Annotated in this window: 191 protein-coding genes, 4 pseudogenes and 2 riboswitches (1 of these 197 only partly in view); of the genes and pseudogenes, 127 read left to right on the forward strand and 68 right to left on the reverse strand. The window is 64.8% G+C overall.

What is annotated here, in order from left to right; genetic code table 11:
- Nucleotides 1-830: the 3' portion of an alanine dehydrogenase gene (gene ald / locus ACTSLZ_RS03240; protein WP_129315279.1), read on the forward strand. Its footprint begins 316 nt before the window's first position; only the last 830 of its 1,146 coding nucleotides appear in the window; its start codon lies off the left edge, out of view; the stop codon is at nt 828-830.
- 507 nt (nt 831-1,337) lie between these two features.
- Here ald (ACTSLZ_RS03240) and ACTSLZ_RS03245 read toward each other — a convergent pair.
- Nucleotides 1,338-1,988 carry a hypothetical protein gene (locus ACTSLZ_RS03245; RefSeq protein WP_443095697.1) on the reverse strand — a complete coding sequence of 217 codons (651 nt, stop codon included), beginning with the start codon at nt 1,986-1,988 and terminating at the stop codon, nt 1,338-1,340.
- Between the two features lie 81 nt (nt 1,989-2,069).
- A complete protein-coding gene (locus tag ACTSLZ_RS03250; RefSeq protein ID WP_443095698.1) occupies nt 2,070-3,203 on the reverse strand; it encodes a YjiH family protein in 1,134 nt (377 codons plus the stop codon).
- A 71-nt stretch (nt 3,204-3,274) separates the two neighbouring features.
- On the opposite strand from ACTSLZ_RS03250, the gene ACTSLZ_RS03255 reads away from it, so the two are divergent.
- The gene (locus ACTSLZ_RS03255) at nt 3,275-3,481 is read left to right on the forward strand and encodes a hypothetical protein (protein WP_443095699.1); all 207 of its coding nucleotides are present in this window, start codon (nt 3,275-3,277) and stop codon (nt 3,479-3,481) included.
- A 12-nt stretch (nt 3,482-3,493) separates the two neighbouring features.
- Here ACTSLZ_RS03255 and ACTSLZ_RS03260 read toward each other — a convergent pair whose 3' ends face one another.
- Entirely contained in the window at nt 3,494-4,531 is a 1,038-nt protein-coding gene (locus ACTSLZ_RS03260; RefSeq protein ID WP_443095700.1) for a Gfo/Idh/MocA family protein, read from the reverse strand.
- Between the two features lies 1 nt (nt 4,532).
- Entirely contained in the window at nt 4,533-5,741 is a 1,209-nt protein-coding gene (locus tag ACTSLZ_RS03265) for a Gfo/Idh/MocA family protein (RefSeq protein ID WP_443095701.1), read from the reverse strand.
- Nucleotides 5,742-6,183: 442 nt separating this feature from the next.
- Between ACTSLZ_RS03265 and ACTSLZ_RS03270 the strand changes: the two genes are divergently transcribed.
- From ACTSLZ_RS03270 to ACTSLZ_RS03300, 7 genes are all read left to right on the forward strand, one after another.
- Nucleotides 6,184-7,494, forward strand: a complete 1,311-nt coding sequence (locus ACTSLZ_RS03270) for an ISL3 family transposase (protein WP_179628043.1) — start codon at nt 6,184-6,186, stop codon at nt 7,492-7,494.
- 162 nt (nt 7,495-7,656) lie between these two features.
- Nucleotides 7,657-9,015, forward strand: coding sequence for a type VII secretion integral membrane protein EccD (gene eccD, locus ACTSLZ_RS03275; RefSeq protein WP_443095702.1), 1,359 nt, complete (start codon nt 7,657-7,659; stop codon nt 9,013-9,015).
- A gap of 48 nt (nt 9,016-9,063) precedes the next feature.
- Nucleotides 9,064-10,044: a hypothetical protein gene (locus ACTSLZ_RS03280; RefSeq protein ID WP_443095703.1), complete on the forward strand. Its 981-nt coding sequence runs from the start codon at nt 9,064-9,066 to the stop codon at nt 10,042-10,044.
- A complete protein-coding gene (gene eccCa / locus ACTSLZ_RS03285) occupies nt 10,041-14,105 on the forward strand; it encodes a type VII secretion protein EccCa (RefSeq protein WP_443095704.1) in 4,065 nt (1,354 codons plus the stop codon). Before ACTSLZ_RS03280 ends, eccCa begins: the two co-directional genes overlap by 4 nt.
- Complete coding sequence (locus ACTSLZ_RS03290) at nt 14,098-14,532, forward strand: hypothetical protein (RefSeq protein ID WP_443095705.1); 435 nt, start codon at nt 14,098-14,100, stop codon at nt 14,530-14,532. Before eccCa ends, ACTSLZ_RS03290 begins: the two co-directional genes overlap by 8 nt.
- Nucleotides 14,529-15,551: a DUF6177 family protein gene (locus tag ACTSLZ_RS03295; RefSeq protein WP_443095706.1), complete on the forward strand. Its 1,023-nt coding sequence runs from the start codon at nt 14,529-14,531 to the stop codon at nt 15,549-15,551. Before ACTSLZ_RS03290 ends, ACTSLZ_RS03295 begins: the two co-directional genes overlap by 4 nt.
- A 240-nt stretch (nt 15,552-15,791) precedes the next feature.
- Entirely contained in the window at nt 15,792-16,649 is an 858-nt protein-coding gene (locus ACTSLZ_RS03300) for an aldo/keto reductase (protein ID WP_443095707.1), read from the forward strand.
- Nucleotides 16,650-16,679: 30 nt separating this feature from the next.
- Here the strand turns inward: ACTSLZ_RS03300 and ACTSLZ_RS03305 are convergent, their stop codons facing one another.
- Nucleotides 16,680-18,065: an NAD-dependent succinate-semialdehyde dehydrogenase gene (locus ACTSLZ_RS03305; RefSeq protein ID WP_443095708.1), complete on the reverse strand. Its 1,386-nt coding sequence runs from the start codon at nt 18,063-18,065 to the stop codon at nt 16,680-16,682.
- A gap of 1,249 nt (nt 18,066-19,314) precedes the next feature.
- On the opposite strand from ACTSLZ_RS03305, the gene ACTSLZ_RS03310 reads away from it, so the two are divergent.
- Complete coding sequence (locus tag ACTSLZ_RS03310; RefSeq protein WP_129316182.1) at nt 19,315-19,521, forward strand: hypothetical protein; 207 nt, start codon at nt 19,315-19,317, stop codon at nt 19,519-19,521.
- Here the strand turns inward: ACTSLZ_RS03310 and ACTSLZ_RS03315 are convergent.
- Entirely contained in the window at nt 19,508-20,230 is a 723-nt protein-coding gene (locus ACTSLZ_RS03315) for an ASCH domain-containing protein (RefSeq protein ID WP_443095709.1), read from the reverse strand. The genes ACTSLZ_RS03310 and ACTSLZ_RS03315 overlap by 14 nt on opposite strands.
- A 257-nt stretch (nt 20,231-20,487) precedes the next feature.
- Between ACTSLZ_RS03315 and ACTSLZ_RS03320 the strand changes: the two genes are divergently transcribed.
- The gene (locus ACTSLZ_RS03320) at nt 20,488-21,120 is read left to right on the forward strand and encodes a hypothetical protein (protein ID WP_443095710.1); all 633 of its coding nucleotides are present in this window, start codon (nt 20,488-20,490) and stop codon (nt 21,118-21,120) included.
- A gap of 117 nt (nt 21,121-21,237) precedes the next feature.
- On the opposite strand, the gene ACTSLZ_RS03325 is transcribed toward ACTSLZ_RS03320, so the two are convergent.
- On the reverse strand, nt 21,238-22,044 hold the full coding sequence (locus tag ACTSLZ_RS03325) for an exodeoxyribonuclease III (RefSeq protein ID WP_443095711.1): 807 nt from the start codon (nt 22,042-22,044) through the stop codon (nt 21,238-21,240).
- 146 nt (nt 22,045-22,190) lie between these two features.
- Here ACTSLZ_RS03325 and ACTSLZ_RS03330 point away from each other — a divergent pair, with 146 nt between their 5' ends.
- The 5 genes from ACTSLZ_RS03330 to ACTSLZ_RS03350 all read left to right on the forward strand — a co-directional run bounded on the left by ACTSLZ_RS03330 (nt 22,191) and on the right by ACTSLZ_RS03350 (nt 27,679).
- Complete coding sequence (locus ACTSLZ_RS03330; RefSeq protein ID WP_443095712.1) at nt 22,191-23,162, forward strand: SDR family oxidoreductase; 972 nt, start codon at nt 22,191-22,193, stop codon at nt 23,160-23,162.
- A 122-nt stretch (nt 23,163-23,284) separates the two neighbouring features.
- Nucleotides 23,285-24,796: a CoA-acylating methylmalonate-semialdehyde dehydrogenase gene (locus ACTSLZ_RS03335; protein WP_443095713.1), complete on the forward strand. Its 1,512-nt coding sequence runs from the start codon at nt 23,285-23,287 to the stop codon at nt 24,794-24,796.
- 88 nt (nt 24,797-24,884) lie between these two features.
- A complete protein-coding gene (locus tag ACTSLZ_RS03340; RefSeq protein WP_443095714.1) occupies nt 24,885-25,967 on the forward strand; it encodes an enoyl-CoA hydratase/isomerase family protein in 1,083 nt (360 codons plus the stop codon).
- A gap of 12 nt (nt 25,968-25,979) precedes the next feature.
- Nucleotides 25,980-26,876: a 3-hydroxyisobutyrate dehydrogenase gene (gene mmsB / locus ACTSLZ_RS03345; protein WP_443095715.1), complete on the forward strand. Its 897-nt coding sequence runs from the start codon at nt 25,980-25,982 to the stop codon at nt 26,874-26,876.
- Nucleotides 26,873-27,679: an enoyl-CoA hydratase gene (locus ACTSLZ_RS03350; RefSeq protein WP_436594785.1), complete on the forward strand. Its 807-nt coding sequence runs from the start codon at nt 26,873-26,875 to the stop codon at nt 27,677-27,679. The genes mmsB and ACTSLZ_RS03350 overlap by 4 nt, the downstream gene beginning before the upstream one ends.
- 598 nt (nt 27,680-28,277) lie before the next feature.
- On the opposite strand, the gene ACTSLZ_RS03355 is transcribed toward ACTSLZ_RS03350, so the two are convergent.
- The 3 genes from ACTSLZ_RS03355 to ACTSLZ_RS03365 form a co-directional block, all read right to left on the reverse strand.
- Nucleotides 28,278-29,336, reverse strand: a complete 1,059-nt coding sequence (locus ACTSLZ_RS03355) for a Gfo/Idh/MocA family protein (protein ID WP_443095716.1) — start codon at nt 29,334-29,336, stop codon at nt 28,278-28,280.
- A 199-nt stretch (nt 29,337-29,535) separates the two neighbouring features.
- On the reverse strand, nt 29,536-30,978 hold the full coding sequence (locus ACTSLZ_RS03360; protein ID WP_443095717.1) for a PepSY-associated TM helix domain-containing protein: 1,443 nt from the start codon (nt 30,976-30,978) through the stop codon (nt 29,536-29,538).
- 161 nt (nt 30,979-31,139) lie between these two features.
- Nucleotides 31,140-31,484: a hypothetical protein gene (locus ACTSLZ_RS03365; protein ID WP_443095718.1), complete on the reverse strand. Its 345-nt coding sequence runs from the start codon at nt 31,482-31,484 to the stop codon at nt 31,140-31,142.
- Between the two features lie 746 nt (nt 31,485-32,230).
- Here ACTSLZ_RS03365 and ACTSLZ_RS03370 point away from each other — a divergent pair.
- Nucleotides 32,231-33,184 carry a hypothetical protein gene (locus ACTSLZ_RS03370; protein WP_443095719.1) on the forward strand — a complete coding sequence of 318 codons (954 nt, stop codon included), beginning with the start codon at nt 32,231-32,233 and terminating at the stop codon, nt 33,182-33,184.
- Between the two features lie 303 nt (nt 33,185-33,487).
- Here ACTSLZ_RS03370 and ACTSLZ_RS03375 read toward each other — a convergent pair whose 3' ends face one another.
- Both ACTSLZ_RS03375 and nadE read right to left on the reverse strand, forming a co-directional pair.
- Nucleotides 33,488-35,263, reverse strand: a complete 1,776-nt coding sequence (locus tag ACTSLZ_RS03375) for an AMP-binding protein (RefSeq protein ID WP_443095720.1) — start codon at nt 35,261-35,263, stop codon at nt 33,488-33,490.
- 164 nt (nt 35,264-35,427) lie between these two features.
- Nucleotides 35,428-36,249 carry an ammonia-dependent NAD(+) synthetase gene (gene nadE / locus ACTSLZ_RS03380; RefSeq protein WP_443095721.1) on the reverse strand — a complete coding sequence of 274 codons (822 nt, stop codon included), beginning with the start codon at nt 36,247-36,249 and terminating at the stop codon, nt 35,428-35,430.
- A gap of 155 nt (nt 36,250-36,404) precedes the next feature.
- Between nadE and ACTSLZ_RS03385 the strand changes: the two genes are divergently transcribed.
- The 5 genes and pseudogenes from ACTSLZ_RS03385 (at nt 36,405) to ACTSLZ_RS03405 (ending at nt 41,030) form a co-directional block, all read left to right on the forward strand.
- Nucleotides 36,405-37,610 carry an acyl-CoA dehydrogenase family protein gene (locus tag ACTSLZ_RS03385; protein ID WP_443096085.1) on the forward strand — a complete coding sequence of 402 codons (1,206 nt, stop codon included), beginning with the start codon at nt 36,405-36,407 and terminating at the stop codon, nt 37,608-37,610.
- A gap of 60 nt (nt 37,611-37,670) precedes the next feature.
- Complete coding sequence (locus ACTSLZ_RS03390; protein ID WP_443095722.1) at nt 37,671-38,435, forward strand: SDR family NAD(P)-dependent oxidoreductase; 765 nt, start codon at nt 37,671-37,673, stop codon at nt 38,433-38,435.
- A gap of 44 nt (nt 38,436-38,479) precedes the next feature.
- Nucleotides 38,480-39,631: an acetyl-CoA C-acetyltransferase gene (locus ACTSLZ_RS03395; protein WP_443095723.1), complete on the forward strand. Its 1,152-nt coding sequence runs from the start codon at nt 38,480-38,482 to the stop codon at nt 39,629-39,631.
- A gap of 19 nt (nt 39,632-39,650) precedes the next feature.
- Nucleotides 39,651-39,779: pseudogene (locus ACTSLZ_RS03400) on the forward strand (AMP-binding enzyme); the annotation flags it as partial.
- Nucleotides 39,780-39,830: 51 nt separating this feature from the next.
- Nucleotides 39,831-41,030 carry an acyl-CoA dehydrogenase family protein gene (locus ACTSLZ_RS03405; protein WP_443095724.1) on the forward strand — a complete coding sequence of 400 codons (1,200 nt, stop codon included), beginning with the start codon at nt 39,831-39,833 and terminating at the stop codon, nt 41,028-41,030.
- 712 nt (nt 41,031-41,742) lie between these two features.
- Here ACTSLZ_RS03405 and ACTSLZ_RS03410 read toward each other — a convergent pair.
- A complete protein-coding gene (locus tag ACTSLZ_RS03410; RefSeq protein ID WP_129316577.1) occupies nt 41,743-43,302 on the reverse strand; it encodes a glutamate synthase-related protein in 1,560 nt (519 codons plus the stop codon).
- Nucleotides 43,303-43,600: 298 nt separating this feature from the next.
- Between ACTSLZ_RS03410 and ACTSLZ_RS03415 the strand changes: the two genes are divergently transcribed.
- From ACTSLZ_RS03415 to purU, 13 genes are all read left to right on the forward strand, one after another.
- Entirely contained in the window at nt 43,601-45,025 is a 1,425-nt protein-coding gene (locus ACTSLZ_RS03415) for an anthranilate synthase component I family protein (protein WP_443095725.1), read from the forward strand.
- Between the two features lie 5 nt (nt 45,026-45,030).
- Entirely contained in the window at nt 45,031-45,615 is a 585-nt protein-coding gene (gene pyrE / locus ACTSLZ_RS03420) for an orotate phosphoribosyltransferase (RefSeq protein WP_129316573.1), read from the forward strand.
- Nucleotides 45,616-45,711: 96 nt separating this feature from the next.
- Nucleotides 45,712-46,320, forward strand: coding sequence for a TrmH family RNA methyltransferase (locus tag ACTSLZ_RS03425; protein ID WP_238692473.1), 609 nt, complete (start codon nt 45,712-45,714; stop codon nt 46,318-46,320).
- Between the two features lie 238 nt (nt 46,321-46,558).
- Nucleotides 46,559-47,560: a hypothetical protein gene (locus ACTSLZ_RS03430; protein WP_443095726.1), complete on the forward strand. Its 1,002-nt coding sequence runs from the start codon at nt 46,559-46,561 to the stop codon at nt 47,558-47,560.
- Nucleotides 47,561-47,808: 248 nt separating this feature from the next.
- Nucleotides 47,809-48,834 (forward strand): class II fructose-bisphosphate aldolase, encoded by a 1,026-nt coding sequence (gene fbaA, locus ACTSLZ_RS03435; protein ID WP_443095727.1) that lies wholly within the window; start codon nt 47,809-47,811, stop codon nt 48,832-48,834.
- A 173-nt stretch (nt 48,835-49,007) separates the two neighbouring features.
- A complete protein-coding gene (locus ACTSLZ_RS03440) occupies nt 49,008-50,402 on the forward strand; it encodes an MFS transporter (protein WP_129316565.1) in 1,395 nt (464 codons plus the stop codon).
- A 953-nt stretch (nt 50,403-51,355) separates the two neighbouring features.
- Nucleotides 51,356-51,775 (forward strand): DUF3151 domain-containing protein, encoded by a 420-nt coding sequence (locus ACTSLZ_RS03445; protein WP_443095728.1) that lies wholly within the window; start codon nt 51,356-51,358, stop codon nt 51,773-51,775.
- A gap of 116 nt (nt 51,776-51,891) precedes the next feature.
- Nucleotides 51,892-52,983, forward strand: coding sequence for an alanine dehydrogenase (gene ald / locus ACTSLZ_RS03450; RefSeq protein WP_436594773.1), 1,092 nt, complete (start codon nt 51,892-51,894; stop codon nt 52,981-52,983).
- A gap of 209 nt (nt 52,984-53,192) precedes the next feature.
- A complete protein-coding gene (locus ACTSLZ_RS03455) occupies nt 53,193-53,663 on the forward strand; it encodes a DUF4870 domain-containing protein (protein WP_129316286.1) in 471 nt (156 codons plus the stop codon).
- 208 nt (nt 53,664-53,871) lie between these two features.
- Nucleotides 53,872-55,164: an adenylosuccinate synthase gene (locus ACTSLZ_RS03460; RefSeq protein WP_129316285.1), complete on the forward strand. Its 1,293-nt coding sequence runs from the start codon at nt 53,872-53,874 to the stop codon at nt 55,162-55,164.
- 45 nt (nt 55,165-55,209) lie between these two features.
- A complete protein-coding gene (locus ACTSLZ_RS03465; protein WP_443095729.1) occupies nt 55,210-56,190 on the forward strand; it encodes a magnesium and cobalt transport protein CorA in 981 nt (326 codons plus the stop codon).
- Between the two features lie 87 nt (nt 56,191-56,277).
- The gene (locus ACTSLZ_RS03470) at nt 56,278-57,465 is read left to right on the forward strand and encodes an acetyl-CoA C-acetyltransferase (protein WP_443095730.1); all 1,188 of its coding nucleotides are present in this window, start codon (nt 56,278-56,280) and stop codon (nt 57,463-57,465) included.
- Nucleotides 57,466-57,567: 102 nt separating this feature from the next.
- Nucleotides 57,568-58,440, forward strand: coding sequence for a formyltetrahydrofolate deformylase (gene purU / locus ACTSLZ_RS03475; protein ID WP_129316282.1), 873 nt, complete (start codon nt 57,568-57,570; stop codon nt 58,438-58,440).
- Between the two features lie 727 nt (nt 58,441-59,167).
- Here the strand turns inward: purU and ACTSLZ_RS03480 are convergent.
- The 3 genes from ACTSLZ_RS03480 to ACTSLZ_RS03490 all read right to left on the reverse strand — a co-directional run bounded on the left by ACTSLZ_RS03480 (nt 59,168) and on the right by ACTSLZ_RS03490 (nt 62,693).
- A complete protein-coding gene (locus ACTSLZ_RS03480; protein WP_443095731.1) occupies nt 59,168-59,650 on the reverse strand; it encodes a PTS sugar transporter subunit IIA in 483 nt (160 codons plus the stop codon).
- Nucleotides 59,651-59,877: 227 nt separating this feature from the next.
- Nucleotides 59,878-61,071: a cobalamin-independent methionine synthase II family protein gene (locus ACTSLZ_RS03485; protein ID WP_129316280.1), complete on the reverse strand. Its 1,194-nt coding sequence runs from the start codon at nt 61,069-61,071 to the stop codon at nt 59,878-59,880.
- Between the two features lie 6 nt (nt 61,072-61,077).
- Nucleotides 61,078-61,168: riboswitch (SAM riboswitch) on the reverse strand.
- A gap of 214 nt (nt 61,169-61,382) precedes the next feature.
- On the reverse strand, nt 61,383-62,693 hold the full coding sequence (locus ACTSLZ_RS03490) for an ISL3 family transposase (RefSeq protein WP_179628043.1): 1,311 nt from the start codon (nt 62,691-62,693) through the stop codon (nt 61,383-61,385).
- Between the two features lie 202 nt (nt 62,694-62,895).
- On the opposite strand from ACTSLZ_RS03490, the gene ACTSLZ_RS03495 reads away from it, so the two are divergent.
- From ACTSLZ_RS03495 to ACTSLZ_RS03515, 5 genes are all read left to right on the forward strand, one after another.
- Nucleotides 62,896-64,488: an amino acid permease gene (locus ACTSLZ_RS03495; protein ID WP_443095732.1), complete on the forward strand. Its 1,593-nt coding sequence runs from the start codon at nt 62,896-62,898 to the stop codon at nt 64,486-64,488.
- Between the two features lie 30 nt (nt 64,489-64,518).
- Nucleotides 64,519-65,538, forward strand: coding sequence for a nucleoside hydrolase (locus ACTSLZ_RS03500; protein WP_443095733.1), 1,020 nt, complete (start codon nt 64,519-64,521; stop codon nt 65,536-65,538).
- A 163-nt stretch (nt 65,539-65,701) separates the two neighbouring features.
- Nucleotides 65,702-67,543 (forward strand): dihydroxy-acid dehydratase, encoded by a 1,842-nt coding sequence (gene ilvD / locus ACTSLZ_RS03505; protein ID WP_443095734.1) that lies wholly within the window; start codon nt 65,702-65,704, stop codon nt 67,541-67,543.
- Between the two features lie 226 nt (nt 67,544-67,769).
- The gene (locus ACTSLZ_RS03510) at nt 67,770-69,347 is read left to right on the forward strand and encodes an amino acid permease (RefSeq protein ID WP_129316276.1); all 1,578 of its coding nucleotides are present in this window, start codon (nt 67,770-67,772) and stop codon (nt 69,345-69,347) included.
- A 232-nt stretch (nt 69,348-69,579) separates the two neighbouring features.
- Nucleotides 69,580-71,166, forward strand: a complete 1,587-nt coding sequence (locus tag ACTSLZ_RS03515; protein ID WP_443095735.1) for an amino acid permease — start codon at nt 69,580-69,582, stop codon at nt 71,164-71,166.
- A gap of 142 nt (nt 71,167-71,308) precedes the next feature.
- Here ACTSLZ_RS03515 and ACTSLZ_RS03520 read toward each other — a convergent pair whose 3' ends face one another.
- Nucleotides 71,309-71,740 carry an Lrp/AsnC family transcriptional regulator gene (locus tag ACTSLZ_RS03520; RefSeq protein WP_443095736.1) on the reverse strand — a complete coding sequence of 144 codons (432 nt, stop codon included), beginning with the start codon at nt 71,738-71,740 and terminating at the stop codon, nt 71,309-71,311.
- Between the two features lie 136 nt (nt 71,741-71,876).
- Between ACTSLZ_RS03520 and ACTSLZ_RS03525 the strand changes: the two genes are divergently transcribed.
- The gene (locus ACTSLZ_RS03525) at nt 71,877-72,905 is read left to right on the forward strand and encodes an ornithine cyclodeaminase (RefSeq protein ID WP_443095737.1); all 1,029 of its coding nucleotides are present in this window, start codon (nt 71,877-71,879) and stop codon (nt 72,903-72,905) included.
- A gap of 111 nt (nt 72,906-73,016) precedes the next feature.
- Here the strand turns inward: ACTSLZ_RS03525 and ACTSLZ_RS03530 are convergent, their stop codons facing one another.
- Nucleotides 73,017-74,327, reverse strand: coding sequence for an ISL3 family transposase (locus tag ACTSLZ_RS03530; RefSeq protein ID WP_179628043.1), 1,311 nt, complete (start codon nt 74,325-74,327; stop codon nt 73,017-73,019).
- 168 nt (nt 74,328-74,495) lie between these two features.
- Here ACTSLZ_RS03530 and ACTSLZ_RS03535 point away from each other — a divergent pair, with 168 nt between their 5' ends.
- From ACTSLZ_RS03535 to ACTSLZ_RS03560, 6 genes are all read left to right on the forward strand, one after another.
- On the forward strand, nt 74,496-76,016 hold the full coding sequence (locus tag ACTSLZ_RS03535) for an amino acid permease (protein ID WP_178980347.1): 1,521 nt from the start codon (nt 74,496-74,498) through the stop codon (nt 76,014-76,016).
- Between the two features lie 125 nt (nt 76,017-76,141).
- Nucleotides 76,142-76,861 carry a GNAT family N-acetyltransferase gene (locus tag ACTSLZ_RS03540; protein WP_443095738.1) on the forward strand — a complete coding sequence of 240 codons (720 nt, stop codon included), beginning with the start codon at nt 76,142-76,144 and terminating at the stop codon, nt 76,859-76,861.
- A gap of 239 nt (nt 76,862-77,100) precedes the next feature.
- Nucleotides 77,101-77,598, forward strand: coding sequence for a CAP domain-containing protein (locus ACTSLZ_RS03545; protein ID WP_443095739.1), 498 nt, complete (start codon nt 77,101-77,103; stop codon nt 77,596-77,598).
- Between the two features lie 162 nt (nt 77,599-77,760).
- Nucleotides 77,761-78,054 carry an LGFP repeat-containing protein gene (locus ACTSLZ_RS03550; protein WP_443095740.1) on the forward strand — a complete coding sequence of 98 codons (294 nt, stop codon included), beginning with the start codon at nt 77,761-77,763 and terminating at the stop codon, nt 78,052-78,054.
- 27 nt (nt 78,055-78,081) lie between these two features.
- Nucleotides 78,082-79,284: an MFS transporter gene (locus tag ACTSLZ_RS03555; protein WP_443095741.1), complete on the forward strand. Its 1,203-nt coding sequence runs from the start codon at nt 78,082-78,084 to the stop codon at nt 79,282-79,284.
- A gap of 60 nt (nt 79,285-79,344) precedes the next feature.
- Nucleotides 79,345-80,046: a hypothetical protein gene (locus tag ACTSLZ_RS03560; protein ID WP_129316268.1), complete on the forward strand. Its 702-nt coding sequence runs from the start codon at nt 79,345-79,347 to the stop codon at nt 80,044-80,046.
- A gap of 58 nt (nt 80,047-80,104) precedes the next feature.
- On the opposite strand, the gene ACTSLZ_RS03565 is transcribed toward ACTSLZ_RS03560, so the two are convergent.
- From ACTSLZ_RS03565 to ACTSLZ_RS03575, 3 genes are all read right to left on the reverse strand, one after another.
- The gene (locus ACTSLZ_RS03565; protein ID WP_443095742.1) at nt 80,105-80,971 is read right to left on the reverse strand and encodes an AraC family transcriptional regulator; all 867 of its coding nucleotides are present in this window, start codon (nt 80,969-80,971) and stop codon (nt 80,105-80,107) included.
- A gap of 107 nt (nt 80,972-81,078) precedes the next feature.
- A complete protein-coding gene (locus ACTSLZ_RS03570; protein ID WP_129316266.1) occupies nt 81,079-81,588 on the reverse strand; it encodes a CoA-binding protein in 510 nt (169 codons plus the stop codon).
- 3 nt (nt 81,589-81,591) lie between these two features.
- On the reverse strand, nt 81,592-82,926 hold the full coding sequence (locus ACTSLZ_RS03575; RefSeq protein WP_443095743.1) for an O-acetylhomoserine aminocarboxypropyltransferase/cysteine synthase family protein: 1,335 nt from the start codon (nt 82,924-82,926) through the stop codon (nt 81,592-81,594).
- Nucleotides 82,927-83,213: 287 nt separating this feature from the next.
- Here ACTSLZ_RS03575 and ACTSLZ_RS03580 point away from each other — a divergent pair, with 287 nt between their 5' ends.
- The 4 genes from ACTSLZ_RS03580 to ACTSLZ_RS03595 all read left to right on the forward strand — a co-directional run bounded on the left by ACTSLZ_RS03580 (nt 83,214) and on the right by ACTSLZ_RS03595 (nt 87,058).
- A complete protein-coding gene (locus ACTSLZ_RS03580; RefSeq protein ID WP_443095744.1) occupies nt 83,214-83,855 on the forward strand; it encodes an ABC transporter permease in 642 nt (213 codons plus the stop codon).
- Between the two features lie 133 nt (nt 83,856-83,988).
- On the forward strand, nt 83,989-85,311 hold the full coding sequence (locus tag ACTSLZ_RS03585; RefSeq protein WP_443096086.1) for an ABC transporter ATP-binding protein: 1,323 nt from the start codon (nt 83,989-83,991) through the stop codon (nt 85,309-85,311).
- Nucleotides 85,308-86,069, forward strand: a complete 762-nt coding sequence (locus ACTSLZ_RS03590; RefSeq protein ID WP_129316262.1) for an ABC transporter permease — start codon at nt 85,308-85,310, stop codon at nt 86,067-86,069. The genes ACTSLZ_RS03585 and ACTSLZ_RS03590 overlap by 4 nt, the downstream gene beginning before the upstream one ends.
- 2 nt (nt 86,070-86,071) lie before the next feature.
- The gene (locus tag ACTSLZ_RS03595) at nt 86,072-87,058 is read left to right on the forward strand and encodes a glycine betaine ABC transporter substrate-binding protein (RefSeq protein WP_443095745.1); all 987 of its coding nucleotides are present in this window, start codon (nt 86,072-86,074) and stop codon (nt 87,056-87,058) included.
- Nucleotides 87,059-87,237: 179 nt separating this feature from the next.
- On the opposite strand, the gene ACTSLZ_RS03600 is transcribed toward ACTSLZ_RS03595, so the two are convergent.
- The 4 genes from ACTSLZ_RS03600 to ACTSLZ_RS03615 form a co-directional block, all read right to left on the reverse strand.
- Nucleotides 87,238-88,218, reverse strand: coding sequence for a glycosyltransferase family 2 protein (locus ACTSLZ_RS03600; protein WP_443095746.1), 981 nt, complete (start codon nt 88,216-88,218; stop codon nt 87,238-87,240).
- Between the two features lie 9 nt (nt 88,219-88,227).
- Nucleotides 88,228-89,538 carry an ISL3 family transposase gene (locus tag ACTSLZ_RS03605; RefSeq protein ID WP_179628043.1) on the reverse strand — a complete coding sequence of 437 codons (1,311 nt, stop codon included), beginning with the start codon at nt 89,536-89,538 and terminating at the stop codon, nt 88,228-88,230.
- A gap of 166 nt (nt 89,539-89,704) precedes the next feature.
- Nucleotides 89,705-90,283, reverse strand: coding sequence for a hypothetical protein (locus ACTSLZ_RS03610; RefSeq protein ID WP_443095747.1), 579 nt, complete (start codon nt 90,281-90,283; stop codon nt 89,705-89,707).
- 25 nt (nt 90,284-90,308) lie between these two features.
- Nucleotides 90,309-91,016, reverse strand: a complete 708-nt coding sequence (locus tag ACTSLZ_RS03615; protein WP_238692391.1) for a FadR/GntR family transcriptional regulator — start codon at nt 91,014-91,016, stop codon at nt 90,309-90,311.
- 204 nt (nt 91,017-91,220) lie between these two features.
- Here ACTSLZ_RS03615 and ACTSLZ_RS03620 point away from each other — a divergent pair, with 204 nt between their 5' ends.
- From ACTSLZ_RS03620 to ACTSLZ_RS03650, 7 genes are all read left to right on the forward strand, one after another.
- On the forward strand, nt 91,221-92,801 hold the full coding sequence (locus ACTSLZ_RS03620; protein WP_443095748.1) for an ABC transporter substrate-binding protein: 1,581 nt from the start codon (nt 91,221-91,223) through the stop codon (nt 92,799-92,801).
- 42 nt (nt 92,802-92,843) lie between these two features.
- Entirely contained in the window at nt 92,844-93,797 is a 954-nt protein-coding gene (locus ACTSLZ_RS03625) for an ABC transporter permease (RefSeq protein WP_129315697.1), read from the forward strand.
- A 2-nt stretch (nt 93,798-93,799) separates the two neighbouring features.
- The gene (locus ACTSLZ_RS03630; RefSeq protein WP_443095749.1) at nt 93,800-95,863 is read left to right on the forward strand and encodes a dipeptide/oligopeptide/nickel ABC transporter permease/ATP-binding protein; all 2,064 of its coding nucleotides are present in this window, start codon (nt 93,800-93,802) and stop codon (nt 95,861-95,863) included.
- Nucleotides 95,860-96,681: an ATP-binding cassette domain-containing protein gene (locus ACTSLZ_RS03635; RefSeq protein WP_443095750.1), complete on the forward strand. Its 822-nt coding sequence runs from the start codon at nt 95,860-95,862 to the stop codon at nt 96,679-96,681. Before ACTSLZ_RS03630 ends, ACTSLZ_RS03635 begins: the two co-directional genes overlap by 4 nt.
- A gap of 73 nt (nt 96,682-96,754) precedes the next feature.
- Nucleotides 96,755-97,681, forward strand: a complete 927-nt coding sequence (locus ACTSLZ_RS03640; protein ID WP_443095751.1) for a dihydrodipicolinate synthase family protein — start codon at nt 96,755-96,757, stop codon at nt 97,679-97,681.
- Complete coding sequence (locus tag ACTSLZ_RS03645; RefSeq protein ID WP_178980335.1) at nt 97,678-98,667, forward strand: ROK family protein; 990 nt, start codon at nt 97,678-97,680, stop codon at nt 98,665-98,667. Before ACTSLZ_RS03640 ends, ACTSLZ_RS03645 begins: the two co-directional genes overlap by 4 nt.
- A gap of 29 nt (nt 98,668-98,696) precedes the next feature.
- Complete coding sequence (locus ACTSLZ_RS03650; protein ID WP_443095752.1) at nt 98,697-99,389, forward strand: N-acetylmannosamine-6-phosphate 2-epimerase; 693 nt, start codon at nt 98,697-98,699, stop codon at nt 99,387-99,389.
- 502 nt (nt 99,390-99,891) lie between these two features.
- Here the strand turns inward: ACTSLZ_RS03650 and nagB are convergent.
- The gene (gene nagB / locus ACTSLZ_RS03655) at nt 99,892-100,671 is read right to left on the reverse strand and encodes a glucosamine-6-phosphate deaminase (protein WP_443095753.1); all 780 of its coding nucleotides are present in this window, start codon (nt 100,669-100,671) and stop codon (nt 99,892-99,894) included.
- 111 nt (nt 100,672-100,782) lie between these two features.
- Here nagB and ACTSLZ_RS03660 point away from each other — a divergent pair, with 111 nt between their 5' ends.
- Together ACTSLZ_RS03660 and nagA are read left to right on the forward strand one after the other, a co-directional pair.
- Nucleotides 100,783-101,511 (forward strand): GntR family transcriptional regulator, encoded by a 729-nt coding sequence (locus ACTSLZ_RS03660; RefSeq protein WP_178980332.1) that lies wholly within the window; start codon nt 100,783-100,785, stop codon nt 101,509-101,511.
- Between the two features lie 4 nt (nt 101,512-101,515).
- Nucleotides 101,516-102,715, forward strand: a complete 1,200-nt coding sequence (gene nagA, locus ACTSLZ_RS03665; protein WP_443095754.1) for an N-acetylglucosamine-6-phosphate deacetylase — start codon at nt 101,516-101,518, stop codon at nt 102,713-102,715.
- Here the strand turns inward: nagA and ACTSLZ_RS03670 are convergent.
- The 4 genes from ACTSLZ_RS03670 to ACTSLZ_RS03685 form a co-directional block, all read right to left on the reverse strand.
- Nucleotides 102,699-103,430 carry a hypothetical protein gene (locus ACTSLZ_RS03670; protein WP_129315688.1) on the reverse strand — a complete coding sequence of 244 codons (732 nt, stop codon included), beginning with the start codon at nt 103,428-103,430 and terminating at the stop codon, nt 102,699-102,701. The genes nagA and ACTSLZ_RS03670 overlap by 17 nt on opposite strands.
- Nucleotides 103,423-107,214: a TM0106 family RecB-like putative nuclease gene (locus tag ACTSLZ_RS03675; RefSeq protein ID WP_443095755.1), complete on the reverse strand. Its 3,792-nt coding sequence runs from the start codon at nt 107,212-107,214 to the stop codon at nt 103,423-103,425. The genes ACTSLZ_RS03670 and ACTSLZ_RS03675 overlap by 8 nt, the downstream gene beginning before the upstream one ends.
- Before the next feature lie 71 nt (nt 107,215-107,285).
- Nucleotides 107,286-108,032, reverse strand: a complete 747-nt coding sequence (locus tag ACTSLZ_RS03680; protein ID WP_443095756.1) for a GntR family transcriptional regulator — start codon at nt 108,030-108,032, stop codon at nt 107,286-107,288.
- Nucleotides 108,033-108,049: 17 nt separating this feature from the next.
- On the reverse strand, nt 108,050-108,280 hold the full coding sequence (locus ACTSLZ_RS03685) for a glucose PTS transporter subunit EIIB (protein ID WP_129315685.1): 231 nt from the start codon (nt 108,278-108,280) through the stop codon (nt 108,050-108,052).
- 145 nt (nt 108,281-108,425) lie between these two features.
- Between ACTSLZ_RS03685 and ACTSLZ_RS03690 the strand changes: the two are divergent.
- A pseudogene (locus ACTSLZ_RS03690) lies at nt 108,426-109,643 on the forward strand (PTS transporter subunit EIIC); the annotation flags it as partial.
- A gap of 385 nt (nt 109,644-110,028) precedes the next feature.
- Here ACTSLZ_RS03690 and nrdF read toward each other — a convergent pair.
- The 3 genes from nrdF to nrdI are packed head-to-tail and all read right to left on the reverse strand — an operon-like array spanning nt 110,029 to nt 113,730.
- The gene (gene nrdF, locus ACTSLZ_RS03695; RefSeq protein WP_443095757.1) at nt 110,029-111,054 is read right to left on the reverse strand and encodes a class 1b ribonucleoside-diphosphate reductase subunit beta; all 1,026 of its coding nucleotides are present in this window, start codon (nt 111,052-111,054) and stop codon (nt 110,029-110,031) included.
- Between the two features lie 28 nt (nt 111,055-111,082).
- The gene (nrdE, locus tag ACTSLZ_RS03700) at nt 111,083-113,242 is read right to left on the reverse strand and encodes a class 1b ribonucleoside-diphosphate reductase subunit alpha (RefSeq protein ID WP_443095758.1); all 2,160 of its coding nucleotides are present in this window, start codon (nt 113,240-113,242) and stop codon (nt 111,083-111,085) included.
- Nucleotides 113,239-113,730 (reverse strand): class Ib ribonucleoside-diphosphate reductase assembly flavoprotein NrdI, encoded by a 492-nt coding sequence (gene nrdI / locus ACTSLZ_RS03705; RefSeq protein WP_443095759.1) that lies wholly within the window; start codon nt 113,728-113,730, stop codon nt 113,239-113,241. The genes nrdE and nrdI overlap by 4 nt, the downstream gene beginning before the upstream one ends.
- A 150-nt stretch (nt 113,731-113,880) precedes the next feature.
- Between nrdI and ACTSLZ_RS03710 the strand changes: the two genes are divergently transcribed.
- The 4 genes from ACTSLZ_RS03710 (at nt 113,881) to ACTSLZ_RS03725 (ending at nt 119,632) form a co-directional block, all read left to right on the forward strand.
- On the forward strand, nt 113,881-114,822 hold the full coding sequence (locus tag ACTSLZ_RS03710) for a MurR/RpiR family transcriptional regulator (protein ID WP_397555672.1): 942 nt from the start codon (nt 113,881-113,883) through the stop codon (nt 114,820-114,822).
- Nucleotides 114,819-115,730, forward strand: coding sequence for an N-acetylmuramic acid 6-phosphate etherase (murQ, locus tag ACTSLZ_RS03715; RefSeq protein ID WP_443095760.1), 912 nt, complete (start codon nt 114,819-114,821; stop codon nt 115,728-115,730). The genes ACTSLZ_RS03710 and murQ overlap by 4 nt, the downstream gene beginning before the upstream one ends.
- A 93-nt stretch (nt 115,731-115,823) precedes the next feature.
- Complete coding sequence (locus ACTSLZ_RS03720; RefSeq protein WP_443095761.1) at nt 115,824-117,410, forward strand: PTS transporter subunit EIIC; 1,587 nt, start codon at nt 115,824-115,826, stop codon at nt 117,408-117,410.
- A gap of 749 nt (nt 117,411-118,159) precedes the next feature.
- Nucleotides 118,160-119,632: an amidohydrolase family protein gene (locus tag ACTSLZ_RS03725; protein WP_443095762.1), complete on the forward strand. Its 1,473-nt coding sequence runs from the start codon at nt 118,160-118,162 to the stop codon at nt 119,630-119,632.
- 7 nt (nt 119,633-119,639) lie between these two features.
- Here the strand turns inward: ACTSLZ_RS03725 and ACTSLZ_RS03730 are convergent, their stop codons facing one another.
- Together ACTSLZ_RS03730 and ACTSLZ_RS03735 are read right to left on the reverse strand one after the other, a co-directional pair.
- Nucleotides 119,640-120,296: a flavin reductase family protein gene (locus ACTSLZ_RS03730; RefSeq protein ID WP_178980321.1), complete on the reverse strand. Its 657-nt coding sequence runs from the start codon at nt 120,294-120,296 to the stop codon at nt 119,640-119,642.
- A complete protein-coding gene (locus tag ACTSLZ_RS03735; protein WP_129315675.1) occupies nt 120,293-121,720 on the reverse strand; it encodes a purine-cytosine permease family protein in 1,428 nt (475 codons plus the stop codon). Before ACTSLZ_RS03735 ends, ACTSLZ_RS03730 begins: the two co-directional genes overlap by 4 nt.
- Nucleotides 121,721-121,851: 131 nt before the next feature.
- Between ACTSLZ_RS03735 and ACTSLZ_RS03740 the strand changes: the two genes are divergently transcribed.
- The gene (locus ACTSLZ_RS03740; protein WP_397555677.1) at nt 121,852-122,508 is read left to right on the forward strand and encodes a GntR family transcriptional regulator; all 657 of its coding nucleotides are present in this window, start codon (nt 121,852-121,854) and stop codon (nt 122,506-122,508) included.
- Between the two features lie 134 nt (nt 122,509-122,642).
- Nucleotides 122,643-123,776 carry a lipid II:glycine glycyltransferase FemX gene (locus tag ACTSLZ_RS03745; RefSeq protein ID WP_443095763.1) on the forward strand — a complete coding sequence of 378 codons (1,134 nt, stop codon included), beginning with the start codon at nt 122,643-122,645 and terminating at the stop codon, nt 123,774-123,776.
- A 59-nt stretch (nt 123,777-123,835) separates the two neighbouring features.
- On the opposite strand, the gene ACTSLZ_RS03750 is transcribed toward ACTSLZ_RS03745, so the two are convergent.
- A complete protein-coding gene (locus tag ACTSLZ_RS03750; RefSeq protein WP_443095764.1) occupies nt 123,836-124,603 on the reverse strand; it encodes a FadR/GntR family transcriptional regulator in 768 nt (255 codons plus the stop codon).
- A gap of 206 nt (nt 124,604-124,809) precedes the next feature.
- On the opposite strand from ACTSLZ_RS03750, the gene eat reads away from it, so the two are divergent.
- The 7 genes and pseudogenes from eat to ACTSLZ_RS03785 all read left to right on the forward strand — a co-directional run bounded on the left by eat (nt 124,810) and on the right by ACTSLZ_RS03785 (nt 132,604).
- On the forward strand, nt 124,810-126,231 hold the full coding sequence (gene eat / locus ACTSLZ_RS03755; protein WP_129315671.1) for an ethanolamine permease: 1,422 nt from the start codon (nt 124,810-124,812) through the stop codon (nt 126,229-126,231).
- 48 nt (nt 126,232-126,279) lie between these two features.
- Nucleotides 126,280-127,653, forward strand: coding sequence for a glutamine synthetase family protein (locus ACTSLZ_RS03760; RefSeq protein ID WP_443095765.1), 1,374 nt, complete (start codon nt 126,280-126,282; stop codon nt 127,651-127,653).
- Nucleotides 127,640-128,290 (forward strand): annotated as a pseudogene (locus ACTSLZ_RS03765) (gamma-glutamyl-gamma-aminobutyrate hydrolase family protein); the annotation flags it as partial. The gene ACTSLZ_RS03760 and the pseudogene ACTSLZ_RS03765, both read left to right, overlap by 14 nt.
- Nucleotides 128,291-128,401: 111 nt before the next feature.
- The gene (locus ACTSLZ_RS03770; RefSeq protein WP_443096087.1) at nt 128,402-129,793 is read left to right on the forward strand and encodes an aldehyde dehydrogenase family protein; all 1,392 of its coding nucleotides are present in this window, start codon (nt 128,402-128,404) and stop codon (nt 129,791-129,793) included.
- Nucleotides 129,790-130,569, forward strand: coding sequence for a 3-oxoacyl-ACP reductase (locus ACTSLZ_RS03775; RefSeq protein WP_397555682.1), 780 nt, complete (start codon nt 129,790-129,792; stop codon nt 130,567-130,569). Before ACTSLZ_RS03770 ends, ACTSLZ_RS03775 begins: the two co-directional genes overlap by 4 nt.
- A 217-nt stretch (nt 130,570-130,786) precedes the next feature.
- On the forward strand, nt 130,787-131,320 hold the full coding sequence (locus ACTSLZ_RS03780) for an O-acetyl-ADP-ribose deacetylase (RefSeq protein WP_178980314.1): 534 nt from the start codon (nt 130,787-130,789) through the stop codon (nt 131,318-131,320).
- Between the two features lie 60 nt (nt 131,321-131,380).
- Entirely contained in the window at nt 131,381-132,604 is a 1,224-nt protein-coding gene (locus ACTSLZ_RS03785; protein WP_443095766.1) for a M20 family metallopeptidase, read from the forward strand.
- 552 nt (nt 132,605-133,156) lie between these two features.
- Here ACTSLZ_RS03785 and ppa read toward each other — a convergent pair.
- The gene (ppa, locus tag ACTSLZ_RS03790) at nt 133,157-133,636 is read right to left on the reverse strand and encodes an inorganic diphosphatase (RefSeq protein ID WP_443095767.1); all 480 of its coding nucleotides are present in this window, start codon (nt 133,634-133,636) and stop codon (nt 133,157-133,159) included.
- Nucleotides 133,637-133,851: 215 nt separating this feature from the next.
- Between ppa and dacB the strand changes: the two genes are divergently transcribed.
- The 19 genes from dacB (at nt 133,852) to ACTSLZ_RS03885 (ending at nt 154,108) form a co-directional block, all read left to right on the forward strand.
- Entirely contained in the window at nt 133,852-135,333 is a 1,482-nt protein-coding gene (gene dacB, locus ACTSLZ_RS03795) for a D-alanyl-D-alanine carboxypeptidase/D-alanyl-D-alanine endopeptidase (RefSeq protein ID WP_443095768.1), read from the forward strand.
- A 35-nt stretch (nt 135,334-135,368) separates the two neighbouring features.
- On the forward strand, nt 135,369-136,595 hold the full coding sequence (locus ACTSLZ_RS03800; RefSeq protein ID WP_443095769.1) for a zinc-dependent metalloprotease: 1,227 nt from the start codon (nt 135,369-135,371) through the stop codon (nt 136,593-136,595).
- Nucleotides 136,596-136,663: 68 nt separating this feature from the next.
- Nucleotides 136,664-137,866 (forward strand): tRNA lysidine(34) synthetase TilS, encoded by a 1,203-nt coding sequence (tilS, locus tag ACTSLZ_RS03805; RefSeq protein ID WP_443095770.1) that lies wholly within the window; start codon nt 136,664-136,666, stop codon nt 137,864-137,866.
- 112 nt (nt 137,867-137,978) lie between these two features.
- Nucleotides 137,979-138,530 (forward strand): hypoxanthine phosphoribosyltransferase, encoded by a 552-nt coding sequence (gene hpt / locus ACTSLZ_RS03810; protein WP_129315661.1) that lies wholly within the window; start codon nt 137,979-137,981, stop codon nt 138,528-138,530.
- Between the two features lie 138 nt (nt 138,531-138,668).
- On the forward strand, nt 138,669-140,846 hold the full coding sequence (gene ftsH, locus ACTSLZ_RS03815; RefSeq protein ID WP_156265365.1) for an ATP-dependent zinc metalloprotease FtsH: 2,178 nt from the start codon (nt 138,669-138,671) through the stop codon (nt 140,844-140,846).
- 2 nt (nt 140,847-140,848) lie between these two features.
- Nucleotides 140,849-141,418, forward strand: coding sequence for a GTP cyclohydrolase I FolE (gene folE, locus ACTSLZ_RS03820; protein WP_129315660.1), 570 nt, complete (start codon nt 140,849-140,851; stop codon nt 141,416-141,418).
- Nucleotides 141,415-142,383: a dihydropteroate synthase gene (gene folP / locus ACTSLZ_RS03825; protein WP_238692388.1), complete on the forward strand. Its 969-nt coding sequence runs from the start codon at nt 141,415-141,417 to the stop codon at nt 142,381-142,383. The genes folE and folP overlap by 4 nt, the downstream gene beginning before the upstream one ends.
- Nucleotides 142,384-142,447: 64 nt before the next feature.
- The gene (gene folB / locus ACTSLZ_RS03830; protein WP_178980309.1) at nt 142,448-142,864 is read left to right on the forward strand and encodes a dihydroneopterin aldolase; all 417 of its coding nucleotides are present in this window, start codon (nt 142,448-142,450) and stop codon (nt 142,862-142,864) included.
- Entirely contained in the window at nt 142,861-143,376 is a 516-nt protein-coding gene (gene folK / locus ACTSLZ_RS03835; RefSeq protein WP_443095771.1) for a 2-amino-4-hydroxy-6-hydroxymethyldihydropteridine diphosphokinase, read from the forward strand. Before folB ends, folK begins: the two co-directional genes overlap by 4 nt.
- On the forward strand, nt 143,373-143,915 hold the full coding sequence (locus ACTSLZ_RS03840; protein ID WP_129315657.1) for a DUF3180 domain-containing protein: 543 nt from the start codon (nt 143,373-143,375) through the stop codon (nt 143,913-143,915). Before folK ends, ACTSLZ_RS03840 begins: the two co-directional genes overlap by 4 nt.
- Nucleotides 143,893-144,558: a PH domain-containing protein gene (locus ACTSLZ_RS03845; RefSeq protein ID WP_238692387.1), complete on the forward strand. Its 666-nt coding sequence runs from the start codon at nt 143,893-143,895 to the stop codon at nt 144,556-144,558. Before ACTSLZ_RS03840 ends, ACTSLZ_RS03845 begins: the two co-directional genes overlap by 23 nt.
- 3 nt (nt 144,559-144,561) lie before the next feature.
- On the forward strand, nt 144,562-146,163 hold the full coding sequence (locus tag ACTSLZ_RS03850) for a PH domain-containing protein (RefSeq protein WP_443095772.1): 1,602 nt from the start codon (nt 144,562-144,564) through the stop codon (nt 146,161-146,163).
- Complete coding sequence (locus tag ACTSLZ_RS03855; RefSeq protein WP_129315655.1) at nt 146,160-147,098, forward strand: Rossmann-like and DUF2520 domain-containing protein; 939 nt, start codon at nt 146,160-146,162, stop codon at nt 147,096-147,098. The genes ACTSLZ_RS03850 and ACTSLZ_RS03855 overlap by 4 nt, the downstream gene beginning before the upstream one ends.
- A gap of 116 nt (nt 147,099-147,214) precedes the next feature.
- The gene (panC, locus tag ACTSLZ_RS03860; protein ID WP_443095773.1) at nt 147,215-148,171 is read left to right on the forward strand and encodes a pantoate--beta-alanine ligase; all 957 of its coding nucleotides are present in this window, start codon (nt 147,215-147,217) and stop codon (nt 148,169-148,171) included.
- Between the two features lie 125 nt (nt 148,172-148,296).
- Nucleotides 148,297-149,745, forward strand: a complete 1,449-nt coding sequence (gene lysS / locus ACTSLZ_RS03865) for a lysine--tRNA ligase (RefSeq protein WP_443096088.1) — start codon at nt 148,297-148,299, stop codon at nt 149,743-149,745.
- A 56-nt stretch (nt 149,746-149,801) separates the two neighbouring features.
- Nucleotides 149,802-149,996 carry a hypothetical protein gene (locus ACTSLZ_RS03870; RefSeq protein ID WP_238692385.1) on the forward strand — a complete coding sequence of 65 codons (195 nt, stop codon included), beginning with the start codon at nt 149,802-149,804 and terminating at the stop codon, nt 149,994-149,996.
- Nucleotides 149,997-150,206: 210 nt separating this feature from the next.
- Nucleotides 150,207-150,554: a histone-like nucleoid-structuring protein Lsr2 gene (locus ACTSLZ_RS03875; RefSeq protein WP_129315653.1), complete on the forward strand. Its 348-nt coding sequence runs from the start codon at nt 150,207-150,209 to the stop codon at nt 150,552-150,554.
- A 204-nt stretch (nt 150,555-150,758) separates the two neighbouring features.
- Nucleotides 150,759-153,371 carry an ATP-dependent Clp protease ATP-binding subunit gene (locus ACTSLZ_RS03880; protein ID WP_178980305.1) on the forward strand — a complete coding sequence of 871 codons (2,613 nt, stop codon included), beginning with the start codon at nt 150,759-150,761 and terminating at the stop codon, nt 153,369-153,371.
- Nucleotides 153,372-153,589: 218 nt separating this feature from the next.
- Entirely contained in the window at nt 153,590-154,108 is a 519-nt protein-coding gene (locus ACTSLZ_RS03885; protein WP_129315651.1) for an amino-acid N-acetyltransferase, read from the forward strand.
- 12 nt (nt 154,109-154,120) lie between these two features.
- On the opposite strand, the gene ACTSLZ_RS03890 is transcribed toward ACTSLZ_RS03885, so the two are convergent.
- Nucleotides 154,121-155,125, reverse strand: coding sequence for an A/G-specific adenine glycosylase (locus ACTSLZ_RS03890; RefSeq protein ID WP_193554042.1), 1,005 nt, complete (start codon nt 155,123-155,125; stop codon nt 154,121-154,123).
- Between the two features lie 67 nt (nt 155,126-155,192).
- Between ACTSLZ_RS03890 and ACTSLZ_RS03895 the strand changes: the two genes are divergently transcribed.
- Nucleotides 155,193-156,023 carry a hypothetical protein gene (locus tag ACTSLZ_RS03895; protein ID WP_443095774.1) on the forward strand — a complete coding sequence of 277 codons (831 nt, stop codon included), beginning with the start codon at nt 155,193-155,195 and terminating at the stop codon, nt 156,021-156,023.
- A 74-nt stretch (nt 156,024-156,097) separates the two neighbouring features.
- Here ACTSLZ_RS03895 and disA read toward each other — a convergent pair whose 3' ends face one another.
- The 3 genes from disA to ACTSLZ_RS03910 all read right to left on the reverse strand — a co-directional run bounded on the left by disA (nt 156,098) and on the right by ACTSLZ_RS03910 (nt 159,912).
- Entirely contained in the window at nt 156,098-157,168 is a 1,071-nt protein-coding gene (disA, locus tag ACTSLZ_RS03900; protein WP_443095775.1) for a DNA integrity scanning diadenylate cyclase DisA, read from the reverse strand.
- Between the two features lie 44 nt (nt 157,169-157,212).
- The gene (locus ACTSLZ_RS03905) at nt 157,213-158,679 is read right to left on the reverse strand and encodes a DNA repair protein RadA (RefSeq protein ID WP_443095776.1); all 1,467 of its coding nucleotides are present in this window, start codon (nt 158,677-158,679) and stop codon (nt 157,213-157,215) included.
- Nucleotides 158,680-158,772: 93 nt separating this feature from the next.
- Nucleotides 158,773-159,912, reverse strand: coding sequence for an FUSC family protein (locus tag ACTSLZ_RS03910; protein WP_443095777.1), 1,140 nt, complete (start codon nt 159,910-159,912; stop codon nt 158,773-158,775).
- Nucleotides 159,913-160,157: 245 nt separating this feature from the next.
- On the opposite strand from ACTSLZ_RS03910, the gene pstS reads away from it, so the two are divergent.
- From pstS to pstB, 4 genes are all read left to right on the forward strand, one after another.
- Nucleotides 160,158-161,261 carry a phosphate ABC transporter substrate-binding protein PstS gene (pstS, locus tag ACTSLZ_RS03915; RefSeq protein ID WP_129315646.1) on the forward strand — a complete coding sequence of 368 codons (1,104 nt, stop codon included), beginning with the start codon at nt 160,158-160,160 and terminating at the stop codon, nt 161,259-161,261.
- 108 nt (nt 161,262-161,369) lie between these two features.
- The gene (pstC, locus tag ACTSLZ_RS03920) at nt 161,370-162,392 is read left to right on the forward strand and encodes a phosphate ABC transporter permease subunit PstC (RefSeq protein WP_129315645.1); all 1,023 of its coding nucleotides are present in this window, start codon (nt 161,370-161,372) and stop codon (nt 162,390-162,392) included.
- Nucleotides 162,389-163,495 (forward strand): phosphate ABC transporter permease PstA, encoded by a 1,107-nt coding sequence (pstA, locus tag ACTSLZ_RS03925; RefSeq protein WP_443095778.1) that lies wholly within the window; start codon nt 162,389-162,391, stop codon nt 163,493-163,495. Before pstC ends, pstA begins: the two co-directional genes overlap by 4 nt.
- Nucleotides 163,496-163,523: 28 nt before the next feature.
- Nucleotides 163,524-164,303 carry a phosphate ABC transporter ATP-binding protein PstB gene (gene pstB, locus ACTSLZ_RS03930; RefSeq protein ID WP_129315643.1) on the forward strand — a complete coding sequence of 260 codons (780 nt, stop codon included), beginning with the start codon at nt 163,524-163,526 and terminating at the stop codon, nt 164,301-164,303.
- 49 nt (nt 164,304-164,352) lie between these two features.
- Here pstB and ACTSLZ_RS03935 read toward each other — a convergent pair whose 3' ends face one another.
- The 3 genes from ACTSLZ_RS03935 to ACTSLZ_RS03945 all read right to left on the reverse strand — a co-directional run bounded on the left by ACTSLZ_RS03935 (nt 164,353) and on the right by ACTSLZ_RS03945 (nt 167,404).
- Nucleotides 164,353-165,363, reverse strand: coding sequence for an inorganic phosphate transporter (locus ACTSLZ_RS03935; protein WP_129315642.1), 1,011 nt, complete (start codon nt 165,361-165,363; stop codon nt 164,353-164,355).
- A gap of 3 nt (nt 165,364-165,366) precedes the next feature.
- Nucleotides 165,367-165,984: a phosphate transport regulator gene (locus ACTSLZ_RS03940; protein ID WP_443095779.1), complete on the reverse strand. Its 618-nt coding sequence runs from the start codon at nt 165,982-165,984 to the stop codon at nt 165,367-165,369.
- A gap of 829 nt (nt 165,985-166,813) precedes the next feature.
- Entirely contained in the window at nt 166,814-167,404 is a 591-nt protein-coding gene (locus ACTSLZ_RS03945) for a hypothetical protein (RefSeq protein WP_443095780.1), read from the reverse strand.
- A gap of 400 nt (nt 167,405-167,804) precedes the next feature.
- Nucleotides 167,805-167,909: riboswitch (SAM riboswitch) on the forward strand.
- A gap of 119 nt (nt 167,910-168,028) precedes the next feature.
- Between ACTSLZ_RS03945 and metE the strand changes: the two genes are divergently transcribed.
- Entirely contained in the window at nt 168,029-171,379 is a 3,351-nt protein-coding gene (metE, locus tag ACTSLZ_RS03950; RefSeq protein WP_443095781.1) for a 5-methyltetrahydropteroyltriglutamate--homocysteine S-methyltransferase, read from the forward strand.
- A gap of 50 nt (nt 171,380-171,429) precedes the next feature.
- Here the strand turns inward: metE and ACTSLZ_RS03955 are convergent, their stop codons facing one another.
- Complete coding sequence (locus tag ACTSLZ_RS03955; protein ID WP_443095782.1) at nt 171,430-172,044, reverse strand: TetR/AcrR family transcriptional regulator; 615 nt, start codon at nt 172,042-172,044, stop codon at nt 171,430-171,432.
- Nucleotides 172,045-172,110: 66 nt separating this feature from the next.
- Between ACTSLZ_RS03955 and ACTSLZ_RS03960 the strand changes: the two genes are divergently transcribed.
- Nucleotides 172,111-173,139 carry a hypothetical protein gene (locus tag ACTSLZ_RS03960; protein WP_443095783.1) on the forward strand — a complete coding sequence of 343 codons (1,029 nt, stop codon included), beginning with the start codon at nt 172,111-172,113 and terminating at the stop codon, nt 173,137-173,139.
- A 288-nt stretch (nt 173,140-173,427) separates the two neighbouring features.
- Here ACTSLZ_RS03960 and ACTSLZ_RS03965 read toward each other — a convergent pair whose 3' ends face one another.
- Nucleotides 173,428-174,813 carry an NAD-dependent succinate-semialdehyde dehydrogenase gene (locus ACTSLZ_RS03965; RefSeq protein WP_443095784.1) on the reverse strand — a complete coding sequence of 462 codons (1,386 nt, stop codon included), beginning with the start codon at nt 174,811-174,813 and terminating at the stop codon, nt 173,428-173,430.
- 69 nt (nt 174,814-174,882) lie between these two features.
- Nucleotides 174,883-175,596 carry a thiamine phosphate synthase gene (locus ACTSLZ_RS03970; protein ID WP_443095785.1) on the reverse strand — a complete coding sequence of 238 codons (714 nt, stop codon included), beginning with the start codon at nt 175,594-175,596 and terminating at the stop codon, nt 174,883-174,885.
- Between the two features lie 243 nt (nt 175,597-175,839).
- Between ACTSLZ_RS03970 and thiO the strand changes: the two genes are divergently transcribed.
- From thiO to ACTSLZ_RS04010, 8 genes are all read left to right on the forward strand, one after another.
- The gene (thiO, locus tag ACTSLZ_RS03975; RefSeq protein WP_443095786.1) at nt 175,840-177,075 is read left to right on the forward strand and encodes a glycine oxidase ThiO; all 1,236 of its coding nucleotides are present in this window, start codon (nt 175,840-175,842) and stop codon (nt 177,073-177,075) included.
- Nucleotides 177,072-177,311: a sulfur carrier protein ThiS gene (gene thiS / locus ACTSLZ_RS03980; protein ID WP_129315196.1), complete on the forward strand. Its 240-nt coding sequence runs from the start codon at nt 177,072-177,074 to the stop codon at nt 177,309-177,311. The genes thiO and thiS overlap by 4 nt, the downstream gene beginning before the upstream one ends.
- Before the next feature lie 75 nt (nt 177,312-177,386).
- The gene (locus ACTSLZ_RS03985) at nt 177,387-178,166 is read left to right on the forward strand and encodes a thiazole synthase (protein WP_202976694.1); all 780 of its coding nucleotides are present in this window, start codon (nt 177,387-177,389) and stop codon (nt 178,164-178,166) included.
- Nucleotides 178,163-179,314, forward strand: a complete 1,152-nt coding sequence (gene moeB / locus ACTSLZ_RS03990; RefSeq protein ID WP_443095787.1) for a molybdopterin-synthase adenylyltransferase MoeB — start codon at nt 178,163-178,165, stop codon at nt 179,312-179,314. Before ACTSLZ_RS03985 ends, moeB begins: the two co-directional genes overlap by 4 nt.
- A 536-nt stretch (nt 179,315-179,850) precedes the next feature.
- Entirely contained in the window at nt 179,851-180,528 is a 678-nt protein-coding gene (locus ACTSLZ_RS03995; protein WP_178980294.1) for a hypothetical protein, read from the forward strand.
- 36 nt (nt 180,529-180,564) lie between these two features.
- Nucleotides 180,565-181,146, forward strand: coding sequence for a hypothetical protein (locus tag ACTSLZ_RS04000; protein ID WP_397555706.1), 582 nt, complete (start codon nt 180,565-180,567; stop codon nt 181,144-181,146).
- 196 nt (nt 181,147-181,342) lie between these two features.
- Nucleotides 181,343-182,077, forward strand: coding sequence for an HAD hydrolase family protein (locus ACTSLZ_RS04005; protein WP_443095788.1), 735 nt, complete (start codon nt 181,343-181,345; stop codon nt 182,075-182,077).
- Nucleotides 182,078-182,182: 105 nt separating this feature from the next.
- On the forward strand, nt 182,183-183,499 hold the full coding sequence (locus ACTSLZ_RS04010; RefSeq protein ID WP_178980291.1) for an Nramp family divalent metal transporter: 1,317 nt from the start codon (nt 182,183-182,185) through the stop codon (nt 183,497-183,499).
- A gap of 13 nt (nt 183,500-183,512) precedes the next feature.
- On the opposite strand, the gene ACTSLZ_RS04015 is transcribed toward ACTSLZ_RS04010, so the two are convergent.
- Nucleotides 183,513-184,940, reverse strand: a complete 1,428-nt coding sequence (locus ACTSLZ_RS04015; protein WP_443095789.1) for an APC family permease — start codon at nt 184,938-184,940, stop codon at nt 183,513-183,515.
- A gap of 162 nt (nt 184,941-185,102) precedes the next feature.
- Between ACTSLZ_RS04015 and ACTSLZ_RS04020 the strand changes: the two genes are divergently transcribed.
- The 4 genes from ACTSLZ_RS04020 to ACTSLZ_RS04035 all read left to right on the forward strand — a co-directional run bounded on the left by ACTSLZ_RS04020 (nt 185,103) and on the right by ACTSLZ_RS04035 (nt 189,728).
- Nucleotides 185,103-186,005, forward strand: coding sequence for a MurR/RpiR family transcriptional regulator (locus ACTSLZ_RS04020; protein ID WP_443095790.1), 903 nt, complete (start codon nt 185,103-185,105; stop codon nt 186,003-186,005).
- 138 nt (nt 186,006-186,143) lie between these two features.
- Entirely contained in the window at nt 186,144-187,442 is a 1,299-nt protein-coding gene (locus tag ACTSLZ_RS04025; protein WP_443095791.1) for a glutamine synthetase family protein, read from the forward strand.
- Nucleotides 187,432-188,568 carry an amidohydrolase family protein gene (locus ACTSLZ_RS04030; protein ID WP_443095792.1) on the forward strand — a complete coding sequence of 379 codons (1,137 nt, stop codon included), beginning with the start codon at nt 187,432-187,434 and terminating at the stop codon, nt 188,566-188,568. Before ACTSLZ_RS04025 ends, ACTSLZ_RS04030 begins: the two co-directional genes overlap by 11 nt.
- Nucleotides 188,565-189,728, forward strand: coding sequence for a M20 metallopeptidase family protein (locus ACTSLZ_RS04035; RefSeq protein ID WP_443095793.1), 1,164 nt, complete (start codon nt 188,565-188,567; stop codon nt 189,726-189,728). The genes ACTSLZ_RS04030 and ACTSLZ_RS04035 overlap by 4 nt, the downstream gene beginning before the upstream one ends.
- A gap of 43 nt (nt 189,729-189,771) precedes the next feature.
- Here ACTSLZ_RS04035 and ACTSLZ_RS04040 read toward each other — a convergent pair whose 3' ends face one another.
- Both ACTSLZ_RS04040 and ACTSLZ_RS04045 read right to left on the reverse strand, forming a co-directional pair.
- Nucleotides 189,772-190,317 (reverse strand): CE1759 family FMN reductase, encoded by a 546-nt coding sequence (locus ACTSLZ_RS04040; protein WP_162421366.1) that lies wholly within the window; start codon nt 190,315-190,317, stop codon nt 189,772-189,774.
- A 50-nt stretch (nt 190,318-190,367) separates the two neighbouring features.
- Nucleotides 190,368-190,748: a VOC family protein gene (locus ACTSLZ_RS04045; RefSeq protein WP_443095794.1), complete on the reverse strand. Its 381-nt coding sequence runs from the start codon at nt 190,746-190,748 to the stop codon at nt 190,368-190,370.
- A 260-nt stretch (nt 190,749-191,008) separates the two neighbouring features.
- Between ACTSLZ_RS04045 and ACTSLZ_RS04050 the strand changes: the two genes are divergently transcribed.
- On the forward strand, nt 191,009-192,457 hold the full coding sequence (locus ACTSLZ_RS04050; RefSeq protein ID WP_443095795.1) for an APC family permease: 1,449 nt from the start codon (nt 191,009-191,011) through the stop codon (nt 192,455-192,457).
- A gap of 18 nt (nt 192,458-192,475) precedes the next feature.
- Here ACTSLZ_RS04050 and ACTSLZ_RS04055 read toward each other — a convergent pair whose 3' ends face one another.
- On the reverse strand, nt 192,476-193,207 hold the full coding sequence (locus ACTSLZ_RS04055; RefSeq protein WP_443095796.1) for a sortase domain-containing protein: 732 nt from the start codon (nt 193,205-193,207) through the stop codon (nt 192,476-192,478).
- Between the two features lie 96 nt (nt 193,208-193,303).
- Entirely contained in the window at nt 193,304-196,513 is a 3,210-nt protein-coding gene (locus ACTSLZ_RS04060; RefSeq protein ID WP_443095797.1) for an LPXTG cell wall anchor domain-containing protein, read from the reverse strand.
- Nucleotides 196,514-196,953: 440 nt separating this feature from the next.
- Here ACTSLZ_RS04060 and ACTSLZ_RS04065 point away from each other — a divergent pair, with 440 nt between their 5' ends.
- Entirely contained in the window at nt 196,954-197,982 is a 1,029-nt protein-coding gene (locus ACTSLZ_RS04065; protein WP_443095798.1) for an alpha/beta hydrolase family protein, read from the forward strand.
- Between the two features lie 22 nt (nt 197,983-198,004).
- Here ACTSLZ_RS04065 and ACTSLZ_RS04070 read toward each other — a convergent pair whose 3' ends face one another.
- Nucleotides 198,005-198,424 (reverse strand): organic hydroperoxide resistance protein, encoded by a 420-nt coding sequence (locus ACTSLZ_RS04070; RefSeq protein WP_129315180.1) that lies wholly within the window; start codon nt 198,422-198,424, stop codon nt 198,005-198,007.
- A gap of 81 nt (nt 198,425-198,505) precedes the next feature.
- Between ACTSLZ_RS04070 and ACTSLZ_RS04075 the strand changes: the two genes are divergently transcribed.
- From ACTSLZ_RS04075 to ACTSLZ_RS04085, 3 genes are all read left to right on the forward strand, one after another.
- Entirely contained in the window at nt 198,506-198,955 is a 450-nt protein-coding gene (locus ACTSLZ_RS04075) for a MarR family winged helix-turn-helix transcriptional regulator (RefSeq protein WP_443095799.1), read from the forward strand.
- Nucleotides 198,952-199,773 carry an NAD-dependent dehydratase gene (locus ACTSLZ_RS04080; protein WP_443095800.1) on the forward strand — a complete coding sequence of 274 codons (822 nt, stop codon included), beginning with the start codon at nt 198,952-198,954 and terminating at the stop codon, nt 199,771-199,773. Before ACTSLZ_RS04075 ends, ACTSLZ_RS04080 begins: the two co-directional genes overlap by 4 nt.
- A gap of 238 nt (nt 199,774-200,011) precedes the next feature.
- Nucleotides 200,012-201,553, forward strand: coding sequence for a sulfatase-like hydrolase/transferase (locus tag ACTSLZ_RS04085; protein ID WP_129315178.1), 1,542 nt, complete (start codon nt 200,012-200,014; stop codon nt 201,551-201,553).
- 246 nt (nt 201,554-201,799) lie between these two features.
- Here the strand turns inward: ACTSLZ_RS04085 and mgtE are convergent, their stop codons facing one another.
- From mgtE to ACTSLZ_RS04100, 3 genes are all read right to left on the reverse strand, one after another.
- Entirely contained in the window at nt 201,800-203,158 is a 1,359-nt protein-coding gene (gene mgtE / locus ACTSLZ_RS04090) for a magnesium transporter (protein ID WP_443095801.1), read from the reverse strand.
- Between the two features lie 308 nt (nt 203,159-203,466).
- On the reverse strand, nt 203,467-204,054 hold the full coding sequence (locus tag ACTSLZ_RS04095) for a PepSY domain-containing protein (RefSeq protein WP_443095802.1): 588 nt from the start codon (nt 204,052-204,054) through the stop codon (nt 203,467-203,469).
- A gap of 196 nt (nt 204,055-204,250) precedes the next feature.
- Complete coding sequence (locus tag ACTSLZ_RS04100) at nt 204,251-205,027, reverse strand: IclR family transcriptional regulator (RefSeq protein ID WP_443095803.1); 777 nt, start codon at nt 205,025-205,027, stop codon at nt 204,251-204,253.
- A 79-nt stretch (nt 205,028-205,106) separates the two neighbouring features.
- Here ACTSLZ_RS04100 and asnB point away from each other — a divergent pair, with 79 nt between their 5' ends.
- Complete coding sequence (gene asnB / locus ACTSLZ_RS04105; protein ID WP_443095804.1) at nt 205,107-206,660, forward strand: asparagine synthase (glutamine-hydrolyzing); 1,554 nt, start codon at nt 205,107-205,109, stop codon at nt 206,658-206,660.
- A 26-nt stretch (nt 206,661-206,686) separates the two neighbouring features.
- Here the strand turns inward: asnB and ACTSLZ_RS04110 are convergent, their stop codons facing one another.
- Both ACTSLZ_RS04110 and ACTSLZ_RS04115 read right to left on the reverse strand, forming a co-directional pair.
- On the reverse strand, nt 206,687-207,409 hold the full coding sequence (locus tag ACTSLZ_RS04110; RefSeq protein ID WP_443095805.1) for a response regulator: 723 nt from the start codon (nt 207,407-207,409) through the stop codon (nt 206,687-206,689).
- Entirely contained in the window at nt 207,406-208,857 is a 1,452-nt protein-coding gene (locus ACTSLZ_RS04115; protein ID WP_443095806.1) for a sensor histidine kinase, read from the reverse strand. The genes ACTSLZ_RS04110 and ACTSLZ_RS04115 overlap by 4 nt, the downstream gene beginning before the upstream one ends.
- A 133-nt stretch (nt 208,858-208,990) precedes the next feature.
- On the opposite strand from ACTSLZ_RS04115, the gene ACTSLZ_RS04120 reads away from it, so the two are divergent.
- Complete coding sequence (locus ACTSLZ_RS04120; protein WP_443095807.1) at nt 208,991-209,245, forward strand: hypothetical protein; 255 nt, start codon at nt 208,991-208,993, stop codon at nt 209,243-209,245.
- Here ACTSLZ_RS04120 and ACTSLZ_RS04125 read toward each other — a convergent pair.
- Together ACTSLZ_RS04125 and ACTSLZ_RS04130 are read right to left on the reverse strand one after the other, a co-directional pair.
- Nucleotides 209,233-210,543 (reverse strand): ISL3 family transposase, encoded by a 1,311-nt coding sequence (locus ACTSLZ_RS04125; protein ID WP_179628043.1) that lies wholly within the window; start codon nt 210,541-210,543, stop codon nt 209,233-209,235. The genes ACTSLZ_RS04120 and ACTSLZ_RS04125 overlap by 13 nt on opposite strands.
- Nucleotides 210,544-212,338: 1,795 nt before the next feature.
- Nucleotides 212,339-212,896 carry a TetR family transcriptional regulator gene (locus tag ACTSLZ_RS04130; RefSeq protein ID WP_443095808.1) on the reverse strand — a complete coding sequence of 186 codons (558 nt, stop codon included), beginning with the start codon at nt 212,894-212,896 and terminating at the stop codon, nt 212,339-212,341.
- Between the two features lie 100 nt (nt 212,897-212,996).
- Between ACTSLZ_RS04130 and ACTSLZ_RS04135 the strand changes: the two genes are divergently transcribed.
- From ACTSLZ_RS04135 to ACTSLZ_RS04150, 4 genes are all read left to right on the forward strand, one after another.
- Nucleotides 212,997-213,773, forward strand: a complete 777-nt coding sequence (locus ACTSLZ_RS04135; RefSeq protein WP_443095809.1) for an SDR family oxidoreductase — start codon at nt 212,997-212,999, stop codon at nt 213,771-213,773.
- Between the two features lie 28 nt (nt 213,774-213,801).
- Nucleotides 213,802-214,203, forward strand: a complete 402-nt coding sequence (locus ACTSLZ_RS04140; protein ID WP_443095810.1) for a GlcG/HbpS family heme-binding protein — start codon at nt 213,802-213,804, stop codon at nt 214,201-214,203.
- 1,084 nt (nt 214,204-215,287) lie between these two features.
- Nucleotides 215,288-216,481 carry an alcohol dehydrogenase catalytic domain-containing protein gene (locus ACTSLZ_RS04145; RefSeq protein WP_443095811.1) on the forward strand — a complete coding sequence of 398 codons (1,194 nt, stop codon included), beginning with the start codon at nt 215,288-215,290 and terminating at the stop codon, nt 216,479-216,481.
- Between the two features lie 154 nt (nt 216,482-216,635).
- The gene (locus ACTSLZ_RS04150) at nt 216,636-217,634 is read left to right on the forward strand and encodes a helix-turn-helix domain-containing protein (RefSeq protein ID WP_443095812.1); all 999 of its coding nucleotides are present in this window, start codon (nt 216,636-216,638) and stop codon (nt 217,632-217,634) included.
- Nucleotides 217,635-217,829: 195 nt separating this feature from the next.
- Here the strand turns inward: ACTSLZ_RS04150 and ACTSLZ_RS04155 are convergent, their stop codons facing one another.
- The gene (locus ACTSLZ_RS04155) at nt 217,830-218,894 is read right to left on the reverse strand and encodes a LacI family DNA-binding transcriptional regulator (protein ID WP_443095813.1); all 1,065 of its coding nucleotides are present in this window, start codon (nt 218,892-218,894) and stop codon (nt 217,830-217,832) included.
- Nucleotides 218,895-219,049: 155 nt separating this feature from the next.
- Here ACTSLZ_RS04155 and ACTSLZ_RS04160 point away from each other — a divergent pair, with 155 nt between their 5' ends.
- Nucleotides 219,050-221,485, forward strand: coding sequence for an FAD-dependent oxidoreductase (locus tag ACTSLZ_RS04160; protein WP_443095814.1), 2,436 nt, complete (start codon nt 219,050-219,052; stop codon nt 221,483-221,485).
- Nucleotides 221,478-222,872 (forward strand): MFS transporter, encoded by a 1,395-nt coding sequence (locus ACTSLZ_RS04165; RefSeq protein WP_443095815.1) that lies wholly within the window; start codon nt 221,478-221,480, stop codon nt 222,870-222,872. The genes ACTSLZ_RS04160 and ACTSLZ_RS04165 overlap by 8 nt, the downstream gene beginning before the upstream one ends.
- A 513-nt stretch (nt 222,873-223,385) precedes the next feature.
- On the opposite strand, the gene ACTSLZ_RS04170 is transcribed toward ACTSLZ_RS04165, so the two are convergent.
- Nucleotides 223,386-223,628 carry a type II toxin-antitoxin system Phd/YefM family antitoxin gene (locus ACTSLZ_RS04170; protein WP_443095816.1) on the reverse strand — a complete coding sequence of 81 codons (243 nt, stop codon included), beginning with the start codon at nt 223,626-223,628 and terminating at the stop codon, nt 223,386-223,388.
- A 131-nt stretch (nt 223,629-223,759) separates the two neighbouring features.
- Nucleotides 223,760-224,224, reverse strand: a complete 465-nt coding sequence (locus ACTSLZ_RS04175; RefSeq protein WP_443095817.1) for a hypothetical protein — start codon at nt 224,222-224,224, stop codon at nt 223,760-223,762.
- Nucleotides 224,225-224,546: 322 nt separating this feature from the next.
- Here ACTSLZ_RS04175 and ACTSLZ_RS04180 point away from each other — a divergent pair, with 322 nt between their 5' ends.
- The gene (locus ACTSLZ_RS04180) at nt 224,547-225,857 is read left to right on the forward strand and encodes an ISL3 family transposase (RefSeq protein WP_179628043.1); all 1,311 of its coding nucleotides are present in this window, start codon (nt 224,547-224,549) and stop codon (nt 225,855-225,857) included.
- 347 nt (nt 225,858-226,204) lie between these two features.
- Here the strand turns inward: ACTSLZ_RS04180 and ACTSLZ_RS04185 are convergent, their stop codons facing one another.
- The 5 genes from ACTSLZ_RS04185 to ACTSLZ_RS04205 all read right to left on the reverse strand — a co-directional run bounded on the left by ACTSLZ_RS04185 (nt 226,205) and on the right by ACTSLZ_RS04205 (nt 230,352).
- Entirely contained in the window at nt 226,205-227,515 is a 1,311-nt protein-coding gene (locus ACTSLZ_RS04185; protein WP_179628043.1) for an ISL3 family transposase, read from the reverse strand.
- Between the two features lie 96 nt (nt 227,516-227,611).
- A complete protein-coding gene (locus ACTSLZ_RS04190; protein ID WP_443095818.1) occupies nt 227,612-228,133 on the reverse strand; it encodes a hypothetical protein in 522 nt (173 codons plus the stop codon).
- A gap of 2 nt (nt 228,134-228,135) precedes the next feature.
- Nucleotides 228,136-229,188, reverse strand: coding sequence for a DUF2637 domain-containing protein (locus ACTSLZ_RS04195; RefSeq protein WP_443095819.1), 1,053 nt, complete (start codon nt 229,186-229,188; stop codon nt 228,136-228,138).
- A 112-nt stretch (nt 229,189-229,300) separates the two neighbouring features.
- Nucleotides 229,301-230,134, reverse strand: coding sequence for a hypothetical protein (locus ACTSLZ_RS04200; protein ID WP_443095820.1), 834 nt, complete (start codon nt 230,132-230,134; stop codon nt 229,301-229,303).
- A complete protein-coding gene (locus ACTSLZ_RS04205; protein WP_443095821.1) occupies nt 230,134-230,352 on the reverse strand; it encodes a hypothetical protein in 219 nt (72 codons plus the stop codon). Before ACTSLZ_RS04205 ends, ACTSLZ_RS04200 begins: the two co-directional genes overlap by 1 nt.
- 182 nt (nt 230,353-230,534) lie before the next feature.
- Here ACTSLZ_RS04205 and ACTSLZ_RS04210 point away from each other — a divergent pair.
- Nucleotides 230,535-230,666 (forward strand): annotated as a pseudogene (locus ACTSLZ_RS04210) (helix-turn-helix domain-containing protein); the annotation flags it as partial.
- Nucleotides 230,667-230,686: the final 20 nt, after the last annotated feature.

A 230,686-nucleotide genomic window follows, 5' to 3' on the forward strand; every position in this document is an offset into this window, starting at 1 on the left:
TGCTCGAGGCCGGCACTCTGTCCATCGCCTACGAAACGGTCCAGGACGAGACCGGTCTCCCGCTGCTCACCCCGATGAGTGAGATCGCGGGCCGGCTCGCGGTGCACGCCGCCGCGCGCCACCTCACCCGTGACGGGAACGGGCCGGGCAAGCTTCTGGGCGGAGCGCCCGGCGTGGCTCCGGGACGCGTGGTGATCATCGGCGGCGGGGCCGTGGGTGCCAACGCGGCCCTGCTGGCCCTGGGCATGCAGGCCGAGGTCACGGTCCTCGACATGTCCCCGAAGCGGATCCGTGAACTCGAGAACATCCTGGACCGGCGCGCTCGCGTGCTGATGTCCAACCCGGTCACGGTCGAGGAAGAACTCAGGAACGCCGACGTCGTGATCGGCGCCGTGCTCGTTCCCGGTCGGGCGGCTCCGAAGGTCGTGACCAGGGATCAGCTGTCCTTGCTCAAGAAGGACGCTCTCCTGATCGACGTCGCCATCGACCAGGGTGGCGCCTTCGAGACCTCGCACGCGACGACGTACCACGACCCGATCTTCGAGGTCGACGGAATCCGGCACTACTGCGTGGCCAACATGCCCGGCACGGTCCCCGAGACCGCGACCAAGGCACTGACCAACGCGACCATGCCGTTCATCAAGTCGATCGCGAGCAACGGGGCGGAGTACGCGATCGTCTCGGATGCCGCCATCGCCAAAGGCGTCAACACCGCGAGCGGCCGGCTGGTACAGCCGGGCGTGATGGCTGCATTCCCGGACCTGGCGAAGGAATCCCCTGACGCGTCGGGCGCGAACGGGACCCCGACGACGGCGGGCGCGCCGGCCTGACGCTGGTTGGGGCTGGGGCTGGGGCTGGGGCTGGGGCTGGCTGGGGCGGGTGTGTCGTTGATGCTGGCTGGCGCAGCGGGCTGACTGTGGCAGTGGGCTGACTGGGGCAGATGCGGCGCCCGTGCACGACCACCCGTCGAGGTGGCATTGGCGTGCGGCTTCGGGATGGTTCCTCGCCCGAGGTGGCAATGGCGTGCGACTACGGGGCGAGGTGGCACTGTTGTGCGGTTTGAGGGGTGTTTTCCGCACGAGACTGCCACTTCGAGCCCGTTGGATGTTGCCGGATAGCTGTCTGGGTGGTGTGGGATGTCTCGAGGTGGCAATGGTGTGCGTTTTCGGGGTGGTTCCTCGCTCGAGGTGGCATTGGCGTGCGACTACGGGGCGAGGTGGCACTGTTGTGCGGTTTGAGGGGTGTTTTCCGCACGAGACTGCCGCCTCGAGCCCGTCGCCGCCCCGCACCCGCACAACACTGCCACCTCGAGCCCGTCGGCCCCGCCCCGCCTGCTCTCAGGGAACCACGACGGTGCTGGTCAGCGAGGTCAGGCTCGGTTCCCGCGGCGTCGACCCGAATCCGAAGTCGGGGGCGGGGTCGACCGGCGTCATCGCCCCGAGGGTCCACCCCGCCCAGGAACCGACCGAATCGCGTATCGCGTGCAGGTCGGTGGCCGCGTACCACTCGGTTCTCCCGTTGCCCGCGGTCCCCAGGGTCCGTACGCCGGGGAGGATCCACGGGGCCACGCGGTCGGTGACCCGGGCGAAGGCGAGGCTCGTCCCGAGTTTTCCAGGAATCCCGCGAAGGGCCCACCCGAGGGGACGCCGAGATCCGACGTCGAAGGTCCAGTCCAGAGGCCCCGCTCGAACCGACCACCGTACGCCGGGGGACGCCCCCGGCGGACTGTCCCCAGCATCGACTCGTACCGGTGCGATGCGGATCCTGTCGAAGGTGTAGGTCGCCGAGACGAAGTCCGCGACCCACTGGTCGGGGGCGATCAGCTCTCGGGTGCCGTCGGGATGCGCGACCATGACGTCGGCGAAGGGGCCGTGCGGAGTTCTGGACCATGCCCCCAGAACCATGCGGGTCCCGCCGGCCGTTCCGACCCCGGCGATGTGCCCGGTAAAACGGTGCCGCCCCGCGGTCGGCTCGCGTTCCGTCGGCATGACATGCCCCCCCTCACAGTGGCAAACGGTGTTTCTCCCAGACTGGCACAGGAACTGACACCGGAATCGTGGCAGGCGCCGTCACAGGAGCAGGTACGCGATCGGCGTCGTGATGACCAGCGAAATGACCACGCGCTCAAACCAGATCACGATCAGCTTCCAGAACTTGAGCGGGATTTCCGTGGCCAGGATGGACGGGACCATCGCGGAGAGGAAGATGATGCCGGACACCGAGACCACGGCGACCACGAAACGGAGGATGATGCTCTCGTCGGCGCCTACCTGTGCCGAGGGAAGGAACATCTCCACCAGACCGACGCCCACGGCCTTGCCGGCAAGCAGCGGTTCGGGCAGCCGGACCAGCCACGCGATCGGATAGAAGATCCAGGCGATCCAATCGAAGATCGGCGTGTGCTTGGCCAGCAGCAGTCCTATCAGACCGACCGACATGATGGACGGCAGGATCGAAGCGGTCATCAGCACGCCGTCCTTGAAATTCGCCCAGATCACTCGCACCACGCCGGGGCCCTCGCGCAGGGTTCCGAGGGCCTGACCCAGAGCGACGCCGAAACGGTTGCGCGTGATCTTCTGCTCGGGTGTCGGCACCGATCCGGGGCAGTATTCGTCCGGTACGCGTGAGAGCGGGGGAATGCGGACCGTGATCGCCGTGACCACGAACGTCACCACGAAGGAGACGAAGAAATACATCAGCCAGTGGTCCATCAGGTCCAGGGCCTTGGCCACCACGACCATGAACGTCACGGACACGGTCGAGAACCCGACGGCGACAATCGCCGCCTCCCGGGCGGTGTATCCGCCGGATTTGTAGACGCGGTTGGTGATGAGAAGACCCAATGAGTAGGAGCCGACGAAGCTCGCGACGGCGTCGACCGCTGATCTGCCGGGCGTCCGCCAGATCGGCCTCATCACGGGGCGAACGAAGACGCCCACGAATTCCATGAGACCGAAACCGATGAGGAAACCGAGGAAGATCGCTCCGATCGGGACGATCAGGCCCACAGATTGCACGAGGGTCTTCCAGAGGAAGGGACCGATATCGGGGTCGGCGAGCCAGGCCGGCGGCCGGGTCACCATCAGCAGTGCCGCGATCAGGCCGACGACGTTGAGCAGCGAGAAGACGACCTTGGTGGGGGTCTGCTTCCAGCTGCCCGTGACGAAGGGCCGGGCGGCTCCGACCACGATCAGGGCCAGCATCAACCACAGGACCGGCGTACTGCCGGACGAGCGTGACCAGGTGATCCAGGGGTATGGAGGATTTGCCGTCCATGGTTACCGGGACGAAGAACACCACCAAGCCGATCAGTGACAGCACGATCAGCTTGGCGGCGTCCTTCCACACCCCTGGTGTACCGACCGGGACCATGGCGGCGGTCTGCGCCTCCGCCCGTGTTCTTTCAGTCATCAGCGACCCCCTGAGAACTCACCAGCAGTTGTCTATACAACGTTACACGAGCCACAGGTTGCTGTGCTGAGAGCCACGAGGTCTAGCGGAGCGGCGTGACCTCTTCGGGGCGACCGGATGCCAGGGACCGCTGGGCCGCATCGAGCAGCTCGACGCCGTGTATCCCCGAGGTCGGAGGGGTTTCGTTGAGTCCTTCGCCGGACACCATGGCCACGAAATCCTGCATTTCCAGGACGAAGGTTTCGGCGAACCGGTCCTGATAGCCCTCGAAGGTCTCCTTGGGAGCCTCGATGCGGCCGTCCGGGTCGATGCGCGTCATGGCGACTCGGTCCGTCTCGCCCACCGAATAGGAATTCTCGGTTCCGTGGACCACGGTCCTGACGTCCTGCCCCACCGCGTGCCCCCTCATGGCGGACAGCGTGGCGATGAAGCCGCTGGGGAATGTCAGGAACGCGGCGGCCGTGTCGAACTCGTCGTTGTCCTCGTAGGAGCCGAAGGCCGCCGCGGAGGCGGCGGCGTACACGGACTCCGCCTGCTCACCCACGAGCCACGGGACGACGTCGAAACCGTGCGCCATCATGTCCGCGAAGATTCCGCCCGACCCCGAAAGTTTCGTGGGATCGGCCGCGTACTTGTCGTGGTCGACGCTCACGATCGATCGCAGTCGTCCCGCACGGCCGGCGTCCAGCAGGCCCTTGAGGGCCCGGTACTCCTTGCTGTGGCGGCGGTGGAAGCCGACCATCACGGTGTCGTCCGCACCCGCGGCCTCGATGTCCTGCACCAAGGAGGCGAAATCCTTCGCCGTGAGAGCCAGCGGCTTTTCCACGAACACGGGCAGCCCGCGCCGGACCGCGTGCCTGACGAGCTCCGGATGGGTGGATCCGGGGGTCGCGATGACGACGCCGTCGGCAGAGTCGAGTGCTGCAGAGGCGTCTGTGGTGATGCTCAGCCGCACGCCGGCTCCCTCGACCCCCGCGCGCTCCGAGACCCGTGTCGCGTGGTCGCGCACGCGGGCGTCGTCGCGCCCGACCAATTCGACCTCGGTGACGCCCTCGGTTCGCATCAGGTGGGCGGCGTGCATCTGACCGATGGTTCCGGCACCCATCACGGCGATTCTCATATCAGCGGACAGCCACTTCGGCGCCGGACTGTTCTGCGGACTCTGCGATGGCCTGGATGATGCTGAGCGTGTGGAGGCCTTCGGCGAAGGATCCGCACGGTGCCAGACCGCTCTGGGTTCCCGAAACCTGTTCGAGGAATGCTCTGGCCTGGATCGCGAAGTTGTCGTTGTAATTCCAGCCGACGCCTGGGGCGTCCATGGCACACGAATTCGGGTACAGCGGCGTGTCGCCGTTCAGGATCACGCGCCTTTGGCCCCGAGTGTCGGGTGCTGCCTGGGCGTCGTCGTACATGTACTCCCCGGGCTTGGTGATGTCGAAGGATGCCTGGGCTCGGGGGCCGACCACGTGGTACGTCTGCGAGTTCGGGGTCCCGAAGGCCACGCGAGAGATCGTGTAGGTACCCACCGCGCCGTTGGCGAAGGTGCAGGTGAAGGTCAGGAAGTCCTCGTTCTCGACCGGTTCGACCTCGTCCGAGACCTCCACGTGGCCATGGCCGACGACGGCGCCCAGCGGCAGGTGCCGCTGCTTGTAGATCGTGTCCATGTAGGCGCCGCGCACAGAAGTGACCGGGCCGTTGAGGTATTCACCGGTGTCGATCACGTGAGACCCGAGGTCGCCCAGCGCGCCGGAACCGGGCCCGCCCTTGTAGCGCCAGGACATCGGGGCCTTCTCGTCGCACGAATAGTCGCAGAGGTACGTCGAGATGAAGTTGGTGACGGGGCCGAAATCACCGGAGTCGATCTTCTGCTTGATCGCGTTGAGGGCCGGCATTCTGCGGACCGTGTAGCCCACGGAGGTGACGAGGGGGCGGCCGGCGGCGTCGGTCTTCTGACCGTATTCCTTCTCCAGCTCGACCATTGCTTCGGCATCCTCCAGGGTGCCGGCGAGCGGCTTCTCGCACAGGACGTGCTTGCCCGCCTCGAGGAGACCCTTCGCGATCGGCAGATGCAGCGCATTGCCGACGACGACGCTCACCGCGTCGATCTCAGGGTCCTGAGCGACCTCGGTCCAGTCCGAGTACGTCTTCTCGAACCCGTACCGGCGCGCGGTGTCCTGCCCGAGCTCGACGTTCATGTCAGCAATCGCGGCGAGGCGGACATCGGGGAATGAGGAGTCGAAGACCGAACCCGCCTGCCGATATCCGTAGGCGTGGGCCCGCCCAGCCATTCCGGCGCCGATGACGGCAACTGAGAACCTCTGATCGCTCATGGATCCTCCTTGAACTAATGACAGTTTGTCAGGACAAGTATTCTGAGTCGTAGGTCACAGGTCAAGGGGTAGGGGGCAAGGTTTCCGGGGTGATGGCGGGCGAGGGGGTGATGTCGATGCCCGGTACGTGCGAAGCGACGCTGCGGGTGCGGTCGCTCATGACGCTGACGTGGTGGCCCTTCGCCGCCGATGGGCATTCTGTGCAAAGAAAAAGATTGGAGCGCGTGAAGTGAAACACGTGGGCCGCGTCCACTCACCTCTTCGGAAGTTGTGAAATCCCGACTGTATTTCCTTGTCAAACCCAGATTGCGCATCTCGGTCGGCATAATGGGCTCTTCGCAGTTGAGGGGGTAGGTGGCTGAGCGCGTCGGTCGCCGGATGAGGGTCGAGGCCTTCCGATGATGGAAGTTCTCACACTGACCATCTGCCGGAAGACCTCGACGTGCACCACGCTACCTTCGCGACCCCTGATCTGACCGTGTTCTGCCATCTCGACGAGCTCGGCCTCGTGGCCACCGGTCAGCTTTTTGAGCCGGATCGCGCGGTGATCGAGTGCCGCGTCGCCGAGCCGGATCCGTGGTGCCGGGGATGCGGTAGCCAGGCGCTCTCGCGCGGGACGGACACGCGGCGTCTCGCCCACGAGCCGTTCGGTCATCGCCCGACGACGCTGCTGGTCCGGGTCCGCCGCTACAAGTGCTCGGGATGCGGACGGTCCTGGCGTGAGGACCTCACGGCAGCGGCGCCCGAGCGAGCCAAGCTGTCCCGTAGCGGGATGCGGTGGGCGTTGGAAGCGCTCGTGATCGACCACCTCACCGTCGCCCGCGTCGCCGCCGGACTCGGTGTCGGTTGGCACACGGCGAACAACGCGGTCCTCGCTGAAGGGCGTCGAGTGCTGATCGACGATCCCGCCCGGTTCGACGGCGTCGCCGTGATCGGCGTCGACGAGCACGTCTGGCGCCACACGAGAGTCGGCGACAAGTACGTCACCGTCATCATCGACCTCACCCCGAACCGCGACAAGACCGGCCCCGCCCGTCTGCTGGACATGATCGAGGGTCGCTCGAAAGCCGTGTTCAAGACCTGGCTCGCCGCACGCCCGCAGGACTGGCGCGATGGTGTCGAGGTCGTCGCGATGGACGGGTTCACCGGCTTCAAGACCGCCGTCAGCGAGGAGCTCCCGGACGCGCAGGCGGTGATGGACCCGTTCCACGTCGTCCGCCTCGCCGGCGACGCCCTCGACACCTGCCGTCGTCGCGTCCAGCAGTGCCTGCACGGCCGGCGGGGCCGCAAAAACGATCCGCTCTACAAGGCCCGCCGCATCCTCCACACCGGCGCGCAGCTGCTCACTGACCGGCAGCAGACCCGTCTCGAGGCACTGTTCGCGGTCTCCGAGCACGTCGAGGTCGAGGCGACCTGGGGCATCTACCAGCGCGTGATCGCCGCCTACCGCGAACCCGATCGGAAGACGGCGAAGAAGCTGATGACAGCCGTCATCGATTCCGTCTCCAGCGGCGTCCCCGCCGCGCTCGTGGAGGTCCGCAAGCTCGGCCGCACGCTCAAGCAGCGCGCCGCCGACATCCTCGCGTTCTTCGACCGGCCCGGCACGTCCAACGGGCCAACAGAGGCGATCAACGGGCGCCTGGAACACCTCCGCGGCTCCGCCCTCGGATTCCGGAACCTCACGAACTACATAGCCCGATCGCTGCTCGACACCGGCGGCTTCAGGAACCACCTACACCCTCAAATGCGATGAGCCGGTCAACCTGATCGAGAAGCAGAAGGAAGAAAAATCGACGCGCGCCGAGTCTTCCGCCGTGGTCATTGACCCCCGCCACCCGCAGGAAACGACAGGACCGCTGACGGACGGATCAGTCGTATCTTCTGAAATCCCCGGCCGAATGATGGGAGCCTGAGAATGTCCACGCCACTCACCCGGGTGACGATATCGGCCGAAGAACGCACCGCGGAACTCCTGTTGCCCTCGGACCAGCCGATCGGAACGTTGCTCCCGCGCTTGGGCGAAATCCTCGATACCCCGAACGACGCAGGCCATACCGAGACTTCCGCCACGCGCGAGACGGTCGAGCGGAGGGCGCTGAATCTCCTGGGCGGGCCCGCGATCTCCGAGCGGGAGTCCTTGCGGCAAGCGGGAGTCATGGACGGGTCCTGGCTCATGCTCACGAGCGTCGAAGAAGCGCTCCCCGAACCGATCGTTTACGACGTCGCCGACGTTGTCGAGGAAGAATTGCCAGCGGCCCAGGGGGCGTCCGAGAGTGCGGCCAGGGACCTCGTGGTCGCTGCGCTCGGAGCCGTCGGCATCCTGATCGCGTTCTCCCTCTTCGTGCGCTGGGCCCCGCACCTTGTGCCGGTCGCCGTTGTGGCGCTCTCCGCCGCGTGCTGGACTGCTGGGGCCCTGCTCCGGTGGGAGAACAGCAGGAGGAGCCCGGTTCTGACCGTGCTGCCGTTCGTCATCGTCGCGTGGGGACTCTTCCTCGATCCGGGGGACGCGCAACGCTCCGTCTGGGTACTCGCCGGAACGGTGCTCCTGACCCAGCTCTCGCGCGAACTCAGCAGGCGATCCTGGCGGGGCGCCGTGGCCGTCCTGACCGTCGCCGTCATCATGGCCGCCGTGTGGGTCCTCAGCATCATGCTGACCACAAGCCTGTCCGACGCTGCGGCCGTCTCCGGTTCGGCTGCCATCCTGGTTCTCGGGCTCGTGCCCCGGTGGGCTATAGGGGTTGCCGGGCTCAATGCGCTGGACGACCGCCGCACCCGTGAGCACAAGGTCAGGCGCCCGAGCGTGGCGGCGGCACTGTCCGTCGCTCACCGGAGCCTCCAAGGAACCATGCTCTGGCTTGGTGGCTCGGTCGCTCTGGGAGCGGTCGTGATCTCGACTCGTGAGGTCAACTCCTGGTGGGACATTCCCCTTCTGGCCGTATGGGCTGTAGTGATCCTGCTGAGGATCCGTCACTTCCCGCTGGCCATCCAGAGGGTGACGCTCGGGACCAGCGGTGCGGTGGTCTTTTACGCCCTGGCCGGGGCACTCGTCGCCGCCTTCGGACAGCCGTGGTGGATGCTCGTCGCGTCGATTCTGGCTGGTCTGGTTGCCGTCGTCGTGCTGGCCAAGGGGCCGGCCCAGGCGGCGCCTCACATCGCGGCCCAGGGGCGGATTCAAGGCGACCGCATTGAATTCGTCGCCGCGACGGCCATTATCCCGCTGGTCGTCGGGCACTTCGGCCTGTACGCAGCACTCCTCGGAACTTTCCAAAACTAATTTCTGGTCCGATCCAGGTTTCACCACATCCACGGAAAGACGACTCAGATGACTTCTTACCGCGCAGGCAACCACTCGTACCTGACGGAGGGTTTTTCCGGGTTGGCGGAGGCGCCGCCCACCACGTGGGAGAACTACCGCAGGATTCTCCGGGGCGCGGGTCGCGCCATCATCCGTGACTCGTACCCCTCCGAATTCGCCGCCCTCGCGCAAACCATGCAGCAACCGGTCGCAACCGGTCGAAAGATCGCGATCCTCACGCCTGGCGGCGGAACCGGCGCATCCACCGTGGCGTCCTTGCTGGCCCTCGCTTACCGGAACCTCCGCGGTGATCTGATCGGACTCGTGGACCTCAACAACCTGGCCTCCGGGATCCTCCCGGGAGTCGGGAACGACCCGAAGTCCCCGCGCGAGGCCCTCGGCTCGCTGAGCGTCGGGAAGCCGACCCATCGTGACGAATTCCGCCGTCTCCTCGGAACCGAGGAGAAGGACACGGCCGTGGTTCGTGCGGCCTCCTACGAGGAGCCACTGTCAGCACGCGCCACGGAAACCCTCCTCGCGGACTTCGCCCGCCAGTGTGCGGTGAGCCTGATCGAGTGTCCACCGGATGGCGACGACGAGCGAACGGCAACCGTAGTGGGCAGGGCTCACGCGGTGGTCGTGGTCGTGGACATGACGGAACAAGGTATGCGGGAAGGCAAAGCGCTGATCGACCGTGTCCGGGACATCGAGGGCAAAGCCCGAGACCTCCGGCGGAACGGTCGCTCGCCCGTGATGATCGTCGGAAATGAACGCACCGCCGACGCGAAGACGGCCCGTCGTGGCGCGAGAGAGCTGGCCGCGGAGTCCGGGGCACGCATGGTCACGCTCCGCCACAACCGGCGGTTCCGCGGCGCGGAGCGCCTGAGGTTCGATGCCCTGGAACAGAAGACCCGGCTCGAAGTCCTCCGAATTGGGGCGCTCGCGCTGACCCTGGCTCGCGGGCAGGACGCCCGCGCCGCACTCTCCACAGGGGAGGAAACTACGTGAGCTACAGAGTCATCCACCGCCCTGCACGGACCACCCGGCCCGCTCGCATGGGCGAAAAGGTCAACCTCGAGTCGCCACCCGTGATCGATCAGAGCGCCGGAAAAGTCAATCTCCTGACCATCGTTCCCCTGTTGGGCGCCGCGACCTCGATGACCGTGATGATGCTGTTCCGCGGATCCCCGTTCGCGGCCGTCGGTGCGCTGATGATGATCGTGACGGTCCTGGCCAGCGTGGTCCTGTTGTTCACCCAACGGGGCAAGGCCCGCCGCGACCGCGAAGTCAAGAGAGACTCCTACCTGGAATACCTCGACGAGAAACGCCGCGAATTCGCGCTGGACGACGAACGCGTCAAGGCCGAGACCCGCGTGAACAGTCCCGAATTCGAGGCATTGTCCAACGTGGCACTGAGTCCGAGCCGCATTTGGGAAAGACGCCGTGGCCAGAGGGACTTCCTGCGTACACGCCTCGGCATCGGGGACCGGCCGGTCCGGGACATCAGAATCTCCTCGGAAGATCGGGCGATCGAGCGTCCGGACTACTTTCTCCAGACCGAGGCGGAGGGTGTTCGGAAGCGTTACCGAACCGCTCCGGGGCTGCCGTGCGAATTTTCCCTGGACTCCCGCGGGGAGGTGACGGTCATTGGTCCCCTGGCTCCCGCGACGTCGATCGCTCGTAACATCATTTGCCGTTCCGCCGTGCTCCACTCGCCCGAGGACGTCGAGCTCGCTCTCGTGGTGCCCGAAGGGTTGCGAGAGGAGTGGGAATGGGCCTCCGGCCTGCCTCATTTCGCCGAGCAGGGCCGGCCTACGCCGCTCGGCCCGGTCAAGAGGATTTACACCTCGTGCGAGGACCTCGTCCAGGATCTCCGAGGGAACCTGGTCCGCCGGGCCCGGGCGGTCGCTGAGGCGAAGAAGAACAACCGCCAGGTCGACGTCTCCACATTGCTGCCGAGCCTGGTGGTCATTGATCTCTCCGGGGACGAGGCCGTCACGATGCTTGAGTCGCCCGACTCGACCCTGACCGTCCCACAACTGGGTGTGACCGCGGTGCGCTTCCTGGACAACCGCCTGAACGAACCCGACGAGGTCGCGGCACGGTTCACCCTGTCCGTCCCCGACGCGCTGGAGGAGGGCGAAGGTTTCGAGGTCCTGTACGAGGAACTGGACCGCGACGACGACGGCGAGTCCTTCGTGTTCTCCGGCGAATGGGTCACCACCGATCAGGCAGAAACCGTCGCACGAGTGGTGACTCCCTTGCGCCTGTCCCCGGACTCCCTGGAACACAACGAAGCCGCGAACTCGGTGCGGTACACGGAAATGCTCGGCCTCGCCGACTTGGACAAGGCCGAGATCGAGAGGAAATGGCGCCCCCGATCCGAACAGGATTTCCTCCGCATTCCGTTGGGACCCGACGACGCCGGGAAACCGGTCTTGTTGGACCTCAAGGAGTCGGCACAGCTCGGCATGGGCCCACACGGTCTGTGCGTCGGGGCGACCGGCGCCGGCAAGTCCGAGCTGCTCAGGACCATCGTTCTTGCCCTGATGACCACGCACTCGCCCGAGCTGCTCAACATGGTTCTCGTGGACTTCAAGGGCGGCGCGACCTTCGCACCCTTCGAGGGTGCTCCGCACGTCAACGGCATCATTACCAACCTGGCGGAAGATCCGTCGCTCATCGACCGCGCGCATGATTCGCTGGCCGGAGAGGTCCGGCGTCGTCAGGAAGTCCTGAAACAGGCCGGGAACATCGCCAACGTGACGGACTACGAAATGCACCGTCAGGAAGCGGCCGCACGGGGCGAGGACTGGGCACCACTGCCTCATTTGCTCGTGATCATCGACGAGTTCGGGGAGCTGCTCACAGCGCAACCGGACTTCATCGACCTGTTTCTGTCCATCGGGCGTATTGGGCGCTCCATCGGTGTCCACCTCATGCTCTCGAGCCAGCGCATCGAGTCCGGCAAGCTCCGAGGTCTCGACACGTACTTGTCCTATCGGCTCGGGCTGCGGACACTCTCGGAAATGGAATCCAGAACAGTCCTCGATACCCCGGACGCCTTCCACCTGCCCGCCGTTCCCGGGTACGGATACCTCAAGGTGGACACCACGGTGTACGACCGGTTCAAGGCCGGATTCGTGTCCGGCCCGTTGGAGAATCTCACCTCGGATCCGGCCATCGAGGAGCCCAGGCGTTCCTCGGTGGGTGTCCTGCCAGCGCCCTTCTACGTGGAAGACCAACGTGCATTGGCCGAGCAACTGGCGGAGCACGAACCGCTCGAGAAGTCCTCAGAGGAGACGGAGCACAAAGGCAGCGAACGCACGACCGGGACGACGGTCATGAGCCACCTCGTCGATGTGCTCAAGGAATTCCCGAGGGCGACGCAGGAGATTTGGTTGCCCCCTTTGCCCCAGTCCATGGGGCTCGACGCCGTCACCGGGGAACCGCAGGCAACGACCGAGGGATTCGTGGTCGCGGCCGGAGGGGAGCTCCAGCTGCCCGTGGGATTTCTCGACGACCCGTCGCGTCAGTGGCAGGGCGTCTGGTTCCTGGACCTGACCAGGGCCGGCGGCAACGTGTCACTCGTCGGGGGCCCGCACACGGGCAAGACCACGGCCTTGCGCACGATCGCGCTCTCGGCGTCGCTGACGCATCGGCCCGAACAGTTGGCGATCTACGGCATCGACCTGAAGGGCAGTTCGTTGCTTTCCCTGGAACGGCTCCCGCACGTCGGCGGCGTCGGGGTGCGTACGGTGCGCGAACGGGTGCGGCGCACGATTGAGGAGGTCCACGCCATGCTGGTGGAGCGCGAAGAAGTCTTCGAGCGCCACGGCATCGATTCGTTGGAAACCTTCCGCCGCAAGCACGCCGCGGGCGAGGTGCCGGAACTTCCGGTGGCCGACGTCCTGCTCCTGATCGACGGGTACGGACAGATCGCCGACGAATTCGAGGAGATCGAGACCCAGACCCACGAAATCCTTGCTCGCGGTGGCGGATACGGGATCCACGTGATCGCGACGTCGACCCGCGCGAACGAGGTGCGCATTGCTCAGCAGGCGTTCTTCGGCAACAAGATCGAATTCCGGCTGACCGAACCCTCCGAATCAGTTTTCGGGAAAAAGAAGGGCGAGTCGCTTCCGGTCGGCCGTCCGGGCCGGGCTCTGCGGGACGACGGTCTGATCGGCCATTTTGCTGTGCCGCGCTGCGACGGCGAGGCATCGGCAACGGGGCTCTCCGAAGCGTTCGAGGCCGTGGCAAGCGAGGTGAACGAGCATCACGATGCCGACGCCGTCCCGCCCGTCAGGGTGCTCCCGCCGGTGCTCACCGCTGACCGGATCGACGTTCCTGAGCGTCAGGGAGCCTTCGCACTCGGGCTCCAGGAAAAGGACTTCAGGACCCGGTCGGTCAACCTCTTCGGCCGGGACCGGCACCTCATGATTATGGGGGACGCGCTCTGCGGCAAGACCAACCTCTTGCGCAGCGCCATGCAGAGTTTGGTCGATGGTGCGGACCCGGAGGAACTCGTGCTCGCGGTCTTCGACCCGCGGCAGGAACTCGAGGGCGTGGTTCCCGACGAATTCTTGGGTGGACACGCCAAGAGTTCCTTGCTCGCACAGAAACTGGCTCAGTCCATCAAGCAGGAGCTGGTCACCAGGGTCCCCAATGATCCCAATGCTTCCGGACCCACCGAACCACCGAGTCCGAAGATCGTTCTGGTGATCGACGACTACGACGTGCTGACGGCGGGATCGGCCTCACCGCTCGCCGACCTCGCGCCGTACGTCTCCATGGCGCACGAAATCGGCCTGCACGTGATCATGACGCGCAAGGTGGCCGGTGCCGCCCGCGGTCTGTTCGACACGTTCAACGCCGCAGTGCGAGAATCCGGAGCCTCTACGTTCCTCATGGACGGGGATCGGACCGAAGGCGCCTTGGTCAACGGTATTCGCCCCCGGCACTTCCCGCCCGGTCGTGGGATGTTCGTCCAGGGCGGGCGAGCCCCGGTGACGGTTCAGGCCGTCTTCGATCCTGAGCAGGACAAGGAGAATGAGGATTATGAGTAACAGGTTCACGGTCATCACTCTCAACGAACCGGAATCGCCGGCCCTGGCTTGGGCCGTCGCGGAAGTGAACCCGGAGTTCTACCTCGTCATCGACCCCGAGTCGGAGCAGTGGGAGGTCTACGACGTCGACGACGAGACTCCGCTGTTCACCGTGGACCTTCCCTATCTGGTTCAGGTTCCGGGGGAAATACGGCGACTCTTCGGATCCGATGCAGGGTTCTCCTTCTCAGAACTCGGGGGAGAGCCACCGACCTACTGGCAGGACGTTCACGTGGCCCCTGACGCGGGAGAGAGGGCGGAGGCCGCCGCGTCGCGTTTCGCCCAGCTGGCGGCGCACTTGGGCCTGGGTGCTGTCGTCGACCACACGGCGCACTTCAACCACCTCGGGGAACAGGAGCAGATCATGAGGAAGGACTGGACGTCATGAGGCCGGCTGGAACGCAACTGTACGGAAATACCCTGGTCGTTCTGTCGGAGGCGCCCCTCGTGGGCCACTCGCAGTGGATGGCCAAGGCCATCAGCGAAGCGAAGAGCCGGGGCCTCGGGGTGGCGCTCGTGACACCGGATACGACCAAAATAACCCGCTCTCTCGCGCACCTGTTCTCGGTCCTGGGCATCATGTGGGTTGTCGATGACGGCCGGGACGAATTGTTCGTCGGCCAGAGCGGACAGCGCGTGGACGAGGTCGATGGAGAGTACATCGGGCGCGACGAGATCGTGCCGCGGTATTCCCGCAAGGGCTCCGCGCAGGATAGGGGCGGCGTCGTCGTGATGGCCGAATCTCTGATGCCGCGGCGGTTCACGACGCGGGTCGGTCCGCTGGCCGAGGCCGTGACTCGAGCTCTGACCGGCAATGTTCCGATCGGCTGGGGAGTCCAGGAGCCGGTCACCCAGCCCTGGTCCGTCGAGGACATCTCCGCCGCCTACTCTCGGGACAAGGCGGCCGGTCACTTCTTGCACTTCGTCGGGCCCGTCGCGGAGACGTCGGGGCAAGACACCTCACGGCTGGCGGGGACCCTCGAAATCCAGAAGCCCCACAACGGGGTCGTCGAACACGTCGAGGCGGCATGCCCGCAGCCTGGCCCTTGGACCAAGGAACAGAAGCTGGACTTCGCCCGGCAGATGCACGGGCAATCGGTCCGTTGGGCTACGGCATACCAGACCGTGGGTTCGGATCCCACGGTGGTTCCGCCCTTCTACCTGGGGCAACCCGTTCCTGCGGTTGCGGTGTACGGGCGCGAGGCTCTGAAAGGGCAGGACCTGGACCAGGTGGTTGAACTGGCCATGAGCCGCGGCGCCGAGCACTGCGAAGTGTTCGGGCACAAGAAGAAGGCGTCCCTTGCGGTGCTCATGTCCTCGGATGCGGATCCCGACCGAACACATCCCGCGGAGATCTTGGAGACCGTGCAGATGCGCCTCATGGGGTCCCAAGCGCCACGTCCATGACCTTCCCTCATCCGTGGCCCCAGCCATCGGTATCACCCTGGCCGGAGGCTCCCGCCCCAGAAACCGATCGGGCTTCACGGACCAGTTCGCCCTGAGCTTCGGGGCCCTCAGCCCGCCGTGGTTGCGCGACCGAAGCCGACGGGAGAAGAATCGAGCGTGGGAACACTGGTCATCAACGAGCGGTACGGGCCCTGACGCCTCACGGCGCCGAGTGGTCCGCCGCGGAACGGAAGTGAAAGCATGACTGTCCTGAACGAAACCTACGCACTCTCGAACGACGTCGCCATCCCGCAACTGGGGCTGGGCACCTGGTTCATCCCGGACGACGCCGCGGCGCAAGCCGTGCGCGACGCGGTGGAGATCGGGTACCGCAACATCGATACGGCCCAGGCCTACGGCAATGAGGCCGGAGTCGGCGAGGGCGTTCGCACCGCGTCCGTGCCCCGCGACGAATTGTTCGTCTCGACCAAGCTCGCCGCGGAAATCAAGGATTACGACGACGCCGTCGAGGCGATCGACGGTTCGTTGGAAAAGCTGGGACTGGACACGATCGACCTGATGCTCATCCACAGCCCGCAACCCTGGGATGACTTCCGAGGCGGCGACTACGCCGAGGGAAACCGCCTGGCATGGCGTGCCATGGAAGAGGCGTACGAAGCCGGGAAACTGCGCTCGATCGGCGTCTCGAATTTCCTCCAGGAGGATCTGGAGAATCTGCTCGAAGGCGCAAACGTCGTCCCGCACGTCAACCAGTTGCTCGTGCACGCGGGCAACACCCCGGTGGATCTGTTGGACTACTGCGAGAGCAAGGGGATCGTCGTTGAGGCGTATTCGCCCATCGCGCACGGTGAGATCCTGAACAACCCGGAGGTCACGGCGATGGCCGAGAAATACGGGGTGTCGGTCCCGCAGCTGTGCATCCGTTACACCCTTCAGCTGGGTACCGTCTCGTTGCCGAAAACCGCCAACCCGGACCACATGCGCTCCAACGCGGAGGTGGACTTCGAGATCTCCGCGGAAGACATGCAGGCACTCAAGGAACTGCACGACCAGGACTACGGCGAATCGAGCGAATTCCCCGTCTACAGCGGGAAGTGACGCCCGAGCGGATCCCGCGAACTCGGGCCGTCAACTGGCCACGAAGTACATCCTCTTGTTGACGAACTCGTCCATTCCGAGGGGCCCGAGTTCGCGGCCGTAGCCGGAGTTCTTGACCCCGCCGAACGGGAGCTCCGCGCCTTCGCCGCCCGGGACATTCACGCTGGCCATGCCGACTTCGAGTCGCTGAGCCACGGCCTGGGCCCGTTGAGAGTTTGTGGAGAACACGCATCCACCCAGGCCGTATCGGGAATCGTTGGCGAGGCGGACGGCGTCGTCGTCCGAGTCGGCCTGGTACACCACGGCCACCGGGCCGAAAAGCTCCTCGTAGTACGTCTCGGAGCCCGGGGTGATTCCGGTGATGACGGCGGGGGAGAAGTAGGCCGAGGAATCGTCCCGCAGCTTTCCGCCCACGTGGAGGGTCGCCCCTTCGGAGACCGCCTTTTCGACTTGCTCCTCGAGTTTCTCCGCAGCACCTCGCGAGGACAGGGGCGAATAGACCTGGGGAGACTCGTCTCTGGGATCGCCCGGCTCCATGGCCGACGCCAGGGAGACGAGTTCCTCCACGAACTCGTCGTAGACTTCGCCCGCGACGATCATGCGTTTGTTCGAATCGCACGCTTGGCCCGTGTTGTACATGCGGGTTTCCCACGCGGTCTGGGCGGCCTCTTTGACGTCGTCGGTGTCCAGGATGATGTACGGGTCGGATCCGCCCAGTTCCAGAACCGCTTTCTTGAGGTGCTGACCCGCCGTGGCGGCGACCGTGCTGCCGGCTCGTTCGGACCCGGTCAGAGAGACCCCCTGGACGCGCGGATCGCCGATGATCTCGGAGGCCTGATCGTGGGTGGTGAAGACGTTGTTGTAGACCCCTTCGGGGATTTCGGCGTCGTCCATGATCTGTTGGATGGCCCGGGCGGACCGCGGGCAGATCTCGGCGTGCTTGAGAAGAATCGCGTTGCCCAGCACCAGGTTGGGAGCAGCGAACCGCGCCACCTGGTAGTAGGGGAAGTTCCACGGCATGATGCCGAGCAGGACGTCGATCGGCAGCCGCTGGATGTAGGCCTTGCCCTCGGACTCCGTCGGGATTTCCTGGTCGGCGGCGAAGCGCGGGCCGTTGTCCGCGAAGTACCCGAAGATTTCGCCGCAGTACTCCGCTTCCTCACGGCCTTCGTTGACGGGCTTGCCCATCTCTTCGGCAATGATCTCGGCGAGGTCGTCCCGCCGCTCGGTGAACAGCTCGCCCACGCGTCGGACGACGTCTGCCCTCTCCTCAAGGCTCTTCGCCTGCCAGTCCCGGTATGCGGTCTCGGCGCGGCTCAGGGTCTGCTCGACCTCTTCGTCGCCGATGGTCTCGAAGGTCTCGGCGATCTCGTTCGTTGTGGGGTTCTGGACCCGGAAACCTGGTGAATCGTTCATCTTTCAAGCCCTTTTAGAGATTCTGAGGACGCTGTGTATCGCCGTGGCGACGGCGCGGATGCCGGCGCGAGTGTCGGGGCGTATGTCAGGGCGTATGTCTGGGGCGTATGTCGGGCGGGGAATGTCGGGGTGTGTCCTGGGCTACATTCCTCATCGTAGGCGGGCCGTCGCGTCGGCTGTCAACGGAGGTCGCGGGCGGGTGCGGCGGGTGTTGGTGGGCTGCGGCGGGCGAGTGCGGGCGAGTGCGGTGGACTGAGGTGGGATGAGGCGGGCTGAGGCGTCTGCGACCGCCGAGGTGGCAATCCCGTGCGGGTCCGCCGGTTGAGGTGGCAGTATTGTGCGGTTTTCGCGGGTAAAAGCCCACGAATCTGCCACTTCGCGCCGGGATCCGCACGGGATTGCCACCTCGCGCCGGGATCCGCACGGGATTGCCACCTCGTGGGGGAGCCCGCCGCCGACGCCGCGTTCTGGTGCGGCCTGGGAGGCTCAGGGGCGCTTCGAGGCACTATCGGGGCGTTTTCGGGGTGAGTCCAGATCGCCGTTGAGTGTGGGTTACCCGATTGAGAGGCGTTCTCCGTCGTTAGGTGGCGGCTACAGTACCACCTAACGACGGAGAACGCCACCGAATCGGGCAACCCCCTCCCAATGTGCCTCCGTCGTCATCCGCCAACGCCCGACCGAGCCAAAACCGATGCCCAGGAAGAGGCCAACGATCCGAGGGGAGGCCCGAGCCCGGACAACTGCCCTCGAAGCACGGCCTGACTTCGCAAGGCGGCCCGGTCGCGGGGCTTGATCACCAGCCGATACTCTTGTGGACTCGTGAGTATGGACATCATGTTCGCAATAGCGCTGTGGCTCGCAGGCGCAGTGATTTTGACGTGGAACGATAGGCGTCTCCGAGCCGCGAACCCTCACGAAAAGTTGCCGTGGGTCTGGGGCTGGCCCGCGGTTCGCCCGCGCGGAACGAGAACACTCAATGGGCTCGCCGCCGGGATGTTGGGCGTTGCCGGAACCTTGGTTGCCGCCAGCACCACCGCCACCGCCAACACCCCCACCCAAACCACCCTCGGGCGCGGATGGTGGTGGATCATGGTGCTCCTGGCGGTTCTGCCCCTGCTCATCGGTCGCATGGGTCACAACCACCGCGTCAACCACCGCGTCAACCACCGCGTCGGTCGCGAGGAGGAGGGAAGCACCTCTGCACCAGACACCCAGCACGCAACGGCAGGAATCGGGCAGGATGGGTCCCATGCACCACGCGACGTACGTGATTGAGACGCCGGACGGCGAACGCGAATTCGCCAGGACGACGTCGGCCGCGGACTATTTGCTGGACGGAGGCTTCGCGAATTCCGACCGGGAGCCCCGCTGGCACCTCGTGTGGTGCCTGGAGCGCATGGATCCGGGCGAGCCGATCGACGTCGGCGAGGCCCGGGTGCACCTCATTCGGGGGTGACGATCAGCTCGAAATCGACGACGTCCACGGGGTCGTCGCCGTCCAAACCGGGGTAGTGGGTGTCCAGGGCCGTGTGAAGCTCGCGCAGGTCCGCGAATCCGTCCTTGTGCGCATGCTCTTCGGTGAGCTCTTGTCGCCTGATCGTCCTGACCCCGCGGACCGTGCCATCGAGTGACGTGGTCTCTCCGGATTCTTTTTCGAAGACAATCCGGGCCGGGCCGACGGCGAAGGGGTCGTCGACCCGGATCGTCTGAGTCTTGTCTCCGGAACGAATCGACTCCTCGTAGCCCTCCCACATGTAGATCGTCTGTGCGCTCTCGAGGTGGCTCGGGTCGAAGGGGTGGGGCAGCAATTCGGCTGCGGTGCGCGTTTCCAGGCCGTTGTGCCCACGGACCACGAATTCGATGCGCGGATCGATGTCGTGGAAAACCTGGCGGCATTTCCCGCACGGCGGGATGACCTCGTCCCGTGGTCCGTACACCGCGACGACGCCGACCACGGGGTCATCCGGGGCGGTCGAGGCGTGCTGGGCCAACGCGGAGATTTCCCCGCACGGGCCTCCCAGAAAATGAAAGGCGTTGATTCCCAGTACTGTCCGACCGGATGCCGTCAGGAGAGCCGCGGAAACGGTGTGATCGGTGTCGTCGTGAAAATGGCGGGCATGATCCCGAGCGGATGACACCAGGTTTCGAAAGGCGGAGGAAATCATGCATCCAGGGTAACTTGACCGTCAGCGTGAAATGGAGGAAGGGCATGATGGATAGGGGATCCTTACGAAAATATTTCCGCCGCTGATATATAGCACGGCAATCTGGTACATTCTGCGGAACGTTGTGTTGAACGACGCAAGTAATTCGAGTGAACCGTGGGTCACGGTGCGAATTTGCACAGATCATATGGGCGACAGTATTCCGTCAGTCTGTTTATACTCAGGTGTTGGCAAACACATTTTTTGAGGAGGGTCACATGAAAGCGCGTGTTCTGACTTTGAGTGCGGCGGTCGTCGCTCTCGCGCTGGCCGGTTGCGGCCAGGATGACAACGGTGGTGGATCCGATTCGTCGGGCTCGGCCTCGGCATCATCGTCGAGTTCGGCCGGCAGCTCGGGTTCGTCGTCGGGCGGCTCGGGCGACTCGTCGAGTAGCGACGGAGCCAACGGCGCCGCGGGCGCCAACGGTGGCGAAGGCGCCAACGGCGGCGACGGTGCCAACGGTGGCGACGCCGCTAATGGTGGCGACGGCGCCAATGGTGGCGACGCCGCCAACGGTGCAGACGGCGCCAACGGTGCTGATGGCGCGAATGGTGGCGAAGGTGCTGCCGGTGACGGCGCGAACGGCGCCGCCGGTGACGACGCTGCCGCCGGTGGCGACCAGTCCGGCTCGGCCGCTTCGGGTGAAGACGCCGCCAACGCCGAGGCTGCCGCCCAGCTGGACAATTACTGGGGCACGGGTGGTCAGTGCACCGTCGACTGGACCTCGTCCGAGCCCTACAGCCTCTCGACCGATCGCCTGGTGAAGTCCTACTGCGCTTCCAACGGCATCGGCGAACTGTCCGATGGATACGACCCGCTGGCCGGGATCCAGTACCCCGTCGAGCAGTAAGGGAACGCGCGCTGATCACGATCAGCCGGCGAAGGGCCCCCGCGATGCACCGCGGGGGCCCTTCTGCGTTTCTGCACGTCCGGACCGTGGAACCCCTGACCGCGTCCGGGGAGGGGCCTACTCGATCTCGACCACCACGGGCAGGTGGTCCGATGCGCCCTTGCCCTTGCGTTCCTCACGGTCGTAATGCGCACCCGTGACCCGTTCGGCCAGGGTGGGGGAATAGAGTTGGAAGTCGATCCGCATGCCTTCGTTCTTCGGGAAGCGCAGGGACGTGTAGTCCCAATACGTGTAGTCCTTCTCGCCCTGGGTGTACGGGCGGGCGACGTCGGTCATGCCCGCATCCTGCATGAATGAGGAGAAGGCGGCGCGTTCCGGTTCGGTCACGTGGGTCATCTGATTTTCGCGGAAGAAGTCGATGTCCCAGACGTCGTCGTCCTGGGGAGCGACGTTCCAGTCCCCGACCAGTGCCAGCTGTGCCTCGGGATCTTCTGCGAGCCACTTTTGCGTGTTCTCCCGCAGGACCTTGAGCCACTCGAGCTTGTACGCCATGTGCGGGTCGTCCAGGCCCCGACCATTCGGGACGTAGAGGCTCCAGACGCGGACCCCGCCGCACGTCGCGGCAATCGCCCGTGCCTCCTGGATCTCTTCCTTGCCCGGTTTGCCGAACGCGGGCTGGCCGGGGAAAGTGCGTTCGACGTCGTCGAGACCCACCCGCGAGGCGATGGCGACGCCGTTCCACTGGTTGAGCCCGAAATGGGCGACGTCGTACCCGAGCCGCTCGAACACCGTGAACGGGAAGTTCTCGTCCTTGGCCTTGGTCTCCTGGATCGCCAGAACGTCCACGTCCGAACGATCCAGCCAGGCCTCGACGCGGTCGGCGCGGGCACGGATCGAGTTCACATTCCAGGTCGCAATTCTCATGCTCACCAGGCTACCGGCTTGGGCGGACTCGAACCGGAGCGGCGGGTTTGGGGTGAGCTGGTGCCCAGGCTAGCGTGATGGTGAACACATTCTGGTCTGGGCGGCGCGACGTCGTCGGACCGCGACCCATCGTGGAAAGCAGGACCATGTCCGAACAGTCGAATCCTCACCAGCCCTCCTCGTCCGGCCCGGCCTCCTCCGGTGACAGCCCGACGCCGCCGACGTCGCCTTTCCGTCCGGATGTCCTTGCCGGGCAGAGCATCCTCGTCACGGGCGGGGGAAGCGGCTTGGGAAAGGGTGTGGCGAAGCATTTCGCCGAGCACGGGGCGACGGTCCACATCTGGGGTCGCCGCGAGAGCGTCCTGAAGGAAGCGGCGCAGGAGATCGAGGAGTCGGCCCAGGCCGGCGGCACGGTGCACTTCCAGGCCGTCGATGTCCGGGACCCGGAGGCCGTCGACGCCGCCGTCGAAGAGATCTGGGCGCAGCACGGGCCGCTCACCGCCGCGATGAACAACGCGGCAGGGAACTTCATCGCCCAGACCAAGGACCTGAGCCCTCGGGGATTCCAGGCCATCACCGACACGGTCATGAAGGGGTCATACAACGTGACCCACGCCGTCGGGCGACGGTGGATTGAACAGGGACTCCCGGGCAATATTCTGTCGACCCTGGTCAGCTGGGTCTATACAGGCTCCGCCTACGTGGTCCCCTCGGCGATGGCCAAGTCAGCAGTGCACGCGATGACCATGTCCCTGGCGGTCGAATGGGCCAAGTACGGGATCCGTCTCAACGCGATTGCTCCCGGCCCCATCCCGACGGAATTCACCTCGGTTGTGCTGAGTTCCAACAAGGACGGCCAGGGTGCCATGACCGACGTCGAGTCCGTGCCTGCGCGTCGCGTCGGAACCGTCGAGGAGATGGGGAACCTGGGCATTTTCCTGCTGTCGGGGTCCTGCGACTACATCACGGGCCAAACCATCACGATGGACGGCGGCCAGATGTTGGCCGGCCCCTCGACGTTCTCCGCGCTCACCGATCTCGACGACGCCGACTGGGCCGAAATCGCGGACAAGGGCAAGAAGGCCGCCGAGGAATCCAAGAAGCAACGGAACACCTGATCGCGTCGATGTTACGCGTCCGGTGCGCTGCACACTGGCACGGCCCGAACCCGGCCGATAGCCTGTGACGTGGAACACGAATTGCGTGCGGGGTCGACCCCCGTGGGAAGGAGTCCTCGAGCATGGCCGATGGACAGGTCCAGGAACTCACACATTTCGTCGGGGGTCGCGAGACACCGGGAACCTCGGGGCGATTCGGGGACGTGTACGATCCCAGCACCGGCCGGGTCACGGCCAGGGTTCCGCTCGCGACAACCGACGAGGTCGACGCCGCCGTCCGCAACGCCAAGGAAGCGCAGAAGGCCTGGGCCGCGACCAACCCGCAGAAGCGGGCGCGCATCCTGGGGAAATTCGTGAACCTCGCGAATGAGCACGCGGACGAGATCGCGGAGGCGCTGTCCCGCGAACACGGCAAGACCGTCCCGGACTCCCACGGCGACCTGCAGCGGGGACTGGACGTCGTCGAGTTCGCAATGGGTGCACCGCACCTGCTCAAAGGGGAATTCAGCGACTCGGTGGGCACAGGTATCGACGTCTACTCGATGCGGCAGCCCCTCGGCGTCGTCGCAGGAATCACTCCCTTCAATTTCCCGGCCATGATCCCCCTGTGGAAGGCGGGACCGGCGATTGCCGCGGGCAACGCCTTCGTGCTCAAGCCCTCCGAACGCGACCCATCCGTCCCGCTGATCCTGGCGCGCCTCTGGAAGGAAGCCGGCCTGCCGGACGGGATCTTCACCGTGGTCAACGGGGACAAGGAGTCCGTCGACGCCCTGCTCGACCACCCGGACATCGAGGCCGTGGGATTCGTCGGCTCGACGCCGATCGCCCAGAGCATCTACGAGCACGCGGCTCGAAAGGGCAAACGGGCCCAGTGCTTCGGCGGGGCCAAGAACCACATGATCATCATGCCGGACGCCGACCTGGACCAGGCCGCGGACGCCCTGATCGGCGCGGCCTTCGGATCCGCGGGAGAGCGCTGCATGGCGATCTCTGTGGCCGTCCCGGTCGGCGAGAAGACCGCGGACGCGCTGATGGACAAGCTCACGGAGAGGGCCTCGAAGCTCCGCTTCGGCCCGTCCCTCGAGGAGTCCTCGGACTTTGGCCCACTCGTCTCGGCTGCGGCCAAGGAGCGGGTCGAGTCGGCCATCGCCCAGGGCGTCGAGGCCGGCGCCGAACTGGTCCTCGACGGCAGGGGCGCCCGGGTGGACGGCCACGAGGACGGGTTCTTCGTGGGCCCGACCCTGTTCGACCGGGTCACCCCCGACATGGACGTCTACCGTGAGGAAATCTTCGGGCCTGTGCTGTCCGTACTGCGGGCCGCCGACTTCGAGGAGGCCCTCGAGCTTCCCACCCGACACGAATACGGAAACGGCGTCTCGATCTTCACCCGTGATGGGGACACCGCACGCGAGTTTGCCCGGCAGGTCGACGTCGGCATGGTCGGAGTCAACGTGCCGATCCCGGTTCCGATCGCCTACTACACCTTCGGTGGCTGGAAGGCTTCGGGCTTCGGCGATCTCAACCAGCACGGCCCCGATGCTTTCCGCTTCTACACCAAGACCAAGACGGTGACCCAGCGGTGGCCTTCGGGGATCAAGGAAGGCGCCAGCTTCGTCATGCCAACCGGAAACTGATGTGCGGGCAGGGTCGTGGACCGGCGACGTCGGACAACCGGCCCCGCGCACAATTGCTCACCACTGAATCGTTGCAGGAGGAGAATTCATGGCCGATCAGCCTCAGGAGCCCAGCGTCCTGACCGAAAATCGGGGACACCTCGGGCTCGTCACCCTCAACCGCCCCCGCGCGGTCAACGCGCTCAACGTCGAGATGATCCAGCTCATCAACCGCGCACTCGACGAATTCGAGGCCGACGCCAACGTCACGTGCGTGGCCGTTGTCGGCTCGGGGGACAGGGGGCTGTGCGCCGGCGGCGACGTCGTCGCCCTCTACAAGGCGGCCAGCGGAGGCGATGAGGCCATGGGCATCGACTTCTTCCGCCAGGAGTACGACTTCGACTACCGGATCTCGCGTCTCTCGAAGCCCTACATCGCGGTGATGAATGGGCTCGTTCTGGGCGGAGGCATCGGTCTGTCCGTCCCCGGGTCGCACAGGATCGCCACCGACACGACGCGTACCGGCATGCCGGAGACCGGCATCGGTTTCTCGCCCGACGTCGGGGGCCTCAACTACCTCTCCCACGCGCCGGGTCACGCGGGCCGGCACATGGCGTTGACGGGGCTCCACGTGGATGGGGCGGACGCCGTCCACGCGGGCCTCGCCGACTTCTACGTCCCCGACGCCTCGATCGGCGACCTGCTCGCGGCGCTCGAGAACATCGAGAACCCGGGGGAGGCGGCCACCACGATCCAGGGCTTCGGCGTCGAGCCTCCGGAGTCCGAGCTCGAGGCGGCGAGCCGGTGGATCGACGAGGACTACGCCGCCGGGACGGTCGAGGAGATCCTGCACAACCTCGAGACCAGGGTCGAGAAGGAGCCCGAGAACGACCTCGCGGCCAAGGCCCTCAAGGCACTGCGGAGGAACAGTCCCACCGGGATGAAAACTGCGCTCGAGGGGCTCGCTCGCGCCGCCGACCAGTCGCTCGCGGAGACCCTCATTCAAGACTTCCGCACCAGCGGAAACGCGTTGTTCGCCCACGACATGGCCGAGGGCATTCGCGCACAGGTGATCGACAAGGATCGCAACCCCCAGTGGCAGCCGCAGGCGCTCGAGGACGTGGACAGGGAGCTCGTGCTGAGCTTCTTCGGACCCGTGCCCGGACACGAGGACCTGCAACTGCCCCGTTGAAGGAGTATTGGCATGAAGATCGCATTTCTTGGCCTGGGAAACATGGGTGGCCACATGGCGAGGAACCTCAGGGAGGCGGGCTACGACGTCGTGGCCTACGACCTCGTGGACGAGGCGCGCCGCGCAACGGAGCGCGACGGGATCGAGATCTCCGCGTCGGGCGAAGAAGCCGCGGCCGGAGCGGACGTCGTCATCACGATGTTCCCCGCCGGCAAGCACGTCATCTCCGCCTACCGGGGCGAGAACAATGACGGCTTGCTCTCGGCGGCACCCGAGAACACCCTGTTCATCGACTGCTCGACGATCAGCGTGGACGAAGCCCGAGAAGCCGCTGACCTGGTGCACGACGCCGGGCACCGTGCCCTGGACGCCCCGGTTTCGGGCGGAACCGCGGGGGCCGAAAACGGGACGCTGACGTTCATGGTCGGTGGGCCGCAGGAGAACTTCGACGCCGCCCACCCGTTGTTCGACGCGATGGGCAAGAAGGTGGTCCACTGCGGAGACAACGGGGCAGGCCAGGCGGCGAAATGCTGCAACAACATGTTGTTGGCGATCACCACGATCGGTGCGTGCGAAGCCTTCACCCTGGGGGAGAGGCTCGGCCTGACGGACCAGGCCCTGTTCGATGTGATGTCCACGTCCGCCGCGCAGTGCTGGTCCGTGACCACGAACTGCCCGGTCCCCGGACCGGTTCCCACCAATCCGGCCAGCAACGAGTACAAACCCGGGTTCGCTACGGCCCTGATGGCCAAGGACCTGGGACTCGCGGTGTCCGCCCTGGAGTCGACCGGGACCGAGGCCTCCTTCGGCCGCGCCGCCCACGAGGCCTACACGAAGTTCCTGGACGAGGGACACGGCGACCTCGACTTTTCCGCAATCATCCGAACGATGGGAGAGAACCAAGCATGAGCGAACAGACAGCAGCCCAGGATTCGGGGCAGCACGAGGGCGTGATCCGGACCGAGACGCGCGACGGCGTCGGCGTCATTCGGCTCAACCGGCCGAAGGCGCTCAATGCGTTGAACTACGACACCATGGTGGCCGTCGTGGACGCCGCCGAGGCTTGGGAACGGGACGAGAGCATCTCGGCCATCGTGCTGACCGGGTCCGAGAAAGCCTTTGCCGCGGGCGCGGACATCAAGGAGATGTCCTCCAAGAGCTACACCGAGATGTACCAGAGCGACTGGTTCGCCCAGTGGCAGAGGCTCACTCAAGTGCGGCTCCCGATCGTCGCCGCGGTCAACGGGTACGCGCTCGGTGGCGGCTGCGAGCTCGCGATGATGTGCGACATCATCGTTGCCGGTGAGGGCGCGAAATTCGGTCAGCCTGAGATCAACCTCGGTGTCATTCCCGGCATGGGCGGGTCCCAGCGACTGACCCGTGCCGTGGGCAAGGCCAAAGCCATGGACATGATCCTGACCGCCCGGAACATCGGCGCCGACGAGGCCGAACGGGCGGGGCTGGTGTCGCGGGTCGTCGCGGACGACGCCGTGGTCGACACCGCCCTGCAGATCGCGGACACGATCGCGCAGAAGTCTCGGCCCGCGGCCATGCTCGCGAAGGAAGCGGTCGGGGCGGCCTTCGAAACCCCCCTCGCCCAGGGACTCACCTTCGAGCGGCGGGTCTTCCACTCGCTCTTCGCGACCGAGGACCAGAAGGAAGGCATGGCGGCCTTCGCCGAACGCCGCGACCCGACGTTCAAGAACAGGTAGCCTGCGCCCGCGCCCGCGCCTGCGCCTCTCCGCCGCCGCGGCGAGGTGGCAGTTTTGTGCGGGTCCACCCGGCTCCGCGCCGTGAGGTGGCGGTTTTGTGCGGGTTCGCCCGGGTCCGGGCCGTGAGGTGGCAGTCTGGTGCGGTTTTTTCCGCGAGGTGGCGGTTTTGTGCGGTTTTGGGGTGGTTTTGTGCACGGGATTGCCGTCTCGGTGGGCCGGTCGCACGTGGTTGCCACTTCGCCGCGGGGAGTTGGGTTTTGAAGGCGTGAGGTGGCGGTTTTGTGCGGGTCCGGCCGGCTCCGCGCCGCGAGGTGGCAGTTTTGTGCGGGTCCGCCCGGCTCCGTCCCGCGAGGTGGCAGTTTCGTGCAGGTCCGCCGGCTCCGCGCCGCGAGGTGGCACTCTGGTGCGGTTCTTTCCGCGAGGTGGCGGTTTTGTGCGGTTTTGGGGTGGTTTTGTGCACGGGATTGCCGTCTCGGCGGGCCGATCGCACGTGGTTGCCACCTCGGCACCCCAGCGCCCCAGCGCCCCAGAGCCTCGCCACCGCCGCCCACCGCAGCCCACCGCCGCCTAGACCTCGCCACCTCGCCGCCAGGCCGGCTTACGACTTCGCGGGCAGGTTCCGGGCGACGTCGTCGTGGTCGGGGTAGACGACGCCGATCTGCCGGCGGATCTCGTCGATCATCTCCATCTGCGCAACCGTGTCCTCCCACGGCATGATCGGCGACTCGAGAGCACCTTCCTGGATGCACCGCGTCGCTTCGCGCATTTCGTACGAGTAGCCCCGCCCGACCAGCGGCCACGACTCTTCGCGCACGGAACCTCGGGCGTCCGTCACGGTGAAGGACTGCGCCTGGTGCATCGGAGATCCGATGGTGATGAAGCCGTCGTGCCCTGAGATCACCGCCTGCCGAGGTCCCTGCGAGACCAGCGAGATCGTCATCTGTGCGGCGGACTTCTCGAAAGTTCCCGTGATCTGCGTCAAGGCGTCCACGTTTCCGCGTTTGATCGTCTGCGCCGTGAACCCTGTGGGCCGTCCGAGGGCCAGCCACGGCCAATGCAGGACGTAGCAGGCCATGTCCAGGAGCCCGCCCCCGCCGGCATCTTCGCGCCACAACCGGTGCGACTTGTCGGCGGGACCGCGGAAGCCCAGGTCGGCCTGGACCCACCGGGGCATCCCGATCTCACCGGCCTCCAGCAGCTCGGACACTCGGGCACGCAGAGGGTGGAAGCGAGTCCAGAGCCCCTCCATCACGAAGACGCCCTTCTCGCGGGCGGCCTCGAGCACTTCCCGGGCTTCGTCGGCCGTGATCGTGAAGGCCTTTTCGCACACGATGTTCTTGCCGGCGCGAATGGCCTCGAGCATGGTGGCGTGGTGCTGGCCGTGGGGTGTTGCGATGTAGACGACGTCGACGTCCGGGTCGGCGAGGAGCTTCTCGTACCCGGTGCGGGCGTCGTCGTCGGCATAGGCCCGTTCGACGCCGAAGTCCGTCGCGAATTCGTCGGCGCTGGCTTGGGAACGGGACGAGACGCCGACCAGTCGGGCATCTTCCAAAGCGGCGATGTCCGGGGTGACCTTTCGCGCGATGGCACCCGTCGCGACGACGCCCCATCCGAGGGTTCGGCCGGTTGCTTCGAGGGGGTTCCGTGTCTCTGCCATGCATCCATCCTAGGCACAGCGCGTATCCGGAGTCGGGCGGTGGCCGGCAGCCGGTCGGTGGCCCGGCTTTGGCCGCGACAGGTGGCAGGGGCCGGTGGCCCGGGGCGGCCGCAACGCAACCGCCCCGGGCAGCTGGTGGGACAGCTCGGATGCCCGTGTGGGCGATCCGGTCTGTCCCGCGGGCGACCCGGCTGTCCGATCAGGACCGGGCGGCCGGATCGCGAGGGGTCCGGCCCGATCCGCCGGATCTCCGCGAGCCGACAAGGGCAAGGACGGCGTCGACGACGACGAATGCCACCAGCGGCAGGAACCAACCGACGGCGGCGGCCGGAACACCGACGACGAGCCAACCCCACCAGGGCGCATCCCGAAGACCAGGAGTCGGCGTCTTGAGACGGGACCACGTCGGGCGCCGCTTGAACCACATCCAATACCCGGTCACGACCATGCCGACGATGCCGATCGCGATCACGAACAGCACCACCTGATTGAGCAGACCGAACCAGAGGCCCATGTGGATGTCGACTCCCCACCGGGCCAACTTCGCGGGCAGGGAGTAGTCGTCCTGGAAGGAGACCTTGTCGACCTGGTTGTACGTCACCGGGTCGATCGTCACGCTGTCCACCTGGGTGGGGAAGTGCCGGTCGATCTCCTGGACGGTCCACGCCGTGTCCTTGGAGGCCGAGGGCAGGATCTCGACGCGGTTCGAGTCGATACCGAGACGACGGGCGGCGCGCAGGATGGCGTCGTGTCCGGAGTCCACGGGCATGCTCGCGGCGGCATCATGGGAAGGAGCACCCGCGTGGCCGGCATGACCCGCATGGCCAGCGTGCCCCGCATGGCCAGCGTGTTCGTCGGTGGGGGCCTGCTCACCCGACAACGACGTCGAGGCCTTCGGCGTCGACCAATTCAGCGCGGCCCGCAACTGGGTCACGTGCTCGCCCGCATGGGCCGACCACGTGATACCGGTTGCCGAGAGGAACACCATGGCGACCATGAGCCCCAAACCGGCCGAATAGTGCCAGCTCAGCAGCCGCGTCCGCCCACGTGCGTCGGGCAACGGCAAGGAGGCTTCCCGGATCGCGCGTCGTCGTGCGTGACCGGCGCGCAGACGACGCGTCAGCTGCGGTACCCAAAGAATGAGGCCGCCGACGGCGATCACCCACATCCACGACGCCGCGAACTCGGAATACAGACGTCCGGGCTCGCCCAGGTGGAGGTCGCGGTGGAGCTGGTCGATCCATGTACGGAGTGGAAGCGCGCCCGACGAACCGTAGGAGATCAGGTCGCCCCGTATTTCGCCGTCCGCAGGACTCACGAAGACCGCGCGTTGGTCGGACTCGGACGACCCTTCGGGCGGGGCGAACATCACGCGGGTCGTCGCTCCCGGTTCGGGCGCGGGCCGGACGGCCACGAGCGCCGGAGGCTCGGAACCCTTCGCCTCGGTTCGGACGTGGTCCGTCGCGCGCCGAACCTGTTCGTCCAGGGACAGATTCTGCTCGGACGAGCCGGCATGCAGCTCATGGGAGTAGACCATGCCCTCCAATTGTGGAGCGAGCGCGTACAAGGCGCCCGACAATGCGGCGACCAGGATGAACGGGCCGACGATCAGCCCGGCGAAGAAATGAAGCCGACGGGTCATGTCCCGGAACCAGCCGGTCCGACGTCGGGGTGGAGAGGTGGTTTCGTGACCCGAAGTCGGGTGCGGTGTATTCAAGGTTTTCACTGTGTTCCTCACGTTCGATGCGCGCTTGAAGGGCACGCAGAATGGCGCCGGGACCTGGGGTCGGACCGGCGTTGGGTTCAGTCGAATGCGAGGTATCGGGGCGGGCCCCGGACGGGTTCCCTGGCTCGGGGTTTCCGCCAGCGGGGGACGAGCTGCTCGCCCTCCGGGCAGGTCGCGGTCGATTCCGGGATCCCGAGCGCAACCCGGAGCAGACGGGCCACCCACGGAAGCAGAAGGACCGTGAGGGCCCAGAGCGCGGCGTCAACAGCACCGACGACGGCGGCCGCGAGCAGCGTCCCGACCACGTGCGCCACGAGCATCGGCAACGATCCGTCGTGCATGTGCATGGAGTCCATATGCATGGAATCCATGTCCATGTCGCCCATCGACGGGGAGTCCATGGGTGAGGCTGCGGCCAGCATCGATGGGGTTCCCCCCGCCCGAGGCGTGGCCCGAATGCAGTGCGGCGTCGTGATGGGCCGAACTGGAACCGGCGGGAGCGCCCTCGAGGATCGACGCACGCGAGCCGTGGCTGGCCGACCCGAGCATGAGGAGCTGGTGCACGGCAAACTGCCCGGCACCGAGCAGAGGCACGCAGGCCGAGAAACCGAGCCGGAAACGAGTGAGCGCAAAGACGACGCCGATCAAAGGCAAGGACAGCGCCAGGGCCAGCCCCGAGTGCGGGATATGGCCACCGCCGACGACGTGCGAGACCGAACCGAGCCACGCGGTCACACCAACCAGCATGAAGGTACGCGTGAGCCGCCAGCCTGTGGACCGAAAGTCCACGCCCGCAGCGGTCTCCGTCGTGGTCACCCCACTAGGTTATATGCGTCGGGGTGATCCGGTTCGACGCCGAGCCCGTGTTCCGCGCCCCGCCCTGATGCGGCGTCCGCCCCGCCCGCGCCCGGCGCCGCGAGGTGGCAATCCTGAGCGCCCCACGCCGCGAAGTGGCAATCCTGAGCGCCCCACGCCGCGAAGTGGCACTTTCGTGCGATTTTCGGCCCGATTTCGTCCCAAAACTGCCACCTCGCCACGAAACACGCACACCACTGCCACCTCGCGGGAGGCGCCGAATACCTCAACTTGTGAGCGGTCGTCCACAAATCGCGTGTTTATCGGTCGGGCCGAGCCGGCTTGCGGCCCGATCTTCGCTAAAACCTTCTGCATGACTCCCAGCAAGAGCATTCCGCCGCACCTACGACGTCGGGTCCTGACCGAACGATCGCTCGAGAACACCGACCTGACCCGGTTCCGTTTCCGCGCCTCGGACATGACCCGGTTGCGACCAGGCATGTACACCACGGACCCCGACGCAGTCTCATCGGTGGACATAGCGACGGAGCTCGCTCGTGGCCTGGACGACGTCGTGGTCTACGGCGTTTCGGCCGCGCAATGGCATGGGTTGAGACTGCCGACTCGCCTGCTACACGCGCCACGGGTTCACCTCGCCTCGACCGGCGGCAAAGACCGAATCCGAAGAGTCATGGTCAAAGGTGCCAAGGCGTCGTTCCTTCCTGGCGAAGTCGCAGAGTACGACGGCGTCCGGATCACGACCCCCGAACGCACCTTCTTCGACCTCGCGAGAATGGTGAGTCCCATGGAATTGGTGGCGATCGGGGACGGCATCGTATGCTCCCACCGATTCGGGATCTACGCCGGCCGCCCGCCGATGAGCACGATTCCGCAGATCGAAGCGCTTCTCTCCGCGCATCGGCGAGCCCGCGGGGTCGCGTTGGCCCGTCGGGCTCTGAGCCGGGTTCGAGTGGGGTCGGACTCGGTCATGGAAACGCGGATGCGGTTGATCGCTGAGGACTACGGGATTGTGGGGTGGGACTTGGATGTCGCCGTCGAGGTGGACGGAAGGCTGGTGCAACCGGACTTGCGGCATCGGCGGAGCGGCCTGTTCGTCCAGTACGAAGGCGCTCATCACAACGAATCGTCCCAAGTCGAACGGGATATCGAGCGGCTCAGACGCACCGAGAGAGCGGGCCACCGCGAATTGCGAATCTACGCGAAAGACCTGGTGACGGTGGACCGGTTCGGGCGGAACACGACTCCGAGACTGATCCCGCTCCTTCGGCAGGCCATCGATCAAGCCCTCCGTGGGCGAGTCGGCTGAAATCCGGCGACCGAGGTGCGTCCGGGGCCTGTCGTCCGGCGAGGTGGCAATGGTGTGCGTGTTTCGTGGCGAGGTGGCAGTTTTGGGACGGAATCGGGCCGGGAATCGCACGAAAGTGCCACCTCGCGCCGACGGGCGCACGAAAGTGCCACTTCGCGGCGCGGGCCGCACGAAAGTGCCACTTCGCGGGGCCGGACGCACGAAAGTGCCACCTCGCCGCCCTCAACCCGCCCCCAACCCGCGCTAACCCGCCCTCAACCCGCGCCAACCCCCCCCCAAAAAAAACCGCCGCACACCCCGGAATCAGGCGTTCTTTAGGCCGGGGCAGTCGCTTTCGCTGAACTCGTGGCCGTAACCCTGCGTGGTCGTGCGCTCGCCGCGGGAGGAATCCGTCAATTCACCCTCGGGCCCGTGGAAGGCGCGCTCGCGGGCGCGGAGCTCGACGCGGCGGATCTTCCCGGACACGGTCTTGGGCAGGTCGAAGAACTCCAGGCGTCGGATCCGGGCGTACGGGGCCAGGTTGGCGCGGCAGTGGGCGAGGATGGACTCCGCGAGTTCGGCGGTCGGCTCGTGACCCGCGTTGAGGACCACGTATGCCTTCGGCACGGCGAGCCGCAGCGGGTCGGGCGAGGGGACGACGGCGGCCTCGGCCACCGCCTGGTGCTCGATGACCACCGACTCGAGTTCGAAAGGGGAGAGCTTGTAGTCGCTGGCTTTGAAGACGTCGTCCGCGCGGCCCACGTAGGTGAAGTTGCCTCCTTCGTCCCGGCTCATGATGTCGCCGGTGTGGTACACGCCGTTGCGGAACACCTCGTCGTTCTTGGCCGGATCGCCCTTGTACTGGACCATGAGGCCCACGGGGCGCGGATCGGTGACGATGCAGACCTCGCCTTCACCGGTGCCCTCGACCACTTCGTCGGAGACTGGGTCCACCAGCACGATGTCGAACCCGGGAAGGGGCCGGCCGACGGTTCCCACCTCGAGCTTCTGCCCGGGCGTGTTCGCGATCTGCACGGTGGTCTCGGTCTGGCCGAAGCCGTCCCGAATGTCCACGCCCCACGCTTCGCGGACCCGGTTGATGACCTTGGGGTTCAGCGGCTCGCCCGCGGCGACGACCTTCTGGGGAGGCGTCTTCAGGGTTGAGAGGTCGGCCTGGATGAACATGCGCCAGACCGTGGGCGGCGCACAGAAGCTCGTGATGCCCTCGGCGTCCATGGTCTGCATCAGGGCGGCGGCGTCGAACCGCGAGTAGTTGTAGATGAATACCGTCGCCTCGGCGATCCATGGGGTGAAGATGTTGGACCAGGCGTGCTTGGCCCAGCCGGGGGAGGCGACGTTGAGGTGGACGTCGCCGGGTTCCAGGCCGATCCAGTACATCGTGGAGAGATGGCCGACCGGGTACGAGGTGTGCGTGTGCTCGACCAGTTTGGCGCGCGACGTCGTTCCCGAGGTGAAGTAGAGCAGCAGGGTCTCGTCCGCCGGTGTGGGTCCCTCCGGCGTGAAAGTCTCGGATGCTGCCCGACTGTCTTCGTAGGCGTAGTGGTCGCGGCCCGGAACGGCGCCTTGGGTGAGATCACCGGTCTCGATCACGGAGAAATCCCCGGGCACGTCCGCAAACTTCGTGACGCTTCCCGAATTGGTCAGCACCCAGGAGACCGAACCGCGTGTCACGCGTTCGTCCAGGTCCTTCGGGCCGAGCATCGTGGTGGTCGGAAGCAGGACGACGCCCAGCTTGATCCCGGCGAGCATCGATTCCCACAGCTCGACCTGGTTGTCGAGCATCAGGATCATCCGGTCGCCCCGGCGCACGCCGATACTGCTCATCCAATTGGCGACCTGACTCGATCGGGCGGACATTTCCCGGTACGTGAGCCTCTGGGACGAACCGTCCTGTTCGACGACGACGAGCGCGTTCTGGTCGGCCCGCTCGGGAGTGGCCGCGACCGCATCGAACCAGTCCAGCGCGAAATTGAAGTGTTCGAAACGGGGCCACTCGAATTCTTCGCGCGCCCGGTGATAGTCCTCGCGCAGTGCGACGAGACGGTCTCTGGCCTGACGGAACTGGTCGGTGATGGTCATGGGCCCTCCCTCGATATCGTGCTGCTTCACTACTGTGTGAGGCAACTCACGTTGTATCAGGGTAGCTGAGGGGCCCGTGTCGCAAAAGAACCGGCCGCCCCTGCGTCATGCGATGACGCGACTGACGGCCGACGTCGCGGGGCGAAGAGTGCCGCGGCGCCCCGTCACTTCCACCACTGATCGAGGATGGTGACCGGGGTCGTGCGCTTGTGGCGCGTGCGGAGGTAGCGGGCCTCGAGCGCCTCGGCCTGGTCCGTCTCGATGTCCTTGCCCTCCAGGAAGTCGTCGATGACGTCGTACGTAATGCCGAGCTCGTCCTCGTCGGTCCGTCCGGGGGTCGAGTCGAGCAGGTCGGCCGTCGGAACCTTGGCCCACACGCGTTCATCGGCTCCGAGGTATTTCAGCAGTTCCCTGTTCTGGCGCTTGTCGAGTCCGTAAAGCGGAAGGATGTCCGCCCCGCCGTCGCCGAATTTCGTGAAGAATCCGGTGATCGACTCCGCCGCGTGGTCGGTCCCGACCACCAGCAGGTTCTTCTCGCCGGCGAGGGCGTACTGGGCGATCATGCGCATTCTCGCCTTCACGTTGCCCTTGTTGAAATCGGCGATGTCACGGCCCGTGGCCCGACGGAATTCGCGCTCGATCCCCGTGGTTCCGGGCTCGACGTCGAAGGTCCGGCTGGTTTTCGGTTGGATGAATTCGAGGGCCGACTGGGCATCTTCCTCGTCGGCCTGGGCGCGATACGGCAAGCGCACGGCCACGAAGTCCGCGTCGGTTCCTTCCTCGGAGAGTTTGTCGACGGCGAGCTGGCACAGCCTGCCGGCCAGCGAGGAATCGATCCCTCCGCTGATCCCCAGCACGAGACCGTTGGCGCGGGAGGCCTTGAGGTAGTCGCACAGGAAGTCGACGCGCAGCCTCACTTCCTCCGCGGGGTCGATGCTGGGGCGGACGCCCATGTCCTGAATGATGTGAGCCTGAAGTTCGCGCATGGGCCCATGATAGACCGGCGGTATTTCGGCAATGTTGCGTGCGCCTCAGTGATGTTCTGGAACAACCGCTCCCTGTTCCGGTAGGGTCACGACTACCTGTGATGTACGCCATATCCGAGCGTGCACCATGGTTTCCCACAAGGAAAGGCATTGTGATGTCAGTACTATCCGGAACCACGCCGGTGGGAGAGCCTCCCACGGGCATGCCGCATCCCGACGGCGTCCTGCTGGACGTGCGCTCCTTGCTCAATGACGAGGAACGCGCCTCCTACGACAGCATTCGCAAGCACCTGCAGTCCGACGTTCGTCACCAGAGCATCGACTACTGGAATCGCGAGGACTTCGCTTTCGATCTGCTTCCCGGCCTCGCGGACTTGGGCCTCGGCGAACTCGAGCTCACGGACACGACCTGGCTCTACCGGGGGCTCGTCTACGCCGAGACGGCACGGGCGGACGTTTCCCTCTCGGCACTCGTCGGAATCCACAACGAACTGATCGTCGGGATGATCAATCAACTGGGGTCGGAGGAACAGCGAAGGACCTGGTTGCCGAGGCTGCGTCGGTTCGAGGCCATCGGAGCCTTCGCCCTGACCGAGCCGGATCACGGCTCGGACATCGCCGGGGGCATCCAGACCACGGCCACCCGAGACGGCGACGAGTGGGTCATTCGGGGAAGCAAACGCTGGATCGGGGCCGGAACCATCGCGGATTTCGCCCTCGTTTGGGCCCGTGACACGGAGGATCACCAATTCAAGGCCTTCATCGTCGAGACCGACCGCCCCGGGTACACCGCATCCAAGATCCGCAACAAGATCGGCCTGCGCATCATGCAGAACGCGGACATCGAGCTCGACGACGTCCGCGTGCCGGCCGAAAACCACCTTCCGCTGGCCGAGGATTTCGCGAGCGTCAACGAGATGCTGCGCAATTCGAGGGTGTGGGTCGGCTGGCAGGCCTACGGTCTCCAGATGGCCGCCCTCGACGTCGCCCGCGCCTACGCCACGGAACGCGAACAATTCAGCCGCCCGCTGGCCAAATTCCAACTGATTCAGCAGGCGATCGCCGAGATCGCGGGGAATGCCCACGCGACCCTGGGGCTCATGATGCAGGTGGCTCGCGAGCAGGAGGCCGGAACACTCCAGATGATGCACGCGGCCCTCGGCAAGTCCACGGGCACCCGGCTGACCCGAGAATCGGTGGCCAAAGCACGTGCGCTCCTGGGCGGCAACGGTGTGACCAGCGACTACGAGGCAGGCAAGCTCTTCTGTGACGCCGAGATCCTGTACACGTACGAGGGCACCTACGAGATCAACTCACTGATTGTCGGACGCGCGATCACCGGCGTTTCGGCATTCGTGTAGATGCAGCAGTATCGGGCGGCCCGGAATCGGGCGGCCCGTTCGACAACGAGGAGGAAAAGCATGGATGTTCAGGGGATTTCCGCAATTGTCACCGGCGGAGCGTCGGGACTCGGACACGAGACCGCGCTGGCCCTGGTCGATCGCGGGGCGCACGTCTACGTCTTCGACCTCTCGGCCTCCATCGAGAAGGCCGAGAAGGTCGATGGAATCACTTACGTCGAGGTCGACGTGACGAACCCGGATTCGGTGAAGGCGGGGGTCGCGGAAGCGGTCGACGGCGGAACCGGTCCGTTGCGCGTAGCCGTCAACTGCGCGGGCATCGGTCTCGGCGCCAGGATCCTGGGGAAGAACGGCGTCCACGACTTCTCCGCGTACACGTCCGTGATCACGGTCAACCTCATCGGGACCTTCCAGGTTCTGGCGCTGGCCGCGGAGGCCATCGCGCAGACGGACCCGGTGGACGACGACGGCCAGCGCGGCGTCATCATCAACACCGCCTCGGTCGCAGCCTACGAGGGCCAGATCGGGCAGGCCGCGTACTCGTCCTCGAAAGGCGGCGTCGTCGGCCTGACCCTTCCCGCGGCCCGTGACCTGGCGAGCAAGGGGATTCGAGTCAACACGATTGCGCCCGGGATCGTGGACACCCCGATGATGAAGGGGGTCGACGGCGAGTTCCGTGCTCAGCTGGAGAAGTCGGTCCCGTTCCCGCACCGCCTGGCGAAGCCCGTGGAGTACGCCGAACTGGCCATGGACATCATCGGCCATGACTATCTCAACGGCCAGGTGACCCGCATGGACGGTGCCATCCGGATGTCGCCCAGGTAGAACGCCGCAGATCCGACCACTCCGAACCCCCAAGAGGAGCAGACATGCCCGAGGCCTATATTGTCGACGCCGTCCGTACCCCCGTCGGACGCCGAAAAGGCGGACTCTCGACCACCCACCCCGTGGATCTCGCGGCTGTTCCCCTGGGAGCCGCCATCGAAAGGACGGGGGTGGCTTCGGAGGAGTTCGACGAAGTGATCCTGGGCTGCATCGACCAGGTCGGGCCGCAGTCCTTCGACATTGCACGGACGGCATGGCTCGCCGCGGGCGGATCGGAGGCCGTCCCGGGCACGACGATCGATCGTCAGTGCGGATCAGGACAGCAAGCGGTCCACTATGCGGCGCAGGCCGTGATGTCGGGAACGAGCGACCTGGTTGTGGCCGGGGGCGTCCAGTCGATGAGTTCCGTGCCGCTCGGGTGGGCCAATACGGCTACCGGTGACCTCGGATTCCCGAACCCCTTCGCAGGCGCCGAGTCGTGGACCCGCCGCTACGGGGAGCAGGAAATATCCCAGTTCCGCGGTGTCGAACTGATGGCCGAGAGGTGGGGATTCACCAGGGACGACGTCGAAACCTATGCCGCCGAGTCGCACCGCCGGGCCATCGCTGCCTGGGCGGCCGGCGACTTCGACGACGAGATCGTGCCCGTCGGCGACGTCACGAAGGACGAAGGGCCGCGCGAACCCAATCGGGCGAAGATGGCGGAACTGGAGCCCGTCCGCCCCGGCGGGATCCACACCGCGGCGTCGGCCTCCCAGGTCTCGGACGGGGCGGCGGCCCTCGTGATCGCTTCGGCCGACGCGGTCGAGAAATTCGGTCTGACCCCGCGGGCGCGAATCCACCACCTCTCGGCCCGGGGCGATGATCCCGTGCAGATGCTGACGGCGCCCATCCGCGCCACGCGGCGTGCTCTCGAGAGGACCGGCATGTCCCTGGGGGACATGGACGCGATCGAGATCAATGAGGCCTTCGCGACGGTTGTTCTCGCGTGGGCGCACGAGCTCGAACCGGATATGTCCAAGGTCAACCGGCGGGGAGGCGCCATCGCCCTGGGCCACCCCATCGGGGCGACCGGCGCGCGACTCATGACCACGCTGCTCCACACCCTCGAACAGACCGGAGGCCGTTTCGGGCTCCAGACCATGTGCGAAGGCGGAGGCCAGGCGAACGTCACCATCATCGAGAGGATGGACTGACCGTATGGGCAGTTCGAACCACGTCAGGGAGCACTTGGCCCCGTTCAAGGTTCCGAAACGCGTTGAGTTCGTGAACGAGCTTCCCCGCAACCAGTCGGGCAAGATATTGAAGAGAGACCTTCGTTCCGCAGCCTCGAAAGGTCGATGACGCCCGAGGCGCGGACCAAGAGAACAAGACCCCCAAACCGAAGGAGGGACCGTGAACGCGGTCAACCCCGAAATTTCCTATGACGTGACCGACCCCGTGGACACGGACTACCTGGACGCCTTCTCCGACGCGACCGATGATGACCGCGCCGCCTGGAACGCCGCGCGTCAGTACGGGCGAGAGATCCTCCCGCTGATCAACGGGTATTGGGACCGCTCCGAATACCCGTTGGACCTGGTGCGTCGCATCGGTGAGTTGGACCTGATGACCGATGGTCTGGACGTCCCCGGGCACCGAAAAATGTCCCCGCTGGGCGCGGGCCTGGTGACCATGGAGCTGTCCCGGTGGGACGGCTCCATGGCGACGGCCGTCGCCGTGCAGGGCGGACTGGCCCTTCGATCGATCGCCCTGTTCGGCTCGGAGGAGCAGAAGAAGAAGTACCTGGATGCGCTCGCGGATGCGAGCCTCCTGGGATCCTTCGCCCTCACGGAACCGGATCACGGCTCGGATTCCGTGTCCTTGGAGACCAAGGCGGTCAAGGACGGCGGCGAGTACGTACTTACGGGTGAGAAGAAGTGGATCGGCAACGGCGCTTCGGGTGGGATCACGGTGGTCTGGGCCCGCGACGAGGAGAACAACGTGCGCGGGTTCATCGTCGATCAGGATTCCGACGGGTACGAGGCAGAAGTCATCGAGGGCAAAGGAACGCTCAGGGCCATCCACCAGGCCCGGATCAGCCTCAACGGCGTGCGCGTTCCCGAGTCCAACGTGCTCCCCGGAGTCAGGACCTTCAAGGACGTGTCGGTGGTCCTGGTCCAGACGCGCGTCGGCGTCGCCTGGTCGGCCCTGGGCCACGCGATCAGTGGGTACGAGGCCGCGCTCCGCTACAGCCAGCAGCGGATCCAGTTCGGCAAACCCCTCGCGAAGTTCCAGATGATCCAGGAGCGCCTGGTCGAGATGCTGTCCGAAATCACCGACATGCAACTCATGTCGGCCCGGATCGCCAAGCTCCAGGAGGCCGGGACCCTGCGCGACCAGCAGGCGAGCCTGTTCAAGGTCCACAACACGACCAAGGCCCGGAAGGTCCTCGCGACCGCGCGCGACATGCTCGGCGGCAACGGCGTGTTGCTGGAGAACCACGTCATCCGGCACATGTTCGACATCGAGGGCGTGCACACCTACGAAGGCACCGAGAACATCCAGCGGCTCATCGTGGGCCGCGACATCACGGGCCAGTCGGCGTTCGCCTGACCGCGGCGGGGCCGGACGCGTGGCGGCGGGTCGCGGGGCGGGTTAGGTCGTGGGGCGGGACCGGACGCCGGGCGGGACCGGTCGTGGGTCATGGGCCGGCGTCGGACGCGGCACAGGTCGCGGGGCGGGGCCGGCTGGAATCGCGACTTGGCGACAACCGGCCCCTCACCTGGGGCTTTATCGATTGCATGGTCGGGGCCGGTTATTCACGACGAGACGACGGCGCCGAGCGCAGCTGAGGTGGCAATCCCGTGCGTTTTTCACGCCGAGGCGGCAATTTTGTGCGGTTTTCACGGCAACATCCGCACAAACCTGCCACCTCGGCGCGACGAATGCACGCGATTGCCACCTCGGCGCGCATGATGCACGGAATTGCCGCCTCGAGGCCATGCCGACGACGTCGTGTCCGTGCGTGATCCAGCGAGGTGCCGTTTACCCGATTGAGAGGCGATTCCCGCCAAAAGGTGGCGGCTAAGCCCCCTCATAACATGGGCAATTGCCGCTGAATCGGGTAACCGCCACCCAATGCGGGCGGGCTGAGTCGAGTTTGGACCCTCCAACCGTCGGAAATCGCCACCGTATCGGGTAACCGCCACCCAACGCGGGCGGGTTGAGTTGAGATCGACCCCACCGACCCCGCCCCGCCCGACCCCGACCCCACCGACCCGCGTGCAGCCCCAGTCCCGCCCGACCCCCGCCCGCGCGCAGGCAGCTAGTTCGCGCGCGTGTGGTGGTGCCGGGCGACCATGAAGCTGTCGGGGTCAGAGCGGTTCCACTTCTCCATCCAGTCTTCGGGCGCGGTCCCGTCGAGGAGGGAATTCGTCGTGAGCCAGGTGTACATGCGGTTGTAGGAGGCCGAGCTGGTCGAATCGATGCGGTGCATGATGTGCTCCGGGCCGAGGTCGCGGAACGAGCTCAGGCCCATCGAGGCGAGAATGCGCATGGCCGAATTCATCGTTCCCTTATGGAAGTTCTTGACTCGTTCGCCCTTGTCGCCGACGTCGATCCCTCGCGCGAGCCTGGGATCCTGCGTGGCGACGCCGGACGGGCAACGGTTGGTGTTGCACTTCTGCGCCTGGATGCAGCCGGTGGCCATCATCATGCCGCGGGCACTGTTGGTGAAGTCGGCGCCGAGGGCCATTCTCCGGACGATGTCCGCCCCGCCGACGACCTTGCCCGACGCGCCCAACGCGACCTTGTCCCTGAGCCCGACGCCGACCAGGGCATTGTTGACACTGATCAACCCCTCCGTCAGGGGCATGCCGACCGCATCCTCGAATTCGACCGGTGCCGCACCCGTCCCGCCCTCGGACCCGTCGACCGTGATCCAGTCGGGGGTGATCCGGGTCTCGAGCATGGCCTTGCACAGGCCGAGGATCTCGATCCGCGACCCCGCGCACAGTTTGATGCCCACCGGTTTCCCCTGGGCAGCCTGCCGTACCCGGGCCACGAAGTGCAGAAGCTCCCGCGGCGTCGAGAATTCGGGGTGGGCCGCGGGGCTGACACAGGTTTCTCCCTCCGGAACACCGCGAGCCTTGGCGATCTCCGGGGTGACCTTCTCTCCGGGGAGGACGCCGCCCAGCCCCGGCTTGGCCCCCTGGCTGAGTTTGATGAGGATTCCCTTGATCTCCGGCTGAGCGGCCTTGTGGGCGAAGGTTTCGTCGTCGAACCGACCGTCCTCCGTACGGCACCCGAAGTACCCCGAACCGAATTCCCAGATGACATCGGCCCCGTACTTCAGGTGGTAATCGGTGAGACCGCCCTCGCCGGTTTCCTGGGAGAAGCCGCCGAGCGCGGCGCCCTTGTTCATGGCCATGACGGCGTTGGCGGAGAGCGCCCCGAAACTCATCGAGGAAATGTTGAACAAGGAGATGTCGTAGGGCTGCGTGCAGTCCGGTCCGCCGAGGCGCTGACGCGGTTCTTCTTTCATGGGCGCCACGGGGGACATGGTGTGGAGGATGAAGTCGTGTCCCGGGCGCAGGACTTTGCGCTCGGTCCCGAAAGCCTGTTCCCCGCCGAGGCCCTTGGCCCGTTCATAGATCATCGACCGCGTATCCCGGTCGAAGGGGCGACCGTCGTAGTTGTTCTCGATGAAATACTGCTGGATTTCCGGGCGGATGAACTCCATGAAATATCGAGCGTGACCGAGAACGGGGAAGTTCCGGAGAATCGTGTGCTTCTTCTGGACGACGTCGTGCGCCGCCACTCCCAGCAGTCCAGCGGCTCCCGAGAGACCGACGGAGGCGGCGATGCGTTTGGCCGAGAATCCCATATTCACTCCCTTGTGATGCCCGATGCGTTCCTTCCACCCTAGTCCGGTGCGCATGAAGGCATCGTGGGAAAATGCTGTCATGTTCTCGCACAGGATTCCCTGCGGGGCCGATGCCCTGGGCCGTCCCCTGTGGGCCGCGCACGATGCCTTGGCACCCTCCGTGGTAGACGAGAGCGGATTGTTCCGCCGCCTCGTACACTCCATGGGTCGTCGCGATGGCATCGACTACCGCTATGCGGCGTGGCTCGATTCCTCGTCCGCCCACGTCAGAGGTGGGGCCCCGGCTCGCTGGAGTGTCATGCTCGTTCCGAGCGAGGTGCTCAGGTACGAGACCGCGGGGCGTCCTGACCCTCGGGTGGATCGCCTCGCCCCCGACGGGATGCTCCGGGGCCGAACTCGGGGAACCATGGTCGACGTGCTGGAACAACGGCTCAGGGCGCGGAGGTGGGGGGCACCCGAGACTCCCTCGACGCCGCCGGATCGGCGGATCCCGAGCTTCGTGCGGTCCATGATCGGGGCCTGGTTCGGGTATTTCGGGTACGAGATCAGGGCCGACTTGGGATTCTCCTCCGTCTTGGCCGCCGAGACGCCGGATGCGGTGTGGATGGTTTCGACCCGTCTGGTGATCATCGATCATCGGGACCGGAACTGGTGGATCGTGGGCGACGAAACATGGGTGGACGCGGCGGTCGAGGCGCTGGGCGATTCTGTCTGCGACCCGTCCGATCCTGCTGCCGCCGGCTCCGCAAGCTCGAGTTCCACGCCCGCGAGTTCCATATCCGCGACAACCCTGCCGGCCGACGTCGTCCTCCGGTGCGCGCCGCCGGACCGGGATCGTTATATGCGCGCGATTGGGGAGGCCTTGGAGGAAATCCGGGACGGAAACTCCTACGAGGTGTGCCTGACCGCCGCGTCGGAACGGAACGTGCCGGTGGCCTTCGGGCTCGACGCGGCCGCGAACCTCTACGCGCGGCAACGCCGATCCAATCCGGCACCGCACGCGGCCTTCCTCTGGTGCGACGACGTCGCGGTCCTGTCCTCGAGTCCGGAGCGATTCGTGGCCGTCGATGCGGACGGCTGGTGCGAAGCCAAACCCATCAAGGGCACGACACCGAGGCGCGCCCTTCCCGAGGTTGACGCGAAAGCCGCCCGGGACATGGCCGCTGACCCGAAGACTCGGGCCGAAAACCTGATGATCGTGGACCTGTTGCGCAACGATTTCTCCCGCGTCTGCGAGCCGGGGTCGATCCGGGTGCCCGTGCTCATGGGCGTCGAAAGCTACGCGACCGTACATCAGTTGGTCTCGACCGTTCGTGGTCGCTTGCGCCCGGGACGATCAGCCATCGATCTGGTCCGGGCGTGCTTCCCCGGCGGGTCCATGACCGGGGCGCCGAAACCTCGCACCATGGAGATCATCGACCGCCTGGAGGCCCGGCCGCGGGGCATCTATTCGGGCGCCCTGGGGTATGTGTCGCCCTCGGGAGAATCGGACCTGTCCATTGTGATTCGCACGATCGTGATGCGGCCCGGGCCGGGTGCGACGTCGACGGTCGGCGTGAGTGCGGGCGGCGCCATCGTCGCCGACTCGGACCCGAGCGCGGAGTACGAGGAGATGCTGACGAAGCTCGACGCACCGGTCCGAGGGCCCGCGGGGGCCGGGAGCGATGTTGTCCACACCGTGCCCCGAACCCGTGGGGAAGCCCCGGTTCACCACGTAGAATGAGGCCCATGACTTCCGATCTTTCCACCGTCCTGTCCATCGAGGCCGCCCGCGAGAGACTCCGCGACCTCATCTCCGAACTGGCCGTGGTCCGCGGCAAGGTCACGCTGGCCTCGGGGCTCGAAGCGGATTACTACGTCGACCTCCGCAGAATCACCCTGCACCATGAGGCGTCCCGGTTGGTGGGGCAGGTCATGCTGGACCTGTTGGACCGCAACGGGATCGATTTCGATGCCGCCGGCGGGCTGACCATGGGCGCCGACCCCGTGGGCCACGCGATCATGCGAACTGCCGGGGACAACGACCGCGCGATCGATACCTTCGTGGTCCGCAAGGCCCAGAAGTCCTACGGGATGGGGCGCCAGGTCGAGGGCCCCGAGGTCTCGGGCCGGAACGTGGTGGTTCTGGAGGATACCTCGACGACCGGCGGATCCGCGCTCACCGCGGTGGAGGCGCTGCGCGAGGCCGGGGCCAACGTCGTCGCCGTCGCGATCATCGTGGACCGGGCCACCGGGGCCAAGGAACGCATCGAGGAGAGCGCCGGCGTCCCCTGCCTGTACGCGTACTCCAAGTCCGAACTCGGCCTGGACTAGCGGGTGGGGGCCGAACAGGACTCAGCTCGCCACTCGGGGGAGGGCCCCGGGGCCGAGGTCCCGACTCGGGACACCGACGGAGCGGCTGCCGCCCACGTGGTCGGGGTGGGCCCCTGGGATGGTCCGTGGCCCGAAGGGGACCACTGGGACCCCGAGCTGCTGAAGGGCGGCGACCGCAGGAACGTCACGGACGAATACCGCTACTGGACCATGGAAGCGATCATCGCGGACCTGGATTCCAAACGGCATTCCTTCCACGTGGCCATCGAGAATTGGCAGCACGATCTCAATATCGGGTCCGTGGTCCGTACGGCCAACGCATTTCTCGCCAAGGAAGTGCACATTATCGGTCGAAAACGGTGGAACCGACGCGGAGCCATGGTCACGGATCGGTATCAGCACGTCAGGCACCATGTCACCGTCGAATCATTCGTCGAATGGGCCCGTTCCGAGGGGCTGGCCGTGATCGGTATCGACAATTTTCCGGATTCGCACCAACTGGAAACCTACGATCTCCCGCGGGATTGTGTCCTGGTCTTCGGCCAGGAAGGCCCAGGACTCAGCGCCGAGATGAAGGATGCATCCGTCGCGACCCTGTCCATCGAACAATTCGGCTCCACTCGATCCATCAACGCCTCAGCGGCCGCAGCCATCGCCATGCATTCCTGGGTTCGGCGGCACGTGTTTGACCAGCGCGTGATCTGACGACCACAGGAATCCTTTCACCCTTCGATTCTTTCCTTCCAGCGCCGCGAATATCACGGTTATTGAATTGTTATTCGAATTCCCCGGAATTGATATCGGACGGTAACCCATCGGCACTTTTCTTTTCGTAGGCTCTCCGTACGGGCAGAGGTTTCCGCGATTCTTGCGGAAACCGTTGACTGGGCCCGAGGGCCGGAACTCTATCCGGCCCGACGGATAGCGAGGAGTGCGATGAGTCATGGACCTCCGAAACGTCAACTGCAGAACACGAGACCAGCTCTCACCCGTGGTCGCCGTGGCAGCGGCCGCCGCTCTGGGCCTCGGGACACTCGGCGGTGCCTCGGCACCGGCCCAAGCCGCCCTGCCACCGGACGACACTCCCTGCACGCAGGGCCCGACCGACGGCGACCCGTCATTGTCCGAGGACAGCCCGTGGAAGCGGGAGCACGGTACCTCGCCGATACCGTTCAGCGGCCGTCCCGCGGCGGGCGGACCATCCGGATCAGTGACGCCTTCGGGTGAGGCCCCTGCGGGCAGCGACCAGTTCAGCCTCAGAGCTCCCGGTGCTGACGGGTCCGGGCTCGTTCCTGCCGCCGACGGAGACTACGACGTCGTCATCGGCAACGGAGTCTGCGGGGAGCAGCTGACCGCGGCGTCGAACGGTGGGACGCTCGACCTGAGCCAGGCCCGGGACCTGATCGACAACGCGCACGGGCAACTGATGATCCAGGTCAAGGGGCCGCTGAACCCCGATCCTGCGACGCGCGGGCAGCACCGTTTCCTGGATGCACACGCTCAACCGGCCGACGAACCGCACCTGGCACACAGCGGAGTGGCCTACGACGCCAGCCACCTGATGGTTCCGGTGTCGTCGGCGGGCAACAGCGCCCGCAATGCCTCGACGGGTCTGCCGGTCTACGACGTCGGCACGGACCGCATCCCCATCCGGTCGGACGAGCCGATCCCGCAACCAGGGACGGCCACCATCGGGGTCACGGCAACCTATCGTGACGCTGCTACCGGCGAAGCCGTGGTGGTCCCCGGGGCGGCGTACCTGAGCGAGGATCCGGGCACCGGTCTCAGCATCCAGCAGGGGCGACTCAAGGATCTGCCCTCGGGTCGCTACCGCTTCTCGTTCACGGACGACGACGGCGGCTACCACCAGGTCCACGTGGTGCTCGGGGACGCCCAGCATCAACAGAAACCCGGAGAATCACCGCTCTACGACGACCCGCGGTGAGTCAGCCGGGCCAGAGCCGTCTTCTCGGGTTCCGCCCGGTGCACGACGACCGCCCCCGACGCCGTCCCCCTTGGCGTCGGGGGCGGTTCCCGACCGGTCCCCGGAAACCTGTACACATTCTTGCCTCGGAGGGCTGGGCCCCTTGTTAGACTGAACCCAGATCTGCGGAGGTCCCGGGCGGCCGGGTCGCTCCGATCATCAGGGGTCGGTTCGTCGCCGGCCCGACCTTCCGTCACAAAGGAGTCAGCATGCCCATCGCAACCCCGGACGCTTATGCAGAGATGCTCGATAAGGCCAAGAGCAAGGGCTTTGCCTACCCCGCGATCAACGTGACCTCCTCCCAGACCCTCAACGCCGCGATCCGCGGTTTCGCCGAAGCGGGCTCGGACGGCATCATCCAGGTCTCCACCGGTGGTGCCGCCTACTGGTCGGGGTCGAGCAAGAAAGACATGGTCGTCGGTTCGCTCGCATTCGCAGCCTTCGCCCGCCAGGTTGCCAAGCAGTACGACGTCAACATCGCCCTCCACACGGACCACTGCCCCAAGGACAAGCTGGACGGCTTCGTTCTTCCCCTGCTCAAGGAGTCCGAGGACGCCGTGGCCCGCGGTGAGGACCCGATTTTCAACTCCCACATGTGGGACGGTTCGGCCATCGAGCTCGAGGAGAACCTCCGCATCGGTGCGGACCTCATCGAACGCACCGGAAAGGCCCACATCGTCCTCGAGGTGGAGATCGGCGCGGTCGGCGGCGAGGAAGACGGCGTCGTCGGCGAAATCAACGACACGCTCTATACCAGCACCGAAGACGCTCTCAAGACCATTGATGCGCTCGGCGAGAACGGCGAAAAGGGTCGTTACATCACCGCGCTGACCTTCGGCAACGTTCACGGGGTCTACAAGCCCGGCAACGTGAAACTGCGTCCCGAGTTGCTCCAGCAGATCCAGCAGGAAGTCGGGGAGAAGCTGGGCAAGGACCGCCCGTTCGACCTGGTCTTCCACGGTGGCTCGGGATCGACCGAGCAGGAGATCGCCGACGCCGTCTCCTACGGCGTCATCAAGATGAACGTGGACACCGACACCCAGTACGCCTTCACCCGTCCCGTGGCCGGACACATGCTGTCCAACTACGAAGGCGTTCTGAAGATCGACGGTGAGGTCGGAAACAAGAAGCTCTACGATCCCCGCACCTGGGGCGCCAAGGCGGAGGACGGCATGGCCGACCGCGTCGTTCAGGCCTGCGAGCACCTCGGCTCGGCGGGAACCCAGATCAAGTAGGCGCTCGCGGCACACGTCGCGCACCGCTTTTTTCCGGCGTGCATCCATCGGCCCACGGGTCGGAGGGTGCACGCCGGAGTCGTTGCGCGGGGCGACGGCGTCGTGCGTTCCACAGTTCAAGACGGCGCGCAGGATCCGTTACACCCAACGACGCTGATGAATAGTGTGATGGAATGCACCACGTCGACCCCAGCGAGAGCACGAATGACCAGCTGATCACTTCGGCGGAACCTTCGGTGTCCGCGCGCATGGACCGACTTCCGGTCCTGCGCTCCCACCGATTGATCACGGTCATCGTCGGTCTTGGGGTGTTCTTCGACCAGTTCGAAAACTTCCTCGCGGCCACTATTTCCAAAGTTCTGCAGAATGAATTCGACCTGACCGGGACCACGCTGTCCCTGGTCCTGGCCTCGGCCTTCCTCGGCCAATTCCTGGGTGCGATCCTGATGGGTCGCTTGGCCGACCGGGTGGGACGTCGCGCGGCCTTCGTGGTCAATCTGCTCCTCTATTCGGTGTTCTCCCTGATCGCGGCCTTCGCCCCCGACGCCGCGTGGCTCATCGTCTGTCGATTCATCGCGGGCGTGGGCATCGGCGGCGAGTACGCTCTGGCCGACTCCTACCTCTCCGACCTGCTCCCCAAGGCGGTGCGCGGTCGGTACATCGCGTGGGCCTACACGGTCAGCTTCCTCGGAATCCCGTTCGTCGGACTGCTCGCGCACTGGTTGGTTCCGTTGGCGCCGCTGGGTGTCGCCGGGTGGCGCTGGTTGTTCGTGATCGGTTCGGTCGGCGGCTTCCTCGTATGGTTCATCCGTCGGCACGTGCCCGAGTCCCCGCGGTGGCTGGAGACCCAGGGGCGGATCGAGGAAGCACGGAGCGTCGTCGAGACCTTCGAGAGGGAGGCCGAGCAGGCTGGCAAGTCCCTGCCCGAGCCGGACCCGGCCATCAGGCCGGCCCAGGAGGCCAAGGTCCCGTTCGGCGAAATCTTCCGGACGCCTTTCCGCAAGCGCACCCTGATGTTGTCCGTCATGAACATTCTTCAGGTCTTCGGGTACTACGGATTCGGGACGGTCGCGGTTCTGGTGCTCAGCGCCAAGGGTTTCGACGTGGTCGAGTCCATCGGGTACACCGCCCTCACCTACTTCGGGTACCCGATCGGTTCCCTCCTGGTGGTTCCGTTCATCGAGAAATTCGAACGGAAGTACCTGGTGATGTTCACCGCAGGGCTGATGGGGGTCTTCGGCCTGGCCTTCGGGCTCGGCGAGAACCCGGTGTGGGTGGTCGTCGCCGGCATGCTGTTCACGATGGCGAGCAATATGTTCTCGAACTCCTACCACGTGTTCATGGCCGAGAACTTCCCGACCCGGGTCCGCGGAACGGCCTCCGGGTTCGCCTATTCGCTGTCCAAGCTGACCAGCGCCTTCCTACCGTTCATCCTCTTGCCCCTGCTGTCGGGCGCCGGCCCGGTCCTGGTGTTCTCCGTGGTGGCCCTGGCCATGGCGCTGCTGATTCTGGACGTGGGCGTGTTCGGCGACCGCACGACCGGCCGGAGCGCGGACCGACAGGCCTGAACGGGTTCAGTGGGTTCTGGTGTGTCGGCATGTTGGCGGGCCGTCGGACCGAGGTGAGGTTGCGGAGCGGGTCTGGGGCCGAGCCGGCTTGTTCCCATGGGGTGGCGGTTGCCCGATTCGGTGGGGGCCGCGGGGCGCGGGGGTGCCTCTCGGCGTGCTGTGCCCAGGCTCTCAGGTGGCGGTTACCGGATTCGGCGGCGATTTCCGGCCGTGGGGGAGCTTATCGGCACGTGGTGGCCTGCCTCTTGGGCGGTGGTTACCGCATCAGGTGGGGGGTTTCCGTCCGTGAGGGCGCTTATCGGCACGTGGTGGCCTGCCTCTTGGGTGGTGGTTACCGCATCAGGTGGGGGGTTTCCGTCCGTGAGGATGCCCATCGGCACGTGGTGGCCCACCTCTTAGGTGGCGGTTACCTGATCCGGTGGTGAAAAACCTTGTTAGGAGGCGGCTAAAACCCCACCTGGTAGGGGAGATCGCCACCCATTCCGGTAACCGCCACTTTGGAGGCCCCTTCGCCGCCACATCGTAGGGCGGTAACCGCCACCCGTTCGTCCAACAGCCACTCGATAGGGCCTTTCCGACGCACGACGCCGTCGACGTCGTCGGCACTGCGGCCCTGAGCCCGCGAGGTGGCGATTCTGAGCGAAACTCAGCGCGAGGTGGCAGTTTTGAGCAATTCTGAGGCCGAAAATTGCTCAAAACTGCCACTTCGCGGGTCAAGGCGCACGAGATTGCCACCTCGCGGGGCGCGGCGCTCAAAACTGCCACCTCGCCCTGACCCGGCCCGGCTCTCGGCCTGGCCCGGCCCCTCGCCCTGGCCCGGCCTTCGGCCCGAACCGGCCCCTCGCCCTGACCCGGCCCGGCCCACGCCCCGGCCCACGCCCCGCCCCCCCAACGCAGCCTGTCCGACGCCGGTACAGTGGGCATCAGACCACCTTCTGACGAAAGGATCCATCATGCCCCTTGCCGGAAAGAACCTTCTCGACGGTCCTGAGCCCACGTACTTGGACGAGGAGCCCGAGCTGCTGGCCCGCATCGAGGCCGGTGACGAAGGCGAGGATCTCGCTCGTGCCTTCCCGAAGTCCTCCCGGGCCTGGGCATTGCTGGCCCAGGATGCGTTGGACTCCGGGTATGTGGTCGAGGGATATGCCTACGCTCGCGTCGGATACCACCGCGGGCTGGACGCTCTGCGTGGCCACGGCTGGAAGGGGCACGGGCCGATCCCGTTCTCCCACGAGCCGAACCGTGGATTCCTCCGGTCGCTGTACCTGTTGGGGAGGGCGGCGTCGGCCATCGGCGAGACCGACGAAGCCCAGCGCATCTCATCGTTCCTGAACGACTCGGATCCCGAGGCCGCCGGTCAGCTCTCGTCCTGAAACGCCCCGGAACGGCGGGCGAGAACGGGTGAATGTTCCTCGCGGACGGGCCATAATTGGCGGTGGGCGGTGACAACGACGTCGCCGGCCGGATCGACCGAAAGGAACGACTGAATATGCGTATTGGCGTGCCTACCGAGATCAAGCCCAGTGAACGCCGTGTCGGGATGACCCCCGACGGCGTGCACGCCGTCGTCGAAGCCGGACACGAGGTCTTCGTGCAGGACGGCGCGGGCGTCGGCTCGGGCTTCGACAACGCGGAATACGTGGCCGCGGGTGCTCGACTGGGGACCCAGGCCGAGGTATGGGACACGGCCGAGCTCCTGGTCAAGGTCAAGGAGCCCATCGAACCGGAATACGGTTTCCTCCGAGAGGACCTGACGCTCTTCACCTACCTTCATCTCGCTGCGGACCGGGACCTGACCCAGGCGCTGCTCGAGAACCGAACGCGGTCCATCGCCTACGAAACCGTCCGGGACGGTCGGGCGCTGCCGTTGCTCACGCCGATGTCGGAAATCGCCGGCCGTCTCGCGGCGCAGGCCGCGGCACAGTACAGCCTTCACACCGAGGGCGGACCAGGCATTCTGTTGGGCGGAACCCCGGGGGTTGCCCCGGCCCGAGTCGTGGTTCTGGGTGGCGGGACGGTCGGGACACAGGCGGCGCTTCTTGCCGTGGGGCTGAGGGCCGAGGTGACGATCCTGGACGCGTACCTGCCGCGCGTGCGGGAACTGACCGACTACTTCGGCAACTCCGCCAGGGTCCTGGCCAGCAATCCGCGCAACATCGAACGGGAGCTCGAAGGGGCCGACGTCGTGATCGGATCCGTCCTGGTCCCGGGGGCCGCCGCGCCCAAACTGGTGCGCCGGGAGCACCTCGACCTTCTCGCGCCTGGCTCGCTGCTCATCGACGTCGCCATCGACCAGGGTGGCTGCTTCGAGACCTCTCACCCGACCACGTACGAGGACCCGGTCTTCGAGGTGGACGGGATTCGACACTACTGCGTCGCCAACATGCCGGGAGCGGTTCCCCGGACGGGTACGGCGTCGCTGACGAACGCGACCCTGCCGTTCGTCCTCCGGCTCGGACAGGGCATCGACGAGGCCCTCCGGGAGGATCGGATCCTCGCGGCCGGCCTGAATACCGAGCGAGGGGAGATCACCTTCCGAGGCGTGGCCGACGCCTTCCCGGACCTGCCGGCGCGCGTCTAGGCCCTGCCGGACCCGAGGCCAGGGGGCATTCTGCGCCCTGGCCGGGGCTCGGGGACATCGTGATGCTGGGCCAAGCCGGATACTACGACGTCAAACACGGCTCCCGCGGGGAACTCGGTACCGTGCAGCGCGCCGTGCGGGGTCCCGCGAGCTGCGGCAAACGTCTACGGTAGACGTATCCGCTCGTCACCCAAGAGAGAGGGTTCGCCATGAACAGCCATACACCTCAGCCTCCTCCCGCACCGGGCCCGGAGGGGCACTCACAGTCCTCCCCGGGCTCCGGCCGGGACTTCGACGCCTACGGCAACCGCATCCCGTCCGATGCCCGCACGATGGCCGTGCTGGCGCACCTCTCGACGCTGGTGATCCTTCTGTTCACCGCGGGCTGGTTGAGCATCCTGGGTCCGTTGATTTTCTGGCTGATATACAAGGACAAGCCCGGGTACGCGTTCGTCCGGTACTCCTCGGCGCAGGCCTTCAACTTCAATCTCCTGGTGTGGATTGTCAACATCGCGGCCTGGATCCTGGTGATCGTGACTTTCGGCGTCGGCATCGTCATCGCGCTGCCCGTGTGGGCGGTCGTCAATATCATCGCGATCGTCTGCCACATCATCGGGGCCGTCAAGGCGAACAGGGGAGAGGTCTACCCCTACCCGATGAAGATCTCGGTCCTGAGCTGAACCGCAGGTTCCCGGATCCGTGGGGCCGGGTGGTTCCCGGGGTGGGGCGGCCCTTCGAAAACATACGCAGGCTCTTTTCCACACCTCGAGCCGACGTCGCGCGCAACGGGTATCCTGGACTCTGGCTTTGCGAGGCCGGCAGGTCGCGCGGGCCTCTCGCCGCCGTGAAACCCGGTAGGTGACCTGTCAACAGGAATGGATGTTCCACATGCCAGCAATCGTAATCGTCGGCGCCCAATGGGGCGACGAGGGCAAGGGCAAAGCGACCGATCTCCTCGGCGGCCGCGTCGACTACGTGGTCAAGCCGAATGGCGGCAACAACGCTGGCCACACCGTCGTCGTCGGCGGGGAGAAGTTCGAGCTCAAGCTTCTGCCTGCGGGTATTCTCAGCCCGGAGGCGACCCCGGTCATCGGCAACGGCGTCGTCGTGAATCCCGAAGCGCTCTTCGAGGAGATCGACGGGCTCGAAGCTCGCGGCGCGGACACCTCGAAGCTGCGCATCTCCGCCAATGCCCACCTGGTCGCGCCGTTCCACCAGACCATGGACAAGGTCACCGAGCGCTTCCTGGGGAAGCGGGCCATCGGCACCACGGGCCGCGGCATCGGCCCGGCGTACATGGACAAGATCGGTCGCCTGGGTATTCGTGTCCAGGACATCATGGACGAATCGATTCTTCGCCAGAAGGTCGAGGGTTCCTTGCGCCAGAAGAACGAGCTGCTGGTCAAGGTCTACAATCGCCACCACGTTGAGGTGGAAGAGATCGTCGATTACTTCGTGTCCTTCGCCGAGCGCCTCCGGCCGATGATCGTGGACTCCACGCTGTTGCTCAACAACGCTCTGGACGAGGGCAAGACCCTGCTCATGGAGGGCGGCCAGGCGACCTTCCTCGACGTCGACCACGGCACCTACCCGTTCGTGACCTCCTCCAATCCCACGGCGGGCGGTGCGTCCGTCGGATCCGGCGTGGGACCCACCCGGATCTCGCGCGTGATCGGAATCCAGAAGGCGTACACCACGCGAGTCGGTGCGGGCCCGTTCCCCACCGAGCTCTTCGACGAGTGGGGAGAGTTCCTGCAGAACACCGGTGGGGAGTTCGGGGTCAACACCGGACGTCCGCGTCGCTGCGGCTGGTACGACGCCGTCCTGGCCCGCCAGGCCGTGCGCATCAACGGTTTCACCGATCTGTTCCTGACCAAGATGGACGTTCTGACGGGTCTGGACCGCATTCCGGTGTGCGTGGCCTACGACGTCGACGGCGTGCGCCACGACGAAATCCCCATGACCCAGACCGAGTTCCACCACGCGAAGCCGATTTACGAGTACTTCGACGGCTGGACGGAAGACATCTCCCAGGCGCAATCCCTGGACGACCTTCCGGACAACGCACGCAAATACGTCGAGAAGCTCGAGGAGCTCTCGGGGTGCCGGATTTCCGCCATCGGGGTGGGGCCGGGACGCGAGAACACCATCGTGGTCCGGGACCTCATCGATGACCACTAGGCGTCGGGCCCCGGCGGATCATACCGAGGAACAGGCTGGCTCATCATGGCGTACGTGCTTCATGCGTTGATTGATCGCGAGGAACGCGTTCATGACCAGGACTCGGCCGAGTCGACCGTGGAGGCACTCCGTGCGTCGCCGGAATCGACCGCGTGTCTCGTGGTGGAGGACGCCTCCGAGGAAGAGCTGCAGGGCCTGACCGAGGCCTTCGACCTCCATCCTCTTGCGGTCGAGGATGCTTCTCACGGTCACCAGCGCCCCAAGCTGGAGCGCTACGGCCAGGCCTTGTTCCTCGCGGCACACCCGATCTCCTACAAGGACGGATCGGAGAAACTGGTCATCGCAGAGGTCCACGCGTTCATCGGCCCTAACTACTTCGTGGTCACGGTTCCGAAGGGCGGGGCCTCCGAGCTGGTCATGAGGCAGTTGCGTCGCGCCTTCAAACGAACTGCCCTCGAACCGCACAACCCGCAGACCCTGTTGTACTTCCTGCTCGACGGCGTCGTCGATGGGTACGAGCCCGTCCTCATGGACCTGGAAGAGGACCTGGACGAGATCGAGGAGAACCTCTTCGCCGGGGGCAACACCTCTCAACGCATCTACGAGCTGTTCAACGAGGTGGTCAAATTCCAGAGGGCCACCAGGCCGCTGAGTTACCTTCTCGACCTGCTGATGCGCGGGGCGGACAAGTACGGGACCCCGCAACAGCTGCACCCGCATTTCCGCGACGTGAAGGACCACGTGCTGCGAGCCATCGAGCACCTGGACAGCCTCCGTTCGGCCCTGCAGAACGCGCTCACGGTCGATTCGACCCTGGTGGGTCAGCGCCAGAACGACGCGATGAAGAGGCTCTCGAGCTGGGCCGCCATCCTCGTGGTCCCCACGATCATTGCGGGCATCTACGGGATGAACTTCGAGGAGATGCCCGAACTGGGATGGGCCCTCGGGTATCCGTTCGCCCTGGGTCTCATGGTGGTCATCAGCGGGATTCTCTACGCCCTCTTCAAGAAGAAGAACTGGATGTAACGGGGGATGACCCGGTGGGGTCCCGAACTCTTCGCTGGCGTACCATGTGGGGGAGAACCGCACCCCTCCGACCGAAGGAGATCTTCGATGCCCGAGCTCAACGACGTCGTCATCGTGGGCGGTGCCCGCACTCCTCAGGGCAAGATCATGGGACAGTTGGCATCTCTGACTGCCGTCGATCTGGGCTCTCACGCGATCGCCGCGGCCCTCGAACGGTCGGGAGTGGCCGCCGAGGCCGTCGAGCAGGTTTTCATGGGGCACGTCGTCCAGGCGGGGTGCGGACAGAACCCGGCCAAGTCCTCCGCCCTCGGCGCGGGAATCTCCCGCAATGTGCCGGCGATGACCCTCAACAAGGTCTGCCTCTCCGGACTCGCGGCGGTCACCGAGGCGGCCCGCCTCATCCGGCTGGGCGAAGCCGACGTGGTCGTCGCCGGAGGGCAGGAGTCCATGTCCACGGCTCCGCATATTGCCCCGGGGCTCCGCGCCGGCACCTCTTACGGTGATCTCCGCCTGGTCGACGCGGTCGCTCGGGACGGGCTCACCGACGCCCAGGACGGGCGGTCCATGGGCGCGATGACGGAAGAGGACAACGTCGCCCGGGGCATCGGCCGTGAGGAACAGGACCAGATAGCGGCGGCTTCGCACCAGCGGGCCGGGGCGGCGACGTCGTCCGGCGTGCTGGCCGAGGAAATCGCGCCGTTGAGCATCCCCCAGCGAAAAGGCGACCCCGTGGTCGTGGACACGGACCAGGGGATTCGCGCGGACTCGACCGCCGAGACGCTCGGGGGATTGCGGCCCGCCTTCGCGCAGGACGGGACGATTACGGCAGGGAACTCCTCACCCTTGTCGGACGGCGCGGCGGCCCTGGTGCTTGCCTCCAAACAGTATGCGGAGGACCACGGGCTCGAATGGCTCGCGGAGGTCGGCGCGGCCGGCCAGACGGCAGGCCCGGACACCGCGTTGCATTCCCAACCGTCGCAGGCGACGAAGGCGGCCCTGGACAAGGAGGGGTGGACGCCCGAGGCCCTCGACCTGTGGGAAATCAACGAGGCCTTTGCGGCGGTATCGCTCCAGTCGGGCCGTGACCTCGGTATCGACCAGGAAAGAATCAACATCCACGGAGGGGCCATCGCTCTGGGCCATCCGATCGGCGCGTCCGGGGCGCGCTTGGCCTTGCACGGGGCCTACGAACTCAACCGCAGGGGCAGCGGCAAGGCGGCCGTGTCCCTGTGCGGCGGTGGCGGCCAGGGCGAGGCCCTGTTGCTGTTCCGCTGAAAACCTGAATCCAGGTGCCCGGGTCAGCACGGCGTGCCGACCCGGGCGCTTGCGCGTCCGCCGCCCTTGAACGTTCCCGACCCGAAGAATGACGGAGAATCCATGACCCCTCGCATCGAACGCTTTGCCGACCAGGGATGCCTCGTCGTCAAGGGCCCTGACCGCCCCGGGATCGTGAGCGCCGTCGCCGGCGCGATCGCTCGGAACGGGGGCAATATTCTGCAGAGCGACCAGTTCACGAGCATCGACGATGAGCCGATCTTCTACCAGCGCACCGTCTTCCACAAGGAGAACTTCACCGCGTCGATCCCCGACATCGAGGCGGACCTGCAGGACACTTTGCTTTCCGTGGGGCTCGACTGGCGGTTGATCGACCGTTCGACGCCGAAACGCATGATCGTCCTTGCTCCGAAGTCCGACCACTGCCTGCTCGACCTGCTGTGGCGCCAGCAACGGGGCGAGTTGCCCGTGGAAATACCGATGGTCATCTCCAACCACCCGGATCTGCGCGAAGAAGTGGAGTACTTCGGTATCCCGTTCCACCACGTTCCCTCGCAGGGCGCGGACAAGTCGGAGGCAGAGGCGCGGATCATGGAGCTGGTCAGGGGAAAGGCCGATTTCATGGTCCTGGCTCGCTACATGCAGATACTTTCCGAAAACTTTTTGCGTCGGATCGACGTGCCGATCATCAATATCCACCACTCGTTCCTTCCGGCCTTCGTGGGGGCCGGGCCGTACCGGATGGCGTGGGAGCGCGGCGTGAAACTCATCGGAGCGACCGCGCACTACGTCACCCCCGAACTTGATGCGGGCCCGATCATCGAGCAGGACGTCACCCGGGTGGACCACACCTTTTCCCCGGCCGACTTGCAAAAACACGGAGCTTACGTCGAGAGGGCGACCCTGTCACGCGCGGTCCAGGCTCACGCGGAGGACAGGGTCTTCTGGCACGGGAACCACGCGATCGTCTTCTGACGGCGTCGTGGGCGTGAGTGTCGTAGCACCGCGTGGTTCCTGTGGGTGGCCGGCGGCTGAAGGGCTCGCCACGATGTGCGTTGCGTGGCTGGTGGCTGAAGGGCCCGCGACGATGTGCGCTGCGTGGCCGGCGGCTGACGGGCCCGGGACGATGTGCGCTGCGTGGCCGTTACCCGATTCGGTGGCGACAACCGCCATTGGGAGGCGGTTGAACCCCCACCCAGCGACGGAAAACGCCAATCTATCGGGTAAGCACCTCCCAACAGAGCCGCGCGGAGGACGCACAAGACCGCGATATTGCGGGTAAACCCCGCTCTATCGGGTAAGCGCCACCTGACAGGGCTGCGGGGAGGGTGCCGGAGACAGCGATGCGGTCGGTAAACCCCGCTCTATCGGGTAAGCACCTCCCGACAGAGCCGCGCGGCGGGCGCACAGGGCCGCGATAGTGCGGGTAAACGCCGCTCTATCGGGTAAGCGCCTCCCAACAGCGCCGCCCAGCGGGCACCCGGGGACGCGACGGCGTCGCGCATCCGTTCGAGGTGGCAATCCGGTGCAGTTTCGCCCCCTGTCCCGGCGCGAGGTGGCAACCGCGTGCAGATTTTGGGGTGAAAAGTGCACGTGGCTGCCACCTAGCGCGGTGGTCGTGCACGAAATTGCCACCTCGACGCCGGCCGACTCCACCAACGCGCCGATTCAGTCCCGCCGTCGACGCAACCTGGCTACCGCCTCAGCCTCGCAGCGTCGCGGCGGCGGCGACGTCGCCGGCGTGGCACCGGCCGCCCTGGACTGCCAAGGAGTCCAGACGGTCGGCAGAGTTGGTGACGACCACGATCGTCGTGGGGTCCTTGCCGGCGTCGCGGACGGCGTCGATGTCCATCGACCCAAGGTGCTGGCCCGCGGCGACGCGGTCGTGTTTGGCGGATTCAAGGTCGAAAGGCTCGCCCTTGAGTTCGACGGTGTCGATGCCCAGGTGAAGCAGGACCTCCAGGCCGTCATCGGTCCTGATGCCGAGGGCGTGTTTGCTGCTGGTGGTCACCGTGACCTCGCCCGATACGGGTGCGACGATCTCGCCCGATGAGGGTTCCTGGATTCCGAAACCCTCGCCCATCATCTTCTGGGCGAAGACCGGGTCGGGGACGTGGTCAATGCGGATGACTTCCCCGGCGAGCGGGGCGAGAAGGTTCGATTCGTTTGTCTGTTCAGCGGCCATGAGATGACTCCTTGGGGGATTCGGAAATCGTCAGGGACGACAGTTTGAAATCCACCCTAGACGCATCCGGTCGTGAGGGCATGCACCTTTTGCCAATTCCCGAGCGCGAGGTGCGCCCGCGGCCTACCCGCGGCTCGCACCCGCGCCTCGCACCCCGACCGCGGCCCACCCGCGGCTCGCACTCGCACCCGCACCCGCACCCCGACCCGGCACCGGCACCCGCAGAGTCAGTACAGGCGCTCGGTGGCGATCCTCGCGCCCTCGGTCAGGGACTTGAGCTTGGCCTCGGCGACCTGGGGATGGAGCCGACCGCCCAGACCACAGTCGGTCCCGGCGATCACGTTCTCCTTGCCCAGGACGGAGGCGTATTGCTCGATCCGCTGGGCCACGAGCTCGGGATGCTCGACCACGTTGGTCGAGTGGGAGACGACGCCGGGGATCACCAGCTTGCCGTCGGGGAGGCTCACTCCCTCCCAGTCCTTCCACTCGTGCGCGTGGCGGACGTTCGCCGCCTCGAAGACGTACGCTCCGGCGTTGATCGTGAAGAGCGAGTCGATGAGGTGTTTGATCTCGATGTCCGTGGTGTGGGGGCCGTGCCACGATCCCCAGCAGAGGTGGAAGCGGACCTGCTCCTCGGGAATGCCGCGCAAGGCATAGTTCGCGGCCTCGATCGCGAGCTGATTGAACCGCAGGTACTCCTCGATCGTGGGCTCGGGCGTCAGCTGGTCCCAGGCTTCCGCGATGGAGGGGTCGTCCAATTGCACGATGAATCCGGCGTCGGTGATGGCCTTGTATTCCTCGTGGAGCACATCTGCCCAGGCATAGATGAACTCTTCGTCGGTCGCGTAGTGGTGATTGCCGATGCGCGACGCCGACCCTGGCGACAGGGACGCGATGAACGCCTCCGACGCCTCATTCTTCTCCACGGCGGTGCGCAGGTTGTTGATGTCCGCTGCGACAGCGTCCTGCCCTTGGTAAGTCAGCGGTCCCGTCGCGATCGGGAATTCACCGTCCGGGTCGTTGCCCAGGTTGATGGATTCGTAGAAATCGGCGAAGCGGTTCCAGTCCCGGCGCACCGCGAAGCTGTTGTACCGACCGTTGCCCGGCGTCTTGAGGATCTCCTGGAAGGACGTGTTGTCCACGGTTTCGAGGCCACCGGTCCTGGCGAAGGAATAGTGCCACCACGCGCCGTAGTCGACGTCGCTCGCCATCGCGTGACCGTACTCGCCGTCGTTGACGACGTCGATGCCCCACTCGACCTGCTTTTCCACGACGTCGCCGACCGACTCGGTCAGGACTGCCTGGAAATCCGGCTCGGAGATCTCACCGCGGGCGCGCCGGGCGTTGGCCCGAATCAGTTCGTCGGTGCGGGGGAGCGAGCCCACGTGGGTCGTGCGGATACGGTCGGCGCTGTTCAGCATGTTGTTCCTCCATCGGTCTTGGCGGTAGCACCTGCTTCGGGAGCGCGGGTTGCTGCGGCGTCGTCGAGCCAAGTCTCTCGGCCGCTCGGGATGGTCTGTGTGCCCGGCCCAGTTTTCTCGGTTCTTCCTCCGGAATCCAGCGGGCTCCGGCCCGTCGCGGCGTGTGACACGGTATTTCTCGACCAGATCCTGTTACACGATTGTGACCATTGGGGGTTATCGTGTCGATGGCGTCTTTTGGACGCACATCACCAATAGAAGTAGCCAGGGCCACACCGGGGTGGTCCGACGACGATTCTCGTAAAAACGGCTCATCGCATTTGAGGGTGTAGGTGGTTCCTGAAGCCGCCGGTGTCGAGCAGCGATCGGGCTATGTAGTTCGTGAGGTTCCGGAATCCGAGGGCGGAGCCGCGGAGGTGTTCCAGGCGCCCGTTGATCGCCTCTGTTGGCCCGTTGGACGTGCCGGGCCGGTCGAAGAACGCGAGGATGTCGGCGGCGCGCTGCTTGAGCGTGCGGCCGAGCTTGCGGACCTCCACGAGCGCGGCGGGGACGCCGCTGGAGACGGAATCGATGACGGCTGTCATCAGCTTCTTCGCCGTCTTCCGATCGGGTTCGCGGTAGGCAGCGATCACGCGCTGGTAGATGCCCCAGGTCGCCTCGACCTCGACGTGCTCGGAGACCGCGAACAGTGCCTCGAGACGGGTCTGCTGCCGGTCAGTGAGCAGCTGCGCGCCGGTGTGGAGGATGCGGCGGGCCTTGTAGAGCGGATCGTTTTTGCGGCCCCGCCGGCCGTGCAGGCACTGCTGGACGCGACGACGGCAGGTGTCGAGGGCGTCGCCGGCGAGGCGGACGACGTGGAACGGGTCCATCACCGCCTGCGCGTCCGGGAGCTCCTCGCTGACGGCGGTCTTGAAGCCGGTGAACCCGTCCATCGCGACGACCTCGACACCATCGCGCCAGTCCTGCGGGCGTGCGGCGAGCCAGGTCTTGAACACGGCTTTCGAGCGACCCTCGATCATGTCCAGCAGACGGGCGGGGCCGGTCTTGTCGCGGTTCGGGGTGAGGTCGATGATGACGGTGACGTACTTGTCGCCGACTCTCGTGTGGCGCCAGACGTGCTCGTCGACGCCGATCACGGCGACGCCGTCGAACCGGGCGGGATCGTCGATCAGCACTCGACGCCCTTCAGCGAGGACCGCGTTGTTCGCCGTGTGCCAACCGACACCGAGTCCGGCGGCGACGCGGGCGACGGTGAGGTGGTCGATCACGAGCGCTTCCAACGCCCACCGCATCCCGCTACGGGACAGCTTGGCTCGCTCGGGCGCCGCTGCCGTGAGGTCCTCACGCCAGGACCGTCCGCATCCCGAGCACTTGTAGCGGCGGACCCGGACCAGCAGCGTCGTCGGGCGATGACCGAACGGCTCGTGGGCGAGACGCCGCGTGTCCGTCCCGCGCGAGAGCGCCTGGCTACCGCATCCCCGGCACCACGGATCCGGCTCGGCGACGCGGCACTCGATCACCGCGCGATCCGGCTCAAAAAGCTGACCGGTGGCCACGAGGCCGAGCTCGTCGAGATGGCAGAACACGGTCAGATCAGGGGTCGCGAAGGTAGCGTGGTGCACGTCGAGGTCTTCCGGCAGATGGTCAGTGTGAGAACTTCCATCATCGGAAGGCCTCGACCCTCATCCGGCGACCGACGCGCTCAGCCACCTACCCCCTCAACTGCGAAGAGCCGTAAAAACTACAGACGCCGCATTTTCCTCTGGCTTGCCCATCGCACAGGCGAACAGTCGGCCGGCGGCGTCGAGACATGCAGAGGAATCCATGACCGACACGAGTCAGCGGCACACCGCAAAATATCCCGAAGAAATGGCGTATGAGCAGGAACAGACCGGGATGAAGCAGGGTCTCGGCCCGCGCCAGCTCCAGATGATCGCCATCGGTGGGGCGATCGGTACCGGGTTGTTCCTGGGAGCAGGTGGCCGCCTGGCTTCCGCCGGCCCCTCCTTGTTTCTCGACTATGCGCTGTGCGGGATCATCGCCTATCTGATCCTCCGACAGCTGGGCGAACTGGTGGTTCACCGTCCGTCCTCCGGGTCGTTCGTCTCCTACACCCGCGAGTTCTACGGCGAGAAAGCTGCGTACGTCTCGGGGTGGATGTACTGGCTCAACTGGGCGACAACGGCCATCGTGGACTCCACGGCCATCGCGATCTACGTGCACTGGTTCGGTCAGTACAGCGCCTTCGTCGATGCCATACCTCAGTGGCTCGTGGCGCTGTTGGTCATTGTTCTGGTTGTGGCCCTGAACCTCATCTCCGTGAAGGTCTTCGGGGAGATGGAATTCTGGTTCGCCCTCATCAAGGTCGCCGCCCTGGTGGTCTTCCTGGTGCTCGCGATCGCTTTCGTCATCTTCGGCACACCCACGGGATCCCCTCGAGGCATCGGCCTGATTACCGAAAATGGTGGCCTGTTCCCGAACGGTCTGATGCCGGCACTGATCATCATGCAGGGCGTGGTCTTCGCCTATGCCTCGATCGAATTGGTCGGCACCACCTCCGGCGAGACCCGCGACGCCGCCAAGGTGATTCCCAAGGCGATCAACACGGTCATCCTGCGCATCGCGATCTTCTACGTCGGCGCGATCTTCCTGCTCACCCTTCTGCTGCCCTACACGGCCTTCAGCGAGGACGAGTCCCCGTTCGTCACGTTCTTCTCCTCGATCAACGTCGGAGCGGCCGGGCCGATCATGGAACTCGTGGTCATCACCGCGGCCCTCTCGTCCCTGAACGCCGGGCTGTATTCCACGGGACGCATACTTCACTCGATGTCCATGGCGGGTTCCGCGCCGCGGTTCGCCCAGCGGCTCACCAAGTCCGGCGTTCCATACGGCGGGATCCTGCTGACCGCAGGGGTGGCCCTCCTCGGCGTCGTGCTGAACTACTTCGTGCCCGAGTCCGCCTTCGAGATCGTGCTCAACATCGCCTCCCTCGGCATCATCGTCGGCTGGGTCGCGATCATCATGGCCCACATGAAGTTCGTTTCCTTGACCAAGCAGGGAAAGTACCGGCGGCCCAAGTACAGGGCGCCCTGGGCTCCGGTGACGAACTGGATCACTCTGGTCTTCCTGGCGGGTGTGATCGTGCTGATCGGCTTCGACTACCCGGTGGGCACGTACACGTTGTCGACCATGGTCATCATCATTCCGGCCCTGATCATCGGCTGGTTCGTGGTCCGACGCCGGGTCAGGGAACTGCCGGCCGAGCGTGAGGGCGTCACGGGTCTCTACCCCGTGGTTGCGGACCGACCCGCGGCCCAGCGCACCCATCACGAGGGGCGCCGCGGTCACGGAAGCACGACGATCATCCATGCCGAGGACGAGAGCCAGGATCCTGAAGACGGCTCCGACAAGGGGTGATCCGGAAGGGTCGGCCCCTATGCTGGGGTCATGCCCCGCATTCTTCTGGACAATGACACCGGCATCGACGATGCGCTCGCGCTCGTGTACTTGGCTGCCCAGCCAGAGGTCGTCTTCGAGGCCGTCTCGTGCACTCCCGGAAATGTTCCCGCCGACGACGTCGCCAGGAACAACCTGGGACTGCTGAGCCTGTGCGGGCGCGACGACGTCCCGGTATGCCTCGGGGCATCCCGTCCGCTCGGCAAGGAACTGGTCACGACCCCGGAGACCCACGGTCCGCAGGGCATCGGGTACGCCCGAGTCGATTCCGGCGTGGGGATCGCGGAAGGTTTCGCGCCGGAGGTGTGGGTCGAGCTGGCCCGCGAGAATCCGGACCAACTCGACGCGATCTGCACGGCACCGCTCACGAACTTTGCTCTGGCCCTGCGCATCGAGCCGAGGCTCCCGGAGCTGCTGCACTCGGTCACGATCATGGGCGGCGCTTTCTTCCATCCCGGCAACACGACGCCTCTGGCCGAATGGAACATCCACACGGACCCTCTGGCTGCGCGGGAGGTTTTCGCGGCCTATGAGGCGTATGAGGGGCTGCCCGAGGAAAAGTTGCCGCTCGTCTGCGGGCTCGAGACGACCGAACGCTACGAGCTCCAGCCCGATGACGCGGCGGCGTGGGCGATCGACGCCGCGGCGGATCGTCCCCTCGACCCCGACGGGCGGGGTGCGCGTCTGCTGACGGTGCTCGATGACGCGCTTCGTTTCTATTTCGAGTTCCATGAGCAGCACGGTTACGGATACATGGCCCATATCCACGACTTCTTTGCCTCTGCGGCAGCCACCGGGGATGCCGAGTACGACGCCGTGACCACAACCGTGGAGGTCGTTGCGGATGAGGGGCCCGCGCACGGAACCACGATCGCCGATCCCCGGAACCTCTGGGGGCGCAGGCCGTCGGCCCGGTTGGTGACGGAGAACGATCCGGAACAGGGGATCTCACGGCTTCGGGCCTCCGTCGTCGATCTGGTGCGCCGCCTGGAGGCCGAGGACGCCGGATAGTCGGTCCCGAACGCGCGGGACGATGGTTCGCTTCCGGCGCGGAGAACGCCGGCTCGCCGAGGGCGGGCCGGCGTTCCATCATTCAAGACATGACGTCTCGGCAGGTGGCAGCCGAAAGTGCGGGAGTAGTCTGGAATGAGCATCAGAGGCCGAAGGAGGACACATGCCTGAACTGCGTTCCAGAACATCCACGCACGGGCGCAACATGGCCGGAGCCCGCGCGCTCTGGCGTGCGACGGGAATGAAGAAGGAAGACTTCGGGAAACCGATCGTCGCGATCGCCAACTCCTTCACCCAGTTCGTGCCCGGGCACGTTCACCTCAAGAACATGGGGGCGCTCGTTGCCAGCGCGGTCGAGGAGGCCGGCGGCGTCGCCAAGGAATTCAATACGATTGCCGTGGACGACGGGATCGCCATGGGGCACGACGGAATGCTCTATTCCCTCCCGTCCCGAGACATCATTGCCGACTCGGTCGAGTACATGGTCAATGCCCACCGCGCCGACGCCCTGGTGTGCATCTCGAACTGCGACAAGATCACGCCGGGGATGCTCATGGCCGCGATGCGCCTGAACATTCCCGTGGTCTTCGTGTCGGGCGGCCCGATGGAGTCGGGCAACGCGGTCGAGGGCGTCATCGAACACCGGATCGACCTGGTGGACGCGATGGCCTACGCCGTGGACGAGTCCGTGACGGATGACCAGCTCGGCATGATCGAGGAGAACGCCTGCCCGACGTGCGGTTCCTGTTCCGGGATGTTCACCGCGAACTCGATGAACTGCCTGACCGAGGCCCTGGGCCTGTCACTGCCCGGCAACGGAACCACGTTGGCCACGCAGATCGCCCGCAAGGACCTGTTCCTGAACGCGGGACGGACCGTCGTCGATCTGGCTAAGAAGTACTACCAGGAGGACGACGAATCCGTTCTCCCGCGCAACGTCGCCTCGAAGAACGCCTTCACCAACGCGATGGCCCTGGACATCGCCATGGGCGGTTCCACCAACACCGTGCTGCACATTCTCGCGGCCGCCCAGGAGGCCGAGGTTGACTTCACGCTCAAGGACATCGACGAGCTGTCTCGTCACGTCCCGTGTCTGGCCAAGGTCGCGCCGAATTCGACGCAGTTCCACATCGAGCACGTGCACAAGGCCGGGGGAATCCCGGCGATCCTGGGCGAACTGGACCGTGTCGGCCTGTTCCGCCACGAGGGTGTGCGCACCGTGCACGCGGAGTCCGTGGACGACTGGCTCAACGAGTGGGACATCCGCCGCGACACGGCCACCGAACGGGCCCGGGAGCTGTTCCTGGCGGCGCCAGGCGGCGTCCGCACGACCCAGGCCTTCTCGACGGCCAACAAGTTCGAGGAGCACGACACCGACCCCGAGTTCGGGTGCATCCACTCGGTCGAACACGCGTACACCAAGGACGGTGGCCTGGCCATCCTCTTCGGCAATATCGCGGAGGACGGCGCCGTCATCAAGACCGCCGGCATCGACGAGAGCCTGTTCCACTTCCGTGGCAAGGCGTTCGTGGTCGAGTCGCAGGACGAAGCCGTGTTCGAGATCCTGTCCAAGCACGTGGAGCCGGGCGACATCGTCGTGATCCAGTACGAGGGTCCCAAGGGCGGTCCGGGCATGCAGGAAATGCTGTACCCGACGTCGTACCTCAAGGGTCTGGGCCTCGGGAAGGAGTGCGCCCTCATCACGGACGGACGCTTCTCGGGAGGCACTTCGGGCATCTCGATCGGTCACATCTCGCCGGAGGCCGCGTCGGGCGGCGCCGTGGGGCTGATCGAGCACGGAGACGAAATCGAGATCGACGTCGCCAACCGGCTCCTCCAGGTCCACGTGTCCGACGAGGAGCTGGCCCGCCGGCGGGAGGCACGCGGTCCGTTGCCCTGGAAGCCGACCAAGCCGCGCGAGCGTCAGGTGTCCACCGCGTTGCGTGCCTACGCCTCGATGGTGACGAGCGCCGACAAGGGCGCCGTCCGCATCGTTCCGGAATAAACCGTCCCCTCTCGCGCGCCGAGGCGGCAGTTTTGTGCGGATATCGGGCTCAAAACCGCACATGATTGCCACCTCGCGCGGGTGGGTCGGTGGACTTATGATGGGGTTTCTTCCAAGACAACATATGTTGTGTTTTGGGTTACACGTGTCCGAGCATCGCGGTAGGCTGTGGAGCGATATTTCGCGGACCGTGTAAGGTTCACATTCCAAGCAACGGGAGGACCCCATGGCAGCATCCGGCTCGGACTCGTCGGCGGCGAGTCGTTCATCCGAGGCCGCGCAGAACCAATTCGAGGCCGAGCAGGAGGGGTTCAAGAAGGGCCTGAGCCCTCGCCAGCTCCAGATGATCGCCATCGGCGGTTCGATCGGAACGGGCTTGTTCCTCGGGACGGGTGGCCGCCTCGAGTCGGCCGGTCCGACCTTGTTCATCCTCTACGGCGTGGCCGGATTCTTCGGGTACCTGATCCTGCGCCAGTTGGGCGAACTCGTGGTGCACCGGCCGTCGTCGGGCTCCTTCGTCTCGTACTGTCGCGAGTTCTTCGGTGAGAAGTCGGCCTACTTCACCGGCTGGATGTACTGGCTGAGCTGGGCAACCACGACGATCGTGGACGCAACCGCGATGGCCATCTACATCAGGTGGTTCGGTCAGTACATCGACTTCATCGGGTCCATCCCGCAGTGGGTCCTTGCGTTCCTGGTGATCGCGGCGGTCACGGTCATGAACCTCATCTCGGTCAAGGTCTTCGGCGAGATGGAATTCTGGTTCGCGATCGTCAAGGTCGCGGCACTGGTCGCATTCATGGTCGTGGGCATCCTCTTCGTGATTTTCGGATCGCCCTCGGGGGAGCCGACAGGGTTCAGCCTGATTTCCCAGAGCGGCGGCATGCTGCCCAACGGCCTCCTGGCCGCACTGGTGGTTTCCCAGGGCGTGGTCTTCGCCTATTCGGGTATCGAACTCGTCGGCACCGCCTCGGGCGAGACCCAAGAGCCCGAACGCGTCATCCCCCGGGCCATCAACTCCGTGATCCTCAGGATCGCGGTGTTCTACGTGGGCTCCGTCCTGCTCCTCTGCCTCTTGCTGCCCTACACGCGCTACAGCGACGACGAATCCCCGTTCGTCACCTTCTTCGCCTCGATCGGGGTCGACGCCGCCGGGCCGATCATGCAGCTCGTGGTCATCACCGCCGCGCTCTCGTCCCTCAACGCGGGGCTCTACTCGACCGGTCGCATCGTGCACTCGATGGCGATGGCGGGATCGGCTCCGCGGGTCGCCCAGAAGCTGACCAAGGGCGGTGTCCCGTTCGTGGGGATTCTGCTGACCACGGGCGTGGGGATGCTCGGCGTCGTGCTGAACTACTTCGTCCCGGAGGCGGCCTTCGAGATCGTGCTGAACATGTCGGCCGTCGGAATCATCGTCGGTTGGGCCGCCATCACCCTGCCCCACCAGAAATTCGTGTCGCTGGCCAAGAAGGGGCTGTACCAGCGCCCGAAATACCGGGCGCCGTTGGCCCCCTTCACCAACTGGATCACCATGGCGTTCTTCGTGGCGGTCATGATTCTGATCGCCTTCGACTATCCCGTGGGCACCTACACCTTGGCCTCCATGGTCATCATCATTCCCCTGCTCATCATCGGCTGGTTCATGGTTCGACGCCGGGTGATGGAGGTTGCGGCCCAGCGCGAGGGCTACACGGGTCAGTTCCCGGTGGTCGCGCAGTGGCCGACCACGGACGACACCAACGAACCGTTCGACCACGGACGCTCCAACACCACCATCCGCCTCGACGACGAAGACGACGAATAGCCGGCCGGTGCCTCGGTGCCCCACACCGAACACGATGCAGTACTCGGCGCTTGCGCATTCTGGGGGCGACCCCGAGGTAAGCTTCCACAGTGAACCGCTCGGGTGAGGTGAACCACAGCGTCGTGAGATCGACCTCTCCCCGCCGGTGATATTTCGAGCAGAGCATCGTTCGTGCCGACCGGCGGGATGCCCGGATGCGCGCGTCGATGCTCCCTGACCTGAAGGTTGAACAATGTCATCGACATCTGCGCCTGATAACAATCCTGCTCCGAGCAGCAACGACACTACCGGGGTGGTGGCCAACGAGGACGCGGGGCTCCACAAGGGGCTCGGAGCCCGCCAACTCCAAATGATCGCGATCGGTGGAGCCATCGGCACCGGTCTGTTCCTGGGTGCGGGCGGACGCCTGGCCTCGGCCGGTCCGTCGCTCTTCATCATCTACGGAGTCTGCGGATTCTTCGGATACCTCATGCTTCGCTCGCTGGGGGAGCTGGTCCGCCACCGGCCCTCCTCCGGTTCGTTCGTTTCCTACACCCGAGAGTTCTACGGCGAGAAGGCCGCGTACGTGTCGGGCTGGTTGTACTGGCTGAACTGGGCCATGACGGCGGTGGCCGACGCGACGGCGATCGCGATCTACGTGCGCTGGTTCGGCAAATACAGCGATTTCGTCGGAAACATTCCGCAGTGGGTCTGTGCGTTGGCCGTCGTCGCGATCGTGCTGGTCACCAACCTCATTTCCGTCAAAGTATTTGGTGAGATGGAGTTCTGGTTCTCCCTCATCAAGGTCGCGACTTTGGTCCTCTTCCTGGTGCTCGGCATCATCTTCGTGATCTTCGGATCGCCGAATGGCGAGCCCACCGGCATTCACCTCATCACGGACCACGGGGGTCTTTTCCCCGCCGGCGGGCTCGCGGCGCTCGTGGTGGTCCAGGGCGTCGTCTTCGCCTACGCAGGCATCGAGCTCGTGGGGACGACGTCGGGGGAGACCCGGAACCCGGAGAAGATCATCCCCAAAGCGATCAACACCGTGATCCTGCGCATCGCGGTCTTCTACGTCGGGTCCGTGCTCCTGCTGTGCATGCTGATGCCGTACACCGCCTACAGCGACAAGGAATCGCCGTTCGTGACGTTCTTCTCCTCGATCGGCATCGACGTCGCAGGACCCATCGTCCAATTGGTTGTCATCACCGCCGCCCTGTCGTCGCTCAACGCCGGGCTCTACTCCACGGGCCGTATCCTGCACTCGATGGTCATGGCCGGGTCGGCACCCAAGTTCGCGGCGAAGCTCAATTCCTCGGGTGTGCCCTTCGGCGGGATCTGCCTGACCGCCGTGGTGTCGTTGATCGGCGTCATCCTGAACTACTTCGTGCCCGAGCAGGCCTTCGAGATCGTGCTCAACATTTCCGCGCTCGGAACGATGGCCTCGTGGGCCGCGGTGACGCTGTCCCACAAGAAGTTCGTGAGCCTTTCCGAGAAGGGCTTGTACACGCGACCCCAGTACCGGGCGCCCCTGGCACCATGGACCAACTGGCTGACGGTCGCGTTCCTGGTCTCCGTCCTGGTCCTCATGGCCATTGACTACCCCGTGGGCACCTACACGCTGGGCTCCATGCTGATCCTGATCCCGTTGCTCGTTGGGGGCTGGTTCCTCGTCAGGAACCGGGTGATGGAGCTGGCCGCGGAGCGCGAGGGCGTCACGGGGACCCACCCGATCGTCGCCGCACGTCCGGCCGCCGAGACCAAGCACCCCCACCACCCGCACCGGGCCCGCGCCGTGATCTCTCCGGAGATTCACGACGGGCACGACGACGAGGACTGACGGCAGTCCTCACGGCCACGACTGTGCGCGGCGGCTGCCGGCCGCCGTGCCCGGTCGGGCCTTGCTCTTGTCGGTCTCTGCGGGGGAGGACCAGGACAACGCCGACGCTCGAGTCGATGGGTCCTGGTGGAGCTCTGCGTGCCTACCTGACCACGGAGCTCAGCAGGAGGCTCGTCTCGCTGTTGACCACGCCGGAGATTCCTCGAATGGATTTGAGCACGGCGTCGAAGTCCTGGAGATCGACGCACTGCATCTCGGCGACGAGGTCCCAGCCGCCGTTGGTCGTGTGGAGCGCGAGGATTTCGGGCAGCCCCCTCAGCTCATTGATGACGTGATCGGTGGTCCGCCCCTCGACCTCGATGAGAGAGATCGCGCGGACCTGCGAGGCTTCGGCGTAGTCCCTGACCCGCACGCTGAAACCCACGATGATGCCGCGGGCCGTGAGGGAGTCGATGCGTTTGGTGACGGTGGCTCGGGAGACGCCGAGCTCTTCGGACAGGGCGGCGATGGAGGCGCGGCCGTCCTTGCGCAGCGCCGCAACGAGTCGTCGATCCAGATCTGAAGTCTTTGCCATGATCAAAATGCTAACTCATGGATCATAATCTGCTCATACAGTGCGAAATTTGTTGCTTGATTGTCCGTTTCGGTCAAAGAGTGTGCATATTACACTGTCGTTAGAAACACGAGTCACTTTGAGAGGGAGGATTGCCGTGACGCAATTCGTCGATGTCCAGAACATGGCGCGCTGGATCCAGCGCGATGGAGTGGAAAACATCATCGGGAAGATGATGGATTACCTCGAGCGCGACTTCAGCCGGTGGGCCAAGTTCGACAAGACCCCACGGGTGGCCAGCCACACTCCGTTCGGCGTCATCGAGCTCATGCCGACATCGGACGGCGAGGAGTATTCCTTCAAGTACGTCAACGGGCATCCGTCCAACCCCGCACGCGGGTTCCAGACCGTGACGGCATTCGGCGTGCTGGCCGACGTCGACAACGGCTACCCGACGTTCCTCGCCGAGATGACCTTGTTGACGGCATTGAGGACGGCCGCGACGTCGGGCATGACCGCGCGCAAGCTGGCCCGGCCGGACTCGAAGCGCATGGCCCTCATCGGCGCGGGTTCGCAGTCCGAGTTCCAGTCCCTCGGGTTCCGCGCCGCCCTGGGCATCGAGGACCTGACGGTTTACGACATCGACCCCAAGGCCGTCGAAGAGCTTCAGCGGAACCTCGAGCCCCTCGGATTCCGCGTCACGGTGGCCGATACGGTCGACGATGCGGTGGCCGACGCCGACATCATCACCACCTGTACCGCGGACAAGGCACAGAACACGATCCTCGCGAACCGCCACGTCCGGCCGGGCGTTCACCTGAACGCCGTGGGCGGCGACTGCCCCGGCAAGACCGAGTTGGAGGCTGAAATCCTCGATCGCGGAAACGTGTTCGTGGAGTTCACCCCGCAGACCCGGGTCGAGGGCGAGATCCAGCAAATGGACCCGGACTTCCCCGTCACGGAGTTCTGGCAGGTCCTCAACGGTGAGGCGGAGGGGCGCACCTCCGCCGAGGACATCACGATCTTCGACTCCGTCGGGTTCGCGATCAACGATTTCTCCGCCCTGCGATGCGTCAGGGACGCGACCGCGGGCTCCGAGCTGCAGAGCTACGTGGACCTCGTGGCGGACCCCGACGACCCCAAGGACCTGTTCTCCTTGGTCAACGCGATGAAGCCCGTGGGCTGATCGTCGGCCGACCTCGTCGGAGGAGGGACCGTGTCGCACACCGAGTGGTGTGCACCACGGTCCCTCTTCTTTGTGGGTAACATATTCGTCACACCGGAGCGGTAACGTGGCTCATCGCATTTGAGGGTGTAGGTGGTTCCTGAAGCCGCCGGTGTCGAGCAGCGATCGGGCTATGTAGTTCGTGAGGTTCCGGAATCCGAGGGCGGAGCCGCGGAGGTGTTCCAGGCGCCCGTTGATCGCCTCTGTTGGCCCGTTGGACGTGCCGGGCCGGTCGAAGAACGCGAGGATGTCGGCGGCGCGCTGCTTGAGCGTGCGGCCGAGCTTGCGGACCTCCACGAGCGCGGCGGGGACGCCGCTGGAGACGGAATCGATGACGGCTGTCATCAGCTTCTTCGCCGTCTTCCGATCGGGTTCGCGGTAGGCGGCGATCACGCGCTGGTAGATGCCCCAGGTCGCCTCGACCTCGACGTGCTCGGAGACCGCGAACAGTGCCTCGAGACGGGTCTGCTGCCGGTCAGTGAGCAGCTGCGCGCCGGTGTGGAGGATGCGGCGGGCCTTGTAGAGCGGATCGTTTTTGCGGCCCCGCCGGCCGTGCAGGCACTGCTGGACGCGACGACGGCAGGTGTCGAGGGCGTCGCCGGCGAGGCGGACGACGTGGAACGGGTCCATCACCGCCTGCGCGTCCGGGAGCTCCTCGCTGACGGCGGTCTTGAAGCCGGTGAACCCGTCCATCGCGACGACCTCGACACCATCGCGCCAGTCCTGCGGGCGTGCGGCGAGCCAGGTCTTGAACACGGCTTTCGAGCGACCCTCGATCATGTCCAGCAGACGGGCGGGGCCGGTCTTGTCGCGGTTCGGGGTGAGGTCGATGATGACGGTGACGTACTTGTCGCCGACTCTCGTGTGGCGCCAGACGTGCTCGTCGACGCCGATCACGGCGACGCCGTCGAACCGGGCGGGATCGTCGATCAGCACTCGACGCCCTTCAGCGAGGACCGCGTTGTTCGCCGTGTGCCAACCGACACCGAGTCCGGCGGCGACGCGGGCGACGGTGAGGTGGTCGATCACGAGCGCTTCCAACGCCCACCGCATCCCGCTACGGGACAGCTTGGCTCGCTCGGGCGCCGCTGCCGTGAGGTCCTCACGCCAGGACCGTCCGCATCCCGAGCACTTGTAGCGGCGGACCCGGACCAGCAGCGTCGTCGGGCGATGACCGAACGGCTCGTGGGCGAGACGCCGCGTGTCCGTCCCGCGCGAGAGCGCCTGGCTACCGCATCCCCGGCACCACGGATCCGGCTCGGCGACGCGGCACTCGATCACCGCGCGATCCGGCTCAAAAAGCTGACCGGTGGCCACGAGGCCGAGCTCGTCGAGATGGCAGAACACGGTCAGATCAGGGGTCGCGAAGGTAGCGTGGTGCACGTCGAGGTCTTCCGGCAGATGGTCAGTGTGAGAACTTCCATCATCGGAAGGCCTCGACCCTCATCCGGCGACCGACGCGCTCAGCCACCTACCCCCTCAACTGCGAAGAGCCGGTAACGTTTCGGTCACTCACACCCTTCGAGGTTTCCCAAGAGAAGGTATTGACCCATGTCGTCCAAAGCTTCGCGGTCCGGTGCCGAGCCCCAGAGCCACGGCACCGAACAGACATTCAATGATGAACAGGCGGGTTTCCACAAAGGGCTCGGCCCCCGCCAACTCCAAATGATCGCCGTCGGCGGTGCCATCGGCACCGGCCTCTTTCTGGGGGCAGGTGGACGCCTGGCCTCCGCCGGACCCTCGCTCTTCCTCGTTTATGCCGTCTGCGGTTTCATGGGCTATCTCATTCTCCGCTGCCTCGGCGAGCTCGTGGTCCACCGGCCGTCGTCCGGATCCTTCGTCTCCTACTCCCGCGAGTTCTTCGGCGAGAAGGCCGCGTACTTCTCGGGGTGGATGTATTGGCTCTTCTGGGCGACCACGGCGGTCGTGGATGCGACCGCGATCGCTATCTACGTGCGCTGGTTCGGGCAGTACTTCGACGTCTTTGCCGCGATCCCGCAATGGGTCATCGCCTTCCTGGTGGTCGTGATCGTCGTCGTGATGAACCTGATTTCGGTCAAGGTCTTCGGCGAAATGGAGTTCTGGTTCTCGCTGATCAAGGTCATCGCCCTGCTCGTCTTCCTCGCCCTCGGCATCGTGTTCGTGATCTTCGGGACCCCGAATGGCCAGCCCACCGGGTTCCACCTCATGTCCGGCAACGGCGGGATCTTCCCCAACGGTCTGATGCCGGCTCTGATCATCACTCAGGGCGTGGTCTTCGCCTACGCCGGCATCGAGCTCGTCGGCACGACGTCGGGCGAGACCAAGAACGCGGAAAAGATCATCCCCAAAGCGATCAACACGGTCATTCTGCGTATTGCCGTCTTCTACGTCGGTTCCGTTCTGCTCCTCTGCCTCCTGCTCCCGTACACCGCGTTCAGCGAGACGGAGAGCCCGTTCGTCACGTTCTTCTCCTCGATCGGGGTCGACGCCGCCGGTCCGATCATGCAGCTCGTGGTGATCACCGCGGCGCTCTCGTCGCTCAACGCGGGCCTGTACTCCACGGGACGCATCATGCACTCGATGGCGATGGCCGGATCCGCGCCCAAATTCGCCCAGAATCTGACTCGCTCCGGCGTTCCCTACGGCGGCATTTGCCTCACCGCCGTCGTCGCGCTGCTGGGTGTGGTGCTGAACTACTTCGTTCCGGAGAGCGCCTTCGAAATCGTGCTGAACTTCGCGTCGATCGGCATCATGAGCGCATGGCTGACCATCACGATCTGCCACATGAAGTTCGTTTCCCTGACGAAGAAGGGGCTGTACCAGCGGCCGCATTACCGGGCTCCGCTGGCGCCCTACGCCAACTGGCTCGTGCTCCTCTTCATGGCGGGTGTTGTGGTGCTGATCGCCCTCGACTACCCGGTGGGCACATTCACCCTGGCCTCCATGGTCATCGTGATTCCGGCCCTGATCATCGGATGGTTCGCCGTGCGTGGTCGGGTCATGGAGATCGCCGCCGAGCGGGAGGGCGTCACCGGATTGCACCCGGTGGTCGCCAACCGACCGGCAGCCGGCGGGCATCGCAAGTCGTAACGTCCTGGTCTGCGCAAGGTTCGGTGATATGCCGGACCGGTTCCGGCGACGGCCCCGCTTCGGCGGGGCCGTCGCCATTTCTCTGCATCCGGGAGGGCAGGGGCGAGACGGCCTAAACTGAGCTCATGCGAAATGTCAGCCTCTGGTCGAACCGCCTGGCCCTTGATGCGCCGTGCGCCAACGACGTCGCCGCGATCGTCGATGCGTGCCAGGATCCGCAGATTCCGCGCTGGACCGGTTCGATCCCGTACCCGTACGAGGAGGATGACGCGCTGGAATACATCGAGGGCGTCGTCGCCCCGGGGTGGAAATCCGGCCACGAGTTGGTGTGGGCGTTCCACATCAGGGACGAGGCCGAGCACCCGAATGAGGGGACTCTGATTCAGGTTCCTCGCGACGCGGCCGACCAGGTTCCGGGTGACGAGAACGTCGGGCTCTTCGCCGGCGTCGTGAGCCTCTCCATGACCAGCGGGCGGATTGCCAGCATGGGTGTGTGGACCGCTCGAGGCGCCCGGGGAAGGGGGTACACGGCGGAGGCCTGCCGCCTGGTGCTGGACTTCGCGTTCCGCGAGCCGGAAGAGTCGGACCCCAAGGATTTGCCTTCCGGTCTCGGGCTTAGCCGCATCGAGTGGCGGGCCATGGTCGGCAATGAGGCCTCGGCCGGTCTGGCGCAACGGTTGGGATTTTCCTACGAAGGCCTCTCCCGCAGGGCGTTGTCCACGGTGAACGGGCGCCTTCTCGATGTGTGGATCGCGGGTCGGCTGGCCGGCGACACCGGCGAGGCCACCACGTGGCCCGACGGTGTCACGCTTTTGGGCCAGGAAAACATCGACACAAACCATTAATTGATAGTTTCGCTGTTATATCGGATATCAATTCTTAGTAGGTTATCTTTCTTTTCCCGAATAAAATGGTGGTGTTTCGGCGCAGCCAAAGAGTGCTGCGCTGCCTGAGTCCTGATCATTCGTCTCCTTCATGAATGGAGTCGTCCATGGGTTTCTGTGCGATCACGCTGCCGGGTCGTCGAGGTCGGAGTCGCTACGTTCCGCGTCATGCGCAACGGCGGCGATCAATGGTAGGGGAGATGCTCCACGGGTCGACGGTCCGCAGCATGGTGGCGGCATCCGCGTTGGCCGCCGTCGCCCTGGCCGGAACCCAACTAGAGGGCCCGCCACCCGGGCGGGCCGCCCAGCAGGACATTCTCCGAGTCAGCCAGGAGAAACGGCTCCAGGACACGCAAAGACTGCTGGACGGAATCAACGCCTACCGCGGTTCTCGGGGCCTGCGCCCGGTCAAGTTCTCCGCCCGGCTCACGCAGATCGAACAACGACATTCCGATGATCAGGTCATTGCGGAGGCCTTCTATCACACCAATGATTTCCTCTCGGATCCTCGAGCCGGGCGGTACTCGCACGCCAACGAGGTCATCGCCCTGACCTACCAGTCGGACGTGCTGCAATTGCTGGAATGGTGGAAGACCTCGCCGGCCCACAGCGCGGCGTTGCTCAACCCCAAGGCCCGGGTCGTGGGCATAGCTTTGACCTACGCCGACGGGCGCTTGTCCCGCACGGGAGCCCCCTAGCGGCTGCTCGGAACCGTCAATCTCTACGGATACGAATACGGAGGCGCGCCGTCGGATGCGTCGGCCTCCGTCTGGGGCGGACGCGCCAGGGGTGAGGGACTGGGTGCCCTCACCCCGTACGGCGCGATCGGTCAGGCCTACCGCGCCAACGGAGGCGAGAGGGTGTTTGGCCGACCGATCATCCCGGAGAGCAATGCCACCGGCGGCCGGTACCAGATCTTCCAGAACGAACACGGTCAGCGCTTCAAATTCTTGTGGACCGAACGCACCGGTGCCCACTGGGTCAAGGAATACGGTGCGATCGGGACCCTCTGGTCCAGGTCCGACTACGAACGAGGATTCGGTTTTCCCGTGACCAACGAATACCGCCGAGGAAACGAAATTCGTCAGCACTTTTCGCGAGGATACATTCTGGGGTGGAACGTTCACACCGGCGCACTCCGCGTTTACCGCTGACGCTTCGGATCGGCCTAAGCTTGCGGGGTGACCACAGCCAGACCCGCACCCCAGCTGACTCGTTCCGTACTGTTCCTGATGTGCCTTGCCACAGGCTTGTGCGCGGGAGGGAACTACTTCAACCAGCCCCTTCTCGACGAAATCTCCGAGGCGCTGGGGGTCAGCTCATCGACGGCGGCCACTTCGGTCACGGTCGCTCAGGTGGCCTACGCGGTGGGCCTGGTTTTCCTTGCGCCGCTGGGTGACCTGTTCGAAAGGCGCAAGCTCACGGTCGGCCTCATCGGGTTGACCGCAGCGGGGCAGGCCATTGCCGGCTTCGGCGTCTTTCTCATCGGTGTCGCCGTGGCGGGTCTCTTCTCCGTGTCCGCGCAGGTTCTGGTCCCTTATGCCTCGATCCTGGCTGCGCCCGGCAAGGGCGGACGAGCCGTGGGGACCGTGATGTCAGGACTGCTCGCGGGCGTCCTGATCGCTCGCGCGGTGGCGGGGATCCTCTCGGACATCGGTGGGTGGACCCTGATCTATCACGTCGCCGCGGTCCTGATGATTCTCGTGGGAATCGGGCTGTGGCGGGTGCTGCCGCCGTCCTACCCCGAGGACCCACCGAGTTACCCGGGCCTGTTCCTCTCCATGGGGCGCCTGATCCTTCATCACCCGCGGCTGCGCACTCGCTCGCTGATTTCCGGGATTTCCTTCGCATCGATGAGCGCGATCTTCGCGACCACCACGTTGCTTCTGGCGGATGAGCCTTTCGGGCTGAGCCCCACGGCCATTGGCCTGGTCGGGCTCACCGGTCTGGCGGGAGCGCTCATGGCGAGCGTGGCCGGCGGGATGGTCGACCGAGGCCACGGGCGCCGCGGGACGATGCTGGGTCTCGTGGCACTGGCGCTCGGATGGGGTGCCTTCGTTCTGGGTGGGCACAGCGTGCTGTGGTTCTGCGTCGGCATGGTTCTCACGGACGTCGGCGTCCAACTGGTGCACATCATCTCGATGAACACTGTGTACACGTTGGACCCTCAGGCCAGGGCGCGCCTGAACTCGGTCTACATGACGATGTACTTCGTCGGGGCCGCGGTGGGATCCGCCGTCGGCGTGTGGGCATGGAACGCCGGGCACTGGGTCGGCGTCTGCGTCGCGGGCGGGGTGATGACGGCGCTGTGCGTGCTGATCTGGGTGTACGACGTCGTGCTGGAAAAGCGACAGCTCGCGCAGGACGCCCGCCTCGCTCATTGAAAAGTGAACCAAAGCATTTAGCATGGTGATACAAAACTCACACCTGAAGTAAGGCACACCATGTCACGACTGAACCACGCGTCCAGGGCCATCGGTCTCGGCGCCATCGGCGTTCTGACCCTCGCCGGTTGCGGAATGGGCGGATCGAACAATGCGGGTGATTCGAAAGAGAAGACGTCGATCTGCAAAGAGGACGCCTCGGACAAGACGACTCTCGATTCCGCTCCCAAGACCGACTGGAAAGACGGTCTCAACGGACTGAAGGTCCCCACCTCGGACAAGTTCGGGCCAGAGAAAGTCGATGACGACAAGGTGCCGTCCTGCTTCAGCCACTCCCCGGAGGGCGCACTCTTCGCCGCCGCGAACTACAGCCTTCCCGTGGTCTCTCAGGACTACGGTCTGATGACCAAGATCATCAGGAAGCAGGCCATCGCCAACGATTCGCGGGACAAAGTTGCCGATCGCTTCGAAGAGGAGGGCCAGTCCGCCTCGTCCTCCAGCCAAGCCGAAAACCTCAAAGTCGCGGGCTTCAAACTGGGCGATTACACCAAGGACAAGGCCGCGGTGAAAATCCTGGTCTCGGCCTACGACGGCGCCGGATACGGAGAGCTGACCTTCACGGTCCAGTGGAAGGACGACGACTGGCGTTTCGACGCCGACGCCGACACCGAGGACATGTCCTTCAAGCAGGTCGAGGGCCCCGACGGGTACACCAAGTGGGGTCCCAGCCAGGACGACGGTTCGTCCTCGAAGGGATCCTGACCAGGCGAGAACCCGTCGGGATATGCTCCCCGGGCCGATCCTGCCGAAGGACCGATGGTTACTCGTCCTCTTCGGCAGGCATCCAGAGTTCACACGTGGCCGTGGTGTCGCTCAGGCTGAGGAACCGGAGGAGCGTCGGGCCGGGGCGCAGTCTCCACGGGTTCGATGGGAACCACTCTGTGGCCGTTGCCGCCCACATCTGCTGCAACGCTTCCGGGTGGGACCCTTCCGAGGTGAAAACGGCCCAATGACCAGCCTCGACCGTCAGGGTGTCGAGATCGTCGGGGACATGGTCCTCGTCGGAAACAGCAACGCCGTGCAGATAGGTCAGCAACGAACCTTCCGGAGCGTCGGGCTCCAGGTCGGAGGTCACCGAGAGAATTCCGGTGGGCTCCGCGTCGTTGACGGTCTGCAGCCTCTGGTTGTCTTCATCCGTTATCCGGTCCACGTGCCGCTGAATATGCGGATTGATGCCTTCGTGGATCAGCGGAACCTCTGCCGCGTGACCGGCGAGGACAAGGCGGGGCTTAGTGGCGATGGTGACGTTCATGGGAGAATCCCCTTCCACGCTCAGACGGAATCTGAGCATTGGTTGTGTACGCAACGGACCGCCTTTTTCGCGCACCAGGGTGGGGTGGGCGCCGTGAACCGAGCGGAAAGCTCTGTTGAACGCCTCGGCGGACCCATAGCCGTGCCGGATGGCGACGTCGAGAAGTGTGGAATCCTTCTGCGTGAGCTCGGCCGCGGCCAGGGTCATCCTCCGCCGACGCACGTACTCCGACAGCGGCATCCCGGCCAGGGCCGAGAACATACGCCGCAGGTGGTATTCCGTGGTCGCGTGACGCCGGGCGAAGGATGCCCAGTCGGGCTCTTCGGCCATGTCGTTCTCGACGACCCCGACGAGTGCGTTGAGCGTGCGAATCATGCGGTCCTCCTTACGCCATCCATCCTCGGTCCGAACCAGAGGTCGCCGCCCGACAATTCAGGACGGCTTCGATCGGGGGCGCGGGAGGACAAGCCCGCCCTGCGGAGTTACGCCGTCCGTTGCCGCTTCGAGGAAATGACCCCCGTATTGAAGCCCGCCAGGTGCAGGCCGCCGTGGAACCGGGCGTGCTCGATCTTGATGCACCGGTCCATGACCACGTTCAGGCCGGCCTCTTCGGCGATTGCCGCGGCTTCCTCGTTCCACGACCCCAGTTGCAACCAGAGCGTCTTGGCCCCGATCTTCACGGCCTCCTCGGCAACTCCCGGGAGATCGTCGTGCTTCCGGAATGCGTCGACGACGTCGGGCGTTTCCGGCAGCGCATCGAGGGAGGGATACACCTCCTGACCCAGAACCTTGGTTCCCTTGCCAGCGAGGACCGGGTTCACGAAATAGACCCGGTACGGGGAGCTCGAGAGCAAGTAGGTCGAGACGAAGTAGCTCGCGCGTGCCGGTTTGTCCGACATGCCCACGATCGCAACCGACGTCGTGTTGTGCAGGATGTTGAGGCGTTCCGGCGCGCTCGGGCCGATCCAGGTGCGTGCGTTCTGATTCGTCATGTCTCACAGACCTTTCTGTTCGGCGGACTCGCGCGTGAGGCCCGTGGCCGCCGTCAGGGCTTGATCCAGGTCCCAGAGGATGTCCTCCGGGTCCTCGAGACCCACCGAGATGCGGATGAGGTCTTCCGCAACGCCGCCCGCGGCCAGTTGCTCCGCGGAGAGCTGCTGGTGGGTCGTGGTGGCCGGGTGCAGCACCAGGGTGCGGGCGTCGCCGATATTCGCCAGGTGGCTCGCGAGCTGCAGGTTCTCGATGAAACGGCCCCCGACCTCACGGCCCGAGAGGCCGTTGGCTTCGGCGACACCGAAGCTGAAGACCGAGCCGACGCCGAGCGGAAGGTACTTGCGGCCCCGCTGGTAGTGCTGGTGGTCGGGGAGACCCGCGTAATTCACGTAGGCGATGCGGGGGTCCGCATCGAGCCAGTCGACGACCTCGCGCGCATTGCTCAGGTGGGCGTCCATGCGCTGCGGCAGCGTCTCCACCCCCTGGATCAGCTGGAACGCCGATTGCGGGGACAGCGACGGCCCGATGTCTCTCAGCTGTTCCGAGCGCAGTTTGGTCAGGAACCCGTACCCACCGAAGTTCCCCCACCAGGAGATGTCGTTGTAGGAGGGGATCGGTTCGGTCATCGACGGGAAGTTTCCGTTGCCCCAGTCGAAGCGGCCGGACTCGACGACGACGCCGCCCAACGTGGTCCCGTGGCCTCCGAGGAATTTGGTGGCCGAATGGATCACGATGTCAGCGCCGTGCTCGAGCGGCCGCACCAGATACGGGGTCGAAATGGTCGCATCGACCACGAGAGGGATCCCTGCCTCGTGGGCGACCTCGGCGAGCCCTTCGAGGTCCGCGACCTGGCACGCAGGATTCGACACGGCCTCGGTGTACACGGCCTTGGTGTTCTCCTGCAGCGCATCCTTGAACGCCTGCGGATCCATGGAGTCGATGAACGTGGTCTCGATTCCGAAGCGTCGAAGCGTGACGTCCAACTGGGTCACGGTTCCGCCGTAGAGCTGCGCCGAGGACACGATGTGGTCGCCCGCCTGGGCGAGCGCGGCGAAAGTGATGAATTCCGCGGCCATTCCGGAGGACGTGGCCACGGCACCGATGCCGCCCTCCAGCGAGGCGACGCGTTCCTCAAAGGCCGCGACGGTCGGATTCCCCAGGCGGGAGTAGATGTTGCCGTACTTCTGCAGGGCGAAGAGGTTGGCGGCGTCGTCGGAATCCTTGAAAACGAAGGATGTCGATTGGTAGATCGGGACCGCTCGCGAACCGTGCTCGGCGTCGGGGGTACCCCCGGCGTGGAGCGCGCGGGTTCTGAATCCAAAGGTGTGTTCGGCCATGCTGGTCCTCTTCGACGGTCGATGCTCGCGTACAACGATGTTCCATTCATGGTCGGCCGACGGCGAGGCCGCCCGCAACTGTTTCGATTGTGTCGCGTCCGGCCCGCTATGTGACGACGCCGCTCCTCGGCTCCGCATCCCGCGTATTCATTGATCAGGATGCTGATGAACCAGGGGGACTAGGAAGGTTGCACTTACCGCAAATAGTTGGATCTCATCAGCAGGCTGATTATCCTTGGTCAGGACGTGGGTATTCACCCATGTCAAGTCATCACACTAGGAACACCATGAGCGAATTCTTGCGCCAGCGCTGGGGACAGATCCTGTTCTCCAGCTGGCAACACATGAGCCTCGTGGTGCAGTGCCTCGTGCTCGCTACGGTCATCGCGATCGTTCTGGCCGCGCTGTGCTACCGAAGCCGTGCGCTGACATCCGTGGCGAACAACGTCTCGGCGGTCGGCCTCACCATTCCGTCCTTCGCCCTGATCGGCCTCCTCATCGTGCCCTTGGGCTTCGGCGTGGTTCCGGCCGTCGTCGTCGTGACCTTCTTCGCCGTGCTGCCGATCCTTCGCAACGCGGTGGTCGGTCTTGCCGGCGTCGACCAATCGACGATCGAGGCCGCTCGAGGCATCGGCATGGGCTGCGTCAAAACATTCTTCCGCGTCGAACTGCCCCTCGCCTGGCCGGTGATTCTGGCCGGAATGCGCGTCTCGGCGCAGATGACGATGGGCATTGCGGCGGTCGCCGCCTACGCGCTCGGCCCCGGACTCGGTGGCTACATCTTCTCGGGCCTCTCGCGGCTCGGAGGCGCGAACTCCCTCGAGTCCGTCGTGACCGGCATCGTCGCCGTGATCATCCTCGCCCTCATACTCGACGTGGTCCTCATCCTCGTCGGCCGTCTGACCACTTCAAGGGGTATCCGTGTCTGAGAACACCCGAAACAACACCACCTCCTCCCACGCCGCGTCCCAGGGCGTCGGAACCGAGCAGACGACGTCGTCGGCCGACGAGTCCCGGAACGACGCGAACCGCGGGGGAGAAGCGCGCCAGAAGGGCGCCTCGATCCTCATCGAGAACGTGACCAAACGCTACGGCGGCGGCAAGAAGCCCGCGGTCGACCAGCTGACCCTGGAAATCCCGGCCGGGCAGATCATCATGTTCGTCGGCCCCTCCGGGTGCGGCAAGACCACGACCCTCAAGATGATCAACCGCCTGATCGAGCCCACGGAGGGCAGATTGATCCTCGGCGACGAGGACGTCACCAAGATCAACGGCGACAAGCTGCGTCGAAAGATCGGTTACGTGATCCAGGCCGGGGGTCTTCTGCCGCACATGACCGTCGCGAGCAACATCGGCCTCGTCCCCAAGATGCTCGGATGGGACAAGAAGCGCATCGCCGAGCGCGTGGACGAACTGCTGGACCTGGTCTCCCTGGACGCGGACACGTATCGCCACCGCTACCCGCGGGAGCTCTCGGGCGGGCAGCAGCAGCGCATCGGCGTCGCCCGCGCCCTCGCGGCCGACCCGCCCGTTCTCCTGATGGACGAACCGTTCGGCGCCGTCGACCCGATTACCCGGCAACGGCTCCAGGACGAGCTCATCAACATCCAGAGCGAACTGCACAAGACCATCGTGTGCGTGACCCACGATTTCGACGAGGCAGTGAAACTCGGCGACTGGATCGCGGTCTTCGACGAAGGAGCCCGGATCGTCCAGTACGACACCCCGGAGCGGATCCTCGCGAATCCCGCGAACGAGTTCGTGGAGAACTTCATCGGCTCCGGCGCCGGACTGAAGCAGCTGGGCCTGGCCCGTGTGGGCGACGTCGACCTGATCTCCGGCGTCCTCGGCCATCCTGGTCAGAGCGCCCGCGAGCTGGTCGGCCACATCGACAAGACGGGGTACAACTCGGCGGTCATCGTGGACGACCGCGAACGTCCGATCCAGTGGCTCTCCAAGGAACAGCTCTCACGGATGACCACGGTGCCCTCGCAGCTCGACAAGGAGCTCCCCCTCGTGGGAACCAGGTCCACCCTCAACGACGCTCTCGACACGATGCTGGTCGCGAGCACCGGTGAGGCCGTGGTCGAGGGTGCACGCGGACGATACCGGGGCATCATCACCGTCGAAACGGTCATGAACGCCATCACCGAGTTGCGCCGTTACACCCCGGGCGACTACACGCCGGTCGGGAACAACACGGGGGAGATCCCGGTGACCGTCCAGCGCACGAACTCCGAGGCCTCCGGCGATGCGGAAGGAACCGCGGGCGCCGAGTCCCAGGACGCCGATGCCCCGGTCGAGGGGGACACGACGTCCTCCGCAGACCCCACGGGGCGCGCGGCCGGTCGAGAACCGTGGAACGAAAGCGGTGACCGTTCATGACCCAGTCAGCTCAGTCGGCGGATCTGGACACCGGTCGCCGCCAATGGGGCGGACTCGTGATCCAACCGATCGTCATCATTCTCGCCCTGGCGGCCATCGCATGGTGGCTGACCAGCGCCAACCTGACCGATTCGGAAAAGGTCACGCTCGATCCCAAGAATCTTCTGGAACTGACCTGGCAGCACCTCCAGCTGACCGTGGTTGCGGCGGTCGTCGTGCTGGTGCTCGCCATCCCGATCGGGGTTCTCCTGACCCGGAAACCCATGCGATGGTTGGGTACCCCGTTCATGGCGATCGCGAACCTCGGGCAGGCGGCACCTCCGGTCGGCCTGATCGTGTTGTTCGCCTTCTGGCTCGGTTTCGGGTTCCAGGCCTCGGCTCTGGCCCTGATCCTGTACGCATTCCTCCCGGTTCTGAAGAACACGATGGTGGGGCTCGACGCCGTTGACCCGAGGCTCGTGGAGTCCGCCCGGGGGATGGGCATGAGCAGCATGGCCGTTCTCCTCAAGGTCGAGCTGCCGCTGGCCGTCCCCGTCATGCTCGCCGGAATTCGCACGGCACTCGTGCTCCTCGTGGGTACGGCAACTCTCGCAACGTTCGTCGACGGCGGCGGTCTGGGCCTCCTGATCACCACGGGCGTCAACCTGTCCTTGAACAAGGTCCTCATCGCGGGATCGCTGTTGGTGGCCCTCCTCGCGCTGAGCGTGGACTGGATTGCTCGCGTCGTCGAGCAGGTCGCTCGACCGAAGGGAATCTAGACATGTTTGGACAGAAGAAGCTACGACTCGCCGCCCTGGGTGCCGTCGGGATGCTCGCGCTGGCCGGTTGCGGCCTGCAACCGGCGACGTCGACCCTTCCCGACCTGGAATCGGGAACGATCAAGCCCATCGACGGCGCAGGAGACAAAAAGGTCACGGTGACCTCCAAGAACTTCACCGAACAACTGGTGCTCGGCAAGATCGCCGTGCTGACCGCGGAGGCGGTGGGTTTCGACGTAACCGACATGACCAACGTTCCGGGGTCCCAGCCCTCCCGCAACCTCATGGTCAGCGGTCAGGCGCAGCTGGGCTGGGAGTACACCGGCACGGCGTGGCTGACCTACATGGGCAAGGACAAGGCCATCCCGGACGCCCAGGAGCAATGGGAGGCCGTGAAGAAAGAGGACTCCAAGAACGATCTCACGTGGGGCAAGCCCGCCCCGCTGAACAATACGTACGCCTTCGCGGTTCGCCAGGACTTCAAGGACAAGTACGGGGTCAAGACCCTCGAGGACATCGCCAAGGTCCCGCCCGAGGAGCGGTCTTTCTGCGTGGAGTCGGAATTCAACTCTCGCAGCGACGGATTCAACCCGATGCTGGAAAAGTACGGGCTGAAGCGCGGAGCACCGGATGGTGTCCCGGAAGACAAGGTATCCGTGATGGACACCGGGACGGTCTATGCGGCCACGGCGAAGGGCGACTGCAACTTCGGTGAGGTCTTCACGACCGACGGTCGTATCCCCGCGCTGAACCTGACGGTCCTCGAGGACAACAGGGAATTCTTCCCGAAGTACAACGGTTCACCGGTCTTCAACTCCGACCTGGTCAAGGAATACCCCGAGCTCCAGGACCGTTTCGAGCAGGTCTCCAAGCTCCTGGACGACAAGACGATGCAGGACCTGAATTATCAGGTCGACGTCGAGGGCAAGGACCCAGGGGACGTGGCCTTCGACTGGATGGCGGACAAGGGCCTGGTCAAGAAGAAGTAGGCCACCCGGCCCGGAAGCCCGCGCCCGGAACCGTGAGGTGCTCTCGGGCGGGGCAATCGCAAGGCGCCCCGATCGGATGAGACCGGTCGGGGCGCCTTTGCACTGCCGGACGGAAGAGCGTCAAGCGCATCCCGGGGGGTGACGAATCCGCGCCGTCCGGGGAGCAGGGGGGGGCTGTCTCAGATCCCGTAGCGACGCCTGACAAATTCTTTGTAGAGCATCCCGTACAGCAGGGGAGAGGTCTTGAGCAGGAGCCCCGCCAGTGCGTAATCGGGCCGGGCCATGAGGCAGCGACGCAGAAGGGCGAATGTCATGGCGTCCTGGCACTCGCGGATGTGGTGATCCACGTCGGGAGGAGTGAGCCTGAGGGCCGCCTGGGCGGAGTTCAGGAAAGTGAGAATCCACGCTGCCGCCAGGGCATTCTTTTCCGACGGCGACCCTTCGTGGGCCCGGGTGGTTTCCTTGAGAAATTCCACAAAACGGTAACTTTCAAGAATCGGCGGAACCGACCCCCAAGTAATGGATTGCGGATTCACCGAATACAAATGGAGTGAGTCCTCGATGCATACGACTTCTCGAGCGCGCTCGTAGGCCGCGATCGAGAATCCTGCGTCCTCGATCCGATTCAGCAGGGGAAACTCCAACCCTCGAATTGACGAGGAACGAAACAGCTTGTCCCACGCGTAGGGTGTCATTTCGTCCTTCATCAGGAGAGCCATGGCCTGGTTCCCCGTATAGCGGCCGGGCCTGCCCCGGGACCGGTATCGATGCGTGCCGTCCGGGTACAACACGTCATGGCTGCATACGACGACGTCCGTGGCCGGTCCCGCGGAAGCAAGCATCTTCTCGAGGAACTCGGGATGGAACACGTCGTCCGAGTCCAGGAAGGCCACCCAGTCCGAACTCACGGACCTCAGACCGCGATTACGGGATCCCGCCAGACCGAGATTGTGCTCGTTGACTACATAGCGAACGCGAGAATCATTCGTTTGCTCCAAGTGCTGGCGAATGACACGGTCTGCATCGTCCGGTGATGAGTCATTGATGATGACGAGTTCGAAATTTGTGTGCGTTTGATGAAGAATGCTGTCGATTGATCGAACTACCGTTCGCGCGGTGTTGTAGACAGGCAGAATGACGGCAACTGAGGGGCTGTTCATGAATCCGGCTCATCGCATTTGAGGGTGTAGGTGGTTCCTGAAGCCGCCGGTGTCGAGCAGCGATCGGGCTATGTAGTTCGTGAGGTTCCGGAATCCGAGGGCGGAGCCGCGGAGGTGTTCCAGGCGCCCGTTGATCGCCTCTGTTGGCCCGTTGGACGTGCCGGGCCGGTCGAAGAACGCGAGGATGTCGGCGGCGCGCTGCTTGAGCGTGCGGCCGAGCTTGCGGACCTCCACGAGCGCGGCGGGGACGCCGCTGGAGACGGAATCGATGACGGCTGTCATCAGCTTCTTCGCCGTCTTCCGATCGGGTTCGCGGTAGGCGGCGATCACGCGCTGGTAGATGCCCCAGGTCGCCTCGACCTCGACGTGCTCGGAGACCGCGAACAGTGCCTCGAGACGGGTCTGCTGCCGGTCAGTGAGCAGCTGCGCGCCGGTGTGGAGGATGCGGCGGGCCTTGTAGAGCGGATCGTTTTTGCGGCCCCGCCGGCCGTGCAGGCACTGCTGGACGCGACGACGGCAGGTGTCGAGGGCGTCGCCGGCGAGGCGGACGACGTGGAACGGGTCCATCACCGCCTGCGCGTCCGGGAGCTCCTCGCTGACGGCGGTCTTGAAGCCGGTGAACCCGTCCATCGCGACGACCTCGACACCATCGCGCCAGTCCTGCGGGCGTGCGGCGAGCCAGGTCTTGAACACGGCTTTCGAGCGACCCTCGATCATGTCCAGCAGACGGGCGGGGCCGGTCTTGTCGCGGTTCGGGGTGAGGTCGATGATGACGGTGACGTACTTGTCGCCGACTCTCGTGTGGCGCCAGACGTGCTCGTCGACGCCGATCACGGCGACGCCGTCGAACCGGGCGGGATCGTCGATCAGCACTCGACGCCCTTCAGCGAGGACCGCGTTGTTCGCCGTGTGCCAACCGACACCGAGTCCGGCGGCGACGCGGGCGACGGTGAGGTGGTCGATCACGAGCGCTTCCAACGCCCACCGCATCCCGCTACGGGACAGCTTGGCTCGCTCGGGCGCCGCTGCCGTGAGGTCCTCACGCCAGGACCGTCCGCATCCCGAGCACTTGTAGCGGCGGACCCGGACCAGCAGCGTCGTCGGGCGATGACCGAACGGCTCGTGGGCGAGACGCCGCGTGTCCGTCCCGCGCGAGAGCGCCTGGCTACCGCATCCCCGGCACCACGGATCCGGCTCGGCGACGCGGCACTCGATCACCGCGCGATCCGGCTCGAAAAGCTGACCGGTGGCCACGAGGCCGAGCTCGTCGAGATGGCAGAACACGGTCAGATCAGGGGTCGCGAAGGTAGCGTGGTGCACGTCGAGGTCTTCCGGCAGATGGTCAGTGTGAGAACTTCCATCATCGGAAGGCCTCGACCCTCATCCGGCGACCGACGCGCTCAGCCACCTACCCCCTCAACTGCGAAGAGCCATGAATCCTGATTCCTTGATGTGTGGTTCCATCGGGATAACAGCCACAATCATATTACGAGTTGTTGAGGCGCCTCATAATTTCCACAAGGCCCGACCGACCCTCGCTCTGCTCATGCCAACCGGTGCGGATCAGGGCCTTGCTGACGGCCTGCGGGGATATGCCCAATGCCTCTCCGACGGCACGGTGCTGGCCGCGCACGCCGGGAACCAGTAGATCCACGACCCTCCATTCGGCCTCGGTTCTCATGCCGACCAGGCGAGCCAGCAGCCTCGCCAGGCCCGTGGCCGCATCGGCGAGGGCGGGATCGGCTGCCTCGACGAAAACATTGCGGAACGCGGCGCGACCCGCGGAAGGGGCTGGGGTGCACCTCTGAACCGCCGCCCGGGCATAAGCGCTCGCGTACCCGGCGTCGTCGGGGCCGCCGGATGAGATTCCGACGCCCACGGACACGCCGGGGGTACGCAGGGCCTCGAGGGCGACGTCGATCGCAGGTTCGGGCTCCGCGAGCACGGCGCTCAACCGGCCCGACGATGGCGACTCGAGCACGGCGCCTTCGGTCAGCGCCGGGAGCGACCGCAGGCGCTCGGCCAGGCCGGGCGCGTCCGGGGCTTCGATGATGATGGCATACATGTACCGCTATTATGCCTGGCTCGGGTCAGCCGGCGGAGTTGCGCAGCACGTCGCGCAACGCATCGAAGTGTGATGTCAGCAGTATCGCGGCGCGTTCCTTCTCCCCATGCGTGACGGCCTCGAGGACCTCCCGGTGTGCCCGGGCATTCTGCCTGGCCATCGGGATCGATTGGCCGACCTGCTCACGGATCCGGCCGTAGACGGACCAGAAAACCTCGAGCAGATTGGCCAAGAGGTCGTTGTCCAAGGGCGCGAAGAGCAATCTGTGGAATTCGTGGTCGTGCTCGGCGTTCAGGGCGCCGTCTTCCGCGGACTCCTCCATGCCTCGGATACATGCTTCGAGGGCCACGTGGTCCTCCGATGTCATGGCGTCCATGGCCGAGCCGATCAGGGCCGATTCCAGGGCCTGCCGGACCTCGACCACTTCCAGGGCCTCGTCACCCCGACCCTGCAGGGACATGCGGGCATGGAATTCGAGTCCCATCGCCAGCGCCTCGAGGTTCTTGCGGCCCACGAACATCCCGTATCCGTGACGGACCTCCACGATGCCCATCGACTGGAGGACCTTGAGGGCCTCACGCACCGTATTGCGGCCGACGCCGAGCTCCTCGACCAGTTCGAACTCCGTGGGCATGGGATCCCCGGGAGCCAGCCCTTGGTCCAGGATGAACTCCATGATGTCCTGCTGGAGCGCGCGCATGCGATCAGCGGCGCCCACTCTGCGTTTGGGCATCGATTCCTTCTCCGGCATGCGATTCCCCTCGTCGATGATTCACACTTGTGGATCCTATCGTGTCGGCCGCGCCGTCCGACTGCGTCGCCGACTCGCTTCTCCAACGTGATGTTGACAACATCATTCAAGAGCTATAAATTCGCACTCTAACCAGGACATCCTACATCCCACCTCCCGGAGGTCCCGATGATTCTAGAGTCTTCGATGACGAGGTCTCAGACCGCGCGCGGTGTGTCGCGGCGCGGCTTTGTCACGGCCGTGGGCGGCCTCGGTGCGGCGCTCGTGTTCTCGGCCGGCCTCTCTGCGTGCGCGGGGGAGTCGGCGCCGCAGAAGAAGCGCATCGAGGCCGGTATCTCCTACACGCTTTCCGGCGGATTCGACCCCATGATCACGACCAGCGCCACCGCGATGGCGGTCAACCTGCACGTTTTCGAAGGGCTCGTGGACCTCCACCCGGCGACGCGCGAACCGTATATCGCTCTTGCTTCGGAGATGCCGAAGCAAATCGACGAGACCACGTACGTGGTCCCGTTGCGCTCCGGCGCGAAGTTCCACGATGGGTCTCCGGTCACCGTCCAGGACGTCGTGTACTCGTTCACCAGGGTTCTGGACCCGAAGAATTCGTCGACCCTCATGCAGTTCCTCGGATTCATCGAGACCGTCGAGCCCCAGGGCGATGACGCCGTGCTGTTCCGCCTCAAGAGTCCATTCCCGCAGTTTGCCGAGCGCATCTCGTGCGTCAAGATCGTGCCGAAGGCCGTGGTTGAGAAGGACCCCAAGGGCTTCGACGCCCATCCGGTCGGGTCGGGGCCGTATTCGTTCGTCCGGGCGCTCAAGGACAATCGCATCGAATTCAAGGCCTTCGAGGACTACGGCGGGAAGTACAGGCCCACCGTGGACGAGATGACCTGGTTCCTGCTCTCCGACTCCGCGGCCCGCGTCACCGCCCAGGACTCGGATCGCGTCCAGGCCATCGAGGACGTCCCCTACCTGGATACCGAATGGCTCAAGGAACGTTCCGAGCTCAAGCAGGTTCCGTCTTTCGGGCTGCTGTTCCTGATGTTCAACCTCCAGAAGCCGCCGTTCGACGACGTCCGGGTGCGCAAGGCCCTGCACTACGGCCTCGACACCGAGCAGGTCATTCAGCGCAGGCTCCTGGGAAACGCCAGCGCGGCGACGTCGTACGTGCACCGTGAGCACCCCGATTACGTCAGGGCATCCACCGTGTACGACTATGACCCGGACAAAGCGGCGGCCCTTCTGAAGGAGGGCGGTGCGGACTCGCTCGAGTTCACGGTCCACACCACGGACACCTCGTGGGTCAAGGACGTCATGCCGGTGGTCCTCGAGTCGTGGAACAAGATTCCCGGGGTGACGGCCAGCATGAAGGCGCTCCAGTCCGGTGCCCTGTATTCCCAGTACGTGGACGCCGGAAAGTACGACGTCTGCGTGGCTCCGGGCGACCCATCGGTCTTCGGCAATGACATGGACCTGCTGCTCTCGTGGTGGTTCCGCGGCACAACGTGGGCGGACAAGAGGTATCACTGGGCGGGAACGCCCGAGCACGACCAGACCCTCAGCCTCATGGACCAGGCGGTCAGCACGACCGACCACGGGGAGGCGCTGCGGCTGTGGGGCCAAGCGATCGACATCATCGCCGACCAGGTTCCCCTCTATCCCATCTTCCATCGCAAGCTGCCGACGGCGTGGCACGGCTCCGAGCTCAAAGGCTTCCAGCCGTTGCCGACCACGGGCCTGTCCTTCCTCGGCGTCGAACGGAACTGACCCAGCCACCTTCTCCCGCACACGATCCAAGGAGGATTTCTCGTGGGGAACATACTCAGACTCCTCGGGCGTCGGCTCGTCGCCCTTCCCTTCATGATCCTGGGCATCACGCTGCTCGTCTTCATCGTGCTGCACTTCTCCCCGGGGGATCAGGCGACGGCGGCCCTCGGAGAGGGCGCGAGCTCCGACGCCAAGGAAGCGTACCGGGCGGCCCATGGCCTCAACGATCCGTTGGTCGTGCAGTATCTGTCGTTCCTGGGGCGCCTGGTGCGGCTCGACTTCGGTGTCACGACGCCGCCCGAATCCCCGATCTCGACCATGATCGCCGGGGCCTTCCCCGTGACCCTGCAATTGACCTTCTGGGGAGTGGTCATTGCGGCCATCGTGTCCCTGGTGCTCGGCGTCGTCGCCGCCCTCTGGCGAGACCGGTGGCCCGACCAGGTGATCCGCGTTTTCTCGATCGCGGCCGTCGCAACCCCTTCCTTCTGGCTCGGCATCTTGCTGATCCAGTGGTTCGCGGTCGGGTGGCGGATTCTGCCTTCGGGCGGGTACACGTCATTCTTCGACGATCCCGGCAAGTACGCGACGTCGATGCTGATGCCTTCCGTCGCGCTCGCCATCCCCGTGTGCGCCTCCCTCATCCGCGTGGTCCGGACCTCGATGGTCGAAGAACTCGACAGGGACTATGTGCGCACCGCGATCGGCAACGGCGTCCCGCGAGGCGAAGTCCTGAGGAAGAACGTGCTCCGGAATGCGCTCGTGACGCCCGTTACCGTGCTCGGTCTGCGCATCGGCTACTTGCTGGGCGGTGCCGTGGTGATCGAGATGATCTTCTCGATGCCGGGCATGGGCCAGCTGATCCTCAACGGGATCACGAATCAGGACATCAATCTGGTCCAGGGGGTCGTGGTGACGATCGCTGTGACCTTCGTGGCGGTCAACATCGTCGTCGACCTCCTCTACCTGCTCATCAACCCCCGCATTAGGACGGTGTGACCATGAGATACAAGCTCGCCGACCGGCTGTCCCGACCCGGAATCCGTTTCCGGAGCATGCCCTGGGGATCCAAGCTGTCCATGGCATTCCTGGTCCTCATCGCTCTGGCAGCGATCCTTGCCCCGGTGCTCGCGCCCCACGACCCGTTGGCCACGGGCTCAGGAGTTCCACAGGCACCGAGCGGGGATCACCTATTCGGCACCGACCGGCTCAACCGGGACATCTTCTCCCGTCTGTTGTACGGGGCGCGCAGCTCCCTGGTCATCGGCTTGGGGTCCGTGGCCCTGGCCCTGGTGCTCGGCGGCATCCTCGGGGCGATCGCCGCGACCGGGCGCAGATGGGTCAACGAGGGAGTCATGCGGGTCATGGACGTGATCATGGCGTTCCCGGGCATCGCCCTCGCCGCCGTTCTGTTGTCCACGATGGGCAATACGATCCCCGTGATCATCCTTTCGATCGCGATCATCTACACACCGCAGCTGGCCCGTGTGGTGCGAGCCAATATCCTCACCCAGTGGAACGAGGACTACGTCCGGGCCGAACGCATCGTCGGTGCCTCGAAGACCTTCATCCTTCTCAAACACGTGGTGCGCAACAGCGCGGCTCCGGTGCTGGTCTTTGCCACGGTCATGGTTGCTGACGCGATCATTTTCGAGGCGTCCCTCTCATTCCTGGGCGCGGGGATCCAGGATCCAGACCCGAGCTGGGGCAACGTCATCTCCTACGGACGCAACGTGGTCCTCTCGGGTGCCTGGTGGGCGACGACGTTCGCCGGCATCACCATCCTTCTGACCGTCCTGGCGTTGAACGTCCTGTCCGAAGGCATGACCGATGCGATGGCCAACCCTCGTTTGCGCTCGCACGCGGCCGGCGCTGAGCCCGATGCGCACCGGAGGGAGAACCCGCAACCGACCACGGAGGCGATCTTCGCCTCGGGCTCCGACCGGGACATCCCGACGTCGAACATCCAGACGGTCGGTCCGCGGGGCAAATCCGTCCTGGACTCCCAGCTCGCGGCCCTCGCCGCGGCCGAGGCCCGCCGCGAGGACCGGTTTGCCCCGGATCCCGACGCCGCGCCGTTGCTCGAGGTCAAGAATCTCTCGATCGCCTTCCCGGACAGGTACGGGGAGACGAAGGTCGTGAGCGACCTGAGCTTCTCCGTCGCCCCTGGGGAAACTATGGGGCTGGTCGGCGAGTCCGGATCCGGAAAGTCGATCACCTCGCTGGCCATCATGGGCCTCCAAGCGCCCAACGCGGTGGTGACCGGTTCGATCGACTTCGGCGGCAAGGAACTGGTTCCCTCTGCCGCAGGGCAACAGGCCCTGGACCGGACGTTCGCCGGGCTCAGGGGCGAGCAGATCGCGATGATTTATCAGGACGCCCTGTCCTCGTTGAACCCGTCGATGCTCATCAAGGACCAGATGGAGCAGCTGACCAAGCGCGGTGGGCGGATGAGCCCCGCCGAGCTGCTGGAACTCGTCCAGCTCGACCCGGATCGAACCCTCAAGAGCTACCCCCATGAGCTCTCGGGCGGGCAGCGCCAGCGGGTTCTGATAGCGATGGCCCTGTCTCGATCGCCCAAGCTCGTGGTCGCCGACGAACCCACGACGGCGCTCGACGTCACCGTCCAGCGGCAGGTCATCGATCTCTTGCTCGACCTGCAGAAACAGTTGGGTTTCGCGATGATCTTCGTCAGCCACGACCTCGCCCTGGTGGGGTCACTGGCCCATCGGGTCACCGTCATGTACGCGGGCCAGGTGGTCGAGTCCGGAAGCACCTCGGAGGTCCTGTCCGACCCGCGGCACGAGTACACGCAGGGGCTCCTGGGATCGGTGCTGTCCATCGAGTCCTCGGCGGAGCGGCTCTACCAGATCCCCGGAACCGTTCCGAGCCCCGGGGAATTTGCCCCCGGCGATCGTTTTGCCCCCAGATCCCAGCGACAAGATGCCAATCCCTGGGCGCCGTTGCGCATGGAGCAGGTCGGCGATTCCGATCACTACTGGGCAACCAACGAACCGGCCTCCGGAACGGCCACGGTCAACATCATTCAAGGAGCTGACTCATGAGCGCCACGGCATCCCGGACCGCAGAGTCCGTCCTCTCCCTGGAGAACCTCGAAGTCCACTTCACCAGTCGAACCGGTTCACTGTTCCGGCGAAAGGTGGTCAAAGCGGTGGACGGGATCTCCCTCGAAGTTCGTAGTGGCCGCACGGTCGGCATCGTCGGTGAGTCCGGGTCCGGCAAGACGACGCTCGCGAACGTCCTCGTCGGCCTTCAGGAGCCCACCGGCGGACGGTTGCTGCATCGGGGCAAACCGGTGGGCACCGGCAAGGCGGACAGGAAGGCGTTCGGCAAGGCCGTGACGATGGTGTTCCAGAACGCCTCGACCGCGCTGAACCCTCGCATGACGACCCACGACATCATCAGGGACCCCATGGTCGTGCACGCAATGGGCGGCGCACCGGACCGGTCGAAACGGGTCTACGAACTGCTGGACATGGTGGGGCTGCCTACCTCGGCCGCCGAAGCGGTTCCTGCCCAGCTCTCCGGAGGCCAGCGCCAGCGCGTTGCCATCGCCCGGGCACTCGCCCTGGACCCGGAGGTCATCGTCGCCGACGAACCGACCAGCGCCCTGGACGTCTCCGTCCGGGCCCAGGTCCTCAACCTCTTGATCGATCTGAAGAAGGAGCTCGGCATCGGAATGGTCTTCATCTCGCACGACATCCAGACCGTTCGCCACATCTCCGATGACCTCCTGGTCATGACCCAGGGGCGAGCCGTCGAACAGGGACCGGCTCAGGACGTGCTGGGCAATCCTTCGGAGGAGTACACCAGGTCGTTGCTGAACTCGGCGCCGAGCCTGCTCGCGGAGACGACCCCTTGAAATTTCCGGCCGACCGGGGCCGGTCAGAACACCCCGGGACAAGAGAACGAACAACCGTCAGGAGCATAACCACGTGTCTGCAACCCCCGCATTCCACGGCGTCATCCCGCCCGTCGTCACCCCCCGATCCACCGACGGCGAGATCGACCGCAAGGGTCTCGAACGGGTCGTCCGTCACCTCATCGACGGAGGAGTGCACGGCCTGTTCATGCTCGGTTCCTCCGCCGAGACGCCCTATATGAGCGATGACGAACGGAGCACCGTCGTCGAGCTGACCGCCGAGATCGTGAACGGGGCGGTGCCCGTGATCGTGGGAGCCAACGACCAGACCGGTGTGCGGGTCGCGGAAGAGGCGCGGCGGATGACCCGGCTCGGTGCGGACGCGGTTGTGGCCTCCAGCCCGTACTACGTGATCACGAACCAGAACGAGATCCTCGATCATTTCCGCATGGTGCGGGATGCCGTGGATGTCCCGGTCTTCGCCTACAACGTTCCCGTTCGCACCCACATCCCCTTGGGCGCGGACCTGCTGGCCCAGTTGGCTCACGAGGGTGCGATCGTCGGGGTCAAGGACTCCTCCAACGACGACGTCGCCTTCCGGCAGCTCGCGCTCGCCACCCGCGACGTCGCAGGGTTCTCGCTGTTCACGGGGCACGAGGTCGTGTGCGACGGCGCCATGCTCTCCGGGGCCGACGGTATTGTGCCCGGGCTGGGCAATGTGGATCCTTCCGGCTATGTTCGTCTGTACGAGGCGGCGGCAGCCGGGGACTGGGAGGCCGCACGTCGTGAACAGGACCGCCTGGTCGATCTGTTCACGATCGTCGGGTGCCCGGACTCGAACCGCGTTTCCGGCGGCGCCGCAGGACTGGGCGCGTTCAAGACCGCACTGGTCGAACTGGGTGTGATCTCGTCGAATACAATGTCCAAGCCGATGGCGGCGCTCAACGCGAACGAGGCCGCTTCGATTCGTACGATCTTGGAAAGGACCGGACTCCTATGACCCATGCCGCGGTCGCCCTCGACCTGGGTGGAACGAAAACGGCGGGAGCGCTCATCACCGCCACGGGAGAGATCCTGGGGCAGGCTGCCGAACCCACGCCGGCCCAACGCGGGGCGTCCGCGGTCATGGCCACCGCGGCTTCGGTGTCCAGGACACTGCTCGACGAGGCCAAGGAGCGCGGGATCGAGGTCCGCCCCGTGCTCGGTATCGGGTCGGCCGGCGCCATCGACCCCTACACCGGCAACGTCCTCTCGGCGACGCCCAACATCCGCGACTGGACCGGGGCCGCGCTGTCCCGCGACCTGGCCGCACTGTTGGAGGACGTTCCTGGCCGGCCCATCACGACCGTCCGACCGGTCAACGACGTCCACGCGCATGCGTTGGGCGAGGCGCTGTACAGGAAGAACCACGGCATGACGGCGGAGGGGACGATGTTCCTGGTCGCCTTCGGGACCGGCGTGGGAGGCGCCATGCTGATCGACGGCAAACCGCAGGTTGGCAGGCATTTCGTGGCCGGTCACGTGGGCATGACGCCGATGCCTCACCACCGGGACTCCGAGCTCTTCGCGGCCGGGTCGAAGACGCCCGAGCACATGATCCTCGAAAACGCGTGCGGCGGCGTTGCATTCGCGGATGCCTATCGCAGCGCCGGCGGACAAGCCGAACTCAGCACGGCCCGCGAAGTGTTCGCACGGGCGGATGAAGACGCTTCCGCACGTCGAGTCATCAAGGCGTCGGCGGAGATCGCGGGGGCATTCCTCGGCGGAATCGTCAACATGATCGACCCGGACGAGCTCGTGCTCTCCGGCGGTCTGGCCGCTTCGGGGCCTTCGTGGTGGGAACCCATGATCGAGACCTTCCTGAAGGTTCGTCTGCCCGGGATCACCACGCGCCCGGTGGCCGCCTCGTCCGGGGACATGGCAGCCCTCCTGGGTGCGGCTTCGCTCGCCTGGTCGGACCGTAACCCCGCAGCCCCCACGGACTGAACCTGTGCCCTCCGGGCGGAAAGGAACCCATGCTCCTCACCGATGAACAGCTCAACGGCCTGAGAGGGCGACTCGTCGTTTCGGCCCAGGCATACCCTGGTGAACCCATGCGGGACCCCCGGACCATGGCCCAGGTCGCCCAGTCGGCCGTGCTCGGTGGGGCGGCCGCCGTCAGGGTTCAGGGACTCGCGGACATCCAGCACGCACGGTCGGCCGTGGAGGTGCCCGTCATTGGTTTGTTCAAGGACGGTCACGAAGGGGTCTTCATCACCCCGACCCTCCACCACGCACTTGCCGTCGCCCAGGCGGGTGCCCACATCGTGGCGCTCGACGGGACCCGGCGGGATCGACCCGATGGTCGCAGTCTGAGTGAAACGATCGCCGTGATCCACGAAAAGACCGGGGCGATGGTCATGGCCGATTGTGGCTCTCTCGACGACGCACTGGCTGCGGTCGACGCCGGCGCGGACGTTCTCGGAACGACCCTCGCCGGATACACGGTCGAACGCCCCAAGACCGATGGACCGGACCTGGAACTCATCGAACAGATCGCGGCGGAGGACACCGGCCGGATGCTCATCGCCGAAGGACGGATCCACACCCCGGCCCAGGCTGCATCTGCCCTGTCCGCGGGAGCCGACTCCGTGGTGGTCGGGACCGCGATCACGCATCCGACCAGTATCACCTCCTGGTTCGTCGACGCCCTGCCCACCATGGACTGAACCCGTTCGCTCGGGGTATGCCGCGGGGCAGCGAGTCGATGGGGCGGCCTGGGCGGCCGGGCGGTCGGGGCGCCGGGGCGCCGGGGCGCTGGGGTCGCCCCGACGTCGCCGTCGTCCGTGTCCGGGTGCGGTGCTCGTTCCTGGGGCGGTTATTTGTGGCGGTGATCCGGGTGGCGAACCTGGATGGCGAACCGGGGCGGCGCTGGGTGGCGATCCGGGGGCGGCGCTGGGTGGCGGTTGCCCGATTGCGAGGCGCTTGCCGCCGTTAGGTGGCCGTTCAACCACCACCTAACGGCGGAGATCGGCTCCGAATCGGGTAACCGCCACCTAACTTGAGGTGTCGGGAGCGGATGCGAGGCCTGGAACGGCTGGAAAGCGCCCCCGAATCGGGTAAACGCCACCCAACGCGGACAGCGGCCGGCCGAATCGGAGAGTCGCCATAACGAGGGCCGGCCAATGTACGTCATACAGCCGGCCCACGTTCAACGGGGTGTCCTGCCCCTCAGAGCTGCCAGGACGGGCGGTTGTCTCTGACGAAGTCGTAGTACTCCCGATTCGTCAACAAGGATGCGGCGGCCTCGTCCACGACGACGACGGACCGACGATGCAGCTGCAAAGCGGAAGCCGGACAGAACGCCCCCACAGGCCCCTCGGCCATGGCGGCTACTGCTTCGGCCTTGCCCTCGCCCGAAGCCACCAGCAGAGCCAGACCTGAATCCAGGATCGTGCCGATCCCCTGGGTGATGCAGTGGGTAGGAACCTGGGAGAGGTCGTCATCGAAGAACCGTGCGTTGTCCCTGCGTGTGGTGGGAGTCAGCGTTTTGACGCGAGTCCTGCCCGCGAGTGAAGAGCTCGGTTCATTGAACCCGATGTGACCGTTGCTGCCGATACCGAGGATCTGGAGGTCGACCCCGCCCGCTGCTCGAATCGCCTCTTCGTACTCCTCGCACGCCGCCGGGACGTCTACTGCGTGGCCCTTCGGCACGTGCACGCGCTCCGGGTCGAGCCCAAGTCTCTCCGTGACTTCTCTCCGCACGACCTCCGCATAACTCTGGGGGTGGCCCTCGCTCAAGCCGACATACTCGTCCAACGCAAAGGCGCTCACCCCGGACACGTCCAGGCCGTTGCGCACCCGTTGCTCGAGGGACCGGTACGTCGGAACGGGGCTCGAGCCGGTCGCAACACCCAGAACTGCATCCGGTTTTGTCCGAACGAGTTCGGCAATGCGTTCCGCCGCGACGTCGCCGACGGACTCGGGATCAGGGACAACGATGATTTCCATGCCTCCAGCCTACCCCTTCACGACCGAATTGGTACGTACCAATAACGCCGTTCAGATGATCCGTGTATGTTTGGTTCGTACCAATACGCAAACAGTGGGTGATGTCCGAGGATGACCGCAGGCGAAACCGAGATCGTGCCCAAGTACCTTGCGCTGGCCGCCGCGTTGGAGGCCGACGTCGTCGCCGCCGGTGAGCCGCACGAGGTGCTGCCGACGGAGAGGGCCCTGCAGGAGGAGTACGGCGTCAGCCGGGCCACCGTGCGTCGAGCCATCGCCCACCTGGTGGCCTCCGGCGCCGTCTACTCGATCCGTGGCTCGGGGACCTATGTCGCGGATCCGAGCATGATTCGCAAGGGCCTGCGGCTGACGTCGTTTTCTGAGGACATGGACGAGCGAGGGCACCGGCCGACCAGCGAGACCCTCGGCAACGACGTCGTCCCCGCAGACGAGATCCTGGCCGAAAAATTGAACGTGCCGGTCGGCGAGGAACTCGCCCGGATCCACCGCCTGCGGCTCGCGGACGGCCTGCCGATGGCACTCGAGCTGGCGCGCATCCCCTTGAAATTTTTTGGTGGCAGCCTGCCTGATCCTCGTGGTTCCCTCGACGAACAATTGTCCCGACGGGGGCACCGCGCGGAATCGGCGGATCAATCGATCCGCGCGGTCAACCTTGGGTTTGAGGAGGCCAACCTGTTGTCCCAGCCGGTCGGAGCCGCGGCGCTCCGCGTGGAACGATGTGCCCGCGACGTTCTGGGGCGGCCTGTCGAATGCACAGAGACGACCTACCGAGCGGACCGGTACGGTTTCGACCTCAGCGTCGTCCGCGGAGCGAAGGACTGAACCCATGAATACCCTGATCCACAATGCGCGCCCGACCGAGACGCTGCGGGACGTGCCCGTTTTTGCCGACGTTCCCGCAGACGTTTTGACGGCGGACTCGGGACCGGTCTGGGTCGAGTGCGACGATGCCGGCGTGCCGATCCGCGGTGGCCTGGGGGACTCCTTCCACCGGGACGCCGGGAGTGCTGTGGGGTCGCTCCCGTTCGACGCGTCCGGCATGTTCCTGAGTGCCCCATTCACCGACATTCACTGCCACGGAGCGGGCGGGTACGCGTATGAGGACGGAGACAGCCTGCCGACCTCATTGTCGGTGCACAGGGACCACGGGACGGGGCGGGCGCTGGCCTCGTTCGTCGCGAACCCGCTGGACGAACTGGAAGATTCCTTCCGGCGCGTGGCGCGGGCCATCACGACCGGTGAGGGCATCCCCGCGGGCTTTCGGCTGGAAGGCATCCACGCCGAGGGCCCGTGGCTTTCGCCCGCGCACAAGGGTGCGCACCGGCAGGACTACCTGCGACCGGCAACGCTCGACCAGGCGAAGCGTCTGGTGGATGCGGCCGGCGGCTACCTGCGTCAGGTGACGCTGGCCCCTGAACTCGATGACGACCTTGCGGTGACCCGATACTTGGTGGGGCAGGGGGTGCGCGTGGCCGTGGGGCACACGGATGCCGACTACGAGACTGCGTTGCGCGCCTTCGACGCCGGAGCGTCGATTCTGACGCACGCCTTCAACGCCATGAACGGAATCCACCACAGGCACCCCGGTCCGGTGATTGCCGCGATGGAGTCACCTCACGTGGTTGCGGAAATCATCGCCGACGGGGTCCATATTGCGCCCGAGGTGGTCGCGATGCTGTTCCGCGCCATGCCGGGTCGGGTCGTGCTCATCACCGATGCCATGTCCGCCACAGGCCAGTCCGACGGCGACTACAAGCTCGGTTCCCTGGACGTTCGGGTGGACGATGGCATCGCCCGGTTGACCACCCCGGACGGCAGCCAGGGCGCCATTGCCGGTTCAACCCTCACGATGGATCAGGCGGTGCGGACTGTGGTCGAGGCCGGTATCGACCTCGACGAGGCGTTGACGGCGGCCACAACCCGACCGGCCAGGGCCGTAGGGTTGAATCCGTGGGCCGACGGTTTGCCGCTTCGACTTCTCGACGAGGGGCTGTCTCCGGTCGGAGGCCTCATTCCCAGAACATAGATTCGACGTCCACGCCCCTGATCATGAGCTCCTCGTGGAGTGCATCCCTGCATTCGATGGGCAGAGCGAGCGACCCGATGGTGTCATCCGGACCGAGATACGGGGTGACCTGGTCGAATCCGATGCGGAACCGGGCCAGCGACCGGCACAGTTCCATGATGTCGGAAAGGTCCTCCTCCGATGCGAAGACCCAGAAGGAATCTGCTTCGGTCAATTGGAAGAGGCCGACCGGGTAGCCCCGGCCGTCCACGGCCCGGCGTCGGACCCAACCACCGGGACCGCCGGGGCCCAGCGGTGGACAGATCGGGTCGAAATACCAGGACTGCGCCTGCGAGAGCCAGTCGGGAACGTGGGGTGCATAGACCACGGCGTCCTCGCCCTCGGGCCATTCCGTTTGTTGGAAAATAGCCGATTCGATGGCATTCCAAAAGACGGATTCGTCCCCCTCGATCCCGACGCTGTTCATGTCCTCGGGCTCGGGGTCCGGATCGAAATCGAGAGGGTCTTCTTCGCCGGTGTCCCAATACGTGGTGCGTGTTGCGAGGTCAGCCGTCAGCAGGAAGGTTTCAACCTGTTTCAGGTATTCGGGATCACCCAGAACAACCGTTTGGTCGTCGAAGTGGAAGATATAAGGAGTCCGGGCTTTGAAACTCGGGTTGATGTTTATCATCCCTTCCTCCTGCTCGTGTCCGTACGGTTCATGATTATTATTCATGGATCTCCCCTTCTTTGTCCCGGGTGCTCCCTGAGAGCGGAAGCCTGTCCCACGATGTGGCTTTCCTGCGCAGCGCCGTGAACCCGCCAAGAATCGACAGCGAGTCCGGATTGGTAGGCCAGTAGTCCGTCAGGCCGGGGGAACTGACGATCACGGCTGCCCACTGTCCGCGGGAAACGGCGACGTTGAGACGGTTGGGGGAGAGAAGAAAGTCCATCCCGCGGGGTACATCCTCGGCAGAGGAAGCCGCCATGGACACGATGACTACCGGCGCTTCCTGCCCTTGAAACCTATCGACGGTCCCGACCCGGACCCCCGTCTCATCCTGATCCGAAAGCCCCGCTTCTTCCAGGGCTTCACGAATGACTTCCACCTGGGCGTTGTAGGCAGCCACGACGAGGACATCGTGAGGTTCCAGTGGCCTGAACGCTTGGTCCGGCGCATGTCTCCAGCTCCTTCCGACGAGTTCGCTCGCAAGTTCCACCACACGTGCCGCTTCCTCGGGAGACGAGGTCGCGTTGCCCGTGTGCGGAACGTCGAGGCGGTAGACCCCGGGTTTCGTGTCCGCGAGCATCCTATGGGCGGCGGCCGACGCCGAGTGCAACCGCCCCTGATAGGACAACGTGGACACTGGGGCACACAATTCCGGATGCATACGCCACGAAGCGTCGAGGAAGTAGCCGTATTCCTGCGGGAGAGTCCGTGCCCCCGCGGAGAGCCAGCCCAAGGCCGACTCGTCGACCGGTTGCGGATGACTTCCCTGGGTGACCTGGGGCAGTTGTTGCGGGTCTCCCAGAAGCAAGAGGTTCCGAGCCGACTGGGACACGGCCAGCATATTGGCCAGTGAATACTGCCCGGCTTCGTCGATCACCAGGAGGTCCACGCTGCCCGGCGCGAAACGATCCTGGTGCGCGAAGTCCCAGGCTGTTCCGCCGTAGATCCTGCCACCGGGTACCGGCGATTCCCCCGAGGCGGCTTCGGCCATGAACGAAGGGATGTCCTTCTGGGCGATTTCTCGCCAGGGCACCCGCGGAACGTCCTCGTCGGTTGAGGTCTTGGATCTCTTGGCCTTGGCGATGGCTTCGCCGGGCACGCCGCCGTTGACCATGCACCCCTTCAGGAGGTTCTCGATCACGGCGTGGGATTGGGTGACCACCCCGATCGTCCATCCTTCACGGACCAACCGTCCGATCACGTGGGAGCCGACGAAGGACTTTCCGGTTCCGGGAGGGCCCTGAACGGCGACATACGAGTTCTCGAGCCGTGACACCGCAGCGTGGATCGCGTCCGCCATGGGGATCTTGCCGTCGCCGAGCCCCGGGTCGCCGACGCGCGGAAGGGCCCCGCCGTCAGCGAGACGCGGCGGCCGTCGAGCCACAATGTCCAAGCCGGCGGCGCGGGGGAGGTGGGGCAATGCCGCATCCACTTCCTCAGCGAGCATCGCCAAAGAATCTTCCTGGGCCTTCGTACGTATCGGGGCGGGTGGGGTTGAGGCCATGGGCAGTTGATCGAACGATTCCGCACCCTGCGGCCGTGACTCGACGACGCGAATGCGCACATGCCCAGGAACCTCCGTCTGTTCCAAGGATTCGAGGGTCAGGCGCGCATCACTGGCTCGGGAAGCAACGGGCTGTCCGCCCCTTGGTCCGGATTCGGCGCGTTGGCGTGCCTCACGGGCCTTGTCCTCCAGGTAGGGCGGCAACGGTGTCTCGTACATCGCGAAGAGGCCGGAATCCCCGTCCCTCAGGGCGGAGCCCTCGGCCAGTCGAGCCGTTCCCGAGAGGATCCGTTTTTCGGTCCGTGCGCGCGGGGTGGCCTTGTGCCAATTCTCCTCGACCGCGAGGCGTTCGAAGACGAGAACGTCCCGCTGTGACTCCCAGTCCGCGACCGGGGCCGATAGCCGGTCGAAGTGTGACCACCAGAATTGTTTGCGTTCGCGCCGGTAGTAGCCCGTCGCGCTGGAGACCATGGCGACGGCCCGGACGGTGTCCCGGAGGACGTCCGGGGCCAACCCGGTGGATTCCGGCGACGCCGTTTCGACGAAGTGATTCAGAGATGCTTCGACGGCTGACTCGCGGGCGTCCTCCGGAGGCTCGGGCTCCAGAGACAGGTCACGTGTTTCGTATGGCTGACCGACTTCCTCTTCGGCCGACCGGGAGACCAGGCCCAGCAGCCAATTCCGGAGACGTAGGGTCGAGACGCAGTCGTACCGGTTGTAGTCCCCGATGGAGTCCAGAACGGCCAGGGCGCGCTCCTGGTCGCCTGAGCCCCGGGCCAGGCAGTAGTCGGCGTAGGCCACGACCGATGCTGCCGCTGTGGTGACGTCGCCAGCGCGCAGCTGGTCGCCCATGTACAGGGGTTCCAGCTTCTTGATCGAGTAGGAGTCCTCGGAGATGCGCAGGCTGGAGCGAACGACGTCGTAGAGATCGACCAGGGCTTCCTCCCTCAAGAGATCGTCCACGGCTTCCTCGCCGACCCCATGCTTCGCTGCCAGGTCCCGGAGGGCTCTCTTCTCATAGTTGGCATAGTGATAGATCTTCATCCCCGGGAACCGTTGCCTGCGCTGCCGGACGTAGTCCAGGAAATCGAGAAGCGCCTGTTTCTCCTCGTCCCGGGAATGGGCCCAAAAGGGGACGAACCGGGGATCCTCGGAAGAATCTTCCGGAGACTCGACCAGGCCGAAGAGGTACTCGATACCCCACGAGGAGTCAAAAGGATCCTGCCATAGTGGGTCTCCTTCGAAGTCGAAGAAGATGTCGCCGGGGTCCGCCGCCGGAATCCTGGTCAAGGGCGCCGAATCCGTGACCACATAGGAGACGCTCTTTCGTGTTCCCGACGCATCAGTGAAAGTCACCGTCTTGTCCGGAACCGCGCGCCCGGTCTGCAACGCGGCCTGGTCCCTCGCCGACCGAACGGGTGAGGGCAGGGAACGACCTTCGAGATTGGCGAGGTCGTCCACGGTCCGCACTCCATAGCGCTGCCGAAGGAGTTTTCTCTGCGCCATGGACATCCCGGCCACCTGGAGGACATCCCGATGCCGCTCGAACTCAGCCGCGCAGTGCGGACACTTGCCGCACCTGGACACGGAGTCCTGCCACCAATCGAGCGGCTCGGTATCCGCGGCCATGCGTTCCCGCGAGAGAGCCTCGAAACGGTCACGCCGCTCCTGATAGACGGCCATGAACTCCCCGACGTGGAAAGAGGCCCGTTCCCGGTTCCCGAGGACCAGAGTGACAGTGTCCGACACCGGAATTCCTGCGTTGTCCAGTTGGTCGGCGTAGGCGGCCAATTGCAATAGCGCCGTGACCTTGGCGTGACGAGCCAATTTGGTGTCGTAGACCGCGTATCGGCCGTCATCCTCCCGGACCAGGAAGTCCGACCTGCCATGGAATCTGCCGTCGAAGAAAGAGGCCTGGAAGACGACGTCGGCCCCTGACCGCAATGCCTCGATGGACTCCCGGTGCTTGTCGACCAGAGTGCCCCAATCCATTCTGCGGGCGGGGTCGATTTCGTAGACCCCTCGACCGGTCGCGGGGTCGTACGGACCGAAGCGCTCGCGGTACTCCTCGAGCACCGCCGCCTCGTGCTGGTCGCCCAGAACCGACGTGCGTTCGAGCATCGGGTCTTCCGGTGCCTCGAATCGGGGGAGGCGGCCCAGCTTCTCGTCCAGGAGATGGAGGGTGGCCCACGGGCATTCCGCGGCCCGTACGAGGTCGGATGCGGAATAGATCAGACCGGGGCGCGGATGAGCCGCATGCTGTTCCGGTACATCAACGAAGAACACGGCCACCTCCAGACTTGGCCTCGGGCGTCGTGCGAGGCGCTGAGTCCAGGGTACGGGGGCTGACTGACAAGTTAAGCGGGTTTCGAGTCTTCCGGTTCCGGGACTCCCAAGCGCTCGCGGTCCAGGGTCATGGATATCTGGTACCGATCCGACCGGTACGTCGAGATCGAGTACTCGAGCGGTACGGGTCCTTCCTCGGACCGGGCGAATGTGTAGCGGTGAAACAGCAGAACAGGGGCCGAGGGCTCCACCTCGAGGACGCGAGCGGCCTCCGGCTCCGCCGCGGCCGCCTCGACGGTCTGTTCGGCGGTGCTGACCTCGAAGGCGGTCCCGGACAAATGCGAATACAGGGACTGCGTCAGGTCCTTGGCGAGGAGGAGGTCCGTCAGGTCCGGACGGATCCAGGACTCGTCCACGCTGACCGGGGCCTCGTTCGCGCGCCGGAGTCGCTTGACACAGAGAGTTTGTTCGCCGTCCTCCAGGCCGAAGAACTCCGCCGCCCGCGGGGGAGGTGCGCCTCGATCGGCCACGAGAATCTCCGTGGACGGTTCGAAACCGGCCCGTTTCATGTCCTCGGTGAAGGACGCGAGGTGGAGAGTCGAACGGACGCGCCCGTGGGACACGAAGGTTCCCTTGCCGTGGATGCGCACCAGAACGCCCTCCGCGACCAGATCCGCGACGGCACGTCGAATCGTGATGCGGGAAACCCCGAACTGCTTCTCGAGGGCCCTTTCCCCCGGAAGCGCGGCACCCGGAGAGAGCTCTCTCCGGGCCAGCTCCCGCAACTCCGACCTGACCTGTTCGTGCTTGTGAACCACGTGCTCGCGCGCCTTCTCTACAGCAGGTCCTGGATGTCTTCCGCAAGGTTCTCGGCCTCGGGGCCGACGACGACCTGCACCATTCCGCCCGAGACCACGACCCCGTGGGCCCCCATGGCCTTGAGTGCGGCCTCATCGACCACGGACGAATCCTCGACCTCGGTGCGCAAGCGGGTGATGCATCCTTCGATTTCTTCGACGTTCTCGGCTCCGCCGAGTGCTTCCAGCAATTTCTCCGGATCGAACATTGGGTGCCTCCTGGCCTTGACAAGTTACGTCACGTGAATACAGTGATCAGAACCACTGGTTATAAACAGTTGTCTCGAGCGTACCCATAGCGCTCGACCTTCACAACCGCACGCTACTCTCGCACCCGCGGGAAACGAGGTCCCCATGTCTTCGTCAGACGCTTCCACCCCGGCCGCTGCCGCGCCGCGGACCAAGGGTGACGGCAACGCCATGAAAATTCTCCAACGCTTTGGCCGGAGCCTGATGCTTCCGATCGCGGCCCTTCCTGCGGCCGCGATTCTCCAAAGGCTGGGGCAGGATGATCTTCTCGGACAATTCTCGTCCATTTCCACGGCCGCACAGGTGATCGGTGCCGCAGGTTCGGCCCTGTTCGACGGGCTGCCGCTGCTCTTCGCCGTCGGAATTTCCTTCGGTTTCGCCAAGAAGGGCGACGGCTCGACGGCGCTCGCGGCCGTCGTCGGCTACTTGGTGATGACCAACATCTTCAAGGTCATGTCTCCTGTGGTGCTGGACAGCAGTGCCACCGCGGCCGCCGGAGAGAAGCCGGAGATCGATTACGGCGTCCTGGGCGGCATCGTGATCGGTCTGACATCGGCCCTGCTGTGGCAAAGATTCCACCGGACCAAACTGCCCGACTGGCTGGGCTTCTTCGGCGGGCGCCGTCTCGTGCCGATCCTGACCTCGCTGGCCGCATTGGTGATCGCCGTGGTGCTCGCCCTGCTCTACCCGTTCTTCGACAGGGGCCTCGCCGCGATCGGCTCCGCCGTGAGCAGCAATACGGTTCTGGGCGCGGGAATCTACGGCATCCTGAACCGACTGCTGATTCCATTCGGCCTGCACCACATTCTCAACTCGATCGTGTGGTTCATCCTGGGCGACTACGACGGCGCCCACGGTGACCTCTCCCGGTTCTTCGCCGGCGATCCCAGCGCGGGCGTCTTCATGACCGGCTTCTTCCCGATCATGATGTTCGGACTCCCCGCGGCGGCTCTGGCCATCTGGCACGAGGCGAAACCGGGCCAGAAGAAGGTCATTGGAGGCATCATGCTCTCGACGGGTCTGACCTCGTTCCTCACGGGGATCACCGAGCCGCTGGAGTTCTCCTTCATGTTCATTGCGTGGCCGCTCTACCTGATCCACGCGGTACTCATGGGAACCTCGATGGCCCTGACCAACGCCCTGGACATACATACCGGCTTCGGATTCTCTGCGGGAACCATCGACTACCTCCTCAACTTCGGCATATCCCAGAACTCGATCTGGCTGATACCCATAGGCATCGGCTACGCCCTGATCTACTACTTCTTGTTCCGTTTCGTGATCCGCAAGTGGAACCTGCGCACGCCGGGCCGTGAGGAAGACGCCGGGGCCGAGGCCGCCGTGGGTGCTGGCGAGGGGGCCTCGAAGCGAGTCGCCGCCGAGAAAACGTCGGCCACAGATTCCGGCAAGTCCGACGCCGGTTCGTCCGACGCCGGTTCGCCCGACGCGGCCCCGAGCGATGGAACACGCGGCGAGGCCAGTCCGGACGACGCCGACACGGCGGGGCGAGACGGTGCGCCGGGTGCCTCCGGCCGACATGTGGCACAGTCCTCGGACCGGAACCCGGACCGAGGTCCAGACCCGGCATAGCCATGGGGGCCTGAGGTGGCAGCTTCGTGCACACCCCTCGGCCGAGGTGGCAAGTTTGTGCGAATTTCGGCGCGAAAGACGCACAAACCTGCCACCTCGCGCAGGGGGAAGGAAGCGGCTAGAAGTCCCAGTCGTCGTCGTCGGTCTCCACGGCCTTGCCCATCACGTAGGAGGACCCGGATCCGCTGAAGAAGTCGTGGTTCTCGTCCGATCCCGGGGCCAGGGCCGCAAGGATCTCGGGATTCACTGTGGTCTCCTCCGCGCCGAAACGCGCGGGGTATCCGAGGTTCATGAGGGCCTTGTTGGCGTTGTACCGCACGAAGACGGCGACGTCGTCCATGAGGCCCAGGGGCTCGTACAGCTCTCCCGAATACCGGAGTTCGAGGTCGTACAGCTCGTCGAGCAGGCCCATGGTGAAGGCCTGGATCTCTTCCCTGCGGTCGCCCGTGCAGGAGTCCAGGCCGCGCTGGAACTTGTACCCCGAGTAGTACCCGTGAACCGCTTTGTCTCTCAGGATCAACCGGATCATGTCCGCGGTGTTGGTCATGGTCGCGTGGACCGAGAAATGCAGGGGGAGATAGAACCCGGCGTAGAGCAGCAGCGAGGACAGCAGAGTCGAGGCGACTTTTCGGCGCAGCGGATCGTCCCCGTAGTAGTGCACCAGAACCTTCTTGGCGCGTTCCTGCAAGAGGTCGTTGGCGACGGCCCACCGGTAGGATTCCTCGATCTGAGGCGTCGAGGCCAGCGTCGAAAAAACGCTCGAATACGACCTGGCGTGGACCGACTGCATGAAGGCGATGTTCGTGTACACGGCCTCCTCGTGCTCGGTGCGGGCATCCTGGATCTGGCTGATTTCTCCGACGGTCGCCTGAACCGTGTCCAGCATGGTCAGGCCCGTGAAAACTCGCATCGTCAGTGTCCGCTCTTCCTCGGACAGACGCTGCCAGGCCGGGAGGTCGTTCGAGAGCGGGACCTTCTCGGGCAACCAGAAATTCGACGTGAGCCGGTTCCAGACCTCGAGGTCTTTCTCATCCTGGATGCGGTTCCAATTGATCGGGCGCAGTCGGTGGTTCGGGTCGTGACGAAAGGACGGCGGGGTCACCGAGATCTCGGTGAGAGGGCGGCGATCGGTCGATGAGGTCATGGTGTTCTCCTTCGAAAACGGGGAGGGGTCAGAGGGAGCAGGACACGCAGTCCTGCACTTCGGTTCCGTTCAGGGCCGCCTGGCGGAGCCGGATGTAGTAGAGGGTTTTGATTCCGGATCTCCACGCGTAGATCTGCGCCCTGTTGATGTCCCGCGTGGTCGCTTCGTCGGTGAAGAACAGCGTGAGCGACAGCCCCTGGTCCACGTGCGGGGTCGCGGCGGCGTACGTGTCGATGATCTTGCGGTACCCGATCTCGTAGGCGTCCTCGAAGTACTCGAGGTTGTCCTGGGTCATGTGGGGCGCAGGAAAGTACACGCGGCCCAACTTGCCCTCCTTTCTGATCTCGATCCGGGAGGCCACGGGGTGCAACGACGCCGTCGAGTGGTTGATATAGCTGATCGAGCCGGTGGGCGGTATCGCCTGCAGATAGGCGTTGTACATGCCGTCGCGCATGACCCGTGACCTGAGCACGATCCAGTCCTCGCGGGTCGGAAGATGCAGGCCGGCGTCGGCGAAGAGAGCCCGCACCCTCTCGGTTGCGGGTCTGCCGCTCGACTGGACGTAACGGTCGAACCTGGCCCCATTCGCGTAATCGGAGTCCTCGAATCCTTCGAAGGTCTCCCGGCGTTCCACGGCGAGTCGGTGTGATGCACGGATCGCGTGGTAGGTCACGAGCCGGAAATAGGCGTCCGTGAAATCAAGCGCCTCGGGGCTGCCGTACCGGATGCGTTGCGATGCCAGGTATCCGTGCAGGTTCATCTGCCCCAGCCCGATCGCGTGGCTCGCCCGGTTGCCGCGTTCTACGGACGGAACCGCGCCGACGTCGCACTGGTCCGAAACGCTCGTCAGGGCGCGCACCGCGGTCTCCACGGTCCGGCCGAAGTCGGGCGATGCCATGGCGGCGGCGATGTTGAGCGAGCCCAGGTTGCAGGAGACATCTCGGCCCACGGAGGAGTACGTCAGGTCCGGATCCATGGTCGATGGCGCGCTGACCTGGAGGATTTCGCTGCACAGGTTGGACATCCCGACCCGCCCGGGGTGGGGATGCTCGCGATTGACGGTTTCGTCGAACAGCACGTACGGGTAACCGGATTCGAACTGGAGCTCGGCGATGGTCGTGAAGAAGTCCCGTGCACGGATCGTGGTCTTCCGGATGCGCGAGTTGCGGACCAGGTCGTCGTAGTGCTCCGTGATCGGCAATTCGGACATCGGGGTGCCGTACTCGCGCTCGACGTCGTAGGGAGAGAACAGGTGCATCTCGCGGTCTTCCTTCGCCAGCCGGAAGGTGATGTCCGGGACCACGACGCCGAGCGAAAGAGTCTTGATTCGAACCTTCTCGTCGGCGTTCTCCCGTTTCGTGTCCAGGAAGCGAAGGATGTCCGGGTGGTGGGCGTGCAGGTAGACCGCGCCGGCCCCCTGCCGGGCTCCCAGCTGATTCGCGTAGGAGAAAGAGTCTTCGAGGATCTTCATGACCGGAACCACGCCCGACGCCTGGTTCTCGATCTTTTTGATCGGCGCACCCGCTTCCCGAAGGTTCGTGAGCATGAGGGCGACGCCGCCGCCGCGCCTCGACAGCTGGAGGGCCGAATTGATCGACCGACCGATCGACTCCATCGAGTCTTCGACGCGCAGCAGGAAGCAGGAGATCAGCTCGCCGCGTTGCTTCTTGCCCGCATTGAGGAACGTGGGGGTCGCCGGTTGATAGCGGCCGGACATCATCTCGTCCACGAGGTGCGCGGCGAACTTGCGCTCGCCCTGCGCCAGGTAAAGCGCCGTCGCCGCGACGCGGTCCGGAAACTCTTCGAGATACTCCGTTCCGTCGAAGCTTTTGAGGGCGTATGACGTGAAGAACTTGAAGGCGCCCAAGAACGATCCGAAGGTGTGCCCGAACTGATGGGCACGGTGGTGAACCTCCTCCAGGACGTCGCGCTCGTAGCGGGCCAGAAATTCGGCCTCGTAATAGTCATTGGCCACGAGCCAGTCGAGGCGCTCCAGGACGGAGTCGAAAGTCTTCAGGCGAGGGCCGATCTGCTGTTCCAGGAAGGCATCGATGGCTTCCTGGTCTTGGTCGAACTGGATGCGCCCCTGATCGTCGAACAGATTCAGCCGGGCGTTCAAGGCATGGTAGTCCTTGCGCGTCCCGATGCCTTCGCGGCCGACGTCGGTGGCTTCCGGCGAGAGCGTCATGCGGTTTCCTTCTCTTTCTGCGCGGTTTTCCAGAACTCGTCGAGTCCGTGGTCGATGGTCTTGACGTCGTGTGCATTGCCGAGCAACTCGAACCTGTAGAGCTCCGGGACTCCGCATTTCTTCGAGACCACAGGGCCGGCGATGCAGTAGTCCTCCCCGAAATTGGTGTTGCCCGCGGTCACGACTCCCCGAATGAGGGAGCGGTTCTGGGGGTCGTTCAGGAAGGTGATGACCTGCCGGGGGACGGCCTTTTTGGCGTCACCGCCGCCGTAGCTGGGCACGACCAGCACGTACGGCCGGCTGACCCGGATCATGCCCTCTGTGCGGGGACGAAGGGGTATGCGAACACTGGGGTGCCTCAGCCGTTGCACGAGCCGGTGAGTGTTCTCGGAGGCGCTCGAGAAGTACACCAGGTGGGGCGACTCGGTCGGTGGGAGGGTGCGGAACGACGTCGGGGGCCGCCTGCGGGAGGCGGATGGATCGTTCATGGCGTCCTTTCGTTGTTGGTCGAAAACACAACATGTTGTGCTGGTGGGCCTCTGGGGTGCGCATATATAGAAATACCACGTGGCAGAACTTAAAACTACGCCTAGGCGTAGTTCTTGACACGGCTCACGTTTGAAGGAAAACTCCTGCTTGTGAATACCAAAGTGAAGGAAAACTCCGAAAGCTCTGATGATGCCGATATCCTCGGGTCCTTGAGAGCCGTGGAGGGCACGCTGAGCCCGGGGCCTGCCCGGGTCGCCCGCTTCATCCTCGAGGATCCGGCTCGCACGGTCCCGATGACGCTGGCGGACCTCGCGAAGGAGAGCCGGACCAGCGACGCCTCGGTCATCCGCTTGGCCCGCGCCGTCGGGTGCTCAGGTTTTCGCGAGCTGCGCACTCGCTTGGCCACCTCGATCGGCCGTGCGCAAGGGTCGGACGGGGGCGACCGCTCGTATCCCGCGGGGATCTCGGCCGAGGATCCCCCGGAGGTCGTCATGGCCAAGCTCGCGTCCAGCGACCGCGAGACGATCGCGCGGACGGAAGAGACACTGGACGCGCACGCCGTCCGCGAGGTGGCCGGAGCCGTGGCAGGGGCCAGGCGGGTCCTCGTCGTCGGCGTCGGGGCGTCCGGCCTGGTCGCGCGAGACCTCGCGGCGAAACTGGGGCGCATAGGGATCCAGGTCCACATGGCGTCGGACGCCCACGACGCGCTCACGTTCGCCGTCCTGCTGACGGACCAGGACGTGTTCATCGGAATCTCCGCGTCGGGGCGCACGCGCGACGTCGTCGACCCTCTTTCCCTTGCCGCACGTGCCGGTGCCCGCACCGTGGCCATCACGACGCGCCCGCGCTCGCCGTTGGGGTCGGCCGACCATGTCCTCGTCAGCGTGGCGACTCGCGAGACCGGTCTTCGACTGGCCGCGATGACCTCCCGTTCGGGGCAGCTCTTCGTGGTCGACGCCCTGTTCACCATGGTTTTCCAACTGCGCGAGGACGAAGCCAGAACCGCTATCGCGCGCTCCCACGAAGCTCTGGCCTTCAAGCGACTGCCCCGAACCGCCCATACCCCCACCCCAGCATCGGAGAAATCATGACGACGGACGTGCCCACCACCGAGGCAGTCGACGAACAGTACTCACAGATCGACAGGATGCCGACCGCGGACCTGGCTCGGCTCATGAATCGGGCGGACTCCACGGTTCCTGACGCCGTGGGGCGTTGCGCCGAGGACATTGCCCTGCTCGTCGACCAGGCCGTGCCCGGGCTCCGCGCCGGTGGGCGCCTGGTCTATGCGGGTGCCGGGACCGCCGGAAGGCTCGGCGTCCTGGACGCATCCGAGTGCCCGCCCACGTTCAATACGGCTCCGGGGGAGGTCGTCGGTCTCATCGCCGGCGGTGAACGAGCCCTGGTTTCCGCCGTGGAAGGAGCGGAGGACGACGCCGCCGCGGGTGCCCAGGCCGTGATCGACCTGGACATCGGTCCGCTGGACGCCGTCGTCGGAGTCTCGGCCTCGGGCAGGACACCCTACGCCGTCGGCGCGGTCGAGGAGGCGGCGCGTCGTGGCGCCACGACGGGAGCGATGGTGTGCAACACGGGATCGCGCCTTGCATCCGTCGCGGCGCACCCCATCGAGGTCGTGGTCGGTCCGGAGCTCGTGGCCGGATCGACTCGGCTGAAGGCCGGAACCGCCCAGAAACTGGTGCTCAACATGATTTCTACGATGAGCATGGTGCGGCTCGGAAAGACCTACGGAAACCTCATGGTCGACGTGCAGTCCACCAACGCCAAGCTGCGGGAACGGGTTCAGCGCATCGTGGGCGCGGTCACCGGGGCCGGACCGGACGTCATCGAGAAGGCCGTCAGCGCGGCCGACGGAAGCGCCAAGGTCGCGATCCTGACAATCCTTGCCGACGTCGACGCCGCGCGCGCTCGAGAGGAGCTCGAACGCGACTCCGGTGTCCTCAGAGCCGCCTTGGAACGCCTGGTCCGACCCCAGGACTGAACCAAACCACCCCGCCGTCAGCCCGGCGGCCCCGCACCGGAACCCCTGCCGCTCCGGTCGGTGAAACGAACGCAACCCACAAAGGAGTCGGTCATGTCCGATCAGAACACGACGTCCCAGGACGTCATCGCCGGTCTCGGCGGTGCGTCAAACATCAACGGTGTGGAAAATTGCATCACCCGTCTGAGGATCCCGGTCCACAACGAATCGGCGGTGGACGTCGACGCCCTGCGGGGGATTGACGCGGTTCTCGGCGTCGTACCGGGGCCCACCATGCAGGTGGTCCTGGGCCCTGGCGTCGTGGACACCGTTGCCCGCGACATCGAGGCCCGCTTGCGGGACGCCGAGTCGGAACCCTCGGGGAATGGAGACGGCGTTGCGGGCGGTGCGGCCGCCGGCAGTGCGGCCGGAGCCGGATCCTCCAGCGCGGCTGGAGCCTCGGCCGTGGGACGAGGTGCGGGCGCAGGAAAAGGTGCGGAGGGGGAGGCCCCCGGCTCGCCCGAGGACCTTCAGGCCCTCGGTGCGCAGATGAAACGTTCCCAGTCGGAGCGCAAGTCTTCGCCGGTCCGCGCATTCCTGGGGCGGATCGCCAACATCTTCCTCCCGCTGATTCCCGCGCTGATCGCCTGCGGAATCGTGGCAGGCATCAGTGGCGTGCTCCAGAACTTCGTCGCGAACGGGGCGTGGCCGTGGGCCGCCGGGGCGGTCCCGGTCCTGACCGCGATCTCCAGTGGGTTCATGACCCTGATCGCGGTCTTCGTGGGCATGAATGCTGCGAAGGAATTCGGCGGGACGCCAGTGCTCGGCGGCGCCGTCGCGGCCATCATTCCCTTCGCCGGTGTGTCCAAAGTGTCGATTCTCGGTGCCAGCCTGGAACCCGGCCAGGGCGGTGTGATCGGCGCGCTGCTGGCCGCCATCCTGGCGGCATATGTGGAGCGATGGGCACGGAAGTGGGCCCCTGAATCGCTCGCGATGCTGATCGTCCCGACCGTGACTGTCCTCGTCGCCGGAGCGCTGACCCTCTTCCCGCTCATGACGCTCGCCGGCTGGATCTCGACCGGCATCGGAACCGGCGCCACCTGGTTGCTCGGGACCAGCGGCGGACTTGCCGGGTTTGTCCTGGCGGGCCTCTTCCTGCCGCTCGTGATGCTGGGACTGCACCAGGCGCTCATCCCGATCCACACCACGCTGATCGCGCAGGCCGGGTACACGATCCTTCTGCCGATCCTGGCGATGGCGGGTGGCGGACAGGTGGGTGCGACCGCCGCGGTGTACCTGCGCATCCGCAACCGCGCCCTGCGCAACACGATCAAGTCGGCGTTGCCCGCCGGAATCCTTGGCGTCGGAGAGCCGCTGATTTATGGCGTGACCCTGCCCATGGGCCGCCCGTTCATCACCGCGTGCATCGGTGGCGCGTTCGGCGGCGGATTCATCGGCATCTTCAACCAGCTCGGGTTCGCGACCGGGTCCACCGCGATCGGGCCCAGTGGTTGGGCACTGTTCCCGCTGGCCGCAGGAAACCACGGCCTGGGTGCCGCCCTGGGGGTCTACGCCGTGGGGCTGCTCATTTCTTACGTGGCAGGGTTCCTGCTGACCTACTTCTTCGGCGTTCCCAAGGACCTCGTCGCTCGCATGGCGGACGAGGAAGCCGCGGCGGAATCGGCTGTCGCGACGGCGTGACGGTGTGGACGGTGTGGCGGGTGGACGGTGTGGCGGAGAGGCTGGTGGTCGACTCCGCTGCCCAACTTCCCAGCTCGGTCGGTGGGGTGAACGGCGGGTGACTGGTTTCCGGGAAAGCCCCACGCTGCAGTGTCCTTGAGGTTCTCGGCGTCGTCGGAATCCGGTTCAGGCCCGGCCGACACTGAATCTCGCTCGCTGCCCTGCACGGGATTGCCACTTCGGACCCGAGGTGGCAGTGGTGTGCGGTTGGGGTGGGTTTTCCGGGGTGAGGTGGCAGTTTTGTGCGGTTTTTGGTGGGTTTTTTGCACGTGAGTGCCACTTCGTGCCGCCGGGGCGCACGGGATTGCCACTTCGGCCCCGAGGTGGCAGTGGTGTGCGGTTGGGGCGGTGTCTCTGGGGTGAGGTGGCAGTTTTGTGCGGTTTTTGGTGGGTTTTTTGCACGTGAGTGCCACTTCGTCCCGCCGCGCCGCACGAAATTGCCACCTCGTCCCGCCGCGCCGCACGGGGCTGCCACCTCGGCCCCGAGGCGGCAACCCGAGACGGCCCCGCCCCGCTCCCGCTCGTCCCGCTCCCGCTCGCTCTGCTCCCGCTCGCCCCGCCCATCCCGCCCCCGCTCGCCCCCGCCCCGCCCCGTCCAGAGACGAGCCGGCACCCCGTTCGCCCGACCCTCGCGATACCTCGACGTCATATTCCGTCGGCACCCGGGAAGGCGTGAGGCGACGGGTCGGCGACTGGGGTAGAAGGGAATCATGGACTCGTTCTTCCTCCGCACCGTGAGAGACCCCTTCGGCGGCGACATTCTCGACGCGCGCATCGCCCATGGCCGCATCGAGTGGGGACACGGTCTCGAGCCGGACCCCGAGGACCACGTCGTCGACGCGGACGGCCGATGGCTCGTTCCGGGCCTCTGGGATGCGCACGCCCACTTCGACCAGTGGGCCCAAGCCAGGTCGCGGCTCGACCTGTCCGGGACGCCGTCGCCCGCAGTGGTGACCCAGGCCGTCGGCGAAGCGCTCAAGCAGGACCGCGGAGGCAACGTGTTCTTCGGCTTCGGATATCGTGCGTCGGCGTGGCAGCGGCAGCCGACCGTGACCGAGCTCGACGCCGTGAGCGGGAACCGACCCGTGGTCCTGGTCAGCGGCGACATGCACAACGGGTGGCTCAACTCGGCGGCGATGACACTCCTCGGCGTGCCTCCGCGGGACGGGATCTTCAACGAGGACGATTGGTTCCCGCTCTTCGCGAAGCTCGAACCGCTGGCGCCGGACCCCGAAGCGGCCGTTCGCGACGCCGCGCGGGCCGCGGCGGCCCGCGGCGTCGTCGGCATGGTCGACCTCGAATTCGCGGCAAATCACGACGCGTGGGTGCGTCGTTCGGGGCAGAGCGAATCACTGCTCAGGGTCCGGACCGGTGTATACCCGGACCTCCTGGACGACGTCCTGGACCGCGGGCTCGCCAGCGGAGACGCACTGGACGAGTCAGGCCTCATCCGGATGGGCCCGCTCAAGATCATTTCCGACGGGTCGTTGGGAACCAGGACCGCTCACTGCTGCGAGCCCTACGTCGGGGCCGAAGACCTGGACCATCCCCGGGGCGTGCAGAACGTGCCACCGGAAGAGTTGAACAGATTGCTCGTCCTCGCGCACCAAGGGGGACTCGACGTCGCGCTCCACGCTCTGGGGGACGCCGCCGTCGGTCTGGCCCTGGATGCCTTCGAATCCGTGGGTGCTCGAGGGTCGGTTGAGCACGCGCAGGTGGTTCGGCCTGACGACCTGGACCGTATGGCCCGGCTGGGGATCACGGCCAGTGTGCAACCGGCTCACCTCATCGACGACCGGGACGCCATGGACCGTTTGTGGCCGGATCGAGCCGACCGCATCTTCGCCTTCCGCACGATGCTGGATCGGGGCGTCCGGCTCGCCATGGGATCTGACGCGCCCGTGGCGCCTCTGGATCCGTGGTTGGCCATGGCGGCCGCGGTCCATCGATCGGGCGACGGGCGGCCGCCGTGGCACCAGGAGGAAGCGATTACCCCGAGGGAAGCGTTCGCGGCCTCGACGGACGGCGTCGACCGGATCCGTTCGGGCGACGCCGCGGATGTGCTGCTGCTCGATGCGGATCCGTTCGCCGGGGCCACGAGCGACGACGCCGCGTGCACCCTGGCAGGGATGTCGGTCGCCGCCACATTCGTTGCGGGGCGACCGACCCACTGGGACCTCTGAATACTTCCTACTGAGGGTTGCCGCCCAGGCCGGCCTGCGCGTCGGCGTCGGCACCGGGAACGCGCATCTCGAAGGTGTCTGTCACCACGGTGTAGTCGAAGTACCCCATCCGGGCGATGGGCTGCACCGCGGTGATGTCCACGCGGCCGTCATCGGTCAGGTACTTCTCATTGAGGTGGATCCGCTCGACGGTCGCGTAGACGACGTCGATGGTCCCCACATTGGACTTGCCGGGCAGGCGATGCGTGGTGAGGTACTTGCACTCGTAGTGGAAAGGGCTTTCCGCGACCATCGGGGCGGGGGAGAGGTCCGCGGTCTGTTTGGTGACGTCGAGACGATCGAACTCGTTCTCGCCGGGCGGCAGCGCCATGGCCGAGATGTTGACCGATTCGCGCAGATCCCAGGTCGCCATGTTCCACACGAACCACCCGGTCTTCTCGGCGTTGACGACGGTGTCCTTGCGTCGCCCGTCCGGGTACTGGTTGGCCGCGAACATGACCATCGGCGGGTCGAAAGTCAGGTTCTGCCACTGGCTGTACGGGGCGATGTTCTCGACGCCGTCCTCGCTGACGCTCGAGAGCCAACCGATGGGACGAGGCACCGTCAGGGCCTTGAACGGCGAGTGTGAGAGCGGGCGTTCGACCTCGTTGGGATCGTATTTCACAGTGCATTCCTTTCTTGTTGGTGGTTTGCGGAGCGATCGTCGGCGGCGGAGTCGCGACCGGCCGCCGATTTCTTGGCAATGGCCAGGTAGATGCCGCCGGCGACCACGAGACCGATGATCCACGCGATCTCGGCACCGCCGAACAGGTCGGCGATGGGGCCGACGTAGAGGGAACTGTTCATGAACGGAATCTGGATCAGCACGGCGGCGAAGTAAGCCACGAAGGCCCCCTTGTTGACCGTGCCATAGGGACCATTGCGCTGGAACAGGGCCTCGACGTCGTACTTCTTGTGTCGAATGAGGTAGTAGTCGACCAGGTTGATCGCGGACCACGGCGTCATGAAGTACAGCAGGAACATCAGGAAGTCGGTGAACACGGCGACGAAATTGTCCGACGCCAGGAGCGCGATCACCACCGCGAAGGCGGAGATGATGAGCACGTAGATCGAGCGTGCCCGAGGCTTGATGACCTCGTGCCGGGCCACCGCCGTCACGATCGTCGCCAAGGACATGAACCCGCCGTACGAACTCAGCGTGTTGCCCGTCAGCTTGCCGACGACGACGGCCAACAGCACGAGCCAGAAGAAAGTGCCCGCCAACCCCGAGAGGAATCCGACCTGGTGGTCGCTGAAGGCCTGCCCGCCGATCTGTGCGGCGAAGGCTCCGACGATCATGGCCAGGGTCGCCCCGATGAAGCTCCCCGCAAAGGTCCATCCGATCGTGGACCGTTGGGACGTCGTCTCGGGGAGGTACCGGCTGTAGTCGGCGATGTAGGGGCCGAAGGTCAGCTGCCACGACGCCGAGAGCGAGATACCCAGGATGAACGGGGCCAGGGCAAAACTGGTGTCCGCGGTGATCTGATGACGCATCGGACCGCCCAGAACAATGACCAGGAGAATCACGAAGACGACCCCGCTCAGGACCGACGCCGCGTGCGAAAACTTGTGGATCCACTTGTACCCGGCAATGGCCAGGACGGTCGAGAACAGCGCGAAGATCACCGCACCTGCTTTGACGCTGATGTGCAGCAGGGTCGCGAGTGCCTGTCCGCCGAGCACCAGGCCGGTCGCGTAGAAGCCGATATAGATGATCAGTGCCAGGACCAGGGGAAGGATCGCCCCGTAGTAGCCGAACTGGGCGCGACTCTGGATCATCTGGGGTACGCCCAGCTGAGGCCCTTGGGCGGAGTGGAGGGCCGTGATGAATCCGCCGATCAGGTTGCCGACGATGATGGCGGGGATGGACCACAGGGCCGAATTGCCCAGCAGAACGAAGAGGCCGCCGGTCACCAGAGCCGTGATCGAGCTGTTCGCCGCGAACCAGAGGAAGAAAAGAGAGACCGGGGAACCGTGACGTTCCCGCGGCGGGATCCAGTCAATGGACCGGAGTTCCATGGTTTTCGGTCCGACCGTTGGAGTGGACATGTCATTCTCCTTGCTTTCGGTGTCACTGTGAGCCCTGACACCATTCGTGACCGCCACTCTACCGATATATCGGCTGTATATTCCAGCGATGTGCCAAGATTTTTGTACGACCCCCGTCAGAGAGGACCAGCATGAACCGCCCCGTCCGCACGCGCTCCGGACCCACACTCACGGACACTGCCTATGTGCACATAGAGCGCATGATCATTCACGGGGAGATCGAGCCGCTCACCTTCGTATCGGAAGCAGACTTCATGGAGTGGACGGGACTGGGCCGTACGCCGGTTCGTGAGGCGGTCCATCGGCTGGCGCGGGAGAGGATGGTGGAGATCCATCCCAGCCGGGGCATCCTCATCCCGGAGATCAGCGTTGAGTCCGAACTGCGGATCCTCGAGATGCGCCGGGTTCTGGATCCGTGGGCGACTCGGTTGGCGTGCGAGCGAGCCACACCCGGGGAGCGCGACGAGATGCGCGATCTCGCGGAAACTCTTGGGACGGAGAACTTCACCCTGTCCGATTACTCGGAGACCGTCCGCCAGACCCACGGGCTGATTCTCCGTGCGGCCCATAACGAGTACCTTCACGACGCCATGGTCCAGTTGCAGAATCTCTCGCGCAGATTCTGGACGTCGCACGTGACCGACCAGTCGGAGGTGACCGCCGGCGCGACCCTCCACCGTGCCATGCTGACCGCCATTGTGCGGGAGGACGCGAAAGAAGGGGAGCGGGCGGCCACGAATCTGAATGACTATTTGGTCGACTTCGCCCGCAGGGTCCTGGCCGTCTGAAGTTTTTTCTCCTCGAATGAATCCGGCCGCCGGGTTGGTTCCGAACTCTTGTCAGAGAGAACCAGCAACGAGGCGGTTCGTCGGTTGGCCCTGGTTCTCCTCCACCGCTCACGATCGGAAGAGGGACCACATCGATGTCAACGCTCTACTACCCGGACGGACGCGCCGAGTTCGGGACGAACTCATTTCCGTTCCTCCCATCCCCCGCCTGGTCAGGGCTTGCCGCGTCCGCAGGGTCCGCCGGATCGGTTCCGATAGCGGGCCGGATCGGTCAGCTGGCGGGGCCCCACACCGTTCTGCAGAGCCGCGATTGGGATCGCGTCCAAACTGCGTTGGGGCGCAGGACCCACCGGTTCCGCGGACCCGGGTGGTCGGCTTTGGTGATCGAGGAGAGCAATGCGTTGGGGCGGATCTGGTACCTCCCGTACGGTCCGGTCGCGAACGACGTCGTGGCCCTCGAAGCCGCACTGACCAGCCTGGGTGAGGCCGCCAAGAAGGCGAGAGTCGCATGGGTGCGTATCGAGCCCATGGTGTCCGACGGGTCGGAACAGATGCGGGCTCCGGGGCTTCGGTCAGAGCTGCTGGAACTGGGAGCGCGCGAGGCCCCGCGCGACATCCAACCACGTCGGTCGAGGTGGTTGGATCTGACTCGGGGTGAGGATGCGATCTTGGCGGCCATGACGGGCACGAATCGCAACCTGTGGAGGCGCCACCAGGACAAGGGGCTGAGCATCGAGTGCAGCAGAGACCCGGGCGACGTCGAAGAACTCATTTCCCTGAATCGGGCCGGGGCCGAGCGGAAGGGATTCGTGGCGCACGATGCCGACTATCTGCGCACGGTGGCACGTACGCTGCTGGCGCGCGATTCGGGCCGTGTGTACCTGACGCGGTACGAAGGGCAGGTTGTCGCCTCCGCCTTCGTCTACGACTCGGCGAGCACCAGGATCTTTGCTCACGCGGGCATGAAGCCCGAATTCAGGAAACTTCGCCCCAACCAACCGATGATCGCCCAGGCCGTCTTGGATGCTGCCGAACGCGGCGCGAAAATCGCGGACCTCTTCGGCATCGCGCCCACGGATTCTCCCCATCACCCGTGGGCGGGCTTCACCCAATTCAAGAGGTCTTTCGGGGGTCGCGACGTCGAATTCGCCGGCACCTGGGACCTGCCCGTCTCCGTCCCCCGCTATGTCGCGTACCGGTCGATGCGGTCGGGTCGGGGCATGGCCCAGGGTATGGCAGGCGCTCTCCGGGGGCGCCTTCGGGGATAGTGGGGGACGGTCGGGAAAAGTGCCGGGATTGCCCTCCGTGCTCGAGCCCGGAGGCGGCCCTACGCACTGAGGTTCAGGAAGCTCCGCAACAACGTCTCCGTGCCGTCGAGGTGGGCCCGCGCCACGGACTCGGCTGTTTCCGGATCCCCGTCCAGGATGGCTGCTACGAGCTCCTGGTGCTGGTGGTTCGAGTGCTCGAGGTTCGACGCGAGCAGCGGAATTCTGTCCAGCAGATCATTCACGAGGGCCCGCGACTCGACGACGCAGTCGACAAGTCTTCGTGACCCGGTCAGCTCGGCAATCACGATGTGCAGCCTGGAGTCGAGGTGTCGGTAGTCTTCCGGCGGGGCCGCCGACGCCGCGTCCAGGGCACGTCGGAGCCCTCTTCTTTGGGGCGCCTGGAGGTCGGCCTCGGCCGCGAGGCGAGCGGCCCCTGACTCGACCACGGTCCGATAGGCGAGGATGTCCTGGAGCTGGCGCGGGTCCACCGTGACATCCGTTTGCTTTTCGGGGGCCGAATCGATGACGAAGGTTCCGCCGTACCGTCCTCGTCTCACTTCCAGGTAGCCGTGACGTTGCAAGTCACCGAGGACGCTTCGGAGCGTCGAGCGTGAAACCTGCAGGCTGTCGGCAAGTTCTCGTTCGGGTGGGAGCCGCTGCCCGGGGAGGACGGCGCCAACTTTGATCAGCCGCAACAACCCCTCAAAGGTTGCTTCCAGTGTGTTTCCCGCCCGCACGGGGTGAATGAGTGACCGAGGGTCGACCAGACCTTCCGCCACGCTGCGCTCACCGAGGCTATCTACTTGGTCCTCAGCTTCACACGTCATTGTCTGCCCATCTCACGTCGGTTTCCCGACCATTGTATGGGCCGAGCCGGGCGACGTCGTCCAAAGGCATCGTGAGCATGCCAAAGGAGTCATATCCGATCGATTGAGGGTTGATTCTGGGCGAGACCTTGACATTGCGGTGTGATTCAGATCATTATTTTGTCCACATCAAAGGTCTCCAAAAATACCATTGGATGGACGGTGCCATGGCGGATCATTCTCCGAGCGAGTCGGATTACCTAGGGAAGAGGCAACTCAACAAGGGCGCGGCCGGGTGGGTGCTGCTCGCCGGGTTGGGAGTGGCCTACGTGGTCTCCGGAGACTTCTCCGGCTGGAATCTCGGCCTCGCCCAGGGCGGATGGGGTGGTTTGCTGATCGCATTCCTCCTCATGGGCCTGATGTACACGTGCATGGTCCTGGGCCTGGCGGAACTGTCCTCGACGCTCCCCACCGCAGGGGCCGGCTACGGATTCGCTCGCCGAGCACTCGGGCCGCTGGGAGGGTTCGCTACGGGTATGGCCATCCTGATCGAGTACTCGGTGGCACCCGCCGCCATTGCGACCTTCATCGGCGGATACATCGAATCGCTGGGCCTGTTCGGGATCACCAATTCGTGGCCCGTGTATCTCGTTGCGTACCTGGTGTTCATCGGTATTCACTGTGTGGGCGTCGGCGAGGCGCTCAAACTCATGTTCGTCATCACCGCAGTCGCGGTGGTCGCGCTGGGAGTCTTCGTCGTCGGCATGATTCCCCACTTCGACATCGGGAAACTCGTGGAGATCGAGCCCACCGGCGCTTTCGGGGCGAACGGATTCCTCCCATTCGGTGTCACAGGAGTTCTTGCCGCGTTGGTCTACGGCATCTGGTTCTTCCTGGCCGTCGAGGGCGTCCCGCTTGCCGCCGAGGAGACCGCCAATCCTCGGCGGGACATGCCCCGCGGAATCGTCGTCGCTATCTCGGTCCTGCTCTGTTCCGGGCTTGCGGTCCTCATTCTGGCCCCCGGAGGTGCTGGCGCCCTCTCCATGAGCGAGTCGGAGAGCCCACTGCCCGATGCCCTCCGTGCCGTGTACGGTCCGGGCAGCGGCCTGGCCCAATTCGTCAACTACGCCGGACTGGCAGGACTCGTGGCGAGCTTCTTCTCCATCATCTTTGCCTATTCCCGTCAGCTCTTTGCCCTCTCCCGTGCCGGCTACCTGCCGCGGTGGCTCTCGTTGACCACCCGCCGCAACACGCCGGCACTGGCGCTGATCATTCCCGGAACCATCGGATTCATCCTCGCGACGACGGTCCGGGACGGGGGCCTCCTGATCGACATCGCAGTATTCGGTGCAACGGTCTCCTACGTTTTGTTGAACCTGTCCCACATCGTGCTCCGTATCCGGGAACCGGAGCTCGACCGCGGCTACTGGACACCGGGCGGCCGGGTGACCACATCCATCGCGTTGGTGCTGGCCGTGGTGTCGGTGGTCGCGACCTTCCTGGTTGACGTCATGGCTGCCAGTTACACGCTCGGCGTCTTCGTGCTGGCGCTCGCATACTTCTGGTTCTACAGCCGGCATCGCGTGGTCACGAGCGCCCCCGAAGAAGAATTTGCCTCGATTGCAGAGGCCGAATCGAAACTCAAGTAGATGCAGGCCGAAGTCCCAGCGGCTTCGGGTGATGAGAAAGGATGACACATGTCCACGAAGGAGAAACTTCCGGGGATGCTGAGTGTCGGAGAGCTCGAGGACTTGGTTGCCGAGGGCGAGATCGACACGGTCGTCGTCGGAATGACCGATGTCATGGGGCGAGTCCAGGGCAAGAGGTGCGGGGCGCGCTTCTTCATGGACGAGGTTCTCCAGCACGGAGTCGAGGGATGCAACTACCTGCTGGCGGTCGACGTCGACAACAACACGGTCGACGGATACGCCTGCTCCTCCTGGGAGAACGGGTACGGGGACCTTGTCATGAAGCCGGACCTGGCGACACTGCGTCGTATCCCGTGGTTGCCCGGTTCGGCCCTCGTGCTGTGCGACATCGGTTCGACCGACGGCGCCCCGATCCCCATGTCCCCACGTCAGCTGCTGAAGAGCCAGATAGCCCGGCTCGAAGAACTCGGCTATCGCCCGCACGCAGCAACCGAACTCGAATTCATCCTTTTCGACACCGACTATGAAAGCGCCTTTGCGAAGGGATACATGGGGCTCGAGCCCTCGACCGACTACAACGTGGACTACTCCCTTCTGGCCACCTCTCGCCTGGAACCGGTGATTCGGGACATCCGCACCGGCATGGAGGGAGCGGGGATGATCGTGGAGGCTTCCAAGGGCGAATGCAATCTGGGACAGCAGGAAATCACGTTCCGGTACAGCGATGCCCTCACGGCGTGCGACAACCACAGCATCTACAAGGCCGGGGCCAAGGAGATCGCGGCCCAGCACGGCAAGTCGGTGACTTTCATGGCCAAGTACAACGAGCGTGAGGGAAATTCCTGCCACGTGCACTTCAGCCTGACCGACCTGGACGGAAACCCGGTATCCACCGGCGAGCGCGAGCACGGATTCAGTCGGGTGTTCGAACAGATGATCGCCGGGCAGATCGCGTGCCTGTCTGACTTCTCTCTGTTTTTTGCGCCCAACATCAATTCCTACAAGCGGTACCAGGAAGGAAGCTTCGCTCCGACCGCGATCGCCTGGGGCAAGGACAACCGCAGCTGCGCTCTCCGTGTTGTGGGCGAAGGCGCGTCCTTGCGGGTCGAGAACAGGGTTGGTGGCGGCGACGTCAACCCCTACCTGATCCTGGCAGCCATCATCGCGGCAACCTGTCACGGCATCGAAAACGACCTGCCGCTCCCTCCGGTGACCTCCGGAAGCGCCTACGCCGCCGATGCCGACCGTGTCCCGGCTTCCCTCTCTCTGGCGCGCGATGCCTTCGCCAACAGCGCTCTCGCGGTTGAGCGCTTCGGGCGCGACGTGGTTGACCACTACACCCACGCCGCAGACATCGAACTCGACGCCTTCGCGAGCGTCGTGACCGACTGGGAAAGGAGGCGGGGCTTTGAACGTCTCTGACGTCCGCCCACTGATCGGGATCACGACCTACTACCAGCATGCGACCTGGGGCGTGTGGAACGGTGAAGCTGCCATCCTCCCAGGGAATTACCTTCATGCGGTGGTGGATGCCGGCGGCATACCAGTTCTCCTCCCACCACGAGGGACGGGAACCAAGGTTCTCGATACCCTGGACGGGCTCCTGGTCATCGGCGGGTCCGACGTCGACCCCTCCCGCTATGGAGAAAACGCCCACCCCACCACCGAATTCGATACCGAGAGGGACAGCCACGACTTTGCCCTCCTCGGGGCCGCAGAAGCGCTCGGTCTGCCGATCCTGTGCGTCTGCCGCGGTGCACAGGTGCTCAACGTGGCACACGGCGGAAGTCTGCTCCAGCACCTGCCGGATGTTCTCCCGGAAGGAGAGCAATACAGGTGCGCCCCCGGAGTCTTTTCCGACACCCGGATCACGATCGATCCCGAGAGTCTGGCCCACAGCATCCTCGGCGATTCGTGCACCGTTTCGTCCTACCACCACCAGGGTCTCGACCGAATTGGAAAGGGACTGCTGGTCAGCGCCCGTTCCGCCGACGGGTTGCCACAAATCCTGGAAAGCACCGATGACTCCTGGCTGATTGCTACGCAGTATCACCCGGAGGAGAAACGGCTCGAGGACCGCCGTCTTTTCGCGGCCTTCGTCGCGGCCTGCGGTTCCCGAACCGAGGCCGTGTCCGATACCAAACCCACCCCCCAGCGAGGAGATCACGGAATGAGCATCCACGAAGTCATCAACCCGGCCACGGAAGAAGTGATCGACTCGGTCGAGCACCTCGATGTGAAGGGCACGGACGAGGCGATCGAGCGTGCCGCCAGAGCATACGAGACCTGGAAAAACGTCGCTCCTGCGGAAAGAGCAAGGATCATGCGCGACTTCGCGAGCGCACTGGGGGACGCCCAGGAGGAACTGGCTCGTCTCGAAGTCTCCAATGCGGGCCACGTGATCGGCAACGCCCGCTGGGAGGCGGGAAACGTCCGCGACGTCGTCGGCTATTACTCCGCGGCGCCGGAACGGCTCCTGGGTGACCAGATCCCTGTCGACGGAGGGCTGAACGTCACGTTCCACGAACCCCTGGGGGTGGTGGGCGTGATCGTTCCGTGGAACTTTCCGATGCCCATCGCCGGCTGGGCGATAGGTCCGGCTCTCGCGGCCGGCAACACAGTGGTCCTCAAACCCGCCGAGCTGACCCCGCTCACCGCGATGCGCATCGGCTCCATCGCGCGCGAGGCAGGGGTTCCCGAAGGAGTTCTCCAGATCCTTCCTGGCAAGGGGTCGGTGGTCGGCGACAGATTCGTCACCCACCCAGCCGTGCGCAAAGTCGTATTCACCGGGTCCACAGCGGTCGGTCGGCGGATCATGGCCGGCTGCGCATCCCAGTCCAAACGCGTGACCCTTGAGATGGGCGGAAAGAACTCGAACGTCGTCTTCGCCGACGCCGACGTGCGAGCCGCGGCGGAAGCCGCTCCCGGCGGCGCCTTCGACAACGCAGGCCAGGATTGTTGCGCCAGGTCGAGGATTCTCGTGCAGGAATCGGTCTTCGACGAATTCATGGAACACCTCGAGACGGCCGTCAAGAACTTCAGGGTCGGGGACCCCAACGACGAGGAATCCGCGATGGGGCCACTGATCTCGGCCGCGCACCGTGATTCGGTTCTGCGGTACATCGACCAGGGCGACGTCGCCTTCACCGGCGAGGCCCCGTCTGGGCCCGGGTACTGGGTCAGGCCCACGGTTCTGCTGGCCAGGTCGGCGACGGAACCGTGCTTTTCGGAGGAGATCTTCGGCCCCGTCGTTTCGGTCCTGCGTTTCCGCGACGAGGGCGAGGCGGTCGAGCTGGCCAACAACACCGAATACGGGCTGTCCGGATCGATCTGGACGAGAGACCTGGGCCGAGCGCTACGCGTCAGCCGGGGCATCGAGTCGGGGAATCTGTCCGTCAACTCCCACAGCTCGGTGCGGTACTCGACTCCCTTCGGCGGTTTCAAACAATCCGGACTGGGACGCGAGCTCGGCCCCCACGCCGTGGAGGCATTCACCGAGGTCAAGAACGTCTTCTTCGCCAACAACCAATCCACTCATCCAGAGAGCAGGAGGCAATCATGAACAACGTCAAGGCGCACCGTCTCGAGGGAAAGAGCGCAGTCATCACTGGGGGCGCCTCCGGAATAGGTCTGGCCACCGCGCGCCGACTCGCTGCCGAGGGGGCACGGGTGGTCATCGCCGACGTATCCGAAGAGCAAGGAACGGCGGCTGCGAAAGAGGTTGACGGTCTCTTCGTCAGGACGGATGTGACCGACGCGAAGAGCGTCGAGGAGCTGTTCCAGCGGACTCACGACGAATACGGTTCGGTCGATGTCGCTTTCAACAACGCCGGAATCTCACCCAACGACGACGCCTCGATCACGGAAACCGGCATTGATGCTTGGAAGCGGGTTCAGGACGTCAACCTGACGAGCGTCTTCCACTGCTGCAAGTACGCTCTCGAACACATGCGGCGCCAGCGCAGCGGATCGATCATCAACACGGCCTCGTTCGTGGCGGTCATGGGTGCGGCGACGTCCCAGATTTCGTACTCCGCGTCGAAGGGCGGGGTGCTCGCGATGAGTCGGGAGCTCGGCGTCGAATTTGCCAGGGAAGGGATCAGAGTCAACGCGCTCTGTCCCGGCCCGGTCAACACCCCGTTGCTCAAGGAGCTCTTCGCGAAGGATCCGGCGAAGGCCCAGCGACGACTCGTGCATGTTCCGATGGGGCGTTTCGGGGAACCTGAGGAGATGGCCGCTGCCGTCGCCTTCCTGGCGTCGGATGATTCATCCTTCATCACAGCCAACACGTTCCTGGTCGATGGTGGTTTGTCCGGAGCGTACGTCACGCCCGAGTAGTCACCGACAGGTGTCTCCGGTCGCGGCCGAGGCGGCAGACGCGTGAGCAGGGACGAAGTCTCGGCTCGCGCTGTGCTCTGCCCCCTCGGCCCGAGGGTTTGCCGCAGTCGGGGCAGCACTGCGCCGATCGACGTCTCCACTCTCGCCCGGAACGGGCGATCCCATCACTTGTCCACAACCCGTCCCGCTGACGGCGAGTTGCCCCTAGGCTGGTGGCATGGACATCGAAATACGCCCTGGCGACATCACCACGGTCGAAACCCAAGCCATCGTGAATGCGGCCAATTCCTCCCTCATGGGTGGTGGCGGCGTCGACGGTGCGATCCATCGTGCCGGTGGCCCCTCGATCCTGGACGAGTGCAAGAAAATTCGTGAGACCGATTTGCCGGACGGCCTTCCTGCCGGTCAAGCGGTCGTGACGACGGCGGGAGAGCTGCCTGCACAGTGGGTCGTCCACACCGTGGGGCCCACGTACGCCAAGACACCCGAGAAGTATCAGGAGAAAGCTCCCGTCCTGGCCTCCTGCTACCGGGCCTCGCTCCAGGCCGCTGCCGAACTCGGCGTCGAAACCATCGCATTTCCCACGATCTCCGCTGGCGTGTACGGATGGCCGATGGACGACGCGACCAGAATCGCCGTCGAGACGATCCGTTCGATGGAAGAACAAGTCGGCGACACCATTCGCACCGTGGTGCTGGTCCCTTTCGGCCAAGAGGCGGAGGATGGATACAAGGCGGCCTTGGCAGGATGAGTCTGACCGCCGCCTCCCGGTCGACGCCGATCGGGAGTCAGTCGAGGTGAAAGGACAACCATGGGAACCAGCGACGTCTTCGCGAACCTCTCCGACCAGTTGGGATGGCAGGAGGAGCTGTACAAGGACCTGCACCGCAGGCCGGAACTCGGACTGCAGGAACACCGAACCTCGGAGCGAATTCACCAGGAACTGAAGGACCTCGGCCTCGAGACGACATCGATCGGCGGGACCGGCGTCGTCGCCGTCATAGAGAACGGGGAGGGTCCCACCATCATGGCCCGAGCCGACATCGATGCGCTCCCCGTCACCGAGCGGACGGGCCTGGACTACGCCTCGGAGAACGAGGGGGTCATGCACGCGTGCGGCCACGACATGCACGTGGCGGCGCTCATGGGTGCGGTACGGATTCTGGTGCAGAACAAGAATGCCTGGGCCGGCACCTACATCGCGTTGTTCCAGCCCGCCGAGGAGAACTCCAAGGGCGCCTCGGCCATGATCGACGACGGCCTGGTGAACAAGGTCCCGCACCCCGAAGTGGTGCTGGGCCAACACGTCATGCCGAAGCCGAGCGGTCACGTCTTCACCCACGCGGGTCCCATGCTCTCCATGGCGGACTCGGTGCACATCACCATCCATGGGCGCGGGTCCCACGGCTCGATGCCTCATTTGTCCGTCGACCCTGTCGTCATCGCGTCAAGCGTTGTTCTGAAACTGCAGACGATCGTCTCGCGCGAAGTCGAGCCGGGCGAGTTCGCCGTCGTGACCGTGGGTTCCCTGACCGCGGGCACCCAGGCCAACGTGATTCCCGATCGGGCGGAACTGCGCCTCAACGTGCGCACGTATGACACGGACGTCCGCAACCGGGTCATTGCGTCGATCGAGCGCATTGTCCGTGGGGAATGCGAGGCGGCGGGCGCGCAGGACGACCCCGAATTCGAGTACTACGACCAGTTCCCCCTCACCGACAACGACGCCGACGTCACCGACCGGATCAGTCGCGCTTTCGACGCCGGCTTCGAGGCCGAAGTCCTGCAACCGGGCGCGCCCGCAACCGCGTCCGAGGACTTCAGCGAACTTCCGGACGCATTCGGGGTGCCTTACTGCTACTGGTTCTTCGGCGGAGCCGACCAGGAAAAGTACGACGACGCCGCGCGCAACGGTCGCCTACAGGAGGACATCCCGGCCAACCATTCCCCGTTCTTCTACCCGGTCATCCACCCGACCCTCGAGACGGGCACCCGCGCCCAGGTTCTCGCCGCGCTGGAATACTTGGGGAAATAGGAGGCTGTCCCGGGCACCCGTTTCGTGCGCGGCTGGCGCCCGAGGTGGCACTTTTGTGCGCTTTTGGCGGCCAAAACCGCACAAATCTGCCACCTCGCGGGTGGAGACGAGCAGAGAACGCACGGGGAACGCACGGGATTGCCACCTCGCGGGTGGAGACGGCTCTTTCGTAGCTCTGCGACCCCACTGCTTGATGTCGTTGGGTGGCGGTTGCCCGATGGAGTGGGGGTTGCCGGCCCCGCGGTCGCTCTGTGGGGGTATTGAGAGGAGCTGTTGGGCGGGGGTTACCCGATTGAGTGGCGTTGGCTGTCGTTAGGTGGCGGTTCAACCGCCACCTAACGACAGCCAACGCCACCGAGTTGGGTAACCGCCACGCAACGGGCTCCCTGGGGTGACCCGGCCGCCGCGCGCCGACCCGCGCTGACCCGGCCGCCGCGCGCCGACCCACCCAAACACCACGGACGCACGAAAACGGGCGACGCCGCGAACGGTGAGTTCGCGGCGTCGCCCGTCGCTATGAAAGAGGCGAGGCCTCCGTCGGAGGAGCCGAACTTAAGAGTTCTTGAACCGGTCGACGGCCTCCTGGATCAGGCGCTCGGCTTCCTCCTTGGAATCCCAGCCTTCGCCCTTGACCCACTTGCCGGCTTCGAGGTCCTTGTAGCGCTCGAAGAAGTGCTTGATCTCGTCCTTCTTGTAGTCCTCGATGTCGTCCAGGCTCTGGATGTTGTCGAAGCGCTTGTCGCTCGGGACGCAGAGAACCTTGGCGTCGCCGCCGGCCTCGTCGGTCATGTTGAAGACGCCGATCGGGCGGGCCTCGACGATGACGCCCGGAATGATGTCGTAGTCCATCACGACCATCGCGTCGAGGGGGTCGCCGTCCTCGCCGAGGGTGTCCTCGAAGTACCCGTAGTGCGTGGGGTACTGCATGGACGTGTAGAGGACGCGATCCAGGCGGAGGCGCCCGGTCTCGTGGTCGATCTCGTACTTTACGCGGGACCCCTGCGGGATCTCGATCGTGACATCAAGTTCCATGAATGAATCTCCTGCACACTGGCTTGTTGTGGATTTCCTGATTCCATGGCCGTTTGGCGTGCCAACGGCCTTTCTGCCTCTCAATCTATCTTCCTCCCCGCGCATTTGGGAAAACCTCGCCGAGGCAATTGCGCCTAAACTCGTGAACGAACCTCAACGGTTTCGGTCGGCCCGTACCCGGTCTGAAACCATGCCCCCACCCTCGAGGAGACCTGATGAGCACGCGTCACCCCAAGCCGCCCGAGCGGTCGAAGACATCCGACAAGTCCGAGAACTCGGGCCGGCCGAAGAGCCGCGGATGGTGGGTCGCCACGGGGATCCTGGCGGCTGGCTGCTTGGGTGTGGGCGCTTGGCTCGTGCCGACGGCCGCAGGACAGTGGGGAATGCTGACCGGTGCGGACCAGCCCAACGTCATGGACTCCGCATCCGCGGCCGAGAACCCGGTCAAGAACTTGCCCGACGACGCCGCACGCCCTGCACCGGCGGATCTCGCCGGCCCCTTGGGCGCGGCAGCCGGAAAGCTCAACGGGGGCGGCACGATGTCCTCGCAGGTGGTCGACGTCTCGAGTGGGGACGTCTTGTACTCGGACGATGCGGCGCATCCGGTTACACCGGCGTCGAACCTGAAACTCCTGACGCAATTCACGCTTCTGAGCCATACGGACCCGAATTCGAGGTACGAAACAAACTCCTACCTGTCCCAGGACTCCAAGTCGGTGAACCTGGTGGCCGGTGGCGACACCATGATCTCCGACGGTGAATCGGACGAGAACTCCGTTCTGGGGCACGCCGGCATGCGCACCCTCGCCGAGCAGACCGTGGACCGGCTCAAGAACCAGGGGGTCTCCGGGGAGCTGCCGGTGAATCTGGACGCCTCCATGTACTCGGGAGAAGCGACCAACCCGGCGTGGGACTCGGCCGATATCGATGCCGGCTACGTCACGGGTATCTCACCGATCGCCTTGTGGGACCACCACACGCAACGACCCTCGGACGGGGAGGACGTCTCCCACCGTCCGGACAATGCCGGCAAGGAAGCCCTCGACCAATACGTGAAGGCCCTCAATGAGCTGGGTGCCGACCAGGGGATCAGTTTCACGGCCGGGACCGGGTCGACCACCTCTGGTGACCAGGGCGAGGACCGCAAGCTCGGATCGGTCGAATCCGCGACCGTTCTGGAACAGGCCAAGTACATGATGGAGAACTCCGACAACGTCCTGGCCGAGGTCCTCGGTCGCAACGCGGCCGTCGCGGCAGGCAACGACGGATCCATCGAGGGGGCCATCCGGACGGTCAAGGAGACCCTGAACGCCGCCGGAATCTCCACGGACGGCCTGACGCAGAAGGACTCGAGCGGTCTCTCGGCGGACAACCGCGTCACGCCGATCACCCTGTCCCAGCTCATCGCGAACGCGACCCAATCCAAGACCGCGACGTCGGACCTTGCTGAGACCTTGCCGGTGGCCGGCGGCACGGGCACGCTGGCCGCCCGTTTCGAGGCCGACGACGCCAAGGCGGCCCAGGGCAATGCACGCGCCAAGACGGGCACGTTGCTGAAGGTCAATTCCCTGACGGGCTACACCACGACGTCGCAGGGCAGGCTTCTCGCGTACTCCTTCGTGGTCAATGACGTGACCGACGCCAAGGCCGCCACGAACACCCTGGATGCCTCGGTCGCCGCTCTCTCCGAACTCTGAGGTCGCGTTCGGCCTCGTGTGGCATGGTGGGGATCATGACCGAGAACATCATCAGTTGGAAGGCTGCCGCTTCGGCCGCGGCACGTGTGACGCCGGCAGGTCCCAAGCTCTCCGCCAGGGAGGCCGGCCGCGTCGTCGAATCGGTGAGGTACAACGCGACCGCCTCCGTGGATCATGTTCACCGGATTACCCAACTGGACGCGGCCGAGAACCTTCACGACTCGCAGGTCCTGGTGGTGGATCGGGCGGGGTGGTCGCGAGCCAACGCCCAGACCTTCTCCCATCTTCTCAACGAGCTGGTGCGAGCCGGCTTGCAAGAGAAATTCGATGACATGGGGTCGGTCGATCGCAAGGTCGCGGAAATGGGCACGGCCGTCGAGCTCGGCGGTGTCCTGTCCTTCCTCTCGAGCAAGGTTCTCGGGCAGTACGACCCGTTCGCCGCGTTGGGCGGTTTCGGTGCACCAGGTGGCCGTCTCCTGCTGGTCGCACCGAACTTGGTCATGATCGAGAGGGAGCTCAACCTCGAGCCGGAGGATTTCCGCCTGTGGGTGTGCCTCCACGAGCAGACCCACCGCGTACAGTTCGCCGCCGCACCGTGGTTGCGTGGGCACATGATCGACCTGATGTCCCAGTTGCCCGAATCCGTAGCGGGCGGAGGCAAAGAAATGGTCGACCGGCTCATCGAGGGGGCGACGGAGGCAGTGCGCACTGCCCGGAAGAAGGGCGAAACCCCTGCCGTTGGCACGGCGGCCGACGGCGAGAACAGCGAAGACGGCGAGACCGCGACCGGCACGGATGCGGTACTCAATCCCGTTCCGAAGAACCGCATGACGGCCCTGCTGGACGAGGAGTCCGCGGCGGTGTTCTCGCGGCTCACCGGGATCATGAGCCTGATGGAGGGGCACGCGAACGTCGTGATGGACGCCGTCGACGCCGAGATCGTGCCCACGGTCAAGACCATTCGCCGTCGCTTCGAAACCCGAGGACGCAACAGGGGCGCGTTCGACACCATGATCCGCAAAGCCTTGGGCATGGACATCAAGATGCGCCAGTACCGGGACGGACAGCGCTTCGTGCGCCACGTGGTCGACGAGCGCGGCATGGCGCAGTTCAACAGGATCTGGGAGGGGCTGGACAACCTGCCCAGTGAACTCGAGATCCACAATCCGAGGCTCTGGATCGACCGGGTGCTGGACGGGCGGGCGGCGTCGGACCGCCCGGCCGACACCACGGACGACGACCGCCCGGAAGGGGTGCGCTAGTGGCGCAGTCGGGGCGTGATGGTCGGCTCCATCCGTCCGTCGGATCCGCCCGCAGATGTTTCGCGGAGGTGCTCGAACGCCATGTTCCGGGCTTCCGCGCCGCCCCCACCGGGCGAACGCGGAGGAACCGCGCCGACGACACGGAGCCTCCGCTCGTGCTGGTCGCCTGCAGCGGGGGACCGGATTCCTTGGCCCTGGCCTCGATCGCCGCACACTTCGCACGCCGAGGTGATCTGCGGGTCGGCGCCGTGGTCGTGGACCACGCGCTCCAGGAAGGCAGTGCCGAACAGGCCGAACGTGCCGCACGGGAATGCGAAGAGCTGGGCCTCGCCCCGGTTCGCACGGTCCGCGCGGAGGTCGAGAGGCGTGGGATGGGCCCGGAAATGGCCGCGCGCACGGCTCGCTACGAGGCCCTGGGGCGCGTCGCGCGGGAAGAAACGGCACGAGCCGTGCTCCTCGGTCACACACTCGACGACCAGGCCGAGACCGTGGTGCTGGGCCTGGCCCGTGGGTCCGGTACCCGTTCCCTCTCCGGGATGCCGGAAGCCCGGATTCTGGAGGAGGCACGCGCCGAAGCCGGCCCGCGGCCCGATGCCGAGGCCACGGTTCGGGACGAGCCCGAGGCGCCGACTCTGGTGGTCCGACCGCTCCTCTCCCTCCGGCGTGAGGATACGCTCGCGATCTGCGAGGCCGAGGGTCTCGCGGCGTGGCACGACCCGACGAACGACCAGACCGCATTCCGTCGGAACCGCGTTCGCCACGAGATCCTGCCTTTCCTCGACGAGAGGATCGGGCCCGGGATTCCGCAGGCCCTGGCCCGGACGGCGGCGATTCTTGGCGCCGACGCGGATTTCCTCGAGCAGTGCGCCAACGACGTCGCCCGGGAGGCCGCGACGGACCCGGCCGGCTACCACCCCGTCCCTCGGGGCGAGGACACCGCGGTCGTTGCGGCCTTGTCCCTTCCGCGGTTGAGGGCGGCGCATTCCGCGATGCGTCGTCGCGTCCTGGCACGGTCCGTCGTCGACGCCGGGGGAGAGTCGCCCAGCTTCGAACGGTTGACCGCGATCGAAGAACTGGTCGCCGGGCACGGCAACGCGGGTCCGATTCAGCTGGCCGGACACGTGGCCGCCTGGCGACGTCGTCCGCTCACGGTCGAACGCGACGAGGAGAGGCCCCACGGTCCGGAGGGCGCATTGGTCCTCACCCGCCCCGTGGAGGAGGGCCGGATTCGCGTGAATGACCCGACTCATGGGGGCGGTGTGAACCCGTGACGTGCCCCGGTTGCGTCACGGGTAGAGTTGCCATGAGTCGTCGCGCTCCTCGGTATTCCGCGCCCGGCGCGAGCGGCCCCTAAGATTTCAGCGACTCGAGCAGGAGACAGCAGTGGATTCACAGGACGTCAAGGAAGATCTGAAGCATGTTCTCTTCACCAAGGAAGAGATCCAGGAGAAGATCGCCGAACTCGCGGCCCAGGTGGACAAGGACTACGAGGACAGGGAAGTCCTCCTGGTCGGTGTCCTGAAGGGCGCCGTGATGGTGATGGCCGACTTGTCCCGTGCGCTGCACGCGCATTACACGATGGACTGGATGGCTGTCTCTTCCTACGGGTCGGGCACGAAGTCCTCCGGCGTGGTGCGCATCCTCAAGGACCTGGACACGGACCTGCACGGGCGTGACGTCCTGATCGTCGAGGACATCATCGATTCCGGCCTCACACTGTCCTGGCTCAAATCCAACCTCGAATCGCGGGGCGCGAATTCGGTGGAGATCTGCGCCCTGCTGCGCAAGCCGGCCTCCGTGAAGACCGAGGTCCCCGTCAAATACGTCGGATGGGACATCGATCCCGAATTCGTGGTCGGATACGGTCTCGATTTTGCCGAGCAGTACCGCAACCTGGATTGCATCGGAACCTTGGCACCGCACGTGTATTCCTAGGGAATCCCGAGGGATTTCCCACGCTCCTCGGCGGATGTCCGCTGTGAGGTGAAGAGCGGACGCTCTTCAGCTCACGGCTGTACCCTATTGCGAGGATTCAAACTCGACCGTGATCGTTTCACGCGGAGGAAAATTAGCTTGGCTCAGCAAAACAGCAACCAGAAGAAGCCGCTCAAGGACAGGATCCTCAAGGGGCCGTATTTCTGGATCTTCCTGGCGCTTCTGGTGCTGCTTCCCGTGATCTTCGTATCCACGTCCTCCTCCACGAACCGCGTGGACACGAACGTGGGGATGGAGTTGCTCAAGGACGACAAGGTCAACGAGGCCAAGATCTACGACGGCGACCAGAAGGTCGAGCTCTCGCTCAAGGACAATTACCACGAGGGCGATCGCGACCTGGGCAAGAAGGTCGAGTTCTACTACGTCGAGCCGCGATCGGGCGACGTCGTCAAGGCCATGGACGATGCCGGCCTGAAGGGGTACACGGACCAGCCCGTTCAGAACAACTGGTTCACCTCGATGCTGGGCTTCATCGTGCCCTTCCTGCTGGTCATGCTGATCTTCTGGTTCCTCCTCTCCCGCATGGGCGGTGGCGGCGGCCAGATCATGAACTTCGGCAAGTCGAAGGCCAAGAAGTTCAACAAGGAGAACTCGCAGGTCAAGTTCGTCGACGTCGCCGGCGCGGACGAGGCGGTCGAGGAACTCCACGAGGTCAAGGAATTCCTGACCGATCCCTCTCGATTCACGTCCGTCGGGGCCAAGATCCCCAAGGGCGTGCTGCTCTACGGTCCTCCGGGTACGGGCAAGACCTTGCTCGCGAAGGCGGTTGCCGGCGAGGCGGGCGTTCCGTTCTACTCGATCTCGGGGTCCGATTTCGTCGAAATGTTCGTCGGTGTGGGCGCATCCCGCGTGCGTGACCTCTTCGAGCAGGCCAAGCAGAACGACGCCGCCATTATCTTCGTCGACGAGATCGACGCCGTGGGACGCCAGCGCGGCGCCGGCATGGGCGGCGGCAACGACGAGCGCGAGCAGACCCTCAACCAGCTGCTCGTTGAAATGGATGGGTTCGACGAGAACACCAACATCATCCTCATCGCTGCGACCAACCGTCCCGATGTTCTGGACCCCGCCCTCCTCCGTCCCGGGCGTTTCGACCGCCAGATCGGCGTGGATGCCCCGGACCTGAAGGGCCGCAAGCAGATCCTCGAGGTCCACGCACAGGGCAAGCGCCTGGCCGAGAACGTGGACATGGGCGCCGTGGCCAAGCGGACCCCGGGGTTCACGGGTGCGGACCTGGCCAACGTCATGAACGAGGCCGCTCTCCTGACGGCGCGATCCAACGCCCAGATCATCGACGACCGGGCGCTGGACGAGGCGATCGACCGCGTCATCGCCGGACCGCAGAGGCGGTCCCGGCTCATGAAGGAGCTCGAACGCAAGATCACCGCCTACCACGAAGGTGGGCACGCGCTCGTGGCCGCGGCCCTGCGCAATACCGATCCCGTCACCAAGATCACCATCCTTCCGCGCGGTCGCGCGCTGGGGTACACCATGGTCATGCCGGTCGACGACAAGTACTCGACCACCAGGAACGAGCTCCTCGACCAGCTCGCCTACGCTTTGGGCGGCCGTGCCGCGGAGGAAATCGTGTTCCATGACCCGTCCACGGGCGCGGCCAACGACATCGACAAGGCGACCGGGACAGCCCGCAAGATGGTCACCGAGTACGGCATGAGTTCCGTGATCGGGTCGGTCAAGCTGGGCTCGGGGAATTCGGAGCCCTTCATGGGGCGCGACGCCGGCTCGAGCGGGCCCGAGTACTCGGACGAACTCGCTGCCAAGATCGACGCCGAAGTCCGCACCCTGATCGACAGCGCGCACGACGAGGCCTACGAAATCCTGACCGAGAATCGCGACGTCCTGGACCGTCTCGCTTTCGAACTGCTGGACAAGGAGACCCTGAACGAGCGCGAGATCGCCGACATCTTCAAGGACGTGCGCAAGCGCCCGCTGCGCGACGTCTGGCTTTCCAAGGAGACGCGCCCGGTCTCGAGCATGCCTCCCATCACGACTCCTGCCGAGAAGGAAGAGGCCGCCGAAGCCGGCGCCGAGGATCCCGAGACCATGGCGCCCCAGGACCAGGCCGTCGCGGCCAAGCCCGAGCATCCCCTCGAGGTCCCGGAGAATTCTTCCGGCGCGGTCCCGCCCGACAACGGTCCTCAGCCGGGACCGGGCGAGCCCGGTTCCGACGAACCCGGCCAGGGTCCTGCGGGAGGTCCGAAGCCCGACGACGGCACCTCGGGCGACCAGGCGTAGCCATGGATCAGCCTCGCATCGAAGCCGCTGTCCGTGAGATCTTGGCCGCGATCGGCGAGGACCCGGACAGGGACGGTCTGAAAGATACACCGGCGCGGGTCGCGCGGTCCTACGCCGAGGTGTTTTCCGGCCTGGGCACGGATCCCACCGAACTGTTGGCGACCACCTTCGACATCGACCACTCGGAGATGGTCCTGGTCAAGGACATCGACTTCTTCTCGATGTGTGAGCACCATCTGGTGCCCTTCTACGGCCTGGCGCACGTGGCCTACATACCCGGAGCCAGCGGGCGTGTGACGGGCCTGTCCAAATTCGCCCGGCTGGTGGACCTCTACGCGAAGCGACCGCAGGTCCAGGAACGTCTCACGACCCAAATCGTCGAGGCCATCGAGGACTCCCTCGAACCAGCGGGGGCGATGGTGGTCATCGAGGGTGAGCACATGTGCATGTCGATGCGTGGTGTGCAGAAACCCGGGGCGAAGACCGTGACCTCCGCCGTGCGCGGACAGATGCGGGACACCGCGACGCGCTCCGAGGCCATGGGCCTCATCATGGGAGGCAAGAGCCGGTGACCGCATCCTCGTCCACGTCCGGATCCCTCGGTGGCGAGCTCGAACTCTCCCCGGAGCAGGAATCCGTGCGCGGTTGGGGATCGTTCGACAATCTGCCTCGCGGACGGACCCTGGTCATGGGGATCCTCAACGTCACCCCCGATTCGTTCTCCGACGGTGGGCAGCACGCCGACAGGTCCGGAGCCGTGAGACACGCTCTGGACCTGGTGCTCGCGGGCGCGGACATCGTCGACGTCGGGGGCGAGTCCACGAGACCCGGAGCCAGCCCCGTCGCGGTCCCGACCGAGCAGGACAGGATTCTGCCGGTCATCCGGGAACTGGCCGCGCGCGGCGTCGTGATGTCCGTGGACACGATGCACGGTGAGACCGCGCGTCGTGCGGTCGAGGCCGGGGCGCACATCATCAACGACGTCTCGGGCGAACGGGTCACGGACGACATGATCGACCTGGTCCGTGATACCGGCGTTCCGTATATTCTCACCCACGCCCGAGGGGACTCCCGGTCCATGGACCGTCGGGCCGTCTACGAGAACACGGTCGAGGACGTGCGGGCGGAATTGCTCGAGTGGCGCGAAAGGTTCCTGGACCGTGGCGTCAAGCGGGAACAACTGATTCTGGACCCGGGCCTGGGATTCGCCAAGGCAGGAGACCAGGACTGGGACCTGCTGGCAGGCATGGGCAGATTCACCGATATCGGGCACCCCGTTCTGATCGCGGCTTCACGGAAGAGGTTCATCGGAACCCTGATGGCCCGGTCGCGTGAGGAAAGCATCGACGAGTCGGGAGGGGCTGACCTGCAGGTTCCCCCGCCGTCGGAGAGGGACGCCGCGACCGCGGCGATCTCCGCCCTTGCCGCCGAGAGGGGAGCCTGGGCGGTCAGGGTCCACGACGCCGCCTCGAGCCGGAATGCGGTGGATGTCACCCGCAAACTGCTCGCCACAGAAGCCTCTGGTGACGCATCCTGATAGTCAACGCAGTCAATCACATCGCATAGCAATAGATATTTGCTGGACCTGAGGGGACGGACACATGACGGAGAACCTCCCGAGCAGACCCGCCGACCCGGCACCGCACGCCCCGACGCGGCAGGACCGCATCGCAATCTCCGGGATCGGAGCGGTGGGCTATCACGGGGTCTTCGACCAGGAGAAGCGCGTGGGACAGCCGTTCTTCGTGGACGTCACGCTGTTCACCGATTGCGCTCCCGCTGCTAGGACCGACGATCTCGAACACACCGTCAATTACGGCGCGGTGGCCGAGACAGTCAAGGACGTCATCGTGGGCGACCCGGTGGACCTCATCGAGACTTTGGCCGAACGCATCGTGAGCAGCCTGTTCGCGTCCTACGAGGTGTCCGCCGTCGAGGTCACCGTCCACAAACCGAAGGCCCCCATCCAAGTCACGTTCGCGGACGTTTCGGTCACGATCTACCGGGAGAAACCATGACCGTCGATTCCATCATTGCCCTCGGCTCCAATCTGGGGGAGTCTCGGGACACCCTCTCGAAGGCCATCGAGGCGCTCGCGGAGAATGACAGGATCTCAGTCGAGGACGTGTCGCCGGTTGCCGTCACGGCCCCGGCCGGAGGTCCTGAGGGGCAGCCCGATTACCTCAATCAGATCGTCAGGGTCAGTACCGGCCTGAGCCCCTTCGCCCTGTTGCGTTTCTGCCAGGGCATAGAGGAAGACTTTCACCGAGTCCGCACGGTGCGCTGGGGCCCCCGAACCCTGGACGTGGACATCGTGACCTTCGGCGACCTGTACATGGACGAGCCCGAACTGAACCTGCCCCATCCTCGTGCCGCCGAAAGGGCCTTTGTCCTAGCTCCCTGGGCGCGCATGGACCCCGACGCCGTGCTGGACGGCGTGTCCGTCGCCGAGCTGGCCGAACGGGCGGCGGATCGAGACGGTGTCCGCGGATACCTGGACGCGACGGACAAACCGGAGCCGAGTACATGAAGCCATTGCGATACAGGTGGCTCGCGCTGATTGCCGCCGTTGCACTTGCCGCGGGCGGCCTCGCGACGGGCATATGGCCGGACTTCCGAGAGGTCGGGTTCATCCTCCCCTGGCCGACGCTGGCGGTCAGTGTGCTCCTGGCGGCTGCGGCCCTCGCCCTCGGGTGGAAAGTCAGGGCGCACGTCAAGGATCCCAAGCACAAGCCCATCGAGCCGATCGTCGCGTCCAGAATCGCCGTCCTGGCCCAGACCTGCGCCGTGTACGGTGCGCTCCTCTTCGGTTGGGCCGCGGGAATCGTCGCTTACGAACTCGCTCTCCTGCGCTTCCGCCCGGCATCGGACACTTTGTTGCTGAGCCTCGCTAATGTTGTGGTGGGCGCGATGGTGTGCATCGCGGGCTGCCTCGCAGAGACATGGTGCAAGAGACCACCCGACGATTCGGACAGATCCGAATCGGACCAGGACGTCACCACTCGGCGAGGTTCGGACCAAGACATACCCGAGGGAGAAGGCGGATATGCCAGGAACCGGAGAGACTGAGAAGCACTCGGTGTCCCCGCACGAGCATTCGACGGACAACGGACCGAAGGAGGAGGTCGACCGTCCGGGCTCGGACACCTCAGGAAGCGCCCGACGTCGACACCTGGGTCCCGGGTCTCCGCGTTTTGAACGGACTCTTCGGGAACTCGACCCGTGGTCTACCGAGTGGGTCCGGCCCGACACCCGCTACCCCAAGTTGCTGTTGGTCAACGAAATCATTTGGGGAGCAGTGGTCACCGCGGCGCTGTGCATTCCCCTCGTCATGGTGAGCCTCGGATGGTGGAACTGGCCGTGGTTGTGGTTGGCCATCGCCGTGCCAGCCGCGTACGCGGTGGGCGTCGTCATCAGCGTTGCGCTCGTGCCCCGCCGTGCCCGAGCCCGCGGCTATTCCGAGCGCGACGACGACCTGCTCATCCGTCACGGCGCGATGTGGCACAAAGTCAATGCGATTCCTTACGGCCGACTCCAGACCGTCGAGGTTTCCGTCGGGCCTCTCGAGCGGAGATTCGGCCTGGCCAAGGTCGAGCTGCATACGGCGTCGTCCTCGACCGACGCGAAGATCGAGGGGATCACGGCCGAAGAAGCCGCCCGACTCCGGCACGAGCTGACCGAGCGCGGCGACAACCGACTCGCGGGGCTGTGACCGATGGACTCGCAGACTCCTGATACCCAGCGGTGGCGGCGCGTCCACCCGCTGAGCCCCTTGGCGAGATTCTGGTTCGCGATCCTGATCGCACTGTTCGCGGTCGGACGCAATTTCATCGAGGACATCTTCGAAGGCAAAACGGACGCTGAATCCCTGCGCAACAATGTCGTCGACTTTCTGACGTCATTGAACATTCTCGCCTGGCTCGGCCTGACACTCCTGATCGTGGTCGTACTGGGAGGAATGTTCCTCAACTGGTGGTTCACTCGTTTCACGGTGACCGCAGACTCCGTACGCGTGCGCCAGGGGTGGCTGTTCCGCACGGACAAGCAAGCACGTCTCGACCGCGTCCAGAGCATCGAGATCTTCCAACCGTTCATGGCACGCCTCGTGGGGCTGGCTGAGCTTCGGTTCGACGTCGCGGATTCGGGCGACGCCGCCCTCCACCTCCAGTACCTCAGGAAGAAGGACGCCGAGGCGTTGCGAGAGCAGCTCCTGGGACGTCGCAATGCGATCCGGGCCGAGGAATCGGCGTCGCCATCACTGGGCGCCGAAGCCAACAGTGCGCGGTCGGCGGGCGCCGACCAGGATTTCGATTCCGGTCGGCACGCGGCGGGCCGCCCGCAGGCCGGTCCAGAGGTGAAACCGCATCCGGAATCGGAGACCTCGGACGTGAACGAGGCCCCGCTCGCCTCCGTCGGTCCCGGCCGAGCGATCGTCTCGACGCTCCTGGGCGGAACCGGGCTCTGGTTTCTGGTCGTGCTCTGCGGTTCGTTGGCTTTCGGTCTCTTCCTGCCGGAGGTCGGGGGCTTCGTTTTCGTCCCGGCGATATTGAGTCTCGTCGGCGGTGTGTGGAGCTCGGTCAACACCGGGGCGAACTTCACGCTGACCAGGACCTGCGACGGATTCAGAATGAGATATGGGTTGACCTCCACACGTACTCGGACCCTGCCGCTGGGCCGTATCCAGGCCGTCGGCATCGACCAGCCGCTGCTGTGGAGGATCCCGGGTTGGTTCCGTGTGCGCATCAACTCCGCGGGGCTGGGGACGTCGTCGTCCGAAGAGCAGCACAGGACCCTCCTGCCCGTGGGCACGGGACAGGACCTGATGAATATCCTTCCGCACGTCGTCGAGACGTCCGAGGAAGGCGGCGTCGACGGGTACCGGCTTCGGAGCGCGCTCGAGGGCAGCGGCCCGGAGAACGGTTTCGTGGTGGCACCCCGCAGGTCCCGGTGGCTCGATCCGTTCAACTATCGGCGCAACGGCTATGCCACCACGCCGGACCTCCTGCTGCTTCGCGGAGGATGGCTCAGGCGGCGGCTCAGCGTGGTTCCGCATGAGAGGACACAATCGGTCGCCCTCGAGAGCGGCCCTCTGCTCAGGCGGCTCGGACTGGCCACCGCGAGGTTGGACTCGGTCGGCGGGGAAGTCAGCACGAAGGTCGAGCACTTGGCGACCGAGGATGTGCGTGAGATGATCCGCGAACATGCCGCGCGGGCGGCCTTCGCTCGGCGGATTTCCGCCGACACAACGCCCGGCACCCCCACGGCGCCCCGCACTGACACATCACTGACCCCGAGCGAGGACTCCGCAACATCATGAGCGAACCAGCCAACCGTCCCGGGCGCCTCGGCATCGGCGTCATCGGCGCAGGCAAGGTCGGTGCCGTTCTCGGTGCCGCCCTCCGGTCCGCGGGCCACGCGCTGGTCGGGGTCCACGCGGTGTCGGAGGACTCGCGAACCCGCGCCGAGGCTCTCTTGCCCGATGTCCCGGTTCTGCCGATTCCGCAGATCGTCGAGCGGAGCGAGGTCGTGCTCTTCGCGGTGCCGGATGACGAACTCGGCCCGCTCGTCTCGGGTCTCGCCCAGGCCGGGCACTTCACGACCGGGCAGATCCTCGTGCACACCTCCGGCCGGTTCGGTACTGACGTCCTGGAGCCGGGTCGGGAAGCCGGTGCGATTGCTCTGGCCGTGCACCCGGTCATGACGTTCACGGGACTTTCCCTGGACCTGGCGCGTTTGCACACGGCTTCCTTCGGGGTCACGGCCTCCGGCCCCTTTCTGCCGATCGCGCAGGCCCTCGTCGTCGAGATGGGCGGGGAACCCGTGGTCGTCGCGGAGGGGGACAGGCCGCTCTACCATGCCGCGCTGGCCCACGCCTCGAATCATTCGGTCACGCTCGTCGGCCAGGCCTCCCAGATCTTGGAGAGCATGGGCATCGAGAATCCCGGGGAGGTCTTGGGGCCCCTCGTCCGTGCGAGCATCGACAACGCCCTGGCCTCGGGGGACGGCGCGCTGACCGGGCCCGTGGTACGTGGAGACGCCGGAACCGTCCAGACCCATCGGGAAAACCTCGAGGGGTTCGCGACGGAGGAATCTGCCCCGGACATCGGCGCCGCCTACCTCGCCATGGCGGAGGCCAGCGCTTATCGGGCCAATCGCAGGGGAGCCCTTCCGGACGAGGCGCTCGAACGCATATTGCGTGCTCTCGGTCTCGAAAATTCGCACAAAAGTGAAAGCGGCGGCCACGAACAGTAAACTGCATTGCGGTCCGAGGCATCCCGCGCCCAGTCGCGGAGGTGCCTCGCCCCCGTGGCACCCGGCCATTCGCACCGACAGGCCGTGCCGCGGTATTCGCTCAAGGAAGGACGACTATGACGGGTGAGCTGTTCATCGCTCGAACCCTGGAAGAATTTTCCGCCCACATCAGCCAACGCATGGGCGACGCCGAAGCGAGGATCCACGCTGCCGAGGCCGAAACCCTCTCGGCGCACCGTAGCGATCCCGACGCCGAGCCCACGACGCCGCGTGTGGCGACCCTCGGTTTCGTCCCGACCATGGGTGCACTGCACGACGGGCACGCAACCCTCATCGAAAGAGCGCGTGAGCAGAACGACGTCGTCGCAGTCTCGATCTTCGTCAACCCGCTCCAGTTCGGACCCGGAGAGGACTACGACAAGTACCCGCGCCAGCCGGAGGAGGATCTGGCCCTGCTGCGGAAGTACGGGGTCGACATCGTGTTCATCCCGGAACTCGAGGTCATGTACCCCGGAGGCGAGCCCCTTGTGCGCGTGAGCTCCGGCCGGCTCGGAACCATGTTCGAAGGGGCCGCCCGGCCGGGACACTTCGATGGCGTGCTGACCGTGGTCAACAAGCTGTTCAACGTCGTCGTTGCCGCCGCGGGCCCACATCGGGGCCGCGCGTACTTCGGCCAGAAGGACGCCCAGCAGGTCGCCCTGGTCCAGCGGATGGTGGCCGACTTCGCGATCCCGCTGGTGGTCTGCCCCGTGGCCATCGTCCGTGACGACGACGGCCTCGCGATGTCCTCCCGCAACTCCTATCTGGATCCCGAGGAGAGGAAAGCCGCCCTCGTGCTCTCCCGCACCCTCGCCCTCTTGCGCGAGGAAGGGCTCTCCCGGGGCTACGCCGGAATCGACGTCGACGCCGCGAGGGAACGGATATCCGACCGGGACGGAGTGGACCTCGAATACCTCGAGATCGTCGACCCCAAGACCTTCGAGGCGCCCGTCGAGAATTCGGAACGGGCGACGGCGCTCGCCGCGATTCGCGTGGGCGGAACCCGGCTCATCGACAACATGGATGTCATCTGAGGGCTCCCACACCCTCGGATTCCGCGTCCGATACACCCACAGATAGGCTTAGGACCGTGAGTACTTCAGCTTCGTCGTCCTCCCCGCAGGACCAGACCAGTCAGCAGACCGAGATCAACGAGCAGATGCGCATCCGGATGGACAAGCGCGCGGAACTGATCTCTCGAGGACGTGAAGCCTATCCCGTGGGCGTCCCCGTGACCCGAAGCATCCAGAGCGTCCGCGAGCAGTACGGCGACCTGGAGGCCGGGGACGAGACGGGCGACGTCGTCGGCGTCGTCGGGCGCGTGGTGTTCGTGCGGAACACGGGCAAGCTGTGCTTCGCGAGCCTTCAGGCCGGGGACGGAACACGGCTCCAAGCGATGATTTCGCTCGCGAAGGCCGGACAGGAGAACCTGGACGACTGGAAGGCGCTCGTGGACCTCGGCGACCACGTGTTCGTGCACGGGGAAGTCGTCAGCTCACGTCGCGGCGAGCTGTCGGTCATGGTCGAGGACTGGTCGATGGCGTCCAAGTCGCTGCGCCCGCTCCCGACCCTGCACAAGGACCTGAACGAGGAGACCCGGGTCCGGCAGCGCTACCTGGATCTCATGGTCCGCAAGGAAGCGCAGGAGACGGTCCTCAACCGCGCGAAGATCATGCAGACCGTGCGTCAGGTCCTTGTCGATCAGGGCTATATCGAAATCGAGTCGCCGATCCTGCAGCTCGTGCACGGTGGCGCGACCGCGCGGCCGTTCCAGACCCATCTGAACGCCTACGACCAGGACATGACGTTGCGCATCGCGACCGAGCTGTACCTGAAGCGGGCCGTGGTCGGTGGGATCGACCGTGTCTTCGAGATCGGGCGCATTTTCCGCAACGAGGGCGTGGATTCCACGCACAGCCCCGAGTTCACGACCCTTGAGGCGTACCAAGCCTACGGGGACCAGTTCACGATGGCCGAGCTCATCCAGAACATCATCATGGCCTGCGCCGATGCTCTGGGAGTCCACCAGATCGAGACGGACCGGGGAACGATCGACCTCAACGCGGAATGGACATGGCTCGGCGTCTATCCGGGCCTGTCGGAGGCCGTCGGGCGGGAGATCACCCCCGAGACCACGGCCGAGGAACTTCGCGGGATCGCGGACCAGCACGACGTCTCGGTGGATCCCTCGTGGGACGCCGAGAAGCTCGTTATCGAACTCTTCGGCGAAATCGTGGAACCGACCCTCATCAACCCGACGTTCGTGTGCGACTATCCGCCGTCGGCGCAGCCGCTTGCCCGGCCCCACCGGTCGAAGCCGGACGTCATCGAGGCCTGGGACCTCATTATCGGCGGTATGGAGCGCGGCACAGCTTTCTCCGAATTGATCGATCCTGTGATCCAGCGAGAGCGTCTCACGGAGCAGTCCCGGCTGGCCGCCGGCGGAGACGACGAAGCCATGGAACTCGACGAGGACTTTCTGCGAGCCCTGGAACATGCCGCTCCTCCCATGGGCGGATTGGGCCTGGGAATTGATCGGCTGATCATGTTGTTCACAGGACTGGGGATTAGGGAAACGATTTTGTTTCCGCTGATGAAGCCCGAGTAAATCGGGATGATCAAGCGGGCCTCCGGGCCCGGGGGAGAAGGTTCGGCGTGGAATATGTGGCCGTATTGTTGCCGTCCGTCGCTATCGGCATCATCTTCTATTTCGTGATGCGCTGGGCGTTCCGGGCCGACAGCTCGGAGCGCAAGGCCCATGCAGCCTCGGACGACGACGCGCGCCAATGGTACGAGAAGATCAAATCCCGGGAAGGATCCGGAGAGATTTTCCTTCCCAGAGAAGACTCGGATTCATAAGTTTTTCACAGGAAGAATTATGCTTCCGGGGGACTATTCGACTGTCCTTTTCTGTTGGTAATTGATACTCTGGCCTTACACCAGGACAAAAGTCCACAGCTTTAGTGCCGCGTGAGCCGGATACCGTTCCCGCGCTTCGCTAACACGATTAAGGTCCTCTGACATCAAATTTTGCGTCGGACCGCGCCAATAAGGACTGAGGAGACACTCATGGCTCAGAAAGTTAAGATCATTCTCGAGGACGATCTCGAGGGCGGCGCCGCTGACGAAACCGTGCGTTTCGGGCTCGACGGCGGCCAGTACGAAATCGACCTCTCGTCGGCGAACGCCGCGAAGCTTCGCGACGCGATTCGTCCGTACGCGGCCAAGGCCCGCCGGGTCCAGGGGCGCAACAGTGGGCGAGGCACCTCGGGCAAGGGCTCGGGGCAGGTCCGCAATCCCGAGACGGCCCTGATCCGCAAGTGGGCCAAGGAGAACGGCTACAACGTCTCCGACCGCGGCCGGATCCACCAGGAGATTCAGGACGCCTACTACGCCGCTCGTAAGAAAGACTCCTAGTAAGAGCCAGTTTTCGAGGGCTGTCGAAGGAATCGGCGCGAAGCATCTGCTGGTTCTCGACCTCGTGCAAGATCAAGCTCAGGGCGGAAATACTCAGGTATTTTCTGCCCTGAGCTTTATTGCGTCTCGCCGGTGGCGAACAGCAGATAATTCAGGCCTTTTCCGTGCGTAGCATCGAATCAAAGACGTACAAGGAGACCAACTATGTTTGAACGGTTTACGGACCGCGCACGGCGTGTTGTGGTGCTGGCTCAGGAAGAAGCCCGCATGCTCAACCACAATTACATCGGCACAGAACACCTGTTGCTGGGTCTGATCCATGAGGGCGAAGGAATCGCGGCCAAGGCCCTGGAGTCCATGGGCGTGACCCTCTCCGCCGTTCGTGAGCAGGTCCAGGACATCATCGGACCGGGCCAGCAGGCGCCCAGCGGGCACATCCCGTTCACGCCGCGGGCCAAGAAGGTCCTCGAGCTGTCCCTGCGCGAAGCGCTTCAGCTCGGACACAACTACATCGGAACCGAGCACATTCTGCTCGGCCTCATCAGGGCCGGCGAAGGCGTTGCCTCGCAGGTTCTGTCCAAGCTGGGCGCCGAGCCCTCGCGCGTGCGCCAGACGGTCATCGACATGATCTCCGGCTACCAGGGCGGATCGGGCGACTCGAAGGAAGCTGCCGGCGTGGGCGCGGGCGGCAAGGAAGGAGCCCCGGCGGGTTCCGCGGTGCTGGACCAGTTCGGCACGAACCTCACTGCCGCCGCCCGGGAGAGCAATCTCGACCCGGTGATCGGGCGCTACAAGGAGATGGAACGCGTGATGCAGGTCCTCTCCCGGCGCACCAAGAACAACCCCGTGCTGATCGGCGAACCCGGTGTCGGCAAGACGGCCGTCGTCGAGGGCCTGGCCCAGGCGATCGTTCGTGGAGACGTCCCGGAGACGCTCAAGGACAAGCACCTGTACACGCTGGATCTCGGGTCCCTCGTGGCAGGTTCCCGCTACCGCGGCGACTTCGAGGAACGCCTCAAGAAGGTGCTCAAGGAGATCCGCACCCGCGGGGACATCATCCTGTTCATCGATGAGATCCACACGCTGGTGGGTGCGGGAGCGGCCGAAGGCGCCATAGACGCCGCGTCGATCCTCAAGCCCATGCTGGCCCGCGGTGAGTTGCAGACCATCGGTGCGACCACCCTGGACGAGTACCGGAAGCACATTGAGAAGGACGCCGCCCTCGAGCGTCGTTTCCAGCCGATTCAGGTCGACGAACCGTCGCAGGCGCACGCCGTCGAAATCCTCAAGGGCCTGCGGGACAAGTACGAGGCACACCACCGGGTCACGATTTCCGACGAGGCCCTCGAGGCTGCCGTGAGCCTGTCGGCCCGGTACATCTCGGACCGGTTCCTCCCGGACAAGGCGATCGACATGATCGACGAGGCCGGCGCCCGTCTGCGCATCAAGCGTCTGACCGCTCCGCCGGAGATCAAGGCCATCGAGGAACGGATCGCCGAGGTGAAGTCCCAGAAGGAGTCCGCGATCGACGGACAGGACTTCGAGAAGGCAGCTTCCCTGCGCGACAAGGAGCAGAAGCTCATCGCGGAGAAGGACGAGCAGGAGAAGAAGTGGAAGGAGAGCGACTCCGCCATGGGCGAGGTCACTCCGGACGTCATCTCCGAGGTTCTCTCCGCATCCACGGGCGTTCCGGTGTACAAGCTCACCGACGAGGAATCGGGCCGACTCCTCAACATGGAGGAGGAGCTGCACCGCCGGGTCATCGGTCAGGACAACGCCATCAAGGCGCTGTCCCGGTCGATCCGACGCACGCGTGCCGGGTTGAAGGATCCGCACCGTCCCGGTGGCTCGTTCATCTTCGCCGGGCCCACGGGTGTCGGCAAGACCGAGCTGGCCAAGGCCCTGGCCCAGTTCCTGTTCGGCGACGACGACTCGCTGATCACGCTGGACATGTCCGAGTACCAGGAGAAGCACACGGTCTCTCGGCTGTTCGGTGCGCCCCCCGGATACGTCGGCTACGAAGAGGGCGGCCAGCTGACCGAGAAGGTCCGCCGCAAGCCCTTCTCCGTGGTCCTGTTCGACGAGGTCGAGAAGGCCCACGCGGACCTGTTCAACTCGTTGCTGCAGATCCTCGAGGACGGTCGCCTGACCGACTCGCAGGGACGCGTGGTGGACTTCAAGAACACCGTGATCATCATGACCACGAACTTGGGAACGAAGGACATCTCCCGCCGGGTTCCCGTCGGCTTCCAGTCCCACGAGGATCCCACGACGAACTACGAGCGGATGCAGGCCAAGGTCCAGGAGGAGCTCAAGGAGCACTTCCGTCCGGAGTTCCTGAACCGCGTGGATGACATCATCGTCTTCCCGCAGCTGTCCGAGGAAGAGATCATCCAGATCGTCGACCTGTTCGTCGCCCGCCTCGCGGAGCGTCTGCGGGACCAGGACATGTCCATCGAGCTCACGGACGCCGCCAAGAAGATCCTGGGGGAGCGTGGCTACGATCCGTCGATGGGTGCCCGCCCGCTGCGCCGCACGATGCAGCGCGAGATCGAGGACCAGATCTCCGAGAAGATCCTCTTCGGAGAGATTCAGGGCGGGGAGAAGATCACCGTGGATGCCGAGGGCGAAGGCAAGGACGCGAAGTTCCTCTTCTCCTCGCAGAAGATGTCCGAGCTGACGGATGACGGATTCGATTACGGTCAGGCCGAGTCCACGGAGTCGAACCCGGACACCCAGCAGCTCTCGCGTCCGTCCACGCCGCCGCGTTACGAAGGCGGCGACGGCGGCGGAGCGGCCGGGTCCGCGACCGCGTAGGAGCCCGTCCAGGCCGGAGCCGTCCGTCGGCCCCTGTGGGGCTCGGGCGAGCTCCGGAACTGGTCCGGTGCTCTGAGCCAGTGGCACCGCATGCACGAAGCGGGGTCGCCCTCCGGGGCGGCCCCGCTTCGTGCGTCTCGGGGCCGGCGCGTCGCGTCGGGGCCGCCCCGTGAGATCGAATGGTGCCGACGCCGGTCACGGGCGTAAACTCTGGGCGCATGACCAACCTGCGGATGCGACCTGCCAGAACTTCGGACGTCCACGAGATCAGGCGGCTCGTCGCACCGTACGTCACGTCCGGCGCGCTGATTTCCAAGGACGCGGTCGAGTATTTCGAGTCGATCCAGGAATTCATGGTGGTCGAAGACCTCGAAGCCCACGGCTCGGCACGGCTCATCGGTTGCGGTGCCCTGCACATCCTGTGGGAGGACCTGGGCGAGATCCGCACCCTCGCTGCGGACGAACGGGCGCGCGGGCGAGGCGTGGGGCGCATGCTGGTTCAGTCCTTGCTCGAACGGGCCCGAGGAATCGGCGTCGACCGCGTCTTCTGCCTGACGTTCGAGGTCGAATTCTTCCGGCGCATGGGCTTCGAGATCATGAGCAATCAAGAGACGATCGACCATGAGGTCTTCGCCGAGCTCCTGCGGTCCCATGACGAAGGCGTCGCAGAATTCCTGGATCTGGCGAGGGTGAAGCCGAATACCCTCGGCAACACCCGCATGCTTCGACACCTCTGACGCCGAATCCGGTCAGCCGGGAAGAGTCACACGGCCCTCGGGGTCTCGCGATGCCAGGGCGTCACGGACCAGTCCCTCGAGGCATCGCTCCAACTGGTCTCCCGGGGCACCGATGGCCCTCAGCTGTTCCATGGCGTGGGGCGCCCCCTTCCACGCGGTCCTTTCCGGGGACAGGAGGGCCTCCGGCGGGACCGGCTCCGTGGCCTCCCTGAGCACGGCCATCATGGCTCCCCGGGCCTGGCGGTCCGTGCCTTTCCACGCTTGCCCTCGGGGCACGTATTCCGGCTCGGGTCGGCCCGCGGCCACCCACGCGCACTGGTCCAGCACGGGGCATATGTCGCACCGGGGAGATTTCGCGGTGCAGACCAGGGCTCCCAGTTCCATGACGGCGATGTTCCACCGGACGGCGGTTGCGTCGTCGTCGGGCATCAATGATTCGGCGAGTCTCGTCTCTGCCGCGGTCAGCCCCTTGGAAGGCAACGCCTTTCCGCTGATGGCGCGCGCCTGAACCCGTCGAATGTTGGTATCGATCACGGTTTGTCGGTCACCGAAGGCAAATACGGAAACGGCCGCGGCGGTGTAGGAGCCGACTCCCGGGAGGGCCAGGAGTTCGTCGTAGTCCGAGGGGACCTCGCCGCCGTGCCGCTCGACGATGGCCACCGCTGCGGCGTGCAGTCGAAGGGCCCTCCGGGGGTAACCGAGTCGGCCCCATTCACGCACGGCGTCTCCCGTGGTCGCGGACGCCAGGTCCGACGGTTCGGGCCACAACTGCATCCATCGTTTCCATTGCGGAAGAACACGGACCACCGGGGTCTGCTGGAGCATGAACTCGCTGACCATGACCTGCCAGGGGGTACGGTCCGGTGCCCGCCACGGCAGGTCCCGGGCATTCCACGTGAACCAGTCGATGATGTGTCGATGCATCGTGCGGACGGTGTCCGGGTCGGGCCAGGGGGCGTGGTCCGCGGCGGCGTCGGCCTGTTCCGACGGTGCGGCCGGTGGATTCGAAAAATTCATGACGTGACCACTGTAGTGTGCCGGGTCCGTCCCTGGGTTGGGCTCTCCTTTTAGTAGCCTAGGACGCATGACAGAGTACGAAGACCCCACACCGGAGAACGGCGGCAACCAGGGCGGGTACCGGCGCGAATCGCCCGCGGTCTACCGCCGACGTCGGATCATCGCGCTGATCCTTGCTCTCCTGGTGATCGTGCTGGTCGTGTGGGGAGTCGTCTTCGCGGTGAACAAGATCGCCGCGAGCATCGGTGGCGGTTCCGGCGGGTCGTCCTCGCAGTCGTCGACCGACAATTTCGCCAGCTTCAGCGCCCGGCCCTCCCATTCGGCCTCGGGCTCGTCGGGTCCGAGCGGATCGGCGGGCCCTTCCGCGTCTGCATCCTCCTCGGACGGTGCGTCGGCCTCGGACAAGCCATCGGACCAGGCGGAGGGGGACCAGAGCGAGAAGCCTGATCCCGAGGAGTCGAAGGCAGAGGCCGCCGCGACCACGACGCCGGCCGAGTCCAAGCCGGCCCAGCCCCAGGCCTGTGGCTCGAATATCCAGGTCAGCGCCAAACTGGACAAGGGGACGTACGGTCAGGGTGAGAATCCCGTCATGAGCACGACCGTCAAGAACTCCGGGGACAACCCATGCAACGTCGATCTCGGTGCCAACAAGGTGACCTATGAGATCACCTCGGGTTCGGCCGAGGTGTACAGCACCTCCAAGTGCGGAGGCGATGGGGCGGCCAAACAGTCCACCCTCGACGCGGGTTCGGCCCAGACCGTGTCACAGTCGTGGGACCGGTCCATCAATGCCCTCGGTTGCGGTGACGCGGCCCAACCGGCCCAGCCCGGCTACTACTGGTTGACGGTGTCCGTGAACGGCGTCCCGAGCGAGAAACAACAGATCGTTCTCGAGTAGAGGTGCAGGCCCCAGGGAGCGTCCGGCTCACGAGACGGGCGTCCCGAGAACGCCGGACCCTCTCCGCGGGCGGATTACATGAAGCGGTCGAGCAGGCTCGTCTCGGCCATGCGCGCCAGGGACTCGCGGATGCTCCTGGCCCGATATTCTCCGATGCCCTCGACGCTGCGCAGGTCGTCCACGTTGGCGGCCATGAGCGGTTGCAGGCCTTCGAAGCGGTCGACCAGGCGTTCGGAGACCGTGTGGGGAATGGACTTGACCCCGCTGAGCAGACGGTAGCCGCGAGGCTGCAACGTATAGTCCAGATCCCCTCCACCCGGTAGGCCGACGGCCCGGGCAATTGCTATGGGGTCGGCCAGTTCCACGGGGGAGAGGCTGCAGAGGCTCGCCTGTGCCCGTTCGGTCACATGGGACTCGTGGCCCGAGGGCAGGTAGTCCTTGAACACGAGCTCCGCGGTCGGCTGGTTCAGCACCAGTTCCTCGAGCTGCATGGCGATCATTCGTCCCTCGGCGCCCAGCTCGACGACGTTGTCCCCGATCTCTTCGGAGATCCGCCGGACCAGTTCCAGGCGCTGAAGGGCCAGGGCCACATTGCGGACGGTCACATCGGACTCGATTTCCAGAGCGGAGAGGTTGTTGAGTTCCTCGTTGAGACGGACGGTGTACCGTTCGAGGGTCTGGATGGCCTGGTTGGCCCGGCCCATGATTTCCTGGGACCCTTCCAGCGGGTACCGCTCGCCGTCCGCATAGATGGTGATGACTCCCATCGATTTCGACACCGAGATCACGGGGAACCCCGTTTGTTTGGCGACGCGTTCGGCGGTGCGGTGCAGTGTACCGGATTCTTCCGTGGTGATGGCGGGGTCGGGCATGAGCTGGACGCCCGCGTGATGGATCGTGCGGACTTCTCGATCGCAGACGATGGCTCCGTCCATCTTGGCGAGTTCGCGCAATCGGGTTCCGGTGAATTCGGTGTCGATGCTGAACCCGCCGCTGATGATTTCTTCGACCGTACGGTCCTTGCCCAGCACGATCAGAGCGCCCGTGCGGCCCTGGAGGATACGATCGAGGCCGTCCCGGAGCTGTGTTCCGGGGGCCAACAGAGCCAACGTCTTCTTGAGCTGATCATTACGGGGAGAAACCACGATTCCAGCCTATCGTGTGGTCGCGCGTCTGCGGCTCAGGGCCGTCAGGAGCGTGAGGGGAAGAGGGTGTCGACGGCGTCCACCACGGAAGCCACTTCCTTGACGTGCACACCCTCCGGCACCTCCCCGACGCCGGCCGGCGATGCGGGGACCATGACGTGGGTGAAGCCGAGCCGCGCGACTTCGTTGATGCGTTGACGAATTCCGGGCACCGCCCGGACCTCTCCGGCGAGCCCGACCTCACCGAATACCACGAGCCGGCGGGGAAGAGGCTTGTCCTCGGCCGCGGAAGCGAGCGCCATGACCGTGGCCAGGTCGGCCGCGGGTTCGTTGAGCCGCACCCCGCCGACCGTCGAGAGATAGCAATCCAGCTTGCCCACGTTGAACCCCGCGCGCCGTTGGAGCACGGCGAGCAGCATGGCGGTGCGCGCGGAATCCAGGCCGGCCGTGGCCCGCCGGGGCTGGGCCGTGGCGGATTCGTCCAGAAGTGCTTGGACCTCCGCCAACAATGGTCGCCTGCCCTCCATGGTGATCGTGAGACACGTTCCGGCGACCGGATGAGCCGTCCGGGATACAAAAAGGCCCGACGGATCGGAGACGCCTTCGATGCCGTCCTCGAGCAGATCGAAGCAGCCGACCTCGTCCGTGGGGCCGAAGCGGTTCTTGACCGCACGGAGCATTCGGATGCGCGAGTTCTTGTCTCCCTCGAACTGGCACACGACATCCACGAGGTGCTCGAGGAGGCGGGGTCCCGCGATGGTTCCCTCCTTGGTCACGTGGCCCACCAGCAACGTGGTCATGTTCCGTTTCTTGGCCTCGGCGATGATCGAGGCCGCGACCTCACGGACCTGGGTCACGCCGCCGGCTGCGCCCTCCACCTCGGCGCTCGCCAGGGTCTGCACCGAATCGACGACCAACAGGCTGGGGGAGACCTTGTCCATGTGCGCCAAAGCCGCGCCCAAGTCGGTTTCCGAGGCCAGGTACAGCGTGTCCGCCACAGCTCCGATACGATCCGCCCGGAGTTTGACCTGGGCCGCCGACTCCTCGCCGGTCACGTACAGGACATCGTGGGCCGGGTGGCCTCCCTCGCTGGGATCCGCCCCGGACGACGTCGAGCCGGACTCCGCGGCACCGGCGCCCTGGCCGACCGACGTTCCGCGCGCGAACGTCGATGCCACGTCCAGGAGCAGGGTCGACTTGCCGACACCCGGTTCTCCCGCCATCAGAATCACGGCGCCCGGGACCAGACCGCCGCCGAGGACCCGATCGAATTCCTGGATTCCCGTGCTGGAGAACTGGGCGAGAGACGCGTCCACATCCGCGATCGGACGGGCCGGGGTTTCGACCGTACGTGCCGCGCTGGTCCGTGCGACCGTGGGTCCTCCGGCCTCTTCGACGGTTCCCCATTCCTGGCACTCTACGCAGCGGCCGACCCATTTGGCCGTGGTCCAGCCGCATTCGCGGCATCGGTACATATTGGTGTTCTTGGATGTTTTCCGTGCGGGGCTCATACCGAAATCGTACGGGGGCCGACTGACAACTTAGGAGTCGTGGTCGTCGTCGTCCTCCGGGTCGATCACCTCGATCGCCTCGGTCAGTTCCTGTCAGATCGTGGCCAGCACGTTGCCCGCGGACTTCTGGTCCATCCCCGTCATGACCAGAAGGTCCACGGTCAGCGGACGGATGATCATCACGAGCGCCTCGCCCTGATACGTCCGCACGCCCAGGGCCTGGGGATCGAGTTTGGCCGCCGTCGAGCTCAGCTCCACGCGAGCCCGGCGACGCATGACCTCTCGTGCGTCTTCGGTGTCGGACTTCAGCGACAGTCCGAGAAGGTCGACCGCTTCGGACAGTTCGAGCAGTACATCGCGGAGGGAGACAATTGCTTCCTCCCGCAACTGGACCGTGTCGATCACGTTGGCGATCCGTCGGATCAGGACGCGCGCATTGCGGATCGCGTAATCGATTCCGTGCAGGGCGCGCTCGTAGTCGCGAATGTCCCTCAGCGCCTGACGTCGCGTGAGGGCGACCCGCGCGAGACCCTTGCTCGTCTTGAGGGAGTTCTCGACCTGGTCCAGGAGGGGCTGGGTCTTGCGCGCGCGAGACAGCGCATACCAGGCCCGGGCGGCGTCGTAATCGCCGATGGCTTCGCTCGCTTCCCTCAGGATCCGTGAGAATTCTCGGACCAGATTCTTCATCTCGTCCTTGGGCTGACGCCTCGGGTCCTGGGGCACTAGGGCCATGACCAGCAGGGCGCACAGACCGCCGACGACGGCGTCGAAGCTCCGCGCGAACGGGCCGTCGATTGCAGGGGGAAGCAGTACCACCAGGACAGCCTGCAATCCCATCTGCGTCGAGAAGATGGTCCCGTTGTCCAGGAAGCGGGCGAGCAGCAGGGAGAACAACAGGACCAGTGATGCCTGGAGCGGGCCCCTGCCGAGAAAATACATCAAGAAGTCGCCCACGGCGATGCCCAGAGTGCAGCCTATGGCCACCTCCATGATGCGGCGCATGTGGTTTCCGCCGCGCACGTACCCGAGGGAAACGATCGCCGCCGTTGCGGCAAAGAGCGGCTGGTGGTGGCTCAACAGGACCTCGGCAATGAAATAGGCGCCGACGGCGGCCACCGTGATCTGGACTGACTGGAACAGGCCACTGCGAACTCGCGACATTCCCAAACGCGCACGCGAGACGAGCTGACGGCGCGAGGACCGTGCCCTCTCCCTGACCGAGATTCGTCTCATGGGGCAATCATAGTTTGTCGACGTCGCGCGTTCGTTCCAGAGTTCATCCGCAGTTCACCGGATCCGGGTCCGGGGGATACCTGTCCTCCGTAGCGTGCCGAGTACGGGCGCCAGGAGCCTCCGGCCACCTGGCCAGCCCGAGTCCGGGCAGACCAGGCACCGGTCACATCACAATCACTGAGCCGTTCCGATCCGCTTCGACAGGCAGCGGAGGACGGTCGACGACTCTTGAAGGGGTACCTTTCGTGAAGATCTCTCGCATCGGGCGTTTCGCCGCTATCGCAGCAGTAGGAACCATCGCGCTGACGGCGTGCGGCTCGGACAACGCCACGGGCGAAGCCGGCACCGGATCATCCTCGGCAGGGGCGGACGTCAAAGGCACCCTGTCCGGCGTGGGGTCATCCGCACAGCAGGCCGCCATGACCCAATGGCAGACGGATTTCCAGAGTGACAATTCCGGCGCCAACGTCCAGTACTCTCCGGACGGATCGGGCGCGGGACGCAAGGCGTTCCTCTCGGGCGGCGCCAACTTCGCGGGCTCCGATGCTCACCTGGACGACGACGAATACAACCAGGCCAAGGACCAGTGCGGCCCCGACGGGGCGATGGACATCCCCGTGTACGTGTCCCCGATCGCCGTCGCCTTCAACGTGAAGGGTGTCGACTCGCTCAACCTGGACCCGGCCACCATCGCCAAGATCTTCAAGGGCGAGATCTCCACATGGAACGACCCGGAGATCAAGAAGCAGAACGAGGATGCCAAGCTGCCGGACACCCCGATCAACGTCGTCCACCGCTCGGACAACTCCGGCACGACCGAGAACTTCACCGAGTACCTCTCGAAGGCATCCGGCGGGGCCTGGGACAAGGAGCCTTCGGGTGATTGGCCGAGCGACTTCAAGGGCGAGGCCAACAAGGGGACATCGGGCGTGGTCTCCACGACCCAGAGCACGGACGGGGCCATCACCTACGCGGATGAGTCCGCCGTCGGCGACCTCTCCACCGCCAAGGTCAAGGACGGAGACGACTACGTCAAGGTGTCCGCCGATTCCGCGGCCAAGGCCGTGGAGCAGTCCGACAAGGTTCAGGGACGCGGCGAGCACGACATGTCCCTCGAGCTGAACCGGACCCCGAACGATGGTTCCTACCCGATCGTCCTGGTCTCATACCACGTGGTCTGCTCCGCCTACAAGGACCAGGAGACCGCGGATCTGGTCAAGGCCTTCGAGAACTACGTGGTCAGCGAGGACGGCCAGAAGTCGGCCGCCAGCGCTGCGAAGTCGGCGGTCCTCCCTGAGAGTATGCGTGAGGACGCCAAGAAGGCCATCGACTCGATCACGACCAAGTAGCGGACCCAGAGGATCCCATAGCGTCGTATTCCCATCGGGGCATATCGTGTCCTGGTGGGAATTCGGCGCATCGACCACAACCGACCACCAGAGAGTACTCGAGGTTTCATGTCTCACTCTTCTTCGACGGTTCCCGAGTTCAGCACACCGACCGGGGACCAACCCGGGCAAGGGGACGAGAACAGCGATCATCGACGTGAGGGCCACGTCGCGATCGGAGACGCCAAGGGCGGCCCGGCGCAGGACCGAGTGTTCGCCGGCGTCACGCTGGTCGCCGGTGCGATCATTCTGGTGGTCCTGGCGGCCGTCGCCTTCTTCCTGACCTGGCAGGCCTCTCCGATCTTCGGTGCGGCGTCGAGCGAGGTCACGGGCGGAAAAGGTTTCCTGTCCTACATCTGGCCGCTCGTGGTCGGGACCCTGATCGCTTCCGTGATCGCCCTCCTTCTGGCGACGCCGGTGGGCATCGGCGTCGCCCTGTATATCTCGCACTATGCCCCGCCCCGATTCGCCAAGGGCGTCGGGTACGTGATCGATCTCTTGGCGGCGATCCCCTCGGTGATTTTCGGAGCGTGGGGTGCCTCCGTGCTGGCGCCGAAGATCGTGCCCTTCTACGACTGGTTGTCCGGAATCCTCGGTTTCCTGCCGATCTTCGAGGGGCCTCCGACGGCGACCGGCAAGACCATTCTCACCGCCGGGATCGTTCTGGCGATCATGATCCTGCCGATCATCACCGCAATGTGCCGCGAGATCTTCGCCCAGACCCCGGTTCTGCAGCAGGAGGCCGCGCTCGGTCTGGGGGCGACCCGCTGGGAAATGGTCCGCATGACAGTCTTCCCCTTCGCGAGAGCCGGCATCATTTCCTCGGTCATGCTCGCCCTCGGGCGCGCGATGGGGGAGACCATGGCCGTGACGCTTGTTCTTTCGGGCGGCCCCTTCAACCCCTCGCTCATCCAGTCCGGAAACCAGACGGTCGCTTCCGAGATCGCCCTCAACTTCCCGGAAGCCTACGGACTGCGCCTCAATGAGCTGATCGCGGCCGGTCTGGTCCTGTTCGTGATCACCCTGGTGGTCAACCTGCTCGCGCGCCTGGTGATCAGCCGGTACAAGGAATTCTCGGGAGCCAACTCATGAGCATCGCAACGACCTCCTCGAAACTCATCGGGCGGCAGGCACCCCGATGGCTGCCCCTGCTCATTGGCCTGTGTGCGCTGATTCTGGGTGCGGCGCTGTCCGCCCTGATCGGGTTCAGCATCGGCCTGTGGGCAGTCTTCGCCGGGCTCATTTTCGTGATCGCCGGGCCCATCGTCGTCGGGATGCTCGAAGGCTCGCGCAAGGGGAAGGACGCCTTCGCCCGCTACCTGATTTACGGTGCTTTCCTGCTGGCCCTGATACCCCTGGTTTCGGTCATCTGGGTGGTTCTCGGACGTGGCGTCCCCGGCCTCTCGGGAAATCTGTTGGGGACCTCGATGAACGGCGTCAGCGGCGTCACCGACAACGAGGCCGCCCAGGGCGGACCGGCCTACGGCGGCGCCTACCACGCGATCGTGGGAACCGTCATGATCACGTTCTGGGCGACGCTCATGTCGGTCCCGATCGGGTTGCTCACGGCCGTGTTCCTGACCGAATACAGCGACAGCAACCGTGCGTTCCGGTGGATGGGGCGGGTCATCACGTTCCTGGTCGACGTCATGACGGGAATACCGTCGATCGTCGCGGGCCTGTTCGCGGTCGCGCTCTTCGTCCAGGTCCTGGGAGACCCCTCGGCGAGATTCGGGTTCATCGCGTCGATCGCGCTGTCCGTGCTCATGATTCCCACGGTCGTGCGCAACACGGAAGAAATGCTCAAAATCGTTCCGAACGAATTGCGGGAGGCATCCTACGCACTGGGCGTCCGGAAATGGCGAACGATCACCAAGGTCGTGATCCCGACGGCGATGTCCGGCATCTCCTCGGGCGTGACCCTGGCCATCGCCCGTGTGATCGGCGAGACCGCACCGATCCTGGTCACGGCCGGCTTCGTGGCGAGCATCAATTTCAACGCGTTCAGCGGATGGATGACCACGTTGCCGACGTTCATCTACTACCAGATCATGAACCCGACGTCGCCGACCAATCCGCAGGTCTCCGAGGATCGTGCCTGGGCCTCCGCCCTGATCCTGATCATTCTGGTGATGATCCTCAACCTCGCAGCCCGCCTGATCGCCAAGATCTTCGCCCCCAAAACCGGTCGCTGAATACCGCGAACCGCAGCAAAGGAAAATCATGTCAAAGCGTATCGACGTCGAACACCTCAAGGTCTACTACGGGGACTTCCTGGCCGTCGACGACATCACCATGCAGATCGAGCCCCGGGCGGTGACGGCGTTCATCGGACCGTCCGGCTGCGGCAAATCGACGTTCCTTCGCACCCTGAATCGGATGCACGAAGTCATCCCCGGGGCCTACGTCGAGGGCAAGGTCAACCTCGACGGCGAGAACCTCTATGCCAAGGGCGTCGACCCGGTTCGGGTGCGGTCGCAAGTGGGCATGGTCTTCCAGCGGCCCAACCCCTTCCCGACCATGTCGATCCGGGACAACGTGTTGGCCGGCGTCAAGCTGAACTCCCGCAGAATCGCGCGCTCGGACGCGGACGAACTCGTGGAATCCTCCCTCAGGAGCGCCAACCTGTGGAATGAGGTCAAGGACCGCCTGGACAAGCCGGGCTCGGGGCTGTCGGGAGGGCAGCAGCAGCGACTCTGCATCGCCCGGAGCATTGCGGTCCGCCCGGACGTGATCCTCATGGACGAACCGTGCTCTGCCCTCGACCCGATCTCGACCCTCGCGGTCGAGGACCTCATCAACGAGCTCAAGGCCGAATACACGGTCGTCATCGTCACGCACAACATGCAGCAGGCCGCGAGGGTCTCCGACAAGACGGCGTTCTTCAATATCGCGGGCACCGGCAAGCCCGGCCGGCTGATCGAATACGCTCCGACCCAGGAGATCTTCAACAAACCCCAGGAGAAGGCCACGGAGGATTACGTGTCCGGCCGCTTCGGCTGATCGTGGGCCGTGACCGTGGGTTGTGCACCCGTGGTTCTGGCCAGGGCGGTCACAGAAGCGGCGACAGTGCGAGGAAGAAGATCGCGGAAACCACGACGGTCACCGGTATGGTCACGACCCAGGTCACCACCAGTCGAAACGCCGTATTGGCCCGCACCGCGTGAAATCGTTGATTGGACCCGGCCCCGAGCACGGCCGAGGCCGCCAGGTGCGAGGACGAGAACGGATCCCGGGCCACGGCTCCCGTACCGAAGATGAGCACGCTCGTCACGGCCTGGGCCACTGCCCCGCGGAAAGGATCCAGGGCGACCAGGCGGTCCGTGAACGTGTGTCCGATGCGCCAGCTGCCGAGCAGGGTTCCGACGGCCATCATGAGGGCCAGGAGGGCACACAGCAGGGTTGTCTGGGGCGTGCTGATGTCACGGCCGATCGACAACCACATCAGGGTCCCGATCACCAGGCTGCGGTGCCCGAAGTAGATGCCGTGGCCCAGCGAGATGAGGGATGTGCTCAGCGACAGCACATACCGTGACCGACGATGGATTTGTCGGGGGCTCGTGTGCTGGAGCAGGCGCACCAGAGGAATCACCACGGCCCAGGCCACGCCGAAGGCCACGAGCGGGGCCAGGACCAACGGCAGGATGACGTCGCCGACCATGGTCAGGCCGAGGTGCAGGTGGTTTCCGAGACCGACCTGGTTCGTTGCCCAGAGGCCCCCGAAGACCCCGCCGATCAGGGCATTGGTCGAGGACGACGGCGAACGCCGCCACCAGGTGAAGATTTCCCACAGGATCACGGTCAGCAGCGCAGCGGTCAGCACCGCGAGCCCGACGTCGTCGTGAGGGATCGTGAGCCACTGGTCAGAGGTGAGGGACAGAGTCACCGATCCCACGACCAGCCCCACCACGTTGAAGGCAGCGCAGACGATGAGCGCCACTCTGGGCGTCAGGGCGCGGGCGGACACCGGGACGGCCACGGCATTCGAGGCATCGTGGAAACACCCGATGGCGGTGTACCCCAGAAGGAAGAGACCGCACAGGACGAAAAGGAAGTACTCCACGCCTCAGGACTCCTGGACGAGGATGCGGCCAACGTCGGTGGCCACCTCCCGCACACTGAGCGACGCCGCCTGCAACTGGGCCGTGAACTGGGCTTCCTTGATGTAGGCCGCCGGCTTGAGGCGGTCCATCATGTCCGCCTGGTACAGATTCGTGGTCCGGATCGACTGCTTCGACATGCGCAGCACCTCGACCCAGTACTCGTCCAGGCCTTCGAGGTCGGAGAGATGACGCATCGCCTCGGCGGTCAGGGAGGCCTGGCGCTGGAGGAGGTCCAGGAGATCGGAAGCGCGATTGGAGAAGCGGTCCAGGGTGTGGATCTTGATGATGTGCGACGCCGAGGTGAGGGACTCCGTGGCCTGATTGAGACGCTGACCGAGCCGGTACAGGTCGGCGCGCGGAAGAGGCAGAACGAAGGCGCTGCGCACCGTGGTCATCAGGGCAAAGAACGCGTCCGTCGAGCGCCCCTCGATTTCCAGGGCCTGTTCGAAGCCCTGATCATGGTCGGAAACCGGCGACCCCATCATGCGGGATGCCGAGGAGGTTGAGTCGACAACCAGTTGCGCCATGTCCGAGAGCAGCTCGAGGGCCTTGTTCTCCTGGGGGAATAAGCGAAGTGCCACGCTCTGCCTTCCAAGATGGTGGTGGGGTGATCATTCCCAAGATAACCGCACTTGGTTAACAAGCTCGACTTGAGGCTTTCATGACGCACGGGGCCGCGGGCGGGCCTGCGGGGCCTGCGGGGCCTGCGGGGCCTGTGGGGCCGCCGGGCGTGAGGGTGATGCGGGGTAGCTGGGCGTGAGGGTGCTGCGGGCTTGGGGCTCGGAATTTGATGGCCTTGCGTCCCGGACGGCTCTCCTGCGCCCCAACTGGGAGGCGGTTACTCGATTCGGTGGCGGTTTCCGGCGGCAACGGTCCGGGCCCGACGCGGTGGCTTCATGGGCTGGGAGGCGGTTCCCCAATAGCGGGGCGGTTACCGGCGCAATTGGACGGCCTTTGAGGAGCCGGCCTACATCGTGCGGAGGCGGTTGCTCGATTCGGTGCCCTTTACCGGCGAAAAGAGGCCGGAATTCGTGGCACTCGGACGTCTGTTGGGAGGAGGCTTCCTGATTCGGTGGCGTTTGCCTTCGTTAGGTGGGGTCTGAACCGCCACCTAACGAAGGCAAAGGCCTCCCAATCGGGCAACCGCCACGCAGGAGGAGCTATCAAGCAACAGGCGCGGCCACAGAGGAGGGCCCACCGAGGCCGGACGACGAGCAGCGGAACCCGGACAGAAAAGAACCCCCGCCGAAGCGGGGGTTCTTCCCGAAGTATGGGGCACTGGACCGGGTGCGCCTCTCGGCGGAAGACCGCTCGTAGCGGCTAAATAATGGAGCCCGGGGCAACCTGCGGCCCAGTGCCTTGTATCCAGTGTGGTCCTCGTTCGCCGAGGCTGTCAAAGGACCCTGGGGATCAACGATTCATGGGGTTCCGGCGTTGCTTGAGTTCCTTGAACCAGCGTCCGCTCTGACCGACCCACAACATGATCGTGCCGATGATCAGGAGAATCGTCCCGATGGCCCCGATGATTCCCGGGGCATCCTGGAAGGCGCCGCCCAGGCCGAGGAGGCTCAGGATCGCGAGAATGAGCAGGACGATCCTGCCCCAGTTCTTGCCTCGGGTGGCCGCCCTGGCGGAGAGGAGCTGGAGCACGATGACGATCAGCGAGAAGATGGCCCCGGCGCTGAAGAAGCCCCAGGCGTAGGCGGCCTGCCCCTGATCAGCCAGAGTCTTGTATTCGTCGGTGGCCATGAAGACGAACGGCGAGATGATCAAGCTGATCACGCTGATGGCCGCCGAAATGTAAATGAGCCGGGCGGCGGTGTGCACGGCCTTGGGTGCCGCCAGGTCTCCGCCCTGGTTCTGGAGAGGACCATGACCGTTTCCTGCGTCGCCGCCCTGGTACTGGGGTTGTCCGCCCTGGTACTGGGGCTGTCCGCCGTTGGGGTTGCTCCCGTACTGAGGAGGCTGGTTCCCGGCCGGGGAATCGTGATTCTCGGTCATGCTTTCCTCTCAAAAGGTGATTGAACTGACCTTCCTATCAAAACACGAGGGAGTCCCGGCCCACAATGAATCCGCGCCGGCACGCGCGCATGCGGAATCGCTTGTTCATGATTTTCACGCCCGCCCCGGGAAATGAATCAATAAACGGTCACGATTCGGTCGCGAATCGGTTTCGGGTCCGCCGACGTGCGGCGATTCGTCGTCGTCGGAAAACCCACGGAAGATCGGACCCGCGCAAGGAAAACACGGAACCTTACGTTCCGGAGTCATAAAAACCTGGGTCGTCTTCATATGACACCGGTATTTCTCCGTCCCGTCGCTGTGCTCAATGACGCGACATGTGCCGTCAAAGAATCCTCATCCTTGCGGCCGTTCAGGAGGCCGGGTTTGAATACTTGCGTATCTATCCAGAGCGGCCGAGAGACCTGGCTCGACGACGCCGCAGCAACCCCCTCGTGACCCCAACGGGTCCGAGGCACGGTGCTCCCGCCAGGTCCGATGGAGTGTATCGGTTGTCCTTCGACGACGCCGGGCGCATTCCCCGGCCGATCCCGTGCTTTCGGTCGTGGGCCCCGAGTATCGACTGACGCCGCCTCCGTCGGGCGTACCGAAAGGAGACCCGGCGTGAAACCTGAAGACGGACCAGCACTGTCCTTCGAGCTGTATCCGCCGCGCAGCAGCCTGAGTGCGGAGGCCCTGGGTGCCACCATCGCCGAACTCGAGCCCACGCGCCCCGACTACGTGTCGGTGACGGCAGCCTTGGCCGGGGACAGGAGGCGCCAGAGTATCGACCTCCTGCGCCACCTCGTGGATGAGACCGAGCTGAAGCCGCTGGCCCATATCCTCTCGACCGGGCAGAACGCCGCCGAACTCGAGGACCTGGTTCAGGAGATCATCGATCACGGGGTTCGCGGGCTCTTGGCCCTGCGCGGAGACCGGCCCGATGACTACACGCTTCGCGAGGGCGAGTTGCCTTTCGCCCGGCACCTCGTCGAACTCATCCGCCGCGTCGAGGCCCGGGGATCGGCCAAATTGTGTGCGGGACGCCTCGCGGTCGGGGTCGCGGCGTACCCGGTTCGGCACCCGGAGTCCTCGAGCATCCACCACGACACCGAAGTCCTGCTCGCGAAGCAGAGAGCCGGTGCGGACTTCGCCATCACCCAGGTCTACCCCGATCCGGACGACTACGCCGGGCTGGTCGACCGGGCCCGCGCCAACGACGTCGACCTGCCGCTCATCCCCGGCATCCTGCCCGTGACCAGCCTGCGCAGGTACCTGCGCGTGTGCGACCTGGCGGGCATCGATCCCAACCGGGAGCTCGCCTCCCGCCTCGAATCGGCCGGATCGTTCGCCGAGCGCCTGGCCGTGGGAGTCGACTCGGCCGAGGAATTCGCCCGTCGGGCCCTCGACGCCGGGGCCCCAGGACTGCACATCTACACCTTCAACGAGCACCCGGCAGCACTCGAGCTCGTGGACCGACTCGGTCTGCGCCGAGGAACGCCGTCGAAACACCCGTCCGTCGCAAGAAAACAACGTGAGGAGATCACCGTGACCGAAACCAACGCCCCGAACCCCACCACCGCCGAGAGCCCGGCGAGCACCCAGGGCCGCACCTTCCCCGGAGCAAGCATCTTGGGTTACCCCAGGATCGGACGCGACCGGGAGCTCAAGAAGGCCCTCGAATCCTACTGGGCCTCCGACAGCGGATCCCACGAGCTGACCGCGTCCGTCGACTCCCTGCGCGCGCGGGACGTGCGTCGGCTCGCGGATCTCGGACTCACTCAGGATTCGTCGATCCCGGCCTCTTTCGCCCTCTACGACCAGGTTCTCGACGCCATCCTGGCGACGGGCGCCGTGCCCACGCGTTTCGCGGACCTCGCCGACGAGGAAGGCCGTCTGGACCGGGATGCGTCCTTCGTCCTGGCCCGCGGCGATGACGCCCGCGGGCCGTTGGAAATGACCAAGTGGTTCAACACGAACTACCACTACCTGGTTCCCGAGATCGGACCGCAGACCCCGTTCGCCGCGGATCCGCGGGAACTCATCGGACAGTTCCGTGCCGGCAACGGAGATTCCGGAACCCCACTGCGCCCCGCGGTTCTGGGACCGGTCTCCTTCCTCCTGCTGTCGAAAGCCGATGATGCCGCCCCCGAAGGCTTCGACCCCCTGGACCGGCTCGATGACCTGGTCGAGGTCTATCGCGGGCTGATCGACCAGGTGGCCGCAGAAGGAGCGCAGTGGATCCAGATCGAGGAGCCCGCACTCGTGACCGAGCACCACCGGCCCGACCTCGCCGGTCGCGTCCGTGACGCGTATCGTCGCCTGACGGCCGCGCGAACACCCAACGGCCCGTCGATCCTCGTCGCGACGCCTTACGGAGACGCAGAGGACCTCCTGGAGCCGCTGGTGGACGCGGGAGTCGACGCCGTCCACGTGGATCTGGTCTCCGGCCCGGACGGGGGAGGGCTGCGCGAACCCAGCGCGGACCAGCTGGCGCTGTTCACCGGCGAGGATTCACCCGTTCTGGTGGCCGGCGTCGTCAACGGACAGAACATCTGGCGCACCGACTTGCGCACGACGTTCGCGCTGCTCGAGGAGTTGCACGAGGCGGGGGCGAGGGTGTCGGTGAGCACGTCGACGTCGCTCATCCACGTCCCGCACGATGCCGCCCGCGAGGATCGGCTCGACGACCAGCCGCTGCGGTGGCTCGCCTTCGCAGACCAGAAGGTCGGCGAGACCGTGGTTCTGGCCAAGGGGCTGGCCGAAGGGTCCGAGGCGATCGCCGATCACCTCGAAGCATCCGATGAGGCGATTCGGCACCGCGCCGAGGCCCGGGGCACCCGCGACGCCGATGTGCGCGAGAGGGTTTCGGGCCTGACCGAGGCCGACGGTCATCGGGAGACCGCGGAAGAGCGCAAACGGAAGCAGGCCACCGATGGCATCGCGGCGAACCTGCCCGATGTTCCGACGACGACGATCGGGTCATTCCCGCAGACCGCAGACATCAGGTCGGCCCGCGCAGACCACAGGGCAGGCCGTCTGGGCGAGGCGGAATACGTCGAAAGACTCCAGCAGGAGATCCGGTCGGTCATCTCCCTCCAGGAGGATCTCGGGCTGGACGTTCTGGTCCACGGCGAGCCCGAACGCAACGACATGGTCCAGTACTTCGCGGAGAACCTCGACGGATTCGACGTGACCCGGTACGGCTGGGTCCAGTCCTACGGGTCCAGGTGCACCCGGCCGTCGATCCTGTGGGGCGACGTCAGCCGTGAAGGACCCGGTGTCAGGGGAGAGGCCATCACGGTCCCCTGGATCAGTTACGCCCAGTCGCTGACCACCAAGCCGGTCAAGGGCATGCTGACCGGCCCGGTCACGATTCTGGCCTGGTCGTTCGTCCGTGAGGACCAACCGCTCGCGGACACGGCCCAGCAGGTCGCCCTCGCCCTGCGGGACGAGGTCGAGGATCTCGAGAGTGCCGGAATCGGCGTCGTGCAGGTGGATGAACCCGCCCTGCGCGAGCTGCTCCCGCTGCGGGAACGAGACAGGCCGGACTACCTCGAGTGGTCGGTCCGGTCCTTCCGGATCGCGACGTCCGGGGTTCGGCCCGAAACCCAGATCCACACGCATCTGTGCTACTCGGAATTCGGTGAGGTGCTGTCCGCCATCGACGCGTTGGACGCCGACGTCACGAGCGTCGAGGCGGCGCGCTCGCGGATGGAGCTGCTGGACCCGCTTGCGGACATCGGATTCGAGCGAGGCATCGGTCCCGGGGTGTGGGACATTCACTCGCCTCGCGTGCCCACGGTCGGTGAAATCGAGGACCTGCTCGCCGCGGCGTCCCGAGCGATACCTCGGGACCGTCTCTGGGCGAATCCGGACTGCGGTCTCAAGACTCGCGGATACGAGGAGACCACCGCGGCCCTGGCCCGACTCGTCGAGTCTGCGCGTCGACTGCGTGCGGCCGTGGCGGTCTGACGGTTGTCCCTGGGCCCGGACGGTCCGCATCGATGCGGACCGTCCGGGCCTTACCGTCCGAAACGGACCTGCGGGATCAATGTCAGCGCGTCCTCGACGAGCTGGTCCCGATCCGCGTCGGTGTCCACGGCCGTGCGAATCAGAAGGCCGTGGAACAGGAGCATGAGGACATTGGCCAGCCGGGAGGGGTCGCCGACGACGTCGTCCGGGTCGGCCCCCTGACTGACCTGCATTTCCGACCAGGGCCTGAGCACCTCGGCAAGGCGGGTGCGGGCGAGGTTGATGTTTTCCTGGGCGACCTCGTGGACCTCAGGATTCACGGTGGATTCCGCGACGAACTGGATGAGCAGCGGACCGAAATCGATCGAGAACAAGGTCTCGATCAGCAACCGAGCGACATCCGAGGGGGCCAGCGAGCTTCCCGTGGCGGTCTCCATATCGGTCAGATCCTTGAGGGTCGCACCGAAAATGTGCTCCGCCGTGCCGCGCATGATGGAGGCTTTGCCATCGAAGTGGGAATAGATCGATCCGGGAGACATCCCGGACTCGGCGACGATGTCTGCCATGGAGGTGTTGGAGAACCCCTTCTCCAGGAAGCAACGGCGCGCCGCGGCGATGATTCGCTCACGCCGCTCGATCTTCGAGGATTCTGACAACCTGGGCATGGAAATAGAATATCCGTTCTGTTATTCTGAACGCAACTAGAAGGATTATTCTGTTTAGGAGCCGCTATGAGCGTTCAGGATTCCCGGCGCGCGGACGCCGAATCGGCAACCACCACCGCGAATGAGCATGTGGGAAGCCACCTCGGCAAGGTATTCGGGGTTTCGGTGCTCGCCGCGCTGATCGTGACGGTCTTCGTCCTGGCCTTCACCTGGCCGACCAAGACCTCTGAGGCGCACAACATGCCGGTCAGCGTCGCTGGCCCGAAGAAGGCCGTGGACCAGTTCGAGGACAAGATCAACGAGAAGTCGGGGGACACCTTCGACTTCGTGTCCGCCGACAGCCGCGATGACGCCGTCGACCAGATCAAGCACCGCGAAACCTACGGCGCCGTGATCTTGGCCGAGCAGCCTGGGACCCCGGAGGTCCTGACCGCACCGGCGTCGAATTCGGCCGCCACACAGGTCATGAGCGGCATCGCCGACCAGTTCACGCAGCAGATCAAGGGCCAGATCACCGGCCAGGTCGAGCAGATGAAGGCCGCCTCGGGCGGTCAGCTGAAACCCGAGCAGGCGCAGAAGGCACTGGTGTTGCAGGAGAAGGCCGCCGACACCAAGGTGGCCGAGACCGAGGTCGTACCTCTTTCGGACGACGACTCCAACGGGTCCGGTCTGGCCGTGGCGGCCTTCCCGCTGGTGCTCGGCGGCATGCTGGGCGGCGTAATGATCACGTTCTTGGTCAAGGGAGTGTGGCGGCGGCTGATCGCGGCCGTGGTCTACGGCGCGGCCGCCGGCCACCTTCATTCTGGGGTGTACGGCGATTCTCGGGGCACCCGGAATCGGTATCGGCGCCGTCGTGACCATGCTCCTGGGCAATCCGCTGTCCGGGGCGCAGGTCCCGTGGCAATTCATGGTCGAGCCCTGGGGGAGGATCGGACAGTACATGGTGCCCGGCGCGTCCAACACGCTGCTGAGGTCCCTGAGCTACTTCCCCGACGCCCCGATGGCCCAGCAGTGGTGGACCCTCGTCGTGTGGGTCGCGGTCGGGGTGGCACTGACCGCCTTCGGGCACTTCCGCCACAACCGCATCAACGATGAGCCCGAGGAGAGTCATGACGCCGATGGGCGTCAGCTCGGTGGCGAGTCCGCGGGCGACGCCGAGAACCACCCTGCGCCGCGGCATCGTCGCGGTGGCTCCGAGGTGGCCGCCGACTGATGCACCGGTGACGGTTCCACATCACCGCACGCAACGAGGGGTCGGGCGCCGACCGGGAACTCCCCGGTATCGGTGCCCGACCCCTCGCTTTCCGTCGGAGGCGGACCGTGGTGAGCGGGCCTGTTGGACGGACCCGTCGAACCGTGGCACCTCCGATCCGAGAATGCAGACTAGAGCTGCTGGTTGTTCACACGGACGGTCCGCTCATTGGTGAACTGCTGGAGCGCCCACTGGGCGTTCTCGCGACCGTAGCCCGAACGGTTGATCCCGCCGAAGGGGAACTCGGGGCTGGAGTCCATGTGAGTGTTCACGAAGGTCATGCCCGCGTTGATCCGCTCGGCGAACTTCCGGCCCTTCTCCGCGTCGGTGGTCCACACCGATGCCATCAGGCCGTACTGCGTGTCGTTCGCGATCCGGAGAGCGTCCTCTTCGTCCTTGGCCTTGTAGATCATGACGGCCGGCCCGAAGAGCTCGTTGCACCCGAGATCCGACTTCGGGTCGATGTCGGTCAGCAGCGCCGGCGACATGAACCAGCCGGGGCGGTCCAACTTCTCGCCACCCGTGTGCAGGGTGGCTCCCTCCTCGGAGGCCTTCTGGATCCGCTCCACGACCTCGTCACGAGCGCCCTCGGAAGAAAGCGGGCCCATGTCGGTCGCGGGGTCGTCGTAGGCACCCACGGTCACGTTCTCCGCGGCTTCCTTGGCCGCGGCGACGAAGTCGTCGTAGTACTCCTCGACGACGATCATGCGCTTGGGGGAGGTGCAGACCTGACCGGCATTCGCCGTCCGGAGGGTCACGGCCTTCTGGGCGAGTCCCTTGACGTCGTCGGTGTCCAGGACCACGAATGGATCATTGCCGCCGAGCTCCAGAACCGACCGCTTGAAGTACTTCGCGGCGATCTTGGCGACCGACGCGCCTGCCTCTTCCGAGCCCGTCAGGGAGAAGCCCTTGACCCGGAAATCCTTCAGGACCTCTTCGGCATCGCTGCTGTTGAGGTACACGTTGGTGTAGACGCCCTTCGGCAACCCGGCTTCCTCCAGGAGATCCTGGAAGGCCTGGGACGAGGTCGGGCAGATCGCGGCCTGCTTCATGAGAATCGCGTTGCCGACCATGATGTTCGGCAGCGCGAAACGGGCGATCTGGTTGTAGGGGAAGTTCCAGGGCATGATCCCGAGCAGTACGCCCAGCGGATCGTGCTTGACGTAGCTCTGGTCGGCGCCCTGTGCATCGGGAAGCTGGGTGTCCTCCAGGAACTTCTCCGAATTGTCGGCGAACCAGCGGGCCGTGAAGGCCACCTTCTTGACCTCGGCCTCGCCCTGCTTCTTGGGCTTGCCCATTTCCTTGCCGATGAGATCGGCGAGCTCGCTCGCCCTGCCCTCGACCAGATCGGCGAAGGCCTTCAGTACCTCGCCGCGCTTGCTGACGGGGGTTTCCTTCCAGTCCTGGAAGGCGCGGTCGGCGGTATCGATGACTCCGGCGATCTCCTCGGTGGTGAGGGAGTCGAAAGTCTGCTCGACTTCGCCGGTGTTCGGATTGGTCACAGCAAAAGTACTCATGCATACAGCAAAACCAATGTGCCGCGGCGCGTCCAGGCGTTTTCGACATCGGCGGAATGTTTCGGGTTTTTACTCCCCGCCGAGCGCGTCCGCGAGCCGACGTGCGGCATTCTCCGGGTTCGCGGCATCGGCAATGGCGCGTACGACGACGACCCTTCCAGCCCCCGCGGCCTTGACCTGGGAGACGGTTTCTTCGTCAATGCCGCCGATCGCGAAGAACGGCGTCGAGGACGTGCCGCACACGGGATCGAGGTCCGCGGCGAATGCGGGGAGGTCCAGTCCGACGGCGGGTCGGCCCGGTTTGGTCGGTGTCTCCCACACCGGGCCCGTGCAGTAGTAGTCCGTTCCCGGGTCCTCCGAGGCCGCCACGACCTGCGAACGGGTGTGGCAGGAGCGGCCCAGGAGGACATCGTCCCCGAGCACTGTCCGAGCCTGCTGCGTGGTCAGGTCGGTCTGGCCCACGTGGAAGACGTCGACCCGCGAGAGAAGGGCCGCATCCGCGCGGTCGTTGGCCGCGGAGAGTCCGCCCTCCTGCTCCGCGACTCGAACCAGCAGGCGAAGGGCCTCCAGCTCGGTGCGGACCGAGACTTTCTTGTCCCTGACTTGGATGATGTCGACGCCGCCGCGGAATGCGGACCGGAAGAAGAGTTCGAGCCGGTCGGTGTCCAGTTGCTCGACGGTATCCTGCCGGGGATCGGTGGCCAGGAACCTCTGCAGATCGCAGCAGAGGTAGAGGTGGGCGCTGCGGAGTCGTTCGAGGCGGGCGGCCCGGGTCGCAGACACGGACGGGGATTCCGCCGGCGGCCGTGGGCCCCGGCGGGGCGAATTCTTGGAGGTCGTCACGGATGCCACATTAACCCACCCCGGGACCACGGTCCGAGACTCGCACGACCGGCCGTGTGCGTCCCCGGCTATGCGGGCCTAGACTTGAGGGACATGGGAGTCCGGGAAGGCCGGACTGAGAGGGCAATACCGCCGACCATCAGGACTCGATGCGGATCATGCCGCCGTGAGGAGGATCAACCGATGCATATCGGTGTTGTGGGTGCCGGCGTCGTCGGCCTGCAGACCGCATGGCAACTGCGGTTGCGCGGGCATCGCGTGACGATTTTCGACCCGAGCCCCGGCCACGGGGCAACGCGTGCCGCCGCGGGAATGCTCGCACCCATCAGCGAAGTCCAATTCGGACAGGACAAGCTGTACCCCCTCATGCTCGCCGCGCTCCGCGAGTACCCGGAACACATTGCTCGTCTTGCTCGGGCCACGGATCGACCGCACGGTTACCTCGAGAACGGAACGCTCCTGGTGGCCGGGGACCGGGCCGATCTGACCCGGGTGGCCGACCACGCGCGGGTCCACGCGGAGCACGGAATGCACACGAGACCGATCTCGCAGCAGCGGTTGCGCGAGGCGGAACCCGGCCTCAACCCCCGGCTGGCGGGCGGCTACGAAGTCCCGACTGATCACCAGATCGACCCTCGTCTCCTCGTGGGGGCGCTTCAGGGTGCGCTGTCCGCGGAGCTGGACCCGGGCGACTTCCCCGGCGTCGGCCCTGCCGCGGTTTCCCGGGAGGAGACCGTTGTCCGGATCGACGAGTCCGACGGGGACGGGGCGACGCAGGATCTCACGACGGCGGAGGGCCGGGTACACCGGGTCGACCGGGTTCTGGTCGCCTGCGGTCTGGGATACCGGAGCCTCGGGGGTGTGACGGAGGGATTTCCGCTGGACCTGAGGGCGGTCCATGGCGATGTCCTCAGGCTCCGGCTTCGGGAGGGATACCTTGCCCCGGGGGAGAGGCACGTGGTCACTGCGACCGTTCGGGCCACGGTCCTCGGCCGCCAGGTGTACCTCGTGCCCCGTGCGGACGGCGGCCTGGTGGTCGGCGCCAGCGTTCGGGAGGACGGTCTGTCCGGGGTCAACGCGGGGTGCGTGCAGGAGCTGCTGGAGGATGCCGTGACCGTGGCTCCGGGGGTGAGGGACATGGAGCTCGTGGAGACCATGGCACGAGCTCGCCCCGGCACGCCCGACGACATCCCGTACCTGGGCCACGTCCCGGACGCCCCCGGCGTCGTGGTCTCGACCGGGTATTCGCGCCACGGAATACTGCTCTCGCCCCTCGGCGCCCGTCTGGGAGCGGCCCTCCTGACCCACGAACCATTGGGCGACGACGACGCCCGGCTTCTCGAGACCATGGACCCCACTCGCTTCGGCGAGGGGGCAGGACCGGCGCGCGAGCGCCTTGCAGGAGGAATACCCGCGTGAAAACCGTGAAAGTCAACGAACAGCAGGTCAGCGTGCACGACCGGGCAACGCTGGTGGACGTGGTCGGCAAGGTTCTGGATCGCGACCTGGAGCCGGACGGTCGTCCGACCGACGGCGGACGCCTCGGCGTCGCGGTGTCCATCGACGGCCAGGTCGTGCCCCGCACCGCGTGGCAGGAACGCGTGGTCGACGACGGAACGGAGATCGACCTGGTCACCGCCGTCCAGGGAGGATAAGGAAGAATTCGCATGGAACAGTCAACACAGACTATGGCACCGGATCACGGGACCGCGACGGGGGCCGCCGCGGAGATGTCCCCGATCCGGGTGGGTGATTACGAGCTCACGAGCCGACTCATCATGGGTACCGGCGGCGCGACCGACCTCGCGTCCCTCGAGAAGGCGCTGGTCGCTTCGGGCACGACCCTGACCACGGTGGCCGTGCGCCGTTACGACCCCTCGACCAGTACCAGCGTTTTCGCGCTCCTCGAGAGGCTCGGCATCGATGTTCTGCCCAACACCGCCGGGTGTTTCACCGCGCGCGACGCCGTGCTCACCGCGAACCTGGCGAGGGAGGCCCTCGAAACGAATCTGGTCAAGGTCGAGGTCGTCGCCGACGAAGACACGTTGCTGCCGGACGTGGTCGAAACACTGCGCGTGACCGAGACGCTCGCGGACCAGGGGTTCACGCCCATGGTCTACACGACCGACGACCCCGGCGTCGCGATCCGGCTGGAGAACGCCGGCGCCGCGGCCGTCATGCCCCTGGGCTCGCCCATCGGGACAGGGCTGGGAATCCTGAATCCGTACAACATCGAATTGATCGCGAACCGCGCGACGGTCCCGGTGGTGGTCGACGCCGGTATCGGCACGGCCTCCGAGGCCGCGCAGGCCATGGAGCTCGGGTGCGACGCCGTGCTCGTGGCTTCCGCCGTGACCAGGGCCCGCGATCCGCGCTCGATGGGCCTTGCCATGCGTCGCGGCGTCGAGGCGGGGTACCTGGCTCGTGCGGCAGGCAGGATTCCGCGCCGGACGGAGGCGCTCGCCTCGTCCCCGAGTCAAGGCAGGGTCCGCGCGGAGGACAGGATATGAGTGGCATCGAAGATCTGAGCGACGCCCAGCTCGAACGTTTCCAGAGGCATCTCGGTCTGGCCGGTTTCGGGCCCGAGGCCCAGCAGAAGCTCCTCGACGCGCGGGTTCTGGTGGTCGGTGCCGGCGGTCTCGGTTCTCCGATCCTCCAGTATCTGGGAGCTGCGGGTGTCGGACACATCGAGATCGTGGACGACGACGTCGTGGACCGTTCGAACCTGCACCGGCAGGTGATCCATTCCGAGGCCAATATCGGACGGTACAAAACGGAATCCGCGGCGCGCGTGGTCCGGGGGCTGAACCCGGAGGCCGACATCGTCGAGCATCGCGTGCGCATCTCGTCGGAGAACGCCTTGGACCTGGTGCGACCGGTCGATCTGGTCATCGACGGATCGGACAATTTTCTGACCCGGTACGTGGTCTCCGATGCGGCCGAGATGGTGGGCAAGCCCGTGGTCTACGGGGCGATCCTGAGGTTCGAGGGACAGGTCGGGGTTTTCTGGTCGGGGCACGGGCCGACCTACCGGGACCTCTTCCCGGAGGCCCCTGGGCCCGGGGAGGTGCCTTCCTGTGCCGAGGCCGGCGTGATCGGCGTCCTTCCCGGAGTGATCGGGACTCTGATGGCCACCGAAGCGATCAAGGTCATCGCGGGTGTCGGCGAGCCGTTGCTGGGCCGCGTGCTCGTGTACGACGCGCTCGCGGCGACCTTCCAGGAGTTGCGGCTCGCACCCGATCCGGACCGCCCTCGGGTCACGACCGTGGCTGCCGACCTGGTCGAACCCGCGGCGGGCCCCGCGTGCGCCGCGGCGGAGGAGCCCGAGCCGACGGTGCCGGAGGACGAGATCACGCCCGACCGTCTCCGGACCCTTCTGGCCGAGGGGAGGGGCGTGACACTCGTGGACGTGCGGGAAGTCTGGGAGAACCGACTCGGAGCCATCGCGGGAGCCGAGAACATTCCGTTGGGGGATATTGAGCGTGATTCCGGAGCCGAGGTCGGATCCCGGCTCGACCCCGAGACTCCGGCCGTTCTCTACTGCAAGTCCGGCGCGCGCTCGCGCAAGGCCATGGAAGTGCTCTCGGCGGCCAGGCCCGACGTCGATATTCGGAGCCTGTCCGGCGGATACGACCGGTGGGCTTCATCTGGGGCGTGATCGGGAACTTCGAGGCGGTCGCGCCCGAAGGTGATCTGCATCCGGACTCGGCGCGGCCCGGGAGCACGCCGCTTCACAAAACGTAATATCGGGTGGTCGCCCTGGTCTGACCGTGTTCCCGAGGCGCCGGTGGCCTCTGGGTAAGGCAAACCAAACCCATACGTTAAATCTTGAATCGATGCACCTTCTGTCCGCTGTTGTGTACCGCTCGGTACGAATCATTTTCGGCGTCGTCGGATATTCCGGTAACTCTGCTCGAGTCCTTGCTCGCGGGGCTGGGGTTCGTGGAGACGGTGCGGAATGCGTGCATTTGCGTGGGATCTTGTGTGTATCCCCACGATGTCGCCTCCGGCGGTTGAGATGCGACCGAAAAGCGGATGTGTACTAGGGAGTACAAAAAGGCCGCCTGGCTATGTATCGTTCCGGTCAGATGCCGGCCGGAGGGCCTCACTCCTGGCGGATGAGGCTCGTGCATCGCACAGCGTGCGGTGCCTGTTGCCGGGATCCGCAGATCAAGGTCCAAACGAGGAGCACCTATGAAGCTGACAGGAAAGATGGCCGGAATTCTGGGCGGCAGCGCGCTGCTGGTCGGTCTCGCCGCGATGCCCGCGAATGCCACGACCATCGAGAACCACTACCCCGAAACGCCCAAGTTGAACCCGACCCTGCCGATCGTGAACACGTATCACGGATCGGACCACATCAAACCGAACGTCCTCAACCCGCACCCGGTCTGCAATGCGCTCGAAGACCGTCGCACCGTGGTCTACGAGGTCAAGGACAACTTCTCGCCGGTCGGAACCATCTCCACGACCAACAACACGGACAAGAACATTCCGCTGACGCAGGAAACCTCCAAGTCCCAGACGATCAACATCAAGGTCAACGGCGAGCAGGGCAACAGCACGACGATCAATGCGAGTGGTTCCAAGGACGGCGGGACCTTCGGTATCGCTACCGAAATTTCGAAGAAGATCGGCTTCGAGGCCGCGTACGAGCTGTCCTGGAACGTCGGCCAGACGGTCGGCCCCTACGACGTTCCCCCGGGATACACCGGTGAGGCCACGTACGGCTTCCGCACGGTGACGATGTCCGGAACACAGCAGATTTGCGGCGCCGACGGCACCTGGACCAACCCGACGGCCTGGAATGCCTTCGTTCCGGTCAAGAACGAGGTCGACGTCAAGCTGTACAACAACCCGGCTGATTCCTAGACCACCGCTGACCCACGGAACGGAGACTGAACAATCATGAAGAACAAGCTCATCGGCCGCACGACGGCGGCCGCAGCAGCTCTCGCCATCGGAATCACCACGTTCGGCGCGGGTGCGGCGCAGGCGGACGAGACCGCGACGCCCGCCCACGATCTGAGCGTCGGGTACACCGTCTCTGGCATCAAGGCCAAGGGGTATGCCGGCCTGGTTGCCGTTCATGCCAAGAACGTCGGATCGGAACGCTACTACTCGGAGTTCCCGGCCATCAGCTTCCGCATCGATGTGAAGACCGACAAGGGGCCCCAGGGTGTCGATCGAGTCATCACACCGGGTTGGTTCAATGGGGCCTACACCCAGGATCTCGGCTTCGACGAGAAGACATCGACCCGCTCCTTCATGGTCACCCTGGCCAACCCGGTGGAGGTGGGGCAGGATCAGCTGATCGCCAATCTGGACTTCGGTGACGGCCTGACGAAGGAAGGTCGCCTGGAGAATTACGTGACCGTGACGCAGGTCGGCCGCCTGGACGACGACAAGACCACGGACAACGACCAGAACGTCGACTCGCGCCAGAACACGACCACCGACTTCGGCAACGCCCACGACGGCGTGTTCTAGGACAGCGGCTGTTGCGCGAGCCCGCTGCGTGTGGACGCTGCGGGTGACCACGGCGCAAAGGCGATTGCACAATGGTACTTGCGCAACGACCAAGCGCGGACGTGGGTGCGGCCGGGAGGACCTTCTCCCGGCCGCATCCGTGTTCGCCGGGCGCGGGGACTCGTGAGCGGTATTCCTGCTTATAAGGTGTGAGGTGATGAATGAACCCGCAGTCTTCGACGTGGACGGCACCCTGTGCTTCGACGGGCGCACTGTCTCCACGGACATTCTCGAGGCCCTCCGTGCGCTGCGGTCCGTTCGGCCGCTGGTCTTCGCTTCGGCCAGGCCGATCCGTGATCTCTACCCGGTTCTGCCGGAGGATCTTCGCAAAGAGGCGCTGATCGGCGGCAACGGGGCCTTTGTGCAGCGCAGGGGCGGGGGCATCGACGTCGTTGGATTCGCCCCGTCCGAGCGGGCCCTGGTGGACGCGCTGATCGAGGCCACCGGGTGCGCCTATCTGATCGATGGCGAGTGGAACTACTCCTACACGGGCGAAGCGGATCACCGCATCTACCGGCAGCTCGACGCCGGAGCTCTGGCGTCCACGGTGTCTCGGGCCGAGTTGGGCACCTACTCCAAAGTGGTGCTGTTCACCGAGGACGAGGCCGTGCGGGAACGCCTTCGTTCGGCAGGCCTGACCGTGACGCATCACCCGGCCGAGGGCCTCATCGACGTCGCTCCGTCGGGCATCTCCAAGCACGCCGCGCTCGTGAAATTACAACTTTGCGGCGACGGGTATGCGGCATTCGGCAACGACGCGAACGACGTCGACCTCCTGCGCCATGCGGATGCCAGCTTCTGCGTCGGCCAGCACGAACTCCTCTCTTTCGCGGACCATCACCTGGAGCCGGACGACGTCGCTCCGGCGATCCTCGGGCTCGCTCGGAACTGAGCGCGTTCTACCCCGCGGCGAGTCCATCGAGTGGCGATCAACTTCGCTCAGGCGTAGTCTTCTTGTCAGGCATGGCGTAAAACCATCTGAGGAGGCTGGAATCCGATGAGCGAGAGGCACGCCGAATCGGTGCACGTCGGCTCCGGAGCCGAACCGAGCGGTGCGCCGCGGTCCTCGAATTCCTCCGCCTCACGGCCGCGTGTTCCGCGTCGACGATGGATCGCCCTGCTGGGTCCGGCGTTCGTTGCCTCGATTGCCTACGTGGATCCTGGCAACGTCGCCTCGAACCTCTCGGCCGGGGCGGAGTACGGATATCTCCTGGTCTGGGTGCTGGTTCTGGCCAACCTCATGGCGGTTCTGGTTCAGTACCTGTCGGCCAAGCTCGCCGTCGTGACGGGTGAGAGCCTCCCCGATCTCCTCGGGGCTCGCATGCGTCGGGGTCCGCGATTGTTGTTCTGGGCCCAGGCCGAGATCGTTGCGGCGGCCACCGACCTCGCCGAGGTGGTTGGTGGTGCCATTGCCCTGCACATCCTGTTCGGTATGCCGATGCTCTGGGGCGGTGTGCTGGTCGGCGTCGTCTCGATGGTGTTGCTGGCCGTGCAGAACGGCAGGAATCCACGGCGTTTCGAGGCGCTGGTGGTGGGGCTGCTGGTCGTGATCACCATCGGTTTCATGTCCGGGCTGGTCGTGAGCCCCGTGGACTGGGGTGCGGCCTCCGAAGGGTTGATTCCTCGATTCCAGGATTCCCAATCCGTACTCCTTGCCGCCAGTATGCTCGGAGCCACCGTGATGCCGCACGCCATCTACCTGCACTCCGCGCTGGTCCGGGATCGACACGGGCGCCCCGAGTCACGCTCCGAAACGACGACGTCGCGCTTGTTGTCGGCGACTCGGTGGGACGTGGTCCTCGGGCTGATCATTGCCGGGTCCGTCAACATCGGGATGTTGCTCATGGCGGCGGCTTCCCTGCCCGGTGTCGAGGGAACCGACAGCATCGAGGGGGCCGCCGCGGCCATCTCGGAACATCTCGGACCCGCGGTCGGGCTCGTGTTCGCGGTGGGACTTCTCGCATCCGGGCTCGCCTCGACGTCGGTCGGCTGCTATGCCGGTTCGGCCATCATGAAGGGCCTCCTGCACATCCGAGTTCCCTTGCTCGTGCGTCGCGCGGTCACCCTGATACCCGCGCTCCTGGTCCTGGGGATCGGGTGGGACCCCACGTGGAGCCTTGTCATCAGCCAAGTCGTCCTGTCGCTGGGCATTCCTTTCGCGATTATCCCGCTCGCCCGGTACACGGCCGACCGCGGACTGATGGGACGCTGGACCAATCCGTGGGTGGTCCGGGTTCTTGCCCTCGTCGTGGCGGTGGCGATCGTGGTGCTCAATGTCCTGTTGGTGGTGCTGACGGTGATGGGAGAGGCGTAGCGGTCGGAGAGCCCTAGTCGTCCGACTGGATCAGCTCGTCCCCGATGCTCCTGGCCATATCCGGTCGAAGCAGCGCCATCCCGAGCCCGACGGTGCACCACAGGCCGGCGATCCATGGGAAGTAGCTGTACGGGGCCTCTTGGCCCCAGGCCTGAACGAAGTAGACGTACCCGAGGTAAATCAGCGCGACCACCGGGAAGATCATTTCCCACCGTGGGATGTCCGTGGTCCGACGCAGGATTGCGGAGAGGGCTCCGAGGGAGGTCATGGCGTAGGCGACCAGCAGGCAGAGCACGGCAATGGTGGCGTACCAGTAGTACGTTTCGAACGGTCCCGCCCGGACCACCAGCAGAATGAGGGACAGGAGCAAGGCGATGACCACCACGGCCGTCACACAATGGCGAGGGGTACGTTGGTCGGCCCGGGTCTTGGCCAGAATCTTGGGGCCGAACCCGTCTCTGGCGAGCGCGAACAGGAGACGGGCGCCGGCCGACGTCGAACTCAGCGCCGATCCGAAGGCTACCGCGAATGCGGAGAAGGCCAGAAGCTGGGCGAAGAACGGATTGGTGTACTGAAGGGCGATGTCGATGAGAGACGACTCCGACGCGGCGAAGGCCTTCGCGCCCGCGTCCGTCGCCCCGAACCCGATCGTTTGCGCGTACATGACCAGAACGTAGATGACTCCGCACAGGATCACGGACCCCATGAGGGCGAAGGGGATGGCTCGTTTGGGGTTCCTCGTCTCCTCGGCCAATGAAGTGCACGATTCGAAACCCGCCCAGGAGATGAACGCGAAGACGGAGGCCGTCATGACGGCCGATCCGGAGGCGCCATGGGGGAGGAGGGGGCCCAAGTCGAGCCCCGAATGCTCGGCTCCGGGGTGCGAACCGTTGCCGGCCCCGACCGTCACCAGGACCACCACGGTCAGAGCGACCATCAATGCCAGACCGAATCCGCCGATGAGGAGCAGGATGCGGGTGACCAGCGGGGCTTCCCGTGAGCCGATAGCCCAGACCAGGGCCCCAATGATCAGCAGCAGGAGCGGCCATGGCAGCGACGAATCGAGTCCGAGAGTCGCCAGGAATGCGTTGAAGAAGACTCCGCACGCGCCGAAGATGCAGGTCACGAAGAAGAGATAGGTCCCGAGCAGGGCGAAGCCGGAGAAGAATCCGGCTCGCGGGCCGATGGTCACCCCCGTGAGGGCGTAGACCGAGCCGGAGTGCGCATATTTGCCGGTCAGGCGGAAGAAGGCGTAGGCCACCACCACGACGCCGATCGCCGCTACGAGAAAAGTGAAGGGCACCTGGGTGCCCACGAGGTCTGCCACGCCAATGCCGTTGAGGGCCATGGCCATGACCGGGCCCATGAATCCGACGGAGAGCGCGGCCGCCTCGATGGAAGAGATCTTGCGTGGAGGGCGCGTGGTCGAGGAATCGGGCATGCTACTCACCTACGGTATGGTGCGGATCACAGTCGGATAGGTCGAGTTATACACATTACAGGTTGGCTCGTCCAGGGCAAGAGTGTAAAAAATATTTCGCGAAGCCCTGCGGCGTGGTGCGACACTGGGGATGATTCCGGTAGACGAGGAAAAGAGATGCGCATGGGTTCTGGTGGTGAGTCCTTGAGGGAACGCACAGAGGGGGAGGCCTCGGAGGTCGATGGCGACGAGCGCACGGAAGTGCGTGAGCTGGTGCGCCAACGGATGGATTGCATGACCAAGGGGGAGCGGAAAGTGGCCCGGGTGCTGCTGGCGCGTTACCCGAGTGCCGGTCTCACGACGGTGGCCGAAGTTGCGACCATGTCCGGGGTGAGCGCGCCGACGGTTCTGCGTTTTGCCTCGAGGATTGGGTTCACCGGGTGGCCGGACGTCCAGCGCCGCCTCGTGGCCGAGATCAACGCTCAAGGATCCCCAGTGGCGCAGTATCGGCGCAAGTCAGGCGTTGGAGGAGAGGGGGTGCTCGAGCGGTCTCTGGAGTCCTTCTCGCACATGCTCTCGACCACGTTCGAGCAGGTTCCGGAGTCGGAGTTCTCCGCGGCGGTGGATCTGCTGTCCGATCCGAAGCGCCGCGTCGTCGTCACCGGGGGCCGGTTCAGTCACTACCTGGCGGGATACTTCGCGGACCACCTCGCGATGCTGCGGCGCGGAGTGACCGTTCTGGCGCGCGACGAGAATTCCTGGCGCAGTGGGATCTTGGACATGGACGACGCGTCCGTGCTGGTTCTGTTCGACTACCGGAGGTACTCCTCCGATTCCGCTCGCTTGGCCGAATTGGCTCACGGGCGTGGTGCCTCGGTGTGTCTGATGACCGATCACCGGTTGTCGCCTGTCTCCGATGTGGCCCGGACGGTTCTTTCGAGCGAGGTCGAATCTGCCTCACCCTTCGATTCGCTGACCGCCGCCACAGCGCTCACGGAGGCCTTGGTCGGCGCGGTCACCGAGCGACTCGGGGATGCGGGGAAGCAGAGAGTTGTCGCTTTCGAGGAGCTGTTGGGCGAGGGCTGATGGACCGGCTCTCGGGGTCTCCGGTGTGGTCCGCGTCTCCCTGGTCGTGTAATGTGCGTTACCGTAGAACGACAAAATGCGGTTCGTGAAACGCAAGATCCAGAATTGCATCTTTCCTTCGAAAACGAGCGGAAAATTATGCCAACATCACCCCTGACTTTCATCGCAACCAACGACATCTCGGCACAGACCCGAGGACGTTCGGTTCCCGGGAAGGAAACGCCTTCGGTCCTGACCAAAGGCGTCGGATGGGTTCCGGCGAACCTGGCCATCGGGGCGTTCGGAAGCATCGCCGAGGACAATGTTTTCGGGGCGACAGGTGATCTTCGCCTGATTCCCGACGCCGGTTCCGTGATCACCGTGCCTGCCGACGGGGAAGCTCCTGGCCTGAACTTCTACCTTGCGGACCAGACCCTTCCGGATGGTTCCCCGTGGGAGTGCTGCCCGCGGACGTTCGCACGCAATGCTCTCGACGAATTCAAGGAGCTGACCGGTCTGGAGGTCGTGGCCTCCTTCGAGCACGAGTTCAGCATGACCGGTGCCGAGGAAACCGCCCCGTTCTCCTTCGAACGGTTCCGGGCGGCGGAGCCGTTCGGGACCGACCTGGTGGATCTTCTCAACCACGTGGGGCTGGAGCCGGAGACGTGGTTGCCCGAGTACGGCCGGGATCAGTTCGAGATCACCCTCCGGCCCACCGGTGCCCTGGAAGCGGCCGACCGCGCCGTCGTCCTCCGGGACCTGGTCAGGGATCTCGCGCGACGACGTGGTCGAACCGCATCCTTCGCGCCCCTTCTGGACCCCGAAGGATCGGGAAACGGTGTCCACATCCATTTCTCCCTCCGGGACAGCACCACCGGTGCCCCTGTTCTGCACGACCCCGAACAACCTTCCGACCTGGCCGAGGTCGGCGCCCAATTCGCGGCCGGAATCATCAAGCACGCCCGGGCGCTGTCGGCGCTGACGGCGTGCAGCCCGTCGTCGTACCTGCGACTGAGCCCGCATCGGTGGAGCGTTGGCGGTGTCTTCCTCGGTGAGTACCACCGGGAGGCTCTGGTGCGCATCTGCCCGACGAGCACGTTGGGTGGTGGCCGCCCCCAGCACCAGTTCAACCTCGAGTACCGTGCCGCGGATGCGACGAGCAATCCGTGGTTGGCCGTCGGCGCCATCGTCCGTGCGGGAATGGAAGGCATCCGGAGGAACTACCGCAGGGAGAGGATCTGGCAGGAGGATGCCCCGACGGAAGATCTCGCCCGGACACCGAAATTGCCGACCGACGTCAACGACGCTCTGACTGCACTGACCTCGGACGACATCGCCACCTCCTGGTTCGATCCGAAACTCCTTCGGACCTATGTGGACGTCAAGAAGGCGGACCTCGCGGCGGTCGATGGGCTCGACCCGCTCGAGGTCTGCCGAAAGGTGGCTCATGCCTACTGATCTCGACGAAACCCTGGCGACGGTTCGACTCGTCGACCACCACGTTCACGGTCCCCTGGCCCTGGAGGTCGACCGCGATGGCTTCGAATCGCTGATTTCCGAGTCCGACCGGCCCCAGCCGCCCGGGCTCACCGCCTTCGATTCCCAGCTGGGCTTTGCCGTGCGAAGGCATTGCGCCCCTCTGCTGGGGCTTCCGGAACGCGTTGCCGCCGACGACTATTGGGACGCCAGAGCGACCTGGTCGCCCGGGGAACTGGCGAGGCTGTTCCTGGGCGCGGCCGGTGTCGGGGACTGGGTGGTCGACACCGGTTTCTCGGCGGACGACATCTGGGGCGTGGAGCGCATGGAAGCCGTGCTGGACGGGCGGTCTCGAGAGATCGTCCGGTTGGAATCCACGCTCGAGGACGTTGCCCTGACATGTGAACCGGAGGAACTGGAACAACGATTCCGGGAGGCCCTGGACGAAGCGGCGCGAACCGCGGTCGGCTGGAAGTCCATCGTGGCGTACAGGTACGGCTTCGACTTCGAGCCAACCCGTCCGACGAGTGCCGAGGTGAAGGCCGCGGCACGGGCCTGGATGACGACGTTCGAGTCCGGAACGCGTCCGCGCGTCGAAGACCCGGTCCTTCTGCGGTTTCTGCTGTTCGCGGCCTGCGACACCGGGATGCCGCTGCAATTGCACGTGGGGTTCGGGGACCCGGACTTGGACATGCACCGGTGCAATCCCGCTCTGCTGACCGAGTGGCTGCGGACCGTGGAGCCGACCGGCGTGCGCGTGATGCTGCTGCACTGCTACCCGTACCACCGGATGGCGGGATACCTCGCCCACGTGTTTCCGCACGTGTACATGGACGTGGGGCTCGGCATCAACTACACGGGCGCCGCTTCGTCCGGGGTCATCGCCGAAAGCATGGAGCTGGCACCGTTCGGCAAGCTGCTCTATTCCTCGGACGCGTGGGGTCCGCCCGAGCTTCATTACCTGGGGTCCGTGCTGTGGCGACGGGGTACGGTAGCAGTCCTTCGGCAATGGGTTGAGGACGGCGAGTGGTCGGCCTCGGACGCATGTCGCGTTGCCGAGATGGTGGCCAGAGACAATGCACGACGTGTCTATGGATTGGATGCATGAACGAGAACCGATTGTGGGAAGCCCTGGACGCTCACATGCCCGCGGCCCGTGAGCTTCGAAGAACTCTGCATCGCGTCCCGGAGGTCTCCGGCAAGGAGGCGGGGACCCGGGACACAGTCCTCAAACACTTGGACGGGGTGGTCGACCCGGAGTCGGTGATGCATCTCGCCGGCACGGGTGCGGTGTGTCGAGTCGGCGGGTCCGGACCGGCCGTCGGACTGCGGGCGGAGCTGGATGCCTTGCCGGTCGTCGAAGAAACCGAGGCCTCGTGGCGGTCGGAGAACCTGGGTACCATGCACGCGTGCGGACACGATGTCCACATGGCAGCCTTGGTCGCCGTCATGTCGGCGGTGCGCGACGCGGGAGCCCCCTGGCCGGCTCTGGCCGTGCTCCAGCCGCGCGAGGAAACGTATCCCTCGGGGGCCGAGGACATCGCGGATTCGGGGGTTCTGACGGACCAGCAGTGCGGCGCCATGATCGGAACCCACGTGCAGTCGACCTTGGACGCAGGCCATGTGTCCTGCACTCCCGGCGGGGTCAACGCCGCCGCCGACGAGTTTCATATGACGATTCGAGGAACCCCTGGCCACGCCGCCTACCCTCACCTGACCAACGATTCGTTGTTCGCCGCGTCGCAGGTTGTGGTCGGGCTCCAGAGCGTGGTGAGCCGGTTGGTGGACCCGATGAGTCCCGCCGTGCTGGGTGTTTCTTCGTTTGCCGCGGGTGAGGCGGCCAACGTGGTCCCGGGCGAAGCTACGGTTTCCGGTACGTTGCGGTCATTGGACGAGCGGACGCGGCAGCAGTTGCGCCAGAAGGTCTGCGACATCGCGAACGGGATCGCCGAGGTGCATGGTTGCACGGCGGACGTTCGCATCACCGCGGGAGAGCCGGTCTTGTTCAATGACCCCGCCGTGACCGAATCCGCTCACGAGGTTCTGGTGAACCGCGGCTTCTCGGTCGTCGAAGACATGAGATCGCTGGGGGCCGACGACTTCGCGTTCTACGCCGAATCGCTTCCGTCCCTCATGCTGTTCGTCGGCACCGGGACGTCGGAGAGCCTGCATTCCTCGACGTTCCTCCCGGACGACGACGATCTTCGCAACGTCGCCAGGGCCATGATGGCCGGATATATCGGGGCCGGCGGGATCCTCTCCGCGTGATTCTCTGCGGGAGCCTTGCCCGCCGTCGTGGACTCCGGGGGGCTTACTCGGTCTCCGGGACGACCTTCTGCGCGAACTCCCGTGCCGCTCGTCCGATGCGGTCCTCCAGCGTGTGTTCTGAGGACAGCTCGGTCGAGGTTGCGTAGACGCCGGTCGGGACGACGTCGGCATGGAGGAACGTGAACAGCGGTCGCATCGAGTATTCGAGGACCATGGACTGTCGCGGCGAGCCGCCCGTGGCTCCCAGAAGGAGGGGTTTGCCCTCGAAGTCCTCGGCCGACATCAGATCCCAGAAGGATTTGAAGAGCCCGGAATAACTGCCCTGGAACGTCGGGGAGACGGTGATGACGCCGTCGGCGGAGGTTACCTCGTTGAGGAGACTCTCCAACTCGCCCTCGGGGTATCCGTTCGTGATGAAGTCGGCGATCTCGTAGCAGAACTGGCTCAGGTGGTGGGTGCGGATTCTCGGTTCGAGCCCGCGACCGGAGATTTCTTCCTTGACGGCGTCCTTGAACCGGTCGGCCAGCTGCGCGGACGAGGAGTGGAGGGCAAGCCCTCCGGTAACAATCGTGATGCTCGTGGTGTTCATGGCCCTCCAGGGATTGATGCCTCGTCCCAGCATCGCACGGAGCCGTGCCGTCACACCCAGCAGATGCAGAAGGGGTGGCCTGATGGGTCGGCGAAGACGTGGAAACCGTGGGAGGCGTTCTTGTCGCGGGGCTCTCTGATGGACGTCGCTCCCAGCGAGAGTGCCTCGCGGCACGCATCCTCGAAGTCTTCCGGCTCGACGTTGAAATCCACGTGCACCTGCTGGTGCTGATCTCCTTCCTCGGGCGGCCACGTCGGCGGAATGTGGTCCTCGGCGTATTGAACGGAGACGCGCAATTCACCGCCCACCAGGATGTCTCGCCAGTGCGGGTCGTCGCGGTCCTCCTCATCGACCTCGCCCCCGATCAGCGCGGCCCAGAAGGCCGTCTCCGTCTCGATGTCGTTCGTGTCGAAGACTACGGTTGAGCTCACGGTCTTCATCTGTTCAGTCCTCTTCCCGGGTGCGACAGTGATGCATATCTCTGTTCTCGTACTCCCATACTGCGCTCCTCGTCGGCAATGCGGTAGGTCTCGCGTGATTTCCGGGTTGTGAACAGGCAGTCGGGCGTCGTCGCTTATCAGGGGAGGGGTCAATGTCGGTGAATCCGTGATTGAATTGTGCCCCTGCACGCCGAATCACACCGTAGAGTGACGTGCAAGACACGCGCATCGACTGATAGAGGGGTTCTCCCGTGAGTACCGAAGCAGCTGAGACGAGTACCGAACCGAGAGAGCTCAAAAAAGTCATCGGCCCGAAGCTACTTGTCCTCCTGATCATTGGGGACGTGATCGGAGCGGGCGTCTTCGCCATCACGGGGCCCGTGTCCAAAGAAGTGGGCGGCGTGGCCTGGTTGCCGTTCCTCGTGGCTTTCGTGGTTGCCACGTTCACTGCCTTCTCCTACTTGGAGCTGGTGACCAAGTACCCACAGGCTGCCGGTGCGGCGCTGTATATACACAAGGCCTTCGGCATCCACTTCGTAACCTTCATCGTGGCCTTCGCGGTCGCGTGTTCGGGTATCACCAGCGCCGCAACCTCATCGACTTTGGTGGGCAAGAACCTGCTGATCGGTATCGGCGAGTTCATCCCAGGCATCCCCAACGGTCCCACGGCCTCCATGCTCTCGGCCGTCGCCATCATCGTGGTGCTGGGTCTGGTGAACCTTCGCGGTATCGGTGAGAGTGTGAAGTTCAATGTGATCCTCACGTGTGTGACCTTGCTGGCGATGGGAATCGTCATCGCGATCGGTTTCGCGGCCATCATCGGTGGCCAGGGCGAGCTCGGACGCATTGTCGTCTTCGAGAACCACAGCGACCGGAACATGTTCGCGGCCGTCACCATGGCGACCTCTGTTGCTTTCTTTGCCATGGTCGGCTTCGAGGACTCGGTCAACCTGGTCGAGGAATGCAAGAACCCGAAGAGGGACATGCCCCGGATGATGCTGACCGGGCTCGGTGTCTGCGTGATCATCTATATCCTTGTCGCGGTCACGGTGACGATCGTGATTCCACCGGGGGACATCGCAAACCCGAAGAACCCCGATGCCGGCGTTCTTCTCGACGTGGTGCGCGTGGGTGCCCCGGGTATCCCGGTTGACGTGATCTTCCCGTTCCTGACGATCTTCGCCGTGGTCAACACCGCCCTGATCAACATGCTGATGGCAAGCCGTCTTCTCTATGGGCTCGCCAAGCAGCACGTTCTGCCCAAACCGTTCGCGGGTGTGCTGCCGAAGCGTCGCTCGCCATGGGTCTCGATCATCTTCACCACGATTCTCGCTATCGGTTTGATCGTGTATGTGAATCTCAGTGGGCAGGAGAGCATCGTCGGAGCCCTCGGAGGAACGACCGCGCTGTTGTTGCTGTGCGTCTTCGCCGTCGTGAATGTCGCGCTCCTCGTGCTCAGGCGCGATCCCACTCCTTCCGGTGCATTCCGGGCCCCAACGATCGTTCCCATCCTCGGTGTGATTACTTGTATCTACTTGGCCGGGCCCTGGGTTCGGGACCGGTCGGCGTGGATTCAGTACGAAATTGCCGGTGCATTGTTGGTCATCGGTATCGTGCTGGGGCTGATCAACTGGTTCTTCGTGCACCGCAAGGGCGTCAAGACCGAGGCATTCGACGACATCGAGCACCTCGAGGACTAAGGCCCCTCCGAACGGTCATCACGCCGGTTCTTGGACCAATTCGGCCCGGACCACCAGATTGTCCTGGTAATCGAACCGGCCGTCCGCGACCTCTGAGACCTCTGGACCGGAGCAGGTCACGAGGTGGAGCCTCGGGGGCCCCGTCTTTGCCACCAGAGCAGTGAGGTCTTTGAGTCGTTCCTGGGGCACGACGTAGAGGTCGGTGACGCGGTAGGTGTGGATGCCACCGTTCGAATCGGCGACCGCGATGGGCGCACACGGTTCCAGGGCGTGCAATCGCCCCCACGGGGACAGCCGGCCAGAGGAATGGTTGACATGCCCGGCCAGGAACGTGGAGCCGGTGGTAGAACCGGCCGGGGCGGACCGGTCGTCCCAGGAGCCACCGGGGGCGTCCGGCAAGGGAACTTCGCCGGATTCAGTGGCTCTGACCGGGGCAAAGCTCGCCTGCGCCGCCAACGACGACGCACGCCAGCTGTTCGCCCGGATCGGAGGCCCCGGATCCGGGTCCGTGCTGGCCTGGCAGGACGCATGACGGAATGCGCGGTGAGGTCGCGGGGCGTATTGACCGCCGGTGTCCGCGTCCAGAGCAGTCCGGTCGGGACCGCGGTCCACGAGCCGGTGCCCCTCGGGCGAGGCCGAGACAGGACGGAACATGAGCTCCGGGTTCCGCAGGGGGAGCGGAACGTTTCGCATGCTTTCGCACTGTGCCAGGGCCGTGAGGAGCAGAATCAGGAGCCCGGCGCAGATCATTGCCCGTCCGCGGCGAGGGCCGCGTCCCGCACCCGGCCGCGCAGCGGTGCTTCTGGAAGAATGACTCGGCCACGATGCCGCCCGCCGGTGAAGCATTCATTCCTCCATCCTTCGGTGGCGTGCGCGGTAGATGCCGTACCCCAGCAGAGTTCCCCCGAGGGCCGCACCTCCCGCGAGGACGGGATCGTGGCCGTCCTCTCCGGTATTGCCCGTGCGTGCTGTTGGACCTTTGCCCGCAGGGTCGTACGCGACAGTCGATGCGGCAGGTCCGGGAGAGCGAGGGCCGACGGACGGTTCGTCCGGCGATGGTCTCGAGGGTTCCGCGGGCCCTGATGCCTCAGGCACGTCGGGATGCCCGGCGGGCGGCCGAACCGGTGGTGCCGGAGGCCCGGGGGTGGGGGAAGGCTCGGATGCCGGTGCCGGAGGTTGCTCCGGGTTCTTCGGATGTGGTTGAGGCGCGGGAGGTTCGGGAGTTCGAGTCCGCACCGTGTTGGAGGCCGACCACGTACCGTTGTAGGACTCGGTAAAGGTGTTCTCGACGTCGCCGGCCGCGATCCGGGTCATTCGGGCGTACACCGACCAGGACTGTTCCTTCTCGAGATTCTTGTCGAGGTTGAGGACCTTCAACAAGTCTTCCGTGGCCGCGAAGGTCACGGCCCCCGAGCGGGCGTCGATTTTCTGGGTGAAGAAGCGGGTGATGTCCTGCCCGGCAGTAACGGCGGTTCCGTCGTCCAGAACAAAGTCGCTCCGGGAGAGGACGGTGAAGTCCCCGTCGTACCGGTCGTGGGATTCGTCGTAGTCGTCGAATACGGACCATTCGACAGTGCGTCCCGCATAGTGCGACGGACGAACCGAGGAATCCAGTCTGTATTCGAAGGTTTGCCCACGGTGTATTTCCTTCCCGTCCAACGACGACTGGTCCTTGGCGGAAACCACGATGTCCTTGTGCGGCCTGATGCCCTTCATGCCATTGACCACGGTCTCCGTCTGGACCTTGTGGTCGTTGACGATCTCCCACGCGGAATTCCGGATCTCACCATCGGCATTCTCCGAGATCGTGTACGGCAGAGAAATGGCGTATTTGAATCCGAGTGGGGGAAGCGGTGCACCATCCACGACCTTCGCCATGATCGAGATGCCTTGGGCTCCCGCATCCGTCACGTCGAACGTGTCCGTGACGTCCTCCGCGCCGTGTCGGGTGAGATCGTCCCAAGGCGCTGTCGGTGCAATGTCCGAATCGGCCGGGAGCTTGAGAACACGGACCGCCGCTGTGGAGATGTGGCCGTGTCGTTCGTCGTAGTCATCCAGCATCCCGAACCGAGTGATCGGCTCGGCGACGTCAACCAGTTGGGAAGTGTCCAGGAGCAGCCTGTATTCGATGGTGTCTCCCACGGTGACGGTTCGGTCATCGACCATCGTGCTCGTCCCCGGAACCAGACCATGTTTGTGCGGCTCAATCGAGGGCTCGTGGTAGGTGTGAGGCTCGGTGTAGTCGAGCCTGCCGTTGACGATGCCGAAGCCCGCATCCACCAGGTCGTCGGCCTTCCCATCGGCCAATGCCATGGGCGCAATGTGCAGGGTGAACTCGGTGTTGATCGGCAAGGATGCAGGGTCGATGGCCTCCGCACGTACCTGCAGGACCTTCTTCCCCAGGAATTCCGTTTCCTCCTGCGAGAGGCGGAAGGAGTCCGAAGCGTCCCGCGACCCCGAAGTGACACGGACCGATGACATGTCGACGGACACCGGGATCCGACCGTCCTCGGTCGCGAAGATGTTGTCTCCCACCACGAACTGGCGGAGTGGTTCGAAACCGGTCCGCTTGGTCACGGTCTGATGGGTCACCTGACCGGGCAGAACGAACTTTCCCTCGCCAGGAGCGGTTTTCACCGTCCCGGAACCGCGGGCATAGAGCTCGTGGTACTCCACCGTGGCGACGATCGGGTCCAGCTCGGGGACCACCTCCCGTACGGGAGGCTTCGGCGGGGTCGGCGGCGCGGGCAGTGACTCGGTCGGTGCGACGGTGTCGGCGGAGAGCATCACGTGGTTGTACGTCGCGGTGATGCCGCCGACGTCGTCGGGATCCCGCCCATCGGAGCCGCCCGAGGTCCCCACCCAGAAGGACGACCCATTGTGCGCCAGGAAGGTCACGCCGAGTCGCCGCATGATCTCTGGGTCGGTGTCCTCAATGCTTCGGGACTGGTTGCTTCCCTGAGGAAGCATGAAAGCTCGAGGGACCTCCCGGCGCGACGCCAAGTGAACCGGCTGGGACCGCGGGGAGATCTCTGACTCAGGATTGAGGAACGTGGCGATGACCCCGTCCCCGCCAGCGGTGTACGTTCCGCTGGCGAACTCGTACCGGGAGGCCCCGTCGCCTGTTTGGCCGTTCAGAGAGCCGAAGGACACGTAGTAGTTGTTGGCGTAGTCCTCGCCGGTGTCGGAGTAGGTGAAAGTGATGGTCTGTTTGAGTGCGGTGACCTTGTACAGCGCCAGATTGTCCGAATAGTTCGAAAAGACCTCGATGGCCGGTTCGCCGGCGTTCGTGGCCGATGTGACGACGTCCGAGACCAGGATCCGAGCATCCAGAGTACGGCCGGAAGCCTTGTCCTTGGCCACGTTCCTGTACGTGATGGTGAAGCTCGAACCGTCGACGGGATTGATATGGGTCACCGAATCCGAGTTGTAATTATTGTGGCGGTCGAACTGGTTCGCTTGCCCTGGGTGATTCTCGATGCCTTCGACCGAGACCAGACTGTTCCTGTTTTCCGAGATCGTGAACGGTTGTTCGTGCACGAGCTTCCCGGGTGTCAGAGCCACGTCGGGATTCGCGTCAGTGATCTGCTCCTTGAGATGTGCGTCGTAGGCCGCCTTCCGGGCGTCGTAATCCGACTTGGCGGCGTCGTAGGCCTTCTTCTCGGATTCGTAGGTTTCGCTGGCCTGCCGGTACCGCGCCTCGGATTCGGCCACCTGCTTGGTGTGCCTCTCGCGCTCGTTCCGGGCTTTCTCGGCGACCGAGCCGAGAGCATTCGCCTGGTCCCGGTAGGACCGTGAGATCGATTCCTGGCGTTCCCGAACCGAGTCCGGGTCCACGACGTCGGGCGAAGCCGTCTTCCGCTCCACCCGGACTCCGGCCTCTTCTGCCGCGGCCAGGGCGTTGTCCAGGACCGAGCTGTCCACGGGGACACGTTCTCGATGATTCGAGGCTTCTCGGTTGGTGACGGCCGTGGCGTGCTGCGGAGTGGCGGCCTCCGCATAGTGACTCGTCGCGGCGGCTGCTATCAGCAGGCCACTGAGCGTGGATACGCGCACGGATCGCGCCCGCGTCCTGCTCTGTCCGTGACGACACGAATAACCCTGTTCCCGACTCGAATGCATGAAACACCTTCCCCCAAAGGTTCGACGATTTCCCATCCCGTCGGGGCCCGGACTGGTCCGTCCCGAGACGGCGCCGCACGAGGTGGGCGAGCGAATCCTGGCAAGACCGCGGATGGGTTGAAGAAGTCCGACCGGCGGTCCAGTCGGCGCGTCTTTGGGCAGAAAGTCTAGATTCGACTCCGTTTCGAAGGGGCGAATGTCCGGAATTGTGGAAATTACAAAGCTACGGAAAGCGCGTCGGAAAGTGGGTCGTCCGCCTCTTGACGGGAAAATCAGCGCAACTGATACAGTGATCCATAGCACGTGAATACAGATTCCCCGAATCACGATGCGGCCGGATACCACCGCATCCGTATCAGGAAGAGAGTCCCCCGATGACCGTTGCGAATTCCGACCGCGTGTGGCTGCCGAGGGCGCGCAAAGCCGCGATGGGAGTAATTTTCGCGTTCCTCCTGGCCTCGTGTTCGTCCGGAGACCCCGAGGGTGAACAGGGCACGCAGACCTCGAGTTCGGAACCTTCGGCGTCGTCGTCATCGGCGCCCAAGGCGGAGGCGGAAACGGTGGTGCAGCGGGACGAGCCGCTGTACAAGAGGGTGAATTACCCGGTCAAGGGCGAGGGGGACCCTTCGCAGAACTGGGGCGACCTGTACCTTCCGGCAGGCGACCACAAGGCCAGATCCGTTCCGTTGGTGGTTCTGGTCCACGGCGGGGCCTGGCAGAGCTCGATCGGTGCCAAGGACTTCGAGGCCTATGCGGAATCACTCGTGGATCGTGGCATGGCCGTGTACAACATCGAATACCGCCGCGTGGGTTCGGGAGGCGGCTGGCCGACGACGTTCACCGACGTCGCCTCGGCCATGGACTTCATTCCGGAACTCAGCAAGCAGCACCCCGAGTTCACGACGGACGACGAACTGGTTGTCGGTCACAGCGCCGGGGCGCAACTGGCCATGTGGGCGGGCACGCGCGATTCGAAGGAGGAACACGAACTTGGTGCCCATCCGAAGTTCGTCCCGACGCGCGTGGTCTCCTTGGCGGGTCCTCTGGACATGAAGTACGCGGCGGATCATGGCGACGTCAATATCACCAATGCCCTGGGCGGCACCCCGGAGCAGCTCGCTCAGCGGTACTCCGAGGTTGACCCGATTCAGAACATCGATACGTCCCTGCCCGTCGTCGCCGTGCACGGGACTGCCGACGAGGTCGTGTCGCCGGAGAACTCGCGGCGCTATATCGATGCGGTCAAGAAGGCCGGCGGTCGGGGGAGTCTTCACCTGACCGACGGGGACACCCACGGGTCATTGATCGAGCCGGATTCGGCGCACTTCCAGCACATCCTCAACATTATTGACGAGACGGCCGACGCGGACGTCGGCGACGTCGGGGAGACCCAGAACACCTGATGAGCCTCCCCGAGGCCGGGTGCTACTGGTCGGTGACTTCCAGCTCCACGTCGATGTTGCCGCGGGTCGCCCTGGAGTAGGGGCATACCTGATGGGCCTTCTCGGCCAGCTCCCTCGATTCCTCAACGGGCAGGTCGGGAACCACGACCTCCAGGACAACGGAGAGGCCGAATCCTTCGCCTTCCTTGCCGATGGAAACGCGTGCACCCACCGCGGAATCGCCCAGCTTCTTGTGGTCGGCCTTGGCCACCATCTGGAGCGCCGAATGGAAGCACGCGGCGTATCCCGCCGCGAAGAGCTGCTCCGGATTGCTCCCCTGGCCGCTTCCGCCCATTTCCTGGGGCGGGGCCAGGTTGACTGAGATGGTGTCGTCGCTCGAACGCACGTGGCCGGAACGGCCGTCTCCCGTGCTCAGGGCTTCTGCCGTGTACAGAGGTTCCATGATCAACTCCTCGCATTTGCTTACGACGCAACTATATTGCGCACAATATAAATGTGTCAACGGGTTTGTTAGAATGAGGCCGTGTCGACATCGAACTCTCCATTGGCTCTGGACAACCAACTGTGCTTCTCCCTCTACCGGGCGAGTCACGCGATGGTGCGCGCCTACAGGCCCTTCCTTGAGGGTTTGGGGCTGACGTACCCGCAGTACCTGGTCATGCTGACCCTGTGGCAAACCGAGGAAGCGCAGAGCGTCGGACAGATCGGTGAGCTTCTCGGGCTGGACAGCGGAACGCTGACTCCGGTCCTTCGTCGCCTGGAACAGCGGGGAATGCTCGAGCGGCTTCGTGACCCGGAGGACGAGCGTCGACGCCTCATCGCTCTGACCGAAACGGGCGCCGAGCTGCGGCACGACGCCGAAGACGTTCCGGAAAAGATCTGGGCCACGGTCTCGCTCGATCTCGACGGTTACAACGATTTCAAGAACCAGCTCAACGGTGTTGCCGAAGCCTTCGGCGCCGGACACCAATGACCAGCCAGCATGTTCTTCTGGCCGGGTGCGGCGACGTCGGAATCGCCACCGGCTTGAGGATGATCGCCCAGGGGTGGAGCGCAACGGGCGTTCGACGTCGAGCCGCCCTGCTTCCCGCAGAGGTCTCGGGTCTCGCCCTGGACCTGACGACTGCGCGGGAAGGCGACCTTCCGAGGGCCGACGCCTTGGTCGTCACCCTGACGGCGGACTCCACCGACGCGGATGCCTACGAAAGAACGTACGTGAATGGGCTGCGCGGTCTGGCGCGGGCGCTTCCTCGGGGCGAGGGTGGGGCAGAACCCCTCGTCGTCCTGGTGTCCTCCACCGGAGTCTTCGGACAGAACGACGGCGAAATCGTGACCGAAGCGACCGATCCCTCGCCGAGTCGCGAGACGGCAAAAATTCTGAGGGTTGCCGAGCTCCTGGCCATGGACCTCTTCCCGCGCCTTGTGATCGTGCGGCCCGCTGGGATCTATGGGCCCGGCCGAACCTCATTGGCGGACCGAGTGGCTCGCGGCGAGCCCGTGGCTCGGAATCGAATGACCAATCGCATCCACCGGGACGATCTGGTCTCGGTCATCGAATCCGTCCTTGGGATCGAAAATCCGCCTGAGCTGGTGCACGCGGTCGACCACAGCCCGGCGCCCCTGGGCGCCGTTGCCGATCACATCGCCGGACTTCTGGGTGTTCCGGCTCCACCCGATGTCTCCGGGAGCGGGGGAGGCCGGGGCAAGTCGATCGATGGCTCGCTGGTGCGGTCGCTGACGGACTTCCGATACCCCTCGTATCGAGAGGGATACGCTTCACTTCTGGGGTGACGTCGGCCATGCGGGAGCGGGGCTCCGGATCGCCGTCTTGCGCCGCGTGAGGCTCGGTGCCGCGGGCGGAGTCCTTCCGGACTCAGGCCGTTGACGTGCCAAAGAACACGCCGACGGTGGGTTAATGACGCGTAAACGGGTAGTGTACTGTAGCCAGGATCCTTAATGAGCCCTTTTACCACATGCGGCCATGATTCCGGGGGGGGGGCCACTCAGTCAGCGAACGCGAGGTAAGAACATGTCCGGTCGGTTTGTCGAAGTAAGCCGACGTACAGGCGCCATTATCGGCGGCATTCTGGTCTACATCTTGATCTGGTTCAGTCTGGTCCTGCTCGTCGCAGGGCTGGGTATTCGCTTTTTCTGGGGCAAGATCTCGGTGGGGCAAATGCTCCTCAACCTCGTGTCCGTGCAGACGGACGGAGGCGGTGGCGCCATCGTGTGGATGGGCATCTTCGGCATCGGTGTCCTCCCGGTTCTGATCACGATCGGCATCGCGGTGTTCCGTCACCTCCGGCTCCGCAAACTTCGCAAGAACGGCCTGGAGCACACGAAACGGCGCAAGCCGTGGATCCGTCGGTCGATCTCCACCGTGCTGGTCGTCGCCCTGACGGTCGGCGGAGGGTCGGCCTTTGCCACCACCGTCGGCATGAGCGACTACATCAAGTCGGCCAGCTCGAAGTACGACATGAATGACTACTACGCCGAGCCGCAGGTCACCGACGACTCCAAGAAGAACAACGTGGTGACCATCTACCTCGAGTCCGGCGAGGAAACGCTGACGGACGAGAGCCTGTTCGAGAAGAACGCGTTCGCCTCGCTCCAGAACTCGACCCAGGAGTCGGAGGGCTGGAAGAGCGTGGACAACCTCCAGCAGTACGAGGGCGGCGGATGGACCATGGCCGGTCTGACCTCGACCCAGTGCGGTGTCCCGCTCAAGGGCCCCGGAATCATCGGCAGCGGCAGCTCGATCGGACAGTCCGAGGGAACCCAGGGCAACTACCTCGGCGGCCTGAACTGTGCCGGCAACGTGCTGGCCGACCACGGCTACAAGAGCGAGTTCCTGGGCGGGGCCAACGGTTCCTTCGCCTCCAAGGACAAGTTCCTGAGCAGCCACGGCTTCGAGGAGGAGAAGGACCTCAACACCTGGCGCTCCATGGGAGAGGATGCCAAGAACTTCCGGAGCGACTGGGGCTTGAGCGACGAGCGCCTCATGGCCCATGCCCGTGACGAGATTGACCGTCTCCACGCGGAGTCCGAGCAGACCGGGCAGCCGTTCAACCTGTCGATGCTGACCCTGGACACGCACGAGCCGGTCCACATGTACGACTACTGCAAACAGGACACCGACAGTGACGTGACCTCCGTGTACGCCTGCTCGATGGACCAGGTTGCCGGCTACGTGGACTATATGAAGGAAAAGGGCTACCTGGACGACACCGCAGTGGTGATCATGGGTGACCACCTGAAGCACATGAGCGCCGGCGATGCCTTCCACGAGCAGCTGGACAACAACCCGAACCGCTCGATCTTCAACAGGGTCTGGGTGCCGGGCGAGAACAAGAACCGCCAGATGCGGCCCAACATCGACCAGCTGAACATGTATCCCACGATTCTCGAGGCCGCGGGCCTCGAGCTGAAGGACCACAAGGCGGGGCTGGGCGTCTCGGCCTTCACGGACAAGGTTCCTGACGACTCCGCACAGGCACTCGATCCGGATGCCTACCGCGACCTCCTGGACTCACGGTCCAAGGACTTCTACGCGAGAGCCTGGTCGAAGTAGTCGACGATGTAGCGAATGACGATCGAAGGGTCGGGGCGGACAGCCCCGGCCCTTCGTCGTTGGGTTCGGGCATCGCGACGACGTCGGGCCGCCGTGCGGGGTCCTGTTGGGTGGGGGATGCCCTCGTGAGTGGCGTTTGCCTCCGCCAGGTGGGGGTTACAGCGCCACCTGGCGGAGGCAAAGGCCGCCGAATTGGACAAAGGCCACCTTCCTGGGAGCCGCGGCAGCCCGTCGTCCGGCTTCGCCTCAGATCTGGAGTACGGCCCGGGCGATCAGGAAGTAGACGATCAGGCCCGTGGCATCCACGAACGTGCTGATGAACGGGTTGGAGAAGACCGCCGGGTCGACGCGCAGGGCACGAGCGACCATCGGCATGATGCCTCCCACGGTGGCGGCCAAGGAGCAGACCGCCAGCAGCGTCAGCCCGATGACGAGACCGATGCGCGGCTCGAACACCAGGGCCGTGAACGTGCCGCCGATGATTCCCAGGGCCGCACCCAGGGAGGAACCGACGCCGAGCTCTCGGAGGAGCACCTTGAGGAGGTCGCGTGGCTGGATATCGCCCAGAGCCATGGCCCGGGTCACGGTCGTGGCTGCCTGGTTGCCGGTGTTGCCGCCCGTTCCGATGAGGAGGGGGACGAAGAGGGCGAGGGCCGTCACCTGTTCGATCGTCGGCTCGAAGTGGGACTGCACCTGGACCGTCAGGGTTGCTCCGATGGCCAGGACGAACAGCCAGACGATACGGGACTTCACGAGCGTTCGGATGGGCGTCGCGAGGTAGGGGCGCCTCAACGGCTCGACGCCGCCCTGGCGTGCGGAGTCCTCGGTCTCTTCGTGCTCGAGGATTCGGACGGCGTCGTCGAAGGTCAGGATGCCGACCAACCGACCTTCCTTGTCGACGATGGGCAACGCCAGGAGACCGAGATTGGTGCTTCTGCGGGCGGCTTCCTCCGCGGATTGGTAGGCCGACGTCGTCTTGGCCGGTTGCATGAGCTCGGAGATCGTCTGGCCCGGCTCCGAACCCATGAGGTCGCGGAGGCTGACGACGCCGACGACGCGGCGGCTTCCGTCCAGAACCGGAAGGGTGTAGATGGTCTCCGCATCGGCAATGTGTCGCTGGACCCGGTCGAGGGCTTCGGAGACCGTGTGGTCGGTTCTGGTGGAGACGTATTCCGGGCTCATGCGTCGACCGACCGAGCCCTTGGGGTACCCCAGGACTCCGGAGGTCAGCTCCCGGTCTTTGGCCGACAGGCCGTGAAGGAGCCGGGGTGCGAGGGCCGCGGGGAGTTCGTCGAGAAGCCACACGCGATCGTCGGGATCGAGATCGGCGAAGAGTGCGGTGACTTCCGAATCCTGAAGCCCATCGATGAGATCGCCCTGCATTCTGGGCGAAAGGCGTTCGAAGACCTCCAGGGCCTTCTCCTTCGGCAACAACCGGTACACGATGGCCAGGTGGTTGACGGGGAGACGTTCCAGGAGGGCTGCGACCTGCTCGGACGTGAGTGGTGAGATGGCGTCGACGATCGCCGCGAAGTCCTTGGCCTGGACGTAGGGCTGGATGTCCGCGACGGTGTCTGCGACTTCTGTGGTCTGAGGGGTATTCATGCTGGATCCTTGGGTGTGGAAGAGCACGCACGGATGCTGTGCATCCAGGCGGTGCTGTCAATGATGGTGCCCGCCCCAGCAGATGGACCCGATCAGTCCTTGGTTGCGATGCCGGAGGGGGCGTGGGGTAACGGATAGCCAGAACTTTCACTGTCCATTGCGCCTCACCTCCTGTTCGATAGCTTGTGAACCAATGAGTAAAGTAGCACGTTTGGTCGGGCCGGTGCCCTATGAATTCCCGCACCCCGCGACGGGAGCCGCGCGGGCTGGCCCGGTCCGCCCGGGCCCGGCGTCACGAGGGATTCGGGCTAACTGTCCTTGATGTGGTCGCCGCTGTGTGCATCGATCTGGACTTCGTGGTCCTCGGAACCGCTGGTCGAGTCGATATCGAATTCGTACTGGGGCCCGCGGTCCTTGCCCTCGATCTTCCACTTGTTGATCGGGCCGTCCTGGACCTGCTTGGCCTTCTTCATCGCTTCGTCGAGCGAGATCACGGAGGACATGTCGATCCGGTCGGACTTCCGCTCGGACTGCACTTCGTCCTTGTCCAGGTCCTCTGTCTTCTCGTTCACGGTGTCCCCGGAATCCGCATCAACCTGGATCGCGTACTTCTGCTGATCGGAGAGCAACTCGATCTTGTACTCGTACTTGCCCGAGGCGCCCTTTTCCAGTTCGATCTTGCTGACGTCGCCGTCGAACTTGTCCTGGGCGGTCTTCAGGGCGTCATTCCAGGTGACGGGGAACTTCTTCGTCGAAAGATCCTCCGAGGACGCGCCCGAGGCGCTGGTGCTGGCGCTGGACGAGGACGAGGACTTGTGATCGGTGTCGTCGTCTCCGCACCCGGCGAGGCCCGCGGCCAACGCCAATGAGGCTCCCACTACCAGAGTTCGTCGCATCTCAGTCTCCTTCCATGGCTTCCCTCCAGGCTACAGCGGGGGATCAGGGAGGGGCCAAGGAGCTGGTGCCCAAGAACTGCCGCCGCTATCGTCCCGTGAGCTCGCTTACCTGCTGCTCGGTCAGGGGCCGTTTGGGCTTGTCGAGCAGCAGATACGCCAATTGGGCGGCGCCGCGCCCGGAATCAGCCCGCCGCACTCAGCTGCCGGCCGAGGCCTCAGTCGACGAACCGATGGCCGCCGAGAGTTCGTCGGCCGCGGCGACCACCAACGGGGCCGAAGCCTCGATGGTCGCTCGGGGCATGCGAAAAGCAGGTGCCGAGACGTTGATGGCCGCGGCCACCTCTCCGCGGTGGTTCCGGACGGGTGCCGCAATCGCGATCAGCCCGGGCTCGGATTCTTCGCGGGCCACTGCGAAGCCTCGGGCACGCTCGCGTCGCAGGCGTCTGACCAGGGCTGGTATGTCCTGCGGCGCCGACCGGGTGCCGGGGAGTGGGTCGGCGTCGTCGCCAAGGATCGAGCGCAGATCCGCTTCATCCATGTCGACCATGAGCGCCCGCCCGGCGGAGGTGCATGGCAGGGGCGAGGTTCGCCCGACCCACTCGTGGGCCTGGATGCCGCGCGAGGTTCTCTCGGTCAGCAGGGTCATGGCGCCGCGGCCGGACAACACCGTGAGGTAGGCGGGCTCGCCGACGCCGCGCGCCAACGACCTGAGCACCCGGGGCGCCTCGCGGTGCAGCCTCTCGTCCCCGGCCGACGTTGCCAGGGCCAGGACCTGCCACCCGATGCCGTACCGCAGTGTCCGGGGGTCGCGCTCGATGAACCCTTCTTCCGCCAGAACCTTCAGCGTCCTGGACACCTGGCTCTTTTCCTTGCCCATCTCGGTTGCCACCTCCTGGACTCCGAGGGGGCCTTCGCCGAGTATCCGAAGGATAGTGAGTGCCCGATGCACGCTGGAGAGATTGTCGCCGACCATGGGCACATCCTCGCACCACGCGTGCGTATACAGCAACCAGCGTTGTTCGTTATGGCAACGAGGTCCTACGGTCGAAACCATGTGCGGCATAGTGGGCGTCTTCCATGACGCAAAGGAATCAACGGCAGACAACGGCACAATGGGGGAGCGCGCCCTCGACAGGATCGCCCACCGAGGGCCGGATGACGTCGGGCTCCGACACGTCGGAGACATGGCGTGGTTGGGCCACCGTCGGCTCTCGATCGTCGACGTCGACAGCGGACACCAGCCCCTGGGCGGAACGCGCGGTCCCTCCGACTGGGTCCTCGTGTGCAACGGGGAAATCTACAATCACCAAGGCCTCCGCGAAGAGATGCCGGAGGCCTTCGACTCGCGTTCAGACTCCGCGGCCGCGCTCGCGGTCCTGCGAACCGGTGGGCCGGCCGCGCTGGAGAGCCTGCGCGGCATGTTCGCCCTCTGCGCGGCGACCGAGGACGGGGAGTTCGTGGCGGCGAGGGACGCCGTCGGCATCAAGCCCCTCTACTGGGCGCGCACCGAGCACGGCACCGTCTTCGCTTCCGAGCTCAAAGCCTTCGACCCAGAGGTGCAGCCACTGGTCGAGGTCTTCCCTCCAGGGTTCTGGTGGACTCCGCACGAGGGGCTGCATCGTTTTGCCGAGGCGATTCCCGACCGGGTCGAAGACCAGCTCGGGACGTCGAGGGACGGCCAGCACGGTTCGGACGAAGCCCTCGAGCAGGCCACCTTCGACGCCGTCGCGGACTCGGTGCGGAGGCACCTCATGGCCGACGTCGAGGTCGGGGTCTTCCTCTCCGGCGGACTCGATTCCGGTCTGGTTGCCGCGATCGCCGCCGACCACTGCGCTCGTCAGGGCAGAACGCTGAAAACCTTTGCGGTGGGAACGCGGACGTCACCCGACCTGCTCGCGGCACGGGAGACCGCGGAATACCTGGGGACGGACCACCACGAGGAACTTTTGGACGAGGACGCCGCTCGGGAGGCCCTGCCCGACGTCGTCGGGTCCATCGAATCCTTCGACGCGAGCCTGGTTCGCAGCGCGGTGCCCAACTGGTTCCTCTCGAAGATGACGTCCCACCACGTCAAAGCCGTTCTCACGGGCGAGGGTGCGGACGAACTGTTCGCGGGGTACGGGTACTACCATGAACAGTTCGCCTCACCCGCGGAACTCGACGAGGAGTTGAGGCGCACCATCGAGGGACTGCACGGGCTCAATCTTCAGAGGTGCGACCGGGTCACGATGGCCCATGGGCTGGAAGCCCGCGTGCCCTTCCTCGACAGCGACGTCATCGCGCACGCCATGTCCCTGCCCGCCCGTCTCAAGGGGCTCGAGAGCGACGGAATGGAAAAGGCTCACCTGCGGAGGGCATTTCGGGGATGGCTCCCGGAGCATCTGCTCTTTCGGCGCAAGGAACAATTCGGGACCGGCAGTGGGGCCCAGGGGTTCCTTGACCGGGTCGGTCATGTCATCGACGACGCCGAGTTCTCCGCGGAAACCGTGGCACCCGGTGCCCCCGAGATCCGCAGCAAGGAAGAACTGGTCTACTACCGCATGTTCAGATCCGCTCTGCCCGAGGTTCGGCCCGACGCCGCACTGACCCGGTTCGCCGTCGCCTGAACCTTCGTCCCGCCGGGTCCGGGTTGTCAGCTCGCGCCGTCGATCTCCAACACCTTGAGAGCCAGCTGCACTCGGTTGGTCACCCGGAGTTTCTCGAACAAGTGGGCCACGTGAGTCTTCACGGTCGGCAGGGACAGGAACAAGGCGTCCCCGATGTCCGAGTTGGTCAGTCCCTGGGCGACGAGTCGGGCCACTTCCCACTCACGGGTGGTGAGCCCGTCAGGGGCATAGGCCGAGTAGTCAGCTGCGGCGGGACCGGGTGGCTTGCCCGGGCGCTCCTGTACGGGACGGTCCGGCGTTTCCTCCGCAGCCAGCCGGACCAGGCGTTGCAACACGGTCGGGGAGAAGCGCGACTCCCCTTGGGCGGCGTCGTGGACGGCTTGGACCACCTGTTCGGGCGGCGAGTCCTTGAGGAGGAAGGACACGGCCCCGGCGCGCAGCGCATCCAGCAAGAAGGTGTCGGTTTCGAAAGCTGTCAGCACGACGACGTGTGCACGAACGTCTGCCTGCCTCAGGCGACGCGTCGCCTCGATTCCGTCCGTTCCCGGCATGCGGATGTCCATGAGCACGACGTCGGGGTCCAGCCGTTCGACCTGGTCGATCGCCTGTGCACCGTCGGCGGCTTCGCCGACCACGGACACACCGTTCGCGCCGTCGATCATCAATCGCAGACCGGCTCTCATGAGCTTCTCGTCGTCGGCCACCAGGACGCGGATCCGTGACGGATCCGTAGCACGGTCATGGGTCACCGGGGGTTTCCTCCGTTCGAGGGCCAGGGCAAATGCACGTCGACGGTGAAGATCTGAGCCTCGGCCGCCGCAGCCGATTGCTCATCCGGGGCGCACGAGCGCGGGCCGATGGTGCAGGTCCCACCGAGAAGATGTACGCGTTCGCGCAATCCTGTCAGGCCCATGCCAGTACCCAGTGCCTCTTCTTCAGGCCGGTGCGCCGGGGAATTGATGGGATTGCATGCGGTCAGCGTGAGCTCATCCGCGCCGGCGGCCGAGGTCCGTCGGGCGACCCGCAGGTCCAGTGGCTGGCCGGGCGCGTGTTTGCGGGCGTTGGTCTGGACCTCGCGGAATATTCGCACGACGGCGACCGCGAGCGTCGAGCTCGCAGCGTCAAGATCCGCGGGTGTCACGTCCTCCCACGTCAACGAGATGTCGTGACCTTCGGCCCGGGACTCGGCCACCTGTGCGACGAGGTCCGCCGCGGTGGGCAGGGGAGCGGCGTCCTCCCTCAACGCCGACAGCACATTGCGGAGTTCGGCGTTGGCGGACCGCGCCGCGTCCCGGATCAGCGCGGACGTCTCACGCATCCGGGACGGCGACATGTCCTCCCGGTAGCCGAGCGCACCGGCATGCAACGCGATCAAGGACAGGTGGTGGGAGAGGCTGTCGTGCATGTCGCGGGCGATCGAGGAACGCTGCTCGGCCTTCGCCTGCGCGACCAGTGCACGGTGTTCGCGTGCGAGCGCCTCGTGGCTCCGTTCGATCGCAGCGCGTTCCCGCTGGACGCTGACGGTCTGACGGCGCAAGGACTCGATGAGGGCCATGCGGGTTCCCCTGACCCGTCCGATCAGGAGAGACACGGTCGCGACGATGACGCCCGCCGCCAGGTCGACCCACGGCGTCGGCGGCTCGATGGGGTCGGCCCAGTGGTAGACGAATCCGTAGACCAGCGCAGCACTCGTGCAGAGCACGACGCCGCCGGCATCGGTGCGCCAGTCGCGCCGGATCCCGACGCGGTAGAGCCCGACGGCAGCCGCCGGAACCGAGGACCCACTGATCGCAGACGGTAGGACCAGCACCAGGTTCCAGAGTCCGGTTCGGCGCAACGGACCCGAGGCGGCGTTGGTGAGCGCGCCGAGACCGAGGTCCAGTGCCAGAACGAGGCCGGCTCGATCCGGGATCTGATTGTCGTGCTGCTCCAGGGTCATGCCGAAGAACAGCACGAATATCAAGGCGCCGACGGCCAGGCAGATCACGGAGCAGAAAGCCATGCGTGCAATCTCGCGGAGTGCTCTGAGCGCCGGGCGCCGGCGGGGAGCTTGTTCGTCGATGGCTTCGTGGTCCGTGTCGCGGGTCGGCGCCGTCCAGTCGGATGCGCTGGTATACCCATCCGAGTCCGGTGCGTCTGCAAGCGAGTCCGGGGAGCCCGTGCGCAGGGGGATGCTCGGGGCATGGGGTTCTGTCATCACCACTTATTGTAGAAAAGCGCATGGTCCACGGCATCAGCCGAAAGCATGAGATCGGGACGTTCCGAGACAGCGGGCAATCGATACTTTCGTTCGATGTGTGAGGTGCCCCCCGGGAATCGAGGATGGAATCATGATTGCTTCCTCGACCCGTTCCACGCACGCTGACAATCCGCCCGAGCCGTTGCCATATCACCGGATGGCACGGCTGACGCCCCGAACCCGCAAGTGGTGGCGACCGTTGCTCGTCCTGCTTCTGGCGGCGGGCCTCATCGGCGCATTCTTTGCGGTCGCTCTGGTGGTGACGGTTCTCTTCGGCATGGTGCCCGGGATACCCGAACCGACCGCTGACATGGAAGACCCCCGCAATCCGGCTCATCGCATTTGAGGGTGTAGGTGGTTCCTGAAGCCGCCGGTGTCGAGCAGCGATCGGGCTATGTAGTTCGTGAGGTTCCGGAATCCGAGGGCGGAGCCGCGGAGGTGTTCCAGGCGCCCGTTGATCGCCTCTGTTGGCCCGTTGGACGTGCCGGGCCGGTCGAAGAACGCGAGGATGTCGGCGGCGCGCTGCTTGAGCGTGCGGCCGAGCTTGCGGACCTCCACGAGCGCGGCGGGGACGCCGCTGGAGACGGAATCGATGACGGCTGTCATCAGCTTCTTCGCCGTCTTCCGATCGGGTTCGCGGTAGGCAGCGATCACGCGCTGGTAGATGCCCCAGGTCGCCTCGACCTCGACGTGCTCGGAGACCGCGAACAGTGCCTCGAGACGGGTCTGCTGCCGGTCAGTGAGCAGCTGCGCGCCGGTGTGGAGGATGCGGCGGGCCTTGTAGAGCGGATCGTTTTTGCGGCCCCGCCGGCCGTGCAGGCACTGCTGGACGCGACGACGGCAGGTGTCGAGGGCGTCGCCGGCGAGGCGGACGACGTGGAACGGGTCCATCACCGCCTGCGCGTCCGGGAGCTCCTCGCTGACGGCGGTCTTGAAGCCGGTGAACCCGTCCATCGCGACGACCTCGACACCATCGCGCCAGTCCTGCGGGCGTGCGGCGAGCCAGGTCTTGAACACGGCTTTCGAGCGACCCTCGATCATGTCCAGCAGACGGGCGGGGCCGGTCTTGTCGCGGTTCGGGGTGAGGTCGATGATGACGGTGACGTACTTGTCGCCGACTCTCGTGTGGCGCCAGACGTGCTCGTCGACGCCGATCACGGCGACGCCGTCGAACCGGGCGGGATCGTCGATCAGCACTCGACGCCCTTCAGCGAGGACCGCGTTGTTCGCCGTGTGCCAACCGACACCGAGTCCGGCGGCGACGCGGGCGACGGTGAGGTGGTCGATCACGAGCGCTTCCAACGCCCACCGCATCCCGCTACGGGACAGCTTGGCTCGCTCGGGCGCCGCTGCCGTGAGGTCCTCACGCCAGGACCGTCCGCATCCCGAGCACTTGTAGCGGCGGACCCGGACCAGCAGCGTCGTCGGGCGATGACCGAACGGCTCGTGGGCGAGACGCCGCGTGTCCGTCCCGCGCGAGAGCGCCTGGCTACCGCATCCCCGGCACCACGGATCCGGCTCGGCGACGCGGCACTCGATCACCGCGCGATCCGGCTCAAAAAGCTGACCGGTGGCCACGAGGCCGAGCTCGTCGAGATGGCAGAACACGGTCAGATCAGGGGTCGCGAAGGTAGCGTGGTGCACGTCGAGGTCTTCCGGCAGATGGTCAGTGTGAGAACTTCCATCATCGGAAGGCCTCGACCCTCATCCGGCGACCGACGCGCTCAGCCACCTACCCCCTCAACTGCGAAGAGCCTCGTAACCCTGATGGGCTGGTTGCTGGCGGAGCCGCAACGTCGCATCTTGAGCTTTGCCCCACCGGCGACAGATGCGTTGATAGAGCTGACGCAGTTCCTTCTTGTCATACCTATTTGTGAGTTCGTCTACGACTTTGTCATAGTCCTGCTCACGGCCCAGGTCCAGGCCTCGGGACGCCACAGATTCAGCAAGTGCTTGTAGATGGTCATCGAGGCGTCGACGTCGACGCTGGATAAGAACGTAGCCCAAGGCCAATGCGACACTGAGCAGGATGAGGACGATCCATAAGACTGTCATGCTGCTCCTCTGCTGTGTGATTCAATGATAACTCACGATTACCATTCTCGACGTTTACGGAAGTTTGTGTAGACCGTTATAAGACGAGTCGTCACCCGGAATCACGGGATGCCAACCTGTTGTGAGTATCTTTGCGCTCTCGAAGGATGCATGAGTTTCTGTCGAGCTTCCCAACAAATTGGAACGTCCAAATGAGAGCATAGGCGACCACCGTTCACCCTCGAACCAACCACGAGACAGACGACCAGCACCTCACCGTCGTTGGTACGCCCTCTGTCGACAAACTTGTGAACAGTAACGTCTCCCGTTGAACCTCGTGATCTCCTTTCCGCACACCGCACACCGCACACGAAGACACAACCTCGCCCAAACCCTGCCGGTGCAAAGCGGACTGACAACGCAACGAGCAATAATCATGGATACGGCCCTTGTCCGGGCGGACAAAACACGGTGTCCCGCAGTGCTCACACGTAATCGGCACATACCCTTCCATGAACTGAGGTCTCACTACCCCTACAAGTCCCGGCCAGTTTTCCAGGTCCGGTTCCTGCCATCGCTGGATCATACAGTCGACACAAACAGGGGTATTGACTCGCCTCGCCTCTACCCAGGGGAGCTCTTCCGAGCCACGGACCAGGACAAAGCCAGGTATACCCCGCAGGTCAAGGGAGAATAACCGTTCGCAGATTGGACATACGTCAGTTCTCACGTCTGCGACGTTACAGTATCGCGGATGCTTCCTACTTGCACAGGCGACTACGGTAGCGACGCAGCTAGCCCGTAGTGACACGCTAGCGGCATGATCTCGACAGCTTGGTCACTCTCGGAATCGGTGACGGCTGCGCACTATGTAGCTCGTCTCGCTATCGCACCCGATGCGACCCGGTGGTTAGACTCGCTGGGTGATTAGCTTCAGATTGAAACTGTCGAGTTTGATTCGAGCTTGGACTGATAACCGTTAACGAAGAAGCCCCGCTTGCCCAGTTTTCCCTAGTCAAACGGGGTTTGTTGTAATACTGGACGGGATCGATCCGTCAACCTCACGAGTGGCATTCGTTGCCGCCTGAGGCCACCGCGGCGCTTGTTCGATGACTAAAGATTTCGCCACAGAACCCTGGGGCGGATCAGTCCATGTGAGCGGCTCAGCGAAAGGCATACCCCCCCGGGCAAGACTAGTCTGCGAAGCTTCAACGCTCATGTTCTAATCTGCATTCCCGTTCTCGACGGGATTTTTAGTCACGGGGTGACTCTTAAGGTCGACCAACTGCGTATTGAGATAACGGTCAGACTCGCTACATCCGTCGACTGGAACCGATCGACCCCTTCGAACCCGATCCACAGGATAGGAGCCCAGATACTGACCTATTATTCTGCGGCCACCGGCCTATTCTGCAATGGTGACGAGGGCGGCGGCTGACGCAACAAGCATCGACCTATGCCGCTTCAACCTTTCAGGTGACCAGGGATCCTCCGGGGACTGGACTTTGAGCGCCGGCGAGGCATATTGCCATGCCGTGACTTGACCCAATAGCAATGCGAGAACATCGACTGCCACGCCACCGAACCTCTCCGTGAGTGCTTCTATCTTCGGTTCGTACGCAGCGACCTCGTCAGCGGAAGCATCTGGGCGTTCCAACCCAGCCCAGGAAGTCAGCCGCAGAACCTCTGGATGCTCAATTAGGTAGTCGAACAGCGATCCTGCGTACCCAGGGAGATCGTCGACAGTAAACGGGACAGCTTCTGCCATCTCGGACAGTGAAAGTGCCACCACGGTATCGAACAGTACGCCCTTGGGCCCAAAGTGCATGTAGATCGACCGCTTGTTGATATTGCCTGCTTCGGCGATCCGGTCCACACGAGCACCCGCTAGGCCGTGCTCAGCAAACTCGTGCCGAGCGGCATCCAAGATCCTGCGCTTGGTATCGGCGGCGTTAGGAGGCATAAACCAACTCTAACCGTAACCAACTAGTTATTGACAGGGGTCTTCGGGGGTGTGACGATGGCATACATAAGTATCCAGATAGTTACCTTTAGGAGTTGTCATGCCCCAGAAGACACTTATAACCGGTGCCAGTAGCGGATTCGGACGTGGAACGGCACTTGAACTAGCCCGTCAGGGTCAAGAGGTCATCGCCGCGGCTGAGACCTGGCCGCAAGTACGAAGCCTGCGCGAAGATGCACGCGCTGCTGAGGTTGATCTGACCGTGATCAAACTCAATCTCCGCGACGACATAGATATCGCACACGCCGCCAGTTTCGACGTCGACACGCTCGTTCTCAACGCTGGTGTCATGGAAGGCGGAGCTGTCGTGGATATCCCCCTTCAGCGAGTTCGCGAGTCCTTCGATATCAACGTGTTCGGCCATCTCGAGCTGGTACAAGCCATCGCCCCCAAGATGATTCAGCGTCGGCAGGGACGAATCGTGTGGACTTCGTCAATGGGCGGTATCCTCGTCGTTCCGTTCCTCGGCGCGTACTGCGCCACCAAACACGCTATCGAAGCCCTTGCTGGATCAATGAAGGCCGAACTCGAACCCTTCGGAATCAAGGTAGCCACGGTGAACCCTGGCGTGTTCAACACCGGGTTCAATGACACCGGCGCTGAAAGCTACGTGCAGTGGTATGACGCCGAGACCGCGCAGATCCCCATGCCCGATTTTGGGCCATCACTGGCTGATCAAGCCGACCCGCAGGAAATGATTGATGCGATGGTCGAAACGATCGTGTCCGAGGACCCCGACTATCGGACCATGCGCCCGCAGGAAACTGTCGCCGCTGCCAAGCAGTGGCAGGAAACCGAGTGGACTCAAAAGGCCTAACCACTAGCGAGCACGAAGGGACAAAACTATGTCACAATCTACGATCCCCCTCGAATCAGCCACCCAAGTTGTCGAAGCAGGGAAACGCAAGGCCCACGAACTTGGACTGAGCGCAGTATTCGCAGTTCTCGATGCTGGCGCAAATCTCGTCTCTTTTGAGCGTATGGACGGAGCATGGCTGGCCTCCAATGATCTTGCTACAGCGAAAGCACGGACCTCGGTGATGTTCGAGATGCCGAGCGAAGCCCTGAACGCGCCCGTGCAGTTAGGTGAGCCCCTCGCCCACTTCGATCACACCAACGGCGGCTTACTCCTCATGGGAGGGGGCATGCCCATCACCGATGCGGAGGGGAACCTTCTTGGCGCACTCGGTGTCTCTGGCGGGACACCAGAACAGGACGCCGAGGTAGCGCGCACGGCTGTGAGTTGATATACAGACTCTCGCACGGCCTTCTTAATTCAGCCTGCTGGATACAGACAGGGGGTCAATAAAATAGGTATAGGGATCTCATAAGTCCCTAGCCCGTCGGGAGAGAGGCTAAGGCCAGGACCTGGGGCTGACCCCGACGGCCCATTGCCCGTGATCAAACCAAAATCCGGCGAAGCCATCGACTCCTACCCCGTAATCAGTGAATAGGTAGATCCTCCGAAGTGGCGGGATGCCCACCCTATTCCTACACACCGAGGCCGACCGAGCTTCCGTCACAGATTCTTCGATTACCAAGATGTACGTCGTGGACCTGAACGCGAGGAGAAACTATCAAGGCCGGTGAGATCCACGCGCGACTAGGGGAATCACCGGCTTGTTCGACTGAACAGCACTAACGTCCCGAATGAGACAGACATTGGGCGGCCCGGGGCCTTCAAGTCCCCGGGCCGACCAATCATCCGCTCTACGATACAGATGTTGCCTAGAATAAAATCGGCCCGATCAATACGTCTTATATCAGGCCTCTTTGTCAGTGCTCGTCGGTATGGACCATATGTTGGGCGTAAGGGCGTTATCAACGTAGTTGAGGTGGCCCCATGCCGCACCGCCTCGTGACGCTACTCAGGGCCGTTCTCAAAACCCAAAGGGTATGACCCGATTACTGGGCTCCCAGGCGGTGGCCGGGCCTCCAGACTAGGTGGATGTATCACACAACAGGAAGTAGCCACTGTACAGAAGGTTGCAATGGGGCTGTGCCGTCCATAGCTGAATGACGCGGTGGCTCATCGGCTTTCGGACATCCTGGACATCATTCCATCGACCCCCATCGAGTTCGAGACCATCATGACCACGGGAGCCGAGTTGGCTGCCTAACCACCGTCACCTATCCTCACAGCAGTCCCACACAACCTGTCTTGACCGTTTAGTACGACATTGGCACGCAGCGTTAGTCAGGTGGCACCCAGGGCCATAGTAGCGGCGACCTCGACAACCCTAGGTTGAGGAGTGTCAAGGTCGCAGAGACTCACGCCAATCGTTGACTTCCTTGCGGCCGATCAGCACACCAGCACAAGAGGAGAACGCCATGGCAAGCAACAACCGCGCCGTCGTGTTTGAAAGCGCACGAGACATGCGTGTGGAGTCTTTGGACTTCCCCAAACTTGAGATGCCCAACGGCAAAAAGGCCCCGCACGGCGTCATCTTGAAGATCGTGGCCACCAACATCTGCGGTAGCGATTTGCACATCTACCGCGGATCTTTCCCCGTCCCGCAAGGCATGGTCATGGGCCACGAGATGACCGGCGAAGTCGTCGAAATCGGCTCGGACGTCGAATTCCTTTCCGAAGGCGACCTCGTCTCTGTGCCATTCAACGTGGCCTGCGGTCGGTGCCGCAACTGTCGGGCCCGTCGTACAGAAGTCTGCGAGACCGTGAACCCGGACGTCGCCTGCGGGGCCTACGGATTCAATCTGGGCAATTGGCAGGGCGGGCAGGCCGAATACCTGTTCGTCCCGTATGCCGATTTCCAATTGCTAAAGTTCCCGGACAAGGACCAGGCCATGGAAAAGATCCGTGACCTCGCGCTTCTCTCCGACATCCTCCCGACCGCATTCCACGGATTGGTGGAAGCCGGAGCCAAACCGGGATCGACCGTCTACATCGCTGGTGCCGGACCGGTCGGCCGGTGCGGTGCCGCAGCAGCCCGTCTGCTCGGGGCCTCCTGCATCATCGTCGGCGACTACCACCAAGACCGTCTGGACCTGATGAAGAACAACGGCTGTGAAACCATCGACCTCAACCAAGACGTTGCGCTGACCGACCAGATCGAAGCCATCCTAGGCGAGCCGATGGTCGACTGCGCGGTTGATTATGTCGGTTCCGAAGCACACGGAATTGGCATTGAGGCCGATGACATGAACCCGGCACATGCCATCAACCAGGTCATGGACGCCACCCGAGCAGGTGGAGCCACCGGTGTCATCGGTGTTTACGGGCCCGATCCACTGGCGACGTCGAAGGCGGAACAGGAAGGCACCTTCCCCCTTGACTTCGGCAAGGCGTGGATCAAGTCGCCGCGCATCTCCGGCGGGCAGGCACCGATCATGCACTACAACCGTGAATTGATGATGTCCATCCTGTGGGACCGGATGCCATACCTCAGCGACATGCTCAACACGAAGGTGATCAGTCTCGACGAGGCACCCGATGCCTACTCGACCTTCGATACGGGAGTCTCCGAGAAGTTCATCATTGACCCGCACGGGTTGATTCCTTCCTGATCCTCCCCGCTTCTGACCGGGCTGCGGCCGTTAACGGCGGCCACAGCCCGGTTTCTTCATGAGAACCGTTCATGTGTTGGCCAGGCCCCGAGACCAACGTCGTATAGTAGTCGCACGCGGGGCCCGGACCAGGATGCCTCGGGAGGGAGACGATGTGGATATCGAAGGAACCTCGTTACAACGTATACAGTCGTTCTCCACGCGGCGTGCTCCGCACGGCGAGGAGGTCGACTACTGGCGCGAGGCCAGGCGAGAAGCGTACGTCTCCGTCAGGACTGACCCTGTGGACAGCCGGTTCGGCGGCGAAATCCAGCTGGGCCAGTATCCCGGATTTCGGTTATCGACGAAATGGGCACAAGCCGAGCAGGTCAGACGCTCTAGGAGCGACATCGCCCAAGGCCCGGAGGATCAGGATTACCTGTACTTTCTGATGCAGCTGAGCGGGGATCTGCTCATCGAACAAGCCGGACGAGCCGCACTGGCTTCGCCCGGATCCCTGGTCATCTATAACAGTGCTACCCCATTCAGGTTGAGCAGCCAGGGCGCCTACAAGCAAGTTGTACTGGAACTACCAGCCGATGACGCATATGCGATGGCGGGGATAGACCGCAGCGACTACTTGCTCGCCAGGCGATTTCCTTGTTCCGGCGCGGTGGGGGCTGTCGTATCGTTCTTCGCTGGCCTGGCAAGCAGTCAGGCCAAAGATCCCTACGGTGCCCATACCCTTGAATACCAAGCACCTGTCCTCGGCTCATCGTTTATCAGCCTCCTGTCCCCTCAAAAGTCTCAGGAGGATACACCGAATGTCGTCCGGCGGAACGAGGCGCTGGCTTATATGCGGGCTCATCTTGCTAATCCGGATCTCGACACCGAGCGTATTGCAGCAGCATTAAATCTTTCCCGTCGCACGCTGTTTCGCCTATTCGAGGGAAGCGGCGAGTCAGTCATGGGCCGCCTCCGGTCATTGCGGCTGGAGCGGGCCCGTCAGGTCCTTCGCACACAGGTCACCACACCGGTATCGACGGTTGCTCTTCAGCTGGGGTTTTCCGGGCCTGTGCAGTTCTACCGATCATTCCGGACCACGGTCGGGATGACCCCTGGTGAATACAGAGAACTCACCGCCCTCGAAGAGACGAAGGACCAGCAGTCTTAGTAAAGAACCACTCAATTTTCCTCGACGCCAATGGGTCAATTATGCATCATCGACAAGTCAGCCGCCGAGAGGCCTCAGCAGGTCCTTACGCGATGCGTTTTGAGGATTCGAGGTGTTTCGCAGCCTGTTCAGCTAGCGACCAGTTGCCCGTCGCTTTGGTGAGATACTTGCGGATCTGTCCGAGGTCTTTCAGCATCATTCCCTGCTGGCGCATGAGTTGGGCTGCTTCCCTCGATTATGCTGCGGCCCGGTTGTGGAACGGTGAATCAGCTGTGGAGCCGACTTGTACTCGGTCCTCGTTGAGTTCGGATCCTTGATCAGAGTCAACGTTCTGCGCAGTGCCTGACAAGCTAGATCCTCACGGTCCTGAGAAACTGTAGTGAGGTCGATATAAGCGATCCTAGAGGCTCGACTATCGTCACAACCGACGACTGAAAGATCGCCTGGCACGGAGTATCCTAGCTTCCGGGCTTCTGTCATGACCCCAATAGCGCACGCATCGTTATAGGCGATAACTGCTGTCGGGCCACCCCCTAAGAGGAACACTTGGGCCGCTTCGACGCCAGCCTCTTCTGTCTGCCCGCCTTCGATGATGCGGATTTCTTTATCAAGTCCTGCACCACGCATGGCGATCTCGTAGCCTGTTTTACGTTCGCTGCTGCTGTATCCCGACCCACCAGTCACATGGCAAATACCTGTGTGCCCAAGCTTGGCTAGGTGGTCGACGGCCAATTTCATGGCGAGGCGGTCATCAATATGAACAGAGCTGACCCCTTGCCGATTTTCGGGAATAGCACCAATGACCAGCACGGGGATGCGTGAGGAGATCTTCGAAAGGCACTCTTCAGAGTTCTGCGGGCCTACGGCAATGATGGCTTCACAACTATTCGCCGCGAGCATTTCAAGCGATGCCTGCAGAGAGTGTGACGGTGTAGTCGCACCGATCACCAGCTCGTATCCGAGGCGCTCTGCCTCTACATAGAGGTGGTCTACGATATCCGCGTCGAGATCACGGTCGAGAAAACAGGTCACCCCTAGGAGGCGGGGATGTTCCCGAGCCAGAAGGCTTGCCGTTGCGTTACCACGGTACTGCAACTCCTCAGCCGCAGCGAGGACCATCCGGCGGGTATTCTCACTGGGGCCATTCACGCCACGCAACGCCATTGAGGCTAGGCCCGATGAAACTCCTGCACGGGCCGCGACGTCTTTAAGAGTCGGGTGGGGGACCCGAGAACGTGAGCTATTTGTCGCCATGAACATCCTTCATACAGCCAAGAGGACACGGTAACCCTATAACGCGCCGACTCTCGGAGGCCTTGACGTACGAGACGCCTCTATGTAGTGTAGCGCACATTCCCTCGACTTGAAGCGCTTCAATTGAGATGCCAAGCCCCTATGAAATCACCGAAGAACGGATGAGACTTGTGAACTATGAAGAAAAGACCTACGACGTTGTCGTTGTCGGAGGCGGGCTTGCAGGCGTAAGCGCCGCAATCGCTTCCGCTCGACATGGCGCTGCAACCTGCCTCATTCAAGACAGACCAGTTCTGGGCGGGAACTCCTCTTCCGAGGTCCGTGTGACTCCCCACGGGGCAGCCGCTTTTCATGGATACGCTCGGGAGACGGGCATCGTATCCGAAGCACTCGTTGAAGAGCGGGCAACCAACCACGAGAGGATCACGGAGAACGGTTGGACCAACAGCGTCTGGGATCTCACTCTTTACGACATGGCCGTACGAACAACAGGCTTGGATCTCATGCTCAACACGACCGTGGAAGACGTGGCAGTTGATGCTGACAACGCAATTTCCTCGGTCGACGCGCGAGTCGGCAATGCTGAGAAGAACTACCGCCTAACTGCGGAAATCTTCATCGACTCCACGGGTGACGGTACCGTGGCAGCACTTGCCGGAAACGGCTGGACCAGCGGCACAGAGTCCCACGAGGCATTCGGAGAACCCCATGCCCCTGAAGAAGCATCGCCAGACGTCATGGGAAGTTCTCTGCACTTCAAGACCGTGGATACTGGGCAAGAAATCGAGTTCCATGCCCCCGATTGGGCAGTGAAATACGAGGACCCGAGATTTTTCTACGAGGGCGGCCGGGTGCCCAAGACTCTCGAGAGCGGATACTGGTGGATCGAGCTCGGCCCGCCGTTCGACACAATTCACGATAACGAAACTATTCGTCACGAACTCACACGCCATGTCCTCGGCATCTGGGACTACATCAAGAACCGAGACGAGACGTGGAGGGAGAAGGCCAAAACCCTGGCCCTCGACTGGGTGGGGCAGGTCCCTGGTAAAAGAGAGAGCCGGCGACTGCATGGCAGGAGACTCGTCAACGAAAACGAGTTCCTCGAGCGTAAGGCTTTCGACGACGAGGTGGCCTTTGGTGGTTGGTACGTGGATCTCCACACCCTCGGTGGGCTCTTGGCGGACACTAGCGAGCCACTCAATGCTAGAGAACTCGACCCGACTTCACAGTACGGTGCCAGTACCAACATCGGCCCCTTTGGCATTCCTCTCAGCATCCTGATCGCCGGCCAAGTCCCTAATCTTTTGATGGCCGGGCGCAACGTCAGTGCCACACATGCTGCTATGGGCTCGATCCGGGTCATGAGCACCTGTGCCCTGATGGGACAGGCCACCGGGACAGCAGCAGCCCTAGCCCATGCCACAGGTTCGTCCGTGAACGAGATTGTCGAGGAGCGGATCGTCGAACTCCAGCAAGAGCTCCTCAGGGATGGCGTCTTCTTACCAAATAGGAAGAACGAGGATCCTAAGGATCTTGCCCTTCATGCAATTCCTTCTGCAAGCTCAGAAGAGGCCTTGCAAGGTGTTGGCCCCAGCAGCGCCGACTGGCTTAACAACCTCGGCCAGTGGACCGATCACCCGGTCTTCCCAAGCACCGGCCGCCTGGAACACCGCACGGCGCAATGGATTGCTCTCGGGGACCAGCGGGATCTCGAAAGTATCCAACTATGCCTCAGCAAACTCAGCGATGAGAACCAGCAGGTACGAGCACAGCTCCACACAGTCGAAGATATCTGGGATTACCGTGTCGAGGCCGGCGAACCCCTCGCAACGACGACGCTCGCGGTCGACTCGCTGGAACCAACCTGGGTCCCCTGGAACCTGGGTCAGCAAATAGACGCCTCCGCTCTGCCACGCCACGGCTATATCCGCGTCTCCCTCGAGGCAAACCCGGCAGTGGAATGGCATATAGCCGGGACTGTCCAGCCAGGAAACATTGCGACCTATGAGGCATCCCCCGGACGATACCGCCGTTTCGGCGGCGGAACCACCCTCAGCTTCATGGTCGACCCTCCGCAAAGGTGCTACCCGGCCGATAACGTTATTAACGGTGTGACGCGTCCTCACCGCTTCACCAACGCCTGGCGCTCCGATCCGGTCAAGCCGCTGCCGCAGTCGCTGACTCTGTCCTGGGAGCAACCAGAAACGATTTCCCAGGTGCAGCTCACCTTCGCGGGGCATCTACTGCGCGAATACCACGCCTACCCTCCGCAGTATCGTGATCCACAGACCCCACGGGACTATTCCCTTCAAGTCCTGGAGGTCTCAGGAGAGTGGAAGACCATACTCTCCGTCGCAGGCAACTACACAACCAGGAATGTACACACCCTCGAAAAACCTGTCCGGGCCACGGCTCTGCGCACGGTCGTGACAGCGACCAACGGAGATCCATCGGCCTCGATCTATGAGATCCGCTGTTATACCGATACTCCATGCAAGCAACCGTCCTTCAATCCGCAGAGTGAAACAAGCATGATTGCCGAAAAGCCACACTGCGTCGGAGAACGAGACCTGAGAGGGAACTGTGATGGCTGATATCACCCTGCATAGCCGGAACGACATCATCGATTACGTCAACACCCACCCTAGGGCCTCGAAGCGCGTGATAATACTGTTCATCACTGCGTTGGCTTCGATATTCGCCGACAATTACGATTTCTCCAGCATGAGCGTGGGCCTGTCGACACTAACGGCAGACTTTGGACTGAATGAAACGCAGACTGGAATTGCTACCTCTATTACAGGTGTAGGTGCACTCATCAGCTCCCTACTCGGCGGGATTCTCGCGGACAAGACGGGTCGCTACCGGCTATTTATTATCTGCGGATTCCTCCTAGTCGCTGCCCCCTTGGGAATCGCCTTCGCTCAAGGGTTCCTCTCCCTGCTGTTCTGGAGGTTCGTCATGGGCGTAGCGGTCGGACTTGATTTGCCTGTCGCGCTCAGTTTCATGGCCGAGATCCTAAGCAGTGGGACCAACACCAAGGCCCGATGGATCAATCTGTGGCAACCGGTCGCCTCTATCGCTACGATCGCAGGCGTAGCGATCGCCCTACCCTTCGCGCTGCAAGGCATCACGGATCACCTGTGGAGGATCGTTATTGGCTGCGGAGCGATCCCGGCCGCGTTCTCCTTGATCCTCCGTCTCATTTATTCCGAAGAGAGCCCCCTCTGGGCAGCCAAGCACCAAAGCATTGATAAAGCTGCCCATGTATTCTCCTCGGTATATGATGTTCGTGTATCTATAGCTGATGATTTTTCGGACGAATTGCAAAAGGGAGGCTCCGCCAAGTTCGGGGTGCGTGAGCTATTCACACATGTCTTCGCTTCACGGACTGCCCTGGTGACGATCACCGCTTTTGTGCAGTCTTTCCAGTATTACGCCATAGGCTTTTATATTCCGATCATCGCAGGTCTAGTGTTCGGAACTGACCTGGTGTCGACCATAGTCGCTACCATCGTGGCGCATTTATGCGCCTTCCTTGCGGGTATTCTGCAATCGTATCTGACGGCCAGGTTCGGCACTATCTCCCTGGGCAAGATCGGATACGTCATGGTCATCATAGCAATTGCAGCTCTCGGGGTACTCGGCATCAGTTCCGAAGACGGTGTCTCCCTTGTTCCTATTTTCTTGGTCGCGCTGATGATGTTCGGCCACCATTTTGGGCCGGGCCCGTTGAGTAAGACCCTTGCCGCGATTTCTTACCCGACCGAGTTGCGCGGTGTAGGTACCGGATGGGCCGAAACTATGGTTCGTTGCGGATCCATCTGTGGGTTGTTTCTTTTCCCCATAATGCTCTCCAACCTCGGCGTAACGACGACGATGTTCGTTATTGTGGCTTTCCCGGTCGTCGCGCTCATTACGCTGTTTACGACGTCCTGGGACCCCGGCTCCAATAATCAGGCCACCCGCCGAATAGAGTAAACTCAGCGGCGACCCTCCCCTAGTGACTAATGCTGGCTGCGGAGGGTCGGCCGGCTTGGAGGTCTTGGGCCCCATGACGACAGAGTTCGATTACGGGAACGCGGACCTGTGAATCTGCAATTCACGACTCATGACTAGGGCTGCACTCTCCTCGCATCCAGTTTCTTATGTCTGGGAAGGACGGACAGGTTGTTGGAACGATTCTGTAGATAAAAGGGAGTTCTGGGGGTGCAATATTTCCCAGACCGTGGAAGATCGGTTGATTATTCATAGTGGCTCCACATGCGCAAGACATGCAGAACCCGGTCGTCGGCACGACCCTCATAGACCACTTGAAGCTGGATATTGATTCGGCGAGAGTAGCACCCGACCAGCTTCTCACATCGCGGTGGTGTCGAAACGGGATCAGCAGGGAGCACCCCGACCGGGGCTTTGGCTTTTGGCTTCAACCCTGAGCGGGTGAGCTTCTTCGCGTCCTTTTGGGCTTGCCGGGAGTAGATCAGTTCCACTCACTCACCAGTCCAAGGTCTCCGATCCGGCCTCGATCCCCTCAGCCCGGGCATGATTGATCGAATCTGTCATGCCCGGAATCGAGGCAAGGTAAAGGGTCTCTTGGATGGTTCGCCAGTCGTCCTCGCCCACAAGCACGGCGTTGCTCCGTTGACCTGTGATGGTCAGCGGTGCGGCGTCGCGGTTGACCTGCTCGATCAGGCGGTAGAGATTGACGCGGGCGGAGGTGGCACGTATTGCTGTCATCCCCTAAGCGTGCGCTATAACGTACGCGTAGGCAATGATTCATCAAGCTGCCCTCTTACTGACCCGCCGTGTGTCGAAAGGCTTACAACCGGATAGTCGCGCGGGCAGCTTCTGGGCTGAATCCCCTGCGGCTAGGTCGATGCCGGGCGGCTTTTGATCCCAATGTGGCCCGCCATGATCATGATTCCGCAGATCAGCAGGGCGGCCATGAAGACGACAGTGCCCGGGTTATCTCCGAAAAACGCTATGACGTCGCAGTAGATGTCGTAAATAGCGTGAGACAGGACCAGTCCGAGTGCAGATTGAGTGTACCTATAAAGCAGGATCGACAGGCCAGCCCAGATCAGCACTGTCGCGGAGCCGGCACCGTAGTAAACGTGGAACAGGACTCGTTCTATTAACAGAAGAGGAACGATGATCTTCCAGGAAAGGTTTACCGCTCGAAGAAGAAGGATAGGGATGACAGTGATGACCAGTTCCTCACTGACGCCCGCAAGCACCGAGTGAGCGATGGCGTCGACGACGGCTGCCGATGAATCGTCGGGGCCTCGAGGGAATGGATGGTGTTGACCAAACCAACTGTTAACGACGGGCACTGACCAAGAGAAGAACATGAGTGCGAAGGTGTAGACGACAGCAACCCACCCACCCCGGAGGGCCCGGACTGATATGGGAGTCGATTCGAACCGGGGTCGTATCCAGTAGAAGACCGCAGCGAGGGCGACCAGTGCAACCAGGACCTGCCCTAAAGCGACGGCGGCATTGGCCCAATGGGCATCATCGATGGTCGCGCTGATGGGTTTGCTGGCTCTTCGCAGTTGAGGGGGTAGGTGGCTGAGCGCGTCGGTCGCCGGATGAGGGTCGAGGCCTTCCGATGATGGAAGTTCTCACACTGACCATCTGCCGGAAGACCTCGACGTGCACCACGCTACCTTCGCGACCCCTGATCTGACCGTGTTCTGCCATCTCGACGAGCTCGGCCTCGTGGCCACCGGTCAGCTTTTTGAGCCGGATCGCGCGGTGATCGAGTGCCGCGTCGCCGAGCCGGATCCGTGGTGCCGGGGATGCGGTAGCCAGGCGCTCTCGCGCGGGACGGACACGCGGCGTCTCGCCCACGAGCCGTTCGGTCATCGCCCGACGACGCTGCTGGTCCGGGTCCGCCGCTACAAGTGCTCGGGATGCGGACGGTCCTGGCGTGAGGACCTCACGGCAGCGGCGCCCGAGCGAGCCAAGCTGTCCCGTAGCGGGATGCGGTGGGCGTTGGAAGCGCTCGTGATCGACCACCTCACCGTCGCCCGCGTCGCCGCCGGACTCGGTGTCGGTTGGCACACGGCGAACAACGCGGTCCTCGCTGAAGGGCGTCGAGTGCTGATCGACGATCCCGCCCGGTTCGACGGCGTCGCCGTGATCGGCGTCGACGAGCACGTCTGGCGCCACACGAGAGTCGGCGACAAGTACGTCACCGTCATCATCGACCTCACCCCGAACCGCGACAAGACCGGCCCCGCCCGTCTGCTGGACATGATCGAGGGTCGCTCGAAAGCCGTGTTCAAGACCTGGCTCGCCGCACGCCCGCAGGACTGGCGCGATGGTGTCGAGGTCGTCGCGATGGACGGGTTCACCGGCTTCAAGACCGCCGTCAGCGAGGAGCTCCCGGACGCGCAGGCGGTGATGGACCCGTTCCACGTCGTCCGCCTCGCCGGCGACGCCCTCGACACCTGCCGTCGTCGCGTCCAGCAGTGCCTGCACGGCCGGCGGGGCCGCAAAAACGATCCGCTCTACAAGGCCCGCCGCATCCTCCACACCGGCGCGCAGCTGCTCACTGACCGGCAGCAGACCCGTCTCGAGGCACTGTTCGCGGTCTCCGAGCACGTCGAGGTCGAGGCGACCTGGGGCATCTACCAGCGCGTGATCGCTGCCTACCGCGAACCCGATCGGAAGACGGCGAAGAAGCTGATGACAGCCGTCATCGATTCCGTCTCCAGCGGCGTCCCCGCCGCGCTCGTGGAGGTCCGCAAGCTCGGCCGCACGCTCAAGCAGCGCGCCGCCGACATCCTCGCGTTCTTCGACCGGCCCGGCACGTCCAACGGGCCAACAGAGGCGATCAACGGGCGCCTGGAACACCTCCGCGGCTCCGCCCTCGGATTCCGGAACCTCACGAACTACATAGCCCGATCGCTGCTCGACACCGGCGGCTTCAGGAACCACCTACACCCTCAAATGCGATGAGCCAACTAAGGTCACGAACCCGCAGCTAGGCAGGATTTAGATGCTTCACGCACTTGCCTCCTGGGCCGCCACCCCGGCCATGGCACTAGAGACGGGTCTTCGACTGGCAGAGGATCCAGTGTACGAAGAACAGATTTTCTCGGTTGCACTACGGTGGTTCTTGGGCAAAATTGGCTCCAGATTCAGTAGGTGAAAGCAGACCGGATGTTTGTAAGTTGTATTTCTTACTCCCCCGGGCAGCTTCAGTTTCACATCGTTCCAGAGGGCTTATCGGTGATTGCTTCGGCCAGGATCCGTAGCATGAGTCGGAGCTGATCTGCATGAAGTTTCGTTTCCTCGTAACCGGCTCATCGCATTTGAGGGTGTAGGTGGTTCCTGAAGCCGCCGGTGTCGAGCAGCGATCGGGCTATGTAGTTCGTGAGGTTCCGGAATCCGAGGGCGGAGCCGCGGAGGTGTTCCAGGCGCCCGTTGATCGCCTCTGTTGGCCCGTTGGACGTGCCGGGCCGGTCGAAGAACGCGAGGATGTCGGCGGCGCGCTGCTTGAGCGTGCGGCCGAGCTTGCGGACCTCCACGAGCGCGGCGGGGACGCCGCTGGAGACGGAATCGATGACGGCTGTCATCAGCTTCTTCGCCGTCTTCCGATCGGGTTCGCGGTAGGCAGCGATCACGCGCTGGTAGATGCCCCAGGTCGCCTCGACCTCGACGTGCTCGGAGACCGCGAACAGTGCCTCGAGACGGGTCTGCTGCCGGTCAGTGAGCAGCTGCGCGCCGGTGTGGAGGATGCGGCGGGCCTTGTAGAGCGGATCGTTTTTGCGGCCCCGCCGGCCGTGCAGGCACTGCTGGACGCGACGACGGCAGGTGTCGAGGGCGTCGCCGGCGAGGCGGACGACGTGGAACGGGTCCATCACCGCCTGCGCGTCCGGGAGCTCCTCGCTGACGGCGGTCTTGAAGCCGGTGAACCCGTCCATCGCGACGACCTCGACACCATCGCGCCAGTCCTGCGGGCGTGCGGCGAGCCAGGTCTTGAACACGGCTTTCGAGCGACCCTCGATCATGTCCAGCAGACGGGCGGGGCCGGTCTTGTCGCGGTTCGGGGTGAGGTCGATGATGACGGTGACGTACTTGTCGCCGACTCTCGTGTGGCGCCAGACGTGCTCGTCGACGCCGATCACGGCGACGCCGTCGAACCGGGCGGGATCGTCGATCAGCACTCGACGCCCTTCAGCGAGGACCGCGTTGTTCGCCGTGTGCCAACCGACACCGAGTCCGGCGGCGACGCGGGCGACGGTGAGGTGGTCGATCACGAGCGCTTCCAACGCCCACCGCATCCCGCTACGGGACAGCTTGGCTCGCTCGGGCGCCGCTGCCGTGAGGTCCTCACGCCAGGACCGTCCGCATCCCGAGCACTTGTAGCGGCGGACCCGGACCAGCAGCGTCGTCGGGCGATGACCGAACGGCTCGTGGGCGAGACGCCGCGTGTCCGTCCCGCGCGAGAGCGCCTGGCTACCGCATCCCCGGCACCACGGATCCGGCTCGGCGACGCGGCACTCGATCACCGCGCGATCCGGCTCAAAAAGCTGACCGGTGGCCACGAGGCCGAGCTCGTCGAGATGGCAGAACACGGTCAGATCAGGGGTCGCGAAGGTAGCGTGGTGCACGTCGAGGTCTTCCGGCAGATGGTCAGTGTGAGAACTTCCATCATCGGAAGGCCTCGACCCTCATCCGGCGACCGACGCGCTCAGCCACCTACCCCCTCAACTGCGAAGAGCCGTTAATCCGCACGCGTTCCTTTTAAAGGCACCCGGGTCGTTTTGACCGAGATTGTCGCCTAGACCTACCTGATTTGTCGCCTTGATCCCTCTAGGCGACATTTTGTCGCCTAGACCCCCTTGGCGGTTATCCACAGGCTCGGTTGCTTCAGGATCGACCTCGAAATCCTCCTGATCCTGTCTCTTCTGAGACTCAATCGCCTCCTGACCGGGGTACCGCTTCTTTTCCCCGACCACGTCCAGGTGCAGCACGATGACGTCGGTCAATCGACCTGCAGCGAACTTCGGCGACCGACGTTCGGTGTGGAGCAGACCCATCTGCCGGAACTTGACCAGATGCCGTTGCAAGGAACGCTTGGATGCGAAGCCGGCTTTCCAAGCCAGCTTGTCCTGGCCGGTGAAGCACAGCCCATCGCTGTTGGCCTCATCAGCAATCGTGAACAGGGCCGCGAACTGGCTTGGCTGCAATACGTGGGTGAATGCCCATGTGGTTGCCTGAATAGACATGACTATTCAGCTCCTTCGAACAGATCCGGGCGAAGCTCTTGCAACGCCTTCAAGCGGTTACGGCCGGTACGTGCGGACCGGCCCAGAAACTCCCCAACGGCCACACCAGTAACCGGCTCAGCTGACTTCCGTCGCTCAGTGACCCAGGCGATCAGTCGTTCTTCTTCCGATTCACCGGGGCTCATCTCGTCTCTCTGCTGTGTACGATCAGCGTCTCGTTCAGTCGATTCCTGCTCGTCAATAACGGCAGGGGCCTCAGCGCCTGATTCGTCGCCAGCATCACTGGTCTCGGATGACGTGGCCATTGCCTCTTGCGGAGGCTCACTGACAGGAGGCGGCGATACAGCCACTGTCGTCTCCAGTGGATTTGGTTCAGGACTTGGCTGAGTGAGAGCAGGTGCGAATTCGCCTTCAGACCCAGGGACATTACGTTCTACGGATGCCGCCCCGGTATGCGCGGGGTGGGGATCATCCCCTGCAGAGGGGGACGCGGTGGGTTCTTCATCGAACTCGTCTGTGGTCTCGACTGTTTCCGCAGTTAGCCCATCATCTGATTCCAACGCCGGAGTCATATCACTTGTGGGTTCCGTCGACTCCGACTCGATAACCTTCGGCTCTTCACGGGCGGTGGCGAAAGCGAGCCTGGAGAGCTGCTCTGTGGCTGCGAATACGGCGACCGGGGCCATGCCTGCGATTCCGGCTCCGATCCACGACTGGACCGCCGTTGTACCGGCTCCACGAGTCAAAGCATGGACACCATTGGCAATGACTGACAGGAGCGTGAACGCCCCCAGCGTTGTCCAGGTCGGCCAGACCGTCTCGCCCCGAGCGCGATGAATCACCGCAGCCAACGAATAGGCGAGGATCGCTATGTCAATGAAGATGGGCACCGCCCAACGCAGCCACACCGGAAGCCCGACCCAACCTGCAACATCATGCAAACCGTTGAAGCTGACCATGAAAGACGTCAGCCCCAACGTGCAAATCAGGATGACGGTAAACCACAGGGTGTACAGCGAATCAGGATTGATTCTGCGGCCTGAAGTAGGGGTCACGGACGGTTCTCCTTGGTATGCTGACAAGTGTCGATTGCTTTCTCTCCTGACAGCCTTCGATGTTGGGGCCGTCCTCCCATCCAGCTGGGCGGCCCCTTTTTCTGTCTTCGGGTTAGCCACGCTCATCACCGCCAAGCTGCTCGCAGACTCGATCCAACGTCGTAGCGGCCACCTGCAGGTGCTTCGCGCGGACCTCATGTTCTGGCACGGTCACTCGGGACAGGCCGAGAACATCCAACAAACCAGCCTCTGCCAGTACCGCTGAGACGAGCCGGGCAACCAAATCCGAATCAACATCACCAAGATCATCCAGAGACACCGAACGGACCGTCTGGATCGCTGCCTTGACCGACTCCTCGGCCGAGACGATGTCCGACTTCGCCTCTGACAATGCCTTGGCCAGCTCAACGTCCGGAACGGGTTCAGGACCGGCTTCGAACAGTGCTGCTGGTTCTGCCGTGCAGTGATTTTTCGGGGTCGGTTGGCTCTCCACGAGGCCTACACCCAAGTCTTCGACTGGGGCGTCCAGGATGGAATCATCAACATCGATCTGCGGCCGGTGGGCAGGCCGCTTCTTCCCATCCAGTCCTGTACTCGTTTCCCGGTCTCTGGAGACCAGGCCCTGAGATTCGGCCTCCTTCAAGATGCGGGCCTCCGAGGATTTCCCCATCCCGGTAGCGGTACCGATCGCTCGAACACTCATGCCCGCTTCAGCCATCGACGCAACCTCAGCGGTTCGTCGCTCCAGCGGGGGAGTCAGCGACATGTCTGCGAACTCAGCATGGACGTAGGCATCCCACGACTCGTACCCCATGCCGATCCAGGCCCGTTGCTCCCAGGCTCGCTGAATCAGCTGGTATGTACTGGTCAGGTTTGACCGGATTTGATCAGTGATCGACTGAGCTTCGTGCGGGCTCAGCTGTTCGTGGACCAGGGTGCTATTCATCAGGCCTCCTCCTGAACTTCGACCAGGGATCGATAGGGAACCCGCAGAAATACGGATAGGGCCTCTAGCTCCGCGACGTCGAACGGGACCTTCCTGGTGACTCGGCGGCTGAATGCGACCCGGCTCATTTCCAGCTCCGCGGCCGCGGTGGCTTGGGTTACCCCACGCCGCGCCAAGGCCGCCTTGACGTTGCCTGCTACTTCAATCGATGTCTTCATGAGAGCTAGAGTATCTTAAACAAAGATACCTGCAAACTAAAACGAACATGGGGTAACGCTTGATTTATCCGCTGATCCGTAGCAGTATCTTCATTACAGAAGGAGGTTCGATGATGAAAAAGCGGCGTGTCGGTGAAGTGTCAGAGTTTGAACTGGCGGTTCGCGATGAAGTGAAGGCATGGATGGGCCGTAGGGGAGTAAGCCAAACGGAACTGGCCCAAGTCCTCGGCGTCAGCCAGTCTGGGATATCCGCCAGGTTGCATGGGAAGACGGCTTTCTTGATCCACGATCTTGCAGTGATCGCTGGCTATCTCGGCATTACCTTGGGCGATCT

The organism is Rothia koreensis (assembly GCF_052232265.1).
Classification (GTDB): Bacteria; Actinomycetota; Actinomycetes; order Actinomycetales; family Micrococcaceae; genus Rothia; species Rothia koreensis.

What these genes read in the sequence shown, in the direction of transcription:
- pstA (WP_443095778.1), top strand. Translation starts at nt 162,389, where the DNA reads ATGAGCATCGCAACGACCTCCTCGAAACTCATCGGGCGGCAGGCACCC.
- ACTSLZ_RS03735 (WP_129315675.1), bottom strand. Translation starts at nt 121,720, where the DNA reads ATGTCCACTCCAACGGTCGGACCGAAAACCATGGAACTCCGGTCCATT.
- ACTSLZ_RS03410 (WP_129316577.1), bottom strand. Translation starts at nt 43,302, where the DNA reads ATGGGATTCTCGGCCAAACGCATCGCCGCCTCCGTCGGTCTCTCGGGA.
- ACTSLZ_RS03370 (WP_443095719.1), top strand. Translation starts at nt 32,231, where the DNA reads ATGACTCCCAGCAAGAGCATTCCGCCGCACCTACGACGTCGGGTCCTG.
- ACTSLZ_RS03485 (WP_129316280.1), bottom strand. Translation starts at nt 61,071, where the DNA reads ATGCTGAACAGCGCCGACCGTATCCGCACGACCCACGTGGGCTCGCTC.
- ACTSLZ_RS03800 (WP_443095769.1), top strand. Translation starts at nt 135,369, where the DNA reads ATGACCGAGAACATCATCAGTTGGAAGGCTGCCGCTTCGGCCGCGGCA.
- ACTSLZ_RS04010 (WP_178980291.1), top strand. Translation starts at nt 182,183, where the DNA reads ATGAGCGAGAGGCACGCCGAATCGGTGCACGTCGGCTCCGGAGCCGAA.
- ACTSLZ_RS03660 (WP_178980332.1), top strand. Translation starts at nt 100,783, where the DNA reads ATGACCGCAGGCGAAACCGAGATCGTGCCCAAGTACCTTGCGCTGGCC.
- ACTSLZ_RS04140 (WP_443095810.1), top strand. Translation starts at nt 213,802, where the DNA reads ATGTCACAATCTACGATCCCCCTCGAATCAGCCACCCAAGTTGTCGAA.
- ACTSLZ_RS03650 (WP_443095752.1), top strand. Translation starts at nt 98,697, where the DNA reads ATGCTCCTCACCGATGAACAGCTCAACGGCCTGAGAGGGCGACTCGTC.
- ACTSLZ_RS03255 (WP_443095699.1), top strand. Translation starts at nt 3,275, where the DNA reads ATGGTTACCGGGACGAAGAACACCACCAAGCCGATCAGTGACAGCACG.
- ACTSLZ_RS03890 (WP_193554042.1), bottom strand. Translation starts at nt 155,125, where the DNA reads ATGAATTTTTCGAATCCACCGGCCGCACCGTCGGAACAGGCCGACGCC.
- ACTSLZ_RS03320 (WP_443095710.1), top strand. Translation starts at nt 20,488, where the DNA reads ATGAAAGCGCGTGTTCTGACTTTGAGTGCGGCGGTCGTCGCTCTCGCG.
- ACTSLZ_RS03590 (WP_129316262.1), top strand. Translation starts at nt 85,308, where the DNA reads ATGACCCAGTCAGCTCAGTCGGCGGATCTGGACACCGGTCGCCGCCAA.
- ACTSLZ_RS03385 (WP_443096085.1), top strand. Translation starts at nt 36,405, where the DNA reads ATGTCAGTACTATCCGGAACCACGCCGGTGGGAGAGCCTCCCACGGGC.
- ACTSLZ_RS04055 (WP_443095796.1), bottom strand. Translation starts at nt 193,207, where the DNA reads ATGATCTGCGCCGGGCTCCTGATTCTGCTCCTCACGGCCCTGGCACAG.
- ACTSLZ_RS03465 (WP_443095729.1), top strand. Translation starts at nt 55,210, where the DNA reads ATGGCGTACGTGCTTCATGCGTTGATTGATCGCGAGGAACGCGTTCAT.
- ACTSLZ_RS03995 (WP_178980294.1), top strand. Translation starts at nt 179,851, where the DNA reads ATGAAGCTGACAGGAAAGATGGCCGGAATTCTGGGCGGCAGCGCGCTG.
- ACTSLZ_RS03290 (WP_443095705.1), top strand. Translation starts at nt 14,098, where the DNA reads ATGAGTAACAGGTTCACGGTCATCACTCTCAACGAACCGGAATCGCCG.
- ACTSLZ_RS03620 (WP_443095748.1), top strand. Translation starts at nt 91,221, where the DNA reads ATGACGAGGTCTCAGACCGCGCGCGGTGTGTCGCGGCGCGGCTTTGTC.
- ACTSLZ_RS03430 (WP_443095726.1), top strand. Translation starts at nt 46,559, where the DNA reads ATGGACCTCCGAAACGTCAACTGCAGAACACGAGACCAGCTCTCACCC.
- ACTSLZ_RS03685 (WP_129315685.1), bottom strand. Translation starts at nt 108,280, where the DNA reads ATGTTCGATCCGGAGAAATTGCTGGAAGCACTCGGCGGAGCCGAGAAC.
- ACTSLZ_RS03300 (WP_443095707.1), top strand. Translation starts at nt 15,792, where the DNA reads ATGACTGTCCTGAACGAAACCTACGCACTCTCGAACGACGTCGCCATC.
- ACTSLZ_RS03775 (WP_397555682.1), top strand. Translation starts at nt 129,790, where the DNA reads ATGAACAACGTCAAGGCGCACCGTCTCGAGGGAAAGAGCGCAGTCATC.
- ald (WP_436594773.1), top strand. Translation starts at nt 51,892, where the DNA reads ATGCGTATTGGCGTGCCTACCGAGATCAAGCCCAGTGAACGCCGTGTC.
- murQ (WP_443095760.1), top strand. Translation starts at nt 114,819, where the DNA reads ATGACGACGGACGTGCCCACCACCGAGGCAGTCGACGAACAGTACTCA.
- ACTSLZ_RS04020 (WP_443095790.1), top strand. Translation starts at nt 185,103, where the DNA reads ATGGGTTCTGGTGGTGAGTCCTTGAGGGAACGCACAGAGGGGGAGGCC.
- ACTSLZ_RS03895 (WP_443095774.1), top strand. Translation starts at nt 155,193, where the DNA reads ATGACAGAGTACGAAGACCCCACACCGGAGAACGGCGGCAACCAGGGC.
- ACTSLZ_RS03260 (WP_443095700.1), bottom strand. Translation starts at nt 4,531, where the DNA reads ATGAGAATCGCCGTGATGGGTGCCGGAACCATCGGTCAGATGCACGCC.
- ACTSLZ_RS03510 (WP_129316276.1), top strand. Translation starts at nt 67,770, where the DNA reads ATGGCAGCATCCGGCTCGGACTCGTCGGCGGCGAGTCGTTCATCCGAG.
- ACTSLZ_RS03445 (WP_443095728.1), top strand. Translation starts at nt 51,356, where the DNA reads ATGCCCCTTGCCGGAAAGAACCTTCTCGACGGTCCTGAGCCCACGTAC.
- ACTSLZ_RS04025 (WP_443095791.1), top strand. Translation starts at nt 186,144, where the DNA reads ATGCCAACATCACCCCTGACTTTCATCGCAACCAACGACATCTCGGCA.
- folE (WP_129315660.1), top strand. Translation starts at nt 140,849, where the DNA reads ATGGATCAGCCTCGCATCGAAGCCGCTGTCCGTGAGATCTTGGCCGCG.
- fbaA (WP_443095727.1), top strand. Translation starts at nt 47,809, where the DNA reads ATGCCCATCGCAACCCCGGACGCTTATGCAGAGATGCTCGATAAGGCC.
- ACTSLZ_RS04200 (WP_443095820.1), bottom strand. Translation starts at nt 230,134, where the DNA reads ATGAATAGCACCCTGGTCCACGAACAGCTGAGCCCGCACGAAGCTCAG.
- moeB (WP_443095787.1), top strand. Translation starts at nt 178,163, where the DNA reads ATGAGTGGCATCGAAGATCTGAGCGACGCCCAGCTCGAACGTTTCCAG.
- ACTSLZ_RS04155 (WP_443095813.1), bottom strand. Translation starts at nt 218,894, where the DNA reads ATGTTCATGGCGACAAATAGCTCACGTTCTCGGGTCCCCCACCCGACT.
- ACTSLZ_RS03630 (WP_443095749.1), top strand. Translation starts at nt 93,800, where the DNA reads ATGAGATACAAGCTCGCCGACCGGCTGTCCCGACCCGGAATCCGTTTC.
- ACTSLZ_RS03415 (WP_443095725.1), top strand. Translation starts at nt 43,601, where the DNA reads ATGCTCGTTCCGAGCGAGGTGCTCAGGTACGAGACCGCGGGGCGTCCT.
- ACTSLZ_RS03745 (WP_443095763.1), top strand. Translation starts at nt 122,643, where the DNA reads ATGTCAACGCTCTACTACCCGGACGGACGCGCCGAGTTCGGGACGAAC.
- ACTSLZ_RS03535 (WP_178980347.1), top strand. Translation starts at nt 74,496, where the DNA reads ATGTCGTCCAAAGCTTCGCGGTCCGGTGCCGAGCCCCAGAGCCACGGC.
- ACTSLZ_RS03565 (WP_443095742.1), bottom strand. Translation starts at nt 80,971, where the DNA reads ATGATTCGCACGCTCAACGCACTCGTCGGGGTCGTCGAGAACGACATG.
- ACTSLZ_RS03570 (WP_129316266.1), bottom strand. Translation starts at nt 81,588, where the DNA reads ATGACGAATCAGAACGCACGCACCTGGATCGGCCCGAGCGCGCCGGAA.
- mmsB (WP_443095715.1), top strand. Translation starts at nt 25,980, where the DNA reads ATGAAGATCGCATTTCTTGGCCTGGGAAACATGGGTGGCCACATGGCG.
- ACTSLZ_RS03250 (WP_443095698.1), bottom strand. Translation starts at nt 3,203, where the DNA reads ATGCTGGCCCTGATCGTGGTCGGAGCCGCCCGGCCCTTCGTCACGGGC.
- ACTSLZ_RS03305 (WP_443095708.1), bottom strand. Translation starts at nt 18,065, where the DNA reads ATGAACGATTCACCAGGTTTCCGGGTCCAGAACCCCACAACGAACGAG.
- folK (WP_443095771.1), top strand. Translation starts at nt 142,861, where the DNA reads ATGACCGTCGATTCCATCATTGCCCTCGGCTCCAATCTGGGGGAGTCT.
- ACTSLZ_RS03325 (WP_443095711.1), bottom strand. Translation starts at nt 22,044, where the DNA reads ATGAGAATTGCGACCTGGAATGTGAACTCGATCCGTGCCCGCGCCGAC.
- ACTSLZ_RS03245 (WP_443095697.1), bottom strand. Translation starts at nt 1,988, where the DNA reads ATGCCGACGGAACGCGAGCCGACCGCGGGGCGGCACCGTTTTACCGGG.
- nadE (WP_443095721.1), bottom strand. Translation starts at nt 36,249, where the DNA reads ATGCGCGAACTTCAGGCTCACATCATTCAGGACATGGGCGTCCGCCCC.
- ACTSLZ_RS03725 (WP_443095762.1), top strand. Translation starts at nt 118,160, where the DNA reads ATGGACTCGTTCTTCCTCCGCACCGTGAGAGACCCCTTCGGCGGCGAC.
- ACTSLZ_RS04000 (WP_397555706.1), top strand. Translation starts at nt 180,565, where the DNA reads ATGAAGAACAAGCTCATCGGCCGCACGACGGCGGCCGCAGCAGCTCTC.
- ACTSLZ_RS04005 (WP_443095788.1), top strand. Translation starts at nt 181,343, where the DNA reads ATGAATGAACCCGCAGTCTTCGACGTGGACGGCACCCTGTGCTTCGAC.
- ACTSLZ_RS03360 (WP_443095717.1), bottom strand. Translation starts at nt 30,978, where the DNA reads ATGACCCGTCGGCTTCATTTCTTCGCCGGGCTGATCGTCGGCCCGTTC.
- ACTSLZ_RS03905 (WP_443095776.1), bottom strand. Translation starts at nt 158,679, where the DNA reads ATGAGCCCCGCACGGAAAACATCCAAGAACACCAATATGTACCGATGC.
- ACTSLZ_RS03355 (WP_443095716.1), bottom strand. Translation starts at nt 29,336, where the DNA reads ATGGCAGAGACACGGAACCCCCTCGAAGCAACCGGCCGAACCCTCGGA.
- ACTSLZ_RS03395 (WP_443095723.1), top strand. Translation starts at nt 38,480, where the DNA reads ATGCCCGAGGCCTATATTGTCGACGCCGTCCGTACCCCCGTCGGACGC.
- nrdI (WP_443095759.1), bottom strand. Translation starts at nt 113,730, where the DNA reads ATGAACGATCCATCCGCCTCCCGCAGGCGGCCCCCGACGTCGTTCCGC.
- ACTSLZ_RS03335 (WP_443095713.1), top strand. Translation starts at nt 23,285, where the DNA reads ATGGCCGATGGACAGGTCCAGGAACTCACACATTTCGTCGGGGGTCGC.
- lysS (WP_443096088.1), top strand. Translation starts at nt 148,297, where the DNA reads ATGCGCATCCGGATGGACAAGCGCGCGGAACTGATCTCTCGAGGACGT.
- ACTSLZ_RS03770 (WP_443096087.1), top strand. Translation starts at nt 128,402, where the DNA reads ATGAGCATCCACGAAGTCATCAACCCGGCCACGGAAGAAGTGATCGAC.
- ACTSLZ_RS03455 (WP_129316286.1), top strand. Translation starts at nt 53,193, where the DNA reads ATGAACAGCCATACACCTCAGCCTCCTCCCGCACCGGGCCCGGAGGGG.
- ACTSLZ_RS04065 (WP_443095798.1), top strand. Translation starts at nt 196,954, where the DNA reads ATGACCGTTGCGAATTCCGACCGCGTGTGGCTGCCGAGGGCGCGCAAA.
- ACTSLZ_RS03880 (WP_178980305.1), top strand. Translation starts at nt 150,759, where the DNA reads ATGTTTGAACGGTTTACGGACCGCGCACGGCGTGTTGTGGTGCTGGCT.
- ACTSLZ_RS03350 (WP_436594785.1), top strand. Translation starts at nt 26,873, where the DNA reads ATGAGCGAACAGACAGCAGCCCAGGATTCGGGGCAGCACGAGGGCGTG.
- ACTSLZ_RS03575 (WP_443095743.1), bottom strand. Translation starts at nt 82,926, where the DNA reads ATGGCCGAACACACCTTTGGATTCAGAACCCGCGCGCTCCACGCCGGG.
- ppa (WP_443095767.1), bottom strand. Translation starts at nt 133,636, where the DNA reads ATGGAACTTGATGTCACGATCGAGATCCCGCAGGGGTCCCGCGTAAAG.
- ACTSLZ_RS04145 (WP_443095811.1), top strand. Translation starts at nt 215,288, where the DNA reads ATGGCAAGCAACAACCGCGCCGTCGTGTTTGAAAGCGCACGAGACATG.
- ACTSLZ_RS03580 (WP_443095744.1), top strand. Translation starts at nt 83,214, where the DNA reads ATGAGCGAATTCTTGCGCCAGCGCTGGGGACAGATCCTGTTCTCCAGC.
- ACTSLZ_RS03875 (WP_129315653.1), top strand. Translation starts at nt 150,207, where the DNA reads ATGGCTCAGAAAGTTAAGATCATTCTCGAGGACGATCTCGAGGGCGGC.
- mgtE (WP_443095801.1), bottom strand. Translation starts at nt 203,158, where the DNA reads ATGAATACCCCTCAGACCACAGAAGTCGCAGACACCGTCGCGGACATC.
- ilvD (WP_443095734.1), top strand. Translation starts at nt 65,702, where the DNA reads ATGCCTGAACTGCGTTCCAGAACATCCACGCACGGGCGCAACATGGCC.
- ACTSLZ_RS03560 (WP_129316268.1), top strand. Translation starts at nt 79,345, where the DNA reads ATGTCACGACTGAACCACGCGTCCAGGGCCATCGGTCTCGGCGCCATC.
- ACTSLZ_RS03615 (WP_238692391.1), bottom strand. Translation starts at nt 91,016, where the DNA reads ATGCCCAAACGCAGAGTGGGCGCCGCTGATCGCATGCGCGCGCTCCAG.
- ACTSLZ_RS03910 (WP_443095777.1), bottom strand. Translation starts at nt 159,912, where the DNA reads ATGAGACGAATCTCGGTCAGGGAGAGGGCACGGTCCTCGCGCCGTCAG.
- pyrE (WP_129316573.1), top strand. Translation starts at nt 45,031, where the DNA reads ATGACTTCCGATCTTTCCACCGTCCTGTCCATCGAGGCCGCCCGCGAG.
- ACTSLZ_RS03330 (WP_443095712.1), top strand. Translation starts at nt 22,191, where the DNA reads ATGTCCGAACAGTCGAATCCTCACCAGCCCTCCTCGTCCGGCCCGGCC.
- ACTSLZ_RS03840 (WP_129315657.1), top strand. Translation starts at nt 143,373, where the DNA reads ATGAAGCCATTGCGATACAGGTGGCTCGCGCTGATTGCCGCCGTTGCA.
- ACTSLZ_RS03855 (WP_129315655.1), top strand. Translation starts at nt 146,160, where the DNA reads ATGAGCGAACCAGCCAACCGTCCCGGGCGCCTCGGCATCGGCGTCATC.
- ACTSLZ_RS03315 (WP_443095709.1), bottom strand. Translation starts at nt 20,230, where the DNA reads ATGATTTCCTCCGCCTTTCGAAACCTGGTGTCATCCGCTCGGGATCAT.
- ACTSLZ_RS03460 (WP_129316285.1), top strand. Translation starts at nt 53,872, where the DNA reads ATGCCAGCAATCGTAATCGTCGGCGCCCAATGGGGCGACGAGGGCAAG.
- ACTSLZ_RS04095 (WP_443095802.1), bottom strand. Translation starts at nt 204,054, where the DNA reads ATGCGACGAACTCTGGTAGTGGGAGCCTCATTGGCGTTGGCCGCGGGC.
- ACTSLZ_RS03780 (WP_178980314.1), top strand. Translation starts at nt 130,787, where the DNA reads ATGGACATCGAAATACGCCCTGGCGACATCACCACGGTCGAAACCCAA.
- ACTSLZ_RS04035 (WP_443095793.1), top strand. Translation starts at nt 188,565, where the DNA reads ATGAACGAGAACCGATTGTGGGAAGCCCTGGACGCTCACATGCCCGCG.
- ACTSLZ_RS04085 (WP_129315178.1), top strand. Translation starts at nt 200,012, where the DNA reads ATGTCCGGTCGGTTTGTCGAAGTAAGCCGACGTACAGGCGCCATTATC.
- purU (WP_129316282.1), top strand. Translation starts at nt 57,568, where the DNA reads ATGACCCCTCGCATCGAACGCTTTGCCGACCAGGGATGCCTCGTCGTC.
- nagA (WP_443095754.1), top strand. Translation starts at nt 101,516, where the DNA reads ATGAATACCCTGATCCACAATGCGCGCCCGACCGAGACGCTGCGGGAC.
- ACTSLZ_RS03720 (WP_443095761.1), top strand. Translation starts at nt 115,824, where the DNA reads ATGTCCGATCAGAACACGACGTCCCAGGACGTCATCGCCGGTCTCGGC.
- ACTSLZ_RS04030 (WP_443095792.1), top strand. Translation starts at nt 187,432, where the DNA reads ATGCCTACTGATCTCGACGAAACCCTGGCGACGGTTCGACTCGTCGAC.
- ACTSLZ_RS03540 (WP_443095738.1), top strand. Translation starts at nt 76,142, where the DNA reads ATGCGAAATGTCAGCCTCTGGTCGAACCGCCTGGCCCTTGATGCGCCG.
- ACTSLZ_RS04135 (WP_443095809.1), top strand. Translation starts at nt 212,997, where the DNA reads ATGCCCCAGAAGACACTTATAACCGGTGCCAGTAGCGGATTCGGACGT.
- ACTSLZ_RS04070 (WP_129315180.1), bottom strand. Translation starts at nt 198,424, where the DNA reads ATGGAACCTCTGTACACGGCAGAAGCCCTGAGCACGGGAGACGGCCGT.
- ACTSLZ_RS04040 (WP_162421366.1), bottom strand. Translation starts at nt 190,317, where the DNA reads ATGAACACCACGAGCATCACGATTGTTACCGGAGGGCTTGCCCTCCAC.
- ACTSLZ_RS03480 (WP_443095731.1), bottom strand. Translation starts at nt 59,650, where the DNA reads ATGGCCGCTGAACAGACAAACGAATCGAACCTTCTCGCCCCGCTCGCC.
- ACTSLZ_RS03500 (WP_443095733.1), top strand. Translation starts at nt 64,519, where the DNA reads ATGCCCCGCATTCTTCTGGACAATGACACCGGCATCGACGATGCGCTC.
- ACTSLZ_RS03960 (WP_443095783.1), top strand. Translation starts at nt 172,111, where the DNA reads ATGAGCGTTCAGGATTCCCGGCGCGCGGACGCCGAATCGGCAACCACC.
- ACTSLZ_RS03515 (WP_443095735.1), top strand. Translation starts at nt 69,580, where the DNA reads ATGTCATCGACATCTGCGCCTGATAACAATCCTGCTCCGAGCAGCAAC.
- ACTSLZ_RS03945 (WP_443095780.1), bottom strand. Translation starts at nt 167,404, where the DNA reads ATGACCGAGAATCACGATTCCCCGGCCGGGAACCAGCCTCCTCAGTAC.
- panC (WP_443095773.1), top strand. Translation starts at nt 147,215, where the DNA reads ATGACGGGTGAGCTGTTCATCGCTCGAACCCTGGAAGAATTTTCCGCC.
- ACTSLZ_RS03375 (WP_443095720.1), bottom strand. Translation starts at nt 35,263, where the DNA reads ATGACCATCACCGACCAGTTCCGTCAGGCCAGAGACCGTCTCGTCGCA.
- nrdE (WP_443095758.1), bottom strand. Translation starts at nt 113,242, where the DNA reads ATGACGCTCTCGCCGGAAGCCACCGACGTCGGCCGCGAAGGCATCGGG.
- ACTSLZ_RS03470 (WP_443095730.1), top strand. Translation starts at nt 56,278, where the DNA reads ATGCCCGAGCTCAACGACGTCGTCATCGTGGGCGGTGCCCGCACTCCT.
- ACTSLZ_RS04160 (WP_443095814.1), top strand. Translation starts at nt 219,050, where the DNA reads ATGAGACTTGTGAACTATGAAGAAAAGACCTACGACGTTGTCGTTGTC.
- ACTSLZ_RS03520 (WP_443095736.1), bottom strand. Translation starts at nt 71,740, where the DNA reads ATGGCAAAGACTTCAGATCTGGATCGACGACTCGTTGCGGCGCTGCGC.
- ACTSLZ_RS03645 (WP_178980335.1), top strand. Translation starts at nt 97,678, where the DNA reads ATGACCCATGCCGCGGTCGCCCTCGACCTGGGTGGAACGAAAACGGCG.
- pstC (WP_129315645.1), top strand. Translation starts at nt 161,370, where the DNA reads ATGTCTCACTCTTCTTCGACGGTTCCCGAGTTCAGCACACCGACCGGG.
- ACTSLZ_RS03495 (WP_443095732.1), top strand. Translation starts at nt 62,896, where the DNA reads ATGACCGACACGAGTCAGCGGCACACCGCAAAATATCCCGAAGAAATG.
- ACTSLZ_RS03955 (WP_443095782.1), bottom strand. Translation starts at nt 172,044, where the DNA reads ATGCCCAGGTTGTCAGAATCCTCGAAGATCGAGCGGCGTGAGCGAATC.
- ACTSLZ_RS04205 (WP_443095821.1), bottom strand. Translation starts at nt 230,352, where the DNA reads ATGAAGACATCGATTGAAGTAGCAGGCAACGTCAAGGCGGCCTTGGCG.
- eat (WP_129315671.1), top strand. Translation starts at nt 124,810, where the DNA reads ATGGCGGATCATTCTCCGAGCGAGTCGGATTACCTAGGGAAGAGGCAA.
- ACTSLZ_RS03740 (WP_397555677.1), top strand. Translation starts at nt 121,852, where the DNA reads ATGAACCGCCCCGTCCGCACGCGCTCCGGACCCACACTCACGGACACT.
- ACTSLZ_RS04190 (WP_443095818.1), bottom strand. Translation starts at nt 228,133, where the DNA reads ATGTCTATTCAGGCAACCACATGGGCATTCACCCACGTATTGCAGCCA.
- ACTSLZ_RS03440 (WP_129316565.1), top strand. Translation starts at nt 49,008, where the DNA reads ATGCACCACGTCGACCCCAGCGAGAGCACGAATGACCAGCTGATCACT.
- ACTSLZ_RS03965 (WP_443095784.1), bottom strand. Translation starts at nt 174,813, where the DNA reads ATGAGTACTTTTGCTGTGACCAATCCGAACACCGGCGAAGTCGAGCAG.
- ACTSLZ_RS03985 (WP_202976694.1), top strand. Translation starts at nt 177,387, where the DNA reads ATGTCCCCGATCCGGGTGGGTGATTACGAGCTCACGAGCCGACTCATC.
- ACTSLZ_RS03760 (WP_443095765.1), top strand. Translation starts at nt 126,280, where the DNA reads ATGTCCACGAAGGAGAAACTTCCGGGGATGCTGAGTGTCGGAGAGCTC.
- eccD (WP_443095702.1), top strand. Translation starts at nt 7,657, where the DNA reads ATGTCCACGCCACTCACCCGGGTGACGATATCGGCCGAAGAACGCACC.
- ACTSLZ_RS03295 (WP_443095706.1), top strand. Translation starts at nt 14,529, where the DNA reads ATGAGGCCGGCTGGAACGCAACTGTACGGAAATACCCTGGTCGTTCTG.
- ACTSLZ_RS04130 (WP_443095808.1), bottom strand. Translation starts at nt 212,896, where the DNA reads ATGCCTCCTAACGCCGCCGATACCAAGCGCAGGATCTTGGATGCCGCT.
- ACTSLZ_RS03340 (WP_443095714.1), top strand. Translation starts at nt 24,885, where the DNA reads ATGGCCGATCAGCCTCAGGAGCCCAGCGTCCTGACCGAAAATCGGGGA.
- pstB (WP_129315643.1), top strand. Translation starts at nt 163,524, where the DNA reads ATGTCAAAGCGTATCGACGTCGAACACCTCAAGGTCTACTACGGGGAC.
- asnB (WP_443095804.1), top strand. Translation starts at nt 205,107, where the DNA reads ATGTGCGGCATAGTGGGCGTCTTCCATGACGCAAAGGAATCAACGGCA.
- folB (WP_178980309.1), top strand. Translation starts at nt 142,448, where the DNA reads ATGACGGAGAACCTCCCGAGCAGACCCGCCGACCCGGCACCGCACGCC.
- nagB (WP_443095753.1), bottom strand. Translation starts at nt 100,671, where the DNA reads ATGGAAATCATCGTTGTCCCTGATCCCGAGTCCGTCGGCGACGTCGCG.
- ACTSLZ_RS04120 (WP_443095807.1), top strand. Translation starts at nt 208,991, where the DNA reads ATGATTGCTTCCTCGACCCGTTCCACGCACGCTGACAATCCGCCCGAG.
- ACTSLZ_RS03390 (WP_443095722.1), top strand. Translation starts at nt 37,671, where the DNA reads ATGGATGTTCAGGGGATTTCCGCAATTGTCACCGGCGGAGCGTCGGGA.
- ACTSLZ_RS03600 (WP_443095746.1), bottom strand. Translation starts at nt 88,218, where the DNA reads ATGAACAGCCCCTCAGTTGCCGTCATTCTGCCTGTCTACAACACCGCG.
- ACTSLZ_RS03310 (WP_129316182.1), top strand. Translation starts at nt 19,315, where the DNA reads ATGCACCACGCGACGTACGTGATTGAGACGCCGGACGGCGAACGCGAA.
- ACTSLZ_RS04015 (WP_443095789.1), bottom strand. Translation starts at nt 184,940, where the DNA reads ATGCCCGATTCCTCGACCACGCGCCCTCCACGCAAGATCTCTTCCATC.
- ACTSLZ_RS03265 (WP_443095701.1), bottom strand. Translation starts at nt 5,741, where the DNA reads ATGAGCGATCAGAGGTTCTCAGTTGCCGTCATCGGCGCCGGAATGGCT.
- ACTSLZ_RS03885 (WP_129315651.1), top strand. Translation starts at nt 153,590, where the DNA reads ATGACCAACCTGCGGATGCGACCTGCCAGAACTTCGGACGTCCACGAG.
- ACTSLZ_RS04170 (WP_443095816.1), bottom strand. Translation starts at nt 223,628, where the DNA reads ATGACAGCAATACGTGCCACCTCCGCCCGCGTCAATCTCTACCGCCTG.
- ACTSLZ_RS03670 (WP_129315688.1), bottom strand. Translation starts at nt 103,430, where the DNA reads ATGAATAATAATCATGAACCGTACGGACACGAGCAGGAGGAAGGGATG.
- ACTSLZ_RS04100 (WP_443095803.1), bottom strand. Translation starts at nt 205,027, where the DNA reads ATGGTCGGCGACAATCTCTCCAGCGTGCATCGGGCACTCACTATCCTT.
- ACTSLZ_RS03365 (WP_443095718.1), bottom strand. Translation starts at nt 31,484, where the DNA reads ATGCTGGCCGCAGCCTCACCCATGGACTCCCCGTCGATGGGCGACATG.
- ACTSLZ_RS03635 (WP_443095750.1), top strand. Translation starts at nt 95,860, where the DNA reads ATGAGCGCCACGGCATCCCGGACCGCAGAGTCCGTCCTCTCCCTGGAG.
- dacB (WP_443095768.1), top strand. Translation starts at nt 133,852, where the DNA reads ATGAGCACGCGTCACCCCAAGCCGCCCGAGCGGTCGAAGACATCCGAC.
- ACTSLZ_RS03610 (WP_443095747.1), bottom strand. Translation starts at nt 90,283, where the DNA reads ATGTATGCCATCATCATCGAAGCCCCGGACGCGCCCGGCCTGGCCGAG.
- ACTSLZ_RS03545 (WP_443095739.1), top strand. Translation starts at nt 77,101, where the DNA reads ATGCTCCACGGGTCGACGGTCCGCAGCATGGTGGCGGCATCCGCGTTG.
- ACTSLZ_RS03850 (WP_443095772.1), top strand. Translation starts at nt 144,562, where the DNA reads ATGGACTCGCAGACTCCTGATACCCAGCGGTGGCGGCGCGTCCACCCG.
- thiO (WP_443095786.1), top strand. Translation starts at nt 175,840, where the DNA reads ATGCATATCGGTGTTGTGGGTGCCGGCGTCGTCGGCCTGCAGACCGCA.
- ACTSLZ_RS04080 (WP_443095800.1), top strand. Translation starts at nt 198,952, where the DNA reads ATGACCAGCCAGCATGTTCTTCTGGCCGGGTGCGGCGACGTCGGAATC.
- ACTSLZ_RS03595 (WP_443095745.1), top strand. Translation starts at nt 86,072, where the DNA reads ATGTTTGGACAGAAGAAGCTACGACTCGCCGCCCTGGGTGCCGTCGGG.
- ACTSLZ_RS03750 (WP_443095764.1), bottom strand. Translation starts at nt 124,603, where the DNA reads ATGACGTGTGAAGCTGAGGACCAAGTAGATAGCCTCGGTGAGCGCAGC.
- ACTSLZ_RS04115 (WP_443095806.1), bottom strand. Translation starts at nt 208,857, where the DNA reads ATGACAGAACCCCATGCCCCGAGCATCCCCCTGCGCACGGGCTCCCCG.
- nrdF (WP_443095757.1), bottom strand. Translation starts at nt 111,054, where the DNA reads ATGACCTCATCGACCGATCGCCGCCCTCTCACCGAGATCTCGGTGACC.
- ACTSLZ_RS03785 (WP_443095766.1), top strand. Translation starts at nt 131,381, where the DNA reads ATGGGAACCAGCGACGTCTTCGCGAACCTCTCCGACCAGTTGGGATGG.
- ACTSLZ_RS03845 (WP_238692387.1), top strand. Translation starts at nt 143,893, where the DNA reads ATGCCAGGAACCGGAGAGACTGAGAAGCACTCGGTGTCCCCGCACGAG.
- ACTSLZ_RS04165 (WP_443095815.1), top strand. Translation starts at nt 221,478, where the DNA reads ATGGCTGATATCACCCTGCATAGCCGGAACGACATCATCGATTACGTC.
- ACTSLZ_RS03280 (WP_443095703.1), top strand. Translation starts at nt 9,064, where the DNA reads ATGACTTCTTACCGCGCAGGCAACCACTCGTACCTGACGGAGGGTTTT.